Below are 230,686 nucleotides of genomic sequence, written 5' to 3'. Positions count from 1 at the left end.
CTGAACTCGTCTTGGCCATTCGGGACCTCGCCTGCGGCGAAGCCCGACATGAGGCGGTAGGTGTTCGCTCCCATGAGGTAGGTGGCCTCGGGCTGCTCGCCGAGCCATGCGAGGTACTCCGGGCCCTCGAGGCCCCAGAAGCCGGGCCATCCTTCTCCCGATGCGTGGCCGTCGAGGGAGGTGATGAAGTCGACGAGAAGCTCCGACATGGCGTTGTCCTTTCCTGGGGTGTCACGAGTCTGGACCGGCCGGGAGCCACAAACTCATCGGCCGCGCTGTGGAGTAACGAGAAAACCCATGACGCTGCAGCCGCTCGGGTCGGCGGAGCGCCACCCGCGAACGGCCCGGGCCAACCGTCACTCTCAGCCGGGCCAAGTACAACGCTCAGGGGCCAACTGAAACGCTCATTCACAACTGTGACTGAGTGGCGTAGTTGGCCCGCCTCGCCAACTACATGCACACTCGATACGCGAAAAACAGCGTCATGGTGTTTCGGTCTGCGTATCGGTCAGAACTCCCAGTCCGCCGAGGCGAAGCTGGCCTCGCTGACTGCGGCGTCTCCGGCTCTGGTAGCGCTTACGTCTATGTTGAGCCCGGCGGGGACGGGGCTTCCGCCAGGGGTGAAGAGCAGCCCTGCGTCGTCGTCTTCGATGTGCTGAAGCAGGGCCGCATCAAGGGCAGAGGGCGTCATGCCGATCAGCCGAATACCGGCGTACATGACCTGAGGTCCGGTCCGGCCGTGCACGGTCACGGCCCCCAGCCGCGGGAGGCCCTCCTGATACGAGTAGTGCGCGCTCACCCCGGTCTTTTCGAACCGGTCGTCGACCAGGTTCCACTGCCCGGCGCTGCGCCACCACCAATGGGGATAGTGTCCCTGCCTCCCCGCTGGCACTTCGCCGCCCACCGCGGCCGCTACCTGCTGCGGGCTCATCCCGAACCGGAGCGGGCCGATCCCTTCCAGCGGGGACCAGTCCCAGCGAGGACGGTCGCGGTCGGCCTTCACCGGCCAAGTCCCAGCGTTCTTCTCCCGTTCACGGACATCGCGCCAGTGCATGACCGGCCCGGCCTCATAGGGGGCTTCGGCCAGCTCAGCACCGACGAACAGAGCAGAGGTGATCATCCTGTCCTTCCGCTCCGGATGCCCCTCGGGTGACAGCCCGTACTCCAGCGCGGTGCCCATGGACACCCCCCACGCCGCGATCTCCGGATCACCCTTGCTGCGATGATGGGGGCATGTCTGATGGCAAAGCGTCTGGGAATCGCGGCGGGTATGCGAAGGGACGCGCGCGTCGTGAACAGATCGTATCGGCTGCCGCCGAGGTGTATGCGGATGTCGGCTACCACGGCGCTTCGGTGCGAGAGATCGCCAAGCGTGCCGGGATCAGCCATGTAGGCCTGCTCTACTACTTCCCCGACCGTGAGGCGCTGCTGACAGCTGTGTTGGAGCGCCGGGACGAGGAAGACCGCGAGAACGTCGCGCCGAAGGACTCGTCGCCACTGGCAGCGGTGCAGCATCTGGTCGATCTGGCCGATCACAATGCCCGGCGTCACGGAATGGTCGACCTGTACGTGCGGCTGGCTGCCGAGGCCATCGCCGAGGGCCATCCGGCGCACGGGTACTTCCAGGCGCACTACACGATGACGCGCGCGTATGTGCACCGTGCGCTCGGGGAGCTGGCCGAGCAGGGGGCGTTGCGCGACGGTGTGGAGGCCGAGTCCGCCGCAGCGGCCTTTGTGGCGTTGATGGACGGATTGCAGGTGCAGTGGCTGACCAGCCCGCAGGAGGTGGACATGGCCCAGGTCCTGCGGGCGTTCGTGCTGCAGCTCCTCAAGGAGCCTTCGGCGTAGCATCGCGCAGCCGCCACAGCAGGAACGCCGCCGCAGCTGCCGAGGCCAGTTCACCGGCCGCCAGGCCCGCCCACACCCCGCTGGTCCCCAGTTGTCCCAGGGTCGCGATGAGCGGCACTTTGATCACGAGAAGCGTGCCGATGGATATCAGGTAGGCGGGGGTGGGCCGGCCCAGGGCCTGAGCGTAGGCGGCCACCAGAGGGCCGATTCCGGCGGCGGGCAGGCCAATGGCGATGACCTGCAGTGCGTGTGCGGCGGTGGTGATGGTGTCGGGGTCGTTGAGGAACAGTGCGGCCAGAGGCTTGGCGAGCAGGGCGAGGACTGTGGCGATGAGCAGTCCGTACAGCAGGGATGCGCGCAGGGCGAGGTTGCGGGCGCGCCGGGCGCGGTCGGGCAGGCCGCGGCCGCTGTTATAGCCGACGATGGGCTGCAGTCCCTGGCTGATGCCGGTGTGCGGCATCATCACGAAGGTCTGCAGGCGGGCGCAGACGGCATAGGCGGCCAGCGCGGTGGCCGATCCGCTGTTCGCGAGAGTGGCGTTGACGAGAACGGCCAGGGACGTGACGCCGGTGCCGGCCAGGAACGAGGGCAGGCCCATGCCGAGCAGGGCTCGTAGTGTCGGGCCGTGGGGGCGCAAGTCTTCCAGGGTGATGCGGTAGGGGCGGCGGCGCTGCGCGAAGAAGAACCACAGGCTCATCGCTGCGGAGACGGCCTGTCCGCCGACGGTGCCGAGAGCGGCGCCGCGTACCCCCATGTCGAGGGCGAAGATCAGCAGCGGGTCGAGCGTGATCTGCACGGCGACGGGCACCAGCCACAGCAGCGTCGAGTAGCCCATCCTGCCCTCGGCGCGTACGAGGCTGGAGAAACCGGTGGACACCAGTGCTCCGCACAGCAGGACCACGGCGTAGGGGCGTGCGCTCTCCCGCAATTCGCCCTGCGCGCCGAGCAGGGTGAGCAGGGGGTTGAGGAAGATCAGGCCGAGCACGGTGGTGGCGGTGGCGCAGGCCCAGAACAAGGTGAAGGAGTTTCCTGCGGCGCGGGCGGCGGCCTGCCGGTCACCCGCACCCAGGGCACGGGAGATCAGGGAGGCGCCGCCCGCGCCGACGGTGGTGGACACCGCGCCGAGCAGCAGCAGGAGCGGGGCGACGAGGTTGACCGCGGCCATCGCTGTGTCGCCCACGCCGTGGCCGACGAACCAGGCGTTGGTCAGGGCGTAGATGCCGTAGACGCCAACGGCGGCCGTGGTCTGGGTGCAGGCCCGCCACAGCAGCCGGCCCACGTGCTCGGTGCCGAGCCGCGTGGTGTGGTCGTCCGCTGTAGCGGAGACGGTGTGTTGGCGTATCACTGGCGAGTTCGGCCGAGCAGTGCCATCGCCTCGTCGAGGACGGGGCGGGCGAAGTCGTACTGCTTGGTGTCGGTGTGGCCGCGGTACACGGTCTCGATGACCATGATCAGCATCAGGTGGAGGCAGTACAGGCGGCGGCGCACCTGCTCGGTCTCGGTCAGCTGGGGGTGGCCGTAGCCGCGCAAGAAGGCGGTCGGGTCGCCGAAGGCGGACAGCTGCGTACCGGTGAAGTTGGCCTCCATCAACGGGTCGCCCCAGAAGGCGCGTTCGTGGTCGATGATGCAGGCGATCTTGCCGTCGCGGACCATGACGTTGCTGTCCCACAGGTCCCACTCGACCAGGCGCGGTTCGCTCACCTCGTCGAGGCTGTCGGCGTGTTCGGCCACCACCGCGCGCACCGTGTCGTACTCCCAGCCGATGTCGACCCCGCGGCGTTCACCGTTGACCAGGACGTCCTCGACGATGTCGGTGAACACGCGCCGCCAGCTCGGGTCGTGGGGCCCGGCCAGCGGTCCGAAGCCGGGGCCGCGAATGGAGTTGATCTCGCGGTTGGCCGCGCCGAGCTGCTCCATGTAGGCGTCCCGCTCGGCGGCGCGGAGCTCGGAGGAGATGATGCCGAGGTTGTCGGCGTCGATGTACGGCATGAAGAAGTAGTCGGCGTCGCACAGCTCGTGGCTCTGGTCGGCGTAGTGGACGTCAGGGACCGCCACCGAGGTCTGGGTGCGGATCAGTTCCAGCGTTTTCAGTTCGATCGACATGGCGCCGCGCTCGTAGGTCATGACCTCTACCTGCGGGGGCGGGGCGATCTTCAGGACGACGTCGGCGCCGTTCCGTAGCCGGATGCGGTAGGCGACGTTGAACCAGCCGTGGCCCAGCTCGCTGGCCCATCCCTCCCCGGTGGGCACCTGTTCGGCTCCGTAAGCGCGCTCGACCATGGCGCGCAGCACCTCGGGGGACTGCCGGTTCTTGGTGATGCTCTCCACACCCTGTCCTTTCGAAGATGGCGGTTGTTCGCGGCCCGGCGGCGGGTGTGGGGTCCCCGTGCTGAGTCGGCGTCCGGCCCGGGCCGGGCCGATCGACAGAAATACTTACCACGTGGTCTACATTTCTGCCATGGCTCACAACAACAGTGAGCGCCTCACTGGCGGCGGCGTGTCGTAGCTCGCGTGTTCGATTTATGTTCGAGTACCGCGGGGGTCCTGCCAGGGTGTCTGGGTAGTTTTTGGGATGTGACCGGAGGTCGTGATGGGTGGTGGTGTACATCTGCATGTCGCCAGCGGCTATTCCGGCCGTTATGGCGCCTCTCATCCGCATGACTCGGTCGCCCGGGCTGTCGAGCGGAGTATGGGACGCTCGCGCTGACCGACCGGGACACCGTCACCGGCGTTGTCCACTTCGCGAAGGCCGCGACAGCGGCGGGTGTGCGGCCGGTTTTCGGTGTCGACGTCGCGGTTGCCCTGTACTTGCCGGCGGGCCCGGCGCGGCGCGGGCGGACTCCGGTGCGTGGGGGAGTGCACGTGGTTGAGGTACCGCTGCGGGTGACGCTGCTTGCGCAGGATGCTGCGGGGTGGGGGCGACTGTGTCGTCTGGTGTCGGCAGCGCATGCCACGTCCGCGGGTGGGCCGCTGGTCGTTGTGTGGCCGGTGCTGCAGCGGTACGCCGACGAGGCCTGACGATTGTGCTCGGCCCGGCCTCGCAGCAAGGGCTGACTGAGTGTGATGTCAGTGGTGTGTGGTGGGACCGGACTCTGCTGCCGTGACCTATGTCGATGATGAGGACCACAAGGCGTCGAGCAACACTCAAGCTTTGATGGCTGACACCTGGGACACGATCGCCGACTGATACGCGGAGCGACTGAGTGACCGCCGGCCTGTCCCCGAACAATGTGCCCGACCGCGCCGCGCTTACAGACGTGCGGAGGGTCCTTACCTCGGACGGCTCTCTGGGCTTCACCATTCCGTACCCCTGCTTCGAGGTACCGCGGGCCACCTGCACGGAGACTGAGGACGGAGCCGTGCACCGGGTTGTCGGTGACTACCTCACCGAAGGGTTCTGGCGTTCGGTCAACCCCGAGGGCGCCCGGCGGGCAGGCAACCAGCACCGGACGCTCTCCACCTATCTCACCGCGCTGGTGGGGCACGGCTTCAGGATCGAAGCCGTCCACGAGCCAGCACCGGACGTGAGCTCGCCACCATGCAGCTTCGGCGTGCCGGACTACCGTCCTTCATGGTCCTTCACGCCCGCCAGGCGTGACCACCGCCCTCGGATGCTGCCCTGGCAAGAACCCCCATGCTGTCAAAAATTCGTGAACATCACTGAACCGTCGAAGAAGATGCCTCCCAACCCCGTGAACAACCGCTGCCACGACTCGTGAATCGAGCCAGACGCCTCGAGCGGCAAGAACGTTCGCCACCGTCTCAACACCGGCGGTAACCGGGCCTTGAACTCCGTCCTGCATATCATCGCCGTCTCCCAGATCCGCGATGGCGGCCGCGGCCAGGAGTACTACCTCCGCAAAATCAGCGAAGGAACGACACCGGCAGAGGCACGCAGGGCCCTCAAACTACGGCTCTCGCACGTCGTCTACCGGACCATGGAACGAGACCAGCGGAGCCAACTTGCATCAGCGGCTTGACACACAGAGGCGCTAATCAGCGGTCGGTCGATGCCTCCGGAGTCGGTGACACCACCCCCCAGGCCATGCGTTCCAATGCCGTTGCTTTTGCGGGGTCCGGGCGGTTGAAGCGGTGTGTTGATATCGCGACTGGAGCGGCTGGGGTTAGGGGTCTTGACCCGGTCGTGTCCGCCTGAGTTGGTGGACCGGGTGGTGGGTGAGGCGGGGCGCTCGGAGAAGCGCCGGCGTCTGTTGTCCGCCCGGTTCACGGTGTATTTCGTGCTGGCGATGTGCTTGTTCCCGCAGGCCGACTACTTGGAGGTCCTCCGGCTGGTGAAGACCGGCGACAAGGGACTGCGGTCCTGGCCCGGGGTGAACAAGTCGTCGCTGACCAGGGCCCGGCAGCGGCTCGGCTGGCCGGTGATGCGGGAACTGTTCCAGTCCGTGGCCCGGCCGCTCGGCGCGGACTGCGAGCTGTTTCGAGGGCTGCGGGTGCTGGCCCTGGACGGGATGCTGCTGGCTGTACCTGACTCTGCGGGCAACAACGATGCATTCGGCAAGTCCGGATCCCAGCGCAGTCCCATGGGCTATCCGCAGGCGAGAGTGGTCGCGGTGGCCGAGTGTTCCTCTCACGCCGTCCTGGACGCCGCGATCGGCGGGTTCAAGGATTCCGAGCGCATCGTCTCCGACGCCCTGGACGCCCATGTCGGAACCGGCACGCTGCTTCTAGCTGACCGAGGACTGTGGGGTCTGGCCCGCTGGCACCGGCTCCGGGACCAGGGCGTGCACCTGCTGTGGCGAATCGAGCGACGCAAGGCCCGCCGGGTCCAGGACGTCCTGCCAGACGGCAGCTACCTCGCCCGAATCGAGGCGAACAAGCACAGCAAGGCGGCCGGAACCGTCAAGGCGCCGCCGGCACTGGTCCGGGTGATCGAGTACCGCGTCGACGGGCAGGCCGACATCGTCCGGCTCATCACCAGCCTGACCGACCATGAGAAGTACCCCGCCGAAGAACTCGCCGTCCTCTACGCCCGGCGCTGGGAGATTGAACTCGTCTTCGACGAGATCAAGACCCACCAGCGCGGCCGGCCGGTCCTCAGGTCGCAGACACCGGACGGCGTGCGGCAGGAAATCTACGCGCACTTGATCGTGCACCACGCCACCCGGGACCTGCTGGACGAGGCCGCCCGCCTGCACCACAGCGTCGCCGAGCGGACCTCGTTCACCCGGGCCCTGCACGTCGTCCGCCGCTCGGTGACCTCACCCAGCGGCTTTTCCCCCCTCAGCTCGCAAGCAGGACCGACGCCTCGGACTCTCTGAAATCGGCCGCAGTCTGCTGCCCCGCCGAAGATCCCGTGACTGCCCTCGCAAGATCCGTTCCTGCATCACCGGCTACGCGAGCAAAGCCCCTGGCGAACCCTCCAGCAGCCGTCGTCCACCGGTCGCCGTGGCCTTGAACAACCGGTGGCACGACCACTAAAAGCAACGGCATTGCCATGCGTTCGACAGGGGGAGAAAGTCATGCCAACTCCGGAGGCCGGGCACCCCGTTGCGGGGCGACCAAAACGGTAATGGGGCGACCCGTTGCCAGGGCCGACCGGTGGGTCGGACGTCAGGCCAGCTTCGCCAGATAGACCTGCTGGGTGCGGTCTCGCTGGGTGCGGGTCGCCGCGCGGTCGCTGGTGAAGACCACGACACCCTGGTCCAGAGCGGGCCAGGTGTTGTTGCCGCGGGTGGTCACCTGCTGGGCCTCGGACCAGCCGTTCTTGCTGTCGAGCGTTGCGGTGAAGACCTTCCAACGCCAGTCGGTCGAGCGGGAGTCGTACCAGACCGCCCGCACTGTGCCGTTGGGGTCTCGGTTGAGGGCGGCCCGCTGGCTCATTGCCTCGGGGGCCAGGGCGACCTGCTCGAGGGAAGTCCAGGTATTCCCGCCGTCGGCCGAACGGCTCGACCGCAGCTCGAGGTTGGCGCCCGAGCTCTGCAGCGCGCCGCTCTCCCAGATCGCGACGAAGGTGCCGTCGGCGGCGACGGTCAGGCCCGGGTGCCGGTCGGACCGGTCGGAGACCCGGCTGACCTGGACCGGGGTGTCCCAGCTGCGGCCCGGTGCTTTGCGGACCGCGGCCAGGATCTGCCAGTTGTCGGGGTCCGTGCCGCCGCTGGCGGGCTCGCCGGCGGGCGGGGTGTGCCCGGTCCACAGCGAGTCCGGGTCGAATCGGTCGTCCTGCCAGCTGATCACCGCGTGCCGGTCGTCGTTGACGGCGACGACCGGGAACAGCGAGGCCGGGTAGCGCGGCGACCGTGCGTCGGTGGGTACTCCGGCGCTGACTGTCTTGCCGGCCGCGGAGATGTTCACCGCGGCCTTGTCGATGCCGACGATCTGGGCGAAGACGTCGAAGGCGCCGCCGCTGTTGTCCGACCAGGCGATCAACGGGTGCCGGTCGTCGAGCAGCGCGATCGCCGGGTTGATCGCGCGGCCCTTGCCCTTGCTGAGCTTGACCGGGGACTTGAAGGAGTGGCCGCCGTCGGTGCTCTGCGCCAGCAGGATCACGGGCTGGTGCGGCTGCTCCTTGCCCAGCTCGTCCTGCCACACGACCCAGACGTTGTCGCCGGTGGCGACCACGCGCGGGAAGCGTGCGGTCGCCGAACGCTGCGACAGCGTCAAGGCCCTGGTGAGGCGGCCCTTGCTGTCGAGGCGGCGGTAGATGACCTTGGTGGCCTGCTCCTCGTGCAGCTCGGCGACCAGGTGAGTGTTCTTGCCGGACACCGCCACATCGGAGAATCCGGTGAACTTGCCTTGCTCGCCCGCCACCAGTGTGGCCTTGTCGGCACGGGTATCCTCGACCGGGAGCGCGATCTCGGGCTTGGGGACCGCCGGCGCGCCGACGGACAGGAAGATCGGCGAGGTCGCGCCGCGCAGTTGGTCCGGCAGGTTGGGGTCGGCCTCGGAGCCGGAGGCGCTGCCAGGGGAGCGTGCCTCGACCCTGTACCAGGAGTGGTCCGTGCCCTTCATTACCAGCGGCAGCTCGTAGGTCTCGTTCGTCTTCTGCGGTCTGAACGTCGCGACGGGGCCCGCGGTGCGGCCGGGTGCCGCGTAGACGTAGAGAGTGGTGCCCTTGCCGCCCTTGACCTTCACCCGCAGGCGGGCCTTTTTGGACAGCTTGCGGTCGGCCACGACAACCTCGTCGCCGCCCATCGCCTCGAACACGCCGTCCCCGTCGACGTCCGCCTCGATGGTGAGGAAGGGACCCGCGATGTTCTGTGAGACCGTGGTCCGGCCGTCGCGGAAGCCGTCGAGGATGCCTCGCACCGACCGCTTCGCGACGAAGACGTGCGTCGTCGGCTCACCGGGGCTGTCGACGTCCCACAGCTCGCGGAAGTGGCAATCGCTGGCCGCGACGACGCCGAAGCGGAAGCCGGCGTTCCAGCGGTTCTCCGCGTACTCCACCTCCACGTCCGGGTCGCTCGCCACATTGAGTACCTCGACGATGTCCGCGCCCTGGACGCTGGCGTTGTCGTTGACGCCGTCGGCCCGGGTGTACTCGCCGTCGTCGGGGTGGGCCTGCGACCACACGGCATCCTGTGCGTGGACGTCCCATATCGACTGCTGCACATGCCGGTAGCTCGCGGAACCGGCCGGGTTGGCTCCGTCCACGACGACGTCCACGTTGCCGAGCACGATGGCGTGTGGGGAGCCGTTCGCCTCCTCGCCGGGAAGCAGCAGCAGCTTCGACGACTTCCACTGCGGGTCCCAGACTTGGTCGTACGTCCGGTGGTCGGTCAGCGGCATGAAGTCCAGACCGGTCTTCTCGCCCTGACCGATCTGGTCGCCGACCGGCAGGTTGCCCGGCAGGGTCTGGTGCGACGTCTGCCGGGGGCCGCTGCCGTCCGACGAGTGGTCGTCGTGAACGTGGGTGTCACCGGCCAGCCACTGGCCCTTGGGCGCCTTGGGCGACCTGCCGGAACCGGCCGAGCCGGGCTTGGTCTGGTCGGCTGCCTTGAGGTCGGCTCCAGTGGCCGAACCCGCGCCGATACCGGCAGCCGCGACCGCGGCACCGGCCACGACCACGAACCGCCGGCGGGTCAGCTCAGCTGCCCTGGCTGCCTGCTCCGAGCCGAAGGAGTTCTCCGGTGTATCCATCTGCTTGCGCCTTTCGTCCACCGTCCCCAGCGGAGCGGTGCGAATCCTTGGCGAAGCTAAAAAACTACTGATTCCGTGAAATGAACCCAATCCGAACCATTCATGCTGATCACCGGAACATCGTGGGCCTGATGACCCGCAAGTTCTTGTCGGTGGCCGTTCGGCACTGTGATGTCAGTGCTGTAGGTATCGGGTCTCCGCGTCTCTACTGTTCGGTCTGTTGCGGTCGGGGTTTCGAGTGGCTGCGGGTGACGGACCGGGCTGAGGTACGAAGTCCGATGACGGTCACGGCCGGTGCTCTGAGGCCGGCCCCGGCCTCAGAGCACCGCGGTGGTACCGGGTGCGGAGGGGTCAGGCGCGAAGCTGCATGTACTCGAAGACGGAGCCGTCCGGGTGGCGGGCGACGATCCTGGTGCCGTTGGGAACTTCGTTGGGCGCTTCGAGGATCTCGGCGCCCGCCTTGCCGAGGGCTTCGAGAACGGGGGTCAGGGAGCCGACGATGACGGTCCCGTTCTGTGAGACGTATTTCTCGAGCGGCCCGGAGTAGAGCAGGAAGGGCCCTACGAGCGCCAGCTCCAGATCACGGTACGGAAATCGGCGGACTTCCGTCTCTCCGGTCAATTCCTGGTACAGAGGGATCGCGTCCTCAAGGTTATCCACCTCGATGTTCGCGACCATTGCGTGGATGTTGCTCATAGTGGTACTCCCTTTCTTGGTTACGGTTCTGGATGGCGTTACCGCCGGTGCACTTTTGGCGTGCAGCGGCATATCTGATCACCTGACGGTGAAAACCTTGAGTCCCTGAGTGACGCTCACGTGGTCGCTGTCGGGGTCTGGGGAAGCCCGCCTCGCAGGCATCGTGGGTAGCAGGAGGAACTGGGCGGGGAGGTCCGACACCGGGCATTTCTCATCGCGGTTGCATTTCCTACTCCCAGGCCGCACCGGTAGGCGTTCGAAATGTGAGGGGCGGAACCTCTGCCCTCGCTCGATGCTGAGCACATCCGGTGCGATTTCGCGCGCCGGGAAATAGGGCCGGCTGCAAGCAATCAGGGAGATGGAGATGAGGTCACCGGAAACTGAGAGTGGTGTCCATTTCCCACATCAGCAGCTCCGCGCCGTCGGCGCCCGCACTGATCCGCTGCCCTTCGGACCCGGTGATGCGCGCCGCGTCACCTTGGGCGAGGGCGCCGGAGCCTTCGAGGGAGATGCTGCCGCGAGCCACGAAGAGGTGTACGAACGGTGCTGCGGCTGCCTGCACCGTCTCGGCCGGGCGGAGCCGGGCGACGTACAGAGCCGCGTGTTTCTGCCGGATGGAGATGGCGCGGGCTCCGGAGTGCTTCGACATGCCCGAGGCCAGGGTGACCCATCCGCCTTGATCAAGCGGCGCGTTGATGTCCAGTTGCTCGTAGCCCGGAGTCACGCCGGCCGTGTCCGGGAGGACCCACATCTGGATGAAGTGCACTGGATCGGCGTGCTCCTGGTCACCGGTCAGGGTCCACGAGTCGTTCTTCTCGCTGTGCAGAATGCCGGAGCCGGCCGTCATCCGTTGGGCCAGCCCGGGATAGATGATCCCGTTGTGGCCGGTCGAGTCCTGGTGGACAAGGCCTCCCTCCAGGACCCAGGTGACGATCTCCATGTCCCGGTGAGGGTGGGTGTCGAAACCGGTGCCTGGCTTGACGGTGTCCTCGTTCGACACGAGCAGCAGCCCGAAGTGGGAGTTGTCGGTCTCGGAGCGAGCGCCGAAGGAGAAGGAGTTGAGCGATCGCAGCCAGTTGGTGCGCGTGAGATGGCGGGAGCGGGAGCGTCGGATGTCGGTGGCGGCGCGCAAGGTGGCTTCCTTGGAGGGTGGGGGCAGGGGCTGCTCGTGGGTGCGGTGCGGTGCGGAGGCGCCAGGCGGCAACTGCGCGATTTCCGTGGGCTGTGAGCCGGTCCTGGTAGGGCTCTGGCGCGTCGGCGACGACCGCACGTGTGGTCATGAACGCGAGGTCATTCGCGTGGGACTGCCTACAGCCGGCGCCGGCGCTTGCCGGATCCAGCGACGCGGGGATCACATACCGGGGCATATGTGCTTCGGTCTCACGATCAGGAAAACACATATGGACGATCGGGTCAAGAATGGGCCGGTGCTGTTGCACAGGTCACCTCCAGGGCCACCCCCGGCACAGCGCACGCGATGATGCCCGGCACAGGAGGCGTGAGACTCTGCCTGACTCGGCTCCTTCAGGGGCGGCGCCCGGGGGGCTACGAGGTGCGCCGTCGCCCCGCGAGGGGCGGACCTGCCTTCTGTGCCGGTCGCCGGGCAGGCCGTACCTACGCCGAGGCAGGAGGTGGCGTCGCCGGGGGGAGGAACTGGTGATGTGCCATGGCCACCAGCGTCCGTACCGCGATGGCTCCCACGAGTGCGGTCGCGGCGGCCAGGAGGAGGTAGGAGAGAACAAGTTCGCCGGGAGGGTGGCCGGTGCTGGTCCAGTGCAGTCCGGTGGTCGCCACCGTCGTCCAGGAGAAGGTGAAAGCCCAGAAGCCAGGTGTGAACCGCAGGCGGAGAAACAAGGGGAGCAGCCGTACCTGGGCGAGGATCATCAGCAGGCAGTAGCCGGCGAGCACAGCCGAGAGCCGGTCGATACGGTCGTGGTTGAGGGCGAAGCAGGCGACGCTTGCCATGGAGGCGGGTACTACCTCGATGGCGAGCGTCGGCGTGAGGCCCGGCGGCACCGGAGGCCGGAAGTAGAGCCGGGCCAGAATCATGGAGCCCACGATGACCCACGAGATGATGCCCAGACCGAACATGACCTCGGCCACGCGCTCCTGCCCGACCTGCACGGCGCTGAAGGCGGCTACGAGACCACCGCCGGTAGCGGGCAGAAAGTAGCCCGGGTGAAGCTGATCCAGCTCGAGCGGGCCGTATATCCATTGCCCGGTGTACCAGCCGCCCACGAGCAGGGTCAGGACGATGAAGACGTCCACCACGATGCGGCCGGCGTGGGGGGCGTACGGTGCTATGCCCTGCGCTGCGAGGAGCATCGGCGTAATGACCGCCAATGATCCGAACGGGCTCCCGACGCTGTCCAGCATGTCGGCCACGAAGGCTCCCCGGACAGACACTGCGTACCGCACATACAACAGAAGCGTCACGCACCAGACGACCGCAGCGAGCGCGACCAGAGCGAGGCCCACGTCGATCGGCACGTGGCCTTCATGGGCTGCCGTGAGCCAGGTGCCGGCCAGGCCCGCGAGGCCCAGAGATATTCCGAAGAAGGCGAGAGGTATGCGCGGCACGGCCATTTCCAAAACCCCTCTGGTTCCCGGGATCATGTCGGTCTTCGCACGCGTCCCGCCCTGCGGGACCCGGCCAGAGGAGGACGGCCCCCACGACGCATGCGCCGCCGCGGAATCTCGTCCCCGAAACCGTCCCTTCTGTCGAGTCTGCATCGATACGAGCCGCACCGCCCGCGCACCGCCCGCGCACCGCCCGCGCACCGCCCGCGCGGTGCCGTGCGGCTCGCGCCATGTGCAAGACCAACAAGAGTCAGAGACCAACGCTCTGCGGGATGCAGGTGGGAGGCTGGTCAGACACACTTGACTCTGAGAGGCGTCCAGCCCGGGTCGGGAGAGCGGGTGACACCGAACGGCACGTCGAGGACACGCCGAAGCGTGCGCGAGGCCGTGCCGCCGGTGAACGAGCGTGGCCGCAGGGCGTTCGGCGAAGACCGGTCGGTGGCGTTCCTGGCGCCTGCACCCTGCTCCCCTCCCGTCACGCGACGACTCGTCAGAGTTCGAGGTCGGTCAGAACCAGGACTCGCTCGTAGGTGTAGTCCTCCATCGCGAACTTCACGCCTTCGCGGCCTACGCCCGACTGCTTGGCGCCGCCGTACGGCATCTGGTCGGCCCGGTAGGACGGAACATCACCGATGATCACGCCGCCGACCTCGAGCGCGCGGTGCGCACGGAAAGCGACCTGCACGTCGTGGGTGAACACGCCCGCGTGGAGGCCGTATTTGGAGTCGTTGACCGCGGCGAACGCCTCTGCGTCGCCGTTCACCTTCGTCACGGTCAGGACCGGGCCGAACACTTCCTCGCAGGCGAGGGTGGTCTCCGCCGGGACACTGGTGAGCACGGTGGGTGCGTAGGAGGCGCCGTCGCGCGTGCCACCGGTGTGGAGTTCGGCGCCTGACGTCACCGCCTCGTCGACCCAGGTCTCGACGCGCTTGGCCGCGTCCTCGCTGACCAGCGGCCCGACGTCGGTCTTGTCGTCCGACGGGTCGCCGGTCACCTGGGCCACGACGGCGGCGACGATGCGCGGCAGCAGCCGGTCGTACACGGAGGCGTCCGCGATCACCCGCTGCACGGAGATGCAGGACTGGCCGCCCTGGTAGTTCGAGAACGTGGCGATGCGGGTGGCGGCCCGGTCCAGGTCCTCGTCGCTCGCCCAGTCGGCGAGCACGACCGCCGCGCCGTTGCCGCCCAGTTCCAGGGTGCAGTGCTTGCGGGGCACCGAGTCCATGATCGCGTAGCCGACCTTCTCGGAACCGGTGAAGGAGATCACGGGCAGGCGCTCGTCCTGGACGAGGGCGGGCATACGGTCGTTGGAGACCGGCAGGATCGACCATGAGCCGGCCGGCAGGTCCGTCTCGGCCAGCACCTCGCCGAGGAGCAGCCCGGAAAGAGGAGTGTTCGGAGCGGGCTTGAGGATGATCGGCACACCGGCGGCGATGGCGGGAGCCATTTTGTGCGCGCCCTGGTTCAGCGGGAAGTTGAACGGGGTGATGCCGAGGACGACGCCCTTGGGAAAGCGGCGGATCAGGGCGAGGCGCCCCTGGCCGCCTGCGTCGGTGTCCAGGCGCTGGGCCTCGCCGCTGTTGAAGCGGCGGGCCTCTTCAGAGGCGAAGCGGAAGACGGAGACGGCGCGGCCGACCTCGCCGCGCGCCCACTTGATGGGCTTGCCGTTCTCGGCGGAGATCAGCTGTGCTATCTCCTCGGTCCGCTCGGCAAGGCGTTTGGCGACCTGCTCCAGGGCGGCGGCCCGCAGGTGGGCCGGAGTGGCGGCGAACTCCTCCCGCACCGCGTAGGCGGCGGCGACAGCCTCTTCAATCTGTGCGTCGGTCGGCACAGAAACTGTTCCGACGAGCCTGCTGTCCCACGGGGAAGTCACGTCGAGGGTGCTGTCGCCTTCGGCCGGGCGTCCTGCGACCCAGAAGGAATGGACAGAAGTCATGGGTGGGCTCCGGCTCTATCGTGAAAGGGGATTTCGGAAGGTGTGTCGTTCACGGTAGGGGTGTGCCCAGGTGCAATGGCTTGTTCGACTTGTCTGAGTGGGCGGACGGCGCACTCCTGTTTGGCATGAAGAAATTCCCGGTTGAGTCTGCTGGCCCGACCTGTTGATCGGGCACCGTGGACGTGCCATTCGTGGCTGTGCGGTCGGGCACTGGTGCTGCCGTCGTCGGAGCGCACGAGCACGTCCGCGAGGTAGGCCCCCTCGGCGGGCACTGCATCAGATGCCTCGGCCGTAGCCGGCACGAGATGTCGTCCAGCCGGTGTGCGCAGGTGTCCACACCAGCTCACACCTGGGAACACGCTTGGGCCCGTTGGGGCGTGGCGTGGCGGCGAGAGGTTGTTCCGTCGCAGCTGCGGGCACCGGACGGCGGCCGCGTCGCGCAGCAACGGTGTCAGGGGCCGGCTTATCCGGAGGCAGGGGTGCCTTGACGGGCGGTAGCGCCTGCACCACACCAGTCCGTGAGGGCCTGTCGGGCGGCCTCGGCCCGGCGTTGCGGATGTTCCTCCGAGGTGGTCCACGCGATGTACGCGTCCGGCCTGACCAGCAGGGCCCTTCTTGTCAGACCTGGCACGGACACGAACTCGACCTCGTCGGCCCAGCCTTCCGTCACCGCGGTGGGGAGCGGCGCATCCGCCGCGGTGACGAGCACGAAGCGCCGGGTGCGCAGAACCTCGTACAGCCGCTTTCCGTCGGTCAGTGGCAGGTCGGGAACGCGCTTGCCCACAAGCGGGGGTGCGCCACTCGGAGCGGCGTAGGCGATGTCGAGTCCGGAAATCGCCCGGGCGGCCCGCTGGGCTACAGGCCGGATGCGCAGCACCGTGCGGGCGAAGAGGTCGCGGAATCCGCACATCGCCTTTGGCGTCGTCAGTACCCCACGCAGAAGTGCGCCGCTCATCCGAAGTACCCGACGGCCCACCGGATGCCGCTCGGCCTCGTACGTGTCGAGCAGAGCGTCCGGAGCCCGGCCGTGCAGGACAGCCGCCAGTTTCCAGCTGAGGTTGACCGAATCCTGGATGCTGGTGTTGAGGCCCATCCCGCCGGCGGGTGAGTGCACGTGCGCGGCGTCGCCGACGAGGAAGACCCTGCCGACGCGGTAACGGGGGCACTGGCGTTCATCGCTGTGGAACCGGGAGAGCCAGCGTGCGTCCCGCATGCCGAAGTCGTTCCCGAGCGCCCGCTGGGCGACTGCGCGGATCTCGTCGAGATCGACGGCCGTGGTGTCAGGCATGTCGTGGCGACGGTTCCAGGCCATGACGCGGAACCAGCCGTCGCCGAAGGGCACGACGATGGCGAAGGCGTCCCCCACCGCCCCGACGGTGGGAGGTTTTCTCGGCGGCTCGGCCAGGCTCACGTCGGCAAGCATCATCGAACGAACCGCGGACCGGCCGGGAAAGGGGAGGCCGAGGGACTCACGCACCTTGCTGTTGCGGCCGTCAGCGCCCACGACGTAGGCGGCACGCAGGGTCTGCACCGTACCGTCCGGGGCGCGTACTTCGACGTCGACGCCCGTGGAGTCCTGCCGCAGACCGGTCGCCTCGTAGCCGCTCTTGATGTCCGCTCCGTGGGTGAGAGCGCGGGAGCGGAGCAGCCGCTCGGTGTTGTACTGCGGTGTCACCAGGACGTGCGGGTAGCGGGTCGGCAGCCGTGAGAGGTCGATCTGCAAGAACTGCAGGACCGGATTGCGGAGTCCGGTCTTGAGCAAGTCGTCGGCGAGCCCGCGGGCGTCGAGTTGCTCCATCGTCCGGGCGTGCACGGCGAACGCCCGGGTGAGCTGGGACTCCCCTTCGCGGCGCTCCACCATGATGCAGGCGATCCCTGCCTCGGCCAGATCGCCCGCGAGCATCAGTCCCGCGGGGCCGGCCCCCACGATCAGCACGCCTTCCTCGGGGCCCATGTGCGTCCTCCGCATCGATCGACATGGAATTCAGGTGTAGGTCCGCCTCGGCGGCCTTGACGGATGAGGCGAGGTCGGTCCGGTCGAGCGCGCGATTCGACGCTCGTCACCGCGTGCTACCGGTAAGGGCCCTTGTCGATGAGGAGCAGGCCTACCGCCCCGGCTCGTAGCGGTGAGCAGACATTCACCCTCCTCGGGATTTTCGGGTCCTGCGCGAGCGTGTGTCGGTCTCCGTGGTCCTGCGTGGCACTGGGCGGTTCCGCTTGGATCGGCCGACTGCTGGTCCGGTTGTTGCGTCTCCGGTCCGCCGGCTGACGAGAACCCCGGCGATACGCAGGGCCACAGATTCCCGCTCGGGCCGTTGCGCGATTCCCTTCCTGGCCGGACGGCACTGCGGAACGGCACACACAATCGTGTCGTTCACCCGCGGGCGAATTCCAGCAGGTCGGTGTTGAAACGGTCGGCGAAGACGGGAACCATCGCCAGACCGTGCGGGGCGCCCCGGTACACCTTGAACGTGGCGTCCTTGACCAGCTTCGAGGACTTCTCGCCCGCGGCCACGATGGGCACGATCTGGTCGTCGTCGCCGTGCACGATCAGCGTCGGGACGTCGAACCGCTTGAGGTCCTCGGTCAGGTCCGTCTCCGAGAACGCCCTGACGCAGTCGTACGCGCTCTTGATACCCACCTGCATCGACCACAGCCAGAACGCGTCACGCGTGCCCTGCGAGACTGTCGAACCCTCCCGGTTTGCACCGTAGAACGTCTCACTGAGGTCCCGGTAGAACTGGGAGCGGTCCGTCGCGACGCCCGCCCGGATCTCGTCGAACACCTCGACGGGCAGTCCCTCCGGGTTCGCCTCCGTCTTGAGCATCAGCGGCGGGATCGCGCTCAGCAGGACGGCCTTCGCGACCCGACCGGTCCCGTGGCGCCCGATGTACCGCGCCACCTCACCACCACCGGTCGAATGCCCGACCAGGATGACGTCACGCAGGTCCAGCGCCTCGATCAGCGACGCCAGGTCGTCCGCGTACGTGTCGAGGTCGTTGCCCGCCCACGGCTGCCCCGAACGTCCGCCCCCACGCCGGTCATGGGCAACGGCACGGAACCCGTTGTCCGCCACGAAATTCAACTGAGGGTCCCACGCATCGGCGGTCAGCGGCCATCCGTGACTGAACACGATCGGCTGCCCCGACCCCCAGTCCTTGTAGAAGATCTCGGTTCCGTCTGCGGTCGTGATGAAAGCCACGGCGCGGATCCTTCCCTCGGCCACCGGGAAATCCGTCGTCACCGGGAAATCCGGCTGAACCCGCGGCGGACAGTTTCCTCGGCGGCTGATTCCCTCGGGGAATACGACCGGATGGTGCAGGTCGACTCATTCACGCTACCCAAGAAGCACCGAATCGGCTCGCCGTGCCCCCTGGTGACGGCCCCGGCTGCGCCACGGACACGGCTGGACACCTCCGCGACTCCACCGAGCACCGCTCCAGAGGGGAGAACCACTCAGACCAGGGAGAACCACTCAGACCTGATTCAGTCCACCGTCGACGTAGAGCTCGGACCCTGTGACAAAACTGCTCTGGTCGGACGCGAGGAAGAGCGCTGCCGCAGCCGCCTCGGCGGGCTCGCCCATCCGGCCGAGGGGAACCTGCTGCGCGAAGAACGCGCGGAGCGACTTGGCCTCTTCCTCGTTGGGGGAGAGGCCGGTGATTCCCGGGGTCTTGATCGGTCCGGGCACCAGGGTGTTGACACGGATGCCACGGCCGCGGAGCTCGTTGGCCCAGGTACGCGAGAAGGAGCGGACGGCGGCCTTCGACGCGGCATAGACGCCGAACGCCTCTCCACCGGAGTTCGCGGCGGTGGAACCGGTCAGGATCACCGAGGCGCCGTCATTGAGGAGCGGCAACGCCTTCTGGACGGTGAAGAGCGTCCCCCGGACGTTGATGTTGAACGTGTCGTCGAAGTGCTGCTCCGTCACCTCCTCCAGAGTCGCGAATTCCCCGCCGCCCGCATTCGCGAAGAGCACGTCAATGCGCAGGCCTCGCTCGGCCACGACCGCGAAGAGTCGGTCGAGGTCGGCCGGATCGGCTATGTCTCCGCGGACAGCGGTGACGCTGTGGCCGATCTCGGCGGCGGCCGCGTCCAGCGCGTCCTGACGCCGACCGGTGATGATCACGTGGGCGCCCTCGGCAGCGAAACGCCGCGCTGCGGCCAGTCCGATGCCGCTGTTCGCCCCGGTGACCACTGCCACTTTGCCTGCGAGTACTTCCGTCATGATGTGCCACTCCTCGATAGTTATTGACTGGGTCGTCCATAACGTTAACCGTTGTGGACGAACGAGTCAAGAAAGCGTTATGCTGACCCCCATGGCGCGACCTCGGAAATTCGACGAGCAGCAGGTACTGGACACCGCCCGGGAGCAGTTCTGGGCGGGCGGGTACGCCGCCACTCGCATGGAAGACATCGCCGCGGCCACAGGCCTCGGCAAAGGCAGCCTGTACGGCGCGTTCGGCGGAAAGCAGGACCTCTTCCACCGCGTGTTCGACGACTACTGCAACGCAATCGTCGACGCCACCGCCCAGCAGCTGCGCGGCGACGACGAGAACGCATACGCGCGGCTGTCGGCCCACATCCACGCGGTGGCCGCAGCCACCGCCGCAGACACCGCCCAGCGCGGATGCCTGCTGGCCAAGGGCACCGCCGAGCTGGCCGAACACGACAAGACCGTGGCCGAGCGAGCGCACACGGCCGTCGAAGCACTGCGCACCCTGCTGGAGCACGACATCACTGCCTGCCAGCGCAACGGCGACCTCGACGCGGACGCGGATCCCGGACAGCTGGCCGCGCTGGTCCTGGCCGTACTGCGCGGCATCGAAGCACTGGGCAAGGCCGGAGCCGACGAAGAGACGCTGACCGACATCGCCCGCACCGCCCTCGCCGCACTGCCCCGCCCCGCGAACTGACGGCCTCCGGCGACCGCCCGGCCAGGTCACGGTGACGCGGTCGCAGCGGAAGAACCACGCGCCGCCCGTCGCCCCCCTTGCGGCCAGCCGCGCCCCTCGCCGGAATCCGCGACACGGCGATGAGGACCTCGGCGCGGGAGCCGGACCGGTCGGGGCGGACGACATCGAACCGTGGCGGCCCGCAGAGCCCGTGAGCGCGATCCACCGGCTCTGGGTGGGCAACTCGCCCGACGAGGTACTGCGCGACGTCGTCGACACCGACGAGACGTACCGCGACCTTCCCGACGCCCCACGCGCCCTCGTCCGCACGGTGCTGGACACCATCGACAACGAAGAGGTGATGCGCGACGGAGCCCGGCGGGCGAGCCACGGTTCGCCTTGTGCCCCTCCCTCCCGCTGGACGCGCGTCCAGCCGGGCCAGCAGATCACCATGCACTTGTTGTCACCAGATCCTCGGCGTCCGGTGCTTGTACCCGCCTCACCCATTCGTCATCTGCGTCAGACGGTGGGCTATGACCCGGCTGCTTCGGCGTGGTGATCAGCGAGGGCGGCGGCGTTCTGTGAGTGCCTTACGGGCCGTCTTCGTGCGGATTGCCCGGTAGTAGAGCGATTTAGTGGATGAATACCTCCAAGGGAGTGCCTCCGTGAAGCCGTCTACCTGGCGGAACTGCTCTCGGGCTGCTCTGTACCGGCCCTGCCGGTACAGGAAGTACGCCAGCAGGTGCCGTACTTCCGGGAGCCTCGGGTGGGCCGGGTCGGCGAGTGCTGCGTCGGTGAGTGCTGCGTCAACCAGTGCGTGTACCTGTGCGCTGCGAAATCCGAGATCTCCCAGTTCATCTGCGTGGTTCTCGTACCAGGCGATCACCGGCAGCACGGCCAGCAGGCTCCCCGGCGGTGCCCCGGCGGCCGACTTCTCGGCGAATTCCCGCGCGTGCCGCTTCGAGCCGTGCCATTTCGCGGTCCAGTACTGGAGGGCGCTGCTGTGCGCTTCGAAGTGATGCGGCGCCCGGACCGCGATCTCGGACCATAGTGCGCGCATCTCCTGGTTGGGGTAGCCCAGTCCCAGTGCCCTCCAGATTTCCGCGATGAGCGGGGTGGGATCGTCAGGACGGAGCGCCAAGGCCCGCCCGATATCGTCCTGCGACGCCAGCAACTCCCGGTGGAATCCATCGAACCGGCGCCGCGACGTGTCCTGCGCACGCGCGTGGCCCCGCAGCTTCCACGCGTACAGGATCCTGGCGCGTGCCACCACAAGCGCGGCGTCCGGGTTCCCGGGGAGGGCCTCCACCCATGCCTTCAGCCAACGGTCACTTCTTCTGGCGGCGAGGTATCCCAACCGCTGGGCGTACAGGGAGCGGCGCTCCCAGTCCTGGCCGGCGTCCTCAAAGAGCCGGGCGGCGGGCTTCCAGCGCCCCCAGGTGGCAGCCCTGCACGCGCGCCGCAACGCGGCATCGGGGCCGGCGAGGTAGGAGTTCTGCCACCGCAGCGGCAGTAGGCCGTACCCGAGCCAGTACCAGAACAACAGAAGGCAGGACAGGACAAGAAGTCCCATAGTCGGGTGAATCCCTCCAGAAGGAGCGTCGCAACGCACAAAGTGGGGGGTGAAGTCAGTATTCCCGTCGCAGGGGGAGGGGCGGCATGCGGGGTGCCGTTCAGACGGCAGACGGCGACAACAAGCCTGACATTTCAGGGGTGATGACAACAGGACCGCCTCGCTGGTGACCACTTTCCTGCGTTGCGTCGCGGGTAGCTCCAGGTCAGCTGGTCGCACGGGCCACACCTACCATGTTTCGGCACATTGAGACTGGGCGCTTCACTTGGCGCGTGCGCACTCGAGCTGGCGGGACTGAGTGTCAGACCTGGCGGGCGAGGCATTGAACAGGGCCGACGGGTGACCCCGTTACCGTGGCCGGTGGGCGGCGATCAAGAACTCGAAGCCGAAGTCGCCGGGCCAGCCCAACAAGGGGAAGTCCTGGTTGGAGCCTTCGGGCGGGCAGCCGTATAGCCCTGCTCCAAATGGACCGGGCAGCGGCGGGATCATCATTACCCCCGCACCCTCGATCGACCCGAACCCCAACAACGGCCCACACCCGGTACCGGCACCCACCCGCCCCATCCCCAAGCCCGACTGGGACCCCCAGGCCACGGCTTGGGCGAAGGGCAAGCCCGTGGGCTTGGTCGTCGACGCGGCCCAGATGCTCGGACTGGTCGGCAGTGATGACTACACACCAGAAGATCGGTCGAGTCTCGACCTGCTCAAGGGCATGTTCCCGCAAGACAATGTCGACCCCAACCTCGGCTATGGAGTGTCCGGTGCGGATCCGAACGCAACCCGCACTCGCGACAGGTGCTCCCGAGACTTCCCGTCCACTGGCCCCGCGTTCTACTACGCGCCCATGACCCATTTCGGTGCCAAAGCCGATTACTGCCGCACCACCGGGGTCGTGGCTCACATCAACGCGTACGATCTCCGGCCCTGGCGCCTGGACCCCAAGTGGAAGCCGGCCGCATCGGCAATCAGATGGGAGGTGCGGATACCCTGCGCAACTTTGTTGCGGGATATCAGACACTTGCGAACTCGCCGCACATCTGGTTGCTTGAAGACGATGTAACCAACGCGGTCAAGTCTGGGCAGAATGTGGCGCTCGGTGTGCTACTCGCGTACAACGGGCCGGATCACCCGCCGCCGGCACTCCGCCAACGGCCACCTCAGCCCCAACGAATACGAGCACCGACACCACACCGCTAAACTCACGCTCGCCGCATGATCAATAACCGCGGGCCCACCTTTATGGGGGAAGGCCCGGTTTCCCGACCAGGTCCAGGCGCCGCCGAAGAAGCCCGCCAAGGACGCGTCGGCCCAGGAGGTCACCGCCTGGGACGAGGCCCGCAAGAAGGAATCCTCACAGCGGATATGCGTCGAGCACGCCAACGCCGAGCACAAAGCAGTGGAGGCCCCTCCAGCGGTGTCTCGGCCGCCGCGAGCACTACACCGAGACCCATCTGGCCATCGCCGGCCTCGTCTCCGACCGCACCACAGAGCGGTAATTACCCACCAGCGAACCCGCCAGGCCAACACGCCCCAACCTCAGTCGCGCACGGCACCGTTACATCAACCTCGCTCTCTGCGCTCGTGGCGCACTTAAAGGTCAAGCTGAGGGGCTCGGCTTCCTGAAGGGTTGTTGAGGAGGGCCAGGCCGAGGGGGGTGAGGCTGTGAAGCACTGAATTTCGTTGGCGGAGTGAGCGGATAAGTCCGGCTTCGCGAAGAATGGTTGCGTGTTCGCTTGCGCTAGCGGGTGCGATACCTGCGCGAGCGGCCAATTCCTTGGTGGAACAACCTTGGTGCTTGGCGATGGTGGTGAGCACCAGAGTGCGCGTGCGGCCCAGAAGCGTCGACACGCTGGGGGAAGTTACGTGGCCAAGCATGAAAGCCAGGGAGGTATGTCCACGGAGGGACTGGTCCGCGCAGGCGGGGTAACTCACGGAAACGGGCCTGCCGTGGGTAACGATGGCGCGCGCACAGAACATCGATGGGATGAGCAAGAAGCCTTCCCCGTCCAGGTGAAGGTCATGGTCGGCTCCGTCCACCATCCGGATTTCCAGAACTGGCGGGTTCCAGCGCATCCATTGGGGGTTGGCCTTGGTCAGCAGTTGCTCGACACCGCCAGTGAGTAGTTGCTGCAGGCGCAGAGTTCGGTCGGCCGCCAGGTGTTCCGTGAACTGGGCCCAGTGCGGAGCGAGCAGGCATGCGTGGAGATGGCTGAGCCCTGTGCAGATGTCTGTAAACAGGGATGCGTCGTCTGCTAGGCGGCGGGACCATTCGGGCAGGGAAGGACGATGATGCGCTACTTCGAGCAGATCCGTCCTGACGCGTTCGCGAGGTGTGCTGCGCACCTGTTCCAAAAGTTCTTCGATGGCGCCCACTTTGGTAGGGCTGAGGAAGCCTGGCGAACATCCCACGGCAGGCATGAGGGCGAGGGTCATGCGTGCTTGGGCCGAGAGCTGTGCGCGAGCGCGGTGCCGCCAGGCGCCGAGATGGGCGGGCCGGCTGCGGCTCTGCAGGGATCGCGCTGCAAGTTCCAGCTCATGCAGTGGCATCGGCGCCTCGGACACACGTGTCCTGGCAAGATCCTGAACGGTGAAGTGTATGCGATAGACCATGGCGGCCTGAGGCGATCCTTCCAGAAATGTTCTTCTTCGAGCCAGGCCGAATCAGATCGAGGTCGTATTGATCAAAGCCGCGCGCGGTCCCTCCATGGAACGCCAGGGTCCGATTTCGATGGAGATGGCCCCCATAGGAACCAGGGCTGACCGGCCGTGTTCGGGACCGGAGCGTACACCCGACGCCCCTGCCGGATGTCTTCGCCAGGGGCGTCGCGTGCGCGTCGGCGTATTGGAATGATTGGGGACCGGCTCGAGGTGTCAGACGAGGCGCTTGCGGCCCCACATGAAGCTGAACACCACGACGGTGGCAGTCAGGGCGAAGAGGATCGAGGAGCCGATCCACTGCATGCCGTTCATCTGCGAGATACCGGTTCCCACCACCAGCCATATTGGGCGGAGAGCGCCACCGTGCACACGGCGATCACCAGGGCGCTGACCCCCAGCTTGGCGGCCAGCCAGCGGGCGGGGCTGACGGACTGGGAGGTGACAAGTTTGGCGGTGCCGTTTCCAGGTCGCCGGAAAGCAGCGGGGCACCGAGGAAGACACCGAGGAGGACGGGGATGAAACCGAGGCCGAAGCCGGCTTGCAGGAACTTGGCGGCGTGCGGGCCCATGCCCGGGAGCCATTTGTCGGGTGCCGAGCGGGGCCAGCCGTGGGCGGTGAGGTGGTCCATCAGGCCGGCACGCTGGTAGATGATCCACGCCATGGCAACAGCCGTGGCGGCGAGGACGGTCCAGTAGGCGGCCCGGTGCTGGCGCCAGACGAGCCAGGTCACGCCGCTGAGCCGGGACCGTGGGTGCGGCGGGTGGCTATGGGAGACGCGGGGGCCAAGGGAGATAAAGCGGACCCGTCGACTGTGGATGACTGGGCTCGCGTCGAGGTTCGGCCCTGGCATCGCGAAGACCGCCGGCGCCGGGTCGTCGCCCGCCGCAGTGTCGGCCGGCCCGAGGAGATCTCCTACTACATCGCCTATGTCCCGCCGGGACCGCGCTGGACCAACTGACCTCAGTAGCAGTCAGCCGGTGGGCTGTTGAGGAATGCTTCCAGACCGCGAAGCAGGAGCGCGGCCTCGACGACCACCAAGTACGCCGCTATCCCGGCTGGCATCGTCACTGCACGGGTCGACATGGCGACGCAGACGACAACACCAAGCCCGCATCAGCCAATCAGAACGTTCACGGGCCTGTCCGGAATACGCGAGGTCCCACAGCAGACCATGACAGCCTGGGTGATCCCTCCGGAATGTCGTTCTTCGGGCTACGCCGAATCAGGTCGAGATCGTAGCGCTCGCAGGTGATGCTGATCGCACAGTCAGCAGGAGTCGACGGCGCACGGGCGCCTGAGCAGCCAGGAGTTGGTCATGCAGCCAAATGACCGACGCAACCCTGGGCCCGGGTACATGGTCGACACATGACCCCCCGGGCGGTGACGGAAGACGCCCGACAACGTACGTGCGGCGCACCCCAAGTCCACCGTGAAACCCACGCGTCGGCGCGGGGTGAATGAGCGAGAGGAAACCGTGAAATTCACGTCCAAGAGACCTGCCATCGGCACGGTCTTGGGAATCAGCATGCTGCTGGTCGCCGCTACCCCGTCGGTGTCCTTGGCACTCGCGACCCCCGCCGGCTCGGCGTCGTCCGCCAGGCCGTCCTCGGCTTCGGCCTCGACCTTCGGGTCGGGCCCCGCGATCGAGACGGCTTCGGCCGGTGCGGGTGTGCACCGGTGGATCCCACTGATCACCGGCGACCGGATCGCGGTGAACGCGAAGGGTGAGATCGTCGCCGCTCGTCCCGCCAAGGGGCGGGAGGACATACCCATCCGGGTGGAGACCCGCGACGGGCGCACCTACGCCCTGCCTGATGACGCCCTGGGCCTGGTCCGGAGCGGCCGGGTGGACCGGCGCCTGTTCGACATCACCACACTGAGCACGCCGGCCTACGCGCAGCGCCATGACCTGCGGCTCATCGTGATGTACGACGCGGCCCGTACGGCGGCCAGGACGGCGCTGCGCTCCACCGCCGGTGCCAAAATCCGGCGCACCCTGCCGAGTATCAACGCCGACGCCATCGCCGCGCCCGCGAACGACACCGCGGAGCTGTGGTCGGCGGTCACCGACGGGGCGGCCGACGCCACGAAGCGCAGCGTCGCTCCGGGTATCGCCTCGGTGTGGCTGGACAGCGTCGTCCAGGCGAGCCTGGACAAGAGTGTTCCCCAGATCGGTGGCCCCGAGGCTTGGGCGGCCGGTTTCGACGGCACCGGTTCGCGCATCGCCGTGCTCGACACAGGCGTCGACACCACCCACCCCGATCTGGCCGGACAGGTCGTCGCCGAGCAGAACTTCTCCGACTCGCCGGACGCCGAGGACCGGTTCGGTCACGGCACGCATGTCGCGTCCATCACGGCCGGCACCGGCGCCAAGTCCGGTGGTAAGTACAAGGGTGTGGCGCCGGGGGCCCGCATCCTCAACGGCAAGGTCCTCGGCGACAGCGGCAGCGGCAGCATGTCCCAGATCATCGCGGGCATGGAGTGGGCCGTCGCCGAGAAGGCGGACGTCGTCAATCTCAGCCTCGGCACCTATGACTCCCCGGAGATCGATCCGGGGGAGGAGGCCGTCAACAGGCTGTCGGCCGAGAGCGGAGCACTCTTCGTCATCGCGGCGGGCAACAACGGCGAGCAGGGATCCGGAACGGTCGGCTCGCCTGGCAGCGCCGACGCCGCCCTCACCGTCGGCGCGGTGGACAAGCAGGACAAGCTGGCCGCGTTCTCCAGCACCGGCCCGCGCGTCGGTGACGGCGGCATCAAGCCGGACCTGACGGCGCCCGGTGTGGCCATCGGGGCCGCGGCCGCGCACGACAGCTACTTGGCCGGTGTCGCCGCCCCTGTCGCGGACGGCTACATCGCCCTCAACGGCACCTCCATGGCCACCCCGCACGTCGCCGGGGCCGCCGCCATCCTGGCCCAGCAGCACCCCGACTGGACCGGCGACGACATCAAGGACGCGCTGGTCTCCTCGACGACGCCCGGCGGGTACACGGCCTTCGAGCAGGGTTCGGGCCGCGTCGACCTGCGGAACGCGATCAAGCAGACCGTCGTCGCCCGCGAGGCGTCGCTCTCGTTCGGTGTCGCGCAGTGGCCGCACACCGACGACCAGCCGCTCACCAAGGACCTCACGTACCGCAACTCGGGCGACTCCCCGGTCACCCTGAAGCTGACCGTGGACGCCACCGGGCCGGACGGAAGCGCCGCGCCCAGTGGGATGTTCACCACGGACGACCGCGTCACCGTCCCGGCGCACGGCGAGGCGACCGTGAAGGTCACCGCCGACACCCGCCTCGGCGGTGACACGACCGGTGCCTTCACAGGACGGATCACGGCCGCCGGCGACGGGCAGACCGTCGGCACTGCGCTGGCCGTGGACCGCGAGTCCGAGATGTACACCGTCACGGTGAAGAGCCTGGACCGCAAGGGCAAGCCCGCGCCCGCCTGGGACGCCCAGCTGCAAGGCCTGTCGGGACTCGCCAAGGGTGCCAACACCGTGCTGAACGGCGACACGCACTCGGTACGTGTCCCCAAGGGCCGGTACTTCCTCAACAGCATGGTCCGGGTCGACCCGGAGGGTTCGTACGACCAGGGCGGTGACTGGTTCAACCAGCCCAGCCTCGACGTCGCCAAGGACACCACGGTGACGGTGGACGCACGCACCGCCAAGGCGCTCGACATCACCGTCCCCGACCGTTCCGCCCAGCAGGTCTTCGGCTTCTTCAGCGCGGGCATCGAGCTGCCCGGCGGATCCGGCACCCGCTACGGGGTCTTCACCAACTCCCTCGCGAAGTACCGCACCGGCCACCTCGGCCCCAAGGCGGCCGCGGGCGACCGGCTGACCCAGCAGCTCTCGGCTACCTTCTCCAGCGGCGTCAACGGGCACGACGAGTACCACCTGGTGTACCAGCCGACCGGTGACAGGTACCTCACCGGCTTCACCCACCACGCCAAGTCCCGGGAGTTCGCCAAGGTCCAGGCGAAGATCGGAGCACCGGCGAAGGGCAAGTTCGGATTCATCACGCCAGCCACCGAGGGCGGGGGCGGCCTCGGCACCGTGCACGCCCTGCCCTACACCGGCACCCTGCACCTGCTCTCGGGGAACAACTCGTGGGCGCTGGGCTTCGTGCAGGTCGACGCGAACGACTCCTACGAGACCAGCTATGACGCACCCGAGAGGACGTTCAAGCCCGGGCGCTCCTACCAGGACGTGTTCAACGTCGGTGTCTTCGGGCCGGATCTCCCGGAGGGCGCCGGCCTGCTCCGGGCCGACGAGGCGATCGACGGGCGGCTTCCGCTCTTCTCGGACGGCGAAGGGAACATCAGCAACAACAACGCACCGATCGAGAGCGCGCGGACGTCCCTCTACCGCAACGGTGAGCTTGTCAACACCAGCATCTACCCGATGGACGTCTTCTACATCGCGGAGAACGAGCGGGCCGACTACCGGCTGACTGTCTCGGTCAAGCGCGGCACGGTCGCCGACGTCTCCACGAGCATGACCGCGAGCTGGACGTTCTCCTCCGAGTACGCCCCCGGGATCACAAAGCTCCCCACCTCCGTCGTGCGATTCACCCCTGCCCTGTCCCTCGACAACACGGGCAAGGCACGGGCGAAGACGTGGGTGCCGGTGACCGTCAAGGGAACCGCCGCGGGCCGCAACCTCAAGTCCCTGAGCGTGTGGGCCTCCTACGACAAGGGAGCCCACTGGCAGAAGCTGAGCGTGTGCGACGGCCGGGTCCAGGTCACCAACCCGAAGGCCGGCGGCAGCGTTTCGTTCAAGGCCCAAGCCGTGGACAAGCAGGGCAACACCGTCGACGAGACCATCGTCGACGCCTACCTGACGAAGTAGCCCGCGCCAGGCCGGAACCGCGGTCCAGGGCTCGCGCCCTCCGCGGTTCCGGTCCGCGGACCTCTCCGGGTTCCGCGGACGCTGGCACACCGACGGGAAGGCCCTCGCCCCCGGCGGGGGCCTTCCTCGTACTCCCCGTACTCGGGCGCGAGACTGGTAGGAGCCGTTGTTCAGCCTGGATCCACCGGCTTGATGTCCGAGTGATCGTTTAGTGTTCTTCGGCTGGCGGTGGGCGTGGGATAGTCGCTGGTCTGCCCAGCTTTTCCACATGTCCACAGGTCTCGGGCCCTTTCGGGCGGGTCGGATGGGGCGGCAGCTGTGGGGTGGGGCATGCAGGGCGGCGAAGAGTGGCTGCCAGGCGTCAGCCCCAACGAATACGAGCACCGACACCACACCGCTAAACTCACGTCCTGCCAGGGCCAGTTGGTGGGTAGGTGGAGCATCAGTCGGCGGGCTCCGCGGGCGATCTGGGCCGGGACGGCGATGGGCTGAGCCCGGATCGTGGCGGTGGTGGCCTTGGCGTGGAAGGCGGAGGCCAGGGTGCCCATGGCGCGCATCAGGTTTTGGGTGAGTGCGGCCAGGGCGAGCCAGGCGGCATTCGCCTGGAAATTTCCGGAGGGCAGGTGGGCCAGCGGCCCGTTCTTCGCGTCCGCGATCACCTGTTCTCGACCTCGGCGGTCTCTGGGGGCCTTCCCCCGGTGAACCCACCACCCGCGCATGACGGCCCGGGCTCCGATCGACAGCGTCAGGTGATAGCGGTCCACGACGGCAGACTACGACTTCCTCCATTCGGCCCGTAAGGGTTGCTGCGGTGTGGAGGCGGGGGTGAGCTGTCAGTGCGTCCAGCGATAGTCCCTGGCGCAAGGAGGGGCGCCTCCCCCGAACGAGTGGGGCCATCCTCCCACCGACTCACAGCGACTTGGAGAGCTCATGCCGTACAAGCAGGGACAGCGCGTGGAGTACCGGAACCAAGAAGGCCAGCAGGCGCAGGGCACGATCCAGGCGGCCGAGGGTAGCGGGCAACAGACTCGCTACACCGTCAAGAACGAGAAGAACATGCAACAAGAGCAGGTTCCGGAATCCAAGATCGAGCGGCAGTTGTAGTAGCGCCCCTGCCGAGGCGGCCGCCGTTGCACCGAACGAAGGTGCACCGGCGGCCGCTCGTGTTTCACGCAGCTGGATCAGGGCCGCTACGGCTCGTCGGTCCTGATGGTCACGGCGGCGCCTGCTTTTCGGGCTGCCTTTTGCAGAACGGCCAGCGTGTCCGTGAGCGGTGCGCGGGGACCACCGCGTGGGGTGGTGGCGATGAGGCAGGGCATGCACCGGTCCAACCAGCGACGGCCGGATCCGGGCACGGTGACGACCCCGGTTGCTCTCGCGGGCTGGCCGCAGCCCACGCACGGATGGTTGCCGTCGAGCCGCTCGGCTCCGGCGCTCTGGCGTGGGGCCCCTGGTGGGGCGGGGTCCAGCTGGAACGGGTCGACGCCGAGGGATTGCAGCAGGGCAGCGTCGGACATGCGGGTCCCTTCTATCGGCGTCTGCGAGATGGTGGGTGGCGGACATGGCAGGCGCATCCGCCCTCTCGCTGTCTCTCACGCAACGCGACATGCCCTGAGGTGTCCTAGCTTGAGAACGCAAGGATTCGCACACGCGAGGAGCCGTTATGACGCGGCGGAGCGGCAAGGGCAAACTCCCAGGCAAGGCGGGGGAAGCGACAGGAAGGGTGAGAGGCGACCGGCAGAAGGAAGCCGAGGGGACGGCCAAGCGGCTCGAGGATGAGATCAAGAAGCGGCGCAGCACCGAAGATCGACCCCTGCCGGATGAGCCGCCCGACTAGCCAGAATGAGCGCATTACGTCCCGGAGCCCCTGCCCGAGCGGCGGGGGCTTGACCATGCCGACAACACTGCAATCGAACGCATGTCCGACCTCCCACCCGATCTGCCTCGGCTCTGTACCCTGCGGACCTGGTACGCGATGTGGGTGGACTGCATCGACGTGGCGATCGCGGCGGCCGAGCAGCGGAGAGGGAGAGGCGGCAGGGCGAACAGCGGCGGCCGCCGACGCCGGACTGGGTTGTCGAGCTCAGCATCGGTGCAGGCGCACGGCCGATCGAAGTCCACTTGGCGGGTGCCGCGCGGCGGGGAAGCGCCAGCGGGCCATCGCCCGGGAGCAAGCTCTCGCCGCGCTCGCCGACGGGATGCGTGCCTGCATCCACTGCCGACCGGACACTGAGCTTGGGGTGCTCGGGTAGGTCCGGCGGCGGTCCAGTCGAAGGGACATCTGAGCCACCACCGGTAGAACAATCCTCACGTCGGGCCGAGACCTGCGCACCTGGGTCGGCCCCATGGGTCCGCTCTTTCGTCGGGCCGGGGGAGCTGTCCGCGCACCCCCCCTGCGTTCGAACATATGAGCACTCCTCCGCCTCTGAGGGGCTTTCGCTTGCCGCCGTCGCCCCCATCGTCGAGACGCGCATCCTCCTGGACACTGTCGAGATCTTCCGCCCCAGAGAGCCGGTCCTTGACCCGGACTCCGGCGAGTACCACCCCGGCCCCCGACCAGATCCTCTCCACCGGGGCCGGTGCGATCTTCGCGTCCGGCGGGCCTGGTCCTATCCCTGACCCGGACTCCGGCGAGTACCACCCCGGCCCCGACCAGATCCTCTCCACCGGGGCCGGTGCGATCTTCGCGTCCGGCGGGCCTGGTCCTATCCCTGGAAGGACAGGCGTACGCCGACGACACCCGTAACCGCTACCGGCTCCTGACCCGCTGGATGCCACGCTCGCGTCGCGTGACGACCCCGGGCGCGTCACCGAGGCCGCGCAGGACCCGGGCCTGATCAACCGCGTGTGGCGGGTCCTGGACATCTCCGATGCCGACTCGCTCGCCGTCGTCCGCACCACGTGGCTCGACGAGTCCACGCAGACGACCGGGGCGTGACCCGGTGCCGGTGGATCTTTCGCAGGCAAAGGCCGACCTGGAGGCGCAGCTGACCGACACGATGCGGATCTTCCGCACAGCCGGCCAGCCTGTCCTGGACCCGGTGACCGGGGAGCCCGGCCCGGCCCCGACCACCGTGGTGTATGAGGGTCCCGGTGCGGTGCTGTCCACGCATGGGCAGATCGTCCTCGGTCAGGTCCTCGGCCAGGACTGGCTGTCCGAGGGCTCGGCCTGGTACCGGCTGGTGACGCCTGTCTCGGGTCGGCGCCGGTGGCGCTGATCGGGGACCTGGTGGAGGTCGTCACCGAGGCCTAGCCGGCCGCATCTGACTGGCCGACGATGTCACCGAGGCCTCCACGGTGGAGATCTGCCACTCCACGAGGCTGATGGAACGCATCACCACGGCGTCCAGCGCCATCTGACCCCTTGGCCCCTTGGCGGCCTCGCGCACCGTGGGCGGGGCCGCAGTGCTGTCCGCGCCGAGAGGGCTGGGCCGGGGCGGTTCAGCCGAGGGTGAAGTCCTTTCGGGCGGTTACGAACGCCTTGATGGACTGGGAGCGGTCAGTGTCGCCGACCTGATGAAGGCCGCCGGGCTTACCCGTGGCGGGTTCCACAAGCAGTTCGTCTCGAAGGTGGACCTGGTCGACGAGGCCATCGATTACGCCTTCGGCGAGGAGGCGGCGCACTCGCCAGTGGCGCTCGAGGAACCCACCAGGGACCACGAAGCCGCCCGCCGCACGCTGATCGAGCGCTACCTCTCCGTCTGGCACCGCGACCACGCCGGGGAGGGCTGCCCCGTCTCCGGATTCGCCGCCGACCTGGGGCGCGAACCGGACCAGGCCGCCCGCTCCCAGCACGTCTACATCAACGGGGTAAGGAACCGAGCCGCCCGGCTGGCCACCGGCGACGACGACGGTATGGCCCAGCTCTGCACCATGGTCGGTGCCCTCGCCCTCGCCCGCGCCACCCGGGGCAACCCGATCTCCGAAGAACTGCTGGAGGCCGCGCGCACAGCTCTCACCGAGAGCGACCCCGGGCAGTGCGAACCGCAGCACCGCACGGACTGACCGAGCCCGACTGACGGCGCAGGCCGCCTCCCGGCTCGGCGTTCGCCCAGCCGGGATCACCGGCAGCGCGTCCGAGACCGGAACGCTCAGAGTCACTCTCACAACCGCCGAGTTCACGAATGCACAACGGGTATTGGACTGGTCCACGCGGAAGGGTTGGACCCCGCACGCGTGGCCGAATCCATGATCGACAAACCCGCCCGCACCCCAACCACCGCCGGCCTCGGGTACGGACGGGAGATCAGCTACGCCACGTGGTACCGGGGTGGTCCCACGATGGGCGGGTGTGGGGGTCGTAGTGGTCCCCCTTGTGGTGGGGGGTCCCGTCGGCAGAGCGCCTTGGTCTTCGGGTCCATGTTCAGCACGGTCTGGGCGAGCAGACGTGGTGATGGCGTCGGTGGATTCGGTCTTCATGCCCGCCCTCTGTGCAACGGGTCAGCGGACCGCTGTTCGGTCCGCTCCAGGCACGCCTCGGTGTTGGCGCAGGCGCGAGGGAACCATGAGTACGCGGCCCCGTCCGTCGGCCGGGCGCGCTGCTCCCCTAGGTCGATGTCGTCGCCTACCGTGAGGGGGTGCCGACACCAGACGCAACGCCACCCGCGGCGCTGCTGCTCGGTGAGCTCGTTGACTGGCGGTAAATCTCTCACGGTCATGGCGCGTCCCCGGCTCGTCGTTGATCAGGTACGAGACCAGCGTGACGGGCGGGGAAGGGCTCAACGCTCACAGATTCGTGAGCGTTGGCAGGTCGGGGCGCGAGCGCGACTACAGACCGATCCAGGCAGCCATGTGCCCAAGGCTGTCCGGGGTGCGACGCGAGATATGGACCAGGCCCTTGATGGTCTCGCGTGCGCCCGGGTGGTAGCGGGTCTGTTCCGGGGCGGCATGTCGGGCGGCGATGATGCTGGTCAGCGCCGCTTCGGTGCGGCCAGTCTCCATCTCGGAGCGCGCCTTGTCGATGAGGAAGTGGGCGCGTCGCGACGTGGCCAGGGCTGGCGGGATGCTGATTTGTCGAGCCTGGGTCAGGGCTTCGTCATACTGGCGCATCTCGACAGCCGCGGACATGCGGTGCAGCGCCACGTTCGTTGGGCCGAAGCTGAGCCAGTGGATTTCGGAGGCGTCCCCGGTCTGCTCTGCGCACCGCTTCGCTTCGGCGATGTGAGTGTCGACGGCGGTCTGCTGGTCCGCGCGGGCCGCGATGACCGAGGCTCCGAGGTGCAGTTGCCCGGTGACTGCGACGGCCTCCCTCGTCTGCTGTGCTCCACCGACGATGCCGTGGCCGGCGGTGACGAGGCGCTGTCCGATCGTGTACTCGCCCTCCCGGAAGTACACCAGAGCCCGCATGTACTGGCGGATCGCGGCGAGACAGGGATCGGAGGCGCGGTGTGCAGCCCAGTCCATGCGGTCGAGGGCGACCGAGCTGAGGTCGTAGTAGCCGAGCTTCACCGCGACGTCGTGTGCGGTCCGGTACGTCGAGGCGAGAGCCTGCCACAGCTGCGTCGACTGGGCGCGCCACGCCGCGGTCGTGAGCTCAGCGATTGTCGAGGGCAGCCGTCGGGCGGCGTTCCGTAGATGTGTGGCCCGCACTTGGGCACAGAGTTCTTCGGCGCTGGCGATCAGCTGCTCGGCCGGCCTGTCGGGGATGGTGTCGTCTGCTCCCAGGTCGTACAGGTCGAGTGCTTCCCGGATGGGGCGCACGAGTTCGGCGAGTCGGTCCTGCTGCAGTTCGGTCACGTAGGGCTGTCCCGTCAGCGCGGTGACGTCGATCTGCAGGGCCTGGGCGACAGCCGCAACGAGGTCGAGGTTGGCGGGCTTGGCGCCGCATTCGACCTGGTTGAGGAGGCTGTACGAGTACGGGAGACGGTCAGCCAGCTGGCGTTGAGTCAGCCTGGCGAATTTCCGCTGCTCCTTGATCCGGGCGCCTATGTGGTCGTGGTCCAGTCTGGGCATAATGGGCTCCGTTCCTGACTCGCCATCTGGAACGGTACCCGCGCTTCTGCGCGGGGGACCCAGCATCGCCCTCGATTCCATCCGGTTCGTGGGCGGTTGCGCGTGTGTGGTCGGATGGCGGCATGACGACTCTGTACCTGTTCGGCTCGGCCGCACCGCCCGTCCTTGAGATTGCCGGGGTCATCGAGAACGCGCAGGCTTACGGGTGGGATGTGTGCCTCGGGCTGACCCCGACGGCTTCCCGCTGGCTGGACGACAGGCTGCCGGAGCTGGAGCGGCTGACCGGACATCCCGTACGCTCTGAGTACAAGCTGCCCACGGAGCCGGACGTGTGGCCGAAGGCGGACGTCATCCTGCTCGCGCCGGCCACGTTCAACACGATTAACGAGTGGTCCCTTGGCCTGACGAGCAAGTTCGTCGTCGGGGTGGTCGCGGAGGCGATTGGCAAGGAGATCCCAACGGTGGCCATGCCATGCGTCAACAGCGCCTACGCGCGGCATCCACGGTTCCACGGGTCGGTGGACGCCCTGCGGTCGATGGGGGTGACGGTGCTGTATGGCGAGGGCGGTTTCGTGCCGAACCAGCCGGGCGAGCGGCGACCGGAGGGGTACCCGTGGCACCTTGCTTTGGACGCAGTCGAGACGATTGTCAGACCCTCCGCCCACCATCCGGCCCGTGGCAATCGAAGTGTCTGATGCACGATCGGGTGACATCTGAACTGGCTTGCTCTGTAGGGCGGGTGGGAAGGGCGTCGCTGTGCCCAATCCCCGATCCACTCTGAGTTACGGATCAGAAGGCTTCTGACAGCCACGGCTGCCATCGACGACGCCGGACGGGGGCGTACGCCAGCATCCCTGTCCGGCCGTGGCGTCGACAACAGCAGCCGGAGCAGGCTCAAATCGAACTTACAAAGCACATGTCGGCGGTGGCCCGGTGCCTGGGAGAGAGGGCTATGAGGGGCGCTCAAGCCGACCAGCATCACTGCGGTGCGGAACCTCTCCATGCCCGCCCAGGAACCGGCCATATTTACGTTTTCCTCGGATGTCAGCACCCCAGCGCACCTTCCCCGGAACGCACTAACCCCTCCCGAGTGGGGGGCGGAGGTGTCGCCCGGCCGTGGCCAGCCGGGGGCGTAAATCCCTGGACCGGGCGACGCCACAACCCAAGCAGTCCACATGCCCCTTCCCTAAACTCGGTAGGCCATACGGGCGCACGAGAGGGTGAAGGTTTCAACAGGGAGAAATGTCTGGGCCACTACCCAGGTAGGTCCGGCGGCGCCAGTCGAAGGGACATCTGAGCCACCCCAGCTATCGACTTCGGAGGACTTTCGGTCGGCTTTCCCGACGCCGAGCACGACCTGCCGGACTCAAGACCCGGCAGGCGGCCGAGGGGCCGCAGCTACCGGAGTGCTGGCCGGTGGCTGCGCCGGTGCGGGGAACGCCTCGGCTAGCAGTCTTGATCCTCCGTGCAGCGGCATGGCGGAAGTGGACCGACCGGGAGCGGTCATCGCGCCATCTTGAACGTCCCGATGCAAGAAGTGTTGCTGTCCACTACGTGGTGGCTCTGAACGTACAGTCGATGGGTTCCGGTGGGTGATCAAAGTGAAGGAATCAAAGGGAAGGAATATAGACAAAGGGAGTTCTTGTTGGGGAGCTCCGGAAAGCCGGAACGCACAAGTGCACAAGCCCGACTGGCGGGGTGACAGAGAATGGGGGCGGCCGGTGGCGTGGCTGACGAGGATCACGGCGGACGAGCAGGTCGAGTACCGGCTGCGGGAGCAGGCCGGGTGCTCGGTGGCGGAGGCGCCAGCCGCTGAGACCGTCGTGATGGAAGGGGCCGGGGTCGAGGCGGTCGACCATCGGCTGCGGGCCGAGGGCGACGCCGTGCTCGTGTGGATTGGCACGGGCCTGTCGACGGTCGGTCTGGTCGATGGGGCGGTGCTGGACGAGGAGGGCAAGGACGCCGCCCGCCGGTTGATGAACGGGTGCCACCCGGCGACTGGGGCCCGGCTGTTCCGCTCGCGCACGTCAGCCCGCGCGCACGAGAAGGCGAAGCTGACCACCGCCCGGTTGACCGAGGCGATCGAGGCAGCGGCCGCGAAGCGGGATGTGGAGCCCGCCGACCTGCTGGAGGGCAAGCCCAAGCAGCAGAAGGTACTCGCCACCCAGCAGCGGATGGTGCACCGGCTCGGTGAGATGCACCGGATGCAGGTCGTCACCCTACACAAGCTGGCACGGGCCGCCGGCATCGACCTGGCCGACGTCTACGGCGAGACCGAACTGGCAGAGGCGTGGGCGCACAAGGATGTCCGGGTCGATGACCGGGTCCGCGGCTGGGACCTGGTCCTGGATCTCCCCAAGTCCGACAGCGTGCTGCAGGGCTTAATGGGCAGCCTGGACGAGCGGGAGCTGCGCGGTCTGGTCCACCAGGCCGAGCGGGACATGTTTGCCCAGCTCGAATCGTGGGTCGGGTATGCGGTCGGCAGCGAGGACGGGCAGCCGGTAAGGACCGCGACCGGCGGGTTGATGGCCTGGTCGGTCGAGCACCAGGCGGCCCGGCCGATGGGCGACGGACAGCCTGGTGACCCGCACCTGCACCTACACGTCACGATCCCCAATATGGCGTTGTGCCAGGACGGGCAGTGGCGGTCGATCGCGAACTCGGGGCAGGACCTGCACCGGCACGCCTCCGCCCTCGATGCGTTCTTCAAGGCACGGGTGCGTGCGCTGACATATGAGCGGTTCGGGGTACGGCGTGAGCAGAATGAGCGGACCGCCGCCTGGGAGATCGTCGGGATCCCCGAGCACGTGCGCGATGAGTTCTCGCGCCGGGCCGCCCTGGTCGACGCGACGGCCGGCGCCGACGCCAGCCGGGAGGAGAAGGCCACGGTCTCGCTGCAGACCAGGCGAGCCAAGCACACGGCCGACGCCACGACGATACGGGACAGCTGGCGTCAGCGGGCCGAGGACCTCGGTATCGACGTCGACGCGATGGTCTTGGCTGCGGCCCCTGGACCACCCGGACCGGACGGAGGCCCGGGCATCGGCGGTCCCGGCAACGGCCCGCGAACCCCGCCGCCCGCCGACCTCGCCGCGATCGTGTTCGACACCCATACCGGCCTCACACGGTCGGAGAAGTCGTTCAGCCGCGCACAGCTGCTTGCCGCGTTGGCGAATGCGTTGGAGTACGGCATCGACGACGGGCCGGGACGGCTGGACGAGCTTGCCGACCAGGTCCTGGCCGTGGAGGGCTACGCGGTGCCGGTGCCGGCCTTCGGCTCCACCGTGATGTCGTCCACCGCCCGCTACACCACCCAGGACATCCTCGATGCAGAGGACGTCGTCACCCGCCAGGTCCTGGCTCGGGTCGACGAGGGCACCGCAGTCCTGAGCCCGGACGAGGTCGAGCGGGCGATCACCACCTACCAGCGCGCCGTTGGATACGAGCTGTCCGGTCAGCAGTGCGAGGCGGTCGTCCGGCTGCTGACCGCCGGGCACGGCATCGACACGGTGGTCGGCATCGCCGGGGCGGGTAAGTCGACGTTGATGGAGGCGTGCCGAATCGGCTGGGACGCTGCCGGCACCACGTATGAGGGTGCATGCCTGAGCGCCGTCGCCGCCCAGAACTTGGCCAGTGCCTCCGCGATCCCGTCGCGCACGGTCGCGGCCTGGCTGGAGCGGATCAGCAGAGGCAAGGGCCTCGCCGGCATCGACGTCCTGGTTCTCGATGAGGCGACGATGGTCGACGACCGGTCCGCGGCCCTGCTGATGAGCGAGGCCGCCCGCACCGGTACCAAAATCGTCGGGATCGGCGACCACCTACAGCTCCAGGCGATCGGGGTGGGCGGCTGGTTCCGTGAGGCGCATCGTCTGGTCCACGGGCTCACCCTCACCGAGAACTACCGTCAGGAGGACGCTGCCGAGCGCCAGGCGCTGGAGGTGTGGCGGACTGGCGATCACGAGCAGGCCCTGAACCTGCTCGCCGCCGGCGGTCGGGTCCACGCCGCCGGCAGCGCGGACGAGGCCCGCTCGCAGATCCTCACCGCGTGGGACGAGCTGCGCGGCCGCTGGCCCGACATGCACGACCTCATCGCGGGCATGGTCGTCCTCGCCGCCCGCAACACGGACGTCGACGTTCTCAACGCCGGGGCCCAGCAGATCCGTCGCGCCGCCGGTGAGCTCGGTGCCGAGCGCACCTTCGCGCTGCCCGGCGGTCATCAACTCACCCTCGCGGTCGGCGACGCTGTACGGGTCCGCGCCAACGACTACCGTGCCCGTCGCGGGCAGGGCCCGGACCTTCTCAATGGCTACCGCGCCGTAGTCACCGCGATCGATGACGAGCGCCGGGTCCAGATCAGCTGGCGGCTCAAGGGCCGCGGCGGGAAACCGCGAGAGGAGTCGGCCTGGCTGAGCCCCGATCAGATTGCCTCCGGGGCCTTGTCGCTTGGCTACGCGATGACGATCGCCGCGAGCCAGGGCATGACTGTGGACACCGCCCTGATGTACGGGCACGGAGCGAACGCTTTCGCGACTTACCCGGGCATCACCCGGGCCCGGTCCGAGAACCATCTGTGGTTGCCGCTGGCGGTGCTGGAGGACGAGACGACGCAGGCACGCCTGGGTGCTGCCCGCAGCGAGAAGGAGCTCCTGCAGCGCGCCGTCCGGGCCTTCGCCCAGTACTTGGGGCAGTCGCGGCCGGACGGCATGATCTCCGACCTGCTGCGCGAGCCGCCCACCCCGGCCGTGCTGCCCGTGCAGGCCACCCAGGAACGGCCCGTCGTCCACGGGCCGCCTGCCGAACGGGCGGAACGGGAACAGGCCCACCGGGCGCCGGTACGCCGCGAGCAGCCGGTGCCCGAGCGCGCCCTGGATGACGAGACAGTGCTGGAGCTGAGCGAGGATCAGCAGCAGCTGGCCGAGTTTCAGCGCCAGCGCGCGATGCGGGCAATCCCTTCCTGGACGGACCGCCCCTACGGCAGGATGTCTGACGCCGACCTGTGCTGGAAGCCTGGCGACGCTTTGCAGCGCGCCAAGATGTGCGACCAGGGCGCCCTGCAGGACGGAGAGGAGGCCCGGGTCCTGGCCGAGCGGCTGGCCCAGGAAAAGGCCCACGGACAGACCAAGGGCCAGCGCCGCGGTGCGGAGGCCATCGTGCTGCTGGACCATGCGAACGGCCATCTCCGTACCGCCCGCGAGGAGCTCGGCCAGGCGGTGCTCGCCCAGGCTGCGGTCAGGGAAGCGAACGCCGCGCTGGAACAGCTGGAGGCTAACAACAGCAAGGGTCGCGTCGCGCTCCGGCTGGCCAGCACCTCGAAGAAGGAACACCGGGAACTGACCGAGCGCTACCGCGCCCAGCGCGCCGAAGGATGGAGCGAGGAGAGCCGGGCCATGTCCGCGGCGAACACCGCCCGGACCGAGGCGTGGGAGACCATCCGCGGCAGCGAGTTCGCTGACGTTTTCCGCGAGATGGGCGCCACCCAGCCCGCACCCCGCGACATCGACGACGTCGCCCGAAAGCTCGCTGCCATGCGGGCCCACGTGCCCGCGTTCACGCAGCGCGTTGACACGAACGACCTCAAGCAGCTTGCGCGCCTGCACGGCCAGGTCACCAAGTACCGGAATTCAGCAGCGATCTACCGGGAAAATGCCGCGCTCATGGTCGAGGAGCAGGCGCTGCGCCGGACCGTCGCAGAGAAGTACGGTGAGCTGCACACCGCGGAGACCAGGGGCAGGGACTTGCACGAGCAGCAGCAGGCCGCTGCATCCGTACGGCACGAGCCCGGCTACCAGCCGCCGGCACCGAGCCGCTCTGGACCGTCCCGAGGGCTATGACACTTCCAGCTCCGTGGGAAGGCACCTCATGCTGAGTGCGGAGAAGGCGACATAGGCGAACGCTGGGAATACTCCGCCACCGACGGCATCGGTCTCTGACAGCAGCAACCGGCCCCGGGAGAGCACTCGTCCCCCGGGGCTACCGCGTGCCCGGCTGCTGTCCTGGGCCGAGCACTTCCCTGTAGCGGCGAATGGGTGATGGGTTAGTCGAGGGACTGCAACCTCTTGAGGGTCCGCTGGGCGACGGCCGCCTCTGGGCCGTGGATGTCGGTGACGGCGGCGAGGAGTTCGTTGCCGAGCCTGCGCGCGTCATGGGCGGGGACCGTGCGCCAGAGGCTGTAGACGCGTCGGGTGGCTTCTTCGGTGTCGGGGTGAGCAGGGCCTTGGATCGTGGCCCGCAGGCGCGCGGTGTGCAGGTACCACCCCACCGCGGTGGCGTGATCAGCCATCAGGTGGGCGATGTGTCCCCGGACTTCCCGGATGTGGACGGTGTTCAGGTGCTCGACGCCGCACTCGGCGGCGATCTCTGTGTCGAGCTGGTAGGCCATCCTCGCGGCGTCCTGCAACTGGCCGCCGGTGGCTGCAGCGGCGACGGCGACCAGGCGCTCGCGCAGCACTTCCGGGATCCGGGCCTGTGGGCCGGTTTGCGCGGCGGGGGCGAGCGCCGGGGCGCCCCAGAATGCCGGAGTCACGGTGCCCCAGGGGTGGAACAGCTCTTCGTGCTCGTGCATGGCGGGACGCCCTTCGGTTGTGCCGGTCACCACTTCACCACCCGGCGGACTTCGGTGATTCGAGTCATGGCGCTCGTGGAGTTGCGCCAGCTGCTGTACGAGACGATCCGGGTCCGCACGCCGGTGCGGGGCGCTTCGATGATCTTGCCGTCGCCGATGTACATGCCGACGTGCCCCGGGCGCGCGTCCGATCCGTCGCTGCCCGGATTGAACACCAGGTCCCCGGGCTTGGGGTCGTCGATACTGACCCGGTCGCCGATTTTGACCTGGTCGTAGGTGACCCGGGGGATGGCGACCCCGGCGGCCCCGTAAGCCTGCTGCATCAGGGACGAACAGTCGCACCAGTGGGCGGACCTCTGGCCGTGGGCGTTAGTGCAGTCGCCGCCGAGGCGGTACCAGCCGCCCCTTTGCTGCATTGCCCAGGCCACCGCGGTGCGGACCTTGCGGGGCGTTCCGGCGGACAGAGAGTGTTCGGCAGGCAGATCCACCTCCTCGCTGGATGTGGGAGCGGTGAACTGCCGGGCGGAAGCCATGATGATCTGGACGTAATTGTATGTTTGGCCTTTGGCGAACTGCTCGTCCGGGACGCCCTGGTACTGGTCGACGCGGCCCCAGCCGGCGTTGTAACCAGCGAGCGCGAGTTCGATGGGTGAGCCGTTGTACTGAGGGTGTGCCTTGCCCTTCTTCAGCAGGCTGCACATGAACTTCCCCTGCCCAGCGATGGCGTCCGCGGGCTCCCAGACGCTTCTGGTCCCGTTGCCGTTTCCGTCCACGGCCCAGGTCGGCCAGGTGTCCGGCATGAACTGGGCGATGCCCTGCGCGCCAGCGCCGGGAGATTCAGCCCGAGGATTGAAGTTCGATTCCTGTTTCAGCTGGGCGGCCAGGATCGATGGCGGCAGCCCCTGGTCACAGTCTGCCGAGACTTTGAGGATCATGGGCGCGTACTCGGCGGGGACACCACCCCTGCCGATTCTGAGGCTGCCTGCCGTCGGCTCCACACTGCCTCCGCCTCTATCGTCGTCGAACGTCGCAATGAGCAGCACGATTCCCATGCCGAACGCGACCGGTGTCATGACGGCCCCGCCCACGGCAACGGCCAGCCAGCGCTTTACGCGCACAGTCCCCCCAAGCCTGTATTCCTGGATTTGCGTAAAAGAATCCTGATGGGTGGTCTGTTCTGGCGAGAGTCAACGCCGCTCAGGTTGCGTGATGATGCGTGACAGTATGCCATCATGGCCTTACAGGGGGCAGGTTGACAATAATTTTTATTGTCACCCGCATCGGGGCGATATGGTTCTGGGGCGCTTGTGGACGACACGCAGGTACAGTGAGTTAGCTGCCGCAAATAGCTTGCGTGCCGCATGGGAGGTAAGGGTGGGCAAAAAGAAAGCCGCGCTGATGGCGCTGCCTGCCGGATCCCGTCTGGTGCTGCCGGTGATGGCAGCGACCGGGGGGAGCGGGCGCTCCACCGTGGCCGATCTGCTCGCCGGAGCGATGGCGGCGGCCGGGACCCGCACGGTTGTGCTCGATACCGGACCGCGCCTCTCCTCACCCTGGCCCTCATGGACGACCGGGCAGGAAGCCGGAGGCCTGGCTGCACTGCCGCCCGACCGGCCACTGACCCGATCCCAGGTCCAGAATGCGGCCGCTCGGCGACCGTCCGGACGGGACGCGGGCTGGCAGGTGCTCACAGACGGACGGGACTGGCATAGCCCGCCGCTCGCACTTCCGCCGGACCCTGCCGCCTGGCTCCAGCTGGCCGCCCTCGGCGGCTGGCAGACCGTCATCGCCGACACCACGCACCCCGTCGCCCACGACATCCTTGACGCTCGTTGCACCGGGCGGATCGGACAGACCCGGGCCTGGTGCGAACTCCCCTACGCAGTACCGGTGCTGTGCGCGGCCGCTACCGCTAGCGGTGTCCAGGCGCTGCAGCAGGCAGTGATGGCGCTGGATGCCGACGGCATGCCGTTGCAACGCACGGTCGCCGTATTCGTCGCACAGACCGACGGACGGCTGCCCGCCATCGTTCGGGCAGGCGCAACGATGCTGACCTCTCGAGCCGCCGCAGTGGTGCACCTCCCGCACGACCCGCACATCCGCATCCACGGGCTGCGGATAGCAACCCGGCTGCGCTCACGCACTCAGCAAGCCGCCCGCTCGCTCGCACAGGCAGTTCTAGCAGCGGCCGGCCTTACCTGGGGCATGCCGCTTCCCGACGCTCCGCGCCCCGCGCCGCTCGCCGTTGTTTCCCCCACTTCCAAATGAGTTTGACGAGGTGTCGGCTATGACTTGGATGACCACCCTGCACACCCTGGCCACCGACCCTGGCCTGCACGTATTAGTCGATGGAGAGCCGATCGTTCCGAAATACAGCCCGAAATTGCCCAACGAGGTGAGCACCCAGGTCAAAACAATCCTGTCCTGGACGGCCGGGTTCGGTCTCTCAGCAGCGGTGATCGGCGGACTGACCGGCTGGCTTCTGGTGGCCGTGGGCCACAACAGTGAGCGTGCCCAGCTGGCCGCCCGCGGCAAGCAGTCCGTGCTGTGGAGCCTGGGCGGTGCCGGAGGCATCGGCGTGACCAGCAGCCTCGTCCTTGCGGTCTACAACATGGCGAGCTGAGGCGGCGGATGAACACTCACGATCGCAGCGCCCGCATCGCCAAACTCGCCATTGCCGGGCTCGCTGTACTAGCCGCCTCAGTACTGCTCGTCGGCGGCGTCGCGGCCTACTCGCTTCTCGGAAAGGACGATTCAGAGAAGGGAACGGCACCCCCCACAGTCATCGCGAAACCAGGCCCGACCGACTCTGGATCAGATTCGGGTGGGCGGGCAATGACGCCGGAGAGAGCGAAAACGGTACCGCTGAGCGTACCCACTGGGCAGAAGGACGGCGTCTCCACAGGCTTTCCGCACACAGTGGGCGGGTCAATCTCCGCGGTCGTCTACTTCTGGGAGGAGTACGCCTGGCTCGACGACCAGAAGGCCCGTCAGCAACTGGAGGCCGTCACCTCACCAGACGCCGCGGGGTACATCGACCAGCAGATCTCCGAGATCCGCAAAGGCCGTGAATCGATCAACCTTCCGCCTTCGGGCGGCACGCCTGCCGGGCTCACCGTCACCGCCACGGTTGAAGCGGTCCGGGTACGCACGCTCAAGAGCAACGCGCTCCCGCGAGGGGATGTTGTCCATGTATGGCTGAGCTTCGACCGCTACGCGACCACGCCTAAGAAGTCCACGGATGACAACCCGCTCAAGGGTGAAGAGACCGACTTCATCGTCAAGTGGCAAGACGGCGGGTGGAAGCTCACTAACGAGCCGGAGTACTGGAAGCAGCGGACCTTCCCCGCCGCCTACTTCCCCGACTCGTCGTATGCATGGCGTGACATGTGGGTGCAGGTGAGGCATGAGGACTGACTGGCCCGGTGTGCTGGTCCGAGCGGGAGGCGTCCTACTGGCTGTGTTGTGCTGCCTGGCCGGCGGAGTGATCGCGGCGCCCGCCGCTGTCGCCGACCACGGTGGTAAGCACGCGAACTACGGTCCGCCCAAGCCCCCTCCGAAGGAATGGGCCGAGAAGGGCGGGGATGTTGCGGGCGTCGACGATCAGAACCACTGGTGTGTCATTGATTACACAGATACGGAAGGCTCCTGCAGATTTCCGGACCCTGAAACGTCTGGCTCAGGCATCCACGACACCTGTGATTCCGGCAACTGGGGCTGCAGAAATGAGGATCGGCACGCGAACGAAGAGCGCCAGCTGGAGAGATGGCGCAAGAACTACCCGAACAGGGCAGACGACCCGAACTACGAGAAGCTGAACAAGTTTATCGCCGACTGTGTCGACAACGGCGGCATCTTCAAGGAGTGCCAACTTCAGGCTGGCTTCAAGTACCCAGCCAAGGCGAAGACCCCGTTCACTTGGGTTGCCGGGCAGATCTCGGAGATGGCCTCGAACGCGCTCAAAGAGGCCGCACACTACATCGGCAAGTCCGTGGTGTGGCTGCTGGAGGAGTTCGCGAAGGTCTTCAACGAATCGTCAACCATCGACCTGTCCAAGACCGGCATCGGCAAGCCGAAGGGGATCATGACGGTCCTCTCCCTGCTGATCGCGACGTTCCTGTTGCTGTTGCAGTTCGGGAAGGTGGCGATCAGCCAGCGAGGCGAGCCCGCGGCGACTGCCGTGACGGGTCTGGCAAAGTGGGGCATCATCTCGTCGGTCTACGTGATCGCCACGCAGACGGCTCTGACCTGGTCGGATGCCGTGTCCACCTGGATCATCAACTACAGCTTCCACGGTGGCGGCTCAAGTGCGGGCGATGCAACCAAGGCGATGCAGCAGCAGTTGGGCACCCTGTTCGGCGGGCTGATTACTGGTGGCGGCGGCGTGGCGACCGTGGGCACGGCACTCATCACCGGTGAAGGTGTGACGGCCGCAGCGGTCGGCGTGATCATCGTGGTCGGCATCGTGTGCATCCTGGCGATCGCCGCACTGTGGATCGAGGTGCTGCTGCGGCAGGCCGGAATCATGATCCTGGTGGCGACCATGCCAGTGGTGCTGGCCGGGCAGATGTCCGACTCGACGCAGGAGTGGTGGCCAAAGGCCAGGAACGCGCTGATTGCGCTGGTGTTGATGAAGCCGATGATCGTGCTGTGTTTCGCGATCGGGTTTGGTGCCATGTCCGAGGGCGACGGCGTGCAGAACATGTTCGTCGGCCTTGTCATCTTCGTCCTCGCCTGCTTCGCGTGGCCCGTCCTGGCGAAGTTCATGACGTTTTCCACCGTCGGTGGGGGGAGCGCGATCGCGTCCGGACTCATGAGCTCGATCGGCTCGTCCGCCGCATCGATGAGCGGCGGCTACCGGCCGGAGATGGGCGGGGCCGGGGCGGTCGGCGGCGGCAGCGCCTATACCCGCGCCCTGGAGCAAGACAACGCCCAGATCTCCGCCGGCGGCTCCAACGCCGTGCAGAGCGCGGGCAGCGGCACTGGGGGCGGGAGCGGACGGACCTTCGGATCCCGGGTCATGGGCACGATCGGCCTGCCCCTGCAGGTCCTCGCCGCGGGCAAGGACACCCTCGAGTCCGGCATGACGAGCACCGCCGGCCACGCCGGTCTCGACCACGGGGCGGCCGGCGGCCGTCACGTCGTCATCGCACAGCGGCGCCATTCCGCCTCCGCCGGACAGCCGCAGGAAGCGGACGACGGTGTGCAGAGAACGCTGCAGCCGGTGCAGCCGCCCAGCCCTCCGACTCAGGGATAGCCGATGACACACCCCATCACCTACAGCGGATGGCAGTCGGAGAAGTCCGGCTTCATGGGGCGGCTATCCGGGCCCGGTTTCGCCCTGGTCGCCGTGGCCTGCGCGCTGCTGCTCACCCCCGTTAACCTGTCCAGCTGGGCCGCAGCCGCCGCGTGCGTGCCGCTGGCTCTGCTGTTGCTTCTGCTTGCCTTCGGGCGGGTGAGCGGGCTGAGCGCCGATGAATGGATCCTTCTGGTAGTGAGGCATCAGATCGCCGTGGCAAGAAAACAGAACATCTTCTTCAGCGGGCCTTTCGCCCCCCGATCCGCCCGCACCGGCCACCAGCCGATGGATCTGCCAGGCACTCTTGCCCGGCTCCGCATCCTGGAGGCACCGGACGGTCTGGGAGGGCTCCTCGGTGTCGCACACGACCCGGTGTCCGGTACGTACACCGCGGTTGCCCGCGTCTCGTTCCCCGGCCTTGCGCTGGTGGACAGTGACAAGCAAGCGGCCCGGGTTTCCTCCTGGGCTGCGCTGATGCGCACGTTCTGCACCGAGGACTCGCCCATCACCCGCCTGTCCGTACACCAGCGATGTCTGCCCGACGACGGGGCTGCTCTGCGGTCATGGACCGCGCAGCACATCACCGCTGACGCCCCGGCAGCAGCGGTGAGCGCCCTGGCCGATGTCATGGAAGGCGCGGGCCCTGCGGCTACCTCCCGGGAGACGTACTTGTCCGTCACCCTGTCGGCGTCCCGGGCCCGTCTCGCCATCAAGGGCGCCGGCGGCGGCCAGGTCGGCGCGGCCGCTGTCCTGGTGCGCGAGCTGCATGCGCTGGGCGGGGCGCTGAGCACCGCGAGCCTGCAGGTCGTCGAATGGCTCTCCCCGCGGGGTCTGGCCCAGACCGTGCGCACCGCGTACGACCCCGACGCCCAGGTCGCACTCGCCAACGCTAACTCCGCTGCCCAGATCCTGGGATGGGAAGGCACCGAAGAAGGCGTCGACCCCGCCCTCGCCGGGCCCGCGGCCGCCGAGACCGGATGGGGCACCTACTGCCACGATGGGGCCTGGACGGTCACCTATCAGGTGCGTATCTGGCCGCAGGCCCAGGTGTACGCGACGTTCCTGCAGCCGCTGCTGCGCCCCCGGCGCAACGCTCGGCGCTCGATGAGCCTGGTCTACGAACCACTCGGCCCGCGCCGGGCCCGCCAAGAGCTCGCGAAGGAGAAGAGCAAGCGGTCCTCGGCCCGGCACCTGCGGGCCAAGACCGGCCGGGACGAGAGCGAGGACGAGCGCCGCGAGGTCAACCTCGCCCGCACCCAGGATATGGCCCGCGCGTCGGGCCAGGGCGTGGTGCGGATGACCGCGGTGCTGTCGGTGACCGTCACCGACCTGGAGGAGCTGGAGACGGCCTGCGCGGAGATGCAGGCCGATGCCGCGGCGGCCGGCCTGGAACTGCGGCGCATGTGGGGCGCCCAGGACGTCGGGTTCGCCGCGGGCGCACTTCCGCTTGGTCAGGGGCTGCCGGACCGACGGACGGGATTCTGATGGGCCGTCTCACCCGTCGCCGCACCGGCGACGACACCCTGCTGGAAGCCGCCGGGATCGGCGAAGCCACCGGCATCAACACGACGCTCGCCCCCGCTCCGGCCGGGCCGACGGCCGCCGAGCAGCGCGCTGCCCGTCGTCTCGAAGACGCCGACACGGTGATGCGGATCGCCCCGCGCAAGGGATGGGCGCACCCGTACGCGGGACGGTCCGCGTCCCTTCCCCGGACCGAAGTGGTGCGTGCCGATACCGGCAACGCGGCCGGTGCCTACCCCTTCCTGCACGCCGGGGCGCTGCCGCCGATCGGGGCATACATCGGTCACAACACCCTGACCACGCAGGCGTTCTCCGCGCATCCGGCGGTCTGGGTCCGTGAAGGGCTGTGCACCAACCCCAACGTCATGATCACCGGCATTCCGGGGTCGGGGAAGTCCGCGCACATCAAGGCCCTGTGCTTCAGGCTGATGGCGTTCGGCCACCGCACCCTGATCGCGGGCGACGTGAAGGGCGAGTACGCGGGACTGTGTCATCACCTAGGAGTCGAGCCGGTCCGGCTCGGCCCCGGCCTGCCCGGCCGCCTCAACCCGCTGGACGCCGGACCGCTCGGCGCGGGCCTCGACCGGATCACTGACTCGGCCGAACTCTGCAGCCGTCTGCAGGAAATCCACCGCCGCCGCCTGACGCTCCTCAAGGCCCTGCTGGAGCTCCAGCTCAAGCGGACGTTGGAGTCGCAGGAGGAAGAGGCCCTGGACGTCGCGGTGCGAGAGGTAACGGGCGAGCTGTACGGGCAGACCCGCCTCGCTGTGCCCACCCTGCCGCTGGTCTACGACAAGCTGCGCGACCCCACCGACGCGATGGCCAAGGAACTTCGCGTCCGCGACGGCGAAGTGCAACGGACCCGCGAGCAGATGGCCACCATTCGCTCGGCGCTCGGCTCCATGGTCAACGGCCATCTGGGAGGGCTCTTCGACCAGGAGACATCCATCGGCCTGGACTGGGAGGCCCCCATCCAGTCCGTCGACATCTCCGCCCTGGAACAGTACGGCGACGAGACGGTCGCCATGGTGCTGTCCTGCGTCTCTTCCTGGGCACAGGCGGCGATCGACCGGCCCGGCCAGCGCCCGTGGGTCGTCGTACGCGACGAGTTGTGGCGCCAGATGCGCAGTGGCGGCGCTGCCATGGTTCGCAAGATCGATGCCGACCTGCGCCTGAGCCGGGCGACCGGCACCATCCAGCTCCTGGCTACCCACCGCTTGTCCGACTTCGAGAGCGTGGGGGCGGCCGGCTCGGAGGCCGTGGCGATTGCCAAGGACCTCATCTCCTCCTGCGAGACCCGGATCCAGCTCGCCCAGGACACCCGCCCGCTGCAGATCACCCGAGAGGCGATCGGACTCACCGACGCCGAATGCGACCTGATCGGCTCCTGGGGTGCCGCCCAGCGCGGCCGCGCCCTGTGGAAGGTCGGCCGCGGCGGCGGTTCGCATGCCGTCCAGCTGGTGCTCTCCCACATCGAGCAGAAGTTGTTCGAGACCGATGAGCGGATGGTCGTGTGATGGCGACGGGGAAGAGCGGCCCGTCCGCCGCCATGGACGACAACACCCTGCTCGCCGCCTACGGCGCGGGCGCACTGGTCTCGGTCAGCGGCGCGGTGCTGCTGGCCGCACCGCTCGCATCCCTGCTGTCCGGACGCGGATGGGCGACGCGCACCAGCAGCGTCCCCGCGACCGTCCTCACCGCCCTCGTACGCGGACCTGGCGCAGCTTACGACCCGGCCCCGCCCACCTGGCTGTTCTACGTACTCACTGTTCTTCTGGTCGTCGCTGTCCTCGTCCTGGTCGTCAAAGCCGTCAGCCTCCTCGACCGCAGCGGCCGCACCGGCGGAGCACAGTGGGGCGGCGCGAAGGTGGAACGCAAGCTCTCCGCACCCCAGGACCCGGTCAGGCGCGCCAACCGGATCACCGCCGGACGCGGGATGCGGACCAAGAAGATCGTCGCCGCCCAGCCCAACATCTCCGCCACGGTATTCGGGGTACCCGGGTCATCGAAGACGACCGGGCTGGTGCTGCCGAACGCAGCCGAGTGGCAGGGACCCTTGATCGTGACGAGCACCAAGGCCGCCGACCTGGACATCATCTACGCCCGGCGCCGGCATTTCGGCCCGGTGTGGGTGATCGCCCCCGCCGGGATCCCCGGCCGCACCACCCACAAATGGTCCCCGGTGGACTACTGCGCCGACGCCAAAGCAGCCGACAGGATGGCCGCATGGATGGCAGAGGCCTCCGCCTCCGGCGACGACAAGCGCGCCGCCCCCTGGATCGACCAGGCCAAGAGCGTCCTCAAGGGCGTCCTGCTCGCCGCGAGCCTCTCGGGCGGCGGCGTGAGCGTGATGCGCCGCTGGCTGGGCCTGGGCAAGGACGCCGTCGACCATGTCCGCGCCGTCCTGCTGCAGCACGGCTACACCGAAGTTGCCGACGACTACGCATCCCCCTGGCTGCGCCTCCACGAAGACGGCATCGGCAGCATTCAGTTCAGCCTTAACGTGCTGGCCCGGGTCTACGCCGACGAAGAAGTCCACGAAACATGCTCGGGCACCGACTTCACCGTCGAGGAGCTCCTGGACCAGAACGGCACCGTCTGCCTCATCGCGTCCGAAGCCGACGCCGAACGCTTCGCCCCGCTACTGACCTCGATCATCGCGTCGATCATCCACGGCGCCGAAGTCCGCTACAACACCACCGGAAATCCCCTGAACCCGTCCCTTGGGGTCATGGTCGACGAGGCCGGCAACATGCTGCGCTACCCGAGACTGCCGAACATCTTGACCACCGGCCGCGGGATGGGAATCGACGTCCTGACGGTGTGGCACGACCTGTCCCAGCTCCGCGACCGGCTTGGCACCCAGAAGGCCAACACCGTGCTCTCCGCGAGCGGTCTGCGGATGCTGCTGCCCGGCTGTGGCGATCTGGAGACCCTGCGCTACTTCTCCGGCCTGTACGGACGCACCGAGGTGATGCGGACCTCCCACGGCCGCTCCCGCGGGGAGTACTCCACCAACACCTCCGCCACCGAGACCGACCTCGCCCCGGTCCACTCCCTGCAGCAGCTGCCGGACTTCACCGCGATCGCCCAGTACTCCAACCAGCCCCCGATCAAGGTCAAGATGCGGCTCACCTTCCGCGACAAGGACCTCAAGAAGCTGCTGGCCGCCCCCGTTCCTCCGGCAGGGACGGTCAGCTTCACCACGCCCGCCGCACCCGGGAAGGCCGGCACCCGTGTCTGACGCGCTCGACAACCCCGCCTCTCTGTGGCCGGCACCGGCCGCCGCCAAGCCCGAGCCTCAGCGGTGGGTGTGGGCTGCCATGGACCCGCCCGAGCGGCGTGCCCGGATGCGAGAACTTGCGATCTGGGTCGACTGGCTGCGCCGCACCTTCGAACTCCACAACAACATCCCACCCTGCTGGTACCGCCACCCACCCGTCGTCGAGCACCTGACCGCCCTGTACGTGGGCTGGCTGCGTACCCATGCCGGCGAACAGCCAGCTGGCCGGGAGCTCGCCGAGGCCGACTGGATCAACACGCTGCACAACCTCACGCCCCGACTGCAGCTGGCCGCCTGCGCCAGCGGCCGCCACCAGGACCCGCCACCGCTGGTGGCGCCACCGCCCGGCGCCGACGAGGCCTTCGAGCTGTACCTGCTCACCGCCGACACGACTACGGCCGCGGCCGCACATCCGGCCGCGGCGGAACTCGCACGACGTACCGCTGGACTGCAGGCACCGCTGTAGCGGCGCTGCAGGCCTATACACACGCGAGGGGGCCTGCGTACGCATCCCGCTACATACCGAAGAAGCCACTCAGGAGCGCGACGACGTCCCGGAGCGCGCCGAACTGCCCTCGCGGGCTCCTGCCCGTGACATCCGACCGTACGGAGGAAGCCTCCATGGCCACACCCACAGAACCGGCCTCGGCGACCGCCGAATCCATCCGAGCGGCCGTCGAGACATACCGGGTCAGCCAGCCGCCCGTCCCTGTTCTGCAAGTGGCGCAGCCAGCCCCGTTGGAGGCGCGGGCGCGGGCGAATGCCGAGGCGGCGATGCCTGAAGCGCAGCGCGAGCTTCCGCTGTGGACCGGCAACGACCTCCCGGACGGAGCGGGATGGACTGCACGCGACGGGGTCCTGTACGACGGCTACGGTGCCCCGACATGGAAGCTGAAGGCCCCCACGGGCGCTCAGGGCACGGCGCGAGCGCTGGTGTCTCAGGCTGCACCGGCCGCTGCTTTCCCGGAAGCGGGCCGCACCGGGGACGCCTGCGATCCCGGGGACCTGTGGGCCGCCGACCTCATCGAGCCAGTGGACCTGCCTGAGGCGCTCGAGCGGGTGGAGGAGGCATGGGCCGACATTGTCCCGCCCGACCTGGGTAGCGCCCAGGACCTGCGCGCCGCCGTCGACAACGACCTGCGCATCCTGGAGCAGCAGTGGAGGCGAACCGTGCCCGGCCCACAGGACGCTACGGACAGTGTGGGTCCGCAGTCCGCGCCTGCCGCGTCTGCCCCTGTCAGTACGGCCGATGCCCGGCAGGCGGCCGCCGCAGTCAACACCGCCCTGCAGGAGGCCGACCGCCATGCTCCGTCGCTCAAGGACTCGCCGGAGTGGCAGCAGCTGCAGACCGTCCGCGGCGCTGCCGCCCATCTGTGGGACGTCATCAAGGAGAAGGCCGGCCCCTACTTTGAGCGGCTGGCCGACGACATTCGTGTCCAGGGGTTTTGGCGCACGGTCTCCGCCCGTTCCTGCGAGACCATCGCCCGCTGGGCGCAGGCCGGGGCCGACTGGCTGCGCAGCGGCGCCAAGCGCCTGGACCTGCCGACCGCCGAGGTGCTGCTCAAGGTCTCCGATGCTGCCCTGGCCTACAGCAGTCCGCTCAGCGAGCGGCCCGACGCTGACACCGTGGACGCCGCCCAGAACCAGAATCTTGCCGAGATCCGCCAGTTGCGCAGCACACTGCGGTCCAACGCCCCGCTGCCGTACGCCACCCGGGACGAGGCTGTGAAGGCCTCGCGAGAGATTGCCCGGGCTTTCCAGGCATGGGTGGACACCGACATGGGCAAGGAGCTCAGCGCTTCCCCGCACCGGCGGGTAGCGCAGTTCCGCGAGGTTTGGCAACAGCTGCCGCCCTCGGAGCTGCCTGCCGGTCCCGGGTTGGCGGCCGGGCCCTACAGTGCGGTGGCCGAACACGCGCAGGGGATCGTGGAGCGGGCCCGGGTTCAGCCGGGCCGGTTCAGCCCGGCCGTCCTCACCGCCCTGGAGACGCTGGCTGGTCTTGCCGCGCACCACGGCGGACGGCTTGCGGTAACCCTGCCGCCGGGTCTCACCGGCCCCGCCGCCCCGGCCGAGGCCGGCCAGAAGAGTGCGCCGCGCCCCGCCGTGGCGACCCCGGGGTCGGCCGCCCGGACGGGTGCGCCCCGTCTCTCGACCTGAGCCCGTTGCCCCCACTGAGCACCGAAGGAGAATGCGTTGAGCACGACGGACGAGCCCGCAGGCACGGTGGTGGAGGCGGTGAAGCTCGAAGCGCCGCTGCTACCGCTAACTACGGACCCCGGCATTCTGGAGCGTGAGGCTCGGCTCCTGCAGGCGGAGGGCGCTGCCCGACGCCTGGCGCAGCCGCTGCAGGAGGCACCTCAACATGAGAGCTCACCAGTTTCAGACCGAGTACCACGGACGGTGAGATCCGGGTGTCCTTTCAACCGGATACGGCGTTGTCCACAGAGACCTCTCTGTCCACAGGGGCTAGGAGCTTCGCCGGAGACGGTGTCACGATTGCCATATACACACATTTCACGGAGGGGATCGGGGCCATGACCGCACAGCTGAACAGAGTGAGCGAAGCGCTGTCGGAGTCGGACGCATACACGGTTCTGTCCGGCGCATGGGATGCGCTGGATCTCGTGGGCCGTCTCGCGGACGCCATCGCTTGGGACGAGGCGAGCGACGAACTGCAGGCGCTCGTCGTTGCGCAGGAATGCTTCACCGCCCGGGATCTGCTGCCCGTGCCGGAGACGGGCGGTCCCCTCAACCTGGCAGAGATCGAGCCCGGAACGGCCGGCCTTGCTCCCTACATCGGCCTGCTCGATCGGACCCATGGGGCGCTTGTTCGCCTCGCCTCGGCGGGGGACAGCAGCACAGGCGCGCAGAGCAGCCTGAGCGAGGCGGCCCGACACGCGTCCGCCGCGCGGGAGGCTCTCACGACGGTTAGGGAGCAGTAGTGGCCACTCTGGAAGAGCTCTTCGATACGGCCAGCGCGCATCTTCGAGCCGCGACCGAGCAGCCCGTCGCGGCTGACCGGGCAGCCGTAAGCCGCCTCTTAGACCAGTTCCTGGCGGATCTGGCTGCGGGGCTCAGCATCATCGACGACGCCTCGCCGGCGAGCGACCTCCGGTTCCACCTCGACCAGGCCCGTGATGCATTGCAGACAGCCCAGCGACTGCTGCCGCCCCCGGCGCTGAACTCGTCCGGCTCGGCGGGGGACGGCATCGCGGGCGCGACCGCAGCCGTCAACGCGGTGCGTGACGTCATCGAGAGCCATCACGGGCCCAACCGCGTCCCGTTGACCGCTTACGCCTATGCGTTCAGCACCCATCCCGCTCGCGACTACCTCGCCCGACGGTCCGCCGAACTCGCGTGGGAGGCAAACCGGATCGCTCTCACCTTGGGGCGGGACATCGAGGACCCCGGTGTTGAAGCAGCCTTCGCCGATGTCCGGTCATCGCTGGCCAAGGCCGCGGTATTCGGCCAGGAGGGGACCCGTAACGCCGACTGGGGGATCGCGGCTTTCTCGCTCGCACTGCCCGTCGAGCCGGTCCAGGCGCACGGCAGCGACGACACCCGGGATGTCCCTGAGCGCCTGGCTGAGGACTGCGACCGGCTGTCCCGGGCCGCGTTCGACACCCTGCACGACCGATCCGGACACCGGCTGAGCGGATCCGACCTGCAACAGCTCTCCCGCTGGACAGCTATGGGACGCCTGCTGTCGGGCCGATTGCTGTTGCGCGTCGCCGAGCAGCTCCCGGACCCGGCGATCGCTGCAGTTCAGCGGGAGGCAGCCGGAGCCCTGCGGAGTTCCGCGCAGGCGTGGCAGCAGTCTGCGGCCGCGTGGCATCGGATTGTGGACCTGGCCGACCCCCGGGCCCATCCCAAACTGCCGCCGCCCAGCTATGACATCGTCCGCCGCGGCCAGGTGGTCCGCCTGCCGCAGGTCGTCCCCCACCCGGCCACAGTGATCGCCTATACGTCGGCTGTGCGGGTGGGGCAGCTGCTGTTCGGTGCGCAGTGGCGACCGGACGGAGCAGGACGCCCCGAAGCGCGGCCGGTTCGCGACATTCTGGACGACGTGCGGGGCGCGGGCGGTCTGGCGGCAGTGCTGTACCGACTGCCTGCCACCGGGTGGCAACTGGCCGCAGCCGCGCCGCTGGCGGTGGAACGGGCACAGAGCGGACTGGTCACCGATTCCGTCGAGCATCGACCAGGCCCGGACCATCCAGGACAGCGGCGCTTCTACCCCGTTCACCACCGGCAATTAGAATCGCTGACCGGCGCGTACCGGACTGTGCTGCAGGCCGAGCAGACTGCTGCGGCAGCACTGCTGGAGACGGCACGCCAGGTCGGAGCAACTGTCCCGCGAGCTCTCCTCGATGCCACCGCGCACCGCAACATCGCGGCACAGCAGCAATGGGGTGAGGCACAAGCGCCGCCTCCCGCCGTACGAGCGGGGAGCCCAGTGCTGCGCACGCAGCCATCTGCACAGCGGGGAGGATTCCGTCTGTAGCTCGTGCCTGGCTGATTCGCCCCCTGCAGATCGGCGGGATTGCTCGTCGCAGCGCGGCGTTCTGCCGGTCAGAGCAGGCATGCTGGGCACGGATGCACAGGCGTTGCGAAATCAGCTAGTGCCGTCCTTCACATTCAGCAGCCCAATGAGATGCGGCCCCACAACCGCCTCGTGTGGGTGATGTCCCATGTGCCGTCCGCACTTCTGCGACGGAGAGCCGTTGACCCGGGCATGCGAAGAATCATGTGTATGACAGTTGGTGTCGTACTACTCGTGTCGGCCCCGACGTTCGCGGAGGCCGACAGCAAGGCCAGTTCCGTTGAGACTCACCGATGTACGCGGAGCAAGGACTACTGCATCGTCATCAGATACACCAAGGCGTCGCCCCACCGGGTACCGCTGATCATCGCCCACAAGGTGTCGGGCAAGAAGGGGCACGCCTACTGGGCCCGGTGGACGTACAGGAAGTCCGGCGGGGGCTCGAAGGTCAGCGGTTGGAAGAAGTCCAGCTGGACCGGCGACAACGGCGGGGCGCCCGGCGTTGCAGTGGAGACTCTGTGGGGTCATAGCGGACGGGCGGGCCGAAGCTGACCAAGGGGACGGTCTGTACCCAGTTCAAGGGCTCGAAGCAGAAGGCATGCTTCTGGCTCGACTGACGCGGCGACTTACCAGTCGTTCGCCCTCCATGGACCGCCCGCACTAGCGGTGCAGTGGTGCGGGCGGTCCAGCGATACGTGGATCTCCTCGCCCGGCGTATATTCAGCGGCTCGGACGCACAGTCACTTCCGCCGCGAAACGGAAGGAGATCGACCACGGGGTCGAGATCGACTTGGCGTTGCTCGGTCCCAGGGACGGCGTGAACCGCGTCGAGCGTAAGGTGTACCGGGTGTACGCCGCCACCACGGTCGACGACATCGCGACTGCGGCGGGCACCACGCGAGGGACCGTCTACGCATACTTCCTCTCCCGCAGTGAACTGATGAGGGCACTCATCGACGAGCAGCTCAACGAGGCACTGCAGCGGGTCGGCTCCCCCGAGCACGGCTCGACGGCGCAGGAGCTCGTCGCCACGGTCGTCGACGGGACGCCGGAGGCGATCACAGCGTGGCTTCGGCGAACCGCCGACAGCTGGCCGGCCATCCGACCCATCATCCTAGCCGGCCGCGACGCCGCGGTGGTCGATCCAGAACTCACCGACCTGGTCGAGCGATGGATGGGGGAGGCCATCAGCGACATCGAGGACGGACTGAAGACGGCTGGGCGCCTCGAGCCCCATCAACGCCACTTTCGGGGCGTTCTTGCGATGGCCCAGCTCGACTTCGTCGCCCAGAACGGGGATCGTGATGACCGGAAGTTGACGCGTAATCAGATGCTCGATGAGCTCAGCGCCAGCTGGGTACAGCTACTGACCTGACCTGACCTGACCTGACCTGCCCTGACCTGACCACGCCCGCGGGGGACCGCTTGAACAGCGCGGCCCTGCCCTCCGTCGAATGCCGACGAGGGCGGTCACTTTGCCACAAAGCTGACCTTGAACATGCGGGGCCAGAGCTTGCCTGTGATCAAAAACAGCTTGGTTCCTGGCAAGGCGGCGATGCCGTTGAGTGCTTGGGCTCCGCTGCGTTCGGATGGGGTCAGGAGTCCGGTGGCGTCGATGTGTGCGGTGACGGTGCCGGTGCTGGGGTCGATGCGCACGATCGTGTCCGTCGGGTACACGTTCGAGTAGACGAAGCCGTCGGGCGCGCATTCCAGTTCGTTGAGCCCTGTCACGGGTTGGCCGTCCTGGCGCACGTCGATGCTGCCTGTTGCCTTGAAGGTGCTGGGGTCGCGGAAGGTGAGCCGGTCGGTGCCATTGCTCATTACGAGCTGGTGCCGCCCGGAGAAGCGATGGTGGCACAGGCCCCAGCCTTCGCCCTGGTAGGTGAAACGGCGACGTTCTGCGAGTGTGGTGGGGTCGCGCTCGATGGCGATGCCGTTTCGCCAGGTCAGTTGCCAGAGTTTGTCGCCGGACAGGGTGATGCCCTCGCCGAACAAGGGTGCCTTCAACTCGGCGTACACGGCGGGCGGCTTGCCTGGCCGTCCGGCTCGCAGCGAGGAGCGGCCGACCAGGCCCGTGCTCTCGTAGAGGCTGTCGCCGCGGAACTCCAGGCCCTGAGTGAAGGCTTGCGGGTCGTGGGGGAGGGTGTCTCGCACTTCCGCTCGCAGCAACGGCACCCCGTGCGAGTCGGCCCCGAGGTGTACCTGGCGGCTGGTTGCGGTCACGTCCTTGCCGCCGGGGCCGCACGCTGTGACAGTGCCGGGGAGCAGCGCCCCGACCAGCATCGCCCACACGACCGCCCGCGGGAGGTGAGGATGCCGTTGAGGTTGGCCGACAGGATCGATCCCCCATCGCCGTTTCCCCCGTTGCAGGTGCCGCCGGTGACGGTCGTCGGATTGGTCGCGGTGGCCGACTCGCTGCCGCCGCCGGAGACGGTGACCGTGTTGATGAACGTGCAGGGCAATGCCCACAAGCACGCACAGCGTCCAGAGCGCCGTCCACTGGGCCAACCGGTGAATATTCATGAGCCCCTTTCTTGTTCTGCGGAGTGCCCAGTGGTTCGGATACCGCACCCGTCAGGGGCGAGCGGGATCAGGCATGATGCCTGGTCAGGCAACGGGACTCGGCTACGTCGATGACGGGGCAGAGAACGTTTTCACCCGATCGCCCGGGCGAACACCGGCTGAACGGGCGCATGGGATGCCACAGGGTGCCTCGTGGCCACCGTCAGCGCGCCACGGCTGGACTCGATCGAGGATCGGTGGACAAGCATGCGAAACTCCTGGCGGATACGGATGATCTCGGTCGAGAACTCGTCCACCCGGAGCTTGCCGTTGCGCAGAAGCGTCCAACTTGCGGCCGCCATAGCGGTGTCGGAATGCATTCACTGATGCCCGGCCCCACCTGCACCAAAGCCGCACATGACGATTGAACCTGGATCATCCTTGACGACGGTCCCCCTCGAACTCGGCGGCCCGCGCCGAACACAGCCCGTTCCCCAGGGCCTTTGCATGATCGCGACTTGGCCTCCTGAACGTGCGCGTCATCCCGATCGGAGCGCGGCCACCGCAACCTCACGGTGCCCGACCCAAGCATCTGATGGCTCGCATCGGACCGTGATCGCTACGCTGGGGCAGGTCAATGCCTGGGAGGGAGCTGGCAATGTCGTTCAGCTACTACGTTTACGTCAGCGACAGCAAGATCGACATGCTGTTGCCGCAGATCGACCCCAGGTTCGGGGCGAAGCGCCAGACCGAGTTGGGCGTGAATCTCACGGTGCTGTCGGCGAAGCGAACGACCGAGGGCCCGTCCGACGACCGGATCCGTCGGCTGGAGACCGTCGTCGGGTACCTGCGCGATCACGGTGATCTCGGCTCGGTGGACGAGCCGGGTCAGTTCTTCTGGGGGCTGCTCCCGATGCGCTGGGGGGCGTTCCCCGGCGATCCCACGTCCTCACTGGTGTTCTTCGGCGGGCGGAGCGAGAACACGGTCGTCGGGCTGGGTGGCTCGTACAAGCACGTGTGGGACTCCGTGCCGGACGCCGATGCGCGCGGGGTGGGGCGCTCGATGATGTCATCGATGCTCGACGGGCTGGGAGTCACTTCGGAACTCGAGGACGAGTACGTCGCCGACGCGGTGGACGGCGACCTCGACCGCGCCGACCGCGCCGCGCTCGCCCGGGTGCAGGGCGCCGTGGCGAGCCTGCGGTGGCCGGCGCAGAACGTCGAGTTCGTGGCCAAGCGCCTGCTGCACGGCGACAGCCCGGACGGCACGGCCAGGTCGGTACTGCTCGGGACACCGGTGTACGTCGCCACCGTCGACTGACGACGATGGCGACATGGCGCCGCGGGGACCTGATCCTCGACCTCTACGAGGTCCTGGACGTGGTGCGCACCGGCGGCATGGGACTGGTGCACCGGGTCCGGCACCACGGCTGGGACATCGACCTGGCGGTGAAGACCCCTCGCCGGGCACTGATCCGCTCGCCGGACGCGATCCGGGACTTCGAACGGGAAGCCGAGGTGTGGGTCGGGCTGGGCCTGCACCCGCACATCGCGAACTGCGTCTACGTCCGCACCCTGGACGGAGTGCCCCGGGTCTTCGCGGAGTGGGCGGACGGCGGCAGCCTGGCCGAAGCCGTCCGGAGCCGGAGCCTGTACGGGACCGACCCCCTGGGATCGGTGCTGGACGTCGCCATCCAGTCCGCGTGGGGACTCGACCACGCGCACGAGAACGGGGTCGTGCACCAGGACGTCAAGCCCGCCAACGTGATGCTCACCCGGGACGGCACGGTCAAGGTCACCGACTTCGGCATGGCCCGGGCCCGCATGGCCACCGGGCAGGTCGCAGGGGACGCGGATCCGTTCGTCAGCCGCGGCGGTCTGACTCCCGCGTACTGCTCGCCCGAACAGGCGCGGTCACCGGGCGGGCTCACAACGGCCACGGACACCTGGTCCTGGGCGGTCACCGTCCTCGAAATGTTCCTCGGCCGACCACCGGACCCGGACGGGACCGCGGCGGGCGGCGTCTTCGACGGCTTCGCCCGCTCCGGGGCCCCGGACGCGGTCCTGCCGGTGCCGGCCGAGGTGGCGGACGTGCTGCGCGAGTGCCTCACCGAGGACCCGGCCGCGCGGCCCGCCCGGCTCGGGCCGCTCGCGGAGCGCCTGATCCGGGTGCACGAGCGGCAAGTCGGCCCGTACCCCCGGCGCGCTCCGGCGGCGGCCACTCTGCTCGCCGACGGCTTGTCCAACCACGCGCTGTCCATGCTGGACCTCGGCCTCCGCGACAGCGCGGAGGAGCTGTGGACCCGGGCGCTTCGGGCGGATCCGCACCACCCGCACGCCCGCTACAACCGCGGGCTGCACCGATGGCGGACCGGGGTGATCACCGACGCCGAACTGGTCGACGAACTGGAGTCCGTGCGGTTCGGGGATCCGGGCGACGGTGTCGGGGAGTACCTGCTCGCGCTCGTGCACCGAGAACGCGGCGATCCGGTCGCGGCGGCCGCGCTGCTGCGGGACACGGACGCGCGGACGCCCGGCGATCCGCAGATCGCCGACGCGCTCGCGTCGGTCGAACACGCACCCGCCCCCGCGCAGTCGGTCCTGCCGGGGGAACACGAAGACCGGATCGTCGCCCTCGCGTTGACCCCGGACGGCCAGGTCGCGGTCTCGGCCGACAGCTCCGGCGGGCTGCGGATCTGGGACGTCCCGACGAAGGAGTGCCGGCAACAGTTCCAGCTCGAGAAGTATCGTGCCTCGGCCGTGGCGGTGCGCGACGACGGACAGCTCGTGGTCGTCGGCGGGGGCGTCGGACGGGCACTCGTGCTCGACCTCGAAGCCGCGGCCGGGTTCGAACTGCCCGGCCACCCCAGCTGGGTGGGCCTGGTCGCGCTGACGGCGGACCAGCGGCACGCGGTCACCAGCGGCTTCGAAGGGGAAACCGTCACCTGGGACCTCGAGACGCGCGAACCCCTGGACGTCCGGCAGTTCGAGAGCAAGGCGGACGTCCTCGGGGCCCAGGGCACCCTGTGCTCCGTCATCGACTACCAGCGCCACACGAACTCCGTGTACGACGTCCGCACGGGCGAGCTGGTGCACCGGTTCGACCGCACCGTGATGTCGGCGCGGTTCAGCGGCGACGGCCGCCTCGCCGTGGTCGACCTCGGCAGCACGGACGTCCGCCTGGTCGATCTCGAGTCCGGCGAACCCCGGCGGGAGCTGAAGACCGGCTTCGGCCGGGTCGCCGTCAATTTGGACGGGACGGTCGGCTTCTCCAGCGGTGGCCGGGACGAGCCGTCGAGAGTGTGGGACCTGGGCAGTGGCCGGTGCCGCCTGTCCCTGGACCCGACGCCCGCCACCAAGGAGGTCGTGCTCAGCGCGGCCGGGCGGGTTGCGGTCACCGCCGAGGGGAAGTCCGTGCGGGTGTGGCACCTGCCGCCCGCGGGCCCGCCGGCCCCGTGGAGCTACGTCCGCCCGCACGAAGCCCCGGACGTCGCCGCCACCGCCGCCCGGGCGGCCGCGCTGCTGGCGGAGGCCGCCACGCTGGCCGGCACCGGACGGCTCGACGACGCGGCAGGTCTGATCCGCGCAGCCCGCGCGCTGCCCGGGCACCGGCGCCATACCGAGCCGGTGCGTCTCTGGCGTCGCCTCGGTGCCCTCGGCCGCCGTACCGAGCTCGTCGACGCCTGGGCCGCGGGCCGAATCGTCCCGGAGGACGGCCGGTCGTGGGCCCTGGAGTTCAGCGGCCGCAGCCCCACCGTGCTCGCCCGTGCCGGGAACAGCGCCGAAGCGTGGGTCTTCGACGTCGAGACCGGGCAGCTGCTGCACACGCTCAGCCTGCACACCGGCCACATCAGTGCCGTGGCGATGACCGTCGACGGCCGGCTCGCGGTGTCCGGGGGCGAGGACGGCCGGGTCGTCGCCTGGCACCCGCGCGACAGGCGGATCGTGCAGCTGTTCACCAGCCCCCGCGACCATGTGTACTACGTCGCGGTCAGCGAGGACGGCCAAGTGGCCCTCTCGGGAACCGCCGACGGCCTTGTCACGGCCTGGGACATCGGTAGCGGCCGGACCATCGGGCGCTGGGAGGCGCACCCGGGGGCGGTGCTGGGCGTGGCCGTCAGCGCTGATCACCGCTACGGGCTCTCGCGCGGCCAGGACGTCAGCGTGAAGATCTGGGATCTACGCGAAGGCGAGCGCCGGTGGGTGCTGCGCGGGCACCACGAGTGGATCGGCGCCGCGCGGCTGAGCGACGACAGCCGGTTCGTGGTCACCGGTGGCGCCGACGCAGCGGTGCGGGTCTGGCGGACCGCCGACGGACAGTGCGAGGTGGTACTCACCGGGCACACGGACGCCGTGGTCGACGTCCTGCCCAGCCCGGACGCCCGACGGCTGCTGTCCTGCTCGGTGGACGGCACCGTCCGGCTGTGGGACGTCGTGGCTGCGCGCTGCGTCCACGTCCTGGCCGGGCACGTAGGCATCGTGCGGAGTCTGGCTGTCACACCGGACTTCCGGCTCGCGGCGTCGGGTGGGGAGGACCGGAAGGCTCGGTTGTGGGACCTCACGACCGGGCGGCAACTGCGCGCCTTCACCGGCTTTTCGGACGCGGTCACGCACGTCGCGCTGGCCCCCGACGGCACCCTGCTCCTGGCCGGCGACGAGCACGGGCGCCTGCTGACCTGGGCCCTGGACTGGGAATACGACTTCGGCTCGGCGACCGGCTCCCTGCGGCCGGAGGCCGAGCCCGCGCTCGACGAGCTGCGGGCCGAGGTCGCCGTTCCGCTGCCTTCCCGCGACGACAGCCGCCCGGCGCTCGTCGAGGCGTTCGCCCGCCTCGGCGACCGGCAGCGGCACGCCGTCACCCGCACCCTGGAGCTCGCCGGCGAACTGGACAAGATCGTTTCGCGCACCGATACCGGCTATCGGCTGTACGTGCGGTTCGTGGCCGAGGACGCGGCGAGCCGGGAGCCCACACAGATACCGAGCACGGCCGAAGGGCTCGCGCTGCTGCTGCGACCGGAGGCAGAGCTGAACCGGTCAGAGGAGTTCTGGGCCGGCTACTTCGCCGAGCAGCTCCAGGACGACCTCGTCACGCTCGCCGAGGCCGCCCCGGTCCTGCACCGGGAGGGGGACCTGGCCGCGGCCGAGCACGCATGGCAACTCGTCGTCGATGTCCGCTCCCACCTCTGGGACGCCGGGCACGTCGACACCCAGGGCGCGATGCTCGGCTGGGCCGCGGTCCTCACCGACCTGCACCGGGAGCCGGAGGCCCTGGCGCTGGTCCGGGCGGTGACCGGAGAGCGCGCACAGGACCTGGGGCCGGACCACCCGGCCACCCTGGAGGCGACCGCGGCGCTCGCGTCCCTGCTCTCGGCGAGCGGCGAACAGGCGGAAGCGGAACGGATGTACGCCGACCTGCTGCCCCGGCTCGTGAGACGCTTCGGCCGCGACGACGGCCGGACGCTCGACGCTCGGGTGGGCCTGGCGCGGGTGCACCACCGGCTCGGGCGACCGGGCGACGCCGAGCCGGTCCTGCGCGAGGTGCTGGCGAAACGGCGGCTGCGGCTGGGCGACGACCACCCGAAGACGCTCGCCGTCCAGACCGAACTGGACGACGTGCGGGGGCAGGCACCGACGCCGGAGAAGCCGGCGCGGCGGCGATGGAGGAGGCAGCGATGATCCCGGGTCGGTCCAGTATCGAAGCCCTGATCACCGGCAAGGTGTTCATGGGCGAGATCGGGGCGTTCTTCCCCGTGAGCATGACGTTGCGAGGCGACGAATTCGCGGCCGTGTTCATGATGCGCGCCAGTCAGCTCGGGCATCGGACCACCGGGCCGTACACGCCCGACCGGCCACCGGCCGACGCGATGAACTGGGCTCAGCTGCGGACGGGGATAGGCATGGCGGGGCGCTTTCCCTCCTTCCGGATCGACGCGAGCGGCCTGTGGCCGCGCATCCACGTCGAGCTGCTCGGCACCGCCGTTCGCGGGCTGATCGTGATGCCGGAGGAAGTGACCGCGGAGTCGGTGAACGCGCCTTACCTCGGCGAGTGGCAGGAGCAGATCTCTTCCACGGTGCGGATCGCGCTCGACTGGATCACCGGCTGGCTCACGGCCTGTCACCACCAGGCCGGCGGCACCGAGCCGTCGGTCGACCTCGATCTGGTCTATCGACCGGACGACGATTACGAGACCGGCCTCGCCCAGGTCGACGAGCGGCTGCGGGAGCTCATTCCGCCAGTGCGCCCGGTCCTCGAGCTGCGCTGGCGTTCTGTCAGCCCGGCCCAGCGCAAGGCCTTCGCGAAGAACCTGAAAGGCGCCCGAAGGATCGGGACCCGGTCCGACCGGCGACTGAGCTGCCGGATCGGCGGTATCGAGCTGGAAGTGCCGGGCTGAGGAGACCCGTGAACGCTTTCCAACATCACGCTGCCGAGCAGAAGTTGAAAGCGCCGACGCAACGACGAGCTCCTGGTGGACAGGTTCTCGACCAAGGTCACCCGTGTCGGTTCGCGGCGCCCACGGGGTGGGTGTGCAGGGTGTCTGGTGCTTGGGGCGGACTGTGCTGTGCTCGAGTTCCGGGGGAGGGGCGAAGACGTCATCGCCACCCTGTCCCGTGCATCTGCCGTCGACCGTAAGCATTTCGTTTCGGGGTTGGTGAGGCCGACTGGTGATGTCACGCAACACCGCCACATGGCGACGCCCGACAACTGCACGCCCTCGACTTCGCCTACGACTGCGGCGGGCTCGACAAGCGCGCCACCGACATCCTTTCCGTCAACGGGGCCACGGTGGGCGAAGGCTGCATCGACAAGACGATGGGCCGACTCGCTCGCCGGCGAGATGGCGGACGTGGCATGGACGCGTGGTCACCGGTCACCGTCGCCTATGGCCCGTGGCACAACGACTTCACCGGCAAGATCACGGTCAGGCACTACGGAACGTTCGGCGCAACTTGCACGGGACCGCGCCTCACGTCCGGCGGCGCGGCCTCGCCGCATGTTCCTCGGAGATGTGCGCCGTAAGGGCGATCGACGCAGTGGCCCGGTCGTAGGAGAGCTGGGCCACCCGCGCGTAGAGACAGTCGATGATCAGCAGTACGGAGTGGCGCGAACCGAAGCCGCCGTGCCGGAAGCTCGTTTCCGCCGAGGTCGACGCGAGGTGAATTCCTGCGGCCTGGGCGGCCGGTGAACGCGGGTCCGAAGTGATGGCGATGGTCGTGGCCCCGCGCTCGGCAGCCAGCTGAAGAGGGCTCAGCACCTCACGCGTACTGCCGGAGTGCGAGAGCGCGACCGCGACGTCGGCGGGCGTCAGCAGGGACGCCGAGGTCTCCGCGGCGTGCACCTCGGTCCAGCCCCTGGCCTGGCAGCCGATACCGAACAGACGGGCTTCTGCCTCACGGGCCAGGACCCCGGACGTGCCCACTCCGTAGACGTCGATGCGGCGGGCCCTGACCAGGACCCGAGCCGCACTCTCGAGTGCGTTGCGGTCCAGCCGTTCCACGGTGCCGCGCAAGGCTTGGAGATCGGCGTGTGCGATGACGTCGACAACCTGGTCCAGGCTGTCGTCGGGACCGATGTCCGGTCCCAGCGGGCGTTCCTGCGGGAGCTGCCCCTGCTCCTTGGCGAGTTCGAGCAGCAGCGCCTGGTACGAGTCGAGTCCGAGGGCTTGGCAGAAGCGAGTGACGGTCGCCTGCGAGGTCCCGGTGCGCCGGCCGAGGTCGGCCGCCGACGTGTGGGCCAGAGCCGCCGGATCGGCCAGGACCTGCTCGCCGACCTTGCGCAGCGAGACGGTCAGCCTGGGCAGCTCGGAGTGGATCAGGTCTGTGATCACGGCGGACTCAGCTCGATTCGACGCGGTGGCGCGCAAGTGAATTCGGGTTCGGAAGATCTCTTGTCCGGACGTGACTCTACCAACCACTATGCAGCGTGATTTCTGAATCCTTCGAACAACCTCTGGTGATCGGAATCGACGCGGGCGGCACCCGGGTGCGGGCGTATTGCGCCGATGCGAGAGGCCGCGTGGTCGGTATGGGCGACAGCGGCCCCGGCAATGCACTCAGTGTGCCGCCTGCCGATCTCGTACGGCACTTGGCCCAGGCTATGCGCACCGCCGCACCGGAGGGAGTGCGTAGCGGGGTGACGGCGGTGGCGGCCGGGTTCGCGGGCGCAGGGCTTGGGCGCGGACGAAACACCGCGGCCTCGTGTCTGGCCGAGGCCCTTGAAGCACTGGACATCGGCGCCGCGGCGGCCGAGGTGTACGGGGACGCGGACGTCGCCTTCGCCGCGGGGCCGGGGGCCCCCGTCGACGGACTCGTCCTCATCGCCGGGACCGGCGCGATCGCCGGCCGGGTGGTGGGGCGGCGCTGCGCGCAGACCGTGGACGGGCACGGCTGGCTGCTCGGTGACAAGGGCAGCGGGTTCTGGCTCGGCCGGGAGGCGGTACGGGCCGCCGTGCTTGCGCTCGACGGGCGGGGGCCGTGGGGACCACTGGTCGGATCGGTGCTGGAACAGGTCACTCCCGACAGTCCGGATGCCGGCCTGCCGCCGGCTGTGCGCACTCGCCTGAGAGACGCCATCGCGGACTGGGCCTACTCCCGGCCTCCGGTGGCGCTGGCGCGGCTGAGTCCCCTGGTGGTCGCGGCCGGGGCCGATGGCGATCCGACGGCGCGGTCCCTGCTCGACCGGGCCGCCGATGAACTGGCCGACAAAGTCGGCGCGCTGGCCCCGCGCAGCGGCGAACTCCTCGTGACCACCGGGGGACTGATAGGACCCGAGGGGCCCCTGGCGGAGCGCCTGGTGGAACGCGTGAGGCCGATGGGGCTGCGCGTCGCCGCTGTGCGCGACGGCGCTGCAGGGGCCGTGGCGCTGGCCCGGCTCTTGACGCGATGAGATAGCTGGTTCATTGTTTCATTCGAATCGACGGCTATTGAATCCATCAATCACACGAGAGTGGTGATCCCCATGGCCGAACCACAGATCAGCGCGACGCTCTTCGCCGACCGGGCGCGCGCGTCGCTGGACGGAGCGATCGACACCAACGCGGCCGCGGTGGCCGCCGCCGCCCGGCTGTTCGCGGACTGTGTCGCCGCGGACGGAGTGATCCACGCGTTCGGCACGGGGCACTCGCAAGCCACCGCACTGGAGATTGCCGGGCGTGCGGGCGGTCTCATCCCCACCAACCGGATGAGCCTCGCCGACCTCGTGCTGCGGGGCGGCGAGGACCGTGCAGTGCTCGACGATCCCCTGCTCGAACGCCGACCAGGACTCGCCGCCCGGCTCTACGAACTGAGTACCCCGCGCCCGCAGGACCTCTTTGTGATCATCTCGAATTCGGGGGTCAACAACTCGATCGTCGATCTCGCCCAGTTGGTGAGGGGCGAGGGGCATCTGCTGGTGGCGCTCACTTCGCTGGAGCACACCCGTTCGGTCCCCGCCCTGCATCCCAGCGGGCAACGGCTCGCCGACCTCGCCGACGTGGTGCTCGACAACTGCGCGCCCGCCGGTGACGCGCTGCTGCCGCTGCCCGGCGGCGGCACTTTGTGCGGGGTGTCCACCATCGTCTCGGCCACGCTGGTGCAGATGGTATTGGCCGAGAGTGTCGCCCTGCTGATGGCCGGGGGGCACGAGGTGCCCGTCTACATCTCTGCCAATCTGCCGGGCGGCTTCGAGCGCAACGCGAAGCTGGAAGCCCACTACGATGGGCGGCTGCACCGCAACGGGTATTGACCTCCCCGCCACCTACAACGGTCTCCCGTCAGGCAAGGACGGGAACCGATGTAGGTGGGGCCGGTCAGTGAATGTCGACAGACAGCCCGGTGGATCTTCTGCTCGACGCTGAGGCCACCCGCGGGTGGGTGGCCGGGTTCGGGTCGTGCATCAGTCGGCGTGCCAGCCGCTCCTGCACATATGCATGCAGCCGTTTGTTGACCATCGGCTTCGGCGTCTTCGGATACCGTGCCATCAGCTCCGGCTTCCAGTGCGCGGGGCCACGAGTGCCGGTCGATTCGACCTCGAACGTGTTGCGCCGCAACTCCCGGGAGACGGAACATGCGTCGAGGTATCGATGCCAGATGTTGCCTGACGAGATGAATAGTTGGCCCTCGTGGATCTGTCATTCAGCTGTGCCGTCGACTTCGCGGCCGGCGAGTATCAGACCTCCGGTGCGGTCTGCGTCGTCGGAAGCCGGGATCCGGGCGATTTGAGACCTATCCGCGCCGCTCCGAAAGCCGTGATTTCTTTCAGTGCATGGTGCCTGCGCACGGTGAACGGACGCTTAACGCGAGGCTCTGCCGGAGGTGGAGTTACGACGTCTGCAGCACGCGCGGTCTTCCCTGGCAGGATGGCGTCATCATCTCAACTCCTGTGAGCTCCAGATGAGTTCACTCGGTCTATCGCCGCATGATCCTCGGGGGCCTTACCGCCATGGCTGCCCCTCGCCCTGCCCTCCTCCGCCCGGGCCGCGATGGGCACGGGTGACGGGCTTTTCCGCTGCGACCTGGTCGTGCCTACCGGGCCGCACGCGGTAAGCGCCGTGGACCTACACCTCGTCGACTCCGGGCGAAGGGGCCTGTGGGCTCAGGAGGGGGCCCGGTCAAGAGAATTGATGATCACCATCTGGTATCCCGCATGCCGGAGGTCGAAGCACAGGTCGCGCCGTACACCCCGCCCAGCCTCAGCCCGGCGCTCGACACCTTCGCCGCCTCCCTCGGCATCCCCGCGCACTCCGTCGACTGGTCCGACATCGGCACCCATGCGACCGTGGGTGCCCCAGTGTCGCACCGGGCCGGGCCGTCGACCATACCTACGGGGCGCTCGCTGTCGCGTTCCCTGACGGCCGTGTCATCACCCCCGCCCCCGCGCTGGCCGGCAGCGTGCTCCCACCGGAGGTCATGAAGGCCGCCGTGGACTGCCGAGTGGCCGACCTGTGCTCCGTACTGGACCAGTTGCACCCGCTTGCGCGTGGCGGTAACCCCGACTCCGGTGGCCGCGCCCTTCCGGCCGGACTCGGCGCCGCGCTCGACCTGTCGTCGGTCGGCTTGTTCGGGCACTCCCTGGGAGGCACGGCCGCCGCCGAGGCCATGCGGCTGGACCGGCGTATCAGAGCAGGTGTGGTCCTGGAGCGCTCGGCTACGGCCCCGACGACCTGGAACTGTTCGCACCTGTCACGCGCACGGGACTGCGGCATCCCTTCCTGCTGGCGGGTAGCTGGTACACAAGCGAAGTCCCCTTCACCCACATCCACGTACCGGCCTGGCGGCCTGGGGCCCTACGGGCGACCAGGTCGCGGCTGTACTCCGGGTGGGGCGGCGAGTAGAACGCGCGGAAGACGAAGGTTGCGACCTCCACCGTGATCTTCATTGCCGGGCCCTCATCGAGATATCGGCTGGTCATCGCGCCGGGCGGAACCGGTAGACAGCGAAACAACGAAGTGCCCCGCGGAGCCGCCCATCCGGTTCGCCGCACGGTTCGTCACCGCGTCGGCCAGCCGGGACCAGGACGCCGCATTCGCGTTGTTCCGGGCGGTCGCCGAGTCCGCCGACACCAACGGCACCGACGACTGAGGCGCCCCGAAGTTCTCGGACCGCGGCCCCCCATGGGACCCGTGTCGGGGCTGCCGCATGCAGTCCACCCATACGCCCACAACCCCCCGTACACCACCCGGGATGGCACGGGGTCGCGTGCAGGACACTCGTGGGGAAGTGGTGGATGGTGCGGCTGGGGCGCTGCTGACCGTCAAACGTGGCTGGCCCAACCTTTGTGTTGCACTGCTATCGGTCCTCAGCCCGCCTCGTGAGGGTGTCGCGCGTTTCCGCTGCCACCTGCTGGATTTCGCCTGTCGGGATCACCAGGACAGGCACGGCCGCGCCACACGGACTGACGACGGCGTCATCCGGCGGGTTTCCCTCCGTCAGCCCGCCGGTGATGCCCAGGACACCCAAGCCCGAACAGACCGCTTCGCGTACCTCCGGCTGGTCTTCGCCGATCTCGCCTGTGAACACGAGCGCGTCGATCCGGTCGAGGGAAGCGGCGACACTCGCGATGCCGCGCCGCACGCCAACAGCGAACACGTCCAGTGCGAAGGCCGCCCTACTGTCCCCCCGGGCGCCTGCGCGGACGAGGTCCCGGGTGTCCCCGGACATGCTGGACAGGCCGAGGAGGCCAGACTCGTGGTTGAGGGCGTCCTCGATCCGCTCGGCCGTCAAGCCTGCCGATGTCTGGAGCCAGAGCAGCAGACCAGGGTCGACGCTCCCGCTGCGCTTGCTCATCACCAGGCCCTCCAACGGGGTGAAGCCCATGGTGGTGTCGACGCTGCGCCCGTCGCGCACCGCGCAGACCGAGCAGCCGCCTCCCAGGTGCGCCAGGACGAGGTGCAGGGAGCTGGCCGGACGGCCGATCCGTCGGGCTGCCCGCTGCAGGGCCCACGCGTAGGACAGGCCGTGAAACCCGTACCGGCGCAGTCCGTACCGCTCGGTCCACTCGCGAGGCACCGCGTAGGTGCGGGCGGCGGGTGGCAGGTCGGCGTGGAAGGCGGTGTCCAGACACACGACGTGCGGCACGTCGGGCAGGAAAGCGCGGGTCGCGTCCAGGGCCGTGAGTGCCGGGGGCATGTGCAGCGGGGCGAGCCGCGCCGTACGGTCGAGCTCGGCTCGTACGTCGTCGTCGACGATGGTAGGGCGCAGTAGGTGCGGTCCGCCGTGAACGAGGCGGTGCCCGGTCGCCCCGACAGGGGGCGCGTCGCGCAGGAAGTCCTCGATCGTGTCGGCGGTCTCCGGGCCGGGTGCCTCGGTGAGGTGCCTCGCGGCTCGTTCGCGGCCGTCGGCGCCCAGAACCGTCAGGTGCAGGCTGGAAGAGCCAGCGTCGACGACGAGGATGTCAGGGCCGTTCACAGCTGCCACTTTCATTTCGTGGTCTCGGCAGGATCGGTGCGGCGGATCGCCTCGCGCAGCCGATCACGATGGTGTGGTAGACGACGGCCAGGTCGCCGGTGACGGTGGAGGGGCCGCGCACACGGCCCAGCCCGGTAACGGCCAGGTCGTGCCGAGATACGCCGTTGCTCGCGAGGAGGTCGCAATTCACCATTGGCCGGGCGTTCGCCGCCGTCCTGATCCGTTGCATGGGTCCATCCCTTACCGGGGTCCAGGGGGCGGGTGACTCCGAGGTCATCGTGCACTCGTTTGGCCTGGCAGCGCTGAACCGGTATCGCGCTCGATGGACAAGTCGCTCCCGGTCGGCGACGAGACCACGTAACCGATCGTCAGCGACCACGAGGACGGCGCCCATGTCCTTGCGTCGCATTAGCTGGGCAACGTTCCCCACGAACGTCAGCGACGACACGACGACAGGATCTTCCGTCATGACCTCGCGAACCTGCTGGACCATGATCCCTCCTTCAAGCTGCACACCGGCAGGTCTGTTGGACTTTCCCAGCTCGTGTACCCGTGACCAGGGACCGCGTGGCCTGACCTCGAGGGAGTTCCATCCATTGGCTCTCGCGACTGTCTTCACCAGCAGATTGGCCGTACATGGTCACCGACCGTCTGGCGGCCCTGCTCGCAGTGCTGCGCCGGCCGCCGGCGGGACGCGACGCCCATGCTGCGCGACGCGGCAGTGACAGGTAGGGACTGGCCGGCCGTTTTTATGACCTCCGGGCGGACAGCGGTGTTTGCTATCCGGTGACCGCGGTGTCTGATGTTCGCTCGCGTTCCTACTTCCTGGGCCTGCTACCTCTGCCTGAGCGTCAGGCCCCTCGCGCGTGCACTGCGCACCGAGATCGTCGGTGGCCTGGTACTCCTTGCCGCCGCGGTAGTGGCGCTAGGACGTGTTTGAGATGTGGTCACAGCGCCTGCCGTATGAGGGTGAGCTGGACGGTCGACTCGTAGCGGACGGCGAGCTTGTCGTACCTGGTCGCAACGCCTCTCGCCTGCTTCAGAAGGCCGATCCGGCACTCGACTTTGTGCCTGCGCTTGTACATTTCGCGGTCGAAGCCGGGCGGACGGCCTCCGGCGGAACCGCGGCGGAGTCGGTGTCCGGCCTGGTCTCGCTTCTCCGGGATGGTGTGCGCGATCCCGCGTTTGCGCAGGTAGGAGCGAATCTGACGGGAGGAGTACGCCCGGTCGGCAAGCACATGTCCGGGCCGGGTGCGGGGGCGTCCACCGCTGATCTGGGGGACACGAATTCGGTCCATCACCTGCTCGAAGGCGGGCGCGTCGCCTCGTTGGCCGGCGGTGATGACGGCAGCGAGGACGTGGAAGGAGGCGTCGACGGCGAGGTGAATCTTGGTGGTCAGTCCGCCGCGCGAGCGTCCCAGACCGTGGTCGTCCGGCTCGGCCGCGAGGCCGTCCGGACGCGTCCGGCCCGGATCGTCAGCCCCCTTTTGCAGGCCCCGGCGGTGTGCTGGTGAGCCCGGCAGACGGTGGAGTCAGCCGAGACCTCCCACTCGATGATCCCATCCGCATCTGCCTTGACCTGCAACTTCTTCAGGACGCGGGCCCATGTTTCGTCGATCTGCCATCGCCGGAACACCGCATACGCGGTCTCCCAGGGGCCGTATCGCTCGGGCAGATCTCTCCAAGGCGAGCCGGTCCGGGCCCGCCACCAGATCCCGTCGAACACCTGCCGCCGATCCCTCGGAGGTCGGCCCATCTTCGGTATCGGCGGCAACACCGCTTCCAGCCGCTCCCACTGTGCATCCGTCAGATCGCCACGAGACATCTGAAGATCGTTTCACGACCTTGATCAACATCTCAAACACGTCCTAGTGTGGGCGAACAGCCCGTGGAGCGGGGCGTACGAGGAGATACGGGATTTCCACTTCGGGATACCGGCACTCGGCCTTGCCCTGTCGGCGGGGCACCGGACGGCGGAGGGTCTGCTCGCGGTGTTCTTCCTGGTCGCCGGGATCGAGCTCAAGCGTGAACTGGTCGTGGGCAGGCGTGCGCTCTTCCTGAGCCGGTCGAGGTAGCCCGCAACGTTGGCCAACTGTCGGCGCAGCAACCACAACGCGTCGCTACCGAATCCCTAACTGCCCGGGCCGAACGCAAGTCAGGCTGGTCAGCGTGACGTTGGTGTGGGTCGCGCAGATGCCGCCCGTGGCGGCAGCGGCCGCGTGAGTGGGCGTGGTGAGCTCATTCGGAGAGGCAGGCCACGGCTGCCTACCACTGCCAAACCGAGAGATCGCAATCAGCAACACCAAGACCGACGCCACAACGGCACACCCGAGAACTCGGCGTCAAATGGGCAGCAGCATGACGACCTGCGTCGGCTGCAATGGGTCAGGCCTCGGCTCAGGGACGCTCTACGTCTCGCTCTCCAGCTCTTCCCGCACCTTCTTCTCCTCTCGCAGCTTCTGCCATCGCTGGCGCTGCCGCTCGCCGTACGCCGCGTTGCGGACGGTGCCGTCGTCCTCGAGTCCGGATCCGAACGCACCCCCGACCATGCCCATCGAGCTGACGAACCAGGCGAGCACGGCGTAGTCGTGGACCGTTGCGCCTTGCCCGATAACCGTGCCGAAGGCCGGCGGGGTCAGGATGAGCTTGGAGACGCCGAAGAGGGTGAAGAACAGGATCACGTACAGGGAGAGCACACCGAAGGTGATCGTCACGCACGTAACTGTGTTGTAGAGGCGGGAGAAGGAGCGGGAGAGCGAACCGTGAGGGCGTTCCCAGAGCTCGTGATCAATGATGATCCATGCCGTGAGGGCGAGAAGGGACAGTACAGAGGCCCCGATCAGGCGCCCCACGTCCATCCCCGAAGAGATTTTCCAGGTCGAGTTGTTGATCAGGCCGAAGGCGGCGGTTGCGAAGACACCGGCCAGTGCGCGGGAGAGGGTGGCGAAGAGCCGCCAGGGCCGGTTGGCCCGCACCATACCGATGACGAGACTCAGATGTCCGCGCAGGCCGGGCAGGATAAAGCGTTCCAAACCATCCTCGCCGACCCCCGAACCTTCGAGCCGGCCGGCTTCCTCCAGGGGAGCGAGATCAGCACGTTCCCGGGTGAGCATGCCGACGACATCCGCGACGACGCGCCGGGCGCGTCGTCGCATCCGCCAGGAGCCGAGCGCGGGCAGGGACACCAGCGCGATGCGGTCCGCCGGGCTCACCTCGACGCTGACCGGGCGCAGGCCGGCTCGTCGAGGCAGATCGGTGAGGAGGACTCCGGCGTCCCAGTCGCCCTCGGGGAGCAAGGGGCGTACGACGTCGGCCGCGGAAGAGACGTCCAGTTGCTCGTCTGCGACCAGGGGTACCGTGCGCGCTGTCACCCGCCAGTCGACGTCCGCGCGGACCCGCCGCCTCAGCTGCTGCGGCAGCTTGTCGGCCAATTCCTGGGCGATCTCCGACGCCACTCCGGGGTCGGCGACCAGCACGATCCGCACGACGTGCGCCGCAGCGGCAGGCAGGAAATCTGTCACGGTCTCAATCCGGTCGAGGGCGGGCACGCGCGACGGTTTTTCGCCCGAGGTCCCGTTGTAACGCCCCTCTATGTGGCAGTCGAGCGCGACAGGCGCCTTGGTGCCCGGCGTCCCCCGATCAGGCCGGGACGGGGAGAGCGGCCGACGGACGGACGAGTGGCGCGGAGGAAGACGAGGAGACGCACTCAGTCACCTACAGAGAACCGATACTGACGGACCAAAAGGACAACCCTCCCGCAGGCGACGCGAGGTACGACCCTCCGACGAGACGCTCAGTCCCGCCAACCACGCGTGCGAACCCTTGCGCACGGGGGGTGTGGGCCGTTTCGGTCAGTTCGAGCCGTTGGGGTGGAGTACGACCTTGGTCCAGCCGTCGTCACGGGCGTCGAAGTGCTGGTAGCCGGCGGGGGCCTGGTCCAGCGGCAGCTCGTGGGAGACGATCCATGAGGGCTTGGCCTTGCCCTGCTCTATCAGGGCGCACAGCTGTCGGTTGTATGCCTTGACGTTGGCCTGGCCGGTTCCCATCGACTGGCCCTTGAACCAGTACAGGCCGTAGTCGAAGGCAACCTCGCCGTCCTCCTTGTACAGCTTGTCGGGGCTCCCCGGATCGTGCGGCACGAAGACACCCACGACCCCGATCGTCCCGGTGAACTTCACCGAGTGCACCAAGTTGTTGAGCGTCAGGTTCGGGTGCTCGACACCCTGTGGGTCTTGCGCCTGGTAGCCCACGCACTCACACCCACGGTCGGCCCCCAGACCGTTGGTGAGCTCGTTTATCTGGTCGATCGGCGAGGCCTTGGAGTCATCGATGGGAATCGCACCGATCTGCTCTGCGAGCGCGAGCCGGTCCGGGTGACGGTCGACGACCATCACCTGCGCCGCGCTCTTGAGATTTGCTGACAGCGCCGCCATCAGACCGACCGGTCCCGCGCCATAGATGACGACGGTCTCACCCGGCTGCACGCCGGCCAGCTCCGTGCAGTGCCAGCCGGTCGGGAAGATGTCGGACAGCATCACGTAGTCGGTCTGCTTCTCCCGCGCATCCTCCGGCAGCACCAGGCAGTTGGAGTCGCCGTACGGAACCCGCAGGAACTCCGCCTGACCGCCGTTGTAGGGGCCCATTCCCGCGAAGCCGTATGCGGCATCGGCCATCGTCGGATCCACCGGCGTGGTCAGGCAGAAGGCCGTCAGCCCGTTGTCGCAGTTGCGGCAGAACCCGCAGCTGATGTTGAACGGCAAACAGACCAGGTCCCCCACCCGCACGCGGTCCACGCCGTCGCCGACCTCAATGACCTCCCCCATGTTCTCGTGGCCGAGGACACGCCCCGTCTTTATGTCCGTGCGCCCCTCATACATATGCAGGTCCGACCCGCAAATGTTGGTGGAAGTGATCTTCGCAAGCACATCCGTCGGCCGCTCGATCCTCGCGTCCGGCACGTCCTGCACGTTCACCGAGCGCGGCCCGTCATACACCAGAGCCTTCATGGTGATTCCCTCCTCCTGTCCGACATGGATTCACGAATGAATCAACCGCGATTGCTATGCATGCGCCGCGGGAAACGCGCACGAGGACGCGCATGGCTACCAGTGCCGGTACACAACTGACAACACGTCGAGAAGAGATTTCGCAAAATGCTCACTCATTTACCGGGGAGCCTCACGGCACCAAAGGCCGGGCCACTGCTTCCCGGTGGCTCTGCGGCCGCAGCAGCAAACGCAACCAATGCGCCGTCCGGAGTGCTCCTTTAAAGCCTCCCACCGGGACACTGCATGTCAACCGGAGATCGGCGAAGAATATTTGATCGTCCCTACTGCAGGGCCAACCAACCGTGACGGAACTACGAGAATTCACAGCACTGCGGGTGACGGTCGCGGAAGCCGGCAACGAAGAAGGACTGGACGACTCCAGCGCGCAGTGGTCCACGCCTGCCGTCACCGAGTTCGCTGTGGCCGCCGTGCCTTCTTCGCCCGGAGGCGTGTACACCTTCCTGCCGCTCGGCGATTGCCGCCGGCACCGCTCGCACGACAGTTCTAGCGGGGCATCAGCCGGGTCCGCCCAGCACGATCGTCCACACTCGGGTCGCCACCTGGAGGTTGAGGCGGTCCTCGACGTTCGCGAGGTCGTTGCCGCTGATGTCGCGGATACGCTGGAGCCGATAGCGCAGCGTGCTGCGGTGGATCGCGAGGGATTCGGCGGTCTCGTCGTAGTTGCCGCCGCAGTCGAAGTACCGGGACAGAGTTTCCACCATGGCCGCGTGGTGCCGGGAGTCGTAGTCGATGAGCTGCCCTAGCCACTCGTGGACGAACGTCTCTAGTTCCCGGTAATCGTTGCCAGGTCCCAGGATGCGGTAGAGGCCGAGCTCGTCGAAGAACGTCGTGCCGTAGCGCTCACGGGAGTGGCGGCGCACTTCCAGGGCGCGCTGCGCCTCCTGGTAGCGGTGGGGGATGTCGTCCAGGGAGTTGCAAGGGGCGCTCACTCCGATCGTCCCGGACCGTGTCCCGGTCTCCCGGGCGAGCGCCTCGTACAGTGCGCGGGCGTGCGGCCTGCCGTCAGCGACCAGGACCACGTGGTCGGAACGCGGGGTCAGCAGCGAGCGCATGCCCACGGCAGAGGCCGCCCGGCCCACGGTATGCGCGAAGGAATCGTCCGCAGTCCGGTTCGACCACTGCACCACGACGATGTAGTGGCTGCGGTGCAGGTCGTGTCCGACTGCCTCGGACCGGGCGTAGGCGCTCGCCTTGTCCGTCCCTGCCAGGAGGTCGTCGACCAGCTCGCGGTGCAGCCTCAGCTCCACCTCGGCCAGGTTACGCAGGTGCGCCAGCTCCAGGGCGAGCGACGCGGCAGCGTGTTCCAGCGCGAGCACGGTGTGCTCGTCGGCCTCGCCCTGGGCATCGACCAAAGCCAGCACGCCCAGCATCTCGCCGTGCGGGCGGACCAGGGTGATCAGCCGGTCCCTTATCCGCACCGGCCCGACCTCCCGGGCAGCGGCGTGCAGCATTTCGTCCTGGCGCACGGGGTCCGGTTCCGGATAGGGGTCGGGGCGGCTGGGGCCGGTCCAGGACCTCAGCCGACCGAAGCGGTCCTCGACCAGTGCGGGGAGTCCAGTGAGCTCGTGCAGTGCGCGGGTGATGGCTTCCTCGCCGCCGCCCGAGGCAGCGACCTCGGCCATGAGCGCGTGAACAGCCCGCTGGTACCCCAGCTCAGCCACGACGGAGATCAGCTGCCGCTGGTGGGCTGTCCGTTCCTCCCTCAGCCGGTGCAGCTCCCGCGCGTCCTCGCGTTGGCGGCGGTCTGTGAAGGCGACTGACAGAGCAGCAGCGGTGTGCCGGACGAGCGTGGCGAGCAGGTATCGCTCGGCCTCGGTGGGCCGGGAGCGGGACGTCACCACCAGGTAGCCGTGGAGTCCCTCAAGTCCGCGCAGCCCCAGAGCTTGGCCCCAGGGCCAGCCGGGTACGGTCACAGGGCCGTCGTGCCCGGCCAGCTCCCGCACCCTCCGGTCCACGGCGGCATGGATCTGCCCGCCCCTCGGGCCGGGGACCAGGTCGCCGTCCACCCTGAGGTATCCGGCCTCGGCGCTGAATGGCCCCACGGCGGCTATGTGGTCCATGGCCAGGCGCAGGATCTCGCCTTCGTCCTGGGAGTCGAACAGGGCGTTGGAGAGCACCATCAGTTCGTGGAGGGCATAGTCGGCCGGGGTCGGAACGGGGGGGCTGGGCTCTCTCCGCGCGGCCGTGGACTGCCGCCCGGCGCTGCCCCGGGGAAGGCTGCCCTCCCGGTCGGAGCGGTGGCGGTACACGTTGTGCGCCCGGCTGCTGGTCATGGGATTGCTCCCTTCCCCCAACAAGCCCTCAGAAAGGTGAATGCGACCGTTCCTGTACGCCCCTCCGCCCAACATACCCGAGATGTTCGGAGTCTTCGTCTCGTGCTCGCGGGGCGATGGGCTCCGTTGCTTTTTGACCTGCTGGGCGCAGGCGTAGAGCCGCTTGGTTAAGCGAGTCTGGGGCATGCGGGTGGCGCATGCGCACCGGCAGGGAGGACTGGGCGATGCTCGAGAGGCCTCGCAGGCCCGTTGACACGTACGAGACGTTCGGTCTGCTGCTGTGCACCCTGCGGGGCAGCCGCCGGGATGACGGGGAGGTGCGGCGGCCGGACCGGGCGGGTCCTGGTGCTTCGGGGCGGGGTTTCGCCCCCTTCCGCTCGACGCAGCCCAGCCGGTACTCGTCGTCGGCGCTGGTGGTCCGCAGCCCGTAGAGCAGCTGTACGGCCTCGTCGGCGACCGCTTCGTCCGGACGTCCCGCCCATACTCAACGATCGGATCCGCAGCGTCGGCGCAGGCCGCCGCATCGGGAGGAGTTCCTCATGGCCAAGGCAGTGGGCATAGACCTGGGCACCACCAACTCGGTGATCGCCGTTTGGGAGGGCGGCGAACCTTCCGTCGTGCCCAACAGCGAGGGTAACCGTACGACACCGTCCGTGGTGGCCTTCACCGACACCGGGGAACGTCTGGTGGGCCAGCTGGCCCGGCGCCAGGCGATCCTCAACCCCAAGGGCACCATCTACTCGGCCAAGCGGTTCATCGGCCGGCACTTCGACGAGATCTCCGACGAGGCCAGAGCCGTGGCGTACGACGTGGTCGAGGGCGACGGCGGGGCGGCACGCTTCAAGGTGCGCGACAAGCTGTACGCGCCTGAGGAGATCAGCGCACAGGTGCTGCGCAAACTCGCCGACGACGCCTCCAAGCAGCTGGGGGAGCGGGTCACGGAGGCGGTCATCACGGTGCCCGCCTACTTCAATGACGCTCAGCGCACCGCCACCAAGGATGCCGGACGGATCGCGGGTCTGGAGGTGCTGCGGATCATCAATGAGCCGACCGCGGCGGCGCTCGCGTACGGCATGGACAACAAGCAGCACGAGACCGTCCTCGTCTTTGACCTGGGCGGCGGCACCTTCGATGTGAGCATCCTCGACGTCGGCGACGGCGTGGTGGAGGTGCGTTCCACCGCGGGCGACAGTCACCTGGGCGGTGACGACTTCGACCGGCGTCTGGTGGATTACCTCGCAGACGACTTCCAGAAGGAGAACGGCATCGATCTGCGCAAGGATCCGCAGGCGCTACAACGCCTGTTCGAGGCTTCGGAAAAGGCCAAGACCGAGCTCAGTTCGGTGACACAGACCCAGGTCAGCCTGCCGTTCATCACCGCCGACGCCTCGGGACCCAAGCACCTCACCGACTCGATCATGCGGTCCACGTTCGAGCAGATCACCGGCGACCTGGTGGAGCGGTGCCTTGGACCGGTCCAGCAGGCAATGGCCGACGCCAAGGTCGGCGAGAGCGACATCGACGAGGTCATCCTCGTAGGCGGCTCCACACGTATCCCGGCGGTCCAGGCCCTTGTGCGCCGGCTGACCGGCGGCAAGGAACCCAACATGAGCGTCAACCCCGACGAGGTCGTGGCCCTGGGCGCCGCGATCCAGGCCGGGGTACTCAAGGGCGAGGTCAAGGACGTCCTGCTGCTCGATGTCACGCCCCTTTCGCTGGGTGTCGAGACACGCGGCGGCGTGATGACGAAGATCATCGAGCGGAACACCACCATCCCCGTGCGCCGCGCCGAGACCTTCTCCACCGCCGAGGACAACCAGCCCGCCGTCGACATCGTCGTCCTCCAGGGCGAGCGCGAACTGGCCGCCGACAACCGGGTGCTCGGCCGCTTCCAGCTCACCGACATCCGCCCGGCACCGCGAGGTGAACCACAGATCGAGGTCACCTTCGACATCGACGCCAACGGCATCCTCAACGTCAAGGCCCGCGACCGGGACACCGGCAAGGAACAGGGCATCACCATTAGCGAGAGCTCCAATCTGGACCGCAGTGAGGTCGAACGCATGGTCCAAGAGGCCGAAAGTAACCGGGGCCAGGACCAGGCACTCCGCGAGGCCGTCGACGCCCGCAACGAACTCGACGCCGTCGCGTACCAGGTCGAGAAGCGCCTCGCTGAACTGGGCGACGCAGCCCCCGCGCACGAGAAGGCACGCGCCGAGATGCTCGTGTCCGACGCCCGGGAAGCGGTCAAGGAAGAGGCGGGCGTGGAGCGCGCACGACCCCTGACCTCGGAACTCCAGCAGGTGCTCGCCGGGCTGGCGGCCCATCAGGGCGCCGGCGCAACGGGTCCCGGCCAGGACGCCGCTACCGGTGGTCCCACCAGCGGTGGTGGCGGTGACGACGATGTCATCGACGCCGAGTTCGACAAGGACTGAGGCGCGCCATGCACAGCCACCCTCAGGAACCCGACAGGGCGGCGTCGGATCCGGTCGAACCGGTCCCGGAAGGCGCCGCACGCTCTCCTCGCGGGGATTTGCCCCAACCGGGCCCGCCTCGGCCGGAAGCGGCGAACGACGAACCGGGACCCGACGCCGCCGGCCCCGCGTGTGCCGAGGACGAGTACACGACCGCGGTCCAGGAACTGGAGGACCGCTGGCGGCGTGCACTCGCCGACCTCGACAACCTTCGCAAGCGTCACGCCAGGGAACTGGAGCGGGAGCGGACGATGGAGCGCTCCCGTACGGCAGCCGCCTTCCTGCCCGTCCTCGACAACCTCGAACTCGCCCTGACCCATGCCGGCGCCGATCCGGGCGCGATCGTGGAGGGCATCCGGACCGTACGCGACCAGGCGGTGAACGTCCTCGAACTGCTCGGCTACCCGCGGCACGCGGAGACCGGCGTCGCCTTCGACCCGGCCCGGCACGAGGTGGTCGGCGTCGTCCAGGACCCCGACGCCCCACCGGGCACGGTCGTCGAGGTACTGCGCCCGGGCTACGGGGACGGCGAACGGCAGCTCAGGCCCGTCGCCGTGACTGTCGCGAAGCGGGAGTGACCGGTCATGGCGCGGGACTTCTACGAGGTGCTCGGCGTGTCGCGGACCGCGAGCCAGGACGAAATCCAGCAGGCATATCGCAAGCTCGCCCGCAAGTACCACCCCGACGTCAACAAGGACCCAGGGGCGGAGGAACGCTTCAAGGACCTCAACGAGGCATACAGCGTCCTGTCGGACCCGAAGACCCGGGCCCGTTACGACCGCTTCGGCGACGACTTCCGCAAGATCCCCGAGGACTTCGACGAACGGGTCGCGGCCGGAGCGGGCGGCGGCTTCCGCGCTCGGACGACCGCGGGTGCGGGCGGCCCCCGTGTCCGATACGCCACCGGCTTCGGCGACGACTTCGGCGCGGAGGGCATCGACATCGAGGACCTGCTCGGCTCCATGTTCGGAGCCGGCGCCGCCCGAGGTGGCGTCCCCGGAGCGGACCAGGAGGCCGAACTGCCCCTCACCGTCGAGGAGGCGTACCGAGGCGGCCGTCGCACCGTCACGCTCGCCGGTCCCACCGGGCAGCCGCGGCGGTATGAGGTCGACGTGCCGCCAGGCGTCACCGACGGGCAGCGCATCCGGCTGGCGGGTGAGGGTGGCCAGGGCAGTGGTGACGCCGCTGCGGGCGACCTGTACCTGCGGGTGCGTATCCAGCCCCACCCCCAGTTCCGGGTGGACGGCCGCGACGTGCACATCCAGGTCCCGGTCGCCCCCTGGGAGGCGGCCCTGGGTGCGACCGTGCCGGTTCCCACGCCCGGCGGTGGCACAGCCAAGGTCACGGTGCCCGCGGGCTCGTCCAGCGGCCGACGGCTGCGACTGCGCGGCGAGGGCATGCCGAACCCGCGCGGCGCGAACGGCGACCTGTACGCCGAACTCCGCATCGTGGTGCCGCCCACCGTCGGCGACCGGGAGCGCGAACTATTCGAGGAGCTCGCCGCCACTTCCTCGTTCGACCCCAGGAGGACGCGATGAACGACCGACCCGCGGAAACGGCAGGCATCAGCCGAGCCGGCGTGGGCGACCGCCCGGTACGGACGGGCACCGACATCACCGCCTCGACGGCTGTCCGGTACGCGCTCGTGCCCGCCCCCAGGCTCTCCCTGGACGCCGTGGCCCGTCGCTCGGGCCTCCACCCCGATCTGATCCGCCGGTTCATCGCCCTCGGCCTGGTCGACGCCGAACGCGACAGCGCGGGGCGCCTGGTGTTCGACCCCACGGCCCCGGCGGTCCTCGCTCGCATCCAGCGGCTGCGCTCCGGACTCTGCCTCAACTACGCATCCATCGGTCTGGTGCTCGACCTGCTCGATCGCATCAGCCTGCTCGAAGCCGCCCTGCGCGGCCGCGGCCCGAGGAGTGAAACACCCCCATGGACATGAACCGTCTCACCCAGAAGTCCCAGGAAGCCCTCCAGGAGGCCCAGACCGCGGCCATCAGCATGGGGCACACAGAGGTCGACGGTGAACACCTGCTGCTCGCACTTCTCGATCAGGAGGACGGTCTGATCCCACGGTTGCTGCAACAGGCCGGCACCGAGCCGAAGGAACTGCGCGCGGCCGTGCACGAGGAACTCTCCCGCCGTCCGAAGGTCACCGGTCCCGGCGCGGCACCTGGCCAGGTCTTCGTCACCCAGCGCCTCGCCCGCCTGCTCGACGCCGCCGAACGGGAGGCCAAACGTCTCAAGGACGAGTACGTGTCCGTGGAGCACCTCCTGCTGGCCCTGGCTGAGGAGAGCTCTTCAACCGCCGCCGGGCGACTGCTCAAACAGGCCGGCATCACTAGGGACTCGTTCCTGGGCGCGCTCACCCAGGTCCGCGGAAACCAGCGCGTCACCTCCGCCAACCCCGAAGTGGCCTACGAGGCTCTGGAGAAGTACGGCCGCGATCTCGTCACCGAGGCCAGGGCCGGCAGGCTCGACCCGGTCATCGGCCGGGACGCCGAGATCCGCCGCGTCACTCAGATCCTCAGCCGCAAGTCGAAGAACAACCCCGTCCTCATCGGCGACCCCGGCGTCGGCAAGACCGCAATCGTCGAGGGCCTCGCCCAGCGCATTGTCCGCGGCGACGTGCCCGAAGGACTCCGCGACAAGATCGTGTTCGCCCTCGACATGGGCTCCCTGGTCGCCGGCGCCAAGTACCGCGGCGAGTTCGAGGAACGCCTCAAGGCCGTGCTCAGCGAGGTCAAGGCCGCCGAGGGGCGGATCCTGCTCTTCGTCGACGAGTTGCACACGGTCGTCGGCGCGGGCGCCGCCGAAGGGGCCATGGACGCTGGCAACATGCTCAAGCCGATGCTCGCCCGCGGCGAACTCCACATGATCGGCGCGACCACCCTCGACGAGTACCGCAAGCACATCGAGAAGGACGCCGCCCTCGAACGCCGCTTCCAGCAGGTCCTGGTCGACGAGCCGAGCGTGGAGGACACCATCTCCATCCTGCGCGGACTGCGCGAACGCCTGGAGGTCTTCCACGGAGTGAAGATCCAGGACACCGCGCTGGTCTCCGCGGCCACCCTCAGCCATCGCTACATCACCGACCGGTTCCTGCCCGACAAGGCCATCGACCTCGTCGACGAGGCGTGTGCTCGGCTGCGTACCGAGATCGACTCGATGCCCGCCGAACTCGACGAGATCACCCGCCGCGTCACCCGCCTGGAGATAGAGGACGCGGCCCTGTCCAAGGAGACCGACCCCGCCAGCAAGACTCGCCTGGAGGAGCTGCGCAGGGAACTGGCCGACTTGCGCGGCGAGGCCGATGCCAAACGCGCCCAGTGGGAGGCCGAACGGCAGGCGATCCGCCGCGTGCAGGAACTGCGCCAGGAACTGGAGCAGGTGCGCCACGAGGCGGAGGAGGCCGAACGCGCCTACGACCTCAACCGCGCCGCCGAACTCCGCTACGGCCGACTCCAGGAGCTGGAGCGCCGACTTGCCGCGGAGGAGGAGCAACTGGCCGCCAAACAAGGGCAGAACCGGCTGCTGCGCGAGGTTGTCACCGAGGAGGAGATCGCCGAGATCGTCGCCGCCTGGACCGGCATCCCCGTCGCCCGCCTCCAGGAGGGCGAACGCGAGAAACTGCTGCGCCTCGACGAGATCCTGCGCGAGCGCGTCATCGGCCAGGATGAGGCCGTCAAGCTCGTCGCCGACGCCATCATCCGCGCCCGCTCCGGCATCCGCGACCCTCGCCGTCCCATCGGCTCGTTCATCTTCCTCGGTCCCACCGGCGTCGGGAAGACCGAGCTGGCCAAGACCCTTGCCCGGACCCTGTTCGACTCCGAGGAGAACATGGTCCGCCTCGACATGAGCGAGTACCAGGAGCGGCACACCGTCAGCCGGCTCATGGGTGCACCGCCCGGATACGTCGGCTACGAGGAAGGCGGCCAGCTCACCGAGGCCGTACGCCGCAAGCCGTACTCGGTCGTGCTGTTCGACGAGATCGAGAAGGCGCACACCGATGTCTTCAACACCCTGCTGCAGATCCTCGATGACGGCCGCATCACCGATGCTCAGGGCCGCACCGTCGATTTCCGCAACACCGTGATCATCATGACGTCCAACATCGGCTCCGAGCACCTCCTCGACGGCGCCACCGCCGAGGGTGAGATCAAGCCGGACGCCCGCGCCCTGGTGATGGGCGAGCTGCGCGGGCACTTCCGCCCGGAGTTCCTCAACCGCGTCGACGACATCGTGCTGTTCAAGCCGCTCGGTGAGCGGCAGATCGAGCGGATCGTGGAGCTGCAGTTCGACGAGCTGCGGCAGCGGGTCGCCGAACGCCGCATCACCGTCGAACTTACCGACGCGGCCCGCGAGGTGATCGCCCACCAGGGCTACGACCCGGTGTACGGTGCCCGGCCGCTGCGGCGCTACATCTCCCACGAGGTCGAGACGCTGGTCGGGCGCGCTCTGCTGCGCGGCGACGTCCAGGACGGCGCGAAGGTCCTCGTCGATGCCGAGCACGGAGAGCTGGTGGTCACCTACGACCAGCCCGAGGACGTGAAGGGAACGAGGGCGGCATGAGCACCATGCAGACCACCAACGTCACCTGCCCGCACTGCGGGCGCACCAACCGGGTACCGGTGGCCGCCGAGGGCCGCCCCAGGTGCGGCAAATGCAAGCAGCCTCTGCCATGGATGACCGACGCGGGCGACGACGACTTCACCGAGGTCGTCGAGCAGGCGACCGTGCCCGTCGTCGTCGACCTGTGGGCCACCTGGTGCGGCCCCTGCCGCATGGTCAGCCCCGAGCTGGAGAAGGTCGCCGCCGATCTCGCGGGAAAGATCAAACTGGTCAAGGTCGACATCGACAAGAACCCGGGCCTGGCGCGGCGCTTCGAAGTCCAGGCCGTACCAACGTTGCTGGTCCTCGACAAAGGACAGACCATCGCACGGCAGTCGGGTGCCGCACCTGCCCCTGCCCTGCGGCGGTGGTTGGAGCAGTCGATCGCGGGTCGCGAACCGGCCGGGAAAGGATGATCGGCCATGACCTTGGCAACGGTCGCGGTGATCTCTTCGTAGTCCAGCCTCCGCGGGACCGGCCCAGGCCGTGGTCGTTGGGTTCGACTCGAGTGCCGCCCGGCGGTTCCTTCTGGTCCTGCCCGTCCGGCGGGCACCGGCCGCGTGCTGATGGGCCTGGCAGATCGTCGAGTCGACGTTGACCTCCCAGGTGATCAGCCCGGCCGCGTCCGCCCGGGCCTGCAGCCCGGTCAGCACCGCTGCGCAGACACCATCGCGCTGCCAGCGGCGAAAGAGTCCGTAGACCGTCTGCCACGGACCATATTCCGCCGGCAGATCCCGCCACGGGGCACCCGTCCGTACCCGCCAGCGAATCCCGTCGATCAACCGCCGCCGGCACGCCGACGGCCTGCCCAACACCGCGACCGGCAACAACGGACAGTTCTAAAAACGACCTGGGGCCCCTACGTGCGCGGGTATGGCGCTGGAGCTGTGCGGCGCCGCACCCGCGCAGGCAGGGGCCTGAGCTGCGCTCGGCATCCACCGAAGTCAGGGTCTGCATCCTCGGAGTACCGCCGCCACGCCCGCGCCCTCCGGCTCTTGCGGTCACGGATCAGGGGGCTGCCACTCGAACATCAAAATTGTGGCGTCGTCGCTGAGTTCGTTGTGCTGATGCTCGAGGACGGAATGGATGAGCAGGCGCAGTACTTCCGGGGCGTTCTGCCCTGCTGCGGTCGACCGGATGATGTAGTCGGTGAAGCGCTCCAGTCCGAACTCTTCGCCTTCCTCATTGCGTGACTCGACGACGCCGTCCGAGTAGAGCAGTATCCGGTCACCGGGTTCGAGGCTGACGTCGTGCACCTGACGGGTGGTCCCGGCGAGACTGGCGGGCAGACCCAGAGGAGGCTCAGGTTGCCGCTCCAAAGCCTTATGGAGCAGGCGGTGCCGGCGGATGAGCAGCGGAGGCGGGTGGCCGCAGTTGCACCATCGCAGCACACCGGTGCGCATGTGCAACTGGGTGAAGATACCCGTGCAGAACTGCTCCGGAAGCCACTTCGCCAGCGCCTCGTCCACGGTGCCCGCGAGTGGGCCCAGGTCTGCCCCGCTGCGCCGGGCGTTACGGCAGCCAGCCATGGCGACAGAGGTGGCAAGCCCGGACGCCAGGTCATGCCCCATGCCGTCAAGGATCGTGGCGTGCAGAACGTCCTCGGTGAACGAGTGGTCGAACGCATCGCCGCCCAGTTCGTACGCAGGCTCCAGGACCGCCGTCGAAACGACCCGCCCGGTGCCGATCGACCGGGGAGGAAGGAAGGCCCTCACCATCTCCGTAGGCAGTTCCATCGGCCTGGTCCGCATGCGCTGTGCGATGGTGTCGCTGTAGGAGCGCTTGGATGTGATGATCAGTGCCAGGATCAACGCCATCGTCCGGCAGCGCCGTAGCTTGAGCCCGTCTAGGGTGTCCATGTTCAGTTCGAGGACGCCCAGCCGTTCCGCCCCGTCGGCCAGGGGCATCCACACGTTCAGCCCGTCGGCGTGGTCTTCTTCCGCTCGGAGAGAGCCGGTGCGGTAGGCCCACCCGGCAAGGGAAGCGTCGAGCTCGAATTCCGGCTCGCCTTCGACGAGCGGCAACAGCAGTCTTTGCTGGATGTCGACCAGATAGACAACCGCCCGGCTCACACCCATGGCCTCGGCAAACCGGTTCACGACCACAGGCAGTTCTGCAGGTGATGCCAGCTGGCCTGCTCCGACCAGTTGCTCCAGCAGCCGCTCCCCGCCCTCGACGGACATGTTCCTGTCCATGCCTTCGATGATCCCTGCGAGGGCGAGCCGCCACAATCTGAGCTCTCCGACACCCGAGACGTGGGCCGATCAGCCTGGGGTGCTGGGGCTTGCCCATGCGGATCGGTCGGGCATCGGGATCGGCTGAAGACACCCGCCGGTTGGGGATCGCCGGGCCGGCCTGGATCGACGGATCGCGCGCCGTCCGACTACCCAGGTAATCGGACACCTGGGCCTGGCAGGCCAATACAGGAGAGGCCAATTGGCCCCGACATGCGCATGCGTTCCCGCGCCCCGTCGGCCAGGCTGAGTGCGAAGCACAGGGGGCCGGGAGCCGCCCCAGCGTCCGCAGCCGGAGGTTGCCGTTATGACCGTGATGTCCATCGTCAGGTTCGAAAGGTTCTTCCGCGCGGCCGCGGGGCTGAACGTCGACAAGAACGATCTCAAGCGCTACAGCGACTTCGTCGACGCCAAGCTCTACGATCTGCTGACCGTCGCCCAGGCCACTGCCAAGGCCAACGGGCGCGACATCATCCGGACCTGTGACCTACCGATCACGAAAGGCCTGCAGGAGAGTATTCACCACTTCCAGAAGATCGACCAGGAAGTGGAACTCACGCCGATCCTTGAACAGCTCGCCACCCACCCCGCTCTGGACCGCACGCCCGACGAGGAGACCGAGGCGGCCTATCCGGACATCATCGGCGGACTCAGCGTGGCTCTTGCCCAAAGCTTCAAGATCCTCTATCCCGACCTGAAGAACCCCCAGACCCAGCACTGGGACGAGGCCCGAGCCGTCTTCGACCTCCTGCTGTGAGTGGCGACCGGACCAGGCGGTGCAGGCCACGGCCAAACAGCGTCAGCGCGCTCTGCATCCTCGCCTGCCGGAAGAATCCTGCGCGCTGGTGCTGCGAAAGCTCGCCGACGACGATGGCAACGCGTGATGGAGGCGATCATCACCGTGACCACCCACTTGAACGACGCCCAGCGCGCGGCGCCCCAAGGACGCCGGACTGCATGGCGGGCCTCGACGTGCTGCGCATGTCAACGAGCCGACCGTGCCCGCACTCGCCTTCGGTCCGGACAAGCAGCAGCACGGGACCGGGTTCGTCTTCGGCCTGGACGGCGGTACCTTCGACGTCGGCGATGGCGTGCTCGGTCTGCGGTCAATGGCGGGTAACAGTCGTTCGTGCGGCGGCGGCTTCGACCGGCGCCTGGTGGGCCACCCCGCCGACAAGTTTCAGCAGGAGAACGGCATCAACTTGCGCAAGGACCCGCACGCGCTGCAGTGGCTGAGGCTGCGGAAAAGGCCAAGACCGAGCTGAACTCGGTGACCGTGACCCAAACACCAACTCGCCGGCGAGCTCAAGCACGTCGAGGTCGACATCTCCGACGCTCGCGCAGCGGTTCCAGGTCGTGGCCATGCCGCCACCGGTCCTGCTCGACAGGGGAGCGGAGATGTCCCGCCGGACCGGTGCCGCCCCGTCCCGGAGCTGCGCCGCTGTGGAGGAGACCATCGCGGGCCGCGGCTGAGCAGTCCCGCCCACGGAAGGAGAACTCTGATGGCCACGATTCCTGACCCGCACATGGCGATGGTGCGCCCAGTGACGCCGCGTACTCCGGAAGGCTGCGAGGAGTGCCTCATCGAGCGTTCCCCGTGGGTGCACCTGCGGCTCTGCCTCACCTGCGGGCACGTCGGCTGCTGTGACTCCTCGCCCCTCAAGCACGCCAGGCGGCATGCGGGCAGCGCCGGTCACCCCATCGTGCAGTCCTTCCAGCCGGGAGAGGACTGGCGCTGGTGCTACGTTCACGAGGCCATGGTCTGATGAGCGCGGCCGAGCACAAGCAGAGTGCGGTCCGCGAGACACCGGACCAATACGGGGCGTTCCCGCGCCTGACACCGGAGCAGTTCGAGGACCTGACCACGCACGGTGAGCGCCGAAGGACCGCCGAGGGCGAGGTGCTGTACCGCGAGGGCGAGCCGTTCCGGGAGTTCCTCGCGATCCTCAGCGGGGCCGTCGAGATACTCCACGACCTCGGCGGGCCCGACGAGCGCACGGTGGCGGTGCACGGACCCGGCAGATTCCTGGGTGAACTCGGGTTGCTGGAGGGCCAGGCGGCGTTCGACACCGCCGTGGTGCGCGAGGCGGGCGAGGTCCTGGCCGTGCCGGTGGAGCGGCAACGCGCCCTGGTTGGCCGCGACCCCGTCCTCGGCGACCTGATCCTCCGCGCTTACCTGGGCCGCCGGTATCTGCTCATCGGCCTCGGCGCAGGCTTCCGGATCCTGGGGTCGTGTTATTCACCGGACACGCTGCGGCTGCGTGAGTTCGCCGCCCGCAACCGACTGCCCCACCGCTGGGTGGATCTGGAGAAGGACAAGGAGGCGGACGCGCTGCTGCGCCGGTTCTCCATCCGCCCCGACGAGACTCCGGTGGTCATCTGGAAGGGCGAGCGGGTGCTGCGAAATCCGAGCAACGCCGAACTCGCCCGGCTCATCGGGCTGCCCGCCCCCTCGCCGGAGGCCGGGCGGTGCGACGTGATGGTGATCGGTGCGGGTCCCGCGGGACTCGCCGCCGCCGTGTACGGTGCCTCCGACGGCCTCACCACGGTCACCGTCGACGCCGTGGCCACCGGGGGCCAGGCCGGTACCTCGTCTCGCATCGAGAACTACCTTGGCTTCCCGTCCGGCATCTCCGGGGGCGAGCTCATCGAACGCGCGGTGCTCCAGGCCCACAAGTTCGGTGCCCGCCTCATGGTGCCGGCCCAGGTCGGCGGGCTCACCCCGCAGGACGACGAGTACGTTGTCACCTTCACAGACGGGTCCCAGGCCCGGGCGGGCGCCGTGGTGCTCGCCTCGGGCGTGTGGTACCGCAGGCTCGAGGTGCCCGGTCTCGAGCGCCTTGAGGGCGTCAGCGTCTACTACGCGGCGACGGTCCACGAGGCCAGTCTCTGCCAGGCGGATCCGGTCGCCGTGGTCGGCGGCGGGAACTCTGCCGGGCAGGCGGCGCTGTTCCTCGCGAACCACGCGTCCAGGGTCCACCTCCTCGTCCGGGGCAGTGACCTCAACGCGGACATGTCGCGCTACCTGGTTGACCAGGTGGAACGGCACCCGAAAATCGAGGTGCTGCTCCACACCGAAGTCCAGGGCGTCTCCGGGGAGGAAAAGCTGGAGTCGCTGACGGTGGAGGACAACGCAAGTAGTGAGCGCCGGGAACTGCGGGCCGCGGCGCTGTTCGTGTTCATCGGGGCCCGGCCCCGCACGGAATGGCTCAGGGGCGTCCTGGCCTTGGACGAGAAGGGCTTCATCCTCACCGGCGCCGACGCCCAGGCGGCGGCCGACGCGACCCGGTGGGCCTCGCTCGGCCGTGGTCCGTTGCTGCTGGAGACCACCCTTCCCGGGGTCTTCGCCGCCGGCGACGTCAGGAGCGGCTCGGTCAAACGGGTGGCCTCGGCCACCGGTGAGGGCGCCATGGCGATCCGCCTCGTGCACGAGCACCGGGGAAAGACGGGAAATCTGGTCCGCTCCGCTGGCCCGTAGGGCGTCGGCCGGTGGCGGACCGGTCCGTGTCCTGGACCGTTCGGCCGGGCGGCAATGTTCATGGAGAGCCACGTCCGGCGGGCCGACAGCCGTTATCGGCTCCAGCGCATCCGCGACATCAGCGGCAACGACCTCGCGAACGTCGAGGACCGCCTCAACCTCCAGGTGGTGACCCGAGTGTGGACGGATCGTGCTGGGCGGACCCGGCTGATGCCCCGCTAGCACCGATGCCGCCTGTGGACGACGGCAGCCTGAGCGTAAGCGGATGCTGCGGCAGATGTCCCGGCCGGAGCGAGGCGAGCGCAGGGGGCCGGACACGACCGACGGGAGACGGCCGGGCCGCGGCCCGCGCGTCACAGGGCGATGACGTGGAGCTCGACCAGGTCGAGCAGCGCCCGCAGGGCCGAGCTGGGCCGCCGGGTCGACGACGTGCCGAGATGCATGCTCCAGCGGAGCATGGTGCCGTGGACGTCCAGGACTTGCAGGCCGGGGGTGCGGGCAACGGCGAACGCGGGCAGGAAAGCGATGCCCAGACCGTGCCGGACCAGTGCCGCCCCCATGTCGATGTCGGGCACTTCCAGTGCCACCCGGCGTACGACGCCCGCCACCGCGAACGCCCGGTCGACCACCTCGCGGTTGCCGTAGCCCGGCGGGAAGCCCACGAAGGGCTCCCCCGCGAGGTCCGCAAGTGCCACCTCCCCCCGCTGCGCGAGCGGATGGGCGGCGCTCACCACCAGGACGAGCGGCACGGTGGCCAGATCCCGTGCGTCGATCCCGGCGGGTTTGTGCTCGGGCAGCGACAGGAAAGCCACGTCCAGGTCGCCGCTGAGCAGTGCGTGCGCCAGTCCCGCCGATCCGGTCGTCGCCAGCCGCAGCCGGACGTCGATCGCCGGATGCCGCGCGTGCAGCTGCCCGAGGAGCGCAGGCAGGTCCACCACCTCGACCGAGGCCATGGCGCCCACATTCACCGTGCCGCGCAGCGTGTCCTGTGCGGCGCGCACGGCGTCCTGGGCCGCCTGGGCGGCGTGCAGGGTCGCCCGAGCCTCCGGCAGCAGCGCCGCGCCCGCCCCGGTGAGCCGGACCTGCTGCGACGTGCGCTCGAACAACACGCAACCGAGCTCGCGCTCCAGGGAGCGGATCGCGGCGGACACCCCGGACTGCACCACGTGCAGCCGTCGGGCGGCACGCGTGAAACTCAGCTCCTCGGCGACCGCGATGAAGTGCTCCAGCTGACGTAGCTCCACACGAGAAGTATCACTCACATTGCTCGAGCCCAGCAAAAACATTCGTTGGCACTGATCCCGGCTGGTGAGGAGTATGGAAAGCGCCATCCACTTCCGCCCGAGGAGGGGTACCCCTGCCTGCCGTTCCGACGCCGCTGAGCCGTCCCACAGCCGACGCTCCCGACGATCCGACCCATCCGATCCCAGCACCCGCTCCCGCCGATCTGCCGCCCCGCGCCCCCGCCCGGCGTCGTGCCTCGCACACGACCGGCTTTTGGTTCGTGGCGGTGGCCTTCACCGTGCTTATGGCCTTCGGTACCGCGCCGACCCCGCTGTGGCCGCTGTACGAGGCCCGGGACCACTTCGGCGCGACCACGGTCACGGTGGCGTACGCCTCGATGGTCGTGGGCGCAGCGGCCGCCTTCCTCGGACTGGGACACCTGTCGGACCGGCTCGGCCGACGGCGCGTCATCGTCCCGGCGCTGCTGGTTGGCATCGTCGCGTCGGTCGTACTGATCGCGTGGCGGGACCTGCCGGGGCTGATCGCGGGCAGGATCCTGAACGGTGTCGGACTGGGGTTGATGGCCTCGACCGCGACGACGTACCTGCACGACCTCCACCACGAGGCCCGTCCGGAACGGACGGGTTCGGTGCTGCCCGGCATCGTGGCCGCCGCCGCCAACCTCGGCGGCCTGGCCTCAGGGCCCCTGGTCGCCGGAGCCGCCGCCGAGTGGCTTCCCACGCCCCTGATCACCGTCCAGGCGATCTTCACGCTCGCCATGGCAGTGTGCCTGGCGCTGGTGCTGTCCACCCCGGAGACCGTGGACCTGGAGCTGCCCGCGGCGGAACCGCCCAGCAGTTTCGTCCTGCGCCCCGGCGGCGGGCGGACGTTCGGCGCGGCCGGCGCGCTGGGCGCCTTCGCCTTCGCGATCCTCGGCCTGATCTCCTCCCTCGGGGCGAGCGTGCTCCATGGCACCCTGCACACCGACTCGCACCTCGTGGTCGGCTTGTCGGCCTTCCTCATGTTCGGTTCCGCGGCGGCCGCCCAGCTGGTGCTGGGCCGCCTCCCAATGCCCCGGGTCCTGACCGTGGGGGCAGTGGTATTCCCGGTCGGCCTGGTCCTGTGCGCCGTCGCCCTCTACCACCCGGCGCTCTGGCTCTACCTGGTCGCCGTGTCCCTGTCGGGAGCCGGTTCCGGGCTGCTGTTCAAGGGGGGCGTCGAACGTGCCGTTTCAGTGGCCGAGCCCGCCTCACGCGCGGGGGTCCTCGCCGTGTTCTTCGTCGTCGCATACCTGGGAATGGGCCTGCCCTCCGTCCTGTTCAGCATCGCCCTGCGGCATTTCGCCGTGCAGACCGCGATGATCGGCTTCGCGGCGGTCCTCTCCTGCGGCGCCGTTGTGTCGGTCGCCGTCGCGTTGCGCGACCGCGCTCCCGGTCCCGGCGCGCTCTCGGCGCAGTCCGCTCGCCCCTCCTGACCTCACTGCGGCGCATGCGACACCGGTTGTCTGGGAGGGGCTGACCTGGGCACTCGGTGCGGGCGCGCGTGACACGGATCCACGGCAGACGGGAGGCCCGAGATGTCTGCGGAATCGGCCAGAACGATCGCGCTCGCACCGTTCGGGAAGGTGCCGTCGGAAAAGGACCCGGGCCACGGGCACCTCGTCGGCGGCCTACTTCACTCCGCCGATGGCAGCGGAACGGCACCTGGCAGCAGATCCACCCGGCTCCAGTCCCTGGCCGACGCGAAGGGTGCGGTCACGTGGGACCTGAGCGTCGACTCCACGGTCTGCCGCGCACACCAGCATGCGGCCGGGGCCCGCAATCAGGGCGATCTGCCGGGCGATCGGCATCGTCGTCACGCTGGCCGGCCTGCGCGCGGAGGACTGCCGGGACGTCCTACGGGAGATCTCCCAGCACACCGACATCAAGATGCGCCACGTTGCCGAACTCATCGTGTAGTGGGCCCAGGCGGGACACCTCGCGAGCGATATCCGCCACAAGGTGGAACGCAGCATGGCGACGCGCGCGACCGTGCGCCCCGAACCCGGCTGACCGGTGCTCAGCCCCTCGCGCCGTAGTCAGGAGCGCGCTAGCCGGGCCGCGAGATACGGCGCGGTGGCGCTGCGGCGGGCCCTCGCCACCTTGGCCGGCGGGCCCGCCGCGACCACTCGCCCGCCCGCGTTGCCGCCGCCCGGCCCGAGGTCGATGACCCAGTCGGCGGTGGCGACCGTGTTCAGGTCGTGCTCGACGAGGACGACCGTGTTGCCGGCGTCGACGAGCCGGTGCAGCTGTCGCAGCAGCAGCGCGATGTCGGAGGGGTGCAGCCCCGCCGTCGGCTCGTCGAGCAGGTAGAGCGCGTGCCCGCGGCGGGCTCGCTGCAGTTCGGTGGCCAATTTGATGCGTTGCGCCTCACCGCCGCTGAGTTCCGTCGCGGGCTGGCCCAGCCGCAGGTACCCCAGTCCCACCTCGCGCAACGTCTCCAGACTGCGGGAGGCGGCCGGGACGGCGGACAGGAACTTGGCGGCGGCGTCGACGGACAGCGCCAGTACTTCCGCGATGTTCTTGCCGCGGTAGGTGACTTCCAGCGTTTCGGCGTTGTACCGGGCGCCCTGGCAGGTCGGGCACGGCGCGTAGGTGCCGGGCAGGAACAGCAGTTCCACCGCGACGAATCCTTCGCCCTGGCAGGTCTCGCACCGCCCTTCGGGCACGTTGAAGGAGAACCGCCCGGCCGAGTAGCCGCGCGCCCTGGCCTCGTCCGTCGCCGCGTACAGCTTGCGCACCGCGTCGAACATCCCCGTGTACGTGGCCAGGTTGGACCGGGGAGTTCGGCCGATGGGCCGTTGGTCGACCCGGACCAGCCGGTCGAACGACTCGACCCCCGACGCGTCCTGGACGTCGACCTCCAGCTGCGCCTCGTCGGGTTCCTCGGGTACGAGTCCGAGGTGGCCGCGGACGACCTCGGCGAGCACCTGCGTCACCAGCGTCGACTTTCCGGAACCGGACACGCCCGTCACCGCCGTCAGTACACAGAGCGGTACGTCGACGGACACGTCGTGCAGATTGTGGCGGGAGACGCCGCTCAGGTGCAGCCAGCCATGCGGTGTGCGCGGGCGGTGATCGAGCCGCTGGGCACGCCCGAACAGGTACTGGCTCGTGGCCGACTCCCCGACCCGCTCAAGACCGGCGACCGGTCCGCTGTACAGCACGCGTCCGCCGCCCTCACCCGCGCCGGGGCCGATGTCGACCACCCAGTCTGCCCGCCGTACGACGTCCATGTCGTGCTCCACGACGAACAGCGAGTTGCCCGCCGCCTTGAGGCGGTCCAGCACGTCCAGCAGCGGTTCCGCGTCAGCCGGGTGCAGGCCCGCGGAGGGTTCGTCGAGAACGTAGACGACGCCGAACAGCCCCGAGCGCAGCTGGGTGGCGATCCGCAGGCGCTGCGCCTCGCCGGGCGACAGGGTCGTCGAGCGGCGCCCGAGGCTGAGATATCCGAGGCCCAGGTCGAGCAGTACGTCGACCCGCGCGACCAGATCGCCGCAGATCCGGACCGCGACCTCGGTCGTCTCCCCGGATCGGGCGGTCGACGTGGTGGCGTCGGCCTCGGACCGCCCCGCGACGGGCCGCAGCAGCGCCACGACCTCGGTGAGCGGCATCGCGTTGATCTCGGCGATGGAACGTCCGGCGAAGGTCACGGCGAGCGCCTCGGGCCGCAGTCCGCTGCCGTGACACTCGGGGCAGGGCACACTCCTGACGAACCGGAGCGCCCGTTCGCGCATCTTCTCGCTCTTGGAGTCGGCGAGGACGTGCATGACGTGCTTTCGGGCGCTCCAGAACTTGCCCTGGTAGCCGTAGTCGACGCGGTCCTCCTCCGGCTCGATGTACACGGAGGGCTGCTCGTCCGTGTACAGCAGCCAGTCCCGGTCCTTCTTCCTGAGCCTGCGCCACGGTCGGTCGATGTCGATCCCCAGGCCGCTCACGACACTGCGCAGGTTGGCGCCCTGCCAGGCGCCCGGCCAGGCGGCGATCGCCCCCTCGCGGATGCTCAGCGAGGGGTCCGGGACGAGCAGGTCCTCGGCGACGTCGTGCACGACGCCCAGTCCGTGGCACTCCGGGCAGGCGCCGGCCGCGGTGTTGGGTGAGAACGACTCGGCCTCCAGCCGCGCGGCCCGGGGCGGATAGGTGCCGGCGCGGGAGTACAACATGCGCAGCAGATTGGACAGCGTGGTGATGGTGCCGACCGTCGATCGCGAGCTGGGCGACCCGCGTCGCTGCTGCAGGGCCACGGCGGGTGGCAGCCCGGTGATTTCCTGCACGTGCGGTGCGCCGACCTGTTGCAACAGCCTTCGGGCGTACGGTGCTACGGACTCGAAGTAGCGCCGTTGGGCCTCCGCGTAGAGCGTGCCGAACGCGAGCGAGGACTTGCCCGAACCGGAGACGCCGGTGAAGGCGACCATCGCGTCCCGCGGAACGTCGACATCGATGTTCCGCAGATTGTTCTCACTGGCGCCCCGGACATGCACGAAGGGGTCGGTCGCGTCCTTGTTCACCGTTCCTGATTACCCGTTCGCACCGGGAACCGCGCGACGGGCGCCGTCACCGGGCCCCGCTCACACGAGCGTCCGGAGTATCTCGGATCCATTTGCGGTCACGGCCTAGCCTAGGCGGCGCAGACTCCGCTGTTGGCGGACGCCGACAAGGTGGCGTTGCTGCTGGAGACCACCCTTCCCGGGGTCTTCGCGGCGGGCGGCGTCAGGAGCGGCTCGGTCAAACGGGTGGCGTCGGCGGCCAGTGAGGGTGCCATGGCTATCCGCCTCGTGCACGAGCACCGGGAGAAGACGGGCAACCTGGTCCGCACCGCGGGCCCCGAGGGCCCCGGCCGGTGGCGGGCCATAGAGAGGCACTCGGCATCGTGCTGGTGTCGGACGAGGGGGCGTAACGACTGCGGTGTGAGCAGGAACGCCGCAGTGACATGGACGAGCAGGAACAGCGCGGCGTAGAGGCAGTGATGCCCATGAACAAGGTGATCACGGTGACTAGGTTGAACAGGAGGCGGGCCTGCTGCCGATCGATCTCGTCGCGGTGCCCGGGGTGGCGCGGAGCGGGTGTTCGTGGTGGCGCACGCAACCGTGGCTCGGTGGTGGAGCAGGCCCTGCACGGGGAGGACGAGGAGATCTGACCGTACCGCCTGCACCTGCTGGCAGGGGCCAGCGTGTCACGCGGCGTCGGCGATACCTCGGGGGCATCCTGTGGGCACGGGCGATCGGGGGGGCAGCCGACGAGAAGGAGTCATGCGGGTGTCGTCTCAGGGCGTTACGGTCGTAGCTCTCCTGGCGGATCCGTATGCGCCGACGGAGATCGCGCAGCGCATGGCCCAGATACTTTCCACTCGGCTCGCCGACAAGTCGGGCCAGGACCGACGTTTCGACGTCGAGGTGGTCAGTGAGCCTTTCACCGCAGGGACCGAGGACCCGCCCACCTTGATGCGCCGGATCATGGACCGCGGAAGAGCTGAGAATTGGGACATTGTCGTGGCCCTCACCGACCTTCCGCTGCACTCACACGGGCGCAAGCTCGTTATGGATGTGAGTCACGAACACGGCTTGGCGCTGCTGTCTCTTCCTCCGCTGGGGGGCTTGCGTCTGCAGACGAGAGCCCGGCGGGCCGTGGAAGAAGCCGTGCTTGGTGGCGGGTCCGCGGGCCACCGGGGCCGAGGGACCTCCGCAGAGTGAGCCGCTTCTAGGGCCCTTCGTCAGTCGTCTCGCGCCTGTTCACCCGGGCCCGGTCGGTGAGGAGGAGACCGCTGATCTTCGGTACGTCGTAAGCGGGCCGCGCGGTTACGTGAGGGTGCTCGTTGGTATGGTCCGCGCCAACCGGCCGTGGCGGTTGGTGCCGGGCTTGTCGAAAGCCCTGGCGGCCGCACTCGCCACGGGAGCAGTCGCCACCGTGAACTCCACCATCTGGGGCCTGGCCGAGTACCTGAGCGCGCCACGCCTCGTGATCGCGATGGTCGGGTCTGTTGGGCTCATGGTCGGCTGGCTGATCATCGACGCGCAGCTGTGGCATCGATCAACAGAGGTCTCGCCGGAGGCGAGGCAGAGGGCGAGGCTCTACAACGCCTCGACGGTCATGACCGTGGGTATCGGGGTGCTCGTCTGCTACGGCGGTTTGATCGTCATCAACTTGGTGTGGGCTCTGTTCATCATCAACGGCGAAGTGTTCGCTTCCGTGACACGGACGCCGCTGCACGCCGCGGAATACTTGACGTTGTCATGGTTCGTCGCTTCGGTCGCCACCGTGGGCGGCGCGCTGGGATCAGGCTTGGAGAGCGACGAGGCGATCCGGGCGGCCGCCTACTCCAAGCGCGAACAGGAACGGCGCCACATGCTCCAGGACGACCACGGCGACTAGCTGGCTCCGGCCCGGTAGGACGGTGGACGCCCAACAGTGTCTGCAGTGGTAGCACCCCGTCCCAGCGGCTGCGACCGCCCGCCTGTTCCTGGGCCCGTGCCGGAGGCTTCCTTGCCCGACGGCTCGCGCACCTCAACCAGGCCTACACGACCCGGCAGGGCATTCCGGCTAGGCTCGCACCCGTGACGTGGCTGCGGGCCTTCGGGGAGGTCGTGCGATCCGGGCTCACGCTCGAGGAGACGCGGCTGGAGCCCCTGCTCGCGCTGCGCACGGCTGCTGGGGTGGCGATCGTCATCGGGCTGGCACTGTGGCTGGTTTCCCCTGCGTACGCAGCGTCCGCCGCCCTCGGTGCCTACTCCGCGGGTGGGGCCACCTTCCAGCGCACCTGGCGTCCACGCAAGGTGATCGCGCTCGGCGCGGGCGCGGGTCTGGCGCTCAGCACCTTCGTTGGCTACCTGGCGGCGGGGCGACTGGTGACGTTCCTCCCTCTGCTGGCCGTATGGGCCTTTGCCGCGGGGATGGCGTGGGCCGTCGGATCGACCGCTGGGATCGTCGCAGCGACGACCGTCGGCAGCATGCTGGTGACCATCACCCTGCCCACGAGCGTCGGGCGAGCCCTGGAGCACGCCGGGGTCATCGCACTTGGAAGCGTGGCGCAGGCCGTGCTGATCTTGCTGTTCCCGATCCGCCGTTGGGGGGCGCATCGTGACGCACTCGCCGACGCCCTGGCCGCCGTGGCGGACTACGCTCGCCGGCTGCGGCACGACCCGACCGCCCCGTTCGACCCGGAGCCGTTGATGACTGCCCGGGACGCGGCCGCCGTGACGCCATCACAGGCCCGCACCCGGCCCCCCGTCCTCCACGGCCCCCGAGGACTCGCCGAGCGCATTCGGCCGGTCGTCGCCGCGCTCGCCGACCCGGACGTCGGCGCCCCGGCGGAGGGACCCGGGCGGGACCGCGCGCGGGAGTTGCTCGACGCGGCCGCCGACGTCCTGGATGCGGTCGCCCGTTCGATCCGCCGCGGCACTCCCGCTGAGGTGCCGCCCGGGAGCCCGGACGTCCTGCGGGTCGACGAGAAGCACGAGGTGCTGGAGGGCCCCGCGCGGCAGACTGCCGCGCGGCTTGTGGAACTGCTTGGCGAGGCGGTGGAGATCGCCGGGAGCGGCGGCGCGCGCGGGAAGACGCGCACGCTGCACGGCCCCGCGGGCGCCCAGTTCCTGGTGCGCCCGACAATGTTCCGGCTGGTACCGGTCGTCGTCCGCGCGGTCCGCTGTGAGCTCCGCCGGGACTCGCCCGTGTTCAGGCACGCCGTCCGCCTGGCGGCGGTGGCCACGCTCGGCTATCTGATCGCCGCCCGGCTACCCCTGGGCCACGGTTACTGGGCGCCCATCGCCTCGGTGATGGTGATGCGGCCGGACTTCCACCGGACGTACGCGCGGGCGGTGGCCCGTCTCGCCGGGACCCTGGCGGGGGTCGCGTTCGCCACCGGGATGGTGCGGGCCCTAGGCCCGGACGCCCATGTGTTCGGCGCGCTGACGGTGGTCTCGGCGGGCCTGTCGTACACGCTGATCCGTACCGGCTACGCCTACTCCCAGTGCTTCACTGCCGCGTACGTCGTCTTCCTGCTCGGCATGGGCGGCCAGGCATGGGAGCAGACGGTCCCGGAGCGCGTGGTGCTCACCCTGCTCGGCGGGGCCCTGGCAATGCTGGCGTACGTGGTGTTCCCCGCATGGGAGACACCCCGACTGCCGGGCCGGCTTGCGGACTGGCTCGCCGCCAACGGCCGCTATGCGGCCGCGGTGCTCCGCAGCTACGCCGAACCGACCCGGGAGCATCACGCCGACATGCGCAGGGCACTGCTGGCGAGCAGGGAGGCACGTGCCGCCTGGCAGGAGGCCTACGACCGGGCGAGGCAGGAACCGGTCCGCCCCAGGGGCCTGACGTCGCGCGAGGCGGAGGAGGCGCAGGAGGCGCTCAAGGGGTTCGGTCGGGCGGCGATGCTCATGGAGAGCCACGTCCCGCGGGACGACAGCCGTCTTGTCCCCGAGGCGGAGCGGCTCGCCGAGGCCCTGGAGGCGGACACCGCGCAGGCGGCAGTCGACGTGCGCGAGCACAGGAATCCGGACTGGGGGCGCGTGGAGGAGGCGCTCCACGCGTGGGCGGGCGCCGCCGCCGGGGACCGGAGCCCGGTAGTGCGGCGCGGGGCGGAACTACAGAAGCGGGCCTTGGAGGACCTCGCGACGGCCGTGAGCCGCACATCCCTGGAACGGGACGTCGGCTCCGCTCGCGAAGAGCAGCGGGTGCGGGCGGCCGTGGAGGCGGAAGGTGACGATCAGGACCCACGCACCGGGGTGGGTGACGGCGCCGGCGACGGGGAGCGCCCCGCCTCCTGGAGCGGGAAGTAATCTCCTGGCCGCGTCGAGCGCCGCCATACGTACGCCGCTGTCGCCATCACGAGGATCAGCCCCGCCAGGATGAGCAGTTCGATCCCCTCGACGTTCCACCGGAAGGACTTCTCCGCCTCTGCAGTCACGATGAGCACCTTGCGGATACCGGCAATCAGGCCAACGACGAGGAACGGCTCCGCGTCGAGGGTCTGGTTCCTGATGGTGAGGCGGACGGTGTGGAGCAACTCGGCCACGATAAACAGCACAAGGCCGTTGTCCAAGGCGGAGAGAACGACCGTCTCCTCGCGGTACGGCCCCTGGATCGACCTGATGACGTCGTGGACGACCCCGACGGTAAGGAGCCCCGCGAGCAGTACGAGGAGCGCCGCGACGACGAGATGGATGCCGTCCTCGATGAGTTGCAGGAGGCCCTGTACCCGGCCGCCCTCGATCTTCGGGAGAGTGGGTCGCACAGTCAGCATGCTAGAGCCTGTTGCGAAAATGCTGGTCACAGACATGCGGGGTCAGTCGTGTTGTGCTTTCATGCTCCGGTGAATCGACAGGGTGCTCCTACGGCAGGCGAAACTCCGACCTGCCGTATCCGGCGGCCCGACGCGTCTGATCTCGATGAGTGCGTCAACGTGCACGCCGAGGTCCATGACGGTGACGGCTATCCGGCGAACTGGTCCGGATGCCGCAGAACATCGACGATCAACGACCGCACTTCAGTCCGAGCCTGAGTCGTAGGAAGTTCGGCGATGACCTCGGTGGCCAACCACTCCAACTCGACACGCACGGGCGCCTCCGCATCCTCGAAGATCAACACCGTACGGGCAACACCAAGGACCTCGCTCGACCTGTGGATAACCCGCCGATCAAGCAGTCGTGTGGGCCGCGCAGGGCAAGTCAGCGACCAGCCTGCGTCGGCGCGTTAGGAGTTAGGAGTGTCGGCGGGCGGCTGCGAAGGCCCACTCACCATCGCCTGCACGAGAGCCGACAACACCTCACCGCGCTGCTCCTGAGTGAGGTTGCCGTCAGCGATCAACCGCTCCGCAGCCAGGTAGCGCGAGACCCCCAACTCGAGCGCGTGCCGGCGCAGGTCTCCCAAGATGCCGCCTACGGACGGATCGAAGTCGGCAAAGAGCAACCGCGACTCGTGGTCTATCGCCTAGTGGCATGACCAGATCGAACTCGCCAGGATGCACTTCCCGCCACGGACACCACCGGTTACGCCCCCACTCACACCCGCCGACGGCGTCCCCTGGGTTGTCGCGCGGCAGTCTGCCTTAGGCAGCTTGGGTGAGTTCGGCGCGGCCGAACAGGAGAGCGTAGCCGGTGGGGAGCTGGTCGAGGATGCGGGTGAGGAGGTCGGGGCCGGCGAGGGTGGTGACGGCGGCGAGGACGGCGCCGGTGTCCCAGCGGGTGGTGGCCGGGGTGGCGCCGGTGCGGGAGGCGAGGTCTTTGACGAAGGCCCGGCCGGTGAGGGGCTCGATTGCGGGGATCTGTTCGGTGAGGGTGGAGGCGGCCTCGAGGGGCAGGCGGGCTGCCAGTTCGACGCGTTCGTCGCCGGTCAGCTGGCGTCCGAGTCCTGAAAGGACCAGGTGGACGGCTTCCGCGGCCCGTTCTCGGGTGGGGTAGGCCCCTTCGTAGCGGACTTTCTCCAGCATCTCCTCGAACGTCATCGCCGGGAGGTGCAGGACCGGTTCACGCTGGTCGGACATCACTGCGGTAGTCGCCTTTCTCGTCGTCGAGGTCGTGGTGTGGGTGGCCGGCGGGCCCGGGCACCCAGGTCGGTGGGGGTCAGGTGGGCTGGGGGCGGCCGAAGAGGAGGTCGTAGCCTGCGGGGAGTTGGAGCAGGATCTGCTTGAGCAGGTCGTCGTCGACCGCGTCGGCGACCGTGCTGAGGACGGCGCTGACGTCCCAGGCCGCGGTCTGTTCGGTGGCCCCGTCGATCCAGGCCGCCGTCGCCCGGAGGAACCGTTCGGGTGGGAGGGGTTCGGCGCTCTGCAGCGGGTTGAGCAGGATCAGGGCGAAGCCTTCGGGCAGGTGTGCCGCCAGTTGGGCACGCACCTCGCCGAGTAGGTGTGCGCCGAGCAGGGCGAGCACCACGCGGGCCGCGCGTTCTGCTTCGTGCCTGCTCCCGTACTCGCCGCGTTCCTTCACGTGGTCGAGGAAGGCTTCCCATCGCAGGGTCATGTCAGCCACCGCCTCTCTTGGCCTGATGGGGCGCAGGACGGGGGAGCGGGAGATCAGGCGCCCGTCCTGCGCCGCGGCACGGGTCGCCGGGTTCAGCCGGAGATCTCCTTGCGGGAGGACTCCCCGCCGACGGAGATCTTGCGGGGCTTGGCGCGCTCGGCGATCGGGATGCGCAGGGTGAGGACCCCGGCGTCGTAGTCGGCCTGGATGCGCTCGGTGTCCAGGGTGTCGGCCAGCACGATCTGGCGGGAGAACACGCCCAGCGGCCGCTCCGACAGTTCCATCTGCACGTCGTCGGACTTCGCCACGGGCCGTCGCTCGGCCTTGACGGTCAGCATGTTCCGTTCGACGTCGATGTCGATCGCCTCCGCGCTGACGCCGGGAAGGTCGAAGGCCACCACGTACTCGTCACCCTCGCGGTAGGCGTCCATCGCCATCGTGGACGGCCGCGACCAGGTGCCGGGGCCCATCAGTTGCTGGGTCAGCCGGTCGAGTTCGCGGAAGGGGTCGGTGCGCATCAACATCGCGAAACACCTCCTGAAGGTTCGGGCAGTACCTGCCAATGCGCTTCACAGAAACCGTTGTAGCATGTCATCCAATGGATGACAAACAACCTGTCGTCGAAAGGATGACAGTCGGAAGGAGTTCCCGTGACAGCAGCCGGTCAGCCGCCCCCCTCCCGCACCGACGCCCAGAGCCCTGCCTCGTTCCTGGCCGCGGCGGCGGCCCTGGAAGCCATCGACCACGCTGTGCACGAAGCCCATGAGCGGGCCACCGACCCCGCTGGCGCAGATACCGGCCCGCAGCAGGCCCTGGCGTCCCTTCTGCTGCTGCGGCAGGTGCGCGAGCAGCTCGCCGGATGGGAAACCGGTCTGATCGAAACCGCCCGCCACGCGGGCGCCAGCTGGGCCGATCTCGCGGCCCCTCTCGGCGTCGCCAGCCGCCAGGCCGCTGAACGCCGCTACCTGCGCAACCGCCCCGGCCCCGCCGGAACCACCGGAGAACAGCGCGTCCAGGCCACCCGTGAAAGTCGCGCCGCCGACCGCACTCACACCGCCTGGGCCCGCGACAACGCCGCCCGCCTGCGTCGCATCGCCGGACAGATCGCCGCCCTCACCGATCTCCCCGCGACCGCCCGCACCCCCCTCGGCCAGCTTGACGCGGCCCTCGCCCACGACGACCCTGCAGCCCTCGTCCGCCCACTGACCGCGACCCGCCCCTACCTGACCGGCTCCCATCCCCGCCTCGCCGCCCAGCTCGACACACTCATCGGGCAAGGCACCCAGCACCCTGACCGGGCCGGCCCCGTGTAACGACGGTCGGTCTGCCGCCGCGCACAGCGCAGGCGGTCGCGCTACGACGGATGGTCCGACCTGCGCATGGTCGTGGCCGTGCTCAACAACGAGGATCTCAACCAGGTCACGTGGGAGATGCGCGCCATGTCCGGCGCACCGCAGTTCCTGCCCTCGCAGTCCCTGCCGGACGTGAAGTACGCGGACTTCGCCCGCTCCATCGGCCTGGACGGACTGCGGGTGGAGAAGCCCGGCGAGGTCGAGGACGCCTGGCAGCGGGCCCTGGCCGCGGCCTGCCCCTTCATCCGGGACTTCCGCACCGACCCGGCCGTGCCTCCGATCCTGCCGCGCGCCACGCTGGACCAGATCGAGGCCGCGGCCGCGTCCGTCCTGAAGGGGGACTCCGATCGGGCCGCCGTGGTCCGACAGGGCTTCAGGCAAAGGTGCAGGAAATGCTGCCTGGGCGGAAGCAGCACGCCGTGTGCCGCGCCCCTTTTTGTGCCTATCTGCGTCGATTCGAACTGATGCCGCTTGTGCCGTGTGGCCGCTCGCGCACCGAGCTTTCCGAGCCGTCGCTACTCCTCGTTGTGTCGGCCCCAGTCCCGGTTCTGCGGGGCGAGTCAGCGTTGCGGACTGCGTACCGCCGGATGGCCTACATGGAATTTGAGTCAGGGGGATGTGGGCTGGGTGAGTGGATGAGTCGTCCGGTCCACGGAACCCTCACCCACCCGCGACCGGACGACGAATCCGCCCCCAAACTCGGGAGGGGGCGGACTCAAGCTGGGTTAGAACTCGCCCCCGAGCACTCCGCCCCCTGTCTCTGGCCACGGCCGGGGCAGGGGGGGCGTCGTGCGTCCAGGTCATCCAAGCGTGGTGACCGATGTGCCGCTCTCGGTCGGTCTCGGCACGTGATGTCGTACCTCTCACGGGTCCAATCGGGCAGCCCTGCGAGACGTTCCTTGATCTCGTTGACTCATGCCGATTCATGGCTGGCCTCCGATGGCCCGGGTGCCGACTTTCGGCGTCCCTTGGGTTCAGCCGACGAGGCGGGGGTGCGCGGCCGTGGTGTGGAGCACGCCGAGGCGTTCGATCAGGCAGTTTGGAACGGCGGGGCGGTCCTGCGGCGGCCAGCAGGGAGACTGACGTGCGCAGTTGGGGTAGCGCGAGCTGCCCGTCCGGCTCGCGGTGTCTTGCCCTGAGCGGCGGCGAGCTGTTCGAAGGTCTTGGAGAAGGCCAGCACCCGCCCGCCCGGCTCGGCCTGCGGCAGGCCGGGGACGGCTTCCAAGAATTGGCTGAGGTGTTGCCGCACCTCAGCCAGTCGGCGTGGGGATGGTGCGGTGCCGCCGGGACGCCAGTCCCGGGTGATCCTGCGGGCGCCCAGCGGCAGCGAGTAGACGACGCGGGCCGGTTTCCGGTGTCGGCAGCGATCTCTACCGTACCGCCGCCGATATCCAGTACTAGAAGGCGTTGCTGAAGCCGCTGCCCAGCGCGTCGAGAGCGAGGTCGTGCGCTGCCGATCCCGGAGCGCCGGGCGGAAGGCTGTTCACGGCAATCGGTCCTCCCTCCGCGGCGATCCCGCGCGCGGCCCCCAGATGGTCCGGCGGCAGGCCCGCGCCGTCCAGGTTCGACGAGAACGCCGTTCCCGCCTTGCTCAGGGCGACCGCGCCGACGACGGCCGGTCCGAGCGCGAAGCTGAGATCGCGAAGCATGTTGGTCGTGGCGCTCGCCATGCCCGCCAGCTGCGGCGGCACGCTGTCCAGTGCGACGGCCGTCACCGAGCTCACGCACAGCGCGAAGCCGACGCCGATCAGCAGGTCGGGCACGACGAAGGCGCTCAAGCCGGCGTCGGTGACATCGAGCCGGGTGCACAGGAGACAGCCGACGCTCATCAGGACGAAGCCCGAGGTCAGCAGCCAGGTCGGGGCGACCCGGTGCAACAGCCGGGAGACGACCGGGATGAGGCGGAACGCGGGCCCCTGCAGCAGCAGGAATGGGACGGCGACACGAAGCGGGCCCTGGTGCTGCACCGGACCGAGCCACATGCTCGTCGCGAAGCATGCGCCGAGAAAGGCGAGGATGCCGATGACCGCGACCACGGACCCCACGGTGAAGGCCCGGTTCCTGAACAGGGTCAGGTCGAAGATGGGGGACTTGGCGCCCAGTTCGACCACCGCGAAACCGACGAGGAAGCACAGACCGATGCCGGACGACAGGATGACGGGAAGGGTTGTCCAGCCCGACTCGGGCCCCTCGACGGCCGCGTAGAGCACCAGGACGAGGCCGATGGCGAAAGTGATCTGGCCCGGTATGTCGAGCTCCCGGCCTGGGCGTGCTCGCAGGGCCGGGAACATTCGGGTCACCCGGTAAGGATGCCGGGCAGTGCGAGCGCGCCGATGAGGGTTGTGCCTGCCAGGAGCCAGACCACGTAGTCGCCGATGTGCCCCGAGTGCATGCGCCGCAGCGGCGTCGTCCAGCGGTTGCCTTCCTGACGGGTGGGGCCATGTACGGCCGCCGCGGCCAAGCCCACGGCGAGTGCGGCGGAGACGAACCCGAGCATCGTCCCGGCCGGAGTCCAGTGAGGTGCACGGTGGGCGCCGAACGCGTCGCCCACGGACGTGGCAAGCCATGGCGCCAGACCGGCCGCGACAGCTCCGACGAGCAGCGCGGTGGGAACCGCGGTCATCGTCATGGGCACCCGGCCGATACGGCCCTTGGTCTCCGGTTCCTCGTCCTCACCCTTCGTCTCGTGTGCCGGTTCGGCCTCGGGTCGCTTCCCGGCGCCGAGGAACACCCGTGCGGCGACTCGGAGCACGGCTCCCGCGGTGACTGCGGATACGGCCACGAACACCACGGCGAGGAGTCCGCCCGCAGCTTCTTCCGTGACCGCTTTGCCGAGGCCCGTGCCGAATGGGGGCAGCCCGGACAGAGCCAGCGCACCGGTCGCGAACAGGACACCGACCCATCGCAACTCCTTGGCGCGTCCGAAGAGTTCGTGTTCGTCGACACTCCCGTACCGGTCGAGGAGGATGCCCACGCAGGCGAACAGGGCGGCCTTGGCCCCCGCGTGGCCCAGGAGGTAGACCGCGATCCCGCCGGTCGCCTCGGGGCGCAGGAGGCCGATTCCGATGAGGAAGAGCCCGGTGTGGGCGACCGTCGAATAGGCGAGGAGCCGCTTCACGTGCCGTTGCTGCCAGCACATCATCGCGCCGATCAGCGCGGTCAGCACGCCGAGCGTCACCAGGGCGCGTTCAGCGTCCGGTGCGGGGATGCCGCCGGGCCCGGCGAAGATCGTGTGGTACACCCGCCACACACCGTACGCGCCGAGTTCGACCATGACTCCGGACAGCAGCATGCACACCGGGGTCGGTGCGACGGCGTGTGCGTCGGGCAGCCAGAAGTGAAACGGGACGGCGGCCGCTTTGGTGAGGAGACCCGTCAGTACCAGGACGAAGGCGCACAGGGTCAGGGCGTCGGGCCCGCCGTGCGCGTCGAGCCGCTGTCCGATCTGCCGCATACCGAGCTCACCGGTGCGGGCGTACAGCAGGACGATCCCGGTCAACGTGGTGTATGCGCCGAGGGAGTTGATCACCCCGAACGTGAGTGCCCCCTGCACGGCCTTCGCCTCCTCCACGCGGTAGCCGGTCAGGGCGTACGCCACGACGCTCATGAGCTCGAAGAAGACGAAGGCGTTGAAGAGGTCACCCGTGAGCGCGAAGCCGCACATGCCCGCCTGGAAGAGCAGGACAAGAGCCGGAAAGGAGCCCGCGTGCCGGTGCGGTGGCTCGTCGAAATAGCGCCAGGAGTAGACGAGTACCGCGACGACCAGGACGGAGACGAGTGCCGCCAAGCCCACCCCGGGAACGTCGCCGACCAGGACGATGCCCACACTTTCGCCGCCGCTCGGGTGCCAGCCGCCGACCCATTCGACAGCATTCGGCGAGGCGTCGATGAGGAGCGCCATGGCCAGCCCGGCGGTGGCCACGGCCACGGTGCAGCCGATCGAATCGGCGGCGATGCGCGGCAGACGCCGTCCGGCGGCCACCAGCACGGCGGCTCCCATCAGCGGCAGTGCGACGATCAGCGGCAGCAGATGGCTCATCCGCGCAGCTCGGTCAATTCGTCGGGGTTCACCGTGCCGTGTCGTTTGGCGACCTGTATCACCAGGGCCAGCAGCAGCGCGGTCACAGTGGCGCCGACGACCACGTCGGTCAGGGCCAGTGCCTGCACGACCGGGTCGACGAGCGGTCTCGATCCGGGCTTCAGGTCGGAGAAGACGGGTGCGGTGCCGCCGTCGCGATAGCCCACGGCGAGCAGCAGCACATAGGTGGAGGACTGGCAGACCGCCAGGCAGCCCACCGCATGAACGAGGTGGCGGCTGGTGGCGAGGCCGTAACACCCGGCCAGGAAGATCCAGCCGGCGACCAGATACGGCAATACCGACATCATGACGTGCTCATCCCCCAACTCATTTCGTGCCTTCCTCTTCGATCTCCACGGCCTGGTCGAGGAAGCGGGCGAGCAGCACCACCACGGCGCACGCTACTTCCATGCCGACGGCCATGTTCAACAAGGGCACGGATCCGCCCGAAGCGAGCGTGTTGAACGTGCCGTACGGGATCAGAGCGTTGGCCAGGAACGAAGAACCCGCGATGAGACCCGCCAGGCCCAGAACGAGATATGTCGCTTCGCCCACCGCGTCGCCGACCTCGTACACGCCGATCGGGCGGATCCGTTCCAGCGCGCGGTAGTCGGCGCCGATGTAGAGCAGGTGGAGCGCGGTCGCCACGACGACCCCGCCCTGGAACCCGCCGCCCGGGCTGAGCTGGCCGTGCGCGACGACATAGAGGCCGACGACGAGCGCGATGGGCAGCAGGGTCAGTGCGTACAGCCTCACGGGGAGCGCGACATGGACCGGCGTGGGAGGCACCTGACGTTCCTCGCGGGTCTGCCGCAGCAGCACAACGGTTCCGAGTACTGCGGCGAAGAGGATGGTCTGCTCGCCCAGGGTGTCGAAGGCCCGCTGGTCGAAATTGACGGCCGAGATCACGTTGGCGGTGCGGTGCGCGAGCGCGGCCCGGACAGCACGGTCGCCGTAGGGGTGGCTGTCACCGCCGAAGCCCGGCAGCCGCAGGCAGGCCGCCCCGAACATGGCGGCGAAGCCGAGGCAGCCCACGGCCAGGATCCACATCCGTAGTCTGCGGCTCATCGGCCGCCTTCGTCACGCTGCCCGCGGCGACGCACCTTCCGGACGGACAGAAGGATCAGCAGCGGGGTCAACGCCGAGCCCACCGCCAGCTGCGACAGGGCGACGTCCGGCGCCTGGAGGACGGTGAACAGCACCGCGAGTGCCAGACCGAGCACCGAGAGGACCAGAGCCTGACGGGCCGGGTCACGGACCGCCACGGCGGCGGTCGCGGTGGTCGCGACCAGGAACAGAGAGATCACGATGAGGCCGTCAGTCACGTCGGGCCTCGCTCGGCTCCAGGTAGGCGCCGGACAGGGTCCGTGAGGAGATCACGTTTCCGGCGACGAGCAGAACTCCCACGACCACAAGCTTCACCGCCGCCCGCCCCGGGCCGGCGGCCACGCACGACGCGATCACGACCGGCACGGTGGCGGCGGCCGCCAGTACGGTCGGCAGCTGTGCCTTCGGCGGGGCCTCGCCCAGTTCGTCGGCGAGCAGCCGTGCGTACACGAGCGTGCCGACGGGGCCCAGCACGGCGAGGACCAGAGCGAGATCTGTGTAAGCGGGGCGGTCGTATCCCTGGGCGAGCAGCAGCATGACCAGACAGACCACCGAGGTGCCGAAGTTCTGGGCGACGACCCTGCGGCCGAGCGGTCCGGTCGCCACACCCCACACGACGGGGGAGAGACCTGCCACCAGGAGTACGGATGCGGACGCGAGCCATGCGTTCACCAGCCGCTCACAGCCCGGCGTGCCGCGACGGCGGCGACTGCTCCCAGCAGTGCGCAACCCAGACCGGCGAACACCTCCAGCGGTTCGACCCTGCTGATCAACACCAACCAGAGTGCCGACAGCAACACTTGCCACCCGAGGATTTCGCCGACCAGGCTACCCAGCCGTCTTCCCGTCATGCGAGGGCCGGAGGGCGGGCCGCCGCAGGGAACTCTGTGATGCGCAAGGTGCCTCCTCATGCTCGTCGTGCATGGCTCGTGCTCATCCGGTGCCCGGCGAGCCCACGGACATTCCCCGGCCGCAGGGGAAATCACCTGGAAGCAAAGCAGCTCCGGGCGGCGGGAAGCGGAGGAACGCCCGTGCCCACGCCTCGGATCGGGGACGAAAAGACCTGTCTGGCCCTGTGCCGCGAGGAGAAGGCAGTCAGGATCCGCCGACAGCGCGGCGGCTTCCTGACCGGCACGGTCGCCGCCGGACCGGCCAATCGGTCGCGCAGGCGGAGCGCACCGAGGACGACCTCGGGCGGCGGTGTGGAGAGCCGGGATCGAGGACGGTCGCGCACGACCCAGGGGGTGCCCCTCAAGCCGCTGCACAGCTGACCGGCCTCGGCGCAGGAGCCTCGATCGCCGGCATACTCGCCGCCCGCCCGGGTACTCGCGCCACACGCCACCCCCCAGCGTGAGGAAGCGAGAACGCCGTGAGTGAGCACCGCCGGGAAGCCCCTGGGAACAGCGAGGGGCCGACACCTGAGCCGATACCGAGGGACCTGCCCGATCAGCAGGTCACCGCCGACGAGGACCCCTGGGACCTCCCAGGCGCCTCGATTCACTCCACTGCCGACGAGCAGCCCGACCCGGAGATTCCCGATACGGACGAGGTGGGCACCGGCCGGAGGGGCGCCCCGCACTCCGGCAACCGACGTCCGGAGCACCCCGTACCCGACGAACCGTCCGCCTGACGCTCCGCGCGCCGTGGGAGCGCCGGCAGGTGAGGCTGGGAGGAACGCCCGCGACTGCCGACAGGAGTCCGGCCGCCCGAGAGGACACGTAATGGGTGTGCGCACCTGGGTCAGCGACTGGCCCGTCTACCGACAGCTGACCGGATCCGACCCGCTGGCGCGTGGCCGGGCCGCCGTTTCGGCACACACGCAGCAGCTCCGGCCGCGCACCGACACGGCCGAACGGGTGGTTCCTTCCATCTGTCCTTACTGCGCGGTCGGCTGTGGCCAGCAGATCTACGTCAAGGACGAGAAGGTCGTCCAGATCGAGGGCGATCCCGCCTCGCCCATCAGCCGAGGCCGCCTCTGCCCGAAGGGATCTGCCACCCTTCAGCTCACCACAGGCTCCGCGCGTCGCCACGAGGTCCTCCACCGGCGCCCCTATGCCACCGAGTGGGAGCCCCTCGACCTGGAGACGGCCATGGACATGGTCGCCGACCGGGTGGTCGAGACGCGGCGCCGCACCTGGGAATGGGAGAAGGACGGGCTGCGCACCGCACGCACGCTCGGCATCGCCAGCCTCGGCGGCGCGACCCTGGACAACGAAGAGAACTACCTGATCAAGAAGCTGTTCACCGGACTCGGCGTCGTACAGGTGGAGAACCAGGCGCGGGTCTGCCACAGCTCCACCGTCGCGGGCCTGGGCACCTCCTTCGGCCGCGGCGGCGCCACCACCTTCATGCAGGACCTTCAGCACGCCGACTGCATCGTCATCCAGGGCTCCAACTTCGCAGAGGCACACCCGGTCGGGTTCCAGTGGGTCATGGAGGCCAAGGAGCGTGGCGCCCGGATCATTCACGTCGACCCACGCTTCACGCGCACCAGCGCCCTCGCCGACCTGCACGTTCCGATCCGGGCCGGCAGTGACATCGCGTTCCTCGGCGCGGTGATCAACCATGTGCTCACCGAGGAGAAGGACTTCCGGGAGTACGTCCTCAACTACACCAACGCCGCCTCGATCATCAGCGAGGACTTCCAGGACACCGAGGACCTGGACGGTGTCTTCTCCGGACTCGATCCGGACAAGTACCACTACGACCCGAGCAGTTGGCAGTACGAGGGTGCAGAGGTCCAGGCGCCCGCCGGCGACGTCGACGAACAGTACGAGCAGAAGACACAGGGCTCCGGCCGCGCCGAGACCCACGGGTCGGGAGGAGCCCGGACCGGCGCCCGCCCACCACGCGACGAGACGCTCGGGCACCCACGCTGCGTCTACCAGATCCTCAAACGCCACTACGCCCGCTACACCCCCGAACTTGTCGAGGAGACCTGCGGAATCCCGCGAGCGACCTTTCTGCGCGTGTGCGACGCCCTGACCGCCAACTCCGGTCGCGACCGCACCAGCGCATTCGTGTACGCCGTCGGGTGGACCCAGCACTCCACCGGTTCGCAGTACATCCGCGCCGCCAGCGTCCTCCAGCTCCTCCTCGGCAACATCGGCCGGCCCGGTGGCGGCATCCAGGCCCTGCGCGGCCATGCCTCCATCCAGGGCTCCAGCGACATCCCGACGCTCTACAACCTCCTCCCCGGCTACCTGCCGATGCCGCACGCCCACGCTCACGAGAACCTGGACGCGTTCGTCGAGGCCAGCCGCACCGAGAAGGGTTTCTGGGGCAACATGCGGGCCTACTTCGTGAGCCTGCTCAAGGCGTACTACGGCTACGCCGCCACCGCGGACAACGACTTCTGTTTCGATCACCTGCCGCGTCTCACCGGCTCCCACTCCACCTACGACACGGTCATGGCGCAGCTCGACGGCGCCTGCAAGGGCTACTTCCTGATGGGGGAGAATCCGGCCGTCGGCTCCGCCAACACCCGCCTCCAACGGCTGGGCATGGCCAACCTGGAATGGCTGGTCGTCCGTGACTTCTCCCTCATCGAGTCCGCGACCTGGTGGCAGGACGGACCGGAGATCGAAACGGGTGAATTGAGCACCGAGTCGATCGGAACCGAGGTCTTCTTCTTCCCGGCCGCCGCACACACCGAGAAGTCCGGCTCGTTCACCAACACCAACCGGTGGGTGCAGTGGCACTACGCGGCCGTGGAACCGGAAGGGGACGCCCGTAGCGACCTGTGGTTCATGTACCACCTGGGCCGCCGGATCAAGGAGAAGCTGGCCGGCTCGTCCGAGCCCATGGACCAGCCGGTCCGGGACCTCACCTGGGACTACCCCGTCGACGGGCCGCTGCGTGAGCCGGTCGCCGACGCCGTCCTGGCCGAGATCAACGGACATGGACCGGACGACGGTCCGCTCTCCGCCTACACGGAGCTGAAGGACGACGGCTCCACCCGTTGCGGCTGCTGGATCTACTGCGGGGTGTACGCCGATGGCGCCAACCGAGCGGCTCGCCGCACACCCCACACGGAGCAGGACTACGTGGCAGCCGACTGGGCGTGGGCCTGGCCCGCCAACCGCCGCATCCTCTACAACCGGGCCTCCGCGGCCCCCGACGGGACCCCGTGGAGCGACCGCAAGGCGTACGTGTGGTGGGACGACGTGGAAGGGAAGTGGACCGGCCGCGACGTCCCCGACTTCGTACCCGACCGCGCGCCCGACTACGTGCCACCGGAAGGCGCGACCGGGCCCGACGCCCTGCGCGGGGACGACCCGTTCATCATGCAGGCCGACGGCAAAGGCTGGCTCTACGCGCCCGCCGGGCTGGAGGACGGGCCGCTTCCCACCCACTACGAGCCGCAGGACTCGCCCTTCCCCAACGCCCTTTACCCGTCGACCGCGCGCTCACCTGTACGGCAGCTGCTGCCGCACGAGGGCAATCGCTATCACCCCAGTGGCAACGAGCCGGGCGCGGAGGTCTATCCGTACATCGTCACCACCCACCGTCTCACCGAGCACTTCACCGCCGGTGGCATGAGCCGCTGGTCGCCCTATCTGTCGGAACTCCAGCCCGAGTTCTTCTGCGAGCTCTCCCCGCAGCTGGCTGCCGAGCGCGGCCTGGAGCACGGCGGTTGGGCCACGATCATCACGGCTCGCAATGCTGTCGAGGCGCGCGTCATGGTCACCGAACGGCTCAAGCCCCTGACTGTCCACGGGCGGACCGTCCACCAGATCGGGCTGCCGTTCCACTGGGGGCCCAACGGGATTTCCACCGGGGACGCGGCCAACGAGCTCGTGGCCATCGCGCTCGATCCGAACGCCCACATCCAGGAGGACAAGGCACTCACCGCCGACATCCGCCCCGGCCGACGCCCCCGCGGGCCCGACCTGCCGAAGCTGGTCGCGGAGTACCGACGGCGCGCAGGAATCACCGAGACGACAGGGATGGAGAATCGGACATGAAGGACCGGCACCTGCTGAGCGGTCCCGAGCCGGACCCGGCTCGCGACGCCGGCCACCCGGAACCCCCGGAACGGGTCGGATTCTTCACCGACACGTCGGTCTGCATCGGCTGCAAGGCCTGCGAAGTGGCCTGCAAGGAGTGGAACGCGATCCCGGAGGACGGGATGCCGTTGAGCGGCATGAGCTACGACAACACCCAGGGGCTGGGCGCCTCCACGTGGCGCCACGTCGCCTTCATCGAGCAGAAGCTGCCTGCGCCGGAGGGACGCACCGAGCTTTCGCTCATCGAGGGGACCCCGACGGCTCCCGAACCCCCGCAGGCGCCGGGCGACATGCGCTGGCTGATGTCGTCGGACGTCTGCAAGCACTGCACACACGCGGCCTGTCTGGACGTCTGCCCCACCGGCTCACTGTTCCGCACGGAGTTCGGCACAGTCGTCGTCCAGGAGGACATCTGCAACGGCTGCGGCTACTGCGTGCCCGCCTGCCCGTACGGGGTGATCGAGCAACGTCAGCACGACGGAAGGGCGTTCAAGTGCACGATGTGCTACGACCGCCTCGGCGCGGGCCAGGAACCGGCCTGTGCGAAGGCCTGCCCCACCGAATCCATCCAGTTCGGCCCACTGGACGAGCTGCGCGAACGCGCCGCGCTGCGCGTGGAGCAACTGCATGAACAGGGCGTGGAACAGGCGCACCTGTACGGACACGATCCGAACGACGGAGTCGGTGGTGACGGAGCGTTCTTCCTACTCCTGGACAAGCCGGAGGTGTACGGACTGCCACCAGACCCTGTGGTGGCCACCCGCGATCTGGCGGCCATGTGGAAGCACGCGGGCACCGCCGCACTGTCCCTGGCCGGCAGCATCGCGCTCGCGTTCGTACTGGCCGGTCGAACCAAGGAGGGACGATGACCAGGACCCGGCAGCGACGCGGTGAACAGGTCATGGTTCCGCGCGCGGAATTCGAGTCCTACTACGGGCGTCCGATCATCCACGCCCCGTCCTGGGCAGCCCGCGACATCGCCGGATACTTCTTCCTCGGCGGTCTCGCCGGAGCAGGCTCGGTGCTCGCCGCCGGGGCCCACATGACCGGACGCCCCCGTACCGCCACCGCGATGAAGGTCTCGTCCCTCGCCGCCGTTTCGCTGTCCGCCGCAGCCCTGATCAACGACCTGGGCAAACCCGGCCGGTTCGCCAACATGCTGCGTGTGTTCAAACCCACGTCCCCTATGAGCATGGGTTCCTGGCTGCTCAGCGCGTACGGCCCCGCCGCCGGGGCAGCCGCTCTCAGCGCCGTCTCGGGACGGCTGCCACGGGCGGGCGCCGCAGCGACCGCGGGGGCCGCGCTGCTCGGTCCGCTGCTGGCGTCGTACACCGCTGTCCTTGCCGCCGACACCGCCGTTCCCGCCTGGCACGGCGCGCACCGAGAACTCCCTTATCTGTTCACGGCGTCCGCGACGGCCGCAGCCTCGGGCATGGCACTGATCGTCGCGCCACCGCGCGAAAGCGGCCCCGCTCGTTGTGCGGCGGTGCTCGCGGCAACGGCCGAGAGCCTGGCGACCGAGGCTGCCGAACGACGCCTCGGCATGGTGGCGGAGACCTGGCGCGAAGGCCGCGCGGGCGCGCTCATGCGTACCGCCCGCGCCCTGACCATGGCGGGAGCCGCGACCGCGGCGCTGGCCGGCGGCCGCAGCCGGCCAGCCGCCGTGGCCGGTGGGCTCGCACTGCTCGCGGGTTCCGTCTGCACCCGCTTCGGGGTGTTCGCGGCGGGAATCGCCTCCGCGGAGGACCCGAAGTACACCGTCGTACCCCAGCAGAAGGGAGAGTGACCCCGATGGTCACTGTGTCTCTCACCGGAGCGTCCAAGGAGGACGCCGCCACCGTCTTCGGCGTCCTGCGGACGGCGGTCCCCACCGATCGTCCCTCCGACCCAGTACCCCAGGAGCAGCCCGGGGACCACCCTGCCGTCTGGACCGCGCAGTTCGAGCCGGCACAACACCGCATGCCGACCGGGCCGCCCCCACCACTCGACGGTTCGCCCACCGCCACGCTGCAGGGCGACCATGTCGCCGTGGACCAGCTCTGCGAAGTCCTGAGCGCCGCGTTCGCCGTACACAAGCGGGGCACGGCGTCGGGGGACCAGGAACAGGAGGTCGATCTACAGCTTCGGACGAAACGGCAGTGACACAGTGACCGCGTCTCGCGTCCCCCATGCCCGTTCGAGCGGCGCCCGACCATGAGGAGAAGAGCGACATGGTGCAGATCGGATACACGATGATGACCGAGCAAGCAGGCCCGCGGGAGCTTGTCGGTCACGTGGTCGGCGCCGAGCGCGCCGGCTTCGATTTCTCCGTCACATCCGACCACTACTTCCCTTGGCTGGACTCCCAGGGACACGCCCCATACGCATGGAGCGTGCTCGGTGCCGCCGCGCAGGCCACCGACCGCATTCCCCTGATGACGTACGTGACGTGCCCGACGACCCGCTACCACCCTGCGGTCGTTGCCCAGAAGGCCGCCACCGTGCAACTCCTCTCCCAGGGGCGCTTCCGCCTGGGACTCGGCTCCGGGGAGAACCTCAACGAGCATGTGGTGGGGGGTGGATGGCCCGCCGCACACGTCCGGCTCGCGAAGCTGGAGGAAGCTGTGGAGATCATCCGCTCGCTCTTCGCGGGGGAGAACGTCAACCACCACGGCGCCCACTTCGATGTCGAGAACGCCAGACTGTGGGATCTGCCCGACACTCCGCCGCCGATCGGTGTCGCCGTCTCAGGTGACCGCTCGTGCGAACTGGCCGGTCGTCTCGCCGACCTTGCCATCGGCACTGAACCCGAGCCGTCACTGATCTCCGCGTTCGATCGGCACGGCGGTGCCGGAAAGCCCAAGATCGGCCAACTGCCGATCTGTTACGACACCGACCGCGATGCGGCGATCGCCCGTGCCCACGACCAGTTCCGCTGGTTCGGCGGCGGCTGGCCGGTCAACTCCGAACTCCCCGGGCCTGACGGATTCGAGGGCGCCACCCAGTTCGTACGACCCGAGGACGTGGCCCGGACCATTCCCTGCGGCGACGACGTGGACGCCGTCGTCGAAGCCGTGCGCCCCTACGTCGATGCGGGATTCACCGAGGTCGCCCTCGTTCAGATCGGCGGCGACCACCAGGAACCGTTCCTGGAGTGGTCCCGGCAGAAGCTCCTTCCCGCCCTGCGCGAACTGTGAGAGGCCGAGGAACCTGAGATGACCACGAAACGTGCGGCAATCTTCGATGTCGACGGAACGCTCGTCGACACCAATCACCTGCATGTCGTCACCTGGTGGGAGGCCTTCCGGCAGGCCGGCCACCGCGTCCCCATGGGTGAGATCCACCAGGCCGTCGGCCTCAGCAGCGGCGACCTGATCGTCCACCTGCTCGGCGAGGACCGAGACCCTGACGACGACGAGCAGCTCACTGCGGCCCACCACGCCCTCTACGCCACGTACTTCGACCGGCTGCCGGCCTTGGACTCGGCGGGCGACCTGCTGCGTACTCTGGCCGCGCGAGGCTGGGAGATCGTACTGGCCACCTCGGCGAGCGGCGCGGAACTCTCCGCGCTGCGCAGTGCGATCGATGCGGACGACGTCATCCTCGGGTCGGCCAGCGCGGACGACGTCGCCGAAGGCAAACCCGCCCCCGACCCGGTCGAACAGGCCAGGGAAATCGCCGACGTCCCGGGCGAGCATGCTGTATTCGTCGGCGACACCGTCTGGGACATGAAGGCCGCCGTGCGGGACGGGGTAGCCCCCGTAGCGGTACTGTCCGGCGGGATCCCGCGTGCGGACCTGGAAGCAGCCGGCGCCCGCGCGGTGTACCGAGACGTCGACGACCTCCTCGCCCACTTGGACACCAGCGTCTTCGCCGACCAGGAATGACCGGATCCCCGCCCGGTCGGACGCCGAGTCCCGCGACGTTCACGTCGGCCGACACGAGATCGCATGCGCCCGGGCGCAGCGACGGCACGGCGGACATGGCTGTCCGCCACAGGTTTCGGGAGCTTGTGGTCCACGTCGGCCGGGTCCTGCAGCGACACGCGCTCGTGGCGGGCCAGGGCGTGGCCGGCCGGGACCTGAAGCACCCGGCGCTCGCGGACAGCGCCGGTCCGGCCGCGGTGCCGGCTCCATGCACGGGGAGGTCCCGTTCCGGCACCGCACTGCTGGTCGCCCTCCCCGCTTCAGCCAGGTTCTCCATTCGTGACGGGATCACAACCGGTGGCGATGCACTCTCGTGCCTGGATGGAGCGGGTCACTTCCCGCTGTCCTCGGCAAGGGTGTGCGCGACAAGGGCGTTTGCGTGACCGTGCCCGAGTCCGTGTGCGGTCTTGAGCCAGGAGACGAGTTCCATATGCCTGGTCAAGGACGAGGAGCGGATGATGGCCTTCCACTCTGCCACCGGGCGGCCGTACTTCTTCTCGATCGAAGGGAAGTAGCTGGCAGGGCCCTTCACGGCTTCAGTCATGTCGCAGTGTCCCATCCTTCAGCGTAAAATGATCTTGAGATGTCGATGTGCTTCGCCTGTATGACCTGAGGCGACAGGCGAAGTAATCGGTCGGACGAAAGTTGCTTACGTCTTTTTCGATCTTGCATGACTTTCCCACCGCGCACCGGCCGAAGCCGTGTACCGGCCGGAGCGATCCGAACGTTCTGCCGTCACGCGCCCCGCCACACACCTGCGGTTCGTCGTGACAGCAGGGCGGAGCAGCCGGTCCAGGCCCGCCCCCTGGTGCGCGGCTGTGAGCGGCACGCCAGGTGCGCCGAGGTGATGGTCCACCGGCGGATGACGCTGGGCCGAATTCGTCCCGGAGGCGCTCGCGTTCCGCGGCGGAACAGGGCATGACGTACGACGGCACCGCGCAGTCGGGCAGGGGCGGCGAACGCCCGAGGGCAACCCCGGCCGTGCCTGCGGGTCGACCCGGTTTCCGGCCAGCGGAATCACGGCTGGTCTCGGCGATGCGTATGCGGCAGGATCCCGAGCCCATGACCCCACGGCAGTCCCGTCCCACACACCTCGCCAACCTCGACCTCAACCTCCTGGTCACGCTCCGCGCACTGCTGCGCGAGCGGAACGTCACCCGTGCCGCGCGCAATCTCGGCGTCACCCAGCCGGCCGTCAGTGCCTCGCTGTCCCGGCTGCGTCGGCACTTCGCGGACGAGCTGCTCGTCAGGGTCCAGGGCGCCTACGTCCTGACGCCGCTCGCCGCGCAGCTGGCCGGACAGGTCGAGACGGTGTGCGCTGCCACGGAACGGCTCTTCGCGACGGGCAGGGCCTTCGACCCGGCCACCACACAGCGGGAGTTCACACTGCTGATGGCCGACTACCCGGCGACCGTTCTGGGCCCCGCGCTCTCGCGGCTGTTCGACCGTGACGCACCGCACGCGGTGCTTCATCTCCAGCTCGTCCGGGAGACTCTGGGCAGTGGAGCGGGCGACACCATCCGGCTCGTCGACGGTCTGGTGTCCCCGTCTCTCGGCCACTTTCGCACCCCGGGGGTCGGCTCGGTTCCGCTCTTCCGCGACCGGTGGGTCTGCCTGGTGTCCGCCGGCCATCCGCTGTGTGAGGCCGCGGCATTCGGCATCGAGGACCTGGCACGGTTGCCGTGGGTGGTGCCCTACCACCGGGACGACGGGTATCCCTCGGCCGCTCCGGCGACCCGGCAGCTGACCGCACTGGGGATCAGGCCGAGGATCGCCGTACGCGTGGAGAGCTATCGGGCCGTACCCGACTTCATCGCCGGCACGCGGAGGGTGGCGCTCATCCCGGAGCGGCTCACCGCGCGGCTGCCGTCGGCTCACGGGCTGCGCACGCTCGACTGCCCGGTACCGCTCGACTCGCTCGAGGAGCACCTGTGGTGGGACGCGAGCCATGACGAGGACCCGGCACACAGTTGGTTGCGTGAACTGGTGGCCCGGGCAGCGGCCAGCTTCGAACCATAAACGCCATTGATGCCACCCAGCCGAACGCTCTATCGACCTGGGCATTCCCTCCGCGGAACAGGGCTTCCTAGTGTGCCGGGCAAGCAGTGAGCCGACTGCGGCACAGCCCCCTCGCACAGGAGATCTCCATGCCCCATGCCCTGACCGAGCTGAAAGTCCGTACCGTCACCAAGCCGGCCGGCACAGCGAGCCATCGACTCGACACCGATGTCTGCGTGGTGGGGGCGGGCGTCTCCGGAATCTCCGCCGCGATCGAGAGCGCGCAGCTCGGGCGGGAGGTCGTCCTCGTCGACAGTCTGCCCGTGCTCGGCGGACAGATGGTGAACTCGCTGATCGGGCTGTTCTGCGGGGTGTACGGCAACGGCCCCGACTATCGGCAGCTCACGCACGGCATCTTCGACGGGATCTTTGCCGACCTGGAGGCTTCCGGCGATCTGCACGTCAACCGCGGCCACACCATCACCGTCACCTATGACGAGGTGGCGCTGGGCCGGTGGGTGGAGCGCCGGATCCGGGAACTGGGCATCCGCGTCGTCCTCGGGGCCTCGATCACCGGTGTGGAGCGGGACGGCCGGCGCATCGCGGCGGTGTCCTTCGCCACCCGGCACGGAACCGTGCGGGTCACCGCGCCCGGCTTCGTCGACGCCACCGGCGACGCGGCGCTTGCCTGGGAGGCGGGGCTGGCCTGCCGTGTACCGGAACGAACCATCTACGGGTCGCAGCAGATCGTCCTGGAGCACCTGCACGAGGAGCACCAGCCGGGGCGTGAGGAGCTTGCCGAGCACGTCCACGCCAAGGCGCCCGAGTGGGGACTGGTCCGCCGCGACGGGCTGGCCTTCTTCTTCCCTGGCCGGAGCACCGCCGTCCTCAACATGACCCACATACCGGCCCCGCTCGACCCGGTCGAGGCCTCGGCCGCCCAGCTCGACGGCCGCGAACAGGCGGACCGGGTGGTCGAGTTCCTGCGTGCGGAGTTCCCGAAGGCCTTCGGAGAGGCGAAAGTCCGCTCGTACGGCCTCCCGGGCCGGCGGCAGACCCGATGGATCAAGGGCAGCCACCAGTTGTCGCTCGACGAGGTGAGGGCCGGAACCCGTTTCGAGGACGCGGTCGCCCGCACCGCCTGGCCCATCGAGCTGCACGACCGTGCAGACGGATACGTCTGGGAGACCTTCGAGGCCGACCACGTCCACTACGTACCGCTGCGCTCCCTGCTCTCCCCGGACTGCGACAACCTCGTAGCCGCCGGACGCTGCGCCGACGGCGATGCCGCGGCCCTCTCCAGCGTCCGCGTCATGGGTCCCTGCGCGGCCATGGGGGCGGGCGCCGCCCACACCCTGGACCTCGCCGGACGCGACGGCAGCGTGCACGGGATCGATTTCGCAGCACTCCGCGCCCGCCTTGCCGCGAATGTCGACGACTGAGGAGCCGATTCATGACCGCACTCCGCAGCAACTACACCCCCGGAACGTCCCCGTGGGCCGTCCGGCGCGCCCAGTGGCGAGCCCTCGGTCTCACCGACGAGGACATGGACAAGCCGAAGATCGCCATCGTCAACTCCTCGTCCCAGCTGGCCACCTGCTTCAGCCATCTCGATGAGATCGCGCGGGCCGCCAAGGAGGCGATTGCCGAGGCCGGCGGCATCGGTTTCGAAATCCGCACGGTGGCCCCGAGCGACTTCATCCACAGCGCGGGCGGCCGCGGCGGCTACATCCTCTCCGCCCGCGACCTGATCACCCATGACATCGAGGCCGCCGTCGAAGGCGCCCAGCTCGACGGCATGCTCACTCTCGCCTCCTGCGACAAGACCGCCCCAGGGCAGCTGATGGCGGCGGCGCGGCTCGATCTGCCGACCGTCGTCGTCGGCTGCGGATATCAGGCCTGCGGGACGTTCGCCGGTCGGCACTGCGACATCGAGGACGTCTTCCTCGCCGCGGGTCACCACGCGCAGGGCCGCATCGGCCTGGACGAACTGACCGGTATGAGCGAGAACGCCGTTGCGGGACCGGGCGTCTGCGCCGGCATGGGCACGGCCAACTCCATGCACATCGCCTGTGAGGCGCTCGGCATGGCGCTGCCCGGCTCCACACCCGTGCTCGCCAACAGCCCCAGGATGTGGGCCGATGTACGGGCGGCGGGGCGCCGGATCGTCGACCTCGTGCGCGAGGACCTGCGGCCCCGCACCCTGCTCACCCGCCAAGCCTTCGAGAATGCGGTGACGGTCATGCTTGCCGTCAGTGCGTCCATCAATTCCGTCAAGCACCTGCAGGCGATCGCCGAGGAGGCGCACACCGGAATCGACGTGTACGAGATTTACGAGCGGCTCGCCGACAAGGTGCCGCTGCTGGCCGCCGTGCGACCGAACGGACCGTACTCCATCGACGAGTTCGAGGCGGCCGGCGGAGCTTCGGGGGTGCTGTGGCAGCTGCGCGAGCTGCTGCACACCGGGGCCCTGACCATCACCGGCCGCACTCTCGGTGAGGAGCTCACAGAACGGCAGCCCACGGACCCCGAGGTGATCCGCCCGCCGGAGCGGGCGCTCGGCCGCGGACCCACGATCGTCCTGGTCCGCGGCTCGCTCGCGCCGGCCACCGGAATCGTCAAACTGGCGGTCGACGAGGAGCGCCCGCCGTCGTTCACCGGACCGGCCAAGGTGTACGACAGCCCGCAGGACGCGCTTGACGGGTTGCGTGCCGGAGATGTGCTGCCGGGGCAGGTACTGGTGCTGCGCGGTCTCGGGCCCAAGGGAACTCCCGGCATGGGCATGGCCTCGCGGCCCGTCTTCGCGCTCGACGGGGCCGGGCTGACCGGCAAGGTCGCCGTCGTCACCGACGGACAACTCTCCGGACTGGTCAACAAGGGCATCGTCGTCGGCGAGGTCTCCCCGGAGGCCGCCGACGCCGGACCGCTGGCCCTGGTCCGGGACGGCGACACGATCTCCATCGACCTCACCACCCGTTGCGTCGACCTCCTCGTACCGGACGAGGAACTGGCCACCCGCACCCCCTGGACGCCGTGCGCGCAGGCCGAGCGCGGATGGCTGTCCGTCTACCTGCGGACGGTCCGCCCGCTCCAGGAAGGCGCGGTACTCACCCCGCGCACGCCCAGGGAAGGAATCACGAGCGCATGAAGCTCAACGACGCCGACAAGGCAATGCTCGACGGAGCCGAAGGACCCGCGGTCGCCGCAGCCATGGACCTTCTCGTCCGCTACGGACAGGCGCTGGACGCCGAGGTGCTGTGCGACGTGCGGAACGTCGCGGGGACGATGACCCAGCCGTCGCCCGCCAAAGCACAGCTTGTACAGGAAGGCGGCTGGCACAAGGCCTACGCCGTGCTCAACCTCGACAGCGACGGCGACTTCACCATCCCCGACATGAAGGTGCCCACCTGCCAGCTGCAGCAGAGCTTCGGCCCCGATGCCGAGGGCGTCGCCCCCTACCCGAAGGAGCTCGTCGCGCTGCAGTCCGACGCCGAGGCGTTCTACAGCCGTAAGGGCGTCAACATCCTCGCCACCTGCACGCCGTACCAAGTGGGCAACATCCCCGTGCGCGGCGAACATCTGGCCTGGATGGAGTCCTCGGCGGTCGTCTACGCCAACTCGGTGGTGGGCGCCCGCACCAACTGCGAGGGCACCGCCTCCACCGGGGCGGCTTCGCTCACCGGCCGAATCCCCTGCTGGGGCAACCACCGCACCGAGAACCGGATCGGCACCCACCACGTCGACGTCCGCACACCGGTGGCGGGGCCACTCGACTGGGGCATGCTCGGCTACTTCGCCGGCGGCCTCGTCCAGGAGGAACGCCCGGTCGTCACCGGAGCGCTGGCCCAGCCCGACCTGCTCGACCTCAAGCACTTCGGGGCGGCCGCCGCATCCTCCGGCGGGGTCGAGATCTACCACCTTCCCGGCATCACCCCCGAAGCCCCGAGTCTCGAGGCGGCCTTCGGCGGCCGGCGGATACCCGAGGCCGTCCCGTACGGGGAACGCGAACGCCGTGCCGTCTACGAGGACCTCAACTCCCAGGGCACGAGCCCGGACGTGGACTTCGTCCTTCTCGGCTGCCCGCACGCCTCGCTCGATCAAGTCCGTGACACCGCCCGGCTGCTGGAGGGGCGCCGGCTCAACTCCGGCACCCAGTTGTGGCTGATGGTGCCGCGAGCGCTGCGCACGACCGCAGACCGCAACGGCTGGACGCAGACCATCGAGCGAGCGGGCGGCCGCGTGCTCACCGACTCCTGCCCCGCCATGTCCCGTTCCGCACCACCCGGCACGAAGGTCTTCGCCACCGACTCGGCGAAGCAGGCCCACTACCTGCCCGCGATCCTCGGCATCGAGGCCTGGTTCGGCACGCTCGCCGACTGCATCGACGCCGCTGTCACCGGCATCTGGAAGGGAGACCTGCGATGAGCGACACCGTGGTACTGCGGGGGCGGACCGTCGTCCCCGGCCTCGCGGAGGGCGAGGCGCTCGTATCGTCCGAGACCGTCTCCGGATGGGGCGGCATCGACCCGGCCCGCGGCGTCGTCATCGAACGCCGCCACCCGCTCTACGGCCAGTCGTTCGCCGGGAAGATCCTGGTGTTCCCGGGCGCCAAGGGCTCCTCCGGCTGGGCGGGCTTCTTCCAGGCGACCCGGCTCGCCGGCACCGCCCCCCTCGGCATGATCTTCGTGACGACGACCACGAAGGCCGCCCTCGGCGCTGTCGTCACCCGCGTACCCACCGTGACCGGCCTGGACCTTGACCCGCTGACCGTCATCCGGACAGGCGACCGGGTCCGCATCGACTCCGACCACGGCACCGTCACGGTGCACCCCGCACCGATCCCGCACACCTCAGCGACGAGGAGCTGTCCATGAGCGCCGCACCACCCGTTGTGGAACTGGCCCCGATCGTCGAGCGGCAGCGCGCGAGCCGCTCATGGCTGCTGATGTACGCCGTCTGCTGTCTGATCACCTTCCTCGACGGCTTCGACTTCCAGATCCTGTCGTTCGCCGCCACCTACATCCGGAAGGATTTCGCGCTCACCGAGACCCAGCTCGGGACCCTCGGTACGGTCGGCCTCTTCGGCACCATGATCGGTGCCTTGATCATGGGTTATCTGGCCGACCGGATCGGCCGCCGTCCCATCATCGCCCTGTCGGTCGTCGGCTTCGGCCTCTTCATGCTCGGGTTCGCCTACGCGGACACCTACGGACACCTGGTCGCCCTGCGGTTCGTCTCCGGACTCTTCCTCGGCGGGGTTCTCCCACTGACCTGGGCCCTGGCGGCCGAGTACGCGCCGAAGCGGTTCCGGGTGACCGCAGTGTCGATCATCATGGCCGGCTACACCCTCGGCGGCGCCGCGGGCGGCCCCGTCTCCAACTGGCTGGTTCCCGAATACGGCTGGCGCTCGGTGTTCGTCGTCGGCGGTGTCTGCTCCCTGCTCACCGTCTTCGCGATGCTGGCGCTGTTGCCCGAGTCGGTGAAGTTCCTGGCGCTGAAGGCCCGCCCCCGCGGCGACGAGCGCATCGCCCGCATCCTGGCCCGCCTCCAGCCGGACCTGGCCATCGAGCCCGGGAGCCACTTCATCACCGGCGACCCGCAACTGGCCGACCACGGCAAGAGGTTCACCCCCGCCCAGCTCTTCCGTGGCCACCTGATGGGCATCACGCCACTGCTGTGGCTGGTCTATCTGCTCTCCTCGGCGCTGATCTACTTCATGGTCTTCTGGACCCCGATGATCAACGAGCGGATGGGCTTCAGTGTGAGCGCCGCCGCCACCATCGCCGCGTGCGCGAGCGTCGCGGGCGCCGTGGGGCAGCTGTTCATCAGCAGGTTCGTCGACCGCAAGGGCGCAGGCACCATCCTGTGGATGCCCCTCGCAGCCGTCGTCTGCATGCTCGTTCTGGGCACCGGCGTGCTCGGCCCGGCCGTCTACGTCGCGTTCGTCATCGGCGCCAAGATGTTCATCAACAGCGGCCATGGCGGCATCACCAGCATCGCCGGCACCTTCTACCCCACGGAGATCCGAGCCAACGGCGCCGCCTGGGCGTCCTCCGTCGCCAAGGTCGGTGCCATGGCCGGACCCTGGCTCGGCGGCGTCATCCTCGACGCCGGTCTCGGAGCACGCGGGGCGTTCACCCTGTTCTCGGTCTGCCCGGCCGTGATGGTGCTCGTGCTGTTCGCGCTCGGCCGGGTCCAGCGCAGGCTGCCGGCCGAGGCCGAGGGCGCGCTGACCGCGGAGTTGCCCGAGGCCGGTCTGGCAGCCGCAAGGCCGGCGATCCAGACCTGACCGTAATTCCGTTCTCCCTGGCCCAAGGGCTGTCCCGTGATCCCTGGTGGATCGGAGCGCGGCGTCGGAAACGGTGGATCGCAAGGCGAAAGGGCGTCATCGTACCGGTCGAATTCGGGCGTTCCGAGAGCGCGGCGAGCCGCAGCTGTCGTCGTGCGCCCGCCAGGGACTACGGGACAGCCCTTGGGTCGGGCGCCGGAAGCACCACGGGCTGCGCCCCCGGCCCCGCCTGGGCGGGGTTCGGTCCCCGCCGATCGGCGGTCTGCGCACAGCGGGGCAGGCGGATGCAACGCGGTCGTGGAGGCACCTGAACCACCCGGCACCGGACTTCCGTTCAACGGAAGGCGCCCTGTTGCCGGTCCCGTGCCTGCAGCACTCTGGGAGGCGTTCCGCCCCGGCCCGCAGTAGCAGAGCACGGTATCCAAAGCCCGTAATCCGTCTACGTGTTCGGGCCCACCCGAATGCAAGGGAGATGACGATGACGACGACGTCATTCGCGCGCAACCAGTGGTACGTGGCCGCATACGGCAGTGAGATCGGGCGGGAGCTGTTCACCCGTACCGTCTGTGGCGAGTCGATCCTCTTCTGGCGCACCGAGGCGGGCGAGGTCACCGCCATGGCGGACCGCTGCGTGCACCGCCGTTTCCCGCTCTCCGAGAAGCCGAGCCGGCTGGACGGCGACACGGTCGTCTGCGGCTACCACGGTTTCACCTACGGTGCGGACGGCGTGTGCGTGAGCGTGCCCGGACAGAAGCGCGTGCCGCGCACCGCCCGGCTCACCTCGTACCCCGTCGCGGAGCAGGACTCCTTCGTGTGGGTGTGGATCGGCGACCACGACCAGGCCGACAAGTCCTCGATCCCGCGCGCCCCCTGGCTGGACTCGCCCGCCTACACCACCGTCTGCGGCATGGAGCCGCTGGCGGCCCGCTACGGTCTTCTCGTCGACAACCTGCTCGACCTGTCGCACGAGACGTATCTGCACGGCGGCTACATCGGCACACCCGAGGTCGCCGAAACCCCGATCACCACCGAGGTCGACGAGAAGGCGGGCGTCGTCCACGTCGGTCGGCACATGGACGACGCGGCCTGCCCGCCGTTCTACTCCGAGTCCACCGGCATCACCGGCCGCATCACGCGATGGCAGGACATCGAGTACCACGCTCCCTGCCTCTACCTTCTGCACTCCCGCATCGCCCCGGTCGGAACGCCGGGGCCGCACACCGACGGCAGCGATCCGGACGCCTTCCACGTCGAGGTCGTCTACGCCATCACCCCCGAGACCGAGCACAGCACCCACGACTTCTGGGCCGTGGCACGCGACTTCGCCCTTGAGGACCAGAAGGTCTCCGACTTCCTGCGGGAGAACAACCGCACCGTCGTCCTTCAGGATGTCGTCGCACTCGACAGACTGGAGAGGGTCATCGCCTCCGAGCCGGCCGGGACGCAGGAGCTCAGCATCAACATCGACACCGGTGGCCTGGCCGCCCGGCGCATCCTCAAGCGGATGGTCGAGGCCGGTACCGCCGACTCCACGGCGGGTGTCCGATGAGCACGCCACCCACGACGACGCTCGACGGGGAGACGGTCTACCGGATCGTGTGGGTCCCCGGCACGGACCGGCTGCGCGGCTGGTGCTGGTGCGGTGAGGACCGGGAGTCCGAGGACCCGGTGGAGTTGTGGGAGTGGCTGCTCGCCCACCCCGACAGGCACCCGGGACAGGGGGCCGCCCCCGCCCCGGACACAACTCCCCACCCCCGCCGACTCGTCGGCGCCTGACCTCGCGTACTCAAGGATCCTCTGATGACCAGAAGCACCACCGCGCCCGAGGCCGAACTCGAACTCGTCGTGGCCGGCCGTACCGACGAGGCGGACGGCGTCATCTCCCTCGACCTGCGGCGGGCCGACGGCGCCTCCTTGCCCGGCTGGGCGCCCGGCGCGCACATCGACCTCCTGCTGGCACCGGACCTTGTACGGCAGTACTCGCTGTGCTCCCCGCCGGAGGAAGCCGAGGTGTGGCGCGTCGCCGTCCTCCTGGAGAAGGACGGCCGCGGCGGTTCGCTCCACGTGCACGACACACTGGTCGAAGGTGACGTGGTCCGGGTGCGCGGTCCGCGCAACCACTTCCGCCTGGAGCGCGCCGAACGGTACCTCTTCATCGCGGGCGGCATCGGCGTCACACCGATCATCCCCATGGTGGCTGAGGCCGAACGGCTCGGAGCCGCATGGGAGATGGCGTACGGAGGGCGGACCCTTGCGTCGATGGCCTTCCGCGACGAACTCCTCACGCGGCACGACGAGCGGGTGCGGATCCGTCCCGAGGACGAATACGGCCGCCTCGACCTGGACGCGCTCCTGGGTACCCCGCAGCCGGGCACACTCGTCTACTGCTGCGGTCCTGAGCCGCTGCTCAAGGCCGTCGAGGAGCGGTGCGCCGACTGGCCCGACGGCGCCCTGCACCTCGAACGGTTCACGTCCAAGGAGTTGCAGGCGCCCCTGCGGGACGCTGCGTTCGATGTCGAACTGGCGCAGTCCGGCATCACGGTGACCGTTCCGCCGGACAAGTCCGTGCTCCAGGCGGTCGAGGAGGCCGGTGTGCAGGTCCTCTCCTCCTGCCAGGAGGGCACCTGCGGTACCTGCGAGACCGCCGTGCTGGACGGCACGGTCGACCACCGCGACTCGCTCCTCACCCCGGCCGAGCAGAGCAGTCATGACACGATGATGATCTGCATTTCCCGGGCATCGTGTCCGAGGCTCGTCCTGGACCTGTGACGGCCGCGGGGATCGGCGACCGCAGCGCATGCCGGCGTCCGGACGCCGGTGAGACGGTCCGAACCGCCCGAAGCCTCCGGTCCCACCGGGCACACCACCCTGAATCGTTGACAGAGTGTTGACGGCCGGGAGATGTCCTGCCTAGCTTCTCGGTGAAGTGCCCGGGTCCACGGTGGAGCGCCGGGCGTACAGCGAGGAGGCCGGCATGCAGCGCAAAGCTTCGACCGGCAGCTGTTCGGTGACGGCCAGGGCTCTGCAGGTGCTGGAAGCCTTCGCTCCGGATCGGCCCGTGCTGCGCCTCGCGGAGATCTCCCGCCACGCCGGCCTGCCCCTCACCACCGCCCACCGCTTGGTGAAGGAACTGGCCGACTGGGGCGCGCTCGAACGCGAGCCGGGCGGCGGGTATCGCATCGGGCTGCGGCTGTGGGAGATTGCCTCCCTCGCCCCGCGCGGCCTCGGCCTTCGCGAGGCGGCCCTGCCGCATCTCTCCGACCTCGGCCACATCACCCGCGAGAACGTGCAGCTCGCCGTCCGCGAGGAGCTGTCCGTCGTGTATGTGGAGCGTCTTGCGGGCCGCGACGCGGTCCGGGTCCTCACTCGCGTCGGCGGGCGATTCGACCTCGCGTCCACCGGTGTCGGCCTCGTCCTTCTCGCCCACGCCGGTCAGGATGTCCAGGAACAGGTGCTCTCCCGACCGCTTGTCCGCCACACGGAGAAGACCCTCTGCGCCCCTGCCGAGGTCCGCCGCGCCCTCGCCGAGGTGCGCCGTACCGGAGTCGCCGTCAGCGACCGGCAGGTGACGATGGACGCCGTGTCGGTCGCCGCCCCCGTGTACGGGCCGGAGAACACCGTCGTCGCCGCGGTGTCGGTGGTCGCCCACGCGGACGCCGTGAACCCGCACGCCCTCGCCCCGCTGGTGCAGGTCGCGGCGCGCGGCATCTCCCGCGCCCTCGGCGCACGGCTCAGATCCTCGGTCGCCTGACGGAGCCGGCCGATCCGGCGGTCGCCGTGCGCCTTGATCCTCGCCTGCCGGTGGGGTGTTTCCGCCGACGGTGGTGGAGGGGTGAAGGTCCGGTTCTGGAAATGACAGCCCTCAGTCGCGCGGAGCGTCGGGAATGGCACTGAACATCGCCCTCGTGCCATGCGATGCGGATCCCCGCCCCGCCCGCCATCCATACATCGGCGTCGAGCTGTTCCGCCGTCGCCTCGCCCGCCAGGCGGGAAGGCAAACGAAGAGTACGTCGGTCTCGCCGGCGTCGACCGTGCCCGTGACGACGGGGCATCCGGCACCGTCCGGTGTACGCGGTGCTGCCCGCGGCGCCCGACGCCATTCCCTGTCGAAGCCGCGCAGGGGGACGGAGTTCGGAGACCATGGGCGAGTTCGTGGCCCAGCCGGACTGCCGTACGGGGCGCTTGCACGGAATCGCCCCCGGCGGGCTGGGAGGGGGAGGGGTGACCGCCGCCGTACCGATCGGTGCAGCGGCGGTGCACGGGCACACGTCAGACCACGGTCAGCGGGGAGCAGTCCCGCGTCGTCGAACTCGTGCCCGTGTAGACGTCGATGCGGCCGCGTTCGACGATGAACGTCCCCGCCGGGTCGTTGGTCCAGAAGCCGAGGTCCTGCACACCGAGACGGAAGGACACGGTGGTGCTCCGGCCCGGCTCGAGGGTGACCCGCTCGAAGCCACGCAGTCGGCGCACCGGCTGGGCGATGCCGGCCGCCACGTCGTGGACGTAGAGCTGGACGACCTCGTCGCCCGCTCGCTCGCCGGTGTTGGTGACCGTCAGCGACACCTCGACCGTCTCGCCTCGCTCCAGGGCGTCCCTCGCAATGCTCTCCCGGCTCAACTGCGGCCGTGAGACGGCGAAGGTCGTGTAGCTGAGGCCGTACCCGAAGGGGAAGCGCGGTCCGTCGGCCAGGTCCAGGTACTTCGAGACGAACTTCACCTCCGGCTGTGCCGGGTTGTACGGGCGGCCCGTGCTCTCGTGGTTGTAGTAGAGGGGAATCTGACCCACGGCCCGCGGGAAGGTGACGGGCAGCTTGCCCCCCGGGGCGACCGCGCCGAAGAGCACATCCGCCACCGCGTGGCCGGCCTCGATGCCGGGGTGCCAGGCCTCCAGTACCGCGGGCGCGGAGTCCACCCAGTCGCCCAGCACCAGCGGCCTGCCGTTGACCAGCACCACCACGAAGGGCTTACCGGTCGCGGCGACGGCCGCGATGAGTTCCTCCTGGCCCGCGGGCAGACCGATGTCGCTGCGCACGGCCGCCTCACCGCTGAGCCCGGGGTCTTCGCCCACCACCACGACGGTGACCTCGGCGGCCGCGGCGGCGGCGACCACCTGGGTCAGGTCCTGACCGGCCTGTGTGACCTTCGCGCCGGGCGCCGCCTCGCGCACGGCGTCCAGGATGCCGACGGAGGGGAACCTGGACGCACCGGGCCCTGCCCAAGTGCCGTGCAGGGCGGTGGAGTCGGCGAAGGGACCCACGACCGCGATCGAGCCGGCGGCCGGGCTCAGCGGGAGGACCGAACCCTCGTTCCTCAGCAGGACCATCGACCGGGCGGCGCTCGCACGGGACGCGGCCCGCGCGGCGGCGGTGGGTTCGCCGACAGCCGCCGACTCGTCCGAGTACGGGTTGTCGAACAGTCCCAGATCGAATTTCAGCTGCAGGATGCGCGTCACCGCATCGTCGAGGCGTTCCATCGTGATCTGCCCGTCGGACAGAAGCGCCTCGCCGTGGTCGGCGACGTTCGTGGAGACCATCTCCATGTCGAGACCGGAGTTCAGCGCGAGCCTGCCCGCGTCGGCGCCGTCCTCGGCGAAGCCGTGCGCGATCAGCTCCTCGACGCCCGTGTAGTCACTGACCACGAAGCCCTTGAAGCCCCATTCCTCCTTGAGGACGGAGTTCATCGTGTGCGCGTTGCCGTGCGCGGGTACTCCGCCGATCGTGTTGAACGCGGCCATGACGGTGGCCACCCCGGCGTCGACCGCCGCCTTGAAGGGCGGCAGGTAGAGGTTGCGCAGCCGCTGCTCGGAGACGTCGACCGTGTTGTAGTCGCGGCCGCCCTCGGCACCGCCGTAGGCGACGAAGTGCTTGGCGCAGGCCGCGATCCGGTCCGTGCGCGACAGCTCGCTGCCATCTGCCGGGCCCTGGTAACCCTGCACCTTGGCCACAGCGAAGGCGGCACTGAGATAGGGGTCTTCGCCGCAGCTCTCCGCGATCCGGCCCCACCTCGGCTCGTGGGTGACGTCCATCATGGGGGAGAAGGTCCAGCGCACACCCTCGGACCGGGCCTCCTTCGCCGACACCTCGGCGTCCCGCCGCGCCACCTCCGGGTCGAAGCTGGACGCCTGGGCCAGCGGGATCGGGAACGCGGTCCAGAAGCCGTGGATGACGTCCAGGCCGAACAGCAGCGGGATGCCGAGCCGGGACTCCTCGACAGCGATGCGCTGAAGGGAGTTGCTGCTCCGGGCGCCATGGATGTTGAGCACCGAGCCGAGCAGTCCCGCACGGGCCGCGGCCTCCGTCCGCTCGGTCTGACCGCCGCCCGGCCCGGTGTCGCCGGTCCAGGTCAACTGCTGGATCTGCCCCAGCTTCTCCTGGACCGTCATCCGGCCGAGCAGGTCCTTCACCTTGTCCTCGTACGCTCGAAGCACGTCGTGACCTCTTTACCTGTTGCCGTATCGCTACCCGTGAAGTTAACGTTTTGCGCGGCATGAATGAAAGCGCATTCATCAACTGCGGACAAGCCCCCGGGCAGCCCCTGCTTGACGGACCGAAGGAATTGCCGACTCCACCCCGAAGTCGCTTTCGGAGGCGAACGCATGACGGACAACGATCCGCCCTGGCTGCGGGTCATGAGTTTCAATCTGCATGTCGACTGGCCCGCATCGCCCCGCCCCTGGCGCGAGAGGCGGGACGTGGTGGCGCACCTGCTGCGCATGGAGCGGCCTCATCTGATCGGTACGCAAGAGGGGCTCCACGGACCCCTGCGGGATCTCGAGGCCGACCTGGGGCCGGAGCACTACGGCTGGATAGGCCAGGGGAGGGAGGGCGGCAGCCGCGGAGAGTTCATGGCCATCGGCTACGACCGCACACGGCTCCGGCCTCTGGAGTACGACCACTTCTGGCTCTCCGGCACCCCGCAGGAGCCCGGCTCCAACACCTGGGGAGGCAGTTGGCCCCGGATGGTCACATGGGTGCGCTTCCATGACCTGTCGGGCGGCGGCGAGTTCTTCGCCGCCAACACCCACTTCGACGACGCGAGCGCATACGCCCGGGAGCGCTCCGCCGAGCTCCTCACCGAGCGGCTCGACACGCTCGCACCCGACGTTCCGATCGTCGTCACCGGTGACTTCAACACCCCTGCGGGCGACAGCACCGTCCACGCGGCGCTCCTGACCCGGGCGGATCTCGTGGACACCTGGGAGGCCGCCGAGGAACGCGGCCCGGCCCACGGCACCTTCCACGACTACCGGCCGCCGGTACCCGGCGGCGACCGCATCGACTGGATCCTCGCGTCCCGGGGCACCCGCGTGCGACGGGCGATGCTCAACGACTTCGCACCGAATGGCCGTTACCCCAGCGACCATCTGCCCGTACAGGCAATCCTGCGCACCGCACGCCGACCCCACCCCGCCCGTCATCCCGACCCGCGAAGGACCCCACCGTCATGATGTCCCCCCGCCCCGCCACCGAATGGCTCGCCGACGCCGTCCTGTACCAGATCTATCCGCAGAGCTTCGCCGACTCCAACGGCGACGGCATCGGAGACTTCGGCGGAATCGAGGCCAGGCTGGACCATCTCGCCTGGCTGGGCGTGAACACCGTCTGGTTCAACCCGTGCTTCGCCTCGCCGTTCCTCGACGCGGGCTACGACGTCAGCGACTACCTCACCGTCGCGCCGCGCTACGGAACCAACGACGACCTCGCCCGGCTCACCGATGCCGCGGCGCGCCGCGGCATCCGCGTACTGCTCGACCTGGTCGCTGGCCACACCTCGGACCAGCACCCCTGGTTCACCGCTTCGGCCGACGACCCGTCCGACGACCGCTACATCTGGGCCGACCCGGCGGACCCTGCGGCACTGCCGGACGGATTCGTGGCCTCGCCGGGCACCCGGCCCGGCTACTACCTGCCGAACTTCTTCGACTCCCAGCCCGCCCTCAACTTCGGCTACGCCCGCATGAACGAGGCGGAACCCTGGCGCCTGCCCGTCGACGCCGAGGGACCGCGCGCCAACCGCCAGGCCCTGCGCGAGATCATGGACCACTGGCTGACCCTCGGCCTGTCAGGGTTCCGCGTCGACATGGCGGCCTCCCTCGTCAAGGACGATCCCGGCCAGGCGCAGTCCGCCGCGGTCTGGCGGGAACTTCGCAGCTGGCTGGATGGCAAGCACCCGCAGGCGGCGCTGCTCTCCGAATGGGGCGACCCCGCAACGTCCGTCCCGGCCGGTTTCCACGCCGACTTCTTCCTGCAGTTCGGCCCCAAGGACGACGGGCTCGCGCTGCGCTCCCTGTGGAACAACTTCGAGGGCACCGTCAGCGAGCAATGGGAGCCGCAGGCGCCCTACTTCGACGCCGAGGGCAAGGGCTCCCCGCGCACCTTCCTCACCGACTGGCGCGACGCGACGGACGCCGTCGGTGACGCCGGCTTCATCTCCCTGCCCACGGCCAACCACGACTTCTCGCGCCTGGCCTGCGGTCCGCGCACCGCCGAACAGCTGCCCGCCGCCTTCGTCTTCCAGCTCACCTGGCCCACGCTGCCGGCGATCTACTACGGCGACGAGATCGGCATGCGCTACGTGCCCGACCTGCCCGGACACGAAGGCAGCCGGCTGGGCCCCCGCTACAACCGCGCCGGCTCCCGCACCCCCATGCAGTGGGACGACTCACCGAACGCGGGCTTCTCCACCGCCCCGGCCGACCGTCTCTACCTGCCCGTCGACCCGGACCCGGGCCGTCCGACGGTCGCCGCCCAGCGCGCCGACGACGGCTCCCTCCTGCACCTGGTGCGCCGCCTCATCGCACTGCGCAAGGACGTCCGAGAGCTGGGCGCAGCGGGCAGCACGGAGGTCCTGCACGCCGACTATCCACTGGTGTACGTCCGCGGCGGCCGCTACCTCGTGGTGGTCAACCCACGCCGCGACGCCGCCGGGACTGCCGCTCCCGTGGGCAGGGCCGCCCCCCTGGAGGCACGCGGCGTCACTGTGACCGGCGACGGGATCCGGGCCGAAGGCTTCGGATACGGCATTTTCGAGCTCTGAAGGCGGCTCCTCACACAGGGCGTCCTCGAACCTCTGACCGAGGCTCCTCGCACGGCGACGGGCCCCTTCGCACCCGGCGGTGGGGCCCGTCGCCGTGGGGGCAGGCCTCGGCCCAGCGGACGGTGAACTCCGTGCGCCGCACGCACAGCACCAGGCGCCCGCCCTCGTACGAGGGCGCGGCGGACAGATCATTGCGACGCCTGCCGGGGTTCGTGATCACAGCCCGGAGCACTCCTTGAGGTTCAGCGGACTGCGGGGGAGGCAGGCGCGGGGCCTGCGGCAGGCGCGAGTGCGAGGCATGAGCCGCGGCCCGTGCGGGGCCAACACCTGGAGCGAAAGGCGTGGATACGACCGCGGGTGCCGTGCGGGACCGGCCGTCGTCAGGAACGGCCGGTCCCGCACGGGCTCAGGGGAGGCGGAGCGTCGTGGCCGGAGGGCTACTTGAGACCCACCGTGGCGATGCCCTGCGTGAAGAAACGTTGAAGGAGGACGAAGACGAGCAGCACCGGGAGCACCACCAGGAAGGCCCCCGCCATCAGGACGCCGTTGGAGCCGTCCGCCTTGGTCGGATCGGTGGCGAAGGTGGCCAGGGCCACCGGCAGCGTGTACTTGTCCGGGTCGTTGGTGGCGATCAGCGGCCACAGGAAATTGTTCCAGGAACCGAGGAACACGAAGATCGTCAGCGTCGCCAGGGCGGGCTTGACCAGGGGCAGCACGATCCGCCAGAAGATGAACCACTCGCGGGCTCCGTCGATGCGGGCAGCCTCGAGAAGCTCGTCCGGAATGGCCGTCATGAATTGCCGCATCAGGAAGACCCCGAAGGCACCCGCCGCGAACGGCAGGATCAGCGCCGTGTAGCTGTCGATCAGCCCCATCTGGCTCATCATCACGAACTGGGGGAGCAGCATGAGGTTGCCCGGCACCATCAGCGCGCCGAGGACGATGCCGAACACCGGCTTCCTGCCCACGAAGTTCAGCTTGGCCAGGGCATATCCCAGCATCGAGCAGAACAGCAGATTGCAGACCGTGACGACTACCGCCACCAGCACCGAGCTGAAGAAGGCCTGGCCGACGTCCATCTTCGCCAGCAGATCCCTGAAGTTCTGCAGCGTCCACTCGGTCGGAATCCACACCGGCGGGCCGGCCCCCAGCTCCTGGGGAGTCTTGAAGGCCGACAGTGCCATCCACAGGAACGGCGCGGCCATGGCCAGCAGACCGGCACTGAGCAGGATGTAGACCAGCGTCTTGCGACTGCGGGCGCGCGAGGACCGCGGCACGGTGCGGACCATGGGTGCGGTCTGGGCTCGGGTCTCGGTGGCGCTCATACTGTCTTGTCCTTCAGCAGACGGAGCTGGAGCAGCGTGACCGCCAGGACGATCACGAACAGGACGTACGCCATGGCGCTGGCGTAACCCATGTGGAAGAAGTTGAAGCCTTCTCGGTACATGTGCAGCGAGATCGTCAGCGTGCTGTCCGACGGACCGCCGTCGGTCATCACGAACGGCTCCTCGAAGACGTTGAGGAAGCCGATGGAGGTCATCACCGCGACGTAGAGCATGGTCGGCCGCAGAAGGGGGACCGTGATCCTTCGGAACTCCTGGAAGACCCCCGCACCGTCGATCCTCGCAGCCTCCCGGACGTCGGTCGGGATGGCTTGGAGCCCGGCGAGGAAGAGGACCATCGCGGTGCCCATGTTGCGCCAGACCGCCATCACGATCAGGGAGGGCATGGCGAGCGCCTCGGAGCCGAGGAAGTCCGGTGTGTCCAGGCCGATCTGGTGTCCGAGTCCTGCGACCAGCCCTTCACCGGGGTCCAGGACGAAGCGCCAGATGACGGCGACCGCCACGATGGCGGTGACCACGGGTGCGTAGAAGCCGACACGGAAGAAGGTGCGCATCCGGTCGATTCCGGAGTTGAGCAGCACCGCCGCCAGCAGTCCGCTGCCGATGGTCAACGGCACGCCGAGCACCACGAAGTAGCCGGTGTTGAACAGTGCCCGGACGAACTTCTCGTCCTCGAAGAGCTTCGTGTAGTTGTCGAAGCCGACGAAATTCACCGAGAGCGGGTCCGTGACATTGCGGAGGCCGAAGTCCGTGAAGCTCATCACCAGCGTGGCGACGATGGGAAACGCCATGAAGGTGAGGAAGAGCGACAGGAAAGGCGTGGAGAAGAGCCAGCCGGCCAGATTCTGCCGGGACAGCCGGTCCCGGCCGGGCCGGGACGCCCCTGGCGTGGCCCGCGCGCCCGTGACGGCCGGGTGCTGTGCGGTGCCCGGTGCCCGTTCCGGCGCTCCTGCCTCGGCGGCGGTGCTGTTCATGCGGTCAGCCCACCAGGCCCTCGGTGGACTTCTGGAGCTGCTTCGCCGTTGCGGCCGGGTCGGCACCACGCGCGATCTTCTCGAGGGCGCTCTCGATCTGGGCGGCGAACTCGTTCCACTTGGCCATCGGCGGGACCGCTTCCGCCGTGTCGAGTGACTGCTTGAAGGTGCTGAGGGACTCTCCGCCGCTCTTGAGAGCGGGCTCGTTCCATGCGGCCTTGTTGGCGGGGAGCGACTTGGCTATCTCGTACCAGTGCGCCTGCATCTTCGGCGTGCTGAGGAACTTGGTGAACTCCTCCGCGGCGGCCTTGTGGTCGCTGTCCTTGAAGGTGACCAGGGAGGCGCCCCCGACCCAGGACGTGGAGGTCTTGTCGGCCGGCACCGGCACCACCTTCCACTTCCCCTTCAGCTGGGGTGCCTGGTCCGTGATGTTCTGCACCATCCAGGGGCCGGACTGGAACATCGGTGTCTTGCCCGAGGCGAACCCCTTGAGGACGTCCTCACCCGGCACGAAGTTCTTCTTGGCGAGCCCGGCGTCGAAGTAGTGGCCGAACTCCGTGAACGCCTTGACGGCCTCGGGGGAGTCGAGGGCGGGCTTGCCGTCCTTGCCGAGCAGTTCGCCGCCCGCCGAGTACAGGTACTGCAGCCAGCCCTGCCAGGCGCCGGTACTACCGGGCTGGAGGGCCGTGCCCCAGTCGGCCCCGGCCTTGCGCTGGTACGCGGAGGCGAGGTCGCTCTGTTCCTTCCAGGTGGTCGGGGCCTTGGTGACACCGGCCTTGTCGGCGAGGTCGGTGCGGTAGTAGAGCGCCCGGGTGTCGGCGTACCACGGCACTCCGTAGACCTTGCCGTCCTGGACGTTGCCGTTCCAGGCGGCGGGGAAGAAGTCGTCCTTCTTGAAGGTGTTGGTGTCCACCGGCTCGAGGGCGTCCAGGGAGATGAACTCGCCCATCATCGTGGAGCCCATCTGCGCCATGTCGGGCAGCTTGCCGGCAGCCGCGGCCGCCACCAGCTTCTGGTGGACGACATCCCAACCGACGGGGGTCACCTTGACGGTGATGTTGGGATGTTCCTTGGTGAACTCCTCGGTGACGGACTGGAGTCGCGCACCTTCCTCGCCCATGGCCCAAACGGTGACGGTCTGTTCGGCGTCGGCCGCGACCCCGTTGCCGCCGCTGCTGCCGCAGGCGGTCAGACCGACGGCCGAGACCACTGTCATGGCCAGGCCGACGGACTTGGCGATGCGAGACATGTGACTCCTCCTCGAGTGCATGTGTGCGTTTCATGTAAGCGCATCATGTATGCGCTTACACATTGGCGCACGGATGACCCTGCAGCATGCCTCGGGTGGCCTCAAGGGGCGCGTCGGTAACACTTTCGTAAACGTGCGGAATTCCGTGTGCCGCAGAGGTGTTTTGCCCCGCTCGCGGTGCGGTCGGCTGCGACGTTCACGGCGTCGCGCAGCCGCAACTGGCCCGCCGCATCAGCGACACCGGCAACACCCGTGCCACGCCTGCCCGTTGGTGGTCCGCGATCCTGGCGACGAGAAGCTCGACCGCTTCCTGGCCGAGCCGGCCCATCGGCTGTCGTACGGTCGTCAGCGCGGGCCGTACCACGCGGCTCAGCGGGATCCCGTCGAAGCCGGTCACCGCCATGTCGCCCGGCACACCGATGCCGTGGGACACCAGCGCATGCAACGCGCCCACGGCCATCTGGTCATTGGCGAGGACCAGCCCCTGTGGGCGCTGCCCCGGCCGGTCGAGGAGCGCCTCGACGGCACGGCGGCCGGCGTCCTGGGTCAGATCGCCCCGCGCATCGGGCCGCTGCGGAATCGGTAGCCCCGCCTCGAGATGGGCCGCCTGGAATCCGCGGAAGCGCGCCTCGCCGTCGGGGGAGTCCGACGGGCCGCCGACGAATGCCAGTCTGCGCAGGCGATGGTCGGCGATCAGATGCCGGGTGAGCTCCAACTGGCCGTCGAAATTGGCCACTTCGATGTGGTCGTGGTCGGCGTCCCGGTCCCCGGCGAGCATGACCACGCGTAGCCGTCTCGCAATGACCTCCAGGTCCTCGCTCGCTATTCCGGTCTGGGCCAGCAGAGCGAGCCCGTCCACCCGCCCGGCGAGCTCGGCGAGTTGCTCACTCGTGCGTCCCTCGTGCGCCGCGGCGATCAGGAGTGCGTAGCCGCGCTGCCGGGCGGCGCGTTCCATGCCACGGATCACCTGGTCGGAGTAGAGCATCAGCTCGGTGTCGTCATCCGTCGGTACGTTCTCGGCGACGACGTCGTGGATGTCCGGGAAGTAGACGCCGAGGACTCCCGTCGTACGGCTGGCCAGTCCCCGAGCGCTGCCGCTGGGCACGTATCCCAGCTTGCGACCGGCGGCCAGCACCCGTTCCCGGGTGGCGGCGCGTACGGAGTCGGGATTGCGGTACACACGCGACACCGTCGCGATCGAGACGCCGGACTGCTCGGCGACGTCGTACACCGTCGGACTGCTCATGGTGCTGCCTTGCCTCTCCTGTATCCCGGGACCTGCGCATCCGGCAAGCCGTGTGACCTGCCCGAAAGCGCGTTCAGCCTATGGTCGGGCGCCGTTGCGGGGAAGAGATGGAGAGGGGGGCGAAGGGGCGGCACACGCCCGAAGCTCCCAACGGCTTCGGAGCGATGGACCGACGACCGGGGATCGCCGGCGGGACGGACCCTCAGCGGCCGTGGATTGACGGCCGGAGGCACCTCGTCGAGTGGGTGGAGAAGGTAATCCGGACCGTCACTTGGCCCGAACACGCCTTCCACGCACTCGAAGTGATGCCGGCGGTCAAGCGGTCGTCGGAGGAAGGCCGGGTCGTGGAGGTGGACAACACGTTCCCCGACTTCGAGTACGGCGCCCCGGCCGCGGCGGTCGGCGACGGCCGCGCGGAGTACGAACGAGCTCGTCATGAGAGCCGCAGAGTGCGGTCGATCTTCACACGCGCGGCTTCGCTGACCGGGCACTCCTGCCCGGATCCCGAGGATGTCCCGGCCGGCCATGCGTGGCCGGCCGGGACCTCAGGTTCAACGCAGGTCGAACCGATCGAGGTTCATCACCTTGTCCCACGCTGACACGAAGTCACGGACGAACTTCTCTCCCGCGTCCCGGGATCCGTAGACCTCCGAGATGGCCCGGAGTTGGGAGTGTGAACCGAAGATGAGATCGACGGTGGTGGCCGTCCACTTGACCTCGCCCGTGCCGTGATCCCGACCCTCGAACACGTTCGCGTCCGAAGCCGACGCCTTCCACTCCGTGCCCATGTCGAGCAGGTTGACGAAGAAGTCGTTGGTCAACGCCTCCGGCCGGTTCGTGAAGACGCCATGTGGCGAACGCCCGAATCCGGTGTTCAAGGCCCGCATGCCGCCGATCAGAACCGTCATCTCGGGAGCGGTCAGTGTCAACAGGCTGGCGCGGTCCAGGAGGAGAGTCTCCGGCGACAGCTTCTCTCCCGCCGGGAGGTAGTTGCGGAACCCATCCGCCCTGGGTTCGAGCACGGCGAACGTCTCTGCGTCCGTCTGCTCCTGCGAGGCGTCCGTGCGCCCCGGTGCGAACGGGACCGAGATGTCGTACCCGGCATTCTTCGCGGCTTGCTCCACGGCCGCGCACCCGCCCAGGACGATCAGGTCGGCGAGTGAAACCTTCGTTCCGCCGGTCTGCGAGCGGTTGAAGTCCTCCTGGATCCGCTCAAGGGTCTGCAGTACCTCAGCCACCTCGGGCAGGTCGTTGACCTCCCAGTCCCTCTGCGGCGCGAGCCGAATCCGTGCCCCGTTCGCCCCGCCACGCTTGTCGGTGCCGCGGAAGCTCGCCGCCGATGCCCAAGCGGTGGAGGCCAGCTGGGAGACGGACAGTCCCGAGGCGAGGATCCTGTCCTTGAGGGTGGCGCTGTCCTCTTCCCCGACGAGGTCGTGATCCACCTCGGGTACGGGGTCCTGCCACAGCTGCGGCTCGGGAATCCACGGGCCGAGGTAGCGCGAGCGGGGTCCCATGTCGCGGTGGAGCAGCTTGTACCACGCCTTGGCGAACGCTACTGCGAGCTTTTCCGGGTTCTCGTGGAAGCTCTTCGCGATCGGCCCGTAGATCGGGTCCAACTTCAGCGACAGGTCCGTCGTCAGCATCATGGGAGCGTGCCTCTTCGACGGATCGTGGGCATCAGGCACACTGTCCTTGGCCGAGGGATCGGTGGGAGTCCACTGCTTCGCACCGGCCGGGCTCGTCGTCAGTTCCCATTCGTACCTGAACAAGTTGTCCAGGTACCCGTTGTCCCACTTCGTCGGCTCGGAGGTCCATGCGCCTTCGAGCCCACTGGTGAGCGCGTCTGCGCCTTTGCCGCTGCCGTAGGTGTTCCGCCAGCCGAGGCCCTGCTGCTCGATGGGGCCGGCCTCGGGTTCCGGGCCGATGTATTCGGGATCGACCGCACCGTGACACTTGCCGAACGTGTGGCCCCCGATGATGAGCGCCGCCGTCTCCTCGTCGTTCATCGCCATGCGCCCGAACGTCTCGCGAATGTCCCTGGCGGCAGCGATCGGATCCGGGTTGCCGTTGGGCCCCTCCGGATTGACGTAGATCAGTCCCATCTGCACGGCACCGAAAGGACCGGTGAGTTCCCGGTCGCCGGTGTAGCGCTCATCTCCGAGCCATGTGTCCTCGGGGCCCCAGAAGATTTCCTCGGGTTCCCAGATGTCCTCTCGTCCGAAGCCGAACCCGAACGTCTTGAAACCCATCGATTCCATGGCGCAGTTGCCGGCGAAGACCAGAAGATCGGCCCAAGAGATTTTCCGGCCGTACTTCTGCTTGACGGGCCAGAGCAAACGGCGCGCCTTGTCGAGGCTCGCATTGTCGGGCCAGCTGTTGAGGGGGGCGAAGCGCTGAGCGCCGGAGCCGCCACCGCCCCGGCCGTCGGCGATTCGGTACGTGCCCGCGGCATGCCAACTCATTCGGATGAAAAGCGGGCCGTAGTGGCCGTAGTCGGCGGGCCACCAGTCCTGCGACGTCGTCATCACCTCGAAGACGTCCTGCTTGAGCGCGTCGGGGTCGAGGGTCGCGAACTCTTCTGCGTAGTCGAAATCCTCATCCAATGGATTGGACTGAGGCGAGTGCTGGTGGAGCACCTGAAGATCCAGCTGATTCGGCCACCAGTCCCGGTTCGCCTTGGGGCCGGTCTGCGTGGGGGCCGGGGAGGAGATCGCCGGGTTCTCGCTTTCGCTGCCGGACACGTCCGTCCTTCTTTCTGTCTCGGTGTTCCTTCTGCAGGTTCTTGCTTTTGACGTTGTTCGCCTGTCTGGCGTCGAGCGCAGTGACCCGCGCTCGTGGCACGTCATGACACCCGCCCATCGGGCGCCTGCCGGCCCACGGCCCGCCACGTGGGCATTCGTCCGACAAGAACCCTTCCTCGCGTATGACGCCGATGATTGTGCGGATTCGGCGTCCGTATGGTCGCGCACCGCGGACCGCACTGCTACGAGAACACGCAGAGCATCCCTGGCAACAAGAAATCGAAAGCCCCATTCGTTCGGGTCCGGTCTCCGGCTCAACGGCTGACGGCTGTTCCGCCTCCAGGAGTGTGAGCCGAGCGGCCATTTCTTGTCATCCTGCTCACTCCGCCGACGTGGTGAGGGAAATGGGAGGCTCATATGACGGCCTGACAAGTGATGGACAGGCGCCCTCGCCACGACGTGTGTGAAGCTGGCTCTGCCGGCACCACCGCCATTAAGGTCGGAGGCCAGGTCCAGAAGGTCACCAAAACCGCTTCCCGACGAGAGCCGGACATCGGCGGGTGAACTTCCGTTGTCCCATCGAACCTGAACAGGTGAACCGATATGAGTGGCCTGCTGGAGCGACTGCGAGGGCGTGGTTGGCGGATGACGTCCCAGCGACGTGTCGTTGCGGAGGTCCTCGATGGCGATCATGTGCATCTCACGGCCGACGAGGTGCTCGTCCGCGCGGCGGAGCGGCTGCCCGAGATCTCCCGGGCCACCGTCTACAACACCCTGGGGGAACTGGTCGCTCTCGGCGAGGTCATGGAGCTCTCCACCGACGGTCGCGCCAAGCGCTACGACCCCAACGCCCACCGCCCCCACCAGCACTTGGTGTGCTCCAACTGCGGCACCATCCGCGATGTCCACCCGGCTGGCGACCCGTTGGCCGACTTCCCGGCGGAGGAGCGGTTCGGCTTCACGGTGTCCGAGGTCCAGATCACCTACCGTGGGCTGTGCCCCTCCTGCCTTGCCGGTCCGCCACACGTGTGATCGCGGTCGATGGGTCATGGCCGGGCATCGACGTGCGGCTCGGACGATGCCGGTGAGGTGGTGCGCGGCCGGTTCCGAGCTGCGGGCGCCCGGCCGGAGCAGGTCCGGTACAGCGCCCCTCTGCCGGACTCAGAGCCCGGTGACTTTGGCGCTCGCCGACAGTTCGTAGACCAGGGTGACCGTGCGGCGGCTGCCGGGCGGGAGGGTGACGTCCCAGCGGGCGATGCCCTCGGGGTCGACCACGTCGGGCGCCGGGGAGCACGAATCCTTGTGCAGGCGTATCTCCACCGCCGAGACCTCGGAGACCGGGATCCGCTCCCGAAGGACGACCATCCGCTCGCCGTGCTCCCCGGGCCCGGAGAACCGGGACAGGTGCAGCCGGACCGTGCGTGTGACCACGGTCCGCTGGGTGATACCGGCGGAGTCGCGGGACTCCTCGGCATGCCGGATCACCCTGTAGTCGTCGCAGCTGCCGAAGGCCAGCTCGACGGGGGCGCCGGAGGCAGTGAAGTCCAGCGTGCCACGGCCGCTGAATCCGCTGCCGCGGACCAGGTCCACCGGCCCGGCGAGCAGCACGTGGCCGGACAGGTTGTCGAACCGCACCACCTGGGTGACCAGGGGGGACAACTCCGGTGAGCAGGCGTACTCGCTGCGCGCGTCCGTGGTGAATGCGGAGAGCGGCACTCGGTGGGCGCGGCCGTCACCGGGTACCGAGACCGGCGCAGGGGACCTGAGGACCCGCGCCTCACCACCGTCGTCCACACCCGGCAGCCCGAGCACCGGGGCCGGGCCGAGGGCCCCGATCTCCTCCTCGCGCAGCTCGACGTCGACCGTGCGGCGCTCCGCCGCGGAGCGGTCCTTGAGCGTCAGCCGGTCCTCGCCCAGCCGTGGCGGATCGGTGGCCTGCGCCGAGCGGGCCGTCGACAGCGTCAGCCGTACGTCCGACCAGTCCTCACCGGTGCGCTGCCAGACCATCGCGTCGGTCTCCAGTGTCAGGGAGTCCCCGTCGAGCACGGCCCGGTAGGCGGGCCGCCACAGTGCACACGGGGTGAGGTGACTCAGGCGCAGCCCGACCGGCCCGGCGGCCGCGGTCTGCACGGTCAACTCGACATGGCCGACCAGCTCGGCGGGCTCCTCCTCGGAGAGATGCATGGCCCGCTGTGCTTCACCGAGTTCGACAGCGAGTGCAGCGAGCCGGCTCTCCACCGTCCGGAGTTGCTCACCGTGGGCGTCCCGCTCGTCGTCCACCCGGTCCAGTTCGATGGTCCAGCGGGACCGTTCGGTCTCCCCTGAGCCGGCGCCTTCGCCGATCTCCCGCAGCAGATCGGTGGCGAGCCGGCCGAGCAGGTCAAGGCGAGCCTGCAGCCGGTCACGTCGCTGGCCCAGGGCCAGCTGCTCCTGTTCGAGGGTGTGTACGCGGTGGCGCAGGGCGGAGTCCTCGTCGGTGGACGACTGAGGCCCACGCGGTGTCCAGCTGCGGACGATCCGCGCGTCGAGCACGGTCGCGGGGTGATCGGCGGTCAGCTCGGCATGGAGCGTCCGGTCGACGACCAGCGCACTGACCGGCCCGAGACGCAGCCGCTGGACCCCGGCCTCGAGGTCGAGCACGACATCGCGCTCGATGTGGGCGCGATCCTCGAGGCACGTGACGGCGGTGACGGGGAGGGCGATCGGCTTCGGGGCCGTGGACATGTGTCAGCTCCTGCGGTTGCCGCCGACCAGGGCCTTGCCGGTCGGGATGCGGATCTCGTAGCCGCCGTCGAGGGCGGCGGTGGCGCCTGCGGGCAGTTCCAGTCGCCAGACGCGGGTTCCAGGCGCATGGCGATCGGGCTCCGTGCCGTCGTCGGGCGCCGTCCAGTCGGCGCGTTCCTCGATTCGGACGTCCGGTTCGGAGGTGACCGGCACCCGCTCGCGGACTTCCACGACGACGGGCCTTGCGAGCCCGTTGGCCAGCTCCACATGGACGCGGTGGTCGAGCACGGTGGTGTTGTTGCGCAGGCCCGCGGTCGATTCGTGCAGGTTCGTACGGCGGGTGACCCGGATGCCCTCGGCGGGCCCGAGCCCCACCCGGCGGACACCGCCGGGGGCAAGCGTGGGCAGTGCGGTGGTCAGCAGGAAGTCGTCGTCGACGGTGACCTCCACCGGGCCGGCCAGCAGTGCCTGGTCGGTGGCGTTGGAGAGCACCAACGTCGCGTACACGGTCTGCTCCACGGACGGCACGCAGAGGTATTCGGTACGCAGCCCGACCGGGATCTCGCCGACGGTGACGGTGTGCCAGGTGCCGTCCGACGGAATGTCGGCGCGGGCAGTGGCATCGAAGCGGTGGTCGAAGGAACCCGCAGACTCGCGGGGCCGCACGGCCTGTCCGGGCAACGGGAGCGCGGCCACCGCTTCGGCGCGGCGGCGGTACTCGGCCGCCACCGGGTCGAAGGGGGAGCCGGGAAACAGCCGGCCCCTGCGACCACCCTGTTCGTCGGGGCCGCACAGGACAAGGGCGGCGTAGTCGAGCTCGGCGCCGCTCGGCTGCGGCGGACCGGCCACCGGTGCCGGAGCGGGTGGCGGCGCGGCCCTGCCAGGAGCCGCGGGCGCCATGGGCTCACCCGCGAAGGACCTGCCGCCGGAACGCGGCCTGTTGCCCGGTTGCGAGCCGGCCGGCTGTGCGAGGGCCGGCATTCCGCCGCCGAAGACTTCCGGGGGAGCGCCGCCCGCGCTGCCGGGCGCCGGGACCGCACCCGGCGGACCGCCGTAGCTCTGCGGTGCCGACGGCGGGGGAGGCGGCGGTGGCGGAACGGGACCGGACGCGGAGCCGGCCGCGACACCCGTCCACACGGCGGTCGTGGCCGGGCCGGGGCCTGCCGCGTCGTAACCGGAGAACAGGTCGACGAGCCCGGCCGGGGGCTCGCGCCAGCCGGAAGGCGCCGGGGCGGGCTGACTCCGCCCGATCCGGATCGAGCGGAGCCTCGGCAGGTCGGTGCGACGCCGAAGATCGGCGGTGGCGAGGGCGATGCGCACGCCGGTCCAGTCCTCGCCGGTCCGCTGAGCGACGGAGGCACGCAGCACCAGACGGCCGCTGCCGTCGCCCTGACGGTGAGTGAGGCGGTAGGCCGGTACCCAGACGGCGCCCGGCACCCCGTATTCCAGCTCCAGCTCCACCTCCGCATCACCGGTGCCGTCGAGGGTCAGGACTGCGCAGACCGTGGTCTCCACGTGAGCTGACGGCGCGTCGGTGGAGGCGCGGGCCAGCCTGTCGGCGGCGACGGTGAGCTCGTGCTCGACATTGCGCAGTGCCTCATCCAGCTCGACGAGGCGGTTGTGCAGTTCCACCAGCCGCTCATCGACGAAGTCTGCGAGGTCCAGCCACGCATCGACCGGGGTGCGGCGGTGCGGGTCCTCGCGTTTACGGGCAGGTGGGACCGGGTGGAGAGCCCCGACCTCCTGGATCAGGCTCATCTGACGGTCCCGGCGTCCCTGCGCCGCCGCGTACTCGTCGCTCAGCCGCTCCACCTCGCGGCGCAACTCGTCGGGCGTGCCCGTGCCGAGCGGCTCGGCCTCGACCTCCACCCGGGCCTCGGTGACGCGTACCCCGGGAGCGCCCAGGGCACGGGCCCGCAGCGAGCCGGGGTCCAGCGAGCGGGGCAGTCCCGTCACCCGCACCCGGCCGTCAGGCGACACGCCGCCCCGGGCCAGGCGTCGGCAGACCGCGCCCTGCGCATACACCACGACCGAATCGAGGGTCGACCCCCACCTCGGTGTTGAATCAGCCGTCATGTGCTCCGCCCCCCGCCGTGTCCATGCTGAGCGAAGCGTACGCCCGGGCGGTCTGCGCGCGCGATCACCGATCGTTGCGGGACTCTCGGCTGTCCACCAGAATGCGGGCATGACGGGTGAACTCAGGCCGGCTGATGACTCTTCCGGGCATGGTCCAAGGCCCGAGTTCCGGGCATCCGACCGGGAACGGGACCAGGTCGTGGAGATTCTGCAGGTTGCCGCAGGCGACGGTCGGCTCACGGCGGCTGAACTGGACGAGCGCCTGGACGCCGCGTTGTCCGCGCGGACCACAGGAGACCTGGCTCGACTCACCGCCGACCTGCCGTCGGACGGAATGCCCCCACAAGCCAGAGACGTGGTCCGGATCGACCACCGTTTCGGCGACATCACACGCACCGACCGCTGGCTGGTTCCACGTCGTATGGAGATCCGCCTGATGTTCGGCGAGGCGAAGCTGGACTTCACCCACGCGGTGATCACCCACCACACCCTTCACATCGATGTGGACCTGCGCATCGGAGGAAACCTGACCCTGGTGACCAGACCGGGGATCGTCGTGGACACGGACGACCTGGAGCGCGGCAGCGGCGACATCAAGATCCGGCCCGCATCCGGCCCGGACACCGCCACTCTCCTCCGTGTGCGACTGACCGGACGGTCCCGCGGAGGCGACATCATCGCTCGACCCCCGCGACGGAAGCTCTCGGAGTGGCTGCTCCGCACGACAAGCAGCAGCGGCCGCTGAGCGGGCCGCCTCGCCGCCCGGCTCTGTGCCGGCCGTGCCTGCACTACGAGTTGGACCAGTCCCTGGTGGAGAGGACCAGCAGGTACCCGTCCGGGTCCTGGAGCGTCACGCCCCACGTATCCCAATACGGGTTGTGCGCCGGCACTCGCTTGCCGCCGTGCCGTTCGAGGCGTTCGACCAGGGAGGCAGGCACTGGTTCGCCGAGGTAGACGACCAAGAGGTCCTCGGGCGTCGGCTGTGGATCCACGGTGGCGGCGGGATCGTGCACGAGTTCCAGATGCCACCCGGCACCCGACCAGCCGACCATCAGGAGCGAGTGGTCACCCGGCGTGCCATCCGCCGCGTGCTGGTACAGAACATCGAGACCCAGACCCGAGATCCAGAACTGTTCCGCCGCGCCCAGATCACGTGACGGACGAGCGATGCGTACATGGGCTGTGGCGTCGGCCGGCATGTGCTACCCCTGGTCGGAACGGAGCTGTCGTGCGGCGACCGCTCATCATGAGGAGCCTAACGAGCAGTCGAGCACGCGCCCATCGGGCGCTGGTCCTAGGTCTGCCTCGGAAGCTGTGGTGACAGCGACCAGAGCGGCTGTGACCAGCACTTCCGAGACAGGCCAGGGATTCGACGTACGCGGCCGGCGGTTCTCAACCCCTCTTCGATGCCGTGCGCGGGGCTGCCCGCGAGGGGCGCTACGGAGCGACTCTCGGCGGGTTGCGCGGCCGTTCAAGGGGTGCCGGAGGGGCAGTGCTGTATGTGTGACGAACCCCGTCGTCAGGTCGCCGGCTGCCGCAGCACGGCGACGCCCCTCGGGGAGAGAACGAGGGCGTCGTCATCGCCTGCCCGACCGATCAGGAGGTCTCCGGCGAGTCCCGTCACCGGCACCGTCGCGTCGGTCCGGTTGACCAGGAAGAGGTAGCGGCTGTGGTCGTCGCGACGCACGATCAACTCCACATGTCCCCTTACGTCGTCGGGCAGTTCACTGCCGACACCGGCAGAGGCGAGCAGCTTCGGCAGCAAGGCGGTGAGGCCCTCCGCACCCAACCGGGTGGAGACGTAGGCGGCCGATCCCTGGCCCACGGCGCGGCGGGTTACGGCGGGGCGGCCGGCGTACGCACCACTGCGGTACTCGGCCAGTACCTCCACCGCGGGGTCGGTGACGGTGATCCGGTCGGTCCACAGGGTGCCCGACGTGGCGTCGTCCAGCGCGACTTCGACAGTGTCGCCGTCGAGCATGGGGCCGAACTCCTCGATGCGGATACCGAGCAGATCGCGCAGGGCTCCCGGGTAGCCGCCGAGCCAGATGTGGTCGTTCTCGTCGACGACGCCGGAGAAGTACGTGGTGACCAGATGGCCACCGTTCTCGGTGTACCTGGTGAGTTCCTTGGCCAGCGCGGCGGGGACGACGTGCAGCACCGGCGCGATCAGGAGCTGGTATCGATCGAGATCGGCCTGTGCGGTGACGACGTCCGCCCGTACGCCGAGGGTGAGGAGGGCGGAGTACCAGTCGAGCGCCTCCTTGCGGTAGTCGAGGAGGGAAGTGGGATGGGAGTCCTGTTCACTCGCCCACCACGACTCCCAGTCGAAGATGATCCCGACGCGTGCTGCTTCGCGTTCGGATCCCGCGACCGGCGCCAGCGTCCTGAGGGTCCGGCCGAGGTCGGTCACCGCGCGAAAGGCGTCACTGTCGGGCCCGGCGTGCGGCAGCATCGCCGAGTGGTATTTCTCGGCGCCGGCCGCCGACTGTCGCCACTGGAAGAAGCACACGGCATCGGCGCCGTGCGCGACGTGCAGCAGTGAGTCGCGGGCGAGGTCGCCGGGGAGTTTGGCCAGGTTGACGGCTTGCCAGTTGACGGCGCTGGTGGAGTGCTCCATGAGGAACCACGGCCGTCCCCCCGAGATTCCGCTGACGAGGTTGGCGGAGAAGGACAGTTCGTCGCGGGCCTGGGGGCCGGGCGTGACGTAGTGGTCGTTGGAGACGAAGTCGATCTCGTCAGCCCAGTCGGCGTAGTTCATCCCCTTGGTGCCGCCCATGACCATGAAGTTCGTGGTGACGGGAACATCGGGCGTGATCGCGCGCAGCACGTCCCGCTCCGCGCGCAGATACTCCTTCAGCGCGTCGGAGGAGAAGCGCTTGAAGTCCAGCTGCTGCGTCGGGTTCGGGTGGGATGCGGCCAGCCGGGGCGGCAGGATCTGCTCCCAGCCGCTGTACCTCTGGGACCAGAACGCGGTGCCCCAGGCGTGGTTGAGTCCGTCGAGCGTGGTGTACCGGGCGCGCAGCCAGTCGCGGAAGGCGTGCGCGGCGTCGTCGGAGTAGTCGTAGATGTTGTGGCAGCCCAGCTCGTTGGAGACGTGCCAGGCCACCAGCGCGGGATGGTTCGCGTACCGCTCGGCCATCGTCCGCACCAGGCGCAGCGCGTGCTCGCGGAAGACGGGCGAGGTGGGACGCCAGTGCTGCCGCGCCCCCGGCCACACCGTCTCACCGGAGGCCGTCACCGGGAGGATCTCCGGGTGCGCCGTGGTGAGCCAGGGCGGTGGGGACGCGGTGGCGGTGGCCAGGTCGACTCCGATGCCTCCCGCGTGCAGCAGGTCCATGACCTCGTCGAGCCAGGAGAAGTCCCACTCGTGCTCGGCCGGCTGGATGCGGGCCCAGGAGAAGATTCCCACGGAGACGATGTTGACGCCGGCCTCGCGCATCAGCCGTACGTCCTCCTCCCACACCTCGCGTGGCCACTGCTCCGGGTTGTAGTCGGCTCCGTAGGCGAGGCGCGGAGTGGGATCACCGTCCGGCCCGTGGTGCAACTGGGACAGGAGGGTGGAGATCATGGTGGTCCTTCCGGTGTACCGCACGGGGAGGTGCGAGGTGATGCGTGGTTGCTTCCGGGAGGCTGTCGCCGCGAGCTCACTCCGCAGCGGCAGCCTCCGGGCGGCTGCTTCCGAGCGGCTACTTCTGAACGGTGAAGCCCTGCTCGTTTCCGTACTTGACGGAGGCGTCCTGCCAGCTCTTCAGACCGTCGGTCAGCTTGGTGCCGGATATGTAGGCCTTGCCGACGGTGTCGTTGAAGATCGAGTTGGCGTAGACCTGATAGGGCAGGTACGACCAGTCGGAGGCGACGTTCGCGGCCGACTCGGCGAAGATCTTGTTGGCCTGCTGTCCGCCGAAGTACGGGAACTCGGTGTTCTGGAACGAGCTGGACCGGAGATCGGCCGTGGTCGCCGGGAACGCTCCCGCCTTGAGCCGGGTCTGAACACCCTTGCCGGCGTTCGCGTACTCGGTGAAGGCGTAAGCGAGTTCCTTGTTCTTGCCCAGTGTGGGCAGGGCCAGGGAACTGCCACCGTTCTCCGCGCTGGCCTTGTCACCCGCGGTCCACGCGGGCAGCGGTGCGGCGCGCCAGTCGCCGGAGGCACCCTGTACGCCCGTGGCGAAGTTGGCGGGCATCCAGGCTCCGGTGGCAAGGGTCGCGATGGTGCCGTCGCCCAGCCCCTTGTACCAGTCGTCGCTCCAGCCGGTGATGGGCGCGAGCAGCTTCTCGTCGAGGAGCTTCTGCCAGACGGCGTTGTACTTCTGGGCGCCGGCGTCGGAGAAGTCGATCTTCACGTTCGTGCCGTCGACCTTGTAGGGGCGCGAACCAGCCTGCCACAGCAGGCTGGTGGTCTCACCGGCGTCGCCGGTGTCATTGGCGATGTACGTCTTGGGGTCGGCCTTGTGCAGGGCGCGGGCAGCCGTGAGGTACTCGTCCCACGTCGTCGGCACCTTGATCTTGTACTTGTCGAAGACCTTCTTGTTGTAGAAGAGGGCCATGGGCCCGGAGTCCATCGGCAGCGCGTAGACGTTCTTGCTGCCGGACTTCACGGCGTTCCACGGGCCGGGGGAGTACTTGTTCGCGAGCTTGTCGGCGCCGTACGGGGTCAGGTCGTCCAGACCCTTCGTCAGCGCGTACTGCCCCAGTGCGTAGTACTCGATCTGCGCGACGTCGGGGACGCCCTTCTTCGCGGAGATCGCATTCTGCAGGGCCTTGTACTGGTCGTTGCCGGTGCCCGAGTTGACGAGCTTGACGTGGACGGCCGGGTGTTCCTTCTGGAAGTCGGCGGCGACCTGCTTCAGCGTGGGCTCCCATGCCCACACCGTGAGGGTGCCGCCCTTCTTCAGGGCCGCGTCGATGTCCTTGGAGGAGACCGGCTTCGTGCTGGAGCTGTTGTCGTCCGAGCCGCCGCAGGCGGTCGCCCCCAAAGCGAGGGCCGAGACCAGGGCGAGGCCGCGCAGCAGGCGGCGGGGGTTCATGTGCATGGGAGTGCTTCCACTTCGTCGTGGCCGAAACCGTGCCTGATGAGGGTTGAGAATCTGTGGGGGAGACCGGGGGAGGTGCTGCCGTCCGGGGCTCCGGAGTTACTCCTTGACGCTTCCGGCGGCGAGCCCGGACTGCCAGTACTTCTGCAGCAGGAGGAACGCCGCGATCAGCGGAAGGATGGTGATCAGCGAGCCGGTGATCACCAGGTTGAAGACGGGTGTGCCGCCGGCGGTGGCGGCCTGGGCGTTCCAGCTGTTCAGGCCCAGGGTCAGCGGATACCAGTCCGGGTCCTTGAGCATGATCAGCGGTAGGAAGTAGTTGTTCCAGGTTGCGACCATCGTGAACAGCGAGACGGTCACGATGCCGGGTGCGAGCAGCGGCAGGACGACCTGGAAGAAGGTGCGCAGTTCGCCCGCGCCGTCGATACGGGCGGCCTCCAGCAGTTCGTCGGGGACGGCCTCGGAGGCGAAGACCCACATCAGATAGAGGCCGAACGGCGAGATGAGGGACGGGATGATCACCGACCACGGGGTGTCGGTCAGCCCCAACTTGCTGAACATCAGGAAGGTGGGGACGGCCAGGGCGGTGCCCGGCACCGCGACGGCACCGATGACGACGGCGAAGACGGCGCGTTTGCCGGGAAACCGGAACTTCGCCAGGGCGTAGCCGCCCAGGACCGCCAGCAAGGTGGCGCCACCGGCCCCGACCACGACGTACAGCACGGTGTTCAGCAGCCAGCGGGTGAAAACACCGTCGCTGTAGGTGAACGTCTCACGGATGTTGTCCCACAGGGCGAAGTCGCCGTTGAACCACAGCCCGAAGGAATGGGCCAGCCCCTCCTGGGTCTTGGTGGCGCTGATGATCAGCCATACCAGCGGCACCAAGGAGTAGAGGAGGACCAGACCGGTGAGCACGGTCAGCACCACGCTGCGTCGTGGGCGCCCGGGGCTGTGCCGGCGCGGTGTGCGCAGGCGGGGCACGGAGCCGGCCGAAGGAACTGGTGGCCGGGCGACGGTGGTGACGGGGCTGCTCATCGCTTCACGCTCCCTTGCGCATGCCGCGCAGCTGGACGACGTAGGCGATGACCATGGTGATCAGGCCCATGACGATGGCGACCGTCGCGGAGTAGTTGTGCTGCTGCCCCGAGAAGGACAGCGAGTACGTGTAGTAGTTCGGGGTGTAGTCGGTGGTGATGGAGTTCGGCGCCAGTTTCTGCAGGATGCTCGGCTCGTTGAACAACTGGAAGGTGCCGATGATCGAGAAGATCGTCGCGATGACAAGGGCACCGCGGATGGCGGGGAGCTTGATGGCGGTGATCACGCGGATCTGCCCGGCGCCGTCGATCTGTGCGGCCTCGTACAGCGATGCCGGGATGACGCGGAGCGCGGAGTAGAAGATCAGCATGTTGTAGCCGACGAACTCCCAGGTCACGATGTTGCCGATCGACGCCAGGATCAGATCGGGACCGAGCGGGTTGGGCAGCGATACGCCGAGGGCGTCGTTGATGTCGCTCACCAGACCGAAGCGGGTGCCGTACATGAAGCCCCACATGAGTGTGGCGACCACGGCGGGTACCGCGTACGGCAGGAAGATGGAGATCCGGAAGAAGTCCCTGCCGTACAGCCGCCCGCTGTCCAGGGCGAGTGCCACGAGCAGGGCGATGCCCAGCATGATCGGCACCTGAATCAGCAGGAACAGCGACACCCGCCCCAGGGAGTCCCAGAACTGGCTGTCGTGCAGGGCCTGTTGGTAGTTGTCCAGGCCCACGAAGGACGTGCCGCCGATGAGCTTGTCCCGGAAGAGGCTGAGGTAGACCGAATAGGCGATCGGCGCCAGGAAGACGAAGGCGAAGACCACCGCGAAGGGCCCGATGAACCCCCATCCTGTCCAGGAACGGCGGTCCCGTTCCACCGCCGGCCGCGCCGGACGACCGGGTATGGCCGCAGGGGGTTGTAGCGTCGTCATGTCGTTCCTCGCTCGTCCTTTTCGGAACCGGCGTCGCCCGCCGCCGCGATGTTTACGTAAACATGCCGTGCCGGAGAGGACCCCGGGCTGTTATGTTTACGTAAACATCCGATGGCGGCATGTCTACACTGCGCCATTGTTGGTGGTCAAGGGTCGCCTACCGAAACTGCGACTCAGGTGGAGAAGGAGACGGGTGGACACCGCGGACAGCGCCTCGACGGGCAAGGACCGGGCAGGCACGCGCACGGGCAGGCGGACCGCGCCTCGCACGCAGCGCGCGTCCATGGCGGATGTCGCCCGCCTGGCCGGTGTCTCCTCGCAGACCGTCTCCCGGGTGTCCAACGGATACGAGGGCGTCACCGAAGAGACCAGGCAGCAGGTGCTGGCCGCCATGAACGAACTGGGCTACCGGCCCAACAGCGCCGCCCGGGCCCTCAAGCGCGGTGAATTCCGCACCATCGGAGTCATCACCTTCAACCTCTCCACCACAGGCAATATGCGCACCCTGGAGGCGATCGCCACGTCCGCGGCGCAGGAGGGCTACGCCGTCACGCTCCTGCCCGTCGCCGTTCCCACCCAGGACGAAGTGCGTGGCGCCTTCTCCCGGCTGGGCGAGCTCGCCGTCGACGCTGTCATCGTCATCATGGAAGTGCACCTGCTCGATGCGGCGACCATCTCCCTGCCCCCTCATGTCCAGGTCGTCGTCGCCGACTCGGACGCGGGCGACCGGTACACCGTGGTCGACACCGACCAGGCCGGTGGAGCCCGTGCTGCGGTGCGGCACCTGCTGGACCTCGGCCATCGCACGGTCTGGCATCTGGCCGGTCCCGAGGAGTCCTTTGCGGCGCAACGCCGTGCCGATGCCTGGCGCGCCGAACTCGCCGGGGCGGGCCGCGTCCTGCCGCGCGTCGTGCGAGGCGACTGGTCGGCGGAGTCCGGCTATCGGGCAGGTGTGCAACTCGCCGACGAGAAGGACTGTACGGCGGTGTTCGCCGCCAACGACCAGATGGCGCTGGGGCTTTTGCGGGCCTTGCACGAGCGAGGCCGGAAGATTCCCGATGACGTCAGCGTCATCGGCTTCGACGACATCCCCGAGGCGGGCTCCTTCCTGCCTCCGCTGACCACGGTTCACCAGGACTTCGCCGAAGTGGGACGCCTGTGCGTCGAGGGTGTCATGCGGCGGATGCGTCATGGCGGGGCGGAACACGGTACGACGCTCGTACCCACAAAGCTTGTGGTCCGCGACAGTACAGCCCCGCCGCCCGTTGCTGCGGACGAGTAGTTCGGTCGAAGCCGTGACCGCCACAGGCGTGACCGAACCGGATCGTGGGTCCGAGTAGTTCCTTAGGTCGCCGCGATCGAGCGAGAAGCGGTTCGTCACCGGCTGGAGCCGTCAGCCTCTACGACACCACGAGTTCAACCTCAGTGGCAGCGGCGGGCCCAGAACAGAGTGTGCCCGCCATCGTCTTCGGGTACGAACTCCTCCTGCTCGACGACCAGGCCGGCTCGAGTGATCCAGGCTCGGTTGGTGGCGGCGTCGGCGTGACTCCACCACATGGCCGTCCCGGCCCCCAGCCAGTCCTCGTCGATGCCGGTCCAGGCCCGGTTGCCGGTGGTGCCCAGGAACCAACCGCCGGGACGCAACCATCCGGCGATCTTCTCCAGCAGCGGAAGCTGTTCATCAAGGGGGATGTGGATCAGTGCGTAGAACGAGACGATCGCGTCGAACGAGGACGGTTCGAAGTCCATGGCCGTGGCATCGGCGCGGATGAACTCGGCCTGTGGCACGAGCGCCCGGGCCCGGCGGATCTGCACCTCGCTGATGTCGACGCCCGTGACGCGGTGCCCTGCGGTCGTCAGGGTCCGGGCGACGGGTACCCCGCTACCGCACCCCAGATCCAGCACCGTGCCTCCAGCTGGGATCCGACCGATCAGTTCGCTGATCCACGGCTGGTATTTCGTCTCGGAGCCGTACGCCTGGTCATAGCGGAGGGAGAGCGCGTCGTACCCGCGCCGGACCAGGTCTTTGGGATCTTCGATGTCCACGTCGGGACACGCTAGCCACCCGCGCTGCCCGTCCGCGAACGATTTTCCCGCCCTCGACCAGGACGTCGGCCGGCTGCTGGGCGGCCTCGGGGAATTCCTGCAGCAGTGAGTGCAGACGAGTTCCCCGTGATCGGGTCAGGGGTGTGAAGCGGGCGATGGTGTGGTGCCGGCTCGCGCGGTCGCCATCCTGGCAAGATGGCGGCATGGAGCGTGTACTTGGAATCGGTGGGTACTTCATGCGGGCAGCCGACCCGGTGTCCCTGGGCGCGTGGTATCGCGACTGCCTCGGCCTGGACGCCGATGAGCACGGCCTGTGGCCTCAGGGAGCTGGGCCGACGGTGTTCGCGACGTTCGAGGCCGAGACCGACTACTTCGGGTCCCGCACCCAGCAGACCATGCTCAACTTCCGGGTCCGCGATCTGGATGCGATGCTCGTGCAATTGCGTACCAAGGGAGCGGACGTGGCCGAAGAGACGCAGGACATGGAGGGGATCGGTCGATTCGGCTGGGTCACCGATCCTGAGGGCAATCGGGTCGAGCTGTGGCAGCCCGCCTGACCGCGACGTCACACAGGCGCAGATGTGCCGGCGACCCGTGAGGGTGCCGGGCCGGCGCCGGGCCAGGACACGCTTCGGTGCTCACCGACCGACTGCTCGTCATCCGGGTCCACCTGCGCACCGGTTCGACCCGGAGGCCCTCGGTGTGATCTTCCGGGCCGGGTCCTCCACGGCCGGCCGGGCAATCGGCGAGATCGCGGCGCCGCCGGCCGAACGCGGGATCGACGTCCCGCAGCGACCAGGCCTACGCCTGCGCACCCGACCACGATCGTGGGGAGGTCGTATCCGGACCGCGCCGGCCATCCGGGTAGCGATTCCAGCGGCTCACCACCGGTCGCCGACACGCACCTTGTCCCACCGGTCCTTGGCGATGCACAGCTCGTGTGCGTCGTCGTCCAGTTCGATCTGCCAGCACGCGCGATGGCGGTGCGGGACACGACGGGTACCGGTCTGCACCGAGTGGCACGACCTCTTGGTCTTGCCCCCGCTACGAGACGTGCTGCACTGCTTCTTCGTGCCCGACTCGGTGGTCCACGTGGTGCGGGCCGGCTTGTACTCCTTCTCGGTTATGGTGCCGTGCACCGCGCTGCTCCCACATGAGACCAGGAGCAGCAGGGTCGCGGGCACCGTGGTCAGAGCGGCGATCCGGCGGATGGGCATGGGCAGATCCTCTGCATGGATGAATGCGGCGATGCCGGGCCAGATCGGGTATGCGGCGACGGCGTTGGTCAGCCCACCATCATAGGGACGGCTGCGCCCCGTTGAGCCTCACGTGCGGGTCCCACCCGCGGAACACGGTGAAGTCGGTCCGGTGCGGCGGGAAGGCGGCCGGCAAGGGTCGCCAGGCGATCCGCTCACGACCAGGTAGAAGATCACGTCCAGGACCGGACAGCGGCCCCCCTTCTCGGGCTTGCCTCCGTGCCGGCGCCGTGGGGAGCACCGGCGCCAACTGTCCGTCGGCCATCGTCGAACCGGGGGCGAAGCGCCACCTCGTGGGACGATCATCACTCCGACCATCAACGGCCCATGCGAGTACGCGGACGTTACGTGCACCAGGTCTCCTGGTAGGACTCACAAGCCTGGACCGCGCCTCTCCTGCCGAGACACCTTCCGGGCGAAACGCCCGCCGATCGAGCGCGGGGGACCGTTCGCATCCTCCGGAGTTGCCGCGCGGCACCCAGCGCCTACGGGACGGCCTTCGGTGCCGACGCGGTCGACGAAGGTGCGTCAGTGGTGGTGGCCCTGGCGGCCGAGGGTCTCCACGGGGGTCGCGCCGGGGCGGGTCCACTGCGGCACGGGGCGGCTGGTCGGGCCCCAGGTGGCGACGCCGTCGGCGTCCGATCGCCAGTACCAGCAGGCCTGGCGGCCCTCGGACGGGTACCCCTCGCGAACATCGCCGATCACGCGCCGGCCCTCGGGGTTGTCCTCCCACGCCTCGCCGCGGCCGTAGGGCGTCATGTCGAGGAGGCTGAGGGACCCGTTGACCGGCTCGTTGCCACGGCCCGTCGTGGAGTAGGTGAGGAACACGCGGTCGCCGTCACGCAGGAAACAGGTGATGTGCCCCATCTCCCCGCCTACCGGCGCCTCCACGCCCCGCACCGAGTACCAGGGTTGGGTGTAACCCATGAACTCGACGTAGGGAGCCACCTCGTCCCACGGGCCCGAGGTCAGGACGGCGAACGAGACGCCCCGGGCGTTGAGGTAGACGGCGTCCTTGACGTGCCAGGCCGTGGTGGTGCAGCCCTCGCACTGCCCCTGGTGCGGCGCACCGTCGTGCCACATGTGCTTGTAGACCACGAGCTCGTCGCGGCCCTGGAACAGGTCGAGGAACGGGACCGGCCCGTCAACGCCGGTGACCTCGACCGCGCCGTCGAACTCGACCATCGGCAGCCGCCGCCGGGCCGCGGCGATCGCGTCGCCCTCACGTGTGTGCGCCTTCTCGCGGACCAGCAGCTTCTCGCGCGCCGCCTGCCAGCTGGCCAGGTCGACGACGGGCGGCTTCCCGGGGAGGTGGCTGCTCGTGTTGCCGGGCGTGGTCGTCATGGTGTCCTCCGTGGTGTCCAGTGCCGGGCGGCGTCGTACGACGTGCTCCGACGCTCACCGGAACAGACTCGCGGCCCGGCCGGAACTCATCGCTGTAGCGGCGCCCACCGGGGGACCACCGTTCGGGACGCCCGCATGCACACGCCGATGAGCTTCCGAAGATGCCGGGACCGCCACACCAAACGTATCCCGCGCCACGGCGATCTCCACCGCCGCCGACCCGGGCCGCAGCACGGCGACCGAGGCGGGAGCGGGCCTGCTTCCGGGGCACCCGCTACTGAACTTGAACTCGTGATGTCGGCCTAGGGTTTCGCCGTGCTGACAGGACGGCTGCTCTACGATCCGGTGCTTGCGAGGCGTGAGGCGACGAGCGCCACGAAGTGCTGGAGGACGGCGAACGGCAGCGTTTGCGTTGCGTCGAAGTAGACCTCTGCCGGCTTCTCCTCCTCGGGCGCGTAGGCAAGCACCGTCACGGCTGTCGGCCCTGGAGCCGGTGAAGCAGGCATAGAAGAGGCTCCACCCGGAACCATGCGGGCCTCGCTGAGCTCGAAATGTGTCATCCGGCCCTCGCCCGCACCCGTCTCGGTGGTGAGGGCGCAGAACAGATCACCGTCGTAGTCCCAGGTCAGCAAAGACATGGCGATGATGCTGCCATACCTGGCGCCGTCAGCGGTCTGGCATTTACATCACCGCGTCCGTCAGGAGCCGGATCCATGCTCAGGCCGGTGCCGGCGAGACAGCCATCGACCCCATCAGGGCGGTACTGGATCTGTTTGAGTCGGCGTTTCACTGCCTGGGTGATCTGACCGAGGTCGGCCGCCGCGAGGTTGCCGATATCGCGCTTGACCAGGGACCAGATGCCCTCCTGCGGGTTGAGGTCCGGGGCGTAGGTCGGTAACTGGAACACGGTGAGCCAAGCGGTGTTGGCCTCGAAGAACTCCCGTAGTGGCGCGACCAGGTGCATGCGCAGGTTGTCCCACACCAGGACGATCGGGCCGCCGAGCTGGGTGTGGGCGCGGATGACCAGGTCACGGTAGTCCTTCCAGCCGAAGCCCCTCGGTTCGTCCTTGCGGCCTCGGTACTCGCGGACCGCGTAGATCAGACGGGACCGCTCGCCGGGCTCGTAGCAGGTCATCCCCGCCATGGAAACCCGGCCCGAGCCACGTCCGCGCACGCGGACGACCGGGGTGCAGCCCTGGCGGCCCCAGGTCCTGGCGCGCGGCGGTGTCATCGCCTGGCCGGCCTCGTCCTCGAAGACCACCCAGGCGTTGTTCACCGCCGCGGTGCTCTTACCCGCGGCCAGACTTCCCTTTTCCACAGCTCCACCGCGTCGTCGTCGCGTTCGATCGCGCGCCGGGCGGGCTGCTGCCAGGACCAGCCGTGCCGCCTTACTGATCGTTTCAGAATGAAGTTTGGTGTGGGGCTTGGCAGTTGGGTGTTGTTTCGGCAGGATCTGGTGAGTGCCTGTTGATCTTGTGCCTGATGACTTGTGGGAACGTGTGGCGCCGCTGTTGCCGGCCCGTGCGCCTCGGCGGTATCGGTATCCCGGGCGGTTGCCGGCGGATGACCGTGCTGCTCTGCGGGGCATCGTCTATGTGCTGTGCAAGAGCGTGAGCTGGCGGGATGTCCCTGCGGAACAGGTCGGCTGCAGCGGGGTGACGGCCTGGCGGCGTCTGCGGGACTGGACCGAGGCCGGTGTCTGGCCCCGGCTGCACGAGGTGCTGCTGGCCGAACTGCGGGCTACCGGCTTGCTGGACATGGACGACGCCGCAATCGACGGCTCGCACGTCAGAGCCCTCAAAGGGGGGCTCACACCGGACCTTCGCCGGTCGACCGGGCCCGGCCCGGAAGCAAACACCACCTGATCGTCGACCGACACGGCACCCCGCTCGCCGTCTCTTTGACCAGCGGAAACCGCCACGACGTCACCCAGCTCATGCCACTGCTGGACGCCATACCCCACATCCGTGGCCTGCGCGGCCGGCCCCGCCACCGGCCTCGGCGGCTCTTCGCCGACCGCGGCTACGACTACGACAAGTACAGGCGTCTCGTCCGCGCTCGGGGGATCACACCCAAGATCGCCCGCCGCGGTGTCCCGCACGGCTCCGGCCTGGGCAAGACCCGATGGGTCGTCGAGCGCACCTTCGCCTGGCTCCACCAGTTCAAACGCCTCCGCACCCGCTACGAGATACGCGCCGACCTCCACCTCGGACTGCTCCAACTCGCCTGCAGCATCATCTGCTTGAGACGACTCCGAACCTCATTCTGAAACGATCAGTTAGCAGCCGCCACGTCCCCTCGACCGTGTAGGAGACGTGGAACAGGCGGCCGATCATCGTCTTCACCCGGGCCAGCGTCCACCGCTGGTCGGCCCACCCGTGGGCCAGCGGGCCGCGCTCCAACTCCCATTCCAGCTTGGCTATCTGCACGTCTGACAGTCGAGGCCTGCCAGGCGATCCCTTCGACGCCAACCCGACCAGGCCCTCCTCGCGCCACTGGCGTCGCCAGCGTTCCACCGACCGCTCCGAAACTCGGAGCGAGGCAGCGATCTCCCGGTTCTTCTCGCCGACCTCGAAACCAGTCACGGCCCGGAGCCGGATCCGCTCTCGCGCAGCTCTCTCGGCGTCGGTCAAGCCGCCGCCCTGCGGATATCTCACCTCACCAGGGCTACCGAAGCCACTTACCTGCTGTCCGGCGAACAGCCCGACATCACCCGATCAAGCTCAGTAGTGGGTCAGTTCGCCGTCCTTGGCGATGATCCGCCCGGCGCGCACCACCATGTCTCGCGCGGGCAGGTCCACCACGACCTGGGGCAGACACTCGCCGCGTACGAGGAAGAAGTCGGCCGGGGAGCCGGGCTCCAGGTCGACCCGGGGCAGGCCGAGGAGCTGGGCGCCGCCGTCGGCGCCCGCCCGGAAGGCGGCTTCCAGCTCTTCGTCCAGGCGCACGTCCTGGACCCAGGCCAGCAGGTGGGAACGGTGCAGCATGTCCGCGTCGCCGAAGGGGCTCCACGCGTCGCGTACGCCGTCGGTACCGAGGCCGACGTGGACTCCGTGGTCCCGCAGCAGGTCGAGGGGAAGGACCAGCTTCGAGTCGGGTGCCACTGTCGTCAGGGAGATGCCGGCGCCGGCCAAGTCGTCCGCGATCCGGCCGAGTTCGAGGGCTGTCAGCTCCGGCAGACAGAAGACATGGCTGACGGTGACCTTGCCCTGGAGCGACAGCGCTCGGGTGCGCGCGATGATCTCGCGGAGCGACTTCAGACCATTTCCGCCCCGCTCGTGAAGATGGATGTCGAGGCCGACGCCGTGCCGGTCGGCGATGCCGAAGAGCACGTCGAGCTGCTCGTCGAGCGCCTCGTCGAATTCGATCGGGTCGATGCCGCCGACCCGGTCGATGGCACCGGTGCGCGCTGCTTCCTCAAGGAGCTCCTTGGTGCCAGGGGTGCGAATGACGCCGTGCTGCGGGAACGCCACGATCTCCACGTCGAGGGCGTGCCGCAGTGCCTTGCGGGCGGCCGCGACACCTTCGACTCCCGCCAGGTCGTACGCGGGCGCCACGTCGGCATGTGCGCGCATGGCCCGGGTTCCCTGGGCTGCCGCGTGCGCCATCAGGCGCCGGGCGCGATCCTTCAGCGGTGTGCGCAGCGCGTGGTACAGCTTCACGTCCTCGGCGGTGTACTCGGCGATGGAGTGTGCGGGGTTGCGCGTCACCCACGGCTCGCCCCACGACGTCTTGTCAGGGTGGACGTGCGCGTTGACCAGGGTGGGCAGGGCTATCCGGCCCTTGCAGTCGACGACCGTCGCGCCCTTCGGTGCCGGACCGCTCACGACGAGGCCGTCCACCACAGTGAGGTCGACGGGTGTCTTCGCGCCGTACGGCCTCACGTTCTTGAAGACCGTGGCGTTCGCACGGTGCCCCGCGTGCTCGGAGATCCGGTCGCCGGCTCGGGGCACGGCTCCCGAGTGCGGCACTGCGGCGGCGGGCTCAGGAGCGCTCACGGACAGCGCTGCGACGCTGCCGCCGAGGGCGGCGGCACCGGCAAGCACGCCCCGCCGGGAGAGGCTGCCGGAAGTGGAGGGTGAGGGCTCGGCATGCATCGAATGCTCCTTTTCAGAGCTGTGGTCGGAGGAGGGAGGAGCTGCGCGCAGGGCACGCACGCCCTGAGTAGAGGCAGCGCGGACCATGAGTGGCATTCACTGCAGCGCAAAGCCCGCCCGCACCACGCGCGCCGGCTTCTTGAGAACGGTGACGTCGGCGAGCGGATCGCCGTCCAGTACCAGCATGTCTCCGGTGAAGCCGGGCCGCAGTCGGCCGACGGTCCCTGCAAGGCCGAGCAGCTCGGCCGCGCCGGTCGTCGCCGTGCGGATCGCGTCCAGGGCGGGCAGCCCCGCAGCACGCATCAACTCCACTTCACGGCCGATGGGCTGCACCTTGCCGCCCGAGGAGTCCGTACCGGCCGCAAGCTGAACACCCAGCTCGTGCGCGGCCAGCACCGCTCGCTTGAGCACAGGCAGATACGTGCGGCCACGCTCCGCCAGAATCGGGTCCGGGGAGTCGACGAGTCCGGCGATCGCGGTGAGCGTCGGGGTGAAGTATGTTCCCCGGCTCCGCATTTCGTGCAGCGTGTGCTCGCCGACGAATACTCCGTGTTCCAGCGAGCGGACTCCTGCCGTCACCGCGTCGTGGCAGCCCTTCTCGCTGTAGCTGTGACACAGCACGCTCTTGCCGCCGCGGCGGGCGGCCGCGACGATCGTGGACAGCTGCGCGTGGGTGTACACCTGGACCAGCGGGTCCTGCTCGGGCAGCCCGGCGCGCTCGTTCACCCGGGTCTTTACGGTGTCGGCACCGCGCGTCAGATTCACCTCGACCACGCGGCGCAGGGCCTCCGTCGAGCGCACACCATCCCGCAGCCGGGCAAGGGGAGCCAGGTCCGGGTCGGCGAGAATGGTGTCGCCCAGGTCCGGCGTCACGAAGATGCCCGCCGCCCGGAGTCGGGGCGCCTGCTGTGGCATCTGGCGGGCCAACTCCCGTACCGCGATGTCCTGGTAGAAGTTCGTCGACCCGCTGCGCGCGGTGGTCGCGCCTCTGAGTACCGCGTCACGGGCTTCGGCCGCCGTGTTGAGGTGGATGTGCGCGTCGACCAGGCCGGGCAGGATCCATCGGCCGTGCGCCTGCAGGACGGGCGCGCCGGCGGGGACGTGTGCGGCGACGTGCTCCCGGGACCCGGCCGCGCGGACGATGCCTCCCTTGACGACGACGACCGCATCCTCGATGACGTCGCCGTTGGCCGGGTCCAGCAGCGTGCCGCCGTCCACGACCAGGTCGCCGCCCGACGACATGCCCCGGCGGGCAGCTGCCGCGTCAGGCGTTGCCGTGGCAAGGAGAGCTGAGGTCCCCGCCAGCGCTGCGGCACCCGCGATGACGCCACGCCGGGTCAGCCGGGTCGATGGGGGAGGGGCGGGCTCTACGCACATCGGGGCTCCTTGGATCAAGTTCGGCGATCGTTGGCCTTTTGTATACCAGAGTGCGAGGGTGGCAGGGAAGGAGCGATCCCCTTCTCGCAGAAGGCCCATATTTCAGGCAATCTGCGCGAAGAATTTTCGACACCCTTGTTCAAGGGCTGACTTTGTATACCAATCTCACGTGTCCTGGAACAGCGCCCTGATGGCCACTGCCCGGCTGTCGCGCACGTGCAGCAGCGTGCTCGCCGCCGCCGCTTCCTCGTCGCCCTGCGCGATGTGCCGGAACATCACCCCGTGCTGTGCCCGCATGTGCGCGGGCTCCTTGCGCATCCCGAACAACAGCTGAAGCTGCCAGCTCAGTTGCTCCATGGTGCGGGCGAGTAGAGGGTTGCCGGTCAGTGCCACGATGTCCTCGTGGAACGCGGTGTGAGCCGCCACCTCGCGCGCTCCGTCGCCATCGCCGGCAGCTCGCTCGGCCCGGTCGAGGGAAGCCTGCAGCGAGGCCAGGGGCGACAGGTCCCCCGGCACTGCCCCGGCAACACGGCGGGCCGCGAGACGCGATGCCTGGACAGCGAGCGGCTCCCACACCTCGTACAGGTGCTCCACGTCGACTCGCTCCAACCGACGTACCCGGACGCCGCTGTGCGGCAGCAGTTCGAGCAGGCCCTCGGTGACGAGCGCGCGCAAGGCCTCCCGCACGGGGACCCGGGACATGCGCAGCTCCTCGGCGACTTCACGCTCCACCAGGCGCGCCCCCTGCGGGTAGCGACCGTCGACGATCCGCTGGCGGACGGCATCCCGCGCCCGGACGCCGAGTGAGATGCGCTCCGGCGCCTCCACACCCGAACCGTCCGGAGACGTGCGGCCGTGATCCTTGCTGCTGTCCACCACGTGCGCCGTCCTTCGCTCGATATGTTCCGGGCGAGAATACGTGGCAGGCCGCGGGCGCTGCGGAAGATCGCATGTGGCCTGCAGTACTAATGTGGAGCGGCGACCTGGGCAGAGGCCGTGGCGGCGGTGGTCTCCGTGCGGCCCACGGCCACTCGGAGCGTGACGGCCGCGGCGACTCCTGCCACCAGGCCGCAGGTCAGGGCGGCCGGGACGCCGTCGCCGACGCCGGCGAACAGGGACAGCAGTCCCCAGCGCAGGTCCGCCCCGTCCAGTGTCACCCGCAGCAGCTGGCTCGCCAGCAGACCGAGGACGGTCGCGCAGACCGTGCCGATCGCCATCGCCGGGACAGTGGCCCGCGTGAGGAGTCCGGGCAACCTCCGCAGTGCCCACCACACGATGGCGAGCAGCAGCACGTCGCCGACGCGATGCAGGAGCCAGCCGCCCAGCGGCGCACCCGCCGGGCCCGCCCAGGAGCCGAGCAACAGCCACTGGCGCAGGAGTTCGCCAGGTTCGGCGAACAGCCCGCCGTCCGGGGAGACCGTCTGAAAGGCGGCGGCGACCGGCTGGTACGAGAGGACCACCAGGGACAGCGCGATCGTCGCGGTCCCGACGGTGGCTGCCAGTCGGGCGGCGCGAGCCGGGACGACGGCCTGGGGAAGCGGACCGGCGCCCTTGGCGGTGACCCGCGCCGCCAGCACCGTCCCCGCCGCCGCGACCAGTGCGGTCGCCACCAGAACCTGTCGCCCGGCGGAGACCGTGCTCGCCACCTGCGGCAGGAAGCGGTAACTGCCGTGCCCCTGCGAGGCGATCAGCCACGGCGCGGAGACCGTCACCGCCAGGGTCCCGGCCACCAGGCCCCAGGCCCACACCGCGAGCAGCGCGGCCATCGTCCGGCCGTGCACCGGCGGCAGCCTGCGGACCAGGAGCAGCGCCACGGGTACGAAGAAGGCGAAGACAGCGAAGTACCGGATCTGCAACGCGGTGGCGTACAGCGCGAGATAGCGGGTGCTGTCGGTCTCGGCCGCGTCCCCGATCCCACCGGACACCTCGGTGCCGACCTGAACCGAGGACGGAGGGTCGTACGACCAGGGGGCGAGCCAGCGTTCGAGGTCGGCGGCGGTCCGGCTGCCGATCACGCCGGTGGTGCCCGGCAGGTGAAGTGCCTGCGCACTCGCCCCTGCCCACCACAGAAGCGCTGTGAGCAGCAGCCCTCCGATCAGTGCCGGTATCGCCGCGCGCCGGTGTGTCATCACTGCCCCCGCCTCGACCGCTCATCCCGTGAATCCCCTGGCCATGCAGAGTACGAGGCACTGATCACATACGGATCACGGTCGCACGGTGCCTTGCCCGGACGACCCGCCCGCCCGACACGACCGGATGGGCGGCGCCCGTGCGGGAACGGGTGCCGCCCTGGCCACATGCGCTCCGTGGAGGGGCCGGTCGTTCGGATACGGGGGCGTCAGCGGGTGATCGTGATGATCTGCGCCGTGCCGGGTGCCACCGTGATGGCCAGGTGATGGTGCGTGATCCGCGAGGCGGCGGCACCGACGGCACGGGGCTGCAGAGCTGGTGCTTCATCCCGCGCGGCTGCCTGCCGACGTCGCTGCCCTGAGGCGCCGGACCGCCCCGGCCCAGTCGCGCGGAGGGCGCCTTTGTCGCATCCGCGTCAGCACAGGCTCCTGTGGCGGCCCGCCTGCCTCACGGTCGGCGGGCCGCCCTCGCGCTGTGTCCCCCGCCCTCCCGCGACCCTCAACTCCCTCGGACCGCGCTGTTGCGCAGTTCTGCCAGGGTGTCCATGGTCAGGTGCCGCGGCGTGTGGTCGGGCCCGATGAGGGCGACCGTGCAGGTGGCGGCATGGGTGAGGGCGCTGGTGAAGCTTCCGTCGGCGAACTGGGTGAGCGGGCCGCGCGGTGAGTGTCCGACCGCGACGGCCCGGGCGTGCACGTCTGCGGCGTGCTGGGCGAGGGCGCGGCCGGCGGCGGCATGGTTGCCGATGCTGGTGAGGATCTGGCCGCTGGCGGCGATGCCGTGGGCGGCGAGCCGGTCGAGGTGGGCGGTGACGGCGGCGCGTGCCTGGTCGGTGGTCTCGGTGTCGACGGCCAGTTCCTCGACCACGACGGTCTGTTGGACGTGGACGACCTCGAGAGGGCTGCCCGTGTCGCGAGCGAGCCGGGCCGCGGCGTCGACGATGGCAGCGGCCTTGTCGTGGGAGCTTACGGCGACGATGACGGGAGGCGCTTCACTTGCGGGGGCCGGGATGCCCACAGGGGTGAGTGACGGCGTCGCGGGCTCGGAGTCGCCGGTGTGCGTCTCGGCCTGGCGCAGCAGGCTGTGGCCACTGGCCAGGACCGGGATGGCGAGGAGGAAGGTGGCAGCGCCGAGCCAGAACGGGACGCTCAGATCGGTGGCGTCGGCGAGCTTGCCGGCGGCGAAGGGGGCCAGGCCGCCGCCGATGAAGCGCAGGAAGCCGTAGGCGGAGGAGGCGACGGGACGCTCGACGGGGGAGACGAGCATGACGGCCTGGGTGGTCAGGGTGTTGTTGATGCCGATGAAGGCGCCGCTGACGATGACGGCCACGATCACCACGGTGGGTGTGCTGACTCCGGCGGCAATGATGGCCATCACGATGCCGAGGCCCAGCAGGTTCGCGTACAGGACCGGAGCGGTGCCGAACCGCGCCTGCAGGCGCGGGGCGAAGAACACGCTGAAGGCGGCCACGAGCAGGCCCCAGCCTGTGAACACCAGGCCGAGCTCATGGGCGTCGAGTTCCATGGGGTAGGGGGCGTAGCCCAGCATGGTGAAGAAGCCCCAGTTGTACAGCAGGGCCATGATGCCCATGGTCAGCAGCCCGCGGTGACGGAGCGCCTTGAGCGGAGCGATGGGTGAGACGGGGCGCTTCGGCTTGGGGAGCGAAGGCACGAAGGCGAGCGTGGCCACCAGCGCGACGGCCATGAGTGCGGCGACGCCGAAGAACGGACCGCGCCAGCTGATACCGCCCAACTCGCCGCCCAGCAGCGGGCCGACGGCGATGCCGAGGCCGAGAGCGGTCTCGTACAGGATGATCGCGCCACCGAAGCCGCCGCTGGCGGAGGCGACGATGACGGCCAGCGAGGTCGCGATGAACAGCGCATTGCCCAGACCCCAGCCGGCGCGGAAGCCGACGATGCCGTTGATGGAGCCGCTCGTGCCCGCCAGGGCGGCGAAGACGACGATGATGGCAAGACCTATGACCAAAGTGCGCTTGGCGCCGAGATGGCTGGAGACCCAGCCGACGAACAGCATGGCGACCGCGGTCACGATCAGGTAGCTGCTGAACAGCAGGGAGACCTGGCTCGGTGAGGCGTGCAGGCTGTCGGCCAGGGCGGGCAGGATCGGGTCGACCAGCCCGATGCCCATGAACGAGATCACGCAGGCGAACGCCACGGCCCAGACGGCCTTGGGCTGCTTGAAGGGACTGGCGGCCTTTCCATGCGATGCATCCATGTGCGTTTCTCTCCAAGGGGTTGAGGAAGAGGCGACGGGGGAGAGCGGACAGGTTTGCGGGGCGGGTCAGGAGCGGTGCCGGCGGTCCTGGCGGTCCTGGATGGCGCGTGCCAGGGCAGGCAGCGCGATCTTCACGGCCCGCTGCTCCGGCTCCGTGAGCTCCTCGACGAGCAGGTCGAGGGCTTGCGCGCGTTCGGCGCGTCGCTGCCGGAAGACTTCCAGACCGGTGTCGGTGGCCTCCACCAGAACGACCCGGCCGTCGTGGCGGTCGGCGACGCGGCGTACGAGGCCCGCGCGCTCCATACGGGCGACCAGCTGAGTCATGTTCGGCTGGGAGACGCCCTCGGCCCGCGCCAGTTCGGTCAGACGGTGCGCCCCCTCGCGGCCCAGCCGGGCCAGCGCGGAGGATGCCGCCGTGCTCAGGCCGCCGGTGATGGCGTTCTGACGCACGTAGCGAACCACCTGCTCCACGGCGATCATCAGGCTCTCGGCCGGGGCGTCGGTGTCCATGACGCGTTTATGCATAACCCCATTATGCATAAACGTGTATCATGCAGCAAGATTTGGAGACCCGGCGAGGCCGGAGACGCGCTATCGGCGGATACCGGGCGGCACGCTGCGCGCCGGGTCCGGTCCGGCAACCCGCTCCGAGCTGCACGGAAGGGTCTGCCTGGGCGGCGTGGTGGCCGGTGCGGTGCACGTCTGTAAGGGGCCGCGGGAGCGGGAGCGGTGCCCAGCACACGGTCGGCCCGCTTCGCGGCGTGGCCGTATCGGTTGCACATCGAGGTCGCACCGGACGGCGACCCCACCGCGCGCGAACTGCGGCGGATGGCCGCCCGGACGGCCCGCTGCCAGGTCCGGCCGCCGTCACCGGCCCTCTCCAACGAACCCTGCCTCTGGTCGGCTTCGTCGATGTCGGTGCGAGGTCGTTGTCGAAATCCGTCGAAAATCTCAGGCATGTATGGACGGCCCGACTTTCCGTACCTAATCTCGCCGTTGTCGTCGCGCAGGAAAGCGCGTATGACCGCACGCATCGAAATCCTTCGACGGCGGTTCGGTCGCGGAAGCAGCAGGACAGGAAGACGGGCAGCACGGCATGGTGGGCATAACCGATGTGGCACGGCACGCAGGCGTCGCGGTCAGCACCGTCTCGTACGTGCTCAGCGGGAAGCGCCCCATATCGCCGTCGACCCGTTCCCGCGTCCTCGAATCCATCGCCGCCGTGGGCTACCAACGGCCGGTCTTCGTCCGTTCGCACACCATCGGGCTGGCCGTGCGGGTCGATGACGGCGCTCACCGGCCGCTCCTCGCCGAGTTCATGCTGTCCGCGAGCGTCGCCGCGCGCCGCCACCACTGCAACGTGCTTCTTCTCACCGATGACGCCGAGCACGGTGTGTGGGACGGTGCGCTGCTGGACGGGCTGATCCTGATGGACATCGGTATCCGTGATCCGCGGCTGGACACCGTGCGCGGGCTGCCGGTCCCGACGGTGCTCATCGGACTGCCCCACGATCCCGCCGGCCTGGCCTGCGTCGACCTGGACTTCCGCGCGGCGGGCGGACTCTGCGTGGACCATCTCGCCGATCTCGGCCACCGCGAGGTGATCCTGCTCGGCGCACCGGAGGCCGCGTACCGGCGCCGCACGGGATTCGCCGTGCGGACCGTCGCCGGCGCGCTCGAGCGGGCCTCGGCCCGAGGTGTCCGGCTCACCCACCGGTCGGTCGAGGGGGACTGGGACACCACGGCGGGCACCCTGACACGGGTGCTCCAGGAGCGCCCGGACGCCACGGCGCTGATCGTGCAGAACGAAGCCGCAACCCCACACCTCGCGCCCCTCCTGCGCGGGTTCGGCCGGGCCCTGCCCGAGGACATGTCCCTCGTCGTCGTGGGCTCGGACGCGGTCGCGACCGCAGGCACCCCTCAGCTGACCTCGGTCGCTGTACCAGCAGCCGCACTGGCCGAGCGAGCTGTCGAGTTGCTCAGACAGCGGCTCGACCGAAGGGGTGCGGACCCCGGCGGGGCCCCCGTCCTGCTGGAGCCGCAGCTGACCGTACGGGCCAGCACCGCGTCGCCCCCGCTCTCCTGACCTCCCCTTCCTCCCGCCACCTGCCCGTGGCCGACGGCACCTGCGCCGTGCGGCCGTACCTCGCCATGCCCCGCGCAGTCGTCCGCGTGGCCATCCCTACGCCCCCGAAGGACACAGATTTGTCCCCCCGTACCCGCGCAGCCACTGCCGCCTGCGCCGCATTCGCCCTGACGGCGCTGAGCGGCTGCAGCCTCATCACGGCCGATACGCCCCCGAACACCCTGACCGTCACGGACTACTACACCGCGGAGCCGGGCAACACAGCGCTGACCGAGATCCTCCACTCCTGCGGGCGCCAGACCGGCGTGACCGTCGTACGTGAGGTCATGCCCCGCTCCCAGCTGGTGCCGAAGCTGCTGCGTGACGGAGCCGCGAAGAGCCTCCCGGATCTGGTGCTGAGCGACAATCCGGACCTGCCCAAGCTCGCCTCGACCGGAGCCCTGCTGCCGCTCGAAGGCCGGGTGAGGACAGACGGTTTCTACGAGAGCGTCCTCGAGGCAGGCACGTACAAGAACAAGTTGTACGGCGTCGCGCCCGGCGTGAACGGGCTCGCGCTCTTCTACGACAAGGCGGTCTTCGAGAAGGCCGGTCTCGAGCCGCCCTCCACCTGGAAGGAGCTCCGGGCAAGCGCAGCCGAGCTCACCGAGGGCCACCGCTACGGCCTCGCCCTGTCGGCCGTCGCCACCGAGGAAGGCTCGTGGCAGTACGAACCCTTCTTCTGGGGCGCGGGCGCAGACCTCGGAAAACTGGACTCGGCCCCGTCCGTGTCCGCACTGACGTACTGGACCTCGCTCTTCCGGGACGGCTCGATATCGAAATCGGCGCTGAACTGGCAACAGTCGGATGTGGCGGAGCAGTTCATCGGCCACCACGCCGCGATGATGATCAACGGCTCGTGGCAGCTGGCCGCGCTCTCCGCCGAGAAGGACCTCGACTACGGCGTCGTCCCGCTCCCCACGCAGAAGAGCGGTGGCTCCTCGGTGACCCCGCTCGGAGGCGAGACCTGGGCGGTGCCCAAGGGGGACAAGCAGGACAAGGCCGTCAAGGTCCTCAACTGCGTGCTCAGCCAGAACCACATGATCCAGTGGGCCCGGCTGCGAGCCGACGTACCCGCCGACCCGGCAGTCGCCGGACAACTGGTGAAGGAGCAGCCGGACCTCGCCCCCTTCGTGGCCAGCGCACCCACCGCCCGATCCCGCACCGCCGAACTCGGCACCGCCTACCCCGTCGTCTCCAAGGCGCTGTACACCGCACTCCAACAGGCCGCGATCGGACAGCTGAGTCCAGGGAAGGCCCTCGCGGCCGCTCAGCGCCAGGCCCAGTCGGCAGACCACTGATCAGGCGAGGTGCTCTCATCATGACGATCCTTCTCGACAAGCCCGTCCACACCGCGGCACACCCGGACAGCCGTACCGCCACCGCCGCCCGCCGTGCGCGGCTGGCACGCATGAGCTTCCACGTCCCCGCCGTGCTCTACCTGGTGATCTTCTTCGGCTACCCCATCGTCGCCAACCTGGTCATGTCGTTCCAGGACTACACGGTGACGTCCTTCTACGACGGCGGTGCTCCCTTCACCGGGCTCGCCAACTACGCGGCGATCCTCGGCGACGAGTTGTTCTCCACGACCCTGTGGAACACGGCCGTGTTCACCGTCGCCTCGCTGGTCCTGCAGTTCGCCATCGGCCTCGGACTCGCACTGTTCTTCCGCCGTCGCTTTCCGCTCGGCGGCACCCTGCGCGCCCTGCTCCTGCTGCCCTGGCTGCTGCCGTTGCTGGTCTCCGGCACCGTCTTCCGCTGGCTGCTCGACCAGGACTACGGCGTCGTCAACCAGGTGCTGCTCAACCTGCACCTGATCAACGACCCCGTCCCCTGGCTGGTCAGCCCCGACCACGCCATGACCGCCATCGTCGTCGCCAACGTCTGGATCGGCATTCCCTTCAACATGGTGATCCTTTACGGCGGACTGCAGTCCATCCCGCCGCAGCTGTACGAAGCCGCCTCGCTCGACGGCGCGGGCGCCTGGCAGAAGTTCCGCCACGTCACTTGGCCGCTGCTGCGCCCGACCACCTCGGTCGTGGTGATGCTCGGACTGATCTACACGATCAAGGCGTTCGACGTCGTCATGGTGCTCACGCAGGGCGGCCCGGCGAACTCCACGCAACTGCTGTCCACCTGGTCGTACGCGCTCTCCTTCACGAACCTGCAGTTCGGCCAGGGCGCCGCCGTCAGCAACGTCCTCATCGTCATCGCCATGCTCTTCGCGCTCGTGTACCTGCGGGCCGTGCGCGCCGAACAGTCCGAGAGGTAGTCCCGATGTCGTCTCCCGCCGCCCTGCGTGCTGCTCGCCGCTGGAGCAGCACGTTGATCGCCCTCGTGATCGTCGGAGCCCTGCTCTTCCCGCTGTACTGGATGGTCAACGCCTCGCTCCAGCCCGGTCAAGCACTGCTGAGCATCCCGCCCAAGTGGTTTCCCACCGACCCGACCCTCGACGGTTACCGTGCCGCCTTCGACACCCAGGGGCGCCACCTGGTCATCAGCCTCTTCGTGGCCTGCGGCAACGTGCTGATCACCCTCGCCCTGGCGGCTCCTCTCGCATGGTCGCTGGCGAAGTTCCGGCTGCGCCGGGCCGCGCTGCTGCTGTTCGTCCTGCTGATCGTGCAGATGGTGCCGGGCATCGTGAAGGCCAACTCGCTCTTCGCCCTCTACAGCGAGATCGGACTGCTCAACAACACCATCGGGCTGATGCTGGCCCAGTCCACGCTGTCCGTCCCGTTCGCCGCGGTGCTGCTCCGTGCCCAGTTGCGCGAGATCCCCACCGAGGTCGTCGAGGCAGCGGCGCTGGACGGTGCCGGGTCCTGGCGTACGTTCCTGCGCATCGTCGTCCCGATGAGTCGCAACGGTCTGATCACCGCGGGCCTGTTCGCGTTCCTGTTCTCCTGGGCGGACTTCCTCTTCGCCATCACTCTCACCTCGCGCGACGCGGTGACCCCGGTCACCGTCGGGATCTACCGCTTCATCGGCGCCAACGCCACCGACTGGAACGCCCTTATGGCCTCCGCCGTCCTTGCCTCCATCCCCGCGGCGGTACTGCTGGTCATCGCCCAGCGGTACATCGCGGTCGGCATCACCGGCGGTTCGGTCAAGGACTGACCGAACCCCGGTACAGGACTGAGCCCCCCTTCTTACGCACTGGAGCAGTACGTTGAACACCTTCCGGGAACACGACGGCGGCCTGGAGTGGCACAGCCGGCACGAGTCGCTGCGCATCGAGCCCTGGGGGCCCGACTCCGTCCGCGTACGGGCCGCACTCGGCCCCCTCCGCGACGACATCCCCGGCGCCCTCCTGGAGCTGCCCGACACCGGGGCCGAGGTCATCGTCCCGGATCTGACCGGCCTGACCGTCTTCAAGAACGGCCTCGGCTCACCCACCGACCCGGTGCCCCCCGCCCGCCTGGTCAACGGCCGCATCACCGCCGAGCTGACCGTCGACGGACTACTGCGTTTCGTCCGTACACAGGACGGCACGGAACTGCTTGCTGAACGCCCGGCCCACTTCTGGTGGCCCGGCAGCCGCGTCCACACTCCCGTCGGGCACGGCTACCACCGTTTGGAGCAGAACTTCCAGGCGTACGAGGCGGAACGGCTGTACGGCCTCGGGCAACGCCAGCACGGGCTGCTCGACCAGAAGGGCACCGTCATCGACCTGGTGCAGCGCAACACGGAGATCACCATCCCGTTCGTGCTGTCCAACCGAGGCTACGGCCTGCTGTGGAACAGCCCCGCCGTAGGCCGTGTCGAAATGGTGCGGACCGGCACCCGCTGGGTCGCAGACAGCGCCCGCCAGATCGACTACTGGATCACCGCGGGCGATCAGCCCGCCGACATCCTCCGCTCCTACGCGGACGCCACCGGCCACGCCCCCGCATTCCCCGACTGGGCCACCGGTTTCTGGCAGTGCAAACTGCGCTACCGGACTCAGGAGGAACTCCTCGAGGTCGTCCGCGAGTACAAGCGCCGAGGCCTGCCGATCTCGGTGATCGTCGCCGACTTCTTCCACTGGACCCGGCTGGGGGACTGGAGGTTCGACCCCGCCGAGTGGCCCGACCCGGCCGCCATGGTCCGGGAACTCGACGAGCTCGGCGTCAAGCTCATGGTCTCCATCTGGCCGTCGGTCAACCGCTCCAGCGAGAACTACGACGAGCTGGAGCACCGCGGCCTGTTCGCCGCCAACGAGTACGGCACCCCCGCCCACGCCACGTGGATCGACAAGGGAGCCGACCACCGTGTCATGGTCTCCTTCTACGACCCCACCAACCCCGAGACCCGCGCCTACGTGTGGTCCAAGGTCCAGGAGAACTACCAGCGACTGGGCATCAACCTGTGGTGGCTGGACGCCTGCGAGCCGGAGATGAAGCCCGGCCACCCGGCCAACCTCCGCTACCACGCAGGGCACGGCCAGGAGGTCGCCAACCTCTATCCGCGCGAGAACGCCCGCCTGTTCCACGAGGGCATGGCCGCCTCCGGCAACACCGACGGCATGTCCTTCTCCCGCTCCGCATGGGCGGGGAGCCAGCGCTACGGCACCGCCGTATGGTCCGGTGACATCGGAACCGACTTCGCGTCCCTGCGTGCTCAGATCGCAGCCGGTCTCAACATCGGCCTGTCCGGAATCCCTTGGTGGACCACGGACATCGGCGGCTTCCACGGCGGCGACCCCGACGACCCTGCGTACCGCGAAGTCCTGGTCCGCTGGTTCCAGTTCGGCGCGCTCTGCCCGATCTTCCGGCTGCATGGCTTCCGGCTGCCGTGGCTACCGCTGGGAGGCGAGATGACCGGCGGCCCCAACGAGGTCTGGTCGTACGGAGAAGAGGCGTACGAGATCATGTGCAGCTACCTGGAGCTGCGCGAACGCCTGCGCCCGTACATCGCCGAGCAGATGGCCACCGCCGCCCGTGACGGCCTGCCCCCGATGCGCCCGCTCTTCCTCGAGTTCCCCGACGACGAGACGGCCTGGACGGTCGCCGACCAGTTCCTGCTCGGCCCCGATCTCCTGGTCGCTCCCGTCACGGCGGCCGGCGCGGTGAGCCGTGAGGTCTATCTGCCTGCCCGAGCACGCTGGCGGTGCGCCTGGACGGACACGACGTACGAGGGCGGCGCTTGGCACACACTCGATGCCCCCCTCGACCGCATGCCGCTCCTGTTGCGTGACGACGCGCAGCTGCCGGCGGCCGGCTGAGGTAGCGGGCGGGACGGACGGACGAAGGGCTTGCGACATTCCGGAAGGGCCATATCGGACCGGTAATAGTCGAGATTCGTTCCCGCCCACAACGCCGGTTGCTGACCGGCAGAAATGGCCGGGGCCGTTCCCACACGGCACCACGCGGAGCAACCTGCCCACGCCCGCATCAACGGCCCGTATGCGAAGCAGTCACATGATCGGCCGGAGACGCCCTGACGTTCTCAGCGGCCGGTCGCGCCGAGGAACACCACCGCGCCGGCGATGACGAGCACGGCGGAGAGGAAGGTGTGCCGCCGCGCCTTGCGCAGCTTCTCCCGCACGATCCAGGCGTGGGCGGTCGCCAGCAGCCATCGCAGATACGGGTCGGTCCGTGCGATGTTGCGGTAGGCCGTGGCCAGTCCGCGTTCCAACGCCGCCCGTTCCGCCGTTCCGGCGGTCGGTATCCGTCGGGAGATCTCCGTGGCGACCCGCCGGTGCCGCAGCAGGCCCTCGACGTCGGTGGCCGCGGAGCCGAAGTAGTAGCCGGGCGCGGCGTCGAGCTGCTCGCGCAGCCCGCGCAGAGCCGGTGAGGTGAGGACCTCGGGTGTGGTCAGCGGTGGCACGAGCACCTCGCTGGTCTGCCACATTGCCCAGGCGATGCCGAGCAGCGCCACGAACAGTCCGCCGCCGGCCCAGGCCGCGTGGGCCCAGTCGCCGATCCGCCCCACGGCGAGCAACGGGCCGCCGCCGAGCAGCAGCGCGCCCACGGCGCCGGTGGATGCGAGGGTCCACCGTGCGGCCTCCCTGCTGTCGGCGACGGAGTCCAGCGGCGAGGGCAGGGCGTCGAGCACGGCGGCGCCGGGGCCCCCGGCCGCGCACGGGGCGCTCACGGTGATTCCCTGCGGAGTACGACGCCGAGCGGCCCGGGATCGTCGTCCGGCAGGTCCACGTACGCCGCCCACACCTCCCCGTCGAAGTATTCGACCAGACCGGCCTCGTTCACCCGCACCGCGTTCGGATGCGGGGGCTCTTCAGAGATGTCCGACATGAACTCAGTATGCCTGGTGGTGCAGTTGGCGCCATTGTCCCGTGGTCGTCCGCCCCGTCATCCTGACAGCGCAGCAACGGGGTACGGGTGATCAGGACGGGGGCACAAGTGACAGCGGGACGGGGGGCTCACGTGATCGAGCTGGCGATCGGGACCACGAACGTGATGTGCGACATCGGGGGCGTCAGAACCTCACAGACACCGAAGGCGGCGAGTCAGCGCACGGCCGATCTGGTGTGGCGGCTGCGCAGGGAGCCGTCGGACGAGCTGCTGCGGGAGGTGGGCTTCGCGCTCGCGGACCGCTTCCTGGACGGCCCCGTCGGCCGGGCTGTGTCGGAGGAGTTGCGCCGGCCGGGCCGGCACCGGGTCGGCGTCGAGGTGACCGATCCGGCGGTGGCGGACCTGCCGTGGGAGACGCTCGTACCGCCCGGTCGCGGCGTCCCGCTGGCGCTGGACCCCGTCGTCGACCTCTGCCGGACGACACAGCGCACCGGCAGGCCGGCCCCCGCTGCGGCCCCTGGCCCCCTGCGGATTGTCGCCGCGATCGCCGCCCCCGACGACAGCTCGGGTCAACTCCTCGACTACGAACGGGAATGGGCGAGGATCCTGGACGCCGTCGAGCCCGGTCGCCGCACGGGCCACCGGGTACGCGTCCTGGAGTGGGGCAGCGCGGCGGCGATCCGGTCCGCGCTCGACGCGGAGGCCTGCGACGTCCTGCACATCTCGTGCCATGCCCGCCCCGGCGCGCTGCTCCTGGAGACTCCCACGGGCGAGGAGGACGCGGTGGACGCGGCCCGCTTCGTACAGGACGTCATGCCGTCCTACGGAGGGGTGCCGCTCATCGCGCTGGCGGGCTGTTCCACCGCTCTGGAAGGGCAGGCCGAGCTTCCCGGTCTGGCCAGGAGCCTGCTGGACAACGGGGCTCAGGCCGTACTGGCGATGAACAGCGTCGTCAGCGACGACTACGCCATCGAACTGTGCGCGCGACTGTACGAGGGGCTGGCGAGCCGACCGGAAGCGGACCTGCTCACCGTCTTCTCAGAGGTGCGCCGGGAGCTTGCGCGCGAACCGCGCCCGCTTCCCGAGTGGGCGACGCCGGTGTTGTTTCTCGCCGATCCGACGGTACGTCCGGGTGGCGGCCCCGCCGCCGCGCGTCGCGTCGTCGACCCCCTCGAAGCGCCCGGCGTCTCCGTGGGCGAACCCGGCACGCAGGCAGTCGTGATCGATGGCACGGTCCGCGGACGACACGACTTCGTCGGCCGCAGAAGGATCCTGCGGCAGCTGGCCGGCACACAACCGCGGGTCCTGCTGCACGGCATCGGCGGCATCGGCAAGACGAGCCTGGCCGCCGAACTCGTCGGTCGATTCACGGCTGCCGCTGCGGATGGCATCGTTGTGGCAGTCGCCGGTGAGACGGCCGTGGACACGATCATGGAGCAGCTACGCCGCCGGCTGGGCGCCCACTGCGCCCGGAAGGGACTCACGGAGACCGATCCGCTGCACCAGTGGGTGATTGCTCTGAACGAGCCGGGGCGCGACTGGCGGGAGCTGCTCGGGGCGTCCGCAGGGACCGCCATACCTCTCCTGCTCGTTCTCGACAACGCCGAGGACAACCTGGACGCGGAGCACCACCTCGTCGACGAGGAACTCGCGGAGTTCCTCCAGGTCTGGGTGGAGCGCCACAGCACGCTCGTGACCAGCAGGTATCCCTTCCCGGTCGCGGGTGTCGAAATCCTTCATCTCGGGCCGCTGACCTGGCAGGAGACCCGGAAGCTGATCTGGCGCCTGCCCGGGATCGACGCCTTGTCGCCACCTGAGCAGGCTCAGGTGTGGGCGCGTCTCGGTGGCCATCCGCGTTCCCTGGAGTACCTCGACGCGCTGCTGCGGGACGGCGCCGCCCGATTCGACGAGGTGAGCGCCCGGCTGGGCGCTGCACTGGCCGACCGCGAGACCGGCCCGGGCGGCGGGCTGGGGCGGAAGCTGCACGAGACCGGTGCGCTGATCGCGCAGGACGTGCTCCTGCCGCAGTTGCTTGCCCGGCTCGACGAGGCCCCTGCGGCGCGGCGATTGCTGCTGGGCGCGGCGGTGTACCGGCTGCCGGTGGACAGGACAGGTCTTACGTGGCAGGTGGCGGCCGCGTCGGCCGACCCGTCCGGCCTGGCTGACCCGTCCGACGCGGCGGAGCCGCCGCCGGAGCCGGACGGCCTGGACGAGGCCGTGACACAACTCCTGCACCTCGGGCTCCTCGCGCCTGCCGGTGGCGGTTACCTGGTGCACCGCTGGACCGCCACGGCCCTGGCGCGCATCGCCGGACCGGAACTGCTGACCCATGCCCATCGCAGGGCGGGCGCGTACTGGGCGTGGCGGTGCGGCACGACGACGGTGCAGGACACCTACATCGGCTACGTACTCGAGGCGAGGTTCCACGAACTGGCCGGTGGCCGAGTGCCGAAAGCCCTCGACCACACCCATCAGGCCTGTCACGAACTCGAGCGGAGCGGTCAGTGGGCCCGGGAGGAGCGACTGCGTCAGGAGGCGCTGTCGATGGCCGCACCAGGGTCACTGGTCGCCGCCGAGTGCCTGGCGGAACTCGGCGGACTGGACGCGCGCAGGGGACGGTACGCGCGGGCCGAGAGCCGCTACCGGCAGGCGCTGGCACGCTTCGAGGAGCTGGGGGCCGAAGCCCTGGTCGGGGGCATGCTGCACAACCTGGGCCTGCTCGCCGAGCACCGGGGCGACCACGACGAGTCCGAGCGCCTGTACCGGCAGTCGATGGCGATCACGGAGCGCATCGGAGAGCGCCAGCGGGTGGCCATCACCCTGCATCAACTCGCCGACCACACCAGCCGACGGGGCGACGATCGTCTGGCCGAGGAGCAGTACCTCGATGCGCTGGCGATCTGCGAGGAACTGGGCGATCTCGCGGGAATCGCGGCCGCCCAGCACCAGATCGGCATCCTGGCCTTCCGTGCGAAGGACTACGCGAAGTCGGAACGGTGCACGCGCGTCGCTCTCTCCCACCACGTCACGCTGGGCGACCGGGTGAACGAGGGAAACGGCTGGAGCGCGCTGTCGAAGATCGCCCTCGCCCGTTTCGACCACGCGGCGGCGCAGGCGGACGCGAGGGCGGCCCTGGAGATCTTCGAAGCGATCGGGAGCAGCAGGAACATCGCCGAGAGCTGCGTACTGCTCGGTGAGATAGCCCGCGACCTCGGGGACATGCCCTGGGCGGAGACGTGCTTCGCCCGCGCGAGCGCGGTGTTCGCGGCGCTCGGGGAGAGGGGGTATCTCGCCGCGTGCAACCGTCAACTCGGCGCCGTACGAACGGTCCTGGGGTGTGCGGAGGACGCGGTGCCGTGCATGCTCGAGGCCTGGCTCGAAGGGCAGCGGGAGCCGGGCGGACACCAGGACCTCGATTGGCTCGCCGTCCAGAGCCTGGAGCTCGGCCCCGACACTTTCGACCGGATCGTACGGCGGCATGTCGATGGCCCGACCGCGGACGACGTCACGGACCTCACCTCGCAGTGCCGCCGGTTGCTCAGCTCCTCCACGAGTCCATCGCCGCTGGGTAGCGCCTACGTGCAGTTGGCGATCTCCGCGAGCGCGCGGGGTGCGTACGGCACGGCTCGGATGCTCCTGCTGCGTGCGCTGCCGGTGTGCGAGGCGGCCGGCTACACCGAGGCCGTCGCCAAGTGCCACGAAGACCTTGGGCTCGTGAACCTGGAGACCCGCCACCTGGAGGCTGCCGAGCGGAGTTATCGGGCCGCACTCGCCCTCTTCGAGCAGCTGGGTAACCACACCAACCGGGCCATCGTGCTCCACCAGCTCGGCCGGGTCTGCCAGGATCGGCGCGCCTACGGGGAGGCGGAGGAGTACTTCCGTGCCTCGGTGGAAGTGAAACGAGGGCTGGGCAACCAGGTGGGGGTGTCCAACAGTACGTTCCACCTGGGCCGGGTGGCGCAGTTGCGGGGCGATCTGGAGCTGGCCGAGCAGTGCTATCGCAAGTGCCTCGCCATCGACGAGGCGGAGGGTGCGTGGACGGAGGTGGCACTCGACTACGGCGAGTTGGGCAACCTGCGCGCGGAACAGGGGCTTCCCGAGGAGGCGGTGCCGCTGATGGTGCGGGCGCTCTCCCTCAACCAGCAGGTCAAGTCGCACAACACGGTCCTCAACATCACGGCCCTGCGCCGACAGCGCACCGCGCTCGGCGACGAGGAGTTCACCCGCCTGCTCGGCCGCCACTTCGACGAGGCGTCGGTCTCGGCCGTCCTCTCCCTCACCGCGATGCTGCCGACGACGGGGGGTCGCACAGGCTAGCCCCGCCCCGTGCTCCTGGGGGACGGAGCGAGTGCTCGACGAGCTCCTTCACTTGGCCGCGCGGCGCCTGCAAGACGTGCACGTCTCCCCGAGAGCGCCTCGACCACCCCGGCGTGCCGCGCCCAGCTCGGAGTCCCAGGCGTGAGGTTGGGAGGTGTGGATCCCCTTCCTGCATTCCGGAGGTTCCGCTGCGATACGTCCGCGCTGTGCTCGCCGACGCGGTGCCCCGGAAGAGGGTGCCCGGCGCACACGCACCGAGCGGCCGGGGTGCGTCCGGCTGCCGTGTTCGCCCTGTTGGCCAAGGACCGCGGATGCAGCGTCGTGGCGCACCAGGAAGCCCAGGCCGCGCCGGCCAGAACACTCGTCAAGGTGCGGACTCGCGGCGTCCACCGCTCGGTCCAAGCCGTCGAGCGTGACCTCCGGGCCCCGGCTTGCCGACTGGAACGACCATCCCCGGTCTCTCATCTGGACGAACACCGCCGACGAGAGTCTCGACAAGGTCGTCGCCTACTGCCAGAGAATCTCCGACTCAGCTTCGTAGGGCGTTTCGGTTTCTCTTACCGGCATGAGCATCAGGACCGCCAGGCGACCCGGGCCTCGCGACGAAGCGGGTGAGTTTCTCGGCGCCGCCGCGCGGCAGGTCGGCGACCGCCGCCTCCGGAAGAGTCGTGATCACAGCCCGCAGCCGGGCAGCGAGATCCGGCAGCACGGCCCACGCCGAGGTCGGGGCTTTGACGGCCGCGAGCAGTAGATCCCCCTCGTAGAAGGTCGCGTCCAGCAGCGGCTCCTCAAGCAGCAAGTGCACCGCGAGTGGAAGGACGTGCGGCAAGGCCACCTGCTGGACGACCAGCATGCGCAGATCGGTCGGCCTGAGTTCGCTCAGCGGTGTGCACCGCAGCTCGTGCACCCTGCGGATCAGGGGAGTCGCGTCGGCGTCCGGAGCCGACCAGCGTGGCGGGTCCAGCTCGTCGAGTGTGCGGTCGAGGTGTAGCAAGTGCTCCAAGGATTCGTTCTCCGCTCTGGATCGTCGTCATCCGCTGCTGCCGGCTGCCACCCAGGGCGGCAGGTGATCACAGTGGGCAGGTGAAGGCGGGGCTAGCCACGGCGGTGGCCCATGCCGTGAGCGCGGCGAAGTCGTCGCTGGCAAGTCCGCATCGGGGATCGACCCGGTGCAGTAGGGCGGGACCGTCGTGGTGCTCCTTCACCCAGGTGCGATCCGCCTCTGTGATCTCATCGTCGATCCATGCGAAGGCCCGGCCACTGGCCCACGCGACGATCTCCGGCGTCTTCCAGAACACACCGCCCTCGGGCTCAGACCGCGGCGAGGACCAGGGGATGAAGGGCAGCTCGGGCAATCCCAGGACCGGTGCGACGAAAGTGTTGGCCTCTTCCTCCCACGTCGTAGCCCACACCAGGTCGAAGGGAAGCGCGTCCAATGCCGGGCCGTGATCCGGGTTGAGCCATACCCGCAGCGGCTTCACCGCCTTGTTCGGCAGCCCCCACTCAGTCAGCCGACGCCGCTCGGCAGCCTCCCAGCGAGGTGTCAGCAGCCGGTGCGTCGCATAGCCCCCAGGCCGTCGGTGCGGCTGCGCGGCATACGGATTCAGCGGCCCGTCGACATCCACCAACAGCGCTGGGCGCACCAGCTCACCCCCCTGATCCTGTCGTGCACGGTACCGGCCGACGACAAGACCGCCCAGCGAAATTCCGGCAGGCGGCGATCTCCGTAAGCCTGGACTCAGCTGTGGTGGGAGGGTCCTGATGTGACAGTAGTGATCACGGCGTCGGAGCGAGCCCTCCTGGACGGCCACGCCCACTCGGCTGAGTCTGCGTCACCTCAGCGGCTGATCGTCGCACTGCGGCGCGAGGGTGCGGATCCGGTGCGCAAGGGCCGGCCGTGGAGCCTGTCGTTGGAGGACCGCGTGCTTCTGGTCACCGCCTACTGGCGGACGAACCTGCCCGTGCGACAACTGGCGGCGCTGTTCGGGTCTCCAAGTCGGCCGCCGACCGCATCATCAGTCACCTCGGACCGTCGCTCGCCCTCCAGCAGCGCAAGCGGCTCCGAAAGGACACCGTGCTGATCGTGGACGTCACCCTGGCCCCCACCCGTGCTCACGCTGTGGCCGAGCAGTGGAAGAACTACCGATACTCCACCGACCCACCAGGAGGCCATCGACGCCGACTCCCGGCGCGTCGTCGCGGTCGGCCGGCAGCTTCCCGGTAGTCGCAACGACTGCAAGGCATCAGTTCCCCGTGCGAAGGACAGCGTCGGCAAGACCACGGTGATTGCGGACGGCGGTTACCGGGGCACCGGCCTCGTCATCCCCCATGCCGAGAGAAGGGCCAGACGGAACTCACCGCCTGGGACGCTGAGTACAACGTCTCCCACCGCAAGGACCGCGCCTGCGTCGAGCACGCCTGAGCCTGCATAGAGATCTGGAAGATCCTCCGTGACTGGCTCTCAAGTGCGACGGCGTGCACCACGGCATGCTCAGCATCGCCCGCCAGTACAAGTCCGATCTTGATCTGGAGAGTCCTGCCCGTTGCGGCGCCAGCCGCTCTCCGCGAGGGAGCGGGCGTGGGTGGAGCCACAGTGGACCGGGCGCGAGGACAGCCGGTGCAGCCCCGTTGTCTCTCTTTCGTTCGAGGTGAGTGAGGCGCAGGGACGATACCGCATGCCCATACCGAGGAATAAGAAGTACATAAAGATTGGATGCATGGCTGCGTCGTGTCAGGGCACACGTTGTTCTGGAGGTTGATAACTATGGTTCCCCTGCTTCTCGTTCTCCTGCTCGCCCTGCTTCTCTTCGGTGCCGGATTCGCACTGAAGGCCCTGTGGATCGTCGCCGTGATCGTGCTGGCTGTCTGGCTGCTCGGATTTGCCATGCGTTCCGTCGGAGCCGGTGGTCGTCGTGGCCGCTGGTACCGCTGGTAGAGGGATGCAGTCCTGTCCCGGTAATGCGGGGCGGCTCCAGGCATTGGTCTGGAGCCGCCCCGCATTTATCTGCTCTTTCATCCGATCGCCGATCGGCCTTGTGTGCGGTTCTGGTTCGACAACCGTGAGTGGGGCCGGCAGTCCGCGCAGGCCGGGCTTCTGACTGGAATGACACGTGGCTGGAGGCCACTGTCCGGCCTCATGCGGCCGGACAGAACGTCGTCGCTGCCCAGTTGAACGTGTACGGAGAGCTTTTCCATGTCATCGTCCGGCGTCTTGACCAGGCACGGGAATCCCAATCGCTGTCCATGCGGCTCCGCCCTTGGCAGATGTCGACCGTATGGGCTCATGGAGCAGCGGATCGCGCAGGAACCCGGCAGCACAGGGTGTCCGTGCATCTTGCGGGCCGTACCGTGCGGCTGCCAAACATCCTGAAACGGGCACAGGTCGAGCGTGTCATACGTGAACAGTGGTCGAGGCAGTGTGTTCTGAGCGTCAGCGGGTACCGGAAATCACATGACTGTTGCAAAGACAAGTTTTCTTGTTCTTGACTGCGCGGAGCCCGAAGCCCTTGCGGAGTTCTACTCCTCACTGCTCGACGCAGAAATCCAGGTGATGAGCGATCCTGATTTTGTGGAACTCGTCGGTCACGACGGCGTACACCTGGCGCTCCGCCGGGATCACGGCTACGCCCCTCCCAGCTGGCCCCGGCCCGAGGACGCCCAGCAGGCGCATCTTCGGATACTCGTTGCGCACGGTGATTTGGATGAGGCGGAACGCGAGGCGGTGAGCCTCGGCGCAATGCCGATAGAGACCAGGGACAGCAGTGGGTCACGTGGCGTACGTTTCTACGCCGATCCCGCCGGGCATTCCTTCTCCCTCGCGGTGTCCCCACTGGACGAGTCGGTGGACCGAGGAATGCGGGCAACGGACTGAGGGCTGTCCCGTCACTACCGGGAGAGGCGAGAATCGGGTTCAGACTCCCTCGTGGTCTGCTGCTGCGGCCCAGCGGCGGATGTGTAGGTCGGGATGGACCCGGGCGGATGCGAGTGTGCTTTCCAGCAGTTTGTGCAGGGATGGCGGGTACGCCGCGCGGGAGGTAGGCAGGTCCAACAGGACACGGTGGCGCATCTGCAGGTCGGTGGTTTCGGCGAACACCCGCATCGATGCCTCCAGCCACGCGGCCACGATGTCCTGTGACTCGTCCAACGCGGGATCACGTACCCCGCCGGGTCCGTACGCTGGGGACCCATCTGCACACAACGGCACATGGGCGCAGTACCAGGCCCGCACGGCACCAGCTCGCTCAGCCTCCGTGCCGCCCCGCAGATAGTCGACCAATGCCGCCATCACACGGCGGCGTCCGAATGCGTTGACCGCCGGCTCGACGAACCAGCGGCAGAAGCTGGGATCGGGGTCGTATACGGCTGCAGCCATCAACGGGGCGAACAACTCCTCCGGCAGAGTTGCGCGCTCGAGCAAGGGCTTACGCACCGCATGGGCGAGGCGCCGGGCCCGGTCGGTCGGCTTCATGGCGATGTCTCCGACGCCCAGCAGCCGAGCCACCTCTGTCGCGCATGTCAGGAATGAACGCGGTTCCATACCGCTCTGCTCGTCTTCGGCCACGGCAGCATTCTGGACCGGCCATGTCGGCAGGCGCAGCACCGGTGGCCGCTGGCTTTGCGCGGAAGGACACTTGCTCGGCCTCCTCCCCGGGGTGGAACGACCACGGTGTGGCTGGTGTGATCACGGCGTCGGAGCTGTCCTGATCCGGTACTGACGGCTCTGAGGACCGATGTGAGTTCTGAGTGCCGTTCGAGCAGCGAGGGGTGCTCGCGTGGGTGCCGGGGTGACGCCTTGTGCCGTCCGGGCACTTGCCGGAAACCGCAACGACTGCAAGGCATGGGAGGAGTCCGGAGCCAAGGCCGCCGTCGGCAAGACCCTCACGATCGCCGACGGCGGCTGCCCGGGCACCGGACTCGTCATCCCGCACCGTCGCGAGCGCGGCCGGACCGAGCTTCCGGCCTGGAAAGCGGACCACAACAAGTCCCATAAAAGGCCGGCGGACTGTACCGCGGCCTGACCCGCCCGGGGACGACCCAAAGACCATTTACGGGACAGCCCTGAGGCCTCCGGGGGAATCGGCGGGTACAGGACCCATTGAGCTCCCAGCGCCTTTGCCCTGTCACCCGGACTCGATCCCCTGCTCCCTGGACCGACGTGGGGAATGGGCGACTCGACCTTACGGTCCGAGTGATTCAGGCGTGATCCACGAGCTGGGACCGGGACAAACCTTTCTCACGCGCGCAGTGTGCGCAGCAGAAGAACTGTCCGTCAGCCTGCATGCCGTGGCCGAGGATGCGGCACTGGCAGTTGACACACGTCGGTGCCATCTTCTGGGCAGCGCACTCGATGCTGTCGAAGATGTGGACCGCACCTCCGGCGGCACGCACCTCGAACGCCAGCTCGTAGTCGTTTTGGCATACCTCGCACACAGCCATGGACGGTCCTTCCTTGCTGTTGAATCGATGAGCTGGGGCGCCTGCACGTTTGTCTGTGAAGGCGCGGCGCCCTGGACACTAGCGACGATGCGCACAGGTCCTCGGGCGGCGCGTGGACTGCGCCCCGTCCACCCCGCCGGAATCACTCCCATAGCGTCGGCCCCGCTCGAAGCGCGATGGGGCTGTTCGGCCCGGCTTGAAGGAGGTTGTGCATGAGGGCGATGCCGATCGCCGCATGCGGGGAGGATCCGGTGGTCCCGGTGGTGCCGCGGACGCCGACCGTGCCGGGTCGGCGTCCGCGGTGACGACGTTCGCCCGGCGCCTCAGCGGGTACGTCGTCCTGCAATGAGCCGGTAGATGGCCAGAACGATGATGGATCCGACTACGGCGGCGATCCAGGTGGAGAGATGGAAGAAGCCCTTGATCGAGTGGACGCCGAAGATGACCTTTCCCAGCCAGCCGCCCAGAAGACCGCCGACGATGCCGATCAGCATCGTGATCAGGCAGCCTCCCGGGTCCCTGCCCGGCATCAACGCCTTGGCGATCGCACCGGCCAGCAGGCCGATCAAGATCCACGCAATGATGCTCATACACACGCACCTTTCACCCAAACGCCATTGCTCATCGACCCTTGTGCCCCACTTCGGCCGCGGCGAACGGTTGGCAACCGCCAGCCGGACAACTTCCAGCATCCGTCAGCGACTGCCTCGCATCACTTCAACGCGCGGGGCGACGTTGATCTAGCCGAGTGCGGCTGTTCCCGCGGCTCACCGCTGCGTCGGCTGCGGTCGAGGAACGGTCCGGATCCGCGGGCCGTGGGGCACGCCGGGCCTGCACCCGGAGCACTCGGCTTCGCCCGCGGACGTGGTGCACCGCCGTCGGCTTGAGACCCGGTCCCGACGGATCGAGGGCTTCGCCGAGCCGACGTGGGAGGTGGTTGAAGCTCTGCGGGAGGAGCACCTCGTGGACCGGCCACCGGTTGGTGCTGGATACGACGACCGACCTGTCGGCGAACGTTGCGACGACCCTGGGGTTCCTCTCCGCGTCGGCCTGATCCTCGAGCGATGCAAGATCAGTCGTCAAGTTCTATGGAATATGGCCTAGTTCAGGCCGCGAGGGTTGCGAGGCGTTCGACGAGGTGGCCGTGTTCGAAGCGGACTCCGGCGCGGACGACGGCGACGAGGTGGGGTGCGTTCACTGCCCTTCAGCGAGACCGGGGGACTCGACGGGCTTGAGGACCATGCCCAGGGCGGACTGTTGACGTACCGGGCCGCGGTCTCCTGGACCGACGCGACGATCTCGATCTCGTGGTCGCGCCGGGCGGAGTCCATCGAGCCGATGGATGCGGAGTGTGGATCGCGGGAGGCCGTCCTGTCCCGTCGACCGTCACAGCTGTTCGTCACGCGGAGTAGCCCATTGGCGAGAGGCTGCGGCCCTGGCCATTGTCAGGGCACCATTTCACCCGAAGGGGGGAGCGGGCCGGCTGGAAGCTGGTGAGAGCAAGTGTCCGGGGTGGACAGTGCAGAGCTCGTCGAGCTGCTGCGGCATGGGGCGGGCGGTCAATCCCAGTGCCACGGATAGTACTTACAGCTATTCGTACGAGCGCCGGTAACGCTCCGTATATCACCTCTGAGCGCTCGCCTGAATGGCTGGCATCTCGTCGGAGACCTTGTCTCCATGCCACCCGAATGGGTTACTCGAAGTGTCCGTTTCGACGGATGTATGACTCTTCGAGCGGGTGCGAGCAGGTCGTTGATCCGGCGTCGGATCAACGGTGTTCGTCGATGGCCCCGCGCATCAGGCAGGCGGCCGATACCGCCAACCACGCAGTTGTGCAGGGCCATCGAACTACGACCTGGCCAGTCGACACGAGAGCCGAGTCGCAACCACTCGAGACGTACGCGAACCCGAACGCCCCATCACTGCTCGCAATGTACCGCATTGCGCGCGAGGAGGAACCTCTCATGCCAATCAGCCCGAATCAAGGATCAGGCGGCGGCGGCACACTCGTCACCATCACCGGCACCGGCCTCAGTGGCACCACCGCGGTGCACTTCGGCACCCGGTCAGCCACCGCCGTCACCAACGTCTCGCCCACCCAGGTCACCGCTGTCTCCCCGTCCGGCAACGGGTCGGTCGGCGTCACTGTGACCACTCCGGGAGGGACGAGCAACCCCATCCCCTTCTTCTACGTCGGAGCGCCGTTCAAGCAGTCCCTCAGTCCGGCCTCCGGGGCGACGACAGGCGGCGGGACCGTGACCATCAACGGCACCGGCCTGTCCACCGCCAGCAGCGTCGCCTTCGGCGCCAACACGGCCGTGCCGACGATCGTGTCCGACGGACAGATCACGGTTGCCGCACCGGCCGGCGCCGCAGGCTCCGTGGGAGTCAGCGTCACCACGGCGGGCGGCACCAACAACGGGCTCACGTACACCTATGTCGCCGCCCCGACGGTGACGACGGTCACCCCCGCGTCGGGGCCGGCGACGGGCGGCACGACCGTGACCGTGGCCGGTACCGGTCTCACCAGCACGAGCGAGGTCACCTTCGACGGGAACCCGGCTCCCTTCACGGTGCTCTCCGACACCGCGGTGTCGGCCGTCACGCCCCCTGGGACGGCCGGTGCCGTCGACGTCGTCGTGACCAACGATGCGGGCAGCGCAACTGAAGTGGGCGGGTTCACCTACATCGCAGCACCCGGTATCTGACCGCCCCTCAGGGGTCGGCCACAACCGGCGACCGTCGTCCCACCCCGGAGCGGACGCGCTGACCATACCGGCGCCGTGCCCGTCTCCCAAGCCCCCGGTCCGGAAGTCATCCCGGGCCGGGGGCTCGACCGCGCGTTCTCCCGGCCCGGTCGGAGCCTGCGTGAAGGGCGGCCGGACGCACCGTCATCGTCTCCCTGCGAAGACGGCACCACCGCTGGGTCGCCTGAAGATGTCGCTCGCAGGCGGCGGTCCCGGACGATCAGCGCACCATTGAATTTCGCTGTCCGTACCGTGTTTACCGGCGTTCCCGGCGGGTCCTGGCAGGCGTATAGGCTCCCGGCATGGACGTCCGTGTAGAGATCATCCAGGAAGCGAGTGAGGAACTTGTCGAGGCCTTCAGCCGACTGCTGCCGCAGCTGTCTGCGACGGCCAACCCTCTCGACCATGAAGCGCTCGACCGGATGGTGACGTGTGATGCCAACACGCTGCTCGTCGCCCGGACATCCGACGCGATCGTCGGCACCCTGACTCTGGTGCTGCTGCCTTTGCCCTCCGGACTGCGAGCCCGGGTCGAAGACGTGGTGGTCGACAGCGCGGCGCGAGGCCAAGGTGTCGCGGGCCTTCTTACCCAGAAGGCCCTGCAGATCGCCAGGGAAGCGGGCGCCCGGACCGTCGACCTCACCTCCCGTCCGGATCGTGTGGCAGCGAACCGGCTTTACGAACGTCTCGGCTTCCAGGTCCGGCCGTCGACGGTCTATCGCTTGGCGATCGACCGGTAGGAGGCGTCATCTCATTCCAGTCGCAATTCGGGTGCCAGGGGGCGGCCTCGACGCCCATGCGTCGGTGGTAGAAGGCTTGCAGACCCATGGGCGAGCAAGCAGTGGGCATCTCGACGCCCATCGATCCCAGTTGTCCATGTGACGCGCAGTGCCGGACCCTCCGCCTGTCGCGTGCGGGAGATCGGTCTTCCCCGGAACGAGCGGCGCCTGCCCAGCGTCCATCGGGCGCTCTCCGCTCATGGTCTGCGAGCCTGCTGAGCTCTCGTCCGGCTGTTGACGGCCATGGCCGCCACGGCGCCGACGCTGATTCCGTGCGGGTCTGCCGCAGGCGACCCGAAGCCGACCAGTACCGCCGAACTGGCGCTCCTGCCTCAATCGGTCGATTCCGATTCGCTGACGGGCCGCCGCCCGCGAAATCCGTCGAACACAGTCGTGGGCGGCTGAACAGGTCCCTCCCGGTCAGGGTTGGACGAAGGCCGCCTGGAGGAGGTCGGCGAGGAGAGCCGCGCAGGAGCCGTCGGGGTCGAGATCGGGGTCGTAGATGGTGAGATTGAAGCCTACGCAGCGCTCGGACCGCACCAAGGTCCGCAGCAGTGAGCCGAGTTCGTCGGGCATGAGCCCTCCGGGGTCGGGGCTGTCGACGGCCGGCATGACGGAGGGGTCCAGTACGTCCGCGTCCAGATGCACCCAGAACCCCTCGGTCACAGGCACTTCAAGTGCCTGCAGCACCGCGCCCGCCAGCTCCTCGGCACCCCACTCCCGGATCTCCCCGGCCGTAGCGTTCGTGATCTTCAACTCGGCGAGTTCGGCCCGCTCTTCGTCGTAGTCCCGAATGCCGAGGACTCGTACGTCCTCGTCCCTGACATAGGGCTGCAGCCCTTCGAGGTTCGTCAGGTCTGCCTGGCCGCGGCCGGTCGCGATGGCGAGCTCTTCGCCGCCCGCGGCACCGATACGGTCGGAGTTCCCGGGGTGCCGGAAGTCCGCGGATCCGTCGATGACGGCGAGTCCGTACCGCCCGATGCGGCGGAGGGCGAGCGAGGCGCCGAGCTGGATGGAACAGTCCCCGCCGAGCACGACCGGGAAGTCTCCTGCCCGGACGTGGTGCTCGATGCGGTCGGCGAGCTTGCAGGTGTACGTGGAGATGGACTCAGCGTTGAACACACCGTCACCCTCCCGCCAGTCGCCGCGGTCGTAGCGGGGTGGTACGACGACGCCGCCCTCGTACGCCCCGAGCCGCTGCACCAAGCGCTGCTCGCGCAGCGCGCCGGCGAGCTTGTAGCAGCCGGGCACGGTGCCTTCGGTGGGCGGCCGGAGGCCGAGATTGGACGGGGCGTCAATGACGACGATGCGGCGCATCCGGCCATTCTGACCGCGCGGGGCGGCACGGGTCACCGTGATTCGCCGTCCGCGGAAGCGAAGCGGTCCTCAGCGGGCCCCGGGCCCGCCTGGGTGCTCAGCACCGGCTGATGCCACGTGCACCGGCGCGCTCGCCGTCGTGCGCGAGGCCCGGAAGTCGGCGTGCAGCATGTCGAACGGAGCGTCGAGCCGTCCGGCGAGCTCAGGGACGTGTGGAAGCGCATCTGTGGATACCGTCGTGGCGAAGTGAAATGGCTCCTCCGTCGTACGAAGTCGATCCAGCACTTCTCGGGAGCGCCTTCCTGATAGGGGACCGCAGCGGGAGGCTCCCCGACCTGTTCGACGCCGTCCTCAGCGATGCAGGCGTCGGGGTCGTCGGCGGCGGCATCGAGATGCCGGGAACGAACTGCGCCTTGGCAGGGTGGGTACACATCCGACGGCCTGGATGTCTGGACCGCGCCCTGATCTGGGACCGATACCAACTCCGCCATGCTGTGCGGAGTTCGAACAGCTCGACCACTTCCGCCAGCCGCATCGGGGCGTCGGCAGAAGTTGTCGGGCTGCACCCGTTGTCCGCGCCGATCACCGTCCCGGGCAGATCGCCTGCCCCGTGGTGCGGCGCGGGAGCGGTTCGACGGCCCCCTCCATCCCTGATCTTGCGTGGTATCCCCGGCTTCAGCCGGGGAGGTAAGCGCATCCTTGGTCCGAAGGCGCGAAGCGCCGGAGCTTTCTGCGCTTGCAGGAGTGACGGTCAGGTAGGGCGCTTCTGGCCTTCGATGTACTGACGGATGACGGTCAGCGGTGCGCCGCCGCAGGACCCGGCGAAGTAGGAGCGGGACCAGAAGACGGACCCCATGCCGATCCGGTTGATGCGGCCCGTGTACTCGGCGCGCAGGTAGCGGGAGCTGACTCCCTTGAGAGAGTTGATCAGCTTGGACAGGGCGACCTTCGGCGGGTAGTGCACCAACAGGTGGACGTGATCGGCCTCGCCGTTGAACTCTCGCAGCTCCGTCTCAAAGCTGACGCAGACCTCACGCATCACCTCTTCGCAGCGGCTGAGCATCGCGTCATCGAACACCCCGCGCCGGTACTTCGTTACGAACACCAAGTGTGCGTCCAGGTTGTAGGCGACGTGACGCCCGGTTCGGATATCGGGATTTGGTTCCCACCGCGGTGACATACACCAAGCGTAGAATGTTCAGCGGAACCAGACCGAAGGGGGGTGGGCCGGTGATCCGCGCGTACAAGTTCCTCATGCGGCCCACCGTGGGCCAGACCGTCGCACTGACCGCGATGCTTGCCGATCACTGCTCCCTCTACAACGGGGCGTTGCAGGAACGCCGCGACGCCTACCGGCATGTGTCGAAGACGAGTGTCAAGTACGGGACGCAGTCGGCTCAGCTCAAGGAAATCAGGGCGTTCGACCCGGAGCGGCAGGGGCGGTGGTCGTTCTCCTCGCAGCAGGTCACGCTCCGCCGCCTGGACAAGGCGTTCGCCGCGTTCTTCCGCCGGGTCAAGTCCGGCGAGACGCCCGGCTACCCCCGATTCCGGGGCGTCAACTGGTTCGACACGGTGGAGTTCCCGAAGGACGGCGACGGCTGCCGGTGGGACTCCACGCCGCACGACCTGGTCACCCGCGTCCGTTTCCAAGGCGTCGGGCACGTCAAGGTGCATCAGCACCGGGCCGTGATCGGTAGGGTCAAGACAGTCAGCGTCAAGCGCGAGGGCCGCAAATGGTTCGTTGTGCTGACCGCCGAGCAGGAGCGGCCCGAGCCGCTGCCCGCGACGAGCAGCTCGGTCGGCATCGACCTGGGCATAGCGAACTTCCTCGCCGATTCCAACGGCGGGTTCGTGCCCAACCCGCGCCACGGCCGCACCAACGCGGCGAAGCTCGAAGCCGCACAACAAACTCTGTCGAAGTTCCCGCGTGTGCGCCGGGACAAGCGGTCGGCCAACCACCGACGGGCTGTCGAGAAGGTCGCCAAGCTACACGGGAAGGTCCGCCGACAGCGCCTTGATCACGCACATAAGACCGCTCTCGCTCTGGTGCGTGAGCACGGCTTCATCGCGCATGAAGACCTCAAGATCCGCAACATGACCAAGGCCCCCACGCCGAAGCACAACCCCGACCATCCGGGCGTCTTCCTGCCCAACGGGGCCGCCGCGAAGACCGGGCTCAACCGCTCGATCTCTGATGCCGGATGGGGGGTGTTCCTGACGATCCTGCACGCCAAGGCTGAAAGCGCCGGACGGGAAGTGATCGCCGTGGACCCCCGCAACACCTCCCGTCGGTGCCCCGAGTGCGGGCACACCGCCAAGGAGAACCGGCCCACACAGGACACGTTCCACTGCGTAGCCTGCGGCCACAGCGCGCACGCCGACACAGTCGGAGCTGTCAACGTTCTACGGGCCGGGCTGGTCCGTCGCGAAGCCCGACCGGCATAGCGAGAAGCCCCCTCGTTCACGAGGGGGAGGAGTCACGAGTGCAGCCATTTCACCTGAGCTGTCCGGACGGCGCTTTCGGCTCGAGCACTCCGGTCGGACCGGCCGCGACATGTGGCATGGATCACTCTGCGCCATAAGGTGTGTCTGTACTCAATCTCCGCGAATCAGATCAAACCTGGATGAGGAGTCGATCGTCCGATGGCGAAGCTACTGTTCGTGATGACTGGCGCGGCGTACTGGACGCTCAAGGATGGCACCAGGCACGCGACGGGTTACTGGGCCGAAGAGTTCGCGGCCCCGTACAAGGCGCTCACCGAGGCCGGCCACCAAGTCGTGGTCGCCACCCCCAACGGGGTGGTCCCGACCGTGGACATGATGAGTCTGCGCCCCGAGATGGCCGGCAGCGCTCAGATCGCCCTCGATCTGGAGGCGATCATCCGTTCTGCGGAGGTGATGCGGCGGCCGATCCACTTGGCTGACGCCCGGCTGGAAGACTACGACGCCGTCTACTTCCCGGGCGGTCACGGCCCCATGGAGGACCTGTGCGTCGACGCGGACGCCGGAAGGTTGCTGACCGAGGCGCTCGCCGGCGGCAAGCCCCTCGCCATCGTCTGCCACGCCCCGGCCGCGATGCTGGCGACCAGGATCCAGGGCGTATCGCCGTTCGCCGGCTACCGGGTCACGGCGTTCACCAACGAGGAGGAGAACGCGGTCGGGCTCGGCCCGAAGGCCCGCTGGTTGTTGGAGGACGAGCTCGTCGACCTGGGAGTCGAGTTCACCAAGGGCGAGATGTGGAAGCCCTATACGGTGGTTGACCGCAACCTGTTCACCGGGCAGAACCCTGCCTCGGCAGCCGTCCTGGCCGAACGGCTGCTCAAGGTCCTTTGAGTGACGTCGCCGCATTCCTCGTGCGGCAGGGGTTCTGCCCGCGATGTGGCGTGCGCCGTCAGGTGGTGGCTGTTGCTGCCCGGCAGGGCACAGCGGTCGCCGTTGAGGGGACTCCTGGAGGTTTCAGCGGCCCTGGTGAGCCGTGTCGCGGAGCAGGGCTGCCGCGTCGGCTGCCTGGGTTGCGACCTGGGCGGCGGCGCGAGCGGCTCGGCCGGTCATCCGCCACGCGAGCATGCGCAGGGCGGTGGCCGGGGCCGGCGGAAAGACGCCGAGTTGGCCGAGCATGGTGATGTCGTCGCGTACTGCTTCGTGCTTGATCACTTTGCCGTCACGGAGGTCGAGCACGTGTATCTGCTCGAAATCGATTGTGCGTCCGGTGGGAGGGATGGCCTGGTCGAGGGCTTCGTCCTTGAAGCGTACGAACGGGCCGGTGTGCCGTCCTTGCATGCGCAGCCTCACCCAGATCTGGTGGTTGCTCTGGGCGACGCCGAGGATGGGAAACCGTAGGTCGCTGAAGGCCGACCGCATCCACGTGCCCGAGGCCAGAACGCCTGCGGGGCCGGGGATCGCGCAGGCCGGGGGCGATACGGCCGCTTCGCGGTTGTGGAAGTCCTCGCCCACCACGTCGGCGGCCAGAACCGGGTCCCCCGTCTCGAGTATTCGGAAGAGCCCGTGGGCCAGTTCCGTGGTGTCCATTCCCATGACGTCCGTCGCCTTCGCTCGCTGTGTGATCCGTCGGGACACATATTAGGGTTACAAGACACCTAATGAATAGTGCGGCCATGTGACCATGTTGATTACGATGGCGCCATGTCGTCCAAGCGTGTCTACGTCTCCCCCTTGCGTGAGCAGGCCGCCGCGCAGACCCGCGCACTGATCCTCCGGCGGGCGGCCGAACTGTTCGCCGACCGCGGCTACGGCCGGGTGACCGTTGCGGACATCGCGGCGGCGGCCGGCGTCGCGTCGAAGACCGTCTTCGCGAGTGTCGGAAGCAAGGGCGACATCCTGGACCGGATCGTCGGTCAGGGAGTGGCCGCGTCCGGTTATGAGCAGGCCATGCGACACGTGCTCGCCCTGCGAACACCGGAGGCGGTCCTGGAAGCGCTGGCGCGCGGGACACGGCTGGGCAACGAGGGGCAGTTCACAGTGCACGAGGCGATCCGCAAGGCGCTGCCCGTCCATGAGGAGGGTGAGGTGCTGTGGGAGCGCGCCACCGCGGCCTACCGGGACGCGCTCAGCACCGCAGCCCGTCATCTGCACACCCTGGCGCCGCCGCCCTCCTGCCCGGTGGAGGAGACGGCCGATCTCCTGTGGTTCTGGTTCGGCCCGACGGGCTGGCGCACGCTGGTGGTGGAGAACGGCTGGTCGTGGGACCGGGCCGAGGACTTCCTTCGCCGTACCGCAGCCGCCACTCTTTGCTGAGCTCGTACCGCGCTGTCCGGTGCGGTGAGCGGAGCTTCATTCTCGGCGGCGCCGGTCGGAGCTGCGTACCGCGCGGGCGCCGGTGCGACCGGCCGGTTGTTCGGCGAAGGCGGTGCTCGACACCCTGCCGCGCTCATGGATGACGCTCACCGTCACCACTCGCGAGTCCCAACTCGCGAGTCCCATCCCAGTGACAGGGCCGGCTGCCTCGAGTGGCTTGTCCCATCCCTGGCCGGAGGGCCGGGGCGAGCGATTCCCGTGCCCGGGCCGGACGAGCCGGTGGACCGGACGTTGCGTCAGAAGTGGTCCACGTCGATGACAGCCTGGGCGAAAGCTGTGGGCGCCTCCTGCGGCACGTTGTGGCCGATGTCCTTCAGGGTGCGATGGGCGTACTCGCCCGTGAACCTGTCCCGGTACGAAGAGCCGTCTCCCGGTGCGGTGAAGGGGTCGTGCTCGGCATCGAGGGTTATGGCGGGCACCGCGATGGTCGGCCGTGCGGCGAGTTGCTTCTCGAGACGGTCGTAGCGGCGCTCGCCGTCAGCGAGGCTCAACCGCCAGCGGTAGTTGTGGATCACGATGTCGGCATAGTCGGGGTTCTCGAAGGCCGCAGTCGTGCGCTCGAACGTGGCGTCATCGAAACCCCAGGTCGGGGAGACGGTGTCCCAGACAAGCCTCGTCAGGTCGTGCCGCTTCGTCTTGTCCTCCATGGCGAGGCGGCCGCGCTCCGTGGCGAAGTAGTACTGGTACCACCAGGCGTATTCGGCCTTGGGCGGCAGGGGTTGCTTGTTGGCTTCGAGGTTCGTGACGAGGTATCCGCTGACGGACACCAGAGCCTTTGTCCGCTCGGGCCAGAGCGCGGCGATGATGTCGGCGGTGCGCGATCCCCAGTCGAAGCCGGCGAGAACGGCCTTCTCGATCTTGAGGACGTCCATCAAGGCGATGATGTCGAGGGCGATCGCGGACTGCTGGGCGTTGCGGAACGTCCGGGAGGAAAGGAAGCGCGTCGTGCCGTGGCCGCGGAGGTAGGGGACGATGACCCGGTAGCCCTCAGCCGCCAGCAGGGGAGCGACGTCGACGAAGCTGTGGATGTCGTAGGGCCAGCCGTGCAGGCAGATGACCACAGGGCCATGGGCGGGGCCGAGTTCGGCGTAGCCGATGTCCAGCAGACCGGCTTTGATCTGCTTCAGCGCGGCGAAAGAGGTGTGCGTGCCGGGGGTGACCGTGAGCGCGGTCGGTGCCGTGGTTCCGTTCTGTGTGGTGGCAGAGGCGGTCGGCAGACCCTGCAGGCCGGCCAGCGAAGCGGCGGCCACGCCCGTGCTCAGCCCGAGAGCCTTGCTGAAAGTGCGCCTGTTGATCACGTGACGATCCTCCGTGTGTCTCGATGCGCCGACCTGCGCGTCGCATGTCTGAGCCGATCAACCATGTGTCATGGCCTTGATTTGGCTGCGCGTTGACTGTTGCATGCGAGGGCGTCACCGGTCAAACGGGTGACGAAATTTTTTGCCGCGGCAGCGCTGCGCTGGAGCCGGTGTCCTCCATACCGAGACCACTGGACCTCGGCGTGGCTTTCGGGCCGGACCCTCATGGGCTCAGGCGGTCGAGCGGGTGGTTGCAGAAGTTCGGCGAGGCGGTCGAAGCGGACTGCAGCCCGCCGTGCTGACGCCGGAACAGGGCGGCCGCCGTCGGTGATCAAGAGCGTGGTGCCGCTGAAATCCTGCTCCGTATTCCTGCGTGCCCTTCGCGGCTGGCGCCGCCTTGCTCGGGGCGGCGGTGTCCCGGGCGGTTCGGGGAGGTGTGTGTGGCGCCGTCAGGCGGTCGTTGCGGCGGTCGCGAGCATCTCGACGGAGATCTGCCACAGGCGGGCGGCGTGCTGCGGGTCCAGGGCGTGGGCGGCGACCCCGCGGCGTACGCCGGCCCGGTGAAGGCCGGCCTCATTGCAGTCTTCGAAGTACCGGCCGGTCGCGCCCTCGGTCAGTGGGGAGGCGGCGAGCAGCACCGAGGTCGCGGCACCCTGCTCGATGTTCTTCCAGGACACATCGGTGCTGGTGGCGTCGAACGAGGTCGGGCTGTTGGTGATGTCCCCGATATGGCGGCCGAGACGGGTGCTGGTGATGCGGCCCGGGTTGAGGGCGTTGACGACGATCAGGTCGGATGCCCAACGGCGGCCCGCCTCGGTGGCGAACAGGACATTGGCGGTCTTGGACTGGCTGTAGGCCGCCCATGGGTCGTAGGCGTGCTGCTCGAAGTTGATGTCGTCGAAGAGCACGTCACCGTTGACGTGGCCGACCGAGCTGACGGCGACCACGCGTGCACCGTGGGCCGCTGCCAGGTTGCTGTGCAGGCCGGTGGCGAGGGCGAAGTGGCCGAGGTGGTTGGTGGCGAATTGCATCTCCCAGCCCTCCTTCGTCCGCTGCAGCGGCGGAGCCATCACGCCGGCGTTGAGCACCAGCATGTGCAGCGGCCCCTGCCAGGCCTCTACGAAGGCGCGCACCGAGGCCTGGTCGGCGAGGTCGAGCATCGCGGCGCGCACCGTTCCCGGGCCGCCGGCCGGGGTGATCTCCTCGGCAATCGTTGCGCCCGCGGTCAGGTCACGGACGCCGATGGTGACGTCGGCGCCGGCGGCGGCCAGCACGCGGGCGGTTTCGCGTCCGATGCCGGAGGCTCCGCCGGTGACGATGGCATGCCGGCCGTCGAGGTCGACGTCGGCCAGCACCTCGGCGGCGGTCGTCCGGGCTCCGAAGGGGGTGGTGATGAGGTTGTCGGTCATGACGCTCTCCATGGAGACGGTGGAATGGACGGCCGGGCGCGGTCGGTGGCGCCGAGGCGTGAGCCGTCGTACTCTCATATCCGGAACGGGTTCCGGTTCACGCTTTCGACAGTAAGCGGAACTGGTTCCGCTTGCAAGCGATGGCAGGAAAGGAGTCGGGATTGCCCGGCAACGAGGTGGACGCGGCGCGGGACCGCAGGCCCCTGCGCGCCGACGCGCAACGCAACGAGGATCGGCTGCTGCAGGCAGCAGCAGCCGCCTTCGCCCGCGAAGGTGCGGGCGCATCGGTCAAGGACATCGCCCGCGAGGCCGGCGTCGGCGTCGGCACGCTCTACCGCCGCTTCCCTTCCAAGGAACTGCTGATCGAGGCGACCTACCGGCACGAAGTGCAGCGCCTGTGCGAGGTGGCGCCACACCTCGCGTCCACTCGGCCGCCGGTGGACGCACTGCGGACATGGATGGAGAGCTTCATCGACTTCATGGCCGCCAAGCACGGCATGGCTGACGCGCTGCGCGTGATACTGACCGACGACAGAGAGAAGCTGCACACCCGGGCCCTGCTGGCCGACGCCATCGACCTCCTGCTCGCCCCCGCGAAGGGTCGGTCAGTGACACGACCGGATGTCAGCGCCCAGGACGTCCTCATGGCCCTCGGCGGGATCAGCCTCATGGCTTCGAACGAGGAACAGGGTGACCTGGCCACCAGACTCATCGACCTGCTCCTGCACGGCATCGTGACGAGCTGACCCGATCGGACGGGCCCCGGGTCCGTCAGTCGGCAACGCCGGCCGCACCCGCCTGCGGACGCCGCTCGAGGGGCTGGGACTCAGCAGGTTCAGGATGCGGGACGTCGTGGTGGACCGCACCGAACCTGATCGCTGAGCGTCCGATGCGCGATGGTTCGCCGGATCGGTGCACGCAACCAGGATCTTGAGCGGATGCGCTCACCGCTTCGAGCTCTCGGTAGTGCTACCAGGCGGTCGATCCGCCGTCGACGGGGTAGTTGGTGCCTGTGATGTATGCCGCCCGGTCGGAGGCGAGGAAGGCCGCCAGTTCGACGATCTCCTCGGGTCGAGCGAAGCGCTTGAGGAGCGTCTTGCTCGCTATCGCGTCCCGGGCCGCCTGGTTGTCGCCGAGGTCGCGGTCACTGGCTGGGGTCAGCACGGGGCCGGGACTGATCGCCACTGCGCGGATTCCATGGGGCGCGCCTTCCATCGCGAGTTGTCGCGTCATGCCGATGACGCCGGCGTTCGCTGCCGTGTGCGCGACCATCGGGGGGACCGCGCCGGCGATCATGCCGGCTTCGGACGCGATGTTGATGATGACGCCGCCACCGCGCCGGACAAGGTGCGGCCATGCGAACTTCGTCACGTAGAAGGGTATGTCGAGTTCGCCGGCAATGGTCGCCCGCCAGTCCGCGACAGAGAAGTCGGGCATCGGGCCGAAGCGTTGCATGGCCGCGTTGTTGTAGACCACGTCCAGCCCGCCGTGGACGGCCACGGCATCCTCGACGAGTTGTCGCGCCTGTTCCGGGTCGGTGAGATCGATCGGCGCGATGCCCGTCATCTCACCGCCGCTGCCACGTACGAGCTCGACCGTCTCGTTGTTGGCATCGGCCCGGATGTCGCACCCGATGATCTTTGCCCCTTCTCGCGCAAAGATCATCGATGCGACGCGACCCTGGCCTCCTCCGGTCCCGGTGATGAGCACGACCTTCTCGTCGAGCGTTGCCATGGCATTCCTCCTGGTCCGTGATGTGATCGGGGCGACCTGACTCCGTTCTGCGCCGTCGACGACGGGACAGGGGGACGTTGCCGGCACCGTCCGTCAGTAGTGGCAGGTCGCCGATCCCGACGGGCCGACCGCTCCGCGGGCGAGCGCACCGTGGCCCCGTTGCGCGTTCCGGTGGGATCATTCGCTCCGGCGCCCTGTCGCGTTTCCATGACTCGAGGGTGCGTTGCCACCAGGGGCGACGCTACGACCGGCTTCCTTTCTGTTGGTAGGCGCTGCCTCCCGTCGGATATGGCCGAGCGAATGGGGTGCTGTGCAGATCTCGCGGTTGCCGAGGGACTGAATTTCGGCCCGGCCACCGAGCGACTGCCGACTGCCGGATTTTCCCTCTCGCGGCAGATCAAGGTGCTCGAGCGTGGCTCCCGGACGGTCCAAGCAGTCCGCACTGTCCCTTTTCGGTGGTGTGCCGTTGATGATCGCCCACGACCGCACGAGGACTGCCGGCCGCCGCCACGTCGTTCCCGAAGGGGCGGTCCCGCTGCACCCGGAAGCGGTCGTCCTCGCCGGCAACGTCGATCACTTGGCGGTGAACGCGCCATCCCCCGCCCCGCTTTGGCGTCCCGTCAGGCAACAACCGCTCCATCAGCACCCGCTACGCGTCGGTCAACGGCACACCGGGCCGGCGATCCGGTGATCGGAAAGCATCGCCCCAGCGGATGCCTGATCGCGGCCGACTGGGTCGGTTCTCCTGAATTGCCACATTATGAAGGTCGCTCGATATGTGCTCTGAGTCCCTCACATCTGGACATGATCGATAATGCCGGTTCAACCCGCCCATAGGGTTCGGGTCATGAATTCCTCCACGTCCGCCGGTCCTTCGTCGCCTACGGCAAACAGAACGACGCGTCCGGTACTCGGCCCCAGTTGGTTCGCGGCCGTCATGGGCACCGGGATCGTCGCCAACGCGGCGGTCACCCTGCCACGGAGCTTCCACGGACTGCGGACTGCGGCCACGGTGGTCTGGCTGGGTGCCGTGCTCCTGCTGATCCTGCTGGTGGTTCGTTATCTCAGGCAGCGGGTACTGCGGTTGCACGCGGCTGATCCGACGGTGGCCCAGTTCTTCGGTGCGCCGCCGATGGCGCTGCTCACGGTGGGCGCAGGGGCGCTGCTGCTCGGCCGCAGGCTGATCGGGCTCGAGGCGGCGCTGGCTGTGGACGGCGTTCTCTGGTCGCTCGGTACCGTGCTCGGCCTTGTCACCGCCTGCACAGTGCCTTATCTGATGGTCACCCGCCACCGCTTCGCGCCGGACGCGGCGTTCGGAGGCTGGCTGATGCCGGTGGTGCCGCCGATGGTCTCCGCCGCGACGGGTGCGCTGCTCGTCCCTTACATGCCGGCCGGGCAGTTGCGGCTCGCCCTGCTGCTGGGTTGCTACGCGATGCTCGGGCTCGGCCTCGTCGCGGCGCTGCTGGTGCTGGCCATGATCTACAGCCGCCTGGTGCACCACGACGCACCCACCGGAACGGTGGTGCCCACGGTGTGGATCGGCCTGGGGGCGTTGGGCCAGGCGGTGACGGCACTCGGCGCGCTGGCCGTGGTGGCGCCGAGTGCGCTGCCCGCGCCCTACGCGCGGGGCACGGCGGTCTTCGCGCTGCTGGGCGGAATCGTGGTGTGGGGCTTCGCCATGCTGTGGCTGGCGCTCGCCGTAGGGCTGACTGCGCGGACGATCCGTGCCGGGCTGCCGTTCGCGCCGACTTGGTGGTCCTTCATCTTCCCGGTCGGCGCCTGCGTGACTGCCACCGGCACCCTCGCTGCGCGGACCGGCTCGGAGCCGTTCGTCTGGACGGCCGTCGTGCTCTATGCGCTGCTCGTCGTTGCCTGGGTGGTGGTGGCCGGCCACTCCCTGCGGCATGCCGGCAAGCATGTGCGCCGCCGGCCTGTCGCCGGGCACGCGCGGCGGCGGCCCGTCGAGCCGGACTTGCCGCTCGACGTGGCGCCCGTGCTCAGTGGCACCGTCCGCACCGCCACCGACGGCCGACCGATCCCCGAGGCCCAGGTCACCCTCCTCGACCCGGAGGGCGACGTCGTCGGCATCACGCTCACGGCCGACGACGGTTCCTACACCTTCACCGATCTCGAAGCCGACCGCTACACCGTCGTAGCTGCGGGGTACCCGGCTCGAGCGACCCTCCTCACTCTCGATGTCACCGACCGGGGCGCCTTCGATCTGGCCCTGGCACACGGCGAGGGATGAAGAACTCCTGTCACTGATGGGGCCTGGTCCACGCGTCGGGAGCGGGCCCCGTCGTGGCATTCGTGTGATCACCTGTGCAGTGGCTCCGGCCGAGGGCTGTCCCCTGAAATCGCTGGTGGATCAGCGCGTGGAGTCGGATGCGGTGCATCGCAGGGCGGAGGGCCGTGATCGTACCGGCCGTATTCGGGCGTTCCGGCAACGCGGCGAGGTGGGCCGCCTGTCGTCGTGCGCCCGTCAGGGATTACGGGACAGCACTGAGGTCATCCGACCCGGCATCTGCCGTTCGGGACAGGGCGGGCGATGTTCGGCGACGAGGTCGTCGCCCTGTCGAGCGCGCCGCGGCCTGTTCGCCGACGCGAGGTTCCGCAACCAGCAATACTCCGCTATGGACGCGCTCATGTGACCACTCAGCCACCGCGTGGTGGTCGAGTCATGTGCCGGCAGCCGTATGTGGCGTCACATCGGCTGCTGATCGCGCCCCTTGCGCAACATTGCGAGCCGGGCCATCTGCTCACCCATGCCGCGTGTCCCGGCCAGCGGTGTGCGGGCGTGCGGCCAGACGGTGCGGACGAGGCTGACATGTCGTGCGCCACCGAGAGCAACAACGGGGTCGAGGCGCACGATGTGGCGCAGAGCCGCCTGCTCCAGCAGGTCTTGGTCCGTTATGGCGCCGGCAGCGCCATGGGGTGTGTCGTACGGATCGATGACGTCGTCGAGGTCGAGCAGGCCGTAGCGTGCGGAGAGGATGAGCAGCCGGTCCGGCCGCAGTGCGTCAGCCGCCCTACGGCACGCACGGTGATAGGAGCCGACATACATGTCTGCCGCTCGTGCGCGCCGGCCCATTTTGCGGCTACCGCACGGGATGACGACGAGTTCTGGTTCGAAGCAGTCGAGATGGTCGTTCGCTGTCATGCCTGCCGTCCTGCCTGTTCGCGTGTGACGTGAGCGGTACTGGCGCTGTACTCACCTGGTACGAGTCTCATCCCGGGCCGGGCGTCGCCGGTTCACCGGCCGGGGGACCGGCGATATCGGACCGGGGGCGACCCGGCGTGCCGTGAGATGGCGACTGCTGATTTACAACCGGGCTCTGGACCGCAGCGATGTCGGGTCGTGTGGACTACAAGCCCTCCGATCAGGACGCGCCGCATTCGGTAATCAGCCCTTGGCCCAGCGGTGGCAGCATTCCACGCGGGGGCCACCTTGCTGCAGCAATGTCCTGATGTGACGCCGTTATGGCATTCCTGAGCCTCTCTCTCGGCTCCCGTGATGCCATAGCGTCGATGGTCCGACAGGGTCGGATGGCTTCGCCTCCACGACGGATTATCGGTGGAAGTGAAGTCCGCGGGCACGATGAGTGATGACCGGGAAGTCCGGGCGTGTCCACCATCGGTAGTCTGAATAGGAAAGAAGGCGATCCACACAGTGGCGTCGCAATCACGCTTCGGCATCAACGAATGGCTCGTGGACGAACAGTACGAGCGATACCTGAACGACCCCGGTTCGGTCGACCCGACATGGAGGGAGTTCTTCGCTTCCTCGGTCCCCGTGATCGGTCGACAGGCGCGCAACGGCTCGACGACCGTGCACGACAGTACGGACGAGTCGGCGGTCAAGGCGGTCCGCGTGGCCGCGCTCATCGAGGCATATCGAGTCCGCGGCCACTTGGTGGCCGATACCGACCCGCTCACGAGTGGGCAGGTGGTCGCACACCCGGAGCTCGACATCACGGCATTCGGGCTCCGAGACGATGACCTGCAAAGGGAGTTCGTCGTCGACGGATTTGCCGGGCAGGCCACCATGACACTTCGCGACGTGCTGCATTCCCTGCAGGAATTCTACTGTCGTAGCGTCGGCACCGAGTACATGCACATCCAAAGCTCCCAGGAACGTCGCTGGGTCCAGCAGCGGATCGAGTCGCCTCAGCCCCGGCCGGACGTCGCCGAACAATTGCAGATTCTCTACCGGTTGGGCGCGGCGGAGGCCTTCGAGACGTTCCTGCAGACCAAGTATGTGGGCCACAAACGTTATTCGCTCGAAGGTGGCGAGTCGGCGATCGTGCTGCTCGACGCCCTGCTGCTCCGTTCCATAAGGAAAGGGGTGAAGGAAGCTGTCATCGGTATGGCTCACCGAGGCCGGCTCAATGTTCTGGCCAACACCATCGGCAAGTCCTACGCAGAGATCTTCCATGAGTTCGAGGATGCAGTAGACATTCGGTCGGTCCAGGGATCCGGCGACGTGAAGTACCACCTCGGCGCGGAAGGGACCTACCGTGCCCTGGACGGCGGCACCATCGCCGTCTCCGTCGTGGCGAACCCCTCGCATCTGGAGGTCGTAGGGCCGGTGGCCCAGGGGGTGGTGCGCGCCAAGCAGGAGTCGGCCGCAGACGGTGGCGAAGCCTTCCCCGTACTGCCGATCGTCGTCCATGGCGATGCCGCATTCGCCGGTCAGGGCGTGGTCTCAGAGACGCTGAACATGTCACAGCTGCCCGGCTACCGCACCGGCGGGACGGTCCACATCGTCATCAACAACCAGGTCGGCTTTACGACTTCACCCGCCAGCGGCCGTTCGAGCACATACGCCACCGACGTGGCAAGGTCGGTCGAGGCCCCGATCTTCCACGTCAACGGAGACGACCCCGAGGCCGTTGTCCGGGTCGCACGCCTGGCCTTCGACTATCGCCAGACGTTCCATAAGGACGTCGTCATCGATCTGATCTGCTACCGGCGCCGCGGGCACAGCGAGGTCGATGATCCATCCATCACTCAGCCGGCGATGTACGACCGCATCGACGTCAGGGCCTCGGTCCGCAAGCTCTACGCCGAGACGCTGGTCCGCCGAGGGGACATCGGTGAGCGCCAGGTGGAAGGCGCATTGCGGGACTATCAGGGACACCTTGAGCGCGCCTTCGTCGAGACCCGGGCGCTGTCGGTGCCCCACTCCCCGAAGCCGGTGAACGCCCTGGACGCTCGGAATGCAGCCGCCCTCCAGGTGGCGACCGCGATCACGGAGGCGACCGCCCGGCACGTCATTGCTTCCCAGACCGGTATGCCGGAGGGGTTCACCGTGCACGCGCGCGTCCTTCCGCAGCTCCAGAGGCGTACCACGATGCTGGATGCGGGAACGATCGACTGGGCCACCGCAGAAGCACTGTCCATCGGGTCCCTGCTCCTGGACGGAGTTCCGGTGCGGCTGGCCGGGCAGGATTCCCGCCGAGGTACGTTCGGCCAACGGCACGCTGTGCTCATCGACCGGCGCACCGGTGTGGAGCACACGCCGCTGAGCTCCCTCGGCTCGCAGGCCGCGAGCTTCGCACCCTACGACTCGATGTTGTCCGAACTGGGAGCGCTGGCCTTCGAGTACGGCTACTCACTGGCGCGGCCCGAGGCTCTGGTGCTGTGGGAGGCCCAGTTCGGCGACTTCGTCAACGGGGCCCAGACAGTCATCGACGAGTACATCTCGTCGTCCGAACAGAAATGGGGTCAGCGCTCCGGTGTGACGTTGCTGCTGCCGCACGGCTTGGAAGGGCAGGGGCCCGACCACTCCTCCGCACGGATCGAGCGATTCCTCCAACTCTGCGCGCAAGGGAACATGACCGTCGCCATGCCGTCCCTGCCGGGCAACTACTTCCATCTGCTCAGGCAGCAAGCGCTCGGCGAGCAGAGAAGGCCACTGGTCGTCTTCACTCCGAAGTCGATGCTGCGGTCGAAGGCAGCCACCTCCAAGCTGACGGAGCTCACCACGGGCGCGTTCCGTCCGGTCATACCGGACGAGACGGTGGACACCGCTCGGATCAGGCGAGTGCTGGTGTGCTCGGGCAAGGTCTTCTACGACCTGGACGCCTATCGGCGAAACGCTGATCTGTCGGACACGGCGATCGTCCGCCTGGAGCGTCTCTACCCGTTCCCGGAGGAGGAGCTCGGCGCGGAACTCGCCCGTTTCCCCGCCGAGGCCGAGGTGCGATGGGTGCAGGAGGAGCCGGAGAACCAAGGGGCATGGTCCTTCGTGGGGCCCTATGTGCACCGGCTGGTGAGTCGTCCCGTCGAATGCATCAGCCGACCGCAGGCGCCGGCCCCCGCCGTGGGGTCTGCCCGGCGGCATGCCGGAGAACAGAAGGACCTCGTGATGTCAGCCTTCCGCTGACGCTGACGCTGACGCGTACAGCGTCGCCGAAGACGGAGCCCACGCACAGCCCGCGGCCCATATGTTCCCGACACCCCTCGGACCGGATCCGAGGGGTGTCCGGCTGAATCGGGCCAGTACGTCAACGCCGTGCCGGCACAGCCCTCCGGCATCCGACGGCCGCCTGGACATCCCACTGCGGCCACCATGACGGCCCGCCGAAAGAACCGGCGGGCCGTCACGCAAGATCGAGGCTGGACACTCCCGTCGAGCGCGACCTCCGCGAGATGAATCGGGTGGTGTCAGCTCTCGTTGCTCGGGATGTAGCGGGTACGCGGCGGGCGGCTTCCGGGCGGCGCTTCCTGCGCTGCTCAGCAAGGGCCGCCTCCGTGAGGTGGCGGGTGGCGATGCGGGCCAATGCCTCCAGGGCCGCTTGCGCCTCCCGATGGTCGAGGCTGTCGGCGTCCCCGACGATCAAGGGGCTGTCGCTCGTCAGGCTGGTCCAGCCGGTCTCGTCGCGTCCCACCTGGAGGGTGATGGTGCCGCCCGTCGGCAGAGCAAGAGTGAAGCTCGCTCCGTCGGCCACCGCGTGCCGGCCGGTGTGGAGGAGGGCTTGTCGGCGGCTGTCGGAGTGTGCCGCGAGTTCGGCTGGTTCGGCGAGGGCGGCCAAGGCCTGACGGCTGTGGTACGCCAACTCTTCCCCGCCGCCCGCCAGGCTGGGCAGCGTCTCTCGGGGGGGTCCAGCCCGGCCCCTGGTCCGAGGGTGGTTCCAGCATGTCGGCCATGGTCCTCAGGGCCTGTGACGCGGCGAGTGTCGCACGCACAAGCGGATCGCCGGGGTCATGGGCGAAGGCGGGCCGGGCGACAGAGTCGGCGATCCTGGCGACGATGCGCACCGAGTCGCCTCGCAGGGGCACGCCGCCGACCTTTTGGGGGCCTTGGATGTCTTGCTCGCGAGAGCTGAGGTCAATGGCTCGGGCGGCCAGATCGGCGTAGACGGTGTCGCGGGAGACACGGGAGACACGGGAGACACGGGAGACACGTGCGAGACGGGCGAGCTCGGCAACGTTGCGGGTGCCGGTGCGCCAAGCGTCGGCCACGGCGTCGGCGCGGTCCTCGCTGAGCCGTTCCCGGCGCTCGGCCCAGGCGATGAGCTCGGACAGGGCGGCGATGCGTGCCGCTTCGTTCGGTTCGGTCGCAGCGACGACACCATGTCGACTGACTCGGCATGTCGAGTCGGTCGACATGCCGGTCGGGTATCACATCCGAGGGGGTCTGCACGGTCGACGCCGGGCGCTTATTGAGCAATGTGCGGAAGGGCCCTCGTGGCAGGCTCCGATCCGGTGAGTCGTCGTGTGTGACGCGAATGCAACTGGCGGATGTGAGTGCGAGTTCATCGGGCCCTACCGGCAGGTCGGCGGGTACGTCCTGTAGCCGCCGCCCCGCTGCAGGAGCAGCTCACGTGCCTGACCTGGCAGTTTCGGACGGAGGGGCAGCGGCGGGAGACGCCGCGGTGGGCCGCCGCTGAGGAGGGACAGGCCGGACGGGCCCCCGCCGATCCTCGACATGCGCCGGCCGCAGGTTCAGGCTTTCGCCGGTGGCGGCGGGTCAGGCCGCGCGCTGCGCGGTGTTCTCCCGTACTTCCCGGACCTCGGCTGCCTTACGGTGCATCCCGAGGAAGCCGACCAACGCGCCGAAGGCCGTCACACCAGCGGCGATGGCGAAACTGAAGGCGTAGCCGCGCGCGGTCGCGGTCGCCGGGTCGACGTTTGCGTGCTGCAGGACGGTGGCGTGGCTGGTGCCCAGGGAGACCAGGGCGGCCAGCCCGATGGCGCTGCCGATCTGCATGGACGCATTGTTCATGCTGCTGGCGATGCCCGCGTCCTCACCCGTGGCGCCGTCCACTCCGGCAACGGTGGATCCGACGAGGACCAGGCCGCCTCCCAACGGCACGAGGATCAGCCCGGGCAGTACATCGGCCAGGTACGTGCCGTGTGCGCTCAGTCCGGCAAGGAGAACGTGGCCGACCGTGGTGATCGCAAGTCCTCCTCCGTTCAGTGTCCGCAGCCCGAACCGGGGGAGGAGCCGCGGCGCTATCACCGTGGCGCTGAACAGAATGACCAACCCGAAAGGTACGAAGGCGAATCCGGTCGCCAGCGCGGAGAAATGCAGTGTGTGCTGCACATACAGGCTCAGTGAGAAGAAGAAGGTGGCGAATCCGACGTAGTAGCAGACGCGGACCAGGTTGGCGATGCTCCGGTTGCGCGAACGCAGGAACGCGAGGGGCATCAAGGGTTGTGCCACCCGGGCCTCTACCAGTACGAAGCCGATCAGGAGGAGAACACCGATCCCCACGCAGCCGAGGACGGGGAACGAGAGCCACGCGCGATCGCTCTTCTCCAGCAGTCCGAATACGACCAGCAGCAGACCGAGGGTGACCAGGACGGCTCCGAGGACGTCGGGCCGGCCGCGCTTGACGGCCCGGCTCTCGGAGACCAGTCGTGGGGTGGCGAGAAACGCGAAGGCGGCGACAGGCAGGTTGATGAAGAATATCCAGCGCCAGGTGGCGAGGTCGGTGAGGATGCCTGAGAGCACGACACCCAGGGCCACGCCGACTCCGGCCAGGCCGCTCCAGATGGCCATCGCCCGCGCCCTTTCCTGCGGCCGGGTGAACAGCAGCGTCACCAGGGACAGCGCCGCGGGGCTGACGAGTGCCGCGCCGATGCCCTGCACGAAGCGACTGGCGACGAGCACACCGGCCTGTTGGGCCATTCCGGCGCTCGCCGACGAAAGCGCGAAGATCGCCAGACCGATCAGGAACAGGCGTCTGCGGCCCACCAGATCGCCCAGGCGCCCACCAAGCATCAGCAACCCGCCGTAGGTGACGGTGTAACCGTTGACGACCCACGCCAGGCCGGTGCTCGTGAAACCGAGATCCTTTTGGATGGGGGGAAGCGCGACATTGACCACGGTCACGTCGAGCAGCAGCATCACCTGCACCAGGCAGATGATGCCGAGCGCGCGCCACCTGCGCGGATCGGGTTCGAGAGTGGAACCGATCGAAGCCATTGCTGATCGCCTTCTGTTCGGTGGGGCCGCCACCGTTCGCGTCGAACACCTGGGTACGAGGCGAGGGCTCAGGTCGGCGCCCGGTCGTCGGACATTCCTGACCCGTTCAACCCGCACGGGCCGCCCAGGCATGGCCGCAACTATGGACAGCAAAGGCGCAGATTCAGCCCTCCGACGGTGGCCTCGTCCGAGGACGGCTCGCAGTCAGGTACTCGCAAGCCCCCTGCAGCGCACCTGGGCCCAGCGCCCAAGAGGAGGGCCACACCATGCGATCCGGCGCCTCGATGTCCCTCCCTGCGGGAATCGACTGCGCATGAGGACGTGGCAGAACCTGTGCAGCGCGCTTCCGTTGCGGGAGGCTCAATGATTGGGGCCGTCGGACATGACCGCAGGCTCGCGAAGCCTGCCAATTACGCTGGACGGCCGAGGAACACCCCGGTTCAGTGGTGAGCGATGTGATCCGCGCGATCCGGCAGGACATGGAATCTGTCCGGCTGCACCTGATCCGGGGCCACGAACCGGTCCACGAGACGTTCGCCGGGAGTGCCACCCGCCCCATCTCCGCCGTGCTTGGACCACACCTCAGGGCGGTCGCGGCCTGTCTGCGGGGTTCCGGTCCGGTCGGGGGTAGAGACACGGGATGGCGCCGAGGACAGAGCGCGCGGATACAGCGGTGTCTGAATTCCGTGTACCGGACCTCGCCGCTCAGCGAGCCTCAGGCAGCGGACAGCTCCTCGTCATCGACCCGTGCCTCGACGACGACGGCACCGCCGCGAACACCAGATCCTTCGCGTCCACGCCCGGCCGTCCGGAAAGTGGCTCTGAATGCACCAGGTGTCACACCCAGGTGTCGCACGAACGCTCTGCGCAGCGACTCGGGTGAGCCGAACCCCGTGCGCCGCGCTACGACCGGCATGGGGTCATCACCCGTCTCCAGCAGCCCCTGGGCGGCTTCCAGCCTGACCTGCTCGACATACCGGGCCGGCGTGGTTCCCACCTCGTCGTAGAAGAGCCGGGTCACGTGACGGACGCTGATGCCTGCCCTGCGGGCCATGGCCGTCAGCGTGTGGTTGGCCCCGGGGTTCTCGGCGACGGAATCCAGGACCCGGCGGAGCATCTGCTGGTGGGTGTGCGGCGCCCGGGAACGGACGCTGAACTGGGACTGGCCACCCGGTCGCTGCATGAAGACGACCATGTCCTTGGCGACCGATCGAGCGACCTCCGCACCGTAGTGATCTTCGACCAGCGCCAAGGACAGGTCGATACCGGCACTGACACCCGCCGACGTCATCATCTGCCCGTCCTGCACGAAGATGGCGTCCGGTGCGACCCGCACGGACGGGAAACGAGAGGCCAGTTCCTGTGCATGCCGCCAGTGCGTCGTGGCGCGACGACCATTCAGAAGTCCGGCCGCGGCCAGCAGAAACGCGCCCGTGCACACTGATGCGGTGCAGCGGCTGTTCTCGTCCAGTTGCCGGACGACATCCAGGAGCGCGTCGTCCTTGATCAGCGTTTCCCATTCCGGGCCGCCCGGGATCACCAGAACGTCGCACGGCTCCTGCACCTCGTCGACGGAGACGTCAGCGCCGAGTCGGGTCCCGGCGGAGGTGATCACCTCCCTGCCGTCCTGGGACGCAATCTGTACCCGATAGCGCCCGCCGAACTCGTTCGCCGTCGTGAACACCTCGATGGGACCGGTGACATCGAGCAGCCGCACCCCCGGAAACACGAACACTGTCACAGTGTGCGAACCCGTTCCAGGGTGCTTGCTCATCATCGGATACCTCCGGGCCGTGCAGGGTGTGGACACCAAATCGATGGAATGCCGGCGACATCATGCCGCCGCCACTTCGCCGCAGGACCGTGGTGAACGAACGGCCCGAGCGCCGAAGTGCTTGACCCCGTCGGCATGCACCGTCGAACGCGCCCTGCGGAACGCGGCACCGAGTGTCCTGATCGGTGCCGCGTGCCCCAGGATCCTGGCCCATGGGCTGCAACCGACCCTCGAGGCACTGGTCGGCGCGTACGCCCCGGAAGGTCGGAGCCCCGGCGTCGGACCTCCGTGTGCTCATGATGCGCCCGCGATCCGTACCGAAGCCAGGATCGGCTTACTACCTGCTGGAAGGCACAGCCTCCTAATCCACTCTTCGGGAGTCGCGCGAAGCTGCTGCTGCGACATCTCCTCGCACCGGGCGCGGTGCCGTGGGACCACAGGACGGCCTTGAGCCGCAGACATCAAGGAGTGACAGCGCCGACCGCGGCGTCGACGGCGCCTTTCCCGTTCGACCAGGGACTGACACACGGCGACATCTCCGCGCACCTGTCCGAGGTCGACGACGCGAGCGTGTCCACGCGGACGAACCGGGATGGCCGAATGGCAGACCGAGCTTGCGGATCGGTCACCCGGCCGTTCGTTCGGCGGGAGCCGCCACCACGCCCGGGGCGTCCTCGAGCCAGCCTCGATCGCGCGCCATCAGGGCGATCTGGAAGCGGGTCCGCGCGCCGAGGAGTTCCGCGGTCTCGCTGATGTGTTTCTGGATCGTCCGTCGGCTCAGCCCCAGGACCCGGGCGATCGCGTCGTCCGTCAGACCCGCGCGCAACAGAGTGAGGATGTCGCGCATCCGCCCCGGAGGCCGGCCGTCGGGTTCCGCGGCGGTGATCGGCGGTCGGCCGCGGCCGCTGTCCAGTGACACCGGGGTCGCGCGTTCCCAGACGCTTTCGAAGAGCGCGGTGAGCACTCCGAGAAGTGTGGTCGAGTGCACGATGAGCGAACCCGCGGACGGGTCCTCCTGTCGTAGCGGCATGATGCCGGCCGTCGCATCGAACACCACCAGTTTCATCGGGAGCCCGGCCAACAGCCGCAGCTCCCCGCCCCGGGCCGTGCCGCTCAGGGCGGTGCGCAGCGAAACGGTGTCGGTCAACCCGTCCGTGTCGTACACCGACCGGAGCCGCACTCCGTCAGGTACGGGCACCTCCGGATCCGGTGCGTCCGCAACGGCTGCGGAGTCAGTCGGCACCGAGGTGCTCTCGAGCCGCGTGGACCGGGTGACGTACGGAGGTTTGGCGAGGTGGAGCACCTCGTGCCGACTGGACGCGAGCAGTTGCGCGTAACGCACCCCGACCTGCTCGGCGCTCTCCACCACCTCGAACAGGTCGGAGGTGACCCGACGGTGCGAAGCCGAGCGGTACGCCTCGTGCAACTGCTCCATGTACAGCTCCGCCCGCGCCAGTTCCTGCCGCCTCTGGGCCAGCAGGGAACCGAGTGTGGAACGGGGCGGGCCCGCGCTCCAGCGCGTGGGCCGGTCACCTACGCGGACGACCAGGCGTTCGTTCTCCAGGGCCTGTAGGGCGCGTTCGGCGGCTGCCGAGGTGACCCCGAGTGCTTCGGCGACCGCCTCGCTGCTCAGCTCAGGCTGTGTGACCAGGCATTCGAGTACCCGGCCGACCAAGGGGCCCAGCCCGGTCCCGGCCCACGGCAAATCCGACGGCACCGCCACAACTGTCCCCCTTTCGGCGCGCTGGCGAGGCCGATCGTACGCGGTGGAGTCGATCGGAGCGATCACGTGCTCGTTACATCCCCGTACGGCCGAGGCGGACCCGTTCCGTTCCTTTCTGTTCCTGTTCACATCTGCGCAGTTGCGCGGACCCGCACTCCGGTCCTCCTTGCCCGGCGGATCGCGCCCCGGACAGGGTGATCACGAGCCGCCGACGCAAAGGCGTCGAAGCCCGTTCGGTCACTCAGGATCCAGCCGAGACACGTCGGCACGTTGGAGACATTCATGCCACTGCTCAACCCCGCACCGCTGCGCTGGAGACGGACGTCCGGGGTCGTCGCAACGGTCGGGTGACAGTGCGCCGTCCGTACGGACCGTGGAGACGGCTCACCGTCGGAACAAGCGGGTCGGTGCCACGGCGCCACAGGAGTCCATGTCTTCCGCCGCATCGCCGAGCGATCGCACACGGCCTCGTACTGACAGCAAGAAGGCCGGAAGGCCGACAGCGTCGGCGATGTCCTGGGGAAGTCCGAGCCGCTTCAACCGACAGCCGGCGCGGCTCTGCCTCCGGTGGCCCTCGCCGAGGGCGGTGAGAAGCGTCCGTCCCGCACCACCGCAGGCGCGACCACGTCAACCCACGACTCGCGCCGCATCGCACCCCTTCTCGCCGGGGGCACACCCAGCCTCCGGTTCCCCACCCACCGGTCGTCACCGTACTTCCGGACAGAAGGAGTTACAGCAGTGCCGAACAACATCCATAGCAACAAGCCCACTTCGCCTCACAGATCCCATCGATCCGATCGCGGCATCTCCGGTTACGGGCGCGTCGCGGCAATTGCCGCCGTCGCCATGGCCTCGCTCTTCGTCTCGGTCCTCCCTGCCTCGGGCACTGTCTCTGCCGGCACAGATCAAGCACCACAGCAGATGGTGGCGGAACCCAGACCCGGTGCCAGGGCCGTCGCGCTCTCCACCGGGCAGCGCAAGGAGCTGCTCGAGGCCGCGACCGAAACACGCGCCACCACCGCCCGTTCGCTGAAGTTGAGCGATCAGGAAAAGCTGATACCCAAGGATGTCGTCAAGGACGCAGACGGCACCGTGCACACCCGCTACGAGCGCACCTACGCCGGCCTGCCCGTCATCGGCGGTGACCTGGTGGTCCACGAGCAGGGCGCGTCCCGTACCGTCACCAAGGCCTCGGACGCCAAGGTGTCGCTGCCGACCACCAAGGCCGCGGTCACGGCGGCGACGGCGAAGAAGTCCGCCCTGGCCGCCGCGAAGACCGAGAAGACCGACGACGCGGCCACGGACGGATCGCCGAAGCTCGTCGTCTGGCTCGGAGGCGGGAAGCCCACGCTCGCCTGGCAGACCGTCGTCAGCGGTGTGCAGGAGGACGGAACCCCGAGCAGCCTGAGCGTGGTGACCGACGCGACGACCGGCAAGCAGCTTCAGAGCGTCGAACAGGTCCACTCGGGCACCGGCCACAGCCAGTACAGCGGTCAGGTGCCGATCGGCACCATGCGTAACGGCAGCCTCTACGAGCTCACCGACCCCGAGCGTGGCGGCCACAAGACGTACGATCTGACCGGCGTCGGCGGCAACGGCGTCCTGGTCACCGACGACGACGACGTCTGGGGCGACGGAACGGCGGCCGACCGCCAGACCGCGGCGGTGGACGCCGCCTACGGCCAGCGGCAGACATGGGACTTCTATCACGATCGGTTCGGCCGCAACGGCATCGCCGACGACGGCGTCGGCGCCTACTCCCGGGTCCACTACGGGGACGGATATGCCAACGCCTTCTGGGACAACGGCTGCTTCTGCATGACCTACGGCGACGGCCTGAACAACGCCAGGCCACTCACCGAACTCGACATCGCCGCACACGAGATGACCCACGGCGTCACCTACGCCACCGCGAACCTGACCTACACCGGTGAGTCCGGCGGCCTGAACGAGGCCACCAGCGACATCATGGGCACGTCCGTGGAGTTCTCCGCGAACAACCCCGCGGATGTCCCCGACTACATGATGGGCGAGCTCGCCGACGTCCGCGGCACCGGCAAGCCGCTGCGCTACATGGACCAGCCCTCCAAGGACGCGTCCGCCAAGGGCACCTCTCAGGACTACTGGACCTCCGAGACCAGGAAGCTCGACCCGCATTTCAGCTCGGGCGTGGCCAACCACTTCTTCTACCTGCTCTCCGAAGGCAGCGGGAAGAAGACCATCAACGGCGTCGCCTACGACAGCCCCACGTACGACGGCCTCCCGGTCGTCGGTCTCGGCCGGGGTGACGCGACCGCCGTCTGGTACCGGGCGCTGACCGTCTACATGACCACCAGCACCGACTACGCGGGCGCCCGCGCCGCCACTCTCCGGGCCGCGGCCGACCTGTTCGGTCCGACCAGCGACGCCTACGAGGCCGTCGGCAACGCCTGGGCGGCCGTCAACGTCGGCGCCCGCTATGTGAACCACATCGCCGTGATCGCCCCCTCCACGCGGAAGTCGGCAGTCGGCCAGCCGACCAGCCGGCAGATCGAGGCGACGAGTTCCCGGCCCGGCCCCCTGTCGTATTCCGCCCACGGACTGCCCAAGGGCCTGTCCATCAACGCGCAAACGGGGCTGATCAGCGGCACTCCGAAGAAGGCAGGCGACTTCAAGGCCGCCATCACCATCAAGAACTCCCCGAAGGTCAAGCGCACAGTGCGCTTCGTGTGGACCGTCCTGGCCTCCGGCGGTGACTTCTTCGTCAACCCGGCCCGGTTCGACATCCCCAACTGGAAGACCATCGAATCCCCGCTCATCGTCAGCGGCCGCAAGGGCAACGCCTCCGGTGACCTCAAGGTCACGGTCGACCTGTACCACCCGTGGATCGGCGGTCAGGTGGTCACCCTGGTCAGCGAGAACGGCACGGAGATCCCGGTCAAGAACTGGTACTGGGACACCGGCGAGGGCGAGCTGCACACCACCTACACCGTCGACGCGTCGGCGGTCCCCGCGAACGGCACCTGGAAGCTCCGGGTCCAGGACAACACCCCCGGCATCTTCACCGTCGACCCCGGCTACCTGGACAGTTGGAGCCTCACCTTCTGACCCTTCTTCTTCTCCACCGCACCACGCACACCCCGCCGCGCCCGGTCGAACGGGCGCGGCGGGGTGTGCGTGGTGCTCCCTGCCGGCGGCCGGTCCGCGAGGCCGGGGTGATGGTGATCAGTATCGGGACCGGCCGTCTGCCGGGCCACTCGCAGCGGTCATCGGATTCGCCGAACAGCTGTCGTGTCCGCCGGACCTGAAACGTACGAGAGCGTGCGCCAGGACCCGGCACGCTTCGTTCCGTACGCCACCGTCCCAGCCGGGCGGAGAGTCCGCCGTACGTGCCTGACGGGGCTTGCGAGCAACTCACCGGTGAGGAATGGGATCGTCGCACTCGCCACTGCTACGCGTCTGCTCGAACGCTGTGGGACGGGTCGGTGCGTTGTCACTCCGGACCAAGTCGTGCCAAGAGAAGGGCCATTGATCCCGGTGCCTTCCCATGCCGGGCGGGTCGGCCTTGCGGCCATCTTCCGCATCAACTTCCGCGGCATGCCTGCCCGGTGCACCGCCGCTGCCACCCGCCCCGGTCGGGCCGTGCACGGTGAGAAGGGTGGGCCCCGGGCAGGTCCGACTCCCGCGACCGGGTGGCGACCGCCCGCCCTCGACCTGACGTGCGGTTTCCGGGCGACCCGTCCCCTTGGCGGCATGTCATAACTGCGCCATGGCCAAACGGCGCCAGCCTGAGTCTATTGCTCAGGGCAGAAGGCCAACCCCATGCTCCGGATGGTCTCCCAGTCTCCGCAGCCCTGAAGGGGTCTCCTTGTCCATCGTTCCCACCCCCAGGCTTGGGCCGATCGCGCTCGGCGCGGTCGCCGCCCTGGTCATCGGGGTCATACCAGCCATCGCCGCGGCACCCGCGGATCCGCCCGACCTGGTACCGCCGGTCGGTGCCGCGTCGCAGCCACCCGCAAGCGGCGGCACCCACACCGTCACCCTGATCACCGGTGACAAGGTCACGATGGGCACCGCCGCCGACGGCACCGTCGTCCGGTCCGTCGAAAGCCCGAACGGAACCACCGCCGGCTTCCACCGCGCCGTCATCGACGGTTCGACGTACGTCTACCCCGATGCGGCCCTGCCCTATGTCGGCGCGGGGCTGCTGGACAAGCAGTTGTTCAACGTGACCCGGCTGATTGCCGACGGGTACGACGACGCGCACGCCGAACGGTTGCCGCTCATCGTCCGTTACACCGACGCCGCCGCCAAGTTGCGGACCGCGCGGAACGTGGCCGGCTCGACCGTCGTCCGCCGACTGGAGAGCATGCAGGGCGCGGCGGTCGCGCAGAAGCGCGACAAGGCCCCGGCGTTCTGGTCCGCGCTCACCGGCGCCTCCGCGGCGGCAAAGGCACGCCACGGATCGGCACGCCCCACCCTGGCGGGTGGCATCGCCAAAGTCTGGCTCGACGGCAAGGTGAAGGCCGACCTGGCCGAGTCCACCGCACAGATCGGCGCGCAGCAGGTCTGGGCGGACGGCAACACCGCCAAGGGCGTGAAGGTCGCTGTCCTCGACACCGGGGTGGACACCGAACACCCTGACCTCGTCGGACAGATCGACGCCAGTACCAGCTTCGTTCCGTACGAGGAGGACATCGCCGACTTCAACGGCCACGGCACCCACGTCGCCTCGACGATCGCCGGCACCGGCAGCGCCTCCGACGGGAAGGAGCGGGGCGTCGCGCCCGGGGCCCGGCTGGAGATCGGCAAGGTACTCGACAGCGAGGGCGGGGGACAGGAGTCCTGGATCATCGCGGGCATGGAGTGGGCCGCCCGGGACGCACAGGCCAAGGTCATCAGCATGAGCCTGGGCGGCGGCGGGAACAGCACCGACCCGATGAGCGCGGCGGTCGACCGACTCAGTGCCGAGACCGGTGCGTTGTTCGTGGTGGCGGCCGGTAACGGCGGGCCGCGCAGCATCAGCAGTCCCGGTGCCGCGGACTCCGCGCTGACCGTCGGTGCCGTCGACGCCGCGGACAAGCTCGCCGAATTCTCCAGCCAGGGCCCACGGGACGGCGACGCCGGGCTGAAGCCGGAACTCACCGCACCCGGTGTCGACATCCTCGCGGCCCGCTCCCACTACCGGCGGGGCGGCTCGGGCTACTACACCACGATGAGTGGCACGTCGATGGCGACACCGCACGTCGCCGGCGCCGCCGCGCTGCTCGCCGCCACCCACCCCGACTGGAGCGGTCCACAGCTGAAGGAAGCACTGGTCAGCAGCACCAAGGCCACCGATTCGTACACCCCGTACGAGGCGGGCAGTGGGCGGCTCGACGCCTCGGCGGCCGTACACGCGTCGGTCTTCGCGACCGCCAGCGCCTTCTCCGGTCTCCACACGTGGCCCGCGAAGCCGGGAGAGACCGACGTCCGGAAGGTGACATACACCAACGTCGGCGACGCCCCGGTCAGCCTGGACCTTGCGATCGATGCCGACGCCCCGGCGGGCTTGTTCACCCTCTCCGACGACCGGATCACCATTCCCGCGCACGACACCACCTCGGTCACCCTGACCGCGGCACTGGACCTGCTCCCCGGCGACCGGCAGATCAGCGGCATGGTCACCGGCTCGGACAGCGCCAAAGTGGTGCGGGCCCGGACTCTGATCGGCGTTGCCAAGGAAGGGCGCAGGCAGAATCTCACCGTCGTCGCGAAGGACCGGTCGGGCAAGCCGCTTTCCGGCCGGGTCGTCCTCACCGCGGAGAACCTTTTCACGACGATCGAGCTCGACGAGTCCGGCACCGGCACCGGGCGTCTTCCCGTCGGTAGCTACAGCGGATGGCTCACGGCCGATGTGCGGGGGGCCAACGGGCCGCACTCGCTCGGCATGGCGCTGCTGAGCTTCAACGACGTTCAGTTGGACCAGGACCGCACCGTGACCCTGGACGGCCGCAAGACCCGCCAGATCCTGGCGCACGTGCCGCAGCAGACCACGGCGGTCGCGCCGCGGCTGGACGTCCACCGATCGTTCACGGACAGTCTTGTCGAGAGCTCGATGCTGCCCAACGAGACGTACGACAGCATCTGGGCGCTCCCGACCGGCAAGAAGGTCACCGACGGCGAGTTCGAGTTCGGTGCCCGCTTCCGTCTCGAGGAGCCGGCGCTGACCGCGGGTACGAAGTCGGGAACCTACGACCTGTTGGTCAAGCGCGCGGCCAAGCCGCTGGCGGCCGGCACCCGGAAGCTGACGGCGGTCTTCGTCGGCGAGGGTACGGCCACGGACCTGGCCGCGAAGAATGTCCGCGGCAAGGCCGTGGTGGTACGGCGTAGCGACACCGTGGCGGTCGAGGAGCAGGCGAAGGCCGCCGCGGCGGCGGGCGCGCAGATGCTCCTTGTCGTCAACGACGGCATCGGCCGACTGCGGGCGTGGGACGAGACTCCCTGGGGCCCGGAAAGTCCGGCCCCGCTGACGGTGGCCACACTCAACACCGACCAGGGTGGGGACCTGATCGAGTCGCTCCAGCGGGGCGGCGTCGAGCTGAAGGTCACCTCGCACCCCACGACCGACTACCTCTACGACGTGGTGCGTCACTGGTCCGGCGCCGTCCCGGCGGACCCGACGTGGCGGGTGAAGCCGAGCGACCTGGCCCGGGTGGACGTCTCGTTCCGCAACTATCGGCCGGGCAAGGCGCTGGAGTACCGATCCGACGTCTGGCGGGGCTGGGCCGTCGGAAACCAGCTCACCGCTCCCGCACAGGGCGAGCGGACCGACTGGGTCACCTCCGACGCAGACTGGCTGGACGACGCCTTCATCGTCGGCGAGACCGGGCAGCACTCGATCGACGTCCTTCGCTACCGGGCCGGGAAGACCGCCAAGTCCAGCTGGTTCGGGCCGATCCAGCGGCCCCGGATGGGTCCGATCGGCTACCAGCCGGTGCGCTATCTCGACACCGTCTACATTCCCGCGCCCGGCTGGGGTGACTCCGGCTCCGGCCATGTCGGAGAAGCCCACGGCAACTTCGACGTCAAGGACTGGATGGCGCTCTACCAGGGTGACCGGCAGCTCAACTGGGGCAATGCAGAATTTCTGCCGGTTCCCGGGCTCGCGGCGGAGCGGCTGCCCTACCGGCTGGTGGTCGACAACGACCGGGCAGCCTGGACCAACCCGTACTCGACACACACCCTCACCGAGTGGAACTTCACCTCCGCGGCCACCGGCGCCGACTCGGCGGAGTCCCTTCCGCTGATCCAGCTCGACTACGGGGTGGACACCGACAAGGCGGGCCGGGCGGACCGGCGTGCCGAGCTGACGGTGGCGGCCTCCCACCTGCCCGGCACGACGGCGAGCATCCGGAAGCCCTCTCTCGAAGTGTCGTACGACGACGGGGCGACCTGGCAGCGGTCCGAGCTGAACCGGGACGGCGGCGCATGGCGGGCCGCCCTGAAGGCGCCGAAGTCCGCGCACTTCGTCACGCTTCGGGTCACCGCCCGGGACAGCGCCGACAACAGTGTCTCCCAGACGATCACCCGGGCCTTCGGCCTGCGCTGACGTCATCGACGAAGCACGTACCGGGTGGGGCCGCAGCCGGCGGTCCCACCCGGCGGCGTTCCGCCCGTTCCGCGCTACGGGCCGGAAGCCGAGTCCAGCACTCGACGCGGTGGGACGACGACCGCCGGGCCCAGGCGGCCGTCAGCCCCCTGCAACGGCAGGCCGGCCAGGGCACGGCGCCGCTTCGGCCTCCGACGGAACGTCAAAGACCGCCCTGGGCGAAACAACGGGGTGCCATAAAAACCATCCTAAAGAGCAAATGATCTGATCCGGTGGAAAAGGCCAAGAAAGCGATCATGAATGCGGTCTTCTGCCGATAGCAGGAAGGAGGTGACTTACACCTGCACCTGTGACCCCCAATTCGAGGATCAAGATGCGCAGAAGTATCGCGGCCGCTTCACTCGTAGTCGGCCTGGTGGCGGCTCTGTCCGTCCCCCTACCGGCTTCGGCCGATCAGAGCGGGACCACGCCGGTGACGCTCTCGATCACCACCGGCACCATCGACATCACTGTGCCGACGGGGCCGGTGAGCCTGGGCACCGTCGCCGCCAGCAGTAGCCCCCAGACGGTCAGCGCGCAGCTGGGCAATGTCACTGTGACGGACAGCCGGGGTGGTACGACCGGCTGGGTCGTCACCGCGAACGGCGTCGACTTCACGGGACCGCAGAGCATTTCGGTCTCCGCCCCCGGCTCCAGCAGCTACAACACGCCGTCCGCCACGGTCACCGGCAACGCCATCGTCACCGCCAGCAACCTTGAGCCCCTGTACCCGCCAGGTCCCGTCCAGACGGCCACCAGCGTGTCCGGGATCAACACCGCCGTGTGGAACCCGACCATCTCCGTCACCATCCCGGCGGACGCCCTGGCCGGCACCTACAGCTCGACGATCACCCATTCCGTGGCCTGACCCACACACCGAAATCACTAGGGGGGGTTCTCCACCTTGCGCAGTCTCGTTCCCGTCCTGGCTCTGGTGACCGCGGCACTCATCGCGGCCACCGGTGCTGCCTCACCTGCGACCAATGCGGCGGCGCCGCCACATTCGTCGGACTCCGGCCCAGGCAGCGTCGGCGTACGCCTCGTCGACGTACCGGTCGACCTGGCCGACGATCCACGAGCACGGCACTACATCGTCGACAACCTGAGGCCGGGCACGACCGTGCACCGCCGCATCGAAGTACTGAACACCACTGATTCCACCTTGCACGTCGAGGTGTATCCGGCCGCCGCCAGGATCACCCACGGCTCGTTCGTCGGGGCGGCCGGCAGGAAGCGAAACGAGCTCTCGACCTGGACGAGGCTGAAACACAGAACGCTCGATGTTCCTGCTCACGACACCGTCCGCGACACCGTGACAATCAGGGTGCCCAGAAACGCGGCGCCCGGCGAGCGCTATGCCGTCATCTGGGCGCAGGTCAGGGGCGGTCGCGGTGGTGGTATCGCCCTGGTGAGCCGCACCGGGATCCGGATGTATCTCTCGGTCGGCGGCCACAACCCCCCGGCCCCGAACTTCACCGCACGCACGATGACGGCTCAACGCGGCCCGGGCGGGCGCGCGATCGTGCGTGCCCAGATCATCAACACGGGGGGCCGCGCTCTGGACTTGTCCGGCACCCTGAAGCTCGCGTCGGTGTCGGGAAGCCTGAGCGCGGGCCCGTACCAGGTACAGCTGGGTACGAGCCTCGCACCGCACCAGTCCGAACCGGTGCTGATTCCCGTAACCGACGAAGTGGCCGACGGCCCTTGGCGCGCCACCCTTGAACTGAGAAGCGGACTGCTCGTCAAGAAGTTCCACGCGAAGATCAGATTCCCGCACACCCACGGCATGGCGCCGGCCGCTGCGGTGGACGCCGAAGCGTCCGGCGGTGGCGCACTCACGGGGCTGATCGCGGGGATCCTCCTGCTGGGTACGGCCCTGCTGATCGTCACCAACCGTGTCCGTCGTCGGCACGACGTGTCGAGTGGCGCCGGTTCGGCGCCGTGCGCGCGGACACCAGCCTCTGAGACGTATAGGTCGTAGGCGAGCAGCTCCATCCCGAGGGCGCGGGAGTAACCGGCCATCAGCCGGCCGATGCGGCCGAAGCCGACGATGCCCGGCGTTTTGCCGTCCGCCGGCACCGGCGACGCACGTTCAGCTGCTCAGGTGCTCCCGTCCGCGTGCAGGAGGGCTGTGAGGATCGCCAGAGGGGTTGCCGCTGCCCAGGCCTGCGGTGTGCAGGAGTGCGGATAGGGCAGCGGCTTCGGGTGTTCCGCGCGCCCGTACCCCGCCATTACCTCTGGCAGGCGGTTGTCGTGGTGCGCGGCCGCCTCCAGGAGGCTCAGGGCCAGCGTGCGTGCCTCGGGTGCCAGACCGCAGCGGGCTAGTCCGAGCAGAATGATGGCGTTGTCGTGCGGCCAGCATGTGCCGCGATGGTAGGAGAGCGGGTGGTAGCCGGGCTGCCCGGCGGCCAGCGTGCGGATGGCCCATCCGGAGAAGAAGTCGGGCTGCAGCAGTCGCCGTCCGACACGTTGTGCGTGGGACCGGTCGAGAATGCCTGACCACAACAGGTGCCCGGCGTCGGACGCGAGCGAGTCGACCTGCCGCCCCTGTCCGTCCAGCGCGAGGGCGGGAAAGTCGGGTTCCGGCATCCAGAAGTCCCGGAGGAAGCGCGTGCGCAGAGCGGCGGCCGCCGCGTCCAGTTCGTTGGCCCAGCCAGGGTCGTTCCAGACCTCGCGGGACAGCCTGGCGGTACGGACCAGCGCGTCGTATGCGTATCCCTGAGCCTCGGCGACCGCGATCGGCCCCTCGGCCTGGGTGCCGTTGCGGAAGCAGATTGCCCCGGCGGAATCTTTCCAGTTCTGGTTGACCAGTCCGTTGGGGTCGGGGGTGTAGCGGAGGTAGCCGTCATGCTCCAGGCCGCCGTCCCGGAACATCCATGCAATGGCCGCACGTGCGTGTGGTTCGAGACGGGCGGCGAGTGCGCTTTCGCCGGTGGCCTGCGTGTAGCTGTCGAGGAGCACGAGGAAGAGTGGGGTTGCGTCCACGGATCCGTAGTAGCGGCCGTACGGCACTTGGCGGAAGTGGGCCAATTCGCCGTGGCGGATTTCGTGGACCATACGGCCTGGCTGTTCACCTCGGTCTGCGTCGTACCGTGAGCCCTGCGTTGCCGCGAGCGCTGCGAGTGTGTCTGCGGCGAGTTCCGGCCGGTAGGGCAGTGCGAAGTGGGAGGTGAGGAGGGAGTCGCGGCCGAAAAGGGTGAGGAACCAAGGAACTCCGGCGCCGGGAACGCGCAGCTCCTCGCCGTCAGGACCGATGGTGGGCACCCGCAGCGTTGCCAGGTCGGCCAGACCGCGGGCGCATGCTGCGGCCAGTCCGGCGGGCGAGTCGTCAGGCATCGGGAGCTGCACTTCGCCGACGAAGGCCGCGGTGTCGGCCGCACCCACCGACGCGGCTTCGGACGGCGTGACGAGCGGCTTCGGGGCGGGTGAGCCGTGCGGGTGTGCTGCAACGGTCAGCAGCAGTTCCGCCGTTCCGTGCCCGGCGAGGGACAGCTGCCACTCCAGCCGGTGGGCCGTGCCCTCTGCGCCGAGGGGCTCGATGGCGTCCGGTGCGGGGGCGGTGGTGACGGTCGTACGGGAGAGCCAGTCACCGCGTGCGTACCCGAAGGTCACTCCGTCGCTCTCGACACGGACAGTGCGACGGGCGCCGTCCTTGTTGTAATGCCGTCCGTCGGACCGGAGTTCGAACTGATCGGCGAAGTCGGAGTCGACACACAGGTTCACGATCGCGGTGGTGTTGTCCGCTCGGTTGCTGACCAATCGGAGCCGCTCCGTCAGGAGTCCGTCACCGAGTGCCTGCTCACGGAAGACCGTGTAGGCAGGCGGCTCGTCACGAGTACCCGGTGGGGTCAGTACGCAGACGGAGGGCTCGTCACCGTCGGGGGGTACGAGCACGGTGGGTGCCGCGCCGTCGACCGACAGGGACCAGAGACTCAGATGCCGTGCATCGCGTCGGAAAAGGCCGTCGGGAGACGTACCGCGGCGGCCTGTGATACCTCCCTCGGCGCCGAGGACGGCGAAGGTGCCCGCGCGGACGAGGGTGATGTCCGCTGTACCGTTCACGTTCGCTCTCCGTTCGAGGGGTCGGTGGTGCGGCTGGTGTTTCCCGCGGACGGGGCAGCTGCCAGCAGATCGAGGGTGAGGGCGGCCGTCCACCCGAAGTCGCTGGTGCCGCGGGCCTGCGCGGTGAAGGGATCCACGTACTCAGCGAAATCGCAGGCCCCCGCAGCTGCGAGTATTGAGGTGCGCAGTCGGTCCGCCGCACGAACCTGTCCGTATTGGCGTAGGCCCCGTTCCAGCAGCCAGTTGGTGTTGAACCAGGCCGGTCCGCGCCAGTAGCGGGACGGGTCGAAGGCAGGCCGGGTGATGTCGTACGACGGGACCATCGGGATCGCGCCGAGCCGGAAACCTGGGCCCGTGGCAGTGCGGAGCAGTGAGTCCACGACGTCCTGCGGGAGCCCGGGCACGATGAGAGGGACGAGCCCGGCGACGCTGCGTTCGGCGAGGAGTCCGCCGCCCACCAGGTCGCGGCAGAGAAACATTCCGTCTTCGGGTGACCAGAGCCGCTCCACCAGTGCCTCGGTCAGACGGGCGGCCCGGTGTTCGTGGGGCGCGGGATCGGCACCGGTCTCGGCGGCGATGCGCGCGAGTGCGTGTTCCGAGACGATCAGCAGCGCGTTGACACAGGGGTCCTCGACCGCGAAGGCGTGCCGGCCGCCTTGGTCCGCGTATCCGCTGTCGCGGTAGTCGGTGGCGAGGCGCACGTATCGGCCGTAGTCCAGATCGGTGGGGCGCTCCGCAGGCTGTCCGTGGTCGAGGTCGGCGCGCCGGTAGGAGCCCGCCGCGGCCGGTTCGACACGTTGCAGGGGACCGTCCCAGCACGGACTGTTGTCCATGCCGGGCTCCCACGGATGCACCATGGCGGCGAGACCCCCACCGCCCAGGTTGCGGGCGCCCGTGAGGTAGTCGTGCCAGGCCGCCAGATGTCCGTACATGCGAGGCAGGAATCCGCGGCGGCGCGACGCCTCGGGGTCGGACCGGTGGACGAGCCAGGCGGCGAGTGCGTGTGCGGGGGGTTGCACGATGCCGGAGGTCTCGACACCTGCTGGAGCTCCCGCTGCCGCGCCGTCGCGAGAGGAGCGCCAGAAATCGGGGCTCGGGAAATAGGCGTCGAGGGGGACCGCGGGATTGAAGACGATGTGCGGAATCCGTCCGTCGGCCCACTGGGCCCCGACCAGCGTCTCCAGCTCGCGCTGAGCACGCCGTACGGACAGATGGCGCAGGCCGATGGCGATGAAGGCCGAGTCCCAGCTCCACTGGTGGGGATACAGGCCGCGGGACGGGACGGTGGAACCGCCCGTCCAGTTGGTGAACAGGACCCGTGCCGCGCCGCGTCGAAGAGTCAGGTTGTCGACGGCGGCGGGCACGGGAGTCTGGAGCAGCAGCGTCACGCGCCGGACCTCCGAAGGAACGCGGGGATCGAACGGACGGCCTCAACGGGGTCGCCGGTCAGCCGGCACTCGGCCGCGAGGTAGCCCTCGAAGCCGATGGTGTGCAGGGCGCCGAGCCAGGCCGGCCAGTCCAGGTGCCCGGCCCCCGGCTGGAACCGGTTGGAGTCGCTGACCTGGGCATGGCCGATGTACGGGGCGGCAGCGAGGATGGCAGCCGACGGATCGGCTTCCTCGATGTTCATGTGGTAGCTGTCGATACCGATACGGACCGAGTCCAGCCCGACCGTACGGATCAGGTTCGCGGCCTGCTCCAAGCGATTGACCATGTGGTCCTCGTACCGGTTCAGCGGCTCCAGGTAGAGGGTGACGCCCTCCTTGCGCGCGTGTTCGCCCAGCTCCGTCAGGCCGGCGAGCAGCACGTCGCGGTCCTGCTCCTCCGTGCGCGGCGGTTCGAAGGGGGGCAGGCGACGCGAGAACATTCCGTACGAGGCCGGGGTCTGCACGCCAAGAGCACCTATCTCTGCCGCGACGCTCAGCTGCGACTTCATCTGCTCCAGCGCGTCCCGGCGCTGGGTGTCGTCGAACGCTGCGAAGAAGTGCAGCATGTCGACACAGACGGTGGGCATGACGACACCGTCGGTGAGGGCTTGCTTCAGCTCGGGCAGGCGGTCACGGAAGTGGAAGTCGCCCTTGGAGCGCAGTTCGATGGCGTCGTAGCCGGCGTCCTGGGCGAACGACCATTTCTCATGGAGCGAGTTGCCGGGGAGCAGTTGTTCCTGGCAGGCGGTCTTGATCATGGGGGGTGCCTTTCGGCGCTGATGGGCAGCGCGCTGCAGTCGTGTGGTTCGTGGCGCGGGAGGGGGCCGGGCAGGCTCAGAACTCCAGTACGACCTGGAGCGCATCCGCGGGCCGCTCGTCCAGCAGGACGTAGGCACCGGCGGCGTCCTCCACCGGGACGGTGTGGCTGACCAGGGATTCCACGTCGACCTGGCCTTCCGCCACCAGGGACAGGAACGTCTGCTGGAGCCGCTCCACGGTCCAGCGTCCCGCGAGCTGCGGCGGGACACCGCCGATCTGGGAGCAGATCAGCTGTACGCGGTTGTGGTGGAACTCGTCGCCGAGTCGCAGCCCTGTCCCGTCGCCCTGGTAGAAGCCGGACGCGACGACCCGGCCACCGACGGTGACCGAGCGCAGAGCCTCGTGGAGCGCCGGATACACGCCGCTTATCTCGATGGCGACATCGGCGCCCATGCCACCGGTGGCTTCACGGATGCGTTCGGCGACGCTGTCGGTGCGGGCGTTCAAGGTGTGCCGCGCTCCGTAGGCTCGGGCCGTCTCGAGCCGGTCGTCGAGGGCGTCGACTGCGGTGACCCGGGCGCCGTTGAGCTGAGCAAGGCGCGTGGTGAGGAGGCCGATCACACCCTGGCCGAATACGGCGATGTCCTCGCCGAGGTGGATGTCGGCAGCCAGTACGGCGTTGTACGCGATGGCGCCGACCCGGGCGAAGGCCCCTGCCAGGGGTTCGAGCCCGGCGGGCAGTGTGTGTCCCACCATGCGCTCGGCCGGCACGATGCCCTCGCTGCGGTGACCCCAGATACCCCAGACCACATCGCCGGTCACCGGCATGCCCGGCGTACCGACGAGCTCGGGGGAGACCTCCGTGACCTCGCCGACCTCGGAGTAACCCCAGCCCGCCACCGGGTACTCGATGCCTGCTGCACCGTCGCGGAAGAGCCGGGCCCCGGCGTCCCAGGTGCGGGTGAGATACGGGTTCGTGCCCCGGTAGGCGGTGAGCTCGGTTCCGGCGGAAATGCCGGAGTACCTGGTGCGTACTCGCAGGTGCCCGGGAGGAAGGGGCGA

Annotated in this window: 190 protein-coding genes and 8 pseudogenes (2 of these 198 only partly in view); 101 read left to right on the top strand and 97 right to left on the bottom strand. The window is 68.8% G+C overall.

The genetic code is table 11. The features are described from left to right. Together OG963_RS04250 and OG963_RS04245 are read right to left on the bottom strand one after the other, a co-directional pair. Positions 1 to 209, bottom strand: the beginning of a protein-coding gene (locus OG963_RS04250) for a dihydrofolate reductase family protein (RefSeq protein ID WP_030932247.1). 397 nt of this gene lie to the left of the window's left edge; the window shows 209 of its 606 coding nt (coding positions 1-209); its start codon is at positions 207 to 209; the stop codon falls past the left edge of the window. Positions 210 to 508: 299 nt separating this feature from the next. After that, the gene (locus OG963_RS04245; protein WP_371798451.1) at positions 509 to 1,180 is read right to left on the bottom strand and encodes a hypothetical protein; all 672 of its coding nucleotides are present in this window, start codon (positions 1,178 to 1,180) and stop codon (positions 509 to 511) included. 53 nt (positions 1,181 to 1,233) lie between these two features. Between OG963_RS04245 and OG963_RS04240 the strand changes: the two genes are divergently transcribed. Beyond that, positions 1,234 to 1,848, top strand: a complete 615-nt coding sequence (locus OG963_RS04240; protein WP_371798450.1) for a TetR/AcrR family transcriptional regulator — start codon at positions 1,234 to 1,236, stop codon at positions 1,846 to 1,848. Here the strand turns inward: OG963_RS04240 and OG963_RS04235 are convergent. Together OG963_RS04235 and OG963_RS04230 are read right to left on the bottom strand one after the other, a co-directional pair. After that, positions 1,829 to 3,193, bottom strand: coding sequence for an MATE family efflux transporter (locus OG963_RS04235; RefSeq protein WP_371798449.1), 1,365 nt, complete (start codon positions 3,191 to 3,193; stop codon positions 1,829 to 1,831). The two genes, OG963_RS04240 and OG963_RS04235, sit on opposite strands and share 20 nt — an antisense overlap. Beyond that, positions 3,190 to 4,176 carry a phosphotransferase family protein gene (locus OG963_RS04230; protein ID WP_371798448.1) on the bottom strand — a complete coding sequence of 329 codons (987 nt, stop codon included), beginning with the start codon at positions 4,174 to 4,176 and terminating at the stop codon, positions 3,190 to 3,192. Before OG963_RS04230 ends, OG963_RS04235 begins: the two co-directional genes overlap by 4 nt. Positions 4,177 to 4,438: 262 nt before the next feature. Here OG963_RS04230 and OG963_RS04225 point away from each other — a divergent pair. The 4 genes and pseudogenes from OG963_RS04225 to OG963_RS04210 all read left to right on the top strand — a co-directional run. Further along, positions 4,439 to 4,892: pseudogene (locus OG963_RS04225) on the top strand (PHP domain-containing protein); the annotation flags it as partial. 159 nt (positions 4,893 to 5,051) lie between these two features. Further along, complete coding sequence (locus tag OG963_RS04220; protein ID WP_371798447.1) at positions 5,052 to 5,567, top strand: hypothetical protein; 516 nt, start codon at positions 5,052 to 5,054, stop codon at positions 5,565 to 5,567. Then, the gene (locus OG963_RS04215; RefSeq protein ID WP_371800261.1) at positions 5,568 to 5,828 is read left to right on the top strand and encodes a transposase; all 261 of its coding nucleotides are present in this window, start codon (positions 5,568 to 5,570) and stop codon (positions 5,826 to 5,828) included. A gap of 180 nt (positions 5,829 to 6,008) precedes the next feature. Beyond that, complete coding sequence (locus tag OG963_RS04210; protein ID WP_371798446.1) at positions 6,009 to 7,127, top strand: IS4 family transposase; 1,119 nt, start codon at positions 6,009 to 6,011, stop codon at positions 7,125 to 7,127. Between the two features lie 292 nt (positions 7,128 to 7,419). Here the strand turns inward: OG963_RS04210 and OG963_RS04205 are convergent, their stop codons facing one another. From OG963_RS04205 to OG963_RS04170, 8 genes are all read right to left on the bottom strand, one after another. Then, the gene (locus OG963_RS04205; protein ID WP_371798445.1) at positions 7,420 to 9,945 is read right to left on the bottom strand and encodes a CehA/McbA family metallohydrolase; all 2,526 of its coding nucleotides are present in this window, start codon (positions 9,943 to 9,945) and stop codon (positions 7,420 to 7,422) included. Positions 9,946 to 10,296: 351 nt separating this feature from the next. After that, positions 10,297 to 10,641 (bottom strand): VOC family protein, encoded by a 345-nt coding sequence (locus OG963_RS04200; RefSeq protein ID WP_371798444.1) that lies wholly within the window; start codon positions 10,639 to 10,641, stop codon positions 10,297 to 10,299. 370 nt (positions 10,642 to 11,011) lie between these two features. Further along, on the bottom strand, positions 11,012 to 11,773 hold the full coding sequence (locus tag OG963_RS04195; protein WP_371798443.1) for a pirin family protein: 762 nt from the start codon (positions 11,771 to 11,773) through the stop codon (positions 11,012 to 11,014). Positions 11,774 to 12,255: 482 nt separating this feature from the next. After that, complete coding sequence (locus OG963_RS04190) at positions 12,256 to 13,227, bottom strand: TDT family transporter (RefSeq protein WP_371798442.1); 972 nt, start codon at positions 13,225 to 13,227, stop codon at positions 12,256 to 12,258. Positions 13,228 to 13,711: 484 nt separating this feature from the next. Continuing rightward, positions 13,712 to 15,157, bottom strand: coding sequence for an aldehyde dehydrogenase family protein (locus tag OG963_RS04185; protein WP_371798441.1), 1,446 nt, complete (start codon positions 15,155 to 15,157; stop codon positions 13,712 to 13,714). Between the two features lie 463 nt (positions 15,158 to 15,620). After that, a complete protein-coding gene (locus OG963_RS04180) occupies positions 15,621 to 17,111 on the bottom strand; it encodes an FAD-dependent monooxygenase (protein ID WP_371798440.1) in 1,491 nt (496 codons plus the stop codon). 420 nt (positions 17,112 to 17,531) lie between these two features. Further along, on the bottom strand, positions 17,532 to 18,359 hold the full coding sequence (locus tag OG963_RS04175; protein ID WP_371798439.1) for an alpha/beta fold hydrolase: 828 nt from the start codon (positions 18,357 to 18,359) through the stop codon (positions 17,532 to 17,534). Between the two features lie 273 nt (positions 18,360 to 18,632). Continuing rightward, positions 18,633 to 19,385: an SDR family oxidoreductase gene (locus OG963_RS04170; protein WP_371798438.1), complete on the bottom strand. Its 753-nt coding sequence runs from the start codon at positions 19,383 to 19,385 to the stop codon at positions 18,633 to 18,635. Between the two features lie 91 nt (positions 19,386 to 19,476). Here OG963_RS04170 and OG963_RS04165 point away from each other — a divergent pair, with 91 nt between their 5' ends. Together OG963_RS04165 and OG963_RS04160 are read left to right on the top strand one after the other, a co-directional pair. Further along, positions 19,477 to 20,073 (top strand): TetR/AcrR family transcriptional regulator, encoded by a 597-nt coding sequence (locus OG963_RS04165; RefSeq protein WP_371798437.1) that lies wholly within the window; start codon positions 19,477 to 19,479, stop codon positions 20,071 to 20,073. Between the two features lie 190 nt (positions 20,074 to 20,263). Next, the gene (locus OG963_RS04160; RefSeq protein ID WP_371798436.1) at positions 20,264 to 20,611 is read left to right on the top strand and encodes a hypothetical protein; all 348 of its coding nucleotides are present in this window, start codon (positions 20,264 to 20,266) and stop codon (positions 20,609 to 20,611) included. On the opposite strand, the gene OG963_RS04155 is transcribed toward OG963_RS04160, so the two are convergent. The 4 genes from OG963_RS04155 to OG963_RS04140 all read right to left on the bottom strand — a co-directional run bounded on the left by OG963_RS04155 (position 20,612) and on the right by OG963_RS04140 (position 25,013). Beyond that, on the bottom strand, positions 20,612 to 21,625 hold the full coding sequence (locus tag OG963_RS04155; protein ID WP_371798435.1) for a hypothetical protein: 1,014 nt from the start codon (positions 21,623 to 21,625) through the stop codon (positions 20,612 to 20,614). A gap of 1,590 nt (positions 21,626 to 23,215) precedes the next feature. Next, positions 23,216 to 24,235, bottom strand: a complete 1,020-nt coding sequence (locus tag OG963_RS04150) for a winged helix-turn-helix domain-containing protein (RefSeq protein WP_371798434.1) — start codon at positions 24,233 to 24,235, stop codon at positions 23,216 to 23,218. A gap of 261 nt (positions 24,236 to 24,496) precedes the next feature. Beyond that, the gene (locus OG963_RS04145) at positions 24,497 to 24,619 is read right to left on the bottom strand and encodes a hypothetical protein (RefSeq protein WP_371798433.1); all 123 of its coding nucleotides are present in this window, start codon (positions 24,617 to 24,619) and stop codon (positions 24,497 to 24,499) included. A gap of 40 nt (positions 24,620 to 24,659) precedes the next feature. Continuing rightward, the gene (locus OG963_RS04140; protein ID WP_371800366.1) at positions 24,660 to 25,013 is read right to left on the bottom strand and encodes a hypothetical protein; all 354 of its coding nucleotides are present in this window, start codon (positions 25,011 to 25,013) and stop codon (positions 24,660 to 24,662) included. On the opposite strand from OG963_RS04140, the pseudogene OG963_RS04135 reads away from it, so the two are divergent. Beyond that, a pseudogene (locus tag OG963_RS04135) lies at positions 24,999 to 25,357 on the top strand (IS701 family transposase); the annotation flags it as partial. The gene OG963_RS04140 and the pseudogene OG963_RS04135 overlap by 15 nt on opposite strands. A 400-nt stretch (positions 25,358 to 25,757) precedes the next feature. After that, complete coding sequence (locus OG963_RS04130; protein WP_371798432.1) at positions 25,758 to 29,129, top strand: S8 family serine peptidase; 3,372 nt, start codon at positions 25,758 to 25,760, stop codon at positions 29,127 to 29,129. 170 nt (positions 29,130 to 29,299) lie between these two features. Here the strand turns inward: OG963_RS04130 and OG963_RS04125 are convergent, their stop codons facing one another. Further along, positions 29,300 to 29,893 (bottom strand): transposase, encoded by a 594-nt coding sequence (locus tag OG963_RS04125; RefSeq protein WP_371798431.1) that lies wholly within the window; start codon positions 29,891 to 29,893, stop codon positions 29,300 to 29,302. Positions 29,894 to 30,059: 166 nt separating this feature from the next. Between OG963_RS04125 and OG963_RS04120 the strand changes: the two genes are divergently transcribed. Further along, a complete protein-coding gene (locus tag OG963_RS04120; protein ID WP_354387681.1) occupies positions 30,060 to 30,233 on the top strand; it encodes a hypothetical protein in 174 nt (57 codons plus the stop codon). A gap of 86 nt (positions 30,234 to 30,319) precedes the next feature. Here the strand turns inward: OG963_RS04120 and OG963_RS04115 are convergent, their stop codons facing one another. Further along, complete coding sequence (locus OG963_RS04115; RefSeq protein ID WP_371798430.1) at positions 30,320 to 30,646, bottom strand: hypothetical protein; 327 nt, start codon at positions 30,644 to 30,646, stop codon at positions 30,320 to 30,322. A 258-nt stretch (positions 30,647 to 30,904) separates the two neighbouring features. On the opposite strand from OG963_RS04115, the gene OG963_RS04110 reads away from it, so the two are divergent. The 4 genes from OG963_RS04110 to OG963_RS04095 all read left to right on the top strand — a co-directional run bounded on the left by OG963_RS04110 (position 30,905) and on the right by OG963_RS04095 (position 33,134). Continuing rightward, positions 30,905 to 31,381 (top strand): DUF6233 domain-containing protein, encoded by a 477-nt coding sequence (locus OG963_RS04110; RefSeq protein ID WP_371798429.1) that lies wholly within the window; start codon positions 30,905 to 30,907, stop codon positions 31,379 to 31,381. A gap of 515 nt (positions 31,382 to 31,896) precedes the next feature. After that, a complete protein-coding gene (locus tag OG963_RS04105; protein WP_371800260.1) occupies positions 31,897 to 32,067 on the top strand; it encodes a DUF6093 family protein in 171 nt (56 codons plus the stop codon). A gap of 10 nt (positions 32,068 to 32,077) precedes the next feature. After that, positions 32,078 to 32,347, top strand: a complete 270-nt coding sequence (locus OG963_RS04100; RefSeq protein ID WP_371798428.1) for a DUF6093 family protein — start codon at positions 32,078 to 32,080, stop codon at positions 32,345 to 32,347. Positions 32,348 to 32,501: 154 nt separating this feature from the next. Next, positions 32,502 to 33,134, top strand: coding sequence for a TetR/AcrR family transcriptional regulator (locus OG963_RS04095; RefSeq protein ID WP_371798427.1), 633 nt, complete (start codon positions 32,502 to 32,504; stop codon positions 33,132 to 33,134). Positions 33,135 to 33,896: 762 nt separating this feature from the next. On the opposite strand, the gene OG963_RS04090 is transcribed toward OG963_RS04095, so the two are convergent. Further along, entirely contained in the window at positions 33,897 to 35,081 is a 1,185-nt protein-coding gene (locus OG963_RS04090) for a helix-turn-helix domain-containing protein (RefSeq protein WP_371798426.1), read from the bottom strand. A gap of 122 nt (positions 35,082 to 35,203) precedes the next feature. Between OG963_RS04090 and OG963_RS04085 the strand changes: the two genes are divergently transcribed. Together OG963_RS04085 and mobF are read left to right on the top strand one after the other, a co-directional pair. Next, positions 35,204 to 35,776 (top strand): flavoprotein, encoded by a 573-nt coding sequence (locus tag OG963_RS04085; protein ID WP_371798425.1) that lies wholly within the window; start codon positions 35,204 to 35,206, stop codon positions 35,774 to 35,776. A 1,026-nt stretch (positions 35,777 to 36,802) separates the two neighbouring features. Continuing rightward, positions 36,803 to 40,912 (top strand): MobF family relaxase, encoded by a 4,110-nt coding sequence (gene mobF, locus OG963_RS04080; RefSeq protein WP_371798424.1) that lies wholly within the window; start codon positions 36,803 to 36,805, stop codon positions 40,910 to 40,912. Positions 40,913 to 41,115: 203 nt separating this feature from the next. Here the strand turns inward: mobF and OG963_RS04075 are convergent, their stop codons facing one another. Next, on the bottom strand, positions 41,116 to 41,673 hold the full coding sequence (locus OG963_RS04075; protein WP_371798423.1) for a hypothetical protein: 558 nt from the start codon (positions 41,671 to 41,673) through the stop codon (positions 41,116 to 41,118). Then, positions 41,670 to 42,761 carry an NlpC/P60 family protein gene (locus tag OG963_RS04070; RefSeq protein WP_371798422.1) on the bottom strand — a complete coding sequence of 364 codons (1,092 nt, stop codon included), beginning with the start codon at positions 42,759 to 42,761 and terminating at the stop codon, positions 41,670 to 41,672. The genes OG963_RS04075 and OG963_RS04070 overlap by 4 nt, the downstream gene beginning before the upstream one ends. Positions 42,762 to 43,017: 256 nt before the next feature. Between OG963_RS04070 and OG963_RS04065 the strand changes: the two genes are divergently transcribed. The 13 genes from OG963_RS04065 (at position 43,018) to OG963_RS04005 (ending at position 57,661) form a co-directional block, all read left to right on the top strand. Then, positions 43,018 to 43,911 carry a hypothetical protein gene (locus OG963_RS04065; protein ID WP_371798421.1) on the top strand — a complete coding sequence of 298 codons (894 nt, stop codon included), beginning with the start codon at positions 43,018 to 43,020 and terminating at the stop codon, positions 43,909 to 43,911. 19 nt (positions 43,912 to 43,930) lie between these two features. Further along, positions 43,931 to 44,266, top strand: coding sequence for a hypothetical protein (locus OG963_RS04060; RefSeq protein WP_371798420.1), 336 nt, complete (start codon positions 43,931 to 43,933; stop codon positions 44,264 to 44,266). 8 nt (positions 44,267 to 44,274) lie between these two features. Then, complete coding sequence (locus OG963_RS04055) at positions 44,275 to 45,060, top strand: hypothetical protein (RefSeq protein ID WP_371798419.1); 786 nt, start codon at positions 44,275 to 44,277, stop codon at positions 45,058 to 45,060. After that, the gene (locus OG963_RS04050) at positions 45,050 to 46,900 is read left to right on the top strand and encodes a hypothetical protein (RefSeq protein ID WP_371798418.1); all 1,851 of its coding nucleotides are present in this window, start codon (positions 45,050 to 45,052) and stop codon (positions 46,898 to 46,900) included. Before OG963_RS04055 ends, OG963_RS04050 begins: the two co-directional genes overlap by 11 nt. A 3-nt stretch (positions 46,901 to 46,903) precedes the next feature. Continuing rightward, entirely contained in the window at positions 46,904 to 48,427 is a 1,524-nt protein-coding gene (locus tag OG963_RS04045) for an SCO6880 family protein (protein ID WP_371798417.1), read from the top strand. Further along, a complete protein-coding gene (locus tag OG963_RS04040; RefSeq protein WP_371798416.1) occupies positions 48,427 to 49,980 on the top strand; it encodes a type VI secretion protein in 1,554 nt (517 codons plus the stop codon). The genes OG963_RS04045 and OG963_RS04040 overlap by 1 nt, the downstream gene beginning before the upstream one ends. Next, positions 49,980 to 51,707 (top strand): type IV secretory system conjugative DNA transfer family protein, encoded by a 1,728-nt coding sequence (locus tag OG963_RS04035; protein WP_371798415.1) that lies wholly within the window; start codon positions 49,980 to 49,982, stop codon positions 51,705 to 51,707. Before OG963_RS04040 ends, OG963_RS04035 begins: the two co-directional genes overlap by 1 nt. Next, positions 51,700 to 52,212 (top strand): hypothetical protein, encoded by a 513-nt coding sequence (locus tag OG963_RS04030; protein ID WP_371798414.1) that lies wholly within the window; start codon positions 51,700 to 51,702, stop codon positions 52,210 to 52,212. The genes OG963_RS04035 and OG963_RS04030 overlap by 8 nt, the downstream gene beginning before the upstream one ends. Positions 52,213 to 52,367: 155 nt before the next feature. Further along, entirely contained in the window at positions 52,368 to 53,903 is a 1,536-nt protein-coding gene (locus OG963_RS04025; RefSeq protein ID WP_371798413.1) for a hypothetical protein, read from the top strand. A 377-nt stretch (positions 53,904 to 54,280) separates the two neighbouring features. Beyond that, positions 54,281 to 54,688, top strand: coding sequence for a hypothetical protein (locus OG963_RS04020; protein ID WP_371798412.1), 408 nt, complete (start codon positions 54,281 to 54,283; stop codon positions 54,686 to 54,688). Next, entirely contained in the window at positions 54,688 to 56,247 is a 1,560-nt protein-coding gene (locus OG963_RS04015; protein ID WP_371798411.1) for a hypothetical protein, read from the top strand. The genes OG963_RS04020 and OG963_RS04015 overlap by 1 nt, the downstream gene beginning before the upstream one ends. 249 nt (positions 56,248 to 56,496) lie before the next feature. Next, positions 56,497 to 56,838: a hypothetical protein gene (locus OG963_RS04010; protein WP_371798410.1), complete on the top strand. Its 342-nt coding sequence runs from the start codon at positions 56,497 to 56,499 to the stop codon at positions 56,836 to 56,838. A gap of 238 nt (positions 56,839 to 57,076) precedes the next feature. After that, a complete protein-coding gene (locus tag OG963_RS04005; protein WP_371798409.1) occupies positions 57,077 to 57,661 on the top strand; it encodes a TetR/AcrR family transcriptional regulator in 585 nt (194 codons plus the stop codon). A 95-nt stretch (positions 57,662 to 57,756) separates the two neighbouring features. Here the strand turns inward: OG963_RS04005 and OG963_RS04000 are convergent, their stop codons facing one another. Beyond that, a complete protein-coding gene (locus tag OG963_RS04000; RefSeq protein WP_371798408.1) occupies positions 57,757 to 58,809 on the bottom strand; it encodes a glutaminyl-peptide cyclotransferase in 1,053 nt (350 codons plus the stop codon). A 131-nt stretch (positions 58,810 to 58,940) separates the two neighbouring features. Further along, positions 58,941 to 59,168 (bottom strand): hypothetical protein, encoded by a 228-nt coding sequence (locus tag OG963_RS03995; protein WP_371798407.1) that lies wholly within the window; start codon positions 59,166 to 59,168, stop codon positions 58,941 to 58,943. Between the two features lie 278 nt (positions 59,169 to 59,446). Here OG963_RS03995 and OG963_RS03990 point away from each other — a divergent pair, with 278 nt between their 5' ends. Genes OG963_RS03990 through OG963_RS03980 form a run of 3 tightly spaced genes read left to right on the top strand, consistent with a single transcriptional unit; the run spans position 59,447 to position 65,180 of the window. Further along, on the top strand, positions 59,447 to 60,109 hold the full coding sequence (locus OG963_RS03990; RefSeq protein WP_093929921.1) for an SAVMC3_10250 family protein: 663 nt from the start codon (positions 59,447 to 59,449) through the stop codon (positions 60,107 to 60,109). Positions 60,110 to 60,114: 5 nt separating this feature from the next. Further along, a complete protein-coding gene (locus OG963_RS03985; RefSeq protein WP_371798406.1) occupies positions 60,115 to 64,464 on the top strand; it encodes a protein kinase in 4,350 nt (1,449 codons plus the stop codon). A gap of 47 nt (positions 64,465 to 64,511) precedes the next feature. Further along, positions 64,512 to 65,180, top strand: a complete 669-nt coding sequence (locus tag OG963_RS03980) for a hypothetical protein (RefSeq protein WP_371798405.1) — start codon at positions 64,512 to 64,514, stop codon at positions 65,178 to 65,180. Between the two features lie 573 nt (positions 65,181 to 65,753). Here OG963_RS03980 and OG963_RS03975 read toward each other — a convergent pair. Next, complete coding sequence (locus OG963_RS03975) at positions 65,754 to 66,614, bottom strand: MurR/RpiR family transcriptional regulator (protein ID WP_371798404.1); 861 nt, start codon at positions 66,612 to 66,614, stop codon at positions 65,754 to 65,756. A gap of 95 nt (positions 66,615 to 66,709) precedes the next feature. On the opposite strand from OG963_RS03975, the gene OG963_RS03970 reads away from it, so the two are divergent. Further along, entirely contained in the window at positions 66,710 to 67,672 is a 963-nt protein-coding gene (locus OG963_RS03970; protein ID WP_371798403.1) for an N-acetylglucosamine kinase, read from the top strand. Between the two features lie 72 nt (positions 67,673 to 67,744). After that, complete coding sequence (locus OG963_RS03965) at positions 67,745 to 68,509, top strand: sugar isomerase domain-containing protein (protein WP_371798402.1); 765 nt, start codon at positions 67,745 to 67,747, stop codon at positions 68,507 to 68,509. 64 nt (positions 68,510 to 68,573) lie between these two features. On the opposite strand, the gene OG963_RS03960 is transcribed toward OG963_RS03965, so the two are convergent. From OG963_RS03960 to OG963_RS03945, 4 genes are all read right to left on the bottom strand, one after another. Beyond that, positions 68,574 to 68,813 carry a hypothetical protein gene (locus tag OG963_RS03960; RefSeq protein ID WP_371798401.1) on the bottom strand — a complete coding sequence of 80 codons (240 nt, stop codon included), beginning with the start codon at positions 68,811 to 68,813 and terminating at the stop codon, positions 68,574 to 68,576. A gap of 1,738 nt (positions 68,814 to 70,551) precedes the next feature. After that, positions 70,552 to 71,670 carry an acetate/propionate family kinase gene (locus OG963_RS03955; RefSeq protein WP_371798400.1) on the bottom strand — a complete coding sequence of 373 codons (1,119 nt, stop codon included), beginning with the start codon at positions 71,668 to 71,670 and terminating at the stop codon, positions 70,552 to 70,554. Then, positions 71,657 to 72,163 carry a CBS domain-containing protein gene (locus OG963_RS03950; RefSeq protein WP_371798399.1) on the bottom strand — a complete coding sequence of 169 codons (507 nt, stop codon included), beginning with the start codon at positions 72,161 to 72,163 and terminating at the stop codon, positions 71,657 to 71,659. Before OG963_RS03950 ends, OG963_RS03955 begins: the two co-directional genes overlap by 14 nt. A 454-nt stretch (positions 72,164 to 72,617) precedes the next feature. Further along, positions 72,618 to 73,495, bottom strand: a protein-coding gene (locus OG963_RS03945; RefSeq protein WP_371798398.1) for an IS5 family transposase whose coding sequence is annotated in 2 segments (ribosomal slippage) — positions 72,618 to 73,102 and positions 73,102 to 73,495 — 879 coding nt in all. Because the reading frame shifts where the segments join, the coding sequence is not laid out codon by codon here. 46 nt (positions 73,496 to 73,541) lie between these two features. Here OG963_RS03945 and OG963_RS03940 point away from each other — a divergent pair. After that, positions 73,542 to 73,712: pseudogene (locus OG963_RS03940) on the top strand (Na+/H+ antiporter NhaA); the annotation flags it as partial. A gap of 366 nt (positions 73,713 to 74,078) precedes the next feature. Here the strand turns inward: OG963_RS03940 and OG963_RS03935 are convergent. The 3 genes from OG963_RS03935 to OG963_RS03925 form a co-directional block, all read right to left on the bottom strand. Beyond that, on the bottom strand, positions 74,079 to 75,191 hold the full coding sequence (locus OG963_RS03935) for a hypothetical protein (RefSeq protein WP_371798397.1): 1,113 nt from the start codon (positions 75,189 to 75,191) through the stop codon (positions 74,079 to 74,081). A 330-nt stretch (positions 75,192 to 75,521) separates the two neighbouring features. Beyond that, positions 75,522 to 76,676, bottom strand: coding sequence for a glutathione-independent formaldehyde dehydrogenase (locus OG963_RS03930; RefSeq protein WP_371798396.1), 1,155 nt, complete (start codon positions 76,674 to 76,676; stop codon positions 75,522 to 75,524). Positions 76,677 to 77,233: 557 nt separating this feature from the next. Next, a complete protein-coding gene (locus tag OG963_RS03925) occupies positions 77,234 to 79,012 on the bottom strand; it encodes a PucR family transcriptional regulator (protein WP_371798395.1) in 1,779 nt (592 codons plus the stop codon). Between the two features lie 224 nt (positions 79,013 to 79,236). Between OG963_RS03925 and OG963_RS03920 the strand changes: the two genes are divergently transcribed. The 7 genes from OG963_RS03920 to trxA all read left to right on the top strand — a co-directional run bounded on the left by OG963_RS03920 (position 79,237) and on the right by trxA (position 86,513). Continuing rightward, entirely contained in the window at positions 79,237 to 79,443 is a 207-nt protein-coding gene (locus OG963_RS03920) for a hypothetical protein (RefSeq protein ID WP_371798394.1), read from the top strand. 108 nt (positions 79,444 to 79,551) lie between these two features. Beyond that, on the top strand, positions 79,552 to 81,447 hold the full coding sequence (gene dnaK, locus OG963_RS03915) for a molecular chaperone DnaK (protein WP_371798393.1): 1,896 nt from the start codon (positions 79,552 to 79,554) through the stop codon (positions 81,445 to 81,447). A gap of 8 nt (positions 81,448 to 81,455) precedes the next feature. Further along, a complete protein-coding gene (locus OG963_RS03910) occupies positions 81,456 to 82,064 on the top strand; it encodes a nucleotide exchange factor GrpE (protein WP_371798392.1) in 609 nt (202 codons plus the stop codon). A gap of 6 nt (positions 82,065 to 82,070) precedes the next feature. Continuing rightward, positions 82,071 to 83,024: a DnaJ C-terminal domain-containing protein gene (locus tag OG963_RS03905; protein WP_371798391.1), complete on the top strand. Its 954-nt coding sequence runs from the start codon at positions 82,071 to 82,073 to the stop codon at positions 83,022 to 83,024. Further along, on the top strand, positions 83,021 to 83,428 hold the full coding sequence (locus OG963_RS03900) for a chaperone modulator CbpM (protein ID WP_371798390.1): 408 nt from the start codon (positions 83,021 to 83,023) through the stop codon (positions 83,426 to 83,428). Before OG963_RS03905 ends, OG963_RS03900 begins: the two co-directional genes overlap by 4 nt. Then, positions 83,419 to 86,058, top strand: a complete 2,640-nt coding sequence (gene clpB / locus OG963_RS03895) for an ATP-dependent chaperone ClpB (RefSeq protein ID WP_371798389.1) — start codon at positions 83,419 to 83,421, stop codon at positions 86,056 to 86,058. The genes OG963_RS03900 and clpB overlap by 10 nt, the downstream gene beginning before the upstream one ends. Further along, a complete protein-coding gene (trxA, locus tag OG963_RS03890; RefSeq protein WP_371798388.1) occupies positions 86,055 to 86,513 on the top strand; it encodes a thioredoxin in 459 nt (152 codons plus the stop codon). The genes clpB and trxA overlap by 4 nt, the downstream gene beginning before the upstream one ends. 294 nt (positions 86,514 to 86,807) lie before the next feature. On the opposite strand, the pseudogene OG963_RS03885 reads toward trxA, so the two are convergent. Continuing rightward, positions 86,808 to 86,912 (bottom strand): annotated as a pseudogene (locus OG963_RS03885) (transposase); the annotation flags it as partial. A 186-nt stretch (positions 86,913 to 87,098) separates the two neighbouring features. Next, the gene (locus OG963_RS03880) at positions 87,099 to 88,292 is read right to left on the bottom strand and encodes a PP2C family protein-serine/threonine phosphatase (protein ID WP_371798387.1); all 1,194 of its coding nucleotides are present in this window, start codon (positions 88,290 to 88,292) and stop codon (positions 87,099 to 87,101) included. A gap of 346 nt (positions 88,293 to 88,638) precedes the next feature. Between OG963_RS03880 and OG963_RS03875 the strand changes: the two genes are divergently transcribed. From OG963_RS03875 to OG963_RS03855, 5 genes and pseudogenes are all read left to right on the top strand, one after another. Then, positions 88,639 to 89,088, top strand: coding sequence for a DUF1931 family protein (locus OG963_RS03875; protein WP_371798386.1), 450 nt, complete (start codon positions 88,639 to 88,641; stop codon positions 89,086 to 89,088). A 67-nt stretch (positions 89,089 to 89,155) separates the two neighbouring features. Beyond that, positions 89,156 to 89,616: pseudogene (locus OG963_RS03870) on the top strand (Hsp70 family protein); the annotation flags it as partial. A 217-nt stretch (positions 89,617 to 89,833) separates the two neighbouring features. Next, entirely contained in the window at positions 89,834 to 90,097 is a 264-nt protein-coding gene (locus OG963_RS03865) for a UBP-type zinc finger domain-containing protein (RefSeq protein WP_354387779.1), read from the top strand. After that, the gene (locus tag OG963_RS03860) at positions 90,097 to 91,809 is read left to right on the top strand and encodes an FAD-dependent oxidoreductase (protein ID WP_371798385.1); all 1,713 of its coding nucleotides are present in this window, start codon (positions 90,097 to 90,099) and stop codon (positions 91,807 to 91,809) included. Before OG963_RS03865 ends, OG963_RS03860 begins: the two co-directional genes overlap by 1 nt. A gap of 60 nt (positions 91,810 to 91,869) precedes the next feature. After that, complete coding sequence (locus tag OG963_RS03855; protein WP_371798384.1) at positions 91,870 to 92,031, top strand: helix-turn-helix domain-containing protein; 162 nt, start codon at positions 91,870 to 91,872, stop codon at positions 92,029 to 92,031. 131 nt (positions 92,032 to 92,162) lie between these two features. Here OG963_RS03855 and OG963_RS03850 read toward each other — a convergent pair whose 3' ends face one another. After that, a complete protein-coding gene (locus tag OG963_RS03850) occupies positions 92,163 to 93,053 on the bottom strand; it encodes a LysR family transcriptional regulator (RefSeq protein WP_371798383.1) in 891 nt (296 codons plus the stop codon). 266 nt (positions 93,054 to 93,319) lie between these two features. Between OG963_RS03850 and OG963_RS03845 the strand changes: the two genes are divergently transcribed. Both OG963_RS03845 and OG963_RS03840 read left to right on the top strand, forming a co-directional pair. After that, complete coding sequence (locus OG963_RS03845) at positions 93,320 to 94,507, top strand: MFS transporter (protein ID WP_371798382.1); 1,188 nt, start codon at positions 93,320 to 93,322, stop codon at positions 94,505 to 94,507. A gap of 328 nt (positions 94,508 to 94,835) precedes the next feature. Continuing rightward, the gene (locus OG963_RS03840) at positions 94,836 to 94,991 is read left to right on the top strand and encodes an ANTAR domain-containing protein (protein WP_326624184.1); all 156 of its coding nucleotides are present in this window, start codon (positions 94,836 to 94,838) and stop codon (positions 94,989 to 94,991) included. Between the two features lie 119 nt (positions 94,992 to 95,110). On the opposite strand, the gene uvrA is transcribed toward OG963_RS03840, so the two are convergent. Both uvrA and OG963_RS03830 read right to left on the bottom strand, forming a co-directional pair. Then, complete coding sequence (uvrA, locus tag OG963_RS03835; protein WP_371798381.1) at positions 95,111 to 97,579, bottom strand: excinuclease ABC subunit UvrA; 2,469 nt, start codon at positions 97,577 to 97,579, stop codon at positions 95,111 to 95,113. 110 nt (positions 97,580 to 97,689) lie between these two features. Then, a complete protein-coding gene (locus OG963_RS03830) occupies positions 97,690 to 97,833 on the bottom strand; it encodes a hypothetical protein (RefSeq protein ID WP_371798380.1) in 144 nt (47 codons plus the stop codon). Positions 97,834 to 98,001: 168 nt separating this feature from the next. Here OG963_RS03830 and OG963_RS03825 point away from each other — a divergent pair, with 168 nt between their 5' ends. The 3 genes from OG963_RS03825 to OG963_RS03815 all read left to right on the top strand — a co-directional run bounded on the left by OG963_RS03825 (position 98,002) and on the right by OG963_RS03815 (position 101,845). After that, complete coding sequence (locus tag OG963_RS03825) at positions 98,002 to 98,208, top strand: hypothetical protein (RefSeq protein ID WP_371798379.1); 207 nt, start codon at positions 98,002 to 98,004, stop codon at positions 98,206 to 98,208. Positions 98,209 to 98,888: 680 nt separating this feature from the next. Next, positions 98,889 to 99,440 carry a hypothetical protein gene (locus tag OG963_RS03820; protein WP_356242401.1) on the top strand — a complete coding sequence of 184 codons (552 nt, stop codon included), beginning with the start codon at positions 98,889 to 98,891 and terminating at the stop codon, positions 99,438 to 99,440. A 182-nt stretch (positions 99,441 to 99,622) separates the two neighbouring features. Continuing rightward, positions 99,623 to 101,845, top strand: a complete 2,223-nt coding sequence (locus tag OG963_RS03815) for an FUSC family protein (protein ID WP_371798378.1) — start codon at positions 99,623 to 99,625, stop codon at positions 101,843 to 101,845. Here OG963_RS03815 and OG963_RS03810 read toward each other — a convergent pair. The 4 genes from OG963_RS03810 to OG963_RS03795 form a co-directional block, all read right to left on the bottom strand. Then, positions 101,773 to 102,309: a phosphate-starvation-inducible PsiE family protein gene (locus tag OG963_RS03810; RefSeq protein WP_327420214.1), complete on the bottom strand. Its 537-nt coding sequence runs from the start codon at positions 102,307 to 102,309 to the stop codon at positions 101,773 to 101,775. The two genes, OG963_RS03815 and OG963_RS03810, sit on opposite strands and share 73 nt — an antisense overlap. 804 nt (positions 102,310 to 103,113) lie before the next feature. Then, complete coding sequence (locus tag OG963_RS03805; protein WP_362274883.1) at positions 103,114 to 103,548, bottom strand: DUF2267 domain-containing protein; 435 nt, start codon at positions 103,546 to 103,548, stop codon at positions 103,114 to 103,116. A gap of 79 nt (positions 103,549 to 103,627) precedes the next feature. Continuing rightward, positions 103,628 to 104,023, bottom strand: coding sequence for a DUF2267 domain-containing protein (locus OG963_RS03800; RefSeq protein WP_319740839.1), 396 nt, complete (start codon positions 104,021 to 104,023; stop codon positions 103,628 to 103,630). 92 nt (positions 104,024 to 104,115) lie between these two features. Next, positions 104,116 to 104,547 carry an Hsp20/alpha crystallin family protein gene (locus tag OG963_RS03795; protein ID WP_327420211.1) on the bottom strand — a complete coding sequence of 144 codons (432 nt, stop codon included), beginning with the start codon at positions 104,545 to 104,547 and terminating at the stop codon, positions 104,116 to 104,118. Between the two features lie 126 nt (positions 104,548 to 104,673). Between OG963_RS03795 and OG963_RS03790 the strand changes: the two genes are divergently transcribed. Both OG963_RS03790 and OG963_RS03785 read left to right on the top strand, forming a co-directional pair. Then, a complete protein-coding gene (locus OG963_RS03790; protein ID WP_371798377.1) occupies positions 104,674 to 105,336 on the top strand; it encodes a type III effector protein in 663 nt (220 codons plus the stop codon). Between the two features lie 51 nt (positions 105,337 to 105,387). After that, positions 105,388 to 105,779, top strand: a pseudogene (locus OG963_RS03785) (thiamine pyrophosphate-dependent enzyme); the annotation flags it as partial. 993 nt (positions 105,780 to 106,772) lie between these two features. On the opposite strand, the gene OG963_RS03780 reads toward OG963_RS03785, so the two are convergent. Genes OG963_RS03780 through OG963_RS03750 form a run of 7 tightly spaced genes read right to left on the bottom strand, consistent with a single transcriptional unit; the run spans position 106,773 to position 111,411 of the window. Beyond that, the gene (locus tag OG963_RS03780) at positions 106,773 to 107,675 is read right to left on the bottom strand and encodes an MFS transporter (RefSeq protein WP_371798376.1); all 903 of its coding nucleotides are present in this window, start codon (positions 107,673 to 107,675) and stop codon (positions 106,773 to 106,775) included. Continuing rightward, positions 107,672 to 109,414 (bottom strand): complex I subunit 5 family protein, encoded by a 1,743-nt coding sequence (locus OG963_RS03775; RefSeq protein ID WP_371798375.1) that lies wholly within the window; start codon positions 109,412 to 109,414, stop codon positions 107,672 to 107,674. Before OG963_RS03775 ends, OG963_RS03780 begins: the two co-directional genes overlap by 4 nt. Beyond that, the gene (locus OG963_RS03770; protein WP_030932398.1) at positions 109,411 to 109,761 is read right to left on the bottom strand and encodes a sodium:proton antiporter; all 351 of its coding nucleotides are present in this window, start codon (positions 109,759 to 109,761) and stop codon (positions 109,411 to 109,413) included. Before OG963_RS03770 ends, OG963_RS03775 begins: the two co-directional genes overlap by 4 nt. A 19-nt stretch (positions 109,762 to 109,780) precedes the next feature. After that, positions 109,781 to 110,521, bottom strand: coding sequence for an MnhB domain-containing protein (locus OG963_RS03765; protein ID WP_371798374.1), 741 nt, complete (start codon positions 110,519 to 110,521; stop codon positions 109,781 to 109,783). Continuing rightward, the gene (locus OG963_RS03760) at positions 110,518 to 110,778 is read right to left on the bottom strand and encodes a DUF4040 domain-containing protein (RefSeq protein ID WP_093771008.1); all 261 of its coding nucleotides are present in this window, start codon (positions 110,776 to 110,778) and stop codon (positions 110,518 to 110,520) included. The genes OG963_RS03765 and OG963_RS03760 overlap by 4 nt, the downstream gene beginning before the upstream one ends. Next, the gene (locus OG963_RS03755; RefSeq protein ID WP_371798373.1) at positions 110,771 to 111,232 is read right to left on the bottom strand and encodes a monovalent cation/H+ antiporter complex subunit F; all 462 of its coding nucleotides are present in this window, start codon (positions 111,230 to 111,232) and stop codon (positions 110,771 to 110,773) included. The genes OG963_RS03760 and OG963_RS03755 overlap by 8 nt, the downstream gene beginning before the upstream one ends. Continuing rightward, complete coding sequence (locus tag OG963_RS03750) at positions 111,229 to 111,411, bottom strand: hypothetical protein (protein ID WP_371798372.1); 183 nt, start codon at positions 111,409 to 111,411, stop codon at positions 111,229 to 111,231. Before OG963_RS03750 ends, OG963_RS03755 begins: the two co-directional genes overlap by 4 nt. Before the next feature lie 180 nt (positions 111,412 to 111,591). Between OG963_RS03750 and OG963_RS03745 the strand changes: the two genes are divergently transcribed. From OG963_RS03745 to OG963_RS03710, 8 genes are all read left to right on the top strand, one after another. Further along, complete coding sequence (locus OG963_RS03745) at positions 111,592 to 111,831, top strand: hypothetical protein (protein ID WP_371798371.1); 240 nt, start codon at positions 111,592 to 111,594, stop codon at positions 111,829 to 111,831. A gap of 98 nt (positions 111,832 to 111,929) precedes the next feature. Continuing rightward, entirely contained in the window at positions 111,930 to 112,190 is a 261-nt protein-coding gene (locus OG963_RS03740; protein ID WP_371798370.1) for a hypothetical protein, read from the top strand. Between the two features lie 91 nt (positions 112,191 to 112,281). Next, entirely contained in the window at positions 112,282 to 115,527 is a 3,246-nt protein-coding gene (gene fdh, locus OG963_RS03735) for a formate dehydrogenase (protein WP_371798369.1), read from the top strand. Then, positions 115,524 to 116,438: a 4Fe-4S dicluster domain-containing protein gene (locus tag OG963_RS03730; RefSeq protein ID WP_030932419.1), complete on the top strand. Its 915-nt coding sequence runs from the start codon at positions 115,524 to 115,526 to the stop codon at positions 116,436 to 116,438. The genes fdh and OG963_RS03730 overlap by 4 nt, the downstream gene beginning before the upstream one ends. Continuing rightward, positions 116,435 to 117,355, top strand: a complete 921-nt coding sequence (gene nrfD, locus OG963_RS03725) for an NrfD/PsrC family molybdoenzyme membrane anchor subunit (RefSeq protein ID WP_371798368.1) — start codon at positions 116,435 to 116,437, stop codon at positions 117,353 to 117,355. The genes OG963_RS03730 and nrfD overlap by 4 nt, the downstream gene beginning before the upstream one ends. Positions 117,356 to 117,360: 5 nt before the next feature. Then, positions 117,361 to 117,711: a hypothetical protein gene (locus tag OG963_RS03720; RefSeq protein WP_371798367.1), complete on the top strand. Its 351-nt coding sequence runs from the start codon at positions 117,361 to 117,363 to the stop codon at positions 117,709 to 117,711. 68 nt (positions 117,712 to 117,779) lie between these two features. Beyond that, positions 117,780 to 118,745: an LLM class F420-dependent oxidoreductase gene (locus OG963_RS03715; protein ID WP_371798366.1), complete on the top strand. Its 966-nt coding sequence runs from the start codon at positions 117,780 to 117,782 to the stop codon at positions 118,743 to 118,745. An 18-nt stretch (positions 118,746 to 118,763) separates the two neighbouring features. Continuing rightward, entirely contained in the window at positions 118,764 to 119,435 is a 672-nt protein-coding gene (locus OG963_RS03710; protein ID WP_093771022.1) for an HAD family hydrolase, read from the top strand. A 370-nt stretch (positions 119,436 to 119,805) separates the two neighbouring features. On the opposite strand, the gene OG963_RS03705 is transcribed toward OG963_RS03710, so the two are convergent. Beyond that, on the bottom strand, positions 119,806 to 120,018 hold the full coding sequence (locus OG963_RS03705) for a DUF4287 domain-containing protein (protein WP_093771024.1): 213 nt from the start codon (positions 120,016 to 120,018) through the stop codon (positions 119,806 to 119,808). 518 nt (positions 120,019 to 120,536) lie between these two features. Between OG963_RS03705 and OG963_RS03700 the strand changes: the two genes are divergently transcribed. From OG963_RS03700 to OG963_RS03655, 10 genes are all read left to right on the top strand, one after another. Next, positions 120,537 to 121,493, top strand: a complete 957-nt coding sequence (locus OG963_RS03700; RefSeq protein ID WP_371798365.1) for a LysR family transcriptional regulator — start codon at positions 120,537 to 120,539, stop codon at positions 121,491 to 121,493. 128 nt (positions 121,494 to 121,621) lie between these two features. Beyond that, on the top strand, positions 121,622 to 122,914 hold the full coding sequence (locus tag OG963_RS03695) for an FAD-dependent oxidoreductase (RefSeq protein ID WP_371798364.1): 1,293 nt from the start codon (positions 121,622 to 121,624) through the stop codon (positions 122,912 to 122,914). An 11-nt stretch (positions 122,915 to 122,925) separates the two neighbouring features. Then, entirely contained in the window at positions 122,926 to 124,620 is a 1,695-nt protein-coding gene (locus tag OG963_RS03690) for a dihydroxy-acid dehydratase (protein WP_371798363.1), read from the top strand. After that, positions 124,617 to 125,897: an aconitase X catalytic domain-containing protein gene (locus OG963_RS03685; RefSeq protein WP_093771031.1), complete on the top strand. Its 1,281-nt coding sequence runs from the start codon at positions 124,617 to 124,619 to the stop codon at positions 125,895 to 125,897. Before OG963_RS03690 ends, OG963_RS03685 begins: the two co-directional genes overlap by 4 nt. Then, on the top strand, positions 125,894 to 126,346 hold the full coding sequence (locus OG963_RS03680; RefSeq protein WP_093771033.1) for an aconitase X swivel domain-containing protein: 453 nt from the start codon (positions 125,894 to 125,896) through the stop codon (positions 126,344 to 126,346). The genes OG963_RS03685 and OG963_RS03680 overlap by 4 nt, the downstream gene beginning before the upstream one ends. Next, on the top strand, positions 126,343 to 127,761 hold the full coding sequence (locus OG963_RS03675; RefSeq protein ID WP_371798362.1) for an MFS transporter: 1,419 nt from the start codon (positions 126,343 to 126,345) through the stop codon (positions 127,759 to 127,761). Before OG963_RS03680 ends, OG963_RS03675 begins: the two co-directional genes overlap by 4 nt. A 478-nt stretch (positions 127,762 to 128,239) precedes the next feature. Beyond that, on the top strand, positions 128,240 to 129,310 hold the full coding sequence (locus OG963_RS03670) for an aromatic ring-hydroxylating dioxygenase subunit alpha (protein ID WP_093771039.1): 1,071 nt from the start codon (positions 128,240 to 128,242) through the stop codon (positions 129,308 to 129,310). Beyond that, positions 129,307 to 129,537: a hypothetical protein gene (locus OG963_RS03665; protein WP_093771041.1), complete on the top strand. Its 231-nt coding sequence runs from the start codon at positions 129,307 to 129,309 to the stop codon at positions 129,535 to 129,537. Before OG963_RS03670 ends, OG963_RS03665 begins: the two co-directional genes overlap by 4 nt. A gap of 24 nt (positions 129,538 to 129,561) precedes the next feature. Continuing rightward, positions 129,562 to 130,530, top strand: a complete 969-nt coding sequence (locus OG963_RS03660; protein ID WP_093929909.1) for a PDR/VanB family oxidoreductase — start codon at positions 129,562 to 129,564, stop codon at positions 130,528 to 130,530. A gap of 205 nt (positions 130,531 to 130,735) precedes the next feature. Further along, positions 130,736 to 131,512 (top strand): IclR family transcriptional regulator, encoded by a 777-nt coding sequence (locus OG963_RS03655; RefSeq protein WP_093772207.1) that lies wholly within the window; start codon positions 130,736 to 130,738, stop codon positions 131,510 to 131,512. A 518-nt stretch (positions 131,513 to 132,030) separates the two neighbouring features. Here OG963_RS03655 and OG963_RS03650 read toward each other — a convergent pair. Further along, the gene (locus OG963_RS03650) at positions 132,031 to 134,142 is read right to left on the bottom strand and encodes a glycoside hydrolase family 3 N-terminal domain-containing protein (RefSeq protein WP_176902111.1); all 2,112 of its coding nucleotides are present in this window, start codon (positions 134,140 to 134,142) and stop codon (positions 132,031 to 132,033) included. Positions 134,143 to 134,355: 213 nt separating this feature from the next. Here OG963_RS03650 and OG963_RS03645 point away from each other — a divergent pair, with 213 nt between their 5' ends. Further along, on the top strand, positions 134,356 to 135,207 hold the full coding sequence (locus OG963_RS03645; RefSeq protein ID WP_362275034.1) for an endonuclease/exonuclease/phosphatase family protein: 852 nt from the start codon (positions 134,356 to 134,358) through the stop codon (positions 135,205 to 135,207). Further along, positions 135,204 to 136,796 carry an alpha-amylase family glycosyl hydrolase gene (locus OG963_RS03640; protein WP_093771054.1) on the top strand — a complete coding sequence of 531 codons (1,593 nt, stop codon included), beginning with the start codon at positions 135,204 to 135,206 and terminating at the stop codon, positions 136,794 to 136,796. Before OG963_RS03645 ends, OG963_RS03640 begins: the two co-directional genes overlap by 4 nt. Positions 136,797 to 137,233: 437 nt before the next feature. Here OG963_RS03640 and OG963_RS03635 read toward each other — a convergent pair whose 3' ends face one another. The 4 genes from OG963_RS03635 to OG963_RS03620 all read right to left on the bottom strand — a co-directional run bounded on the left by OG963_RS03635 (position 137,234) and on the right by OG963_RS03620 (position 141,608). Continuing rightward, complete coding sequence (locus tag OG963_RS03635; protein ID WP_093771056.1) at positions 137,234 to 138,121, bottom strand: carbohydrate ABC transporter permease; 888 nt, start codon at positions 138,119 to 138,121, stop codon at positions 137,234 to 137,236. After that, positions 138,118 to 139,113 carry a carbohydrate ABC transporter permease gene (locus OG963_RS03630; RefSeq protein ID WP_093771058.1) on the bottom strand — a complete coding sequence of 332 codons (996 nt, stop codon included), beginning with the start codon at positions 139,111 to 139,113 and terminating at the stop codon, positions 138,118 to 138,120. Before OG963_RS03630 ends, OG963_RS03635 begins: the two co-directional genes overlap by 4 nt. A gap of 4 nt (positions 139,114 to 139,117) precedes the next feature. Continuing rightward, positions 139,118 to 140,362, bottom strand: coding sequence for an extracellular solute-binding protein (locus OG963_RS03625; protein ID WP_093771060.1), 1,245 nt, complete (start codon positions 140,360 to 140,362; stop codon positions 139,118 to 139,120). 196 nt (positions 140,363 to 140,558) lie between these two features. Then, the gene (locus OG963_RS03620) at positions 140,559 to 141,608 is read right to left on the bottom strand and encodes a LacI family DNA-binding transcriptional regulator (protein WP_371798361.1); all 1,050 of its coding nucleotides are present in this window, start codon (positions 141,606 to 141,608) and stop codon (positions 140,559 to 140,561) included. Positions 141,609 to 141,688: 80 nt separating this feature from the next. Here OG963_RS03620 and OG963_RS03615 point away from each other — a divergent pair, with 80 nt between their 5' ends. After that, a complete protein-coding gene (locus tag OG963_RS03615; protein ID WP_371798360.1) occupies positions 141,689 to 142,207 on the top strand; it encodes a hypothetical protein in 519 nt (172 codons plus the stop codon). On the opposite strand, the gene katG is transcribed toward OG963_RS03615, so the two are convergent. Beyond that, positions 142,160 to 144,349 carry a catalase/peroxidase HPI gene (gene katG / locus OG963_RS03610; protein WP_371798359.1) on the bottom strand — a complete coding sequence of 730 codons (2,190 nt, stop codon included), beginning with the start codon at positions 144,347 to 144,349 and terminating at the stop codon, positions 142,160 to 142,162. The genes OG963_RS03615 and katG overlap by 48 nt on opposite strands. A gap of 603 nt (positions 144,350 to 144,952) precedes the next feature. Between katG and OG963_RS03605 the strand changes: the two genes are divergently transcribed. Continuing rightward, complete coding sequence (locus OG963_RS03605) at positions 144,953 to 145,381, top strand: Fur family transcriptional regulator (protein WP_093771068.1); 429 nt, start codon at positions 144,953 to 144,955, stop codon at positions 145,379 to 145,381. 129 nt (positions 145,382 to 145,510) lie between these two features. On the opposite strand, the gene OG963_RS03600 is transcribed toward OG963_RS03605, so the two are convergent. Then, positions 145,511 to 147,073, bottom strand: a complete 1,563-nt coding sequence (locus OG963_RS03600) for a DUF4139 domain-containing protein (RefSeq protein WP_371798358.1) — start codon at positions 147,071 to 147,073, stop codon at positions 145,511 to 145,513. 3 nt (positions 147,074 to 147,076) lie between these two features. Next, entirely contained in the window at positions 147,077 to 149,149 is a 2,073-nt protein-coding gene (locus OG963_RS03595) for a DUF4139 domain-containing protein (protein ID WP_371798357.1), read from the bottom strand. Positions 149,150 to 149,258: 109 nt separating this feature from the next. Between OG963_RS03595 and OG963_RS03590 the strand changes: the two genes are divergently transcribed. Then, the gene (locus tag OG963_RS03590; RefSeq protein WP_093929903.1) at positions 149,259 to 149,894 is read left to right on the top strand and encodes a DUF1707 domain-containing protein; all 636 of its coding nucleotides are present in this window, start codon (positions 149,259 to 149,261) and stop codon (positions 149,892 to 149,894) included. Positions 149,895 to 149,937: 43 nt separating this feature from the next. Here OG963_RS03590 and OG963_RS03585 read toward each other — a convergent pair whose 3' ends face one another. The 5 genes from OG963_RS03585 to OG963_RS03565 all read right to left on the bottom strand — a co-directional run bounded on the left by OG963_RS03585 (position 149,938) and on the right by OG963_RS03565 (position 156,148). Then, entirely contained in the window at positions 149,938 to 150,348 is a 411-nt protein-coding gene (locus tag OG963_RS03585; protein ID WP_371798356.1) for a VOC family protein, read from the bottom strand. Positions 150,349 to 150,668: 320 nt separating this feature from the next. Continuing rightward, on the bottom strand, positions 150,669 to 152,720 hold the full coding sequence (locus tag OG963_RS03580; protein ID WP_093929948.1) for a beta-galactosidase: 2,052 nt from the start codon (positions 152,718 to 152,720) through the stop codon (positions 150,669 to 150,671). A gap of 118 nt (positions 152,721 to 152,838) precedes the next feature. Further along, positions 152,839 to 154,182: an ABC transporter substrate-binding protein gene (locus OG963_RS03575; RefSeq protein WP_093771080.1), complete on the bottom strand. Its 1,344-nt coding sequence runs from the start codon at positions 154,180 to 154,182 to the stop codon at positions 152,839 to 152,841. A 99-nt stretch (positions 154,183 to 154,281) separates the two neighbouring features. Further along, on the bottom strand, positions 154,282 to 155,217 hold the full coding sequence (locus OG963_RS03570; protein ID WP_030932503.1) for a carbohydrate ABC transporter permease: 936 nt from the start codon (positions 155,215 to 155,217) through the stop codon (positions 154,282 to 154,284). 4 nt (positions 155,218 to 155,221) lie between these two features. Next, positions 155,222 to 156,148, bottom strand: a complete 927-nt coding sequence (locus OG963_RS03565) for a carbohydrate ABC transporter permease (RefSeq protein WP_093771082.1) — start codon at positions 156,146 to 156,148, stop codon at positions 155,222 to 155,224. A gap of 283 nt (positions 156,149 to 156,431) precedes the next feature. Between OG963_RS03565 and OG963_RS03560 the strand changes: the two genes are divergently transcribed. Further along, a complete protein-coding gene (locus OG963_RS03560; protein ID WP_093772209.1) occupies positions 156,432 to 157,430 on the top strand; it encodes a LacI family DNA-binding transcriptional regulator in 999 nt (332 codons plus the stop codon). Positions 157,431 to 157,570: 140 nt separating this feature from the next. On the opposite strand, the gene OG963_RS03555 is transcribed toward OG963_RS03560, so the two are convergent. Continuing rightward, positions 157,571 to 158,194 carry a class I SAM-dependent methyltransferase gene (locus tag OG963_RS03555; RefSeq protein ID WP_371798355.1) on the bottom strand — a complete coding sequence of 208 codons (624 nt, stop codon included), beginning with the start codon at positions 158,192 to 158,194 and terminating at the stop codon, positions 157,571 to 157,573. A gap of 203 nt (positions 158,195 to 158,397) precedes the next feature. On the opposite strand from OG963_RS03555, the gene OG963_RS03550 reads away from it, so the two are divergent. Next, the gene (locus OG963_RS03550; protein ID WP_371798354.1) at positions 158,398 to 158,751 is read left to right on the top strand and encodes a VOC family protein; all 354 of its coding nucleotides are present in this window, start codon (positions 158,398 to 158,400) and stop codon (positions 158,749 to 158,751) included. 324 nt (positions 158,752 to 159,075) lie between these two features. Here the strand turns inward: OG963_RS03550 and OG963_RS03545 are convergent, their stop codons facing one another. The 5 genes from OG963_RS03545 to OG963_RS03525 all read right to left on the bottom strand — a co-directional run bounded on the left by OG963_RS03545 (position 159,076) and on the right by OG963_RS03525 (position 162,198). Continuing rightward, positions 159,076 to 159,411: a hypothetical protein gene (locus tag OG963_RS03545; RefSeq protein WP_371798353.1), complete on the bottom strand. Its 336-nt coding sequence runs from the start codon at positions 159,409 to 159,411 to the stop codon at positions 159,076 to 159,078. A gap of 567 nt (positions 159,412 to 159,978) precedes the next feature. Next, positions 159,979 to 160,794, bottom strand: a complete 816-nt coding sequence (locus tag OG963_RS03540; RefSeq protein WP_093929898.1) for a DUF899 domain-containing protein — start codon at positions 160,792 to 160,794, stop codon at positions 159,979 to 159,981. 335 nt (positions 160,795 to 161,129) lie between these two features. Next, positions 161,130 to 161,432 (bottom strand): hypothetical protein, encoded by a 303-nt coding sequence (locus OG963_RS03535; RefSeq protein ID WP_093930317.1) that lies wholly within the window; start codon positions 161,430 to 161,432, stop codon positions 161,130 to 161,132. Then, entirely contained in the window at positions 161,420 to 162,112 is a 693-nt protein-coding gene (locus OG963_RS03530) for a transposase (RefSeq protein ID WP_371798352.1), read from the bottom strand. The genes OG963_RS03535 and OG963_RS03530 overlap by 13 nt, the downstream gene beginning before the upstream one ends. Continuing rightward, positions 162,067 to 162,198 (bottom strand): winged helix-turn-helix domain-containing protein, encoded by a 132-nt coding sequence (locus OG963_RS03525; RefSeq protein ID WP_371800259.1) that lies wholly within the window; start codon positions 162,196 to 162,198, stop codon positions 162,067 to 162,069. Before OG963_RS03525 ends, OG963_RS03530 begins: the two co-directional genes overlap by 46 nt. Positions 162,199 to 162,254: 56 nt before the next feature. Between OG963_RS03525 and OG963_RS03520 the strand changes: the two genes are divergently transcribed. Continuing rightward, positions 162,255 to 163,063 (top strand): IS5 family transposase gene (locus OG963_RS03520; RefSeq protein WP_371798178.1). Its coding sequence is split into 2 segments (ribosomal slippage): positions 162,255 to 162,594 and positions 162,594 to 163,063, totalling 810 coding nucleotides; the frame shifts between segments, so codons are not numbered across the junction. Here OG963_RS03520 and OG963_RS03515 read toward each other — a convergent pair. From OG963_RS03515 to OG963_RS03485, 7 genes are all read right to left on the bottom strand, one after another. Further along, the gene (locus OG963_RS03515) at positions 163,029 to 163,427 is read right to left on the bottom strand and encodes a helix-turn-helix domain-containing protein (RefSeq protein WP_371798351.1); all 399 of its coding nucleotides are present in this window, start codon (positions 163,425 to 163,427) and stop codon (positions 163,029 to 163,031) included. The genes OG963_RS03520 and OG963_RS03515 overlap by 35 nt on opposite strands. Positions 163,428 to 163,517: 90 nt before the next feature. Further along, the gene (locus OG963_RS03510) at positions 163,518 to 164,891 is read right to left on the bottom strand and encodes an amidohydrolase family protein (RefSeq protein WP_371798350.1); all 1,374 of its coding nucleotides are present in this window, start codon (positions 164,889 to 164,891) and stop codon (positions 163,518 to 163,520) included. Positions 164,892 to 164,987: 96 nt separating this feature from the next. After that, a complete protein-coding gene (locus OG963_RS03505; protein ID WP_093929896.1) occupies positions 164,988 to 166,268 on the bottom strand; it encodes an amidohydrolase family protein in 1,281 nt (426 codons plus the stop codon). A gap of 165 nt (positions 166,269 to 166,433) precedes the next feature. Further along, positions 166,434 to 167,147 carry a GntR family transcriptional regulator gene (locus tag OG963_RS03500; RefSeq protein WP_093771096.1) on the bottom strand — a complete coding sequence of 238 codons (714 nt, stop codon included), beginning with the start codon at positions 167,145 to 167,147 and terminating at the stop codon, positions 166,434 to 166,436. A gap of 86 nt (positions 167,148 to 167,233) precedes the next feature. After that, positions 167,234 to 168,397: a hypothetical protein gene (locus tag OG963_RS03495; RefSeq protein ID WP_371798349.1), complete on the bottom strand. Its 1,164-nt coding sequence runs from the start codon at positions 168,395 to 168,397 to the stop codon at positions 167,234 to 167,236. A 499-nt stretch (positions 168,398 to 168,896) separates the two neighbouring features. Further along, positions 168,897 to 170,630 carry an MFS transporter gene (locus OG963_RS03490; RefSeq protein WP_371798348.1) on the bottom strand — a complete coding sequence of 578 codons (1,734 nt, stop codon included), beginning with the start codon at positions 170,628 to 170,630 and terminating at the stop codon, positions 168,897 to 168,899. Positions 170,631 to 170,696: 66 nt separating this feature from the next. Then, positions 170,697 to 171,155 carry a MarR family winged helix-turn-helix transcriptional regulator gene (locus OG963_RS03485; RefSeq protein ID WP_371798347.1) on the bottom strand — a complete coding sequence of 153 codons (459 nt, stop codon included), beginning with the start codon at positions 171,153 to 171,155 and terminating at the stop codon, positions 170,697 to 170,699. Between the two features lie 571 nt (positions 171,156 to 171,726). Here OG963_RS03485 and OG963_RS03480 point away from each other — a divergent pair. The 5 genes from OG963_RS03480 to OG963_RS03460 all read left to right on the top strand — a co-directional run bounded on the left by OG963_RS03480 (position 171,727) and on the right by OG963_RS03460 (position 177,952). Further along, complete coding sequence (locus OG963_RS03480; RefSeq protein ID WP_371798346.1) at positions 171,727 to 172,716, top strand: LacI family DNA-binding transcriptional regulator; 990 nt, start codon at positions 171,727 to 171,729, stop codon at positions 172,714 to 172,716. A gap of 119 nt (positions 172,717 to 172,835) precedes the next feature. Beyond that, positions 172,836 to 174,053, top strand: coding sequence for an extracellular solute-binding protein (locus OG963_RS03475; protein WP_177309240.1), 1,218 nt, complete (start codon positions 172,836 to 172,838; stop codon positions 174,051 to 174,053). A gap of 20 nt (positions 174,054 to 174,073) precedes the next feature. After that, a complete protein-coding gene (locus OG963_RS03470) occupies positions 174,074 to 175,024 on the top strand; it encodes a carbohydrate ABC transporter permease (RefSeq protein WP_093771106.1) in 951 nt (316 codons plus the stop codon). A 5-nt stretch (positions 175,025 to 175,029) separates the two neighbouring features. After that, a complete protein-coding gene (locus OG963_RS03465) occupies positions 175,030 to 175,866 on the top strand; it encodes a carbohydrate ABC transporter permease (RefSeq protein WP_319739842.1) in 837 nt (278 codons plus the stop codon). Between the two features lie 52 nt (positions 175,867 to 175,918). Continuing rightward, positions 175,919 to 177,952 carry a TIM-barrel domain-containing protein gene (locus OG963_RS03460; RefSeq protein WP_093929893.1) on the top strand — a complete coding sequence of 678 codons (2,034 nt, stop codon included), beginning with the start codon at positions 175,919 to 175,921 and terminating at the stop codon, positions 177,950 to 177,952. A gap of 224 nt (positions 177,953 to 178,176) precedes the next feature. Here OG963_RS03460 and OG963_RS03455 read toward each other — a convergent pair whose 3' ends face one another. Both OG963_RS03455 and OG963_RS03450 read right to left on the bottom strand, forming a co-directional pair. Next, positions 178,177 to 178,824 carry a hypothetical protein gene (locus OG963_RS03455; protein WP_371798345.1) on the bottom strand — a complete coding sequence of 216 codons (648 nt, stop codon included), beginning with the start codon at positions 178,822 to 178,824 and terminating at the stop codon, positions 178,177 to 178,179. Further along, positions 178,821 to 178,982: a hypothetical protein gene (locus tag OG963_RS03450; RefSeq protein WP_371798344.1), complete on the bottom strand. Its 162-nt coding sequence runs from the start codon at positions 178,980 to 178,982 to the stop codon at positions 178,821 to 178,823. The genes OG963_RS03455 and OG963_RS03450 overlap by 4 nt, the downstream gene beginning before the upstream one ends. Before the next feature lie 132 nt (positions 178,983 to 179,114). Between OG963_RS03450 and OG963_RS03445 the strand changes: the two genes are divergently transcribed. Then, the gene (locus tag OG963_RS03445) at positions 179,115 to 183,299 is read left to right on the top strand and encodes a tetratricopeptide repeat protein (protein WP_371798343.1); all 4,185 of its coding nucleotides are present in this window, start codon (positions 179,115 to 179,117) and stop codon (positions 183,297 to 183,299) included. 529 nt (positions 183,300 to 183,828) lie between these two features. Here the strand turns inward: OG963_RS03445 and OG963_RS03440 are convergent. Then, positions 183,829 to 184,302: a contact-dependent growth inhibition system immunity protein gene (locus OG963_RS03440; RefSeq protein WP_371798342.1), complete on the bottom strand. Its 474-nt coding sequence runs from the start codon at positions 184,300 to 184,302 to the stop codon at positions 183,829 to 183,831. A 67-nt stretch (positions 184,303 to 184,369) separates the two neighbouring features. Continuing rightward, positions 184,370 to 184,945 carry a hypothetical protein gene (locus OG963_RS03435; protein ID WP_371800258.1) on the bottom strand — a complete coding sequence of 192 codons (576 nt, stop codon included), beginning with the start codon at positions 184,943 to 184,945 and terminating at the stop codon, positions 184,370 to 184,372. A 175-nt stretch (positions 184,946 to 185,120) separates the two neighbouring features. Here OG963_RS03435 and OG963_RS03430 point away from each other — a divergent pair. The 3 genes and pseudogenes from OG963_RS03430 to OG963_RS03420 all read left to right on the top strand — a co-directional run. Beyond that, positions 185,121 to 185,810 (top strand): annotated as a pseudogene (locus OG963_RS03430) (transposase family protein); the annotation flags it as partial. Between the two features lie 253 nt (positions 185,811 to 186,063). Beyond that, positions 186,064 to 186,234 carry a hypothetical protein gene (locus OG963_RS03425; protein ID WP_030932556.1) on the top strand — a complete coding sequence of 57 codons (171 nt, stop codon included), beginning with the start codon at positions 186,064 to 186,066 and terminating at the stop codon, positions 186,232 to 186,234. A gap of 516 nt (positions 186,235 to 186,750) precedes the next feature. Next, a complete protein-coding gene (locus tag OG963_RS03420) occupies positions 186,751 to 187,170 on the top strand; it encodes a VOC family protein (RefSeq protein WP_093771114.1) in 420 nt (139 codons plus the stop codon). A 39-nt stretch (positions 187,171 to 187,209) separates the two neighbouring features. Here the strand turns inward: OG963_RS03420 and OG963_RS03415 are convergent, their stop codons facing one another. Next, positions 187,210 to 187,860 carry a hypothetical protein gene (locus tag OG963_RS03415; RefSeq protein ID WP_371798341.1) on the bottom strand — a complete coding sequence of 217 codons (651 nt, stop codon included), beginning with the start codon at positions 187,858 to 187,860 and terminating at the stop codon, positions 187,210 to 187,212. 241 nt (positions 187,861 to 188,101) lie between these two features. Here OG963_RS03415 and OG963_RS03410 point away from each other — a divergent pair. Then, a pseudogene (locus tag OG963_RS03410) lies at positions 188,102 to 188,293 on the top strand (IS5/IS1182 family transposase); the annotation flags it as partial. Positions 188,294 to 188,492: 199 nt separating this feature from the next. On the opposite strand, the gene OG963_RS03405 reads toward OG963_RS03410, so the two are convergent. Both OG963_RS03405 and OG963_RS03400 read right to left on the bottom strand, forming a co-directional pair. Continuing rightward, positions 188,493 to 188,735, bottom strand: a complete 243-nt coding sequence (locus tag OG963_RS03405) for a hypothetical protein (RefSeq protein WP_093771116.1) — start codon at positions 188,733 to 188,735, stop codon at positions 188,493 to 188,495. Between the two features lie 323 nt (positions 188,736 to 189,058). Beyond that, positions 189,059 to 189,325 carry a GlsB/YeaQ/YmgE family stress response membrane protein gene (locus tag OG963_RS03400; RefSeq protein ID WP_093771118.1) on the bottom strand — a complete coding sequence of 89 codons (267 nt, stop codon included), beginning with the start codon at positions 189,323 to 189,325 and terminating at the stop codon, positions 189,059 to 189,061. A 1,374-nt stretch (positions 189,326 to 190,699) separates the two neighbouring features. On the opposite strand from OG963_RS03400, the gene OG963_RS03395 reads away from it, so the two are divergent. Both OG963_RS03395 and OG963_RS03390 read left to right on the top strand, forming a co-directional pair. Continuing rightward, a complete protein-coding gene (locus OG963_RS03395) occupies positions 190,700 to 191,443 on the top strand; it encodes an IPT/TIG domain-containing protein (RefSeq protein WP_030922792.1) in 744 nt (247 codons plus the stop codon). 341 nt (positions 191,444 to 191,784) lie between these two features. After that, entirely contained in the window at positions 191,785 to 192,222 is a 438-nt protein-coding gene (locus OG963_RS03390) for a GNAT family N-acetyltransferase (RefSeq protein ID WP_093771120.1), read from the top strand. Between the two features lie 459 nt (positions 192,223 to 192,681). Here OG963_RS03390 and OG963_RS03385 read toward each other — a convergent pair whose 3' ends face one another. Then, positions 192,682 to 193,578, bottom strand: a complete 897-nt coding sequence (locus tag OG963_RS03385; protein ID WP_371798340.1) for an arginase family protein — start codon at positions 193,576 to 193,578, stop codon at positions 192,682 to 192,684. A 751-nt stretch (positions 193,579 to 194,329) separates the two neighbouring features. Further along, positions 194,330 to 194,758 (bottom strand): IS200/IS605 family transposase, encoded by a 429-nt coding sequence (tnpA, locus tag OG963_RS03380; protein ID WP_371798339.1) that lies wholly within the window; start codon positions 194,756 to 194,758, stop codon positions 194,330 to 194,332. Positions 194,759 to 194,808: 50 nt separating this feature from the next. On the opposite strand from tnpA, the gene OG963_RS03375 reads away from it, so the two are divergent. Then, on the top strand, positions 194,809 to 196,023 hold the full coding sequence (locus OG963_RS03375; protein WP_371798338.1) for an RNA-guided endonuclease InsQ/TnpB family protein: 1,215 nt from the start codon (positions 194,809 to 194,811) through the stop codon (positions 196,021 to 196,023). 198 nt (positions 196,024 to 196,221) lie between these two features. After that, on the top strand, positions 196,222 to 196,911 hold the full coding sequence (locus tag OG963_RS03370; RefSeq protein ID WP_093771126.1) for a type 1 glutamine amidotransferase domain-containing protein: 690 nt from the start codon (positions 196,222 to 196,224) through the stop codon (positions 196,909 to 196,911). Between the two features lie 123 nt (positions 196,912 to 197,034). Here OG963_RS03370 and OG963_RS03365 read toward each other — a convergent pair whose 3' ends face one another. Further along, entirely contained in the window at positions 197,035 to 197,613 is a 579-nt protein-coding gene (locus tag OG963_RS03365; protein ID WP_371798337.1) for an ester cyclase, read from the bottom strand. Positions 197,614 to 197,721: 108 nt separating this feature from the next. Here OG963_RS03365 and OG963_RS03360 point away from each other — a divergent pair, with 108 nt between their 5' ends. Then, positions 197,722 to 198,333 (top strand): TetR/AcrR family transcriptional regulator, encoded by a 612-nt coding sequence (locus tag OG963_RS03360; protein ID WP_371798336.1) that lies wholly within the window; start codon positions 197,722 to 197,724, stop codon positions 198,331 to 198,333. A 296-nt stretch (positions 198,334 to 198,629) separates the two neighbouring features. Here OG963_RS03360 and OG963_RS03355 read toward each other — a convergent pair whose 3' ends face one another. Together OG963_RS03355 and OG963_RS03350 are read right to left on the bottom strand one after the other, a co-directional pair. Continuing rightward, a complete protein-coding gene (locus tag OG963_RS03355) occupies positions 198,630 to 199,691 on the bottom strand; it encodes an alpha/beta fold hydrolase (protein WP_371798335.1) in 1,062 nt (353 codons plus the stop codon). Between the two features lie 449 nt (positions 199,692 to 200,140). Then, the gene (locus OG963_RS03350; protein ID WP_319739845.1) at positions 200,141 to 201,100 is read right to left on the bottom strand and encodes an SDR family NAD(P)-dependent oxidoreductase; all 960 of its coding nucleotides are present in this window, start codon (positions 201,098 to 201,100) and stop codon (positions 200,141 to 200,143) included. Between the two features lie 161 nt (positions 201,101 to 201,261). On the opposite strand from OG963_RS03350, the gene OG963_RS03345 reads away from it, so the two are divergent. Further along, a complete protein-coding gene (locus OG963_RS03345) occupies positions 201,262 to 201,846 on the top strand; it encodes a TetR/AcrR family transcriptional regulator (RefSeq protein WP_256327986.1) in 585 nt (194 codons plus the stop codon). A 223-nt stretch (positions 201,847 to 202,069) separates the two neighbouring features. Here the strand turns inward: OG963_RS03345 and OG963_RS03340 are convergent, their stop codons facing one another. Then, complete coding sequence (locus OG963_RS03340; protein ID WP_371798334.1) at positions 202,070 to 202,834, bottom strand: SDR family NAD(P)-dependent oxidoreductase; 765 nt, start codon at positions 202,832 to 202,834, stop codon at positions 202,070 to 202,072. A gap of 847 nt (positions 202,835 to 203,681) precedes the next feature. Here OG963_RS03340 and OG963_RS03335 point away from each other — a divergent pair. Further along, on the top strand, positions 203,682 to 205,082 hold the full coding sequence (locus tag OG963_RS03335; protein ID WP_371798333.1) for a carboxypeptidase regulatory-like domain-containing protein: 1,401 nt from the start codon (positions 203,682 to 203,684) through the stop codon (positions 205,080 to 205,082). Between the two features lie 456 nt (positions 205,083 to 205,538). On the opposite strand, the gene OG963_RS03330 is transcribed toward OG963_RS03335, so the two are convergent. Then, a complete protein-coding gene (locus tag OG963_RS03330; RefSeq protein ID WP_093772213.1) occupies positions 205,539 to 205,994 on the bottom strand; it encodes a DUF6884 domain-containing protein in 456 nt (151 codons plus the stop codon). A gap of 510 nt (positions 205,995 to 206,504) precedes the next feature. On the opposite strand from OG963_RS03330, the gene OG963_RS03325 reads away from it, so the two are divergent. Next, positions 206,505 to 209,222, top strand: coding sequence for a multifunctional oxoglutarate decarboxylase/oxoglutarate dehydrogenase thiamine pyrophosphate-binding subunit/dihydrolipoyllysine-residue succinyltransferase subunit (locus OG963_RS03325; protein ID WP_371798332.1), 2,718 nt, complete (start codon positions 206,505 to 206,507; stop codon positions 209,220 to 209,222). A 217-nt stretch (positions 209,223 to 209,439) separates the two neighbouring features. Here the strand turns inward: OG963_RS03325 and OG963_RS03320 are convergent, their stop codons facing one another. The 4 genes from OG963_RS03320 to OG963_RS03305 all read right to left on the bottom strand — a co-directional run bounded on the left by OG963_RS03320 (position 209,440) and on the right by OG963_RS03305 (position 215,761). Further along, positions 209,440 to 209,895: a hypothetical protein gene (locus tag OG963_RS03320; RefSeq protein ID WP_371798331.1), complete on the bottom strand. Its 456-nt coding sequence runs from the start codon at positions 209,893 to 209,895 to the stop codon at positions 209,440 to 209,442. Between the two features lie 914 nt (positions 209,896 to 210,809). Next, positions 210,810 to 212,270: an MFS transporter gene (locus OG963_RS03315; RefSeq protein ID WP_371798330.1), complete on the bottom strand. Its 1,461-nt coding sequence runs from the start codon at positions 212,268 to 212,270 to the stop codon at positions 210,810 to 210,812. A 715-nt stretch (positions 212,271 to 212,985) separates the two neighbouring features. Further along, positions 212,986 to 214,005, bottom strand: coding sequence for a GlxA family transcriptional regulator (locus tag OG963_RS03310; RefSeq protein WP_371798329.1), 1,020 nt, complete (start codon positions 214,003 to 214,005; stop codon positions 212,986 to 212,988). 664 nt (positions 214,006 to 214,669) lie between these two features. Continuing rightward, a complete protein-coding gene (locus OG963_RS03305; RefSeq protein WP_371798328.1) occupies positions 214,670 to 215,761 on the bottom strand; it encodes a LuxR C-terminal-related transcriptional regulator in 1,092 nt (363 codons plus the stop codon). 852 nt (positions 215,762 to 216,613) lie between these two features. Between OG963_RS03305 and OG963_RS03300 the strand changes: the two genes are divergently transcribed. The 3 genes from OG963_RS03300 to OG963_RS03290 all read left to right on the top strand — a co-directional run bounded on the left by OG963_RS03300 (position 216,614) and on the right by OG963_RS03290 (position 224,244). Continuing rightward, the gene (locus tag OG963_RS03300; RefSeq protein ID WP_371800257.1) at positions 216,614 to 218,854 is read left to right on the top strand and encodes a M4 family metallopeptidase; all 2,241 of its coding nucleotides are present in this window, start codon (positions 216,614 to 216,616) and stop codon (positions 218,852 to 218,854) included. 760 nt (positions 218,855 to 219,614) lie between these two features. Further along, on the top strand, positions 219,615 to 223,337 hold the full coding sequence (locus OG963_RS03295; protein ID WP_371798327.1) for a S8 family serine peptidase: 3,723 nt from the start codon (positions 219,615 to 219,617) through the stop codon (positions 223,335 to 223,337). 373 nt (positions 223,338 to 223,710) lie between these two features. Beyond that, on the top strand, positions 223,711 to 224,244 hold the full coding sequence (locus tag OG963_RS03290) for a hypothetical protein (RefSeq protein WP_143019967.1): 534 nt from the start codon (positions 223,711 to 223,713) through the stop codon (positions 224,242 to 224,244). Between the two features lie 626 nt (positions 224,245 to 224,870). Here OG963_RS03290 and OG963_RS03285 read toward each other — a convergent pair. From OG963_RS03285 to OG963_RS03265, 5 genes are all read right to left on the bottom strand, one after another. Continuing rightward, entirely contained in the window at positions 224,871 to 225,398 is a 528-nt protein-coding gene (locus OG963_RS03285; RefSeq protein WP_371800256.1) for a hypothetical protein, read from the bottom strand. 78 nt (positions 225,399 to 225,476) lie between these two features. Next, the gene (locus OG963_RS03280) at positions 225,477 to 227,438 is read right to left on the bottom strand and encodes a glycogen debranching N-terminal domain-containing protein (protein WP_371798326.1); all 1,962 of its coding nucleotides are present in this window, start codon (positions 227,436 to 227,438) and stop codon (positions 225,477 to 225,479) included. Then, complete coding sequence (locus tag OG963_RS03275; RefSeq protein WP_371798325.1) at positions 227,435 to 228,826, bottom strand: trehalase family glycosidase; 1,392 nt, start codon at positions 228,824 to 228,826, stop codon at positions 227,435 to 227,437. Before OG963_RS03275 ends, OG963_RS03280 begins: the two co-directional genes overlap by 4 nt. Continuing rightward, entirely contained in the window at positions 228,823 to 229,623 is an 801-nt protein-coding gene (locus OG963_RS03270) for a sugar phosphate isomerase/epimerase family protein (RefSeq protein WP_371798324.1), read from the bottom strand. The genes OG963_RS03275 and OG963_RS03270 overlap by 4 nt, the downstream gene beginning before the upstream one ends. Before the next feature lie 76 nt (positions 229,624 to 229,699). Further along, positions 229,700 to 230,686 carry the 3' portion of a zinc-binding alcohol dehydrogenase gene (locus OG963_RS03265; protein ID WP_030922734.1) on the bottom strand. Its footprint extends 60 nt past the window's final position, so 987 of the gene's 1,047 nt are visible here — the last part of the coding sequence; its start codon lies beyond the right edge, outside the window — the gene reads right to left on this strand; the stop codon is at positions 229,700 to 229,702.

Origin of the sequence: Streptomyces sp. NBC_01707 (assembly GCF_041438805.1) — a bacterium.
In the GTDB taxonomy this organism is placed as follows: domain Bacteria; phylum Actinomycetota; class Actinomycetes; order Streptomycetales; family Streptomycetaceae; genus Streptomyces.
The sequence above is the reverse complement of the archived record's forward strand: the minus strand, read 5'-3'. Positions and strand labels throughout refer to the sequence as shown.

What these genes read in the sequence shown, in the direction of transcription:
- OG963_RS03660 (WP_093929909.1), top strand. Translation starts at nt 129,562, where the DNA reads ATGACCAGAAGCACCACCGCGCCCGAGGCCGAACTCGAACTCGTCGTG.
- OG963_RS03910 (WP_371798392.1), top strand. Translation starts at nt 81,456, where the DNA reads ATGCACAGCCACCCTCAGGAACCCGACAGGGCGGCGTCGGATCCGGTC.
- OG963_RS04045 (WP_371798417.1), top strand. Translation starts at nt 46,904, where the DNA reads ATGACACACCCCATCACCTACAGCGGATGGCAGTCGGAGAAGTCCGGC.
- OG963_RS04085 (WP_371798425.1), top strand. Translation starts at nt 35,204, where the DNA reads ATGACGACTCTGTACCTGTTCGGCTCGGCCGCACCGCCCGTCCTTGAG.
- OG963_RS03635 (WP_093771056.1), bottom strand. Translation starts at nt 138,121, where the DNA reads ATGAGCGCCACCGAGACCCGAGCCCAGACCGCACCCATGGTCCGCACC.
- OG963_RS03420 (WP_093771114.1), top strand. Translation starts at nt 186,751, where the DNA reads ATGACTGTTGCAAAGACAAGTTTTCTTGTTCTTGACTGCGCGGAGCCC.
- OG963_RS03545 (WP_371798353.1), bottom strand. Translation starts at nt 159,411, where the DNA reads ATGCCCATCCGCCGGATCGCCGCTCTGACCACGGTGCCCGCGACCCTG.
- OG963_RS03855 (WP_371798384.1), top strand. Translation starts at nt 91,870, where the DNA reads ATGGAGAGCCACGTCCGGCGGGCCGACAGCCGTTATCGGCTCCAGCGC.
- OG963_RS04040 (WP_371798416.1), top strand. Translation starts at nt 48,427, where the DNA reads ATGGGCCGTCTCACCCGTCGCCGCACCGGCGACGACACCCTGCTGGAA.
- OG963_RS04110 (WP_371798429.1), top strand. Translation starts at nt 30,905, where the DNA reads ATGAGATCAAGAAGCGGCGCAGCACCGAAGATCGACCCCTGCCGGATG.
- OG963_RS03590 (WP_093929903.1), top strand. Translation starts at nt 149,259, where the DNA reads ATGACGGGTGAACTCAGGCCGGCTGATGACTCTTCCGGGCATGGTCCA.
- OG963_RS03580 (WP_093929948.1), bottom strand. Translation starts at nt 152,720, where the DNA reads ATGATCTCCACCCTCCTGTCCCAGTTGCACCACGGGCCGGACGGTGAT.
- OG963_RS03810 (WP_327420214.1), bottom strand. Translation starts at nt 102,309, where the DNA reads ATGCTGACTGTGCGACCCACTCTCCCGAAGATCGAGGGCGGCCGGGTA.
- OG963_RS04170 (WP_371798438.1), bottom strand. Translation starts at nt 19,385, where the DNA reads ATGACGGAAGTACTCGCAGGCAAAGTGGCAGTGGTCACCGGGGCGAAC.
- OG963_RS03550 (WP_371798354.1), top strand. Translation starts at nt 158,398, where the DNA reads ATGGAGCGTGTACTTGGAATCGGTGGGTACTTCATGCGGGCAGCCGAC.
- OG963_RS04055 (WP_371798419.1), top strand. Translation starts at nt 44,275, where the DNA reads ATGAACACTCACGATCGCAGCGCCCGCATCGCCAAACTCGCCATTGCC.
- nrfD (WP_371798368.1), top strand. Translation starts at nt 116,435, where the DNA reads ATGACCAGGACCCGGCAGCGACGCGGTGAACAGGTCATGGTTCCGCGC.
- OG963_RS03720 (WP_371798367.1), top strand. Translation starts at nt 117,361, where the DNA reads ATGGTCACTGTGTCTCTCACCGGAGCGTCCAAGGAGGACGCCGCCACC.
- OG963_RS03675 (WP_371798362.1), top strand. Translation starts at nt 126,343, where the DNA reads ATGAGCGCCGCACCACCCGTTGTGGAACTGGCCCCGATCGTCGAGCGG.
- OG963_RS03670 (WP_093771039.1), top strand. Translation starts at nt 128,240, where the DNA reads ATGACGACGACGTCATTCGCGCGCAACCAGTGGTACGTGGCCGCATAC.
- OG963_RS03900 (WP_371798390.1), top strand. Translation starts at nt 83,021, where the DNA reads ATGAACGACCGACCCGCGGAAACGGCAGGCATCAGCCGAGCCGGCGTG.
- OG963_RS03985 (WP_371798406.1), top strand. Translation starts at nt 60,115, where the DNA reads ATGGCGACATGGCGCCGCGGGGACCTGATCCTCGACCTCTACGAGGTC.
- OG963_RS03365 (WP_371798337.1), bottom strand. Translation starts at nt 197,613, where the DNA reads ATGGGAATGGACACCACGGAACTGGCCCACGGGCTCTTCCGAATACTC.
- OG963_RS03485 (WP_371798347.1), bottom strand. Translation starts at nt 171,155, where the DNA reads ATGCATAAACGCGTCATGGACACCGACGCCCCGGCCGAGAGCCTGATG.
- OG963_RS03920 (WP_371798394.1), top strand. Translation starts at nt 79,237, where the DNA reads ATGCTCGAGAGGCCTCGCAGGCCCGTTGACACGTACGAGACGTTCGGT.
- OG963_RS04010 (WP_371798410.1), top strand. Translation starts at nt 56,497, where the DNA reads ATGACAGTTGGTGTCGTACTACTCGTGTCGGCCCCGACGTTCGCGGAG.
- OG963_RS03340 (WP_371798334.1), bottom strand. Translation starts at nt 202,834, where the DNA reads ATGGCAACGCTCGACGAGAAGGTCGTGCTCATCACCGGGACCGGAGGA.
- OG963_RS04165 (WP_371798437.1), top strand. Translation starts at nt 19,477, where the DNA reads ATGGCGCGACCTCGGAAATTCGACGAGCAGCAGGTACTGGACACCGCC.
- OG963_RS03645 (WP_362275034.1), top strand. Translation starts at nt 134,356, where the DNA reads ATGACGGACAACGATCCGCCCTGGCTGCGGGTCATGAGTTTCAATCTG.
- OG963_RS03695 (WP_371798364.1), top strand. Translation starts at nt 121,622, where the DNA reads ATGCCCCATGCCCTGACCGAGCTGAAAGTCCGTACCGTCACCAAGCCG.
- dnaK (WP_371798393.1), top strand. Translation starts at nt 79,552, where the DNA reads ATGGCCAAGGCAGTGGGCATAGACCTGGGCACCACCAACTCGGTGATC.
- OG963_RS03980 (WP_371798405.1), top strand. Translation starts at nt 64,512, where the DNA reads ATGGGCGAGATCGGGGCGTTCTTCCCCGTGAGCATGACGTTGCGAGGC.
- trxA (WP_371798388.1), top strand. Translation starts at nt 86,055, where the DNA reads ATGAGCACCATGCAGACCACCAACGTCACCTGCCCGCACTGCGGGCGC.
- OG963_RS03655 (WP_093772207.1), top strand. Translation starts at nt 130,736, where the DNA reads ATGCAGCGCAAAGCTTCGACCGGCAGCTGTTCGGTGACGGCCAGGGCT.
- OG963_RS03570 (WP_030932503.1), bottom strand. Translation starts at nt 155,217, where the DNA reads ATGAGCAGCCCCGTCACCACCGTCGCCCGGCCACCAGTTCCTTCGGCC.
- OG963_RS03705 (WP_093771024.1), bottom strand. Translation starts at nt 120,018, where the DNA reads ATGACTGAAGCCGTGAAGGGCCCTGCCAGCTACTTCCCTTCGATCGAG.
- OG963_RS03385 (WP_371798340.1), bottom strand. Translation starts at nt 193,578, where the DNA reads ATGCGCCGCATCGTCGTCATTGACGCCCCGTCCAATCTCGGCCTCCGG.
- OG963_RS03480 (WP_371798346.1), top strand. Translation starts at nt 171,727, where the DNA reads ATGGTGGGCATAACCGATGTGGCACGGCACGCAGGCGTCGCGGTCAGC.
- OG963_RS03405 (WP_093771116.1), bottom strand. Translation starts at nt 188,735, where the DNA reads ATGGCTGTGTGCGAGGTATGCCAAAACGACTACGAGCTGGCGTTCGAG.
- OG963_RS04150 (WP_371798434.1), bottom strand. Translation starts at nt 24,235, where the DNA reads ATGGTCTATCGCATACACTTCACCGTTCAGGATCTTGCCAGGACACGT.
- OG963_RS03370 (WP_093771126.1), top strand. Translation starts at nt 196,222, where the DNA reads ATGGCGAAGCTACTGTTCGTGATGACTGGCGCGGCGTACTGGACGCTC.
- OG963_RS03390 (WP_093771120.1), top strand. Translation starts at nt 191,785, where the DNA reads ATGGACGTCCGTGTAGAGATCATCCAGGAAGCGAGTGAGGAACTTGTC.
- OG963_RS03880 (WP_371798387.1), bottom strand. Translation starts at nt 88,292, where the DNA reads ATGGACAGGAACATGTCCGTCGAGGGCGGGGAGCGGCTGCTGGAGCAA.
- OG963_RS03510 (WP_371798350.1), bottom strand. Translation starts at nt 164,891, where the DNA reads ATGCATGCCGAGCCCTCACCCTCCACTTCCGGCAGCCTCTCCCGGCGG.
- OG963_RS03800 (WP_319740839.1), bottom strand. Translation starts at nt 104,023, where the DNA reads ATGACCCTGCGATGGGAAGCCTTCCTCGACCACGTGAAGGAACGCGGC.
- OG963_RS03575 (WP_093771080.1), bottom strand. Translation starts at nt 154,182, where the DNA reads ATGCACATGAACCCCCGCCGCCTGCTGCGCGGCCTCGCCCTGGTCTCG.
- OG963_RS03605 (WP_093771068.1), top strand. Translation starts at nt 144,953, where the DNA reads ATGAGTGGCCTGCTGGAGCGACTGCGAGGGCGTGGTTGGCGGATGACG.
- OG963_RS03595 (WP_371798357.1), bottom strand. Translation starts at nt 149,149, where the DNA reads ATGACGGCTGATTCAACACCGAGGTGGGGGTCGACCCTCGATTCGGTC.
- OG963_RS03565 (WP_093771082.1), bottom strand. Translation starts at nt 156,148, where the DNA reads ATGACGACGCTACAACCCCCTGCGGCCATACCCGGTCGTCCGGCGCGG.
- OG963_RS04060 (WP_371798420.1), top strand. Translation starts at nt 43,931, where the DNA reads ATGACTTGGATGACCACCCTGCACACCCTGGCCACCGACCCTGGCCTG.
- OG963_RS03285 (WP_371800256.1), bottom strand. Translation starts at nt 225,398, where the DNA reads ATGGCCGGTTACTCCCGCGCCCTCGGGATGGAGCTGCTCGCCTACGAC.
- OG963_RS03350 (WP_319739845.1), bottom strand. Translation starts at nt 201,100, where the DNA reads ATGACCGACAACCTCATCACCACCCCCTTCGGAGCCCGGACGACCGCC.
- OG963_RS04190 (WP_371798442.1), bottom strand. Translation starts at nt 13,227, where the DNA reads ATGGCCGTGCCGCGCATACCTCTCGCCTTCTTCGGAATATCTCTGGGC.
- OG963_RS03865 (WP_354387779.1), top strand. Translation starts at nt 89,834, where the DNA reads ATGGCCACGATTCCTGACCCGCACATGGCGATGGTGCGCCCAGTGACG.
- OG963_RS03795 (WP_327420211.1), bottom strand. Translation starts at nt 104,547, where the DNA reads ATGTTGATGCGCACCGACCCCTTCCGCGAACTCGACCGGCTGACCCAG.
- OG963_RS03490 (WP_371798348.1), bottom strand. Translation starts at nt 170,630, where the DNA reads ATGGATGCATCGCATGGAAAGGCCGCCAGTCCCTTCAAGCAGCCCAAG.
- OG963_RS04035 (WP_371798415.1), top strand. Translation starts at nt 49,980, where the DNA reads ATGGCGACGGGGAAGAGCGGCCCGTCCGCCGCCATGGACGACAACACC.
- clpB (WP_371798389.1), top strand. Translation starts at nt 83,419, where the DNA reads ATGGACATGAACCGTCTCACCCAGAAGTCCCAGGAAGCCCTCCAGGAG.
- OG963_RS03860 (WP_371798385.1), top strand. Translation starts at nt 90,097, where the DNA reads ATGAGCGCGGCCGAGCACAAGCAGAGTGCGGTCCGCGAGACACCGGAC.
- OG963_RS03830 (WP_371798380.1), bottom strand. Translation starts at nt 97,833, where the DNA reads ATGGCACCCTCACTGGCCGCCGACGCCACCCGTTTGACCGAGCCGCTC.
- OG963_RS03925 (WP_371798395.1), bottom strand. Translation starts at nt 79,012, where the DNA reads ATGACCAGCAGCCGGGCGCACAACGTGTACCGCCACCGCTCCGACCGG.
- OG963_RS03625 (WP_093771060.1), bottom strand. Translation starts at nt 140,362, where the DNA reads ATGTCTCGCATCGCCAAGTCCGTCGGCCTGGCCATGACAGTGGTCTCG.
- OG963_RS03805 (WP_362274883.1), bottom strand. Translation starts at nt 103,548, where the DNA reads ATGTCCGACCAGCGTGAACCGGTCCTGCACCTCCCGGCGATGACGTTC.
- OG963_RS03640 (WP_093771054.1), top strand. Translation starts at nt 135,204, where the DNA reads ATGATGTCCCCCCGCCCCGCCACCGAATGGCTCGCCGACGCCGTCCTG.
- OG963_RS03360 (WP_371798336.1), top strand. Translation starts at nt 197,722, where the DNA reads ATGTCGTCCAAGCGTGTCTACGTCTCCCCCTTGCGTGAGCAGGCCGCC.
- OG963_RS04025 (WP_371798413.1), top strand. Translation starts at nt 52,368, where the DNA reads ATGGCCACACCCACAGAACCGGCCTCGGCGACCGCCGAATCCATCCGA.
- OG963_RS03690 (WP_371798363.1), top strand. Translation starts at nt 122,926, where the DNA reads ATGACCGCACTCCGCAGCAACTACACCCCCGGAACGTCCCCGTGGGCC.
- OG963_RS03465 (WP_319739842.1), top strand. Translation starts at nt 175,030, where the DNA reads ATGTCGTCTCCCGCCGCCCTGCGTGCTGCTCGCCGCTGGAGCAGCACG.
- OG963_RS03950 (WP_371798399.1), bottom strand. Translation starts at nt 72,163, where the DNA reads ATGGTCCAGCAGGTTCGCGAGGTCATGACGGAAGATCCTGTCGTCGTG.
- OG963_RS04185 (WP_371798441.1), bottom strand. Translation starts at nt 15,157, where the DNA reads ATGACTTCTGTCCATTCCTTCTGGGTCGCAGGACGCCCGGCCGAAGGC.
- OG963_RS03750 (WP_371798372.1), bottom strand. Translation starts at nt 111,411, where the DNA reads ATGACGGGAAGACGGCTGGGTAGCCTGGTCGGCGAAATCCTCGGGTGG.
- OG963_RS04115 (WP_371798430.1), bottom strand. Translation starts at nt 30,646, where the DNA reads ATGTCCGACGCTGCCCTGCTGCAATCCCTCGGCGTCGACCCGTTCCAG.
- OG963_RS04000 (WP_371798408.1), bottom strand. Translation starts at nt 58,809, where the DNA reads ATGAATATTCACCGGTTGGCCCAGTGGACGGCGCTCTGGACGCTGTGC.
- OG963_RS04240 (WP_371798450.1), top strand. Translation starts at nt 1,234, where the DNA reads ATGTCTGATGGCAAAGCGTCTGGGAATCGCGGCGGGTATGCGAAGGGA.
- OG963_RS03615 (WP_371798360.1), top strand. Translation starts at nt 141,689, where the DNA reads ATGGTCGGGCGCCGTTGCGGGGAAGAGATGGAGAGGGGGGCGAAGGGG.
- OG963_RS03585 (WP_371798356.1), bottom strand. Translation starts at nt 150,348, where the DNA reads ATGCCGGCCGACGCCACAGCCCATGTACGCATCGCTCGTCCGTCACGT.
- tnpA (WP_371798339.1), bottom strand. Translation starts at nt 194,758, where the DNA reads ATGTCACCGCGGTGGGAACCAAATCCCGATATCCGAACCGGGCGTCAC.
- OG963_RS03700 (WP_371798365.1), top strand. Translation starts at nt 120,537, where the DNA reads ATGACCCCACGGCAGTCCCGTCCCACACACCTCGCCAACCTCGACCTC.
- OG963_RS04245 (WP_371798451.1), bottom strand. Translation starts at nt 1,180, where the DNA reads ATGGGCACCGCGCTGGAGTACGGGCTGTCACCCGAGGGGCATCCGGAG.
- OG963_RS03290 (WP_143019967.1), top strand. Translation starts at nt 223,711, where the DNA reads ATGCGCAGAAGTATCGCGGCCGCTTCACTCGTAGTCGGCCTGGTGGCG.
- OG963_RS03495 (WP_371798349.1), bottom strand. Translation starts at nt 168,397, where the DNA reads ATGACACACCGGCGCGCGGCGATACCGGCACTGATCGGAGGGCTGCTG.
- OG963_RS03330 (WP_093772213.1), bottom strand. Translation starts at nt 205,994, where the DNA reads ATGACAGCGAACGACCATCTCGACTGCTTCGAACCAGAACTCGTCGTC.
- OG963_RS03930 (WP_371798396.1), bottom strand. Translation starts at nt 76,676, where the DNA reads ATGAAGGCTCTGGTGTATGACGGGCCGCGCTCGGTGAACGTGCAGGAC.
- OG963_RS03905 (WP_371798391.1), top strand. Translation starts at nt 82,071, where the DNA reads ATGGCGCGGGACTTCTACGAGGTGCTCGGCGTGTCGCGGACCGCGAGC.
- OG963_RS04200 (WP_371798444.1), bottom strand. Translation starts at nt 10,641, where the DNA reads ATGAGCAACATCCACGCAATGGTCGCGAACATCGAGGTGGATAACCTT.
- OG963_RS03395 (WP_030922792.1), top strand. Translation starts at nt 190,700, where the DNA reads ATGCCAATCAGCCCGAATCAAGGATCAGGCGGCGGCGGCACACTCGTC.
- OG963_RS03990 (WP_093929921.1), top strand. Translation starts at nt 59,447, where the DNA reads ATGTCGTTCAGCTACTACGTTTACGTCAGCGACAGCAAGATCGACATG.
- OG963_RS03600 (WP_371798358.1), bottom strand. Translation starts at nt 147,073, where the DNA reads ATGTCCACGGCCCCGAAGCCGATCGCCCTCCCCGTCACCGCCGTCACG.
- OG963_RS03770 (WP_030932398.1), bottom strand. Translation starts at nt 109,761, where the DNA reads ATGATGTCGGTATTGCCGTATCTGGTCGCCGGCTGGATCTTCCTGGCC.
- OG963_RS03540 (WP_093929898.1), bottom strand. Translation starts at nt 160,794, where the DNA reads ATGACGACCACGCCCGGCAACACGAGCAGCCACCTCCCCGGGAAGCCG.
- OG963_RS03730 (WP_030932419.1), top strand. Translation starts at nt 115,524, where the DNA reads ATGAAGGACCGGCACCTGCTGAGCGGTCCCGAGCCGGACCCGGCTCGC.
- OG963_RS03765 (WP_371798374.1), bottom strand. Translation starts at nt 110,521, where the DNA reads ATGAGCCGCAGACTACGGATGTGGATCCTGGCCGTGGGCTGCCTCGGC.
- OG963_RS03535 (WP_093930317.1), bottom strand. Translation starts at nt 161,432, where the DNA reads ATGTCTTTGCTGACCTGGGACTACGACGGTGATCTGTTCTGCGCCCTC.
- OG963_RS03680 (WP_093771033.1), top strand. Translation starts at nt 125,894, where the DNA reads ATGAGCGACACCGTGGTACTGCGGGGGCGGACCGTCGTCCCCGGCCTC.
- OG963_RS03300 (WP_371800257.1), top strand. Translation starts at nt 216,614, where the DNA reads ATGGCCTCGCTCTTCGTCTCGGTCCTCCCTGCCTCGGGCACTGTCTCT.
- OG963_RS03505 (WP_093929896.1), bottom strand. Translation starts at nt 166,268, where the DNA reads ATGTGCGTAGAGCCCGCCCCTCCCCCATCGACCCGGCTGACCCGGCGT.
- OG963_RS03450 (WP_371798344.1), bottom strand. Translation starts at nt 178,982, where the DNA reads ATGTCGGACATCTCTGAAGAGCCCCCGCATCCGAACGCGGTGCGGGTG.
- OG963_RS04180 (WP_371798440.1), bottom strand. Translation starts at nt 17,111, where the DNA reads ATGGGCCCCGAGGAAGGCGTGCTGATCGTGGGGGCCGGCCCCGCGGGA.
- OG963_RS03425 (WP_030932556.1), top strand. Translation starts at nt 186,064, where the DNA reads ATGGTTCCCCTGCTTCTCGTTCTCCTGCTCGCCCTGCTTCTCTTCGGT.
- OG963_RS03825 (WP_371798379.1), top strand. Translation starts at nt 98,002, where the DNA reads ATGGACGAGCAGGAACAGCGCGGCGTAGAGGCAGTGATGCCCATGAAC.
- OG963_RS03650 (WP_176902111.1), bottom strand. Translation starts at nt 134,142, where the DNA reads ATGACGGTCCAGGAGAAGCTGGGGCAGATCCAGCAGTTGACCTGGACC.
- OG963_RS03995 (WP_371798407.1), bottom strand. Translation starts at nt 59,168, where the DNA reads ATGCATTCCGACACCGCTATGGCGGCCGCAAGTTGGACGCTTCTGCGC.
- OG963_RS03965 (WP_371798402.1), top strand. Translation starts at nt 67,745, where the DNA reads ATGGCCGAACCACAGATCAGCGCGACGCTCTTCGCCGACCGGGCGCGC.
- OG963_RS03875 (WP_371798386.1), top strand. Translation starts at nt 88,639, where the DNA reads ATGACCGTGATGTCCATCGTCAGGTTCGAAAGGTTCTTCCGCGCGGCC.
- OG963_RS03665 (WP_093771041.1), top strand. Translation starts at nt 129,307, where the DNA reads ATGAGCACGCCACCCACGACGACGCTCGACGGGGAGACGGTCTACCGG.
- OG963_RS03840 (WP_326624184.1), top strand. Translation starts at nt 94,836, where the DNA reads ATGCGGCCGGGGCCCGCAATCAGGGCGATCTGCCGGGCGATCGGCATC.
- OG963_RS03820 (WP_356242401.1), top strand. Translation starts at nt 98,889, where the DNA reads ATGGTCCGCGCCAACCGGCCGTGGCGGTTGGTGCCGGGCTTGTCGAAA.
- OG963_RS04020 (WP_371798412.1), top strand. Translation starts at nt 54,281, where the DNA reads ATGACCGCACAGCTGAACAGAGTGAGCGAAGCGCTGTCGGAGTCGGAC.
- OG963_RS03715 (WP_371798366.1), top strand. Translation starts at nt 117,780, where the DNA reads ATGGTGCAGATCGGATACACGATGATGACCGAGCAAGCAGGCCCGCGG.
- fdh (WP_371798369.1), top strand. Translation starts at nt 112,282, where the DNA reads ATGGGTGTGCGCACCTGGGTCAGCGACTGGCCCGTCTACCGACAGCTG.
- OG963_RS03560 (WP_093772209.1), top strand. Translation starts at nt 156,432, where the DNA reads ATGGCGGATGTCGCCCGCCTGGCCGGTGTCTCCTCGCAGACCGTCTCC.
- OG963_RS04050 (WP_371798418.1), top strand. Translation starts at nt 45,050, where the DNA reads ATGAGGACTGACTGGCCCGGTGTGCTGGTCCGAGCGGGAGGCGTCCTA.
- OG963_RS03335 (WP_371798333.1), top strand. Translation starts at nt 203,682, where the DNA reads ATGAATTCCTCCACGTCCGCCGGTCCTTCGTCGCCTACGGCAAACAGA.
- OG963_RS03400 (WP_093771118.1), bottom strand. Translation starts at nt 189,325, where the DNA reads ATGAGCATCATTGCGTGGATCTTGATCGGCCTGCTGGCCGGTGCGATC.
- OG963_RS03630 (WP_093771058.1), bottom strand. Translation starts at nt 139,113, where the DNA reads ATGAACAGCACCGCCGCCGAGGCAGGAGCGCCGGAACGGGCACCGGGC.
- OG963_RS03270 (WP_371798324.1), bottom strand. Translation starts at nt 229,623, where the DNA reads ATGATCAAGACCGCCTGCCAGGAACAACTGCTCCCCGGCAACTCGCTC.
- OG963_RS04090 (WP_371798426.1), bottom strand. Translation starts at nt 35,081, where the DNA reads ATGCCCAGACTGGACCACGACCACATAGGCGCCCGGATCAAGGAGCAG.
- OG963_RS03315 (WP_371798330.1), bottom strand. Translation starts at nt 212,270, where the DNA reads ATGGCTTCGATCGGTTCCACTCTCGAACCCGATCCGCGCAGGTGGCGC.
- OG963_RS03710 (WP_093771022.1), top strand. Translation starts at nt 118,764, where the DNA reads ATGACCACGAAACGTGCGGCAATCTTCGATGTCGACGGAACGCTCGTC.
- OG963_RS04120 (WP_354387681.1), top strand. Translation starts at nt 30,060, where the DNA reads ATGCCGTACAAGCAGGGACAGCGCGTGGAGTACCGGAACCAAGAAGGC.
- OG963_RS03470 (WP_093771106.1), top strand. Translation starts at nt 174,074, where the DNA reads ATGACGATCCTTCTCGACAAGCCCGTCCACACCGCGGCACACCCGGAC.
- OG963_RS04155 (WP_371798435.1), bottom strand. Translation starts at nt 21,625, where the DNA reads ATGGGACTTCTTGTCCTGTCCTGCCTTCTGTTGTTCTGGTACTGGCTC.
- OG963_RS03775 (WP_371798375.1), bottom strand. Translation starts at nt 109,414, where the DNA reads ATGAGCCATCTGCTGCCGCTGATCGTCGCACTGCCGCTGATGGGAGCC.
- OG963_RS03620 (WP_371798361.1), bottom strand. Translation starts at nt 141,608, where the DNA reads ATGAGCAGTCCGACGGTGTACGACGTCGCCGAGCAGTCCGGCGTCTCG.
- OG963_RS03685 (WP_093771031.1), top strand. Translation starts at nt 124,617, where the DNA reads ATGAAGCTCAACGACGCCGACAAGGCAATGCTCGACGGAGCCGAAGGA.
- OG963_RS04205 (WP_371798445.1), bottom strand. Translation starts at nt 9,945, where the DNA reads ATGGATACACCGGAGAACTCCTTCGGCTCGGAGCAGGCAGCCAGGGCA.